Genomic DNA, 228,788 nt, shown 5'->3' with positions numbered 1-228,788 from the left:
GCATCAGGCCATTGCTCTTCATGACCTGCTTCCACTGGTCGCTGGCGTAGAGCTTGTCGACGGCATCGACCCAGTACTGCTTGGCGTCGTCGTCTATATCGGCCGGCATGTAGAAGCCGCGCCAGTTGGGCCCGACAGCGTCGATGCCCTGCTCTTTGGCAGTGGGAATGTCGGACAGATCGCCGGGCAGGCGCTCGTCGGACAGCACGGCCAGCACTCGAAGGTCGCCCGACTTGAGGAAGCCCTGGGTTTCGGTGACATCGCCGGTGAAAGCATCGACGTGACCGCCGATGACCTGGGTCATTGCCTCTCCACCGTTGTTGTAGGAGAGATAGGGGATCCGCGGCAGGTTCTCGACACCGGCCGCCTTGGCCGCGATCAGTACCTTGAGGTGGTCCCAGCCGCCGTTGGCGCTACCGCCGGCGAACTTGACCGCACGCGGGTCCTGCTTCATCGCCTCCATCAGCTCGTTGAGGTCGTGGTAGGGAGAGTCCTTGGAGACCGCGATGACGCCGTAGTCCGCGCCCACCGCGCCGATCCAGTTGACCATGTCGGCGTCCATGCCCGGAAACTGGTTCTGGGCCAGACGCGTGGTGGTGGCGGTGGAGGCGGCTACCAGCAGCTGGTCGTCGCCCTTGCGCTTGCTCACGGTGTGGGCAAAGGCAACGCCACCACCCGCCCCTGCCATGTTGATGGTCTGGACGCTGGCCGGCACCAGGTCAAGCTCCTCGAGCACGTTGCCCACGCTGCGGCAGGTAAAGTCCCAGCCGCCGCCCGGATCGGAAGGCGCGATACACTCGACCTTGCCGGCAGGCTCGAATGCCATGGCGCTGCTGGCGGTCAGGGCCAAGGCCGCAGTGGCCACCCACTTGATTGTCTTGGCTGCAAACATGTTTGCTTCTCCTCGCTGATGGGGCGGAGTTGTTCGTGGCTGACGCCAACCTTACAGTTTCGTAAGGTAGAACCTTGTTCCCGTCAGCGGAAATTAGGGTGAAGCCTTGTAACGGTCAACGGACGAGCGGCAAAAGCCAACTAAAGTTCAATGCCCAGCGAATCGATTCGTTTACAATCGCCTCACCCGAGTCACGTGCCTCCCCCTCTTCACCTGCAGGAGTTCTCCATGGCACCGAAGTTGATGCTGATAGAGGATGATCCTCTGCTCGCCAGCACGCTCACCGCAACGCTGGCGGTCGACAACCAACGTATCGAGCGGATAGGCGATGGCGGCGAAGCCCTTGCCCGGTTGTCGATCGATCACGACTACGACCTCATCCTTCTCGATCTTAATCTGCCGACTCGCAGCGGCCTCGATGTGCTGGCGGCCCTGCGCTCGCGCGATCGACAGACGCCGGTGCTGATCCTGACCGCAAGAGCCGCCATCGAGGATCGCGTCAGAGGGCTCGACCTGGGCGCGGATGACTACCTGGCCAAGCCATTCGCGCTCGACGAGCTGGAAGCGCGAGTCCGCGCACTGTTGCGCCGTCGCCAGAACGACCAGAGCGAATCGACCTCGCTGGGCTCGCTGCAACTCGACCGCCATCGTCAGCACTTCATGCTGGGAGACACCGCCCTGCCACTGCCGCCGCGGGAACATCGCCTGCTGGCTTGCCTGATGCGCTACGCCGGCGAGCCGGTCGATAAGGCACGCCTACTCGAGGACGCTTTCGCCGGTGAGAGCGTCGGCGAGAACGCCATCGAGGTCTACGTTCATCGTCTGCGGCGGCGGCTCGCCGGTTCCGATGTCACCCTGCGCACGGTCCGAGGCATCGGATATCTGCTGGAGGCAGAGTGACCCTGTTGCGGCGCTGGCGCCTTTCACATCTCAGCCTCTATCGGCGGCTGATGATCTGGCTGTTCTGTCCCTTGGCCATGCTGGTGGCGATCATGCTGTTGCAGGCCTGGTTCGCCTCCCGCGAGGCCGCGGACCGCGCCTTCGACCGGCTGCTCGACGCCGCCTCGCTCTCCATCGCCGAGCAGGTCCGCTGGCAGCAGAGCCGATTATGGATGGACCTGCCGCCTTCGGCACTGGAGATGCTCGCCACCGATGCCCAGGAGCGGGTGTTCTACGCGCTATACGATGCCCAGGGTCACTTCGTCACCGGCAATCGCTCGCTCCCCTCGCTGCCGCCCGCCAAGGCCGGACAGATGAGCTACGGCGATGTGATATCCCGCGACATGCCGCTGCGCCTGGGCGTATTGCGCTCTCGTTTGGAGGGATGGGATCGCAGCGATCGGTTCGAGGTCAGGGTGGCCCAGAGCCGCGAGGGGCGACAGGCACTGGCCAACCAGCTGTTCCTGGCCAGCTTCGTCAATATCGTGATCATCGCCGCGCTGGCCATGGTGGTCGTGCTGCTCTCGGCGCGCTTCGCACTGGAGCCGTTGACCCGCCTGAGACGCGCCATCCGCCAGCGCGATCCTCGCACCCTCGCCCCGCTCGAACTGGCGCTGCCCCGCGAACTGGCGGAGCTGCGCCAGGCGTTGAACGAACTATTGGCAAGAATGCGCCGCGTCCGTGCCAATCAGGAGCGCTTCATCGGAGATGCCTCTCACCAGTTGCGCACGCCACTGGCGGGGCTCTCGGCGCACGCGGAGCTGGCCATGCGCCAGTCGGAGCCGGCGGCATGGCGGGAAGCGCTCGTCACCATGCATGGCACCGCCACCAAGACGGCGCGACTGGCCGGCCAGTTGTTGTCGATGACCCGTCTCAACAATCCCGAGGCGACGCCGGCCAAGCGTTCGGTCGACCTCGCCGCGCTGGCGCAGCGCTGCGTCAGGGAGTCATTCGCGCGCCATCACCGTCACGGCATCGATCTCGGGGTCGACGTGCCCGACCATGCCGTGATGGTGTCGGCGACCGACTGGCAGTTGGAAGAGGCGCTGAACAACCTGATCGAGAACGCCGCGCTCTACGGCGCCCGCCAGATCACGGTGCAGGTCACCGACGCCCCGACGCGGCTGGTCGTCACGGATGATGGCCCCGGCATTCCCGAATCCCAGCGCCTGCTGGTGCTGCGCCCTTTCCACCGTGGCCAGGAGGCGGGCGATGGCACCGGCCTGGGTCTGGCGATCGTCGACAGCATCGCGCGCGCCCACGATATTCGCCTGCTCCTGCAGACCGCCAACCCCGACCATCCCGAGCGTCCTGGCTTATGCGTCGTCCTGATCTTCACCGCCACCTGAGCGTGCCGCGCTGCGTGCGGCGCCTCGGCGTCGTATGGCTGGCACTCGCGCTCGCGCTGACGGCTCAAGCACAGGCGAGGACCTTGCACTTCGCCGCGGATACCGAGCCTTCTCGCGCCCTGACCATCTACGGCGTGCTCGACCCACCGCAGGTTCGGCCGCTGCTGTCCGATTTCCATCGCCGCCACCCCGACATCGCGATCGACTATCACAACCTGGAGACACTGGCGCTGCACGCACGTGTCCTTCAGGAGCGCGACACCTCACGCGCCGACGTGATCCTGTCCCCCGCGATGCCCTGGCAGTACCAGCTCGCCAACGAAGGGCTGTCGAGCCCCATCGACTCTCCCGCCGCCGCCGACTGGCCGAGCTGGGCACGCTGGCGTCAGGAGCTGTTCGGCTTCACCTTCGAACCCATCGTCATGGTCTACCGGCGAGACCTGGCACGACGCATGATCCCGCCCGAGAGTCACGCCGATCTCCTGAGCCTGCTGCGGCAGCACTCCCGGCAACTCGACCATCGCGTGGTCACTTACGATCCGCGGCGAAGTGGCGCGGGCTACACCTACGCCATCGAGGACGCCAGGATCTCAGCCCGCTACTGGGATCTGGTCGAGGCGCTGGGCAACAGCAACAGTGCCCTGGAGACCACGACCGCCGCCATGCTCGAGGGGCTCAGCGACGGGCGCTACTGGATCGGCTACAACCTGATCGGCTCCTATGTGCAGGACTACGTGGCCGAGCATCCCGAGCTGGTGATGGTCGTGCCCCAGGACTACGCACTGGTGCTGCAGCGCCTGGTCATGATGTCGCGTCACGCGCCTCATCCCGACACCGCACGGCGCTTCATCGACTATCTCCTGAGCGCATCGGCTCAACGCCTGCTCGCCACCCAGACGACGCTGGGTGCCGTGCACCCGTCCGTCGATGGCGCCGGCACCGCGGCCGACCTGCGCGACCGGTTGGGGGAAGCGATCCGCCCGGTTCAGATCGGTCCGGGCCTGCTGGCGACACTGGACAGGCTCAAGCGCCAGACGCTGCTGGAGCAGTGGCAGCAGGCCTTCGACAACCGGCCGACGCACGCCGGAGGCCCCCTTGCCGACCCATCCCCCCTGCCCGACGCTGCAACGGAGTGAGCCGCTCATGACACGACTCGATCAACTGGTTACCGCCCACGTCCGCTCCCGCACCCGGGCCCAGCGCCTGATCCGCCAGGGCTACGTCAGCGTCAACGACGGCAGCGCATGGCGGGTGGCGCTGAAACCGGGGGAGAAACTGCCGGACACCGTGGACCTGAGGATCGCCGAGGCGCCGGAGGAGCGCTATGTGTCGAGAGCGGGCCTGAAACTGGAGGCCCTGCTGGAAGCACTGGCGCGCCGCCTCGACGGCCTCACCGTGCTCGATATTGGCCAATCCACCGGCGGATTCAGCGACTGCGCGCTGCGCTACGGCGCCGAGCGGATCATCGGGATCGAGGTGGGGCACGACCAACTGGACGCTTCGCTACGCAACGACGACAGGGTCACCTGCCTGGAGGGCGTCAATGCGCGCCGGCTCCCCTTCGCCGACCTGGAGAGGCTCGCCCCGGGGGGCATCGACGTCGTGGTGATGGATGTGTCGTTCATCTCGCAGACCCTGATCCTGCCGGAGATCGCCCGGGTGCTGCACGCCGGCGGGGAGCTCTACTCCCTGGTCAAGCCACAGTTCGAAGTGGGCCCCGGCAAGGTCGACTCCAGAGGGATCGTGCGCGACGCCGCCCTCTACACGACGGTGGCCGAGACCCTGCAGCGGGCCTGCCGGACACACGGTCTGCAGATCGATCATTGGCAGGAGAGCCCGATTGTGGGCGGCGACGGCAATCGCGAATTCCTGCTTCACGCCCTGCGCCGCTGACCGACCGTCAGCGGCCGCCGTCACCCCCGTCGCTGCCGCCATCCGAACCGGCACCGCCAACGTCGCCGTCATCCAGATGACCGTCATCGCCGCTGCGGGCCTGCCGGGAACGGATCGCGCCGGCGGATGGCGCTCCTGACGCGGGAGCGGCGGCACCCAGCGACGCCCCCTCTCCGTCCTCGCTCTGGACCCGCGCGGACTGGCCGTTCTCGCCGTGCAGCCACACGTCCATCTGGTTGAACGCCACGCGAATGCCGTGTTCCTTGAACAGCAGATCCAGCCGGCGGTTGATTTCGTCGCTAGCGTAGAGCCGATCCAGCAGATCGTTGACGAAGATCCGCAGCTCGAAGTTGAAAGAGGTCGGCCCGTAGCTGATGCAGAACACCTGCGGCTCGGGATCCCGCAGTACACGGCGATTCTCGTCCGCCGCCTGGCGCATCAGGCGATGCACCTCGTCGAGGTCCGATCCGTGCGCCACGCCGTAGGTCAGTACGACCCGGGTCACGTTGTCCGACAGTGACCAGTTGATCAACTGGTCGGTCACGAAGGTCTTGTTGGGAATGATGATCTCTTTCCGGTCGAAATCGGTCACCGTGGTGGCCCGGATACGAATCCGGCTGACGGAGCCGTGGAGCTGGCCAAGCGTGATGGTGTCCCCGATCCGCATCGGGCGCTCGAACAGAATGATCAGCCCCGAGATGAAGTTGGCGAAGATCTCCTGCAGACCGAAGCCGAGCCCCACGCCGAGAGCCGCCACCAGCCACTGCAGCTTGTCCCAGGAGACCCCGAGCGTGCCGAGCGAGATCACCACGCCGGTCCCGACGATGGTGTAGGAGAGCAGCGACGAGATCGCATAGGCGCTCCCCTGTTTCAACGTCAGCCGGGACAGCACCATGACTTCCAGCAGACCGGGCAGGTTACGCGCCAGCATCATGGTCAACGCCACCACGATCAGCGCGATGATCACATCCGCCACGGTGATCGGGTCCAGCGTCATCGACTCGCCCTGTCCGCGTTCGATCTCCCACACGCTGACCTGATCGAGATAGGAGAAAACTTCGAGCAGGTCGGACCAGATCAGGTAGAAGGCGAAGGTGAAGCCGATGAAGAGAATCAGCTTCGAGAGCCGCAGCGACTGCTGGTTGACCTGCTCCATGTCCAGTGGCGGCTCCTCCACCACCTCCAGCCCGCCCTCGGCGCCCTCCTGTATCTGCGCCCGCCGCCGAGCCACCGCACGGCGGTAGGCCAGCCGGCGCTGCGCCACCGCCAGCCCGCGAACGACCGCTGCCTCGACCAGAATCCACAGGCCGAAAATATAGAGCGAATTGATGAAGCGGCCGATCAGACGCAGGGCGGCATATTCATAGCCCATGACGATCAGGCCGCCCAGCACCAGCGGTACCATGGCCAGCGCCAATCCCAACAGCAGCCGGAACAGCTTGAGGCCGAAATAGGGTACGTGGGCCAGGATCAACTGCACCAGGATCCAGCTCATCGCCAGCAATCCGACCAGCAGCGACAGCAGGAACAGGGGGCGGCTGGACAGCTCAGCCTGGCTGCCAGGCGAGGTCCCGCTGATCAGTATCACCGGAATCAGCGAGATCCCGAGCCAGAACAGCAGGCGACGCAGGCGCGCCACGTATCCGGCCGACCAGTGGAAGTGACGCGTCGCCACGCCGTCGGACACCAGTAGCCTGCGCGCCCAGCCCAACACGCCCCAGGCCAGAGCGAGCTGCAACAGGGACTCCCCCACGCGCTCGGCGAAATCATCGCTACCGAGCCTCAGCAGGCCGCCAACCACCGCCAGCATCAGAGGTCCATGGGCGGCGAGCAGCGCGTTGTAGAGAATCGCCCGGGGCGTGTGCATCTGGGTATCGCGCTTGAGGCGGCCTATCTGCTCATGCAGATTGAGCAACCGCACCTTGATGCGACGTCTCAGCAGCAACAGCACCCCCGCCAGCAGCAGGACGGGGATGATGGCCAGGGCCCGGGCATCCGGAACCCGCCAGAAACTCGCCAGCGCCGGCCGCCATCCACCGTCGCGGATCTGGCCCATCAGGATGTCGGGGGCATCGCGCCACCAGTTGAGGGTGAGCGCACGGGCACTGGCAACCCAGAACAATTGCTCCTCGATGGCTCCGCGAATCGATGTCGTGAGCCCCGCCAGCTGCTCCTGGTTGAGCTGGAGGTCGATCGCCACGGTCAGCAGATTGCCGTATTCCCGATCCAGCTGCTCGAGGACTTCGCTGCGTGACTGGAACAGTTTCACCAGCGAGTCGACCAGCGACGGGGTCACCTCGATGCCGGTATCGGCAAGACTTTTCTCGGCCAGTTCGCGGGGGTGACGCAGCGCATCCCGCTGATCGACCAGATCAAACTGACTCAGCCGGGTCCCGGCGATCTCTTCCTGCAAGCCGCCCAGTTCATCGACATCGGGCAAGGCTCGACGCTGCTCGTTGAGAATGCGTGACAATAGCGGGCTGCCACGAATCGCCTCGATCTGCTCGTTGAGCGTGCGCTTGACCTGACGTACGCGATCGAGCTGGGAACGGGTATCGATGGCTTGCCGAATCAACTCGTTGGTCCGGTCGGTCACCTCGAGGAGTCGATCGCTGAACTCGCGGTTGGTCTTTTGAATCTCGCGAAGCACGGGGTGCGCGGCGATCGCCTTGGCGTCCTCCTCGCTGATGTCCGCGACGGCCTTCTCCGACTCGGCACGGCGCTGGCGATCGAGCGCGGCCTGCAACGCATCCAACCGCGCTTCCTCGATGGCGACCTGACGTCGAAGCAGGTCTCGCCTTTGCACGTCGAGTTCGCGAAGCACTGTGTTGTTGGCCAGCTTTTGTCGATGGTATTCGGCTTGCAGGCTGGCCAAAGCCAGTTGCAGCCGATAGCGTGCGTCGCCGGGATCGAGGACCTGGGGATCCTCGTCATTGGAGGTTTGAAGCTGAGTTCTTGCCTGCTCGGCATCGTTCATCGCGCTGGCAATGGCCGACTGCGCGCGCTCGGGTAGTGTTTCCGCGCTGATCAGCCGAGCGTTGATCGATGCCAATTGGCTTTGCAAGGCCTCGAGCTGATTCAGAGATTCGGTGGTCTTCTGGCCCAGGACCTCCACGGAAAGCTGATCTAGGGCGTCCGCTTCGGGCGCCTTCCGATCGCTCAACCCTGCAAGTTGGCGCTCGAGTTCGCGAGTGCGCTGAGGGGCTTGTCGGGCCGAGGTATCGAGCGACTGGAGGTCTTTGCGCAGCGCCTTCAACGACTCCAGCGTCTGCCGCGCCACACGCAGATCATCCAGATCCGCCTGTTGCGCTTCGGTCGGCGTCTCGACCTTCTCGAGCTTCTGCTGCTCGGACTTGAGCTCGTCTTCCGTCGGGAGACGATCCTGCTGTTGCGCAAAGGCGACGACGCTTGTCATGAGTATGCACAATACAAGTGCAAGGAACGTGCTACGCTCAGCCCCTTTCAAAAGGTTGGCAAACGTCGGTACAGCCTCTGCCGAGACGATCGCCGCCAGCCTAAACGGTCCTCGTGCAAAAAAGCCTGATTGCCCAGAATACTCACCCGCGACCGGGTCATCCGACATGTCGACTCCTCGTCAACTCCGTTCCTGCGGCCGCCACCGCTTCACCGCGGTGCGATTCCCTACCGATAGCGGAGTTTACCGTCAGCGCGTGCGGGTTTCGAGGCGTTACTTGGCGCGCGGTCCGAGTTTGAATTCAGTCGACGACATGCTAGAAATCGTCACTACTCGACAAGAAGCCTGATTCTCATCAGTCCGATCACGCTTCTCTCCATTGGATCATCTTGACAGGACAGTCTTATGACGCCCATTCGTTCGCTGCGCCATACCGGCATTCTTCTCCTGGGAATGACGGCCACGTCCTTGGCAATGGCTCAGGATTCAAGCACCAGCAGCGACCCGGTCCAGCAAGCGAACGACCAGGCGGAAGTGCGCCGTAACCTCGAAGCGGAAACTGCCGAGAATCCGCTGGCGATCACCACCTATCGACGTAACTACATCCTGCCATGGACTTACAACAGCAACCCGGACGAGTCGGATTTCCGGGAGATCAGCTCGGAGGGTGATGTCGACAATTCGGAGATCAAATTCCAGTTGAGCTTCAAGGTGAAACTGCTCGACGACATGTTCGGCGACAACGGCGACCTCTATTTCGCCTACACCCAGCGCAGTTGGTGGCAGGCCTATAATTCCGAGGCTTCCGCGCCCTTTCGCGAGACCAACTACGAGCCCGAGGGCTTCGTCAGTTTCGATAACCGCTGGACGGTGCTGGGATGGACCAACACCATCAATCGCGTCGGCTTCGCGCATCAGTCCAATGGACGCTCGGATCCGTTGTCCCGTAGCTGGAACCGAATCTACGGCGAATCGATATTCCAGCGCGGCGACTGGGCCTTCAGTGTCGCCCCGCACTGGCGTATCCCGGAAAACGACAAGGATGACGACAACCCGGACCTGGAGAACTACATCGGCTACGGGGACCTGACCCTGGTGCGCGCCTTCGGAGACCAGGAGGTCTCGTTGATGGTTCGTGGCAATCCGGGCAAGGCGCACTATGGTGGCCAACTCGACTACTCCTTCCCGCTGTTCGGCAAGGTGCGCGGCTATCTGCAGTACTACAAGGGGTACGGTGAGAGCCTGATCGACTACAACCACGATGTGCAGCGTTTCGGCCTCGGCTTCAGTATCAACACCTTTTTGGCCGGGATCCCCGGTACGCGTTGATGCCGACAGTTTGCCTGTCTATGCTGAAGCCTGTCTGTTTCAACCATGCCACTCGACTGTCAAAGGATGACGACCATGACCATGCAATCCATCGGCGGCAACGGTCCCGAGCGTGAACGCGAAGCCTCTACCGAGCAGCTCAAGGAAGACCTGCGCAACCTGTCCCACACCGTCGAGGAGCTGATCCACGCGACAGCGGACGACTCCCGCAGCAATATCTCCGAAATGCGCGAACGCGCTCAGCAACGCCTGCATGCCACCCGAGAGCGTCTGGAAGCTCGTGGAGAAGCCCTCTACTCCAGCGCCAAGGAGCAGGTCGACGCCACCGATCGCTACGTGCATGAAAACCCCTGGACCAGCATCGGCATCGGTGCCGCTGCGGGCGTGGTTCTGGGACTGCTGCTGGGACGTCGCTAATGGCGGGGCCGGCTGAAAACGTGATTTCCGCCGGGCGACGGCTGATCGCCAATCTCATCGCCACCGGCGAGACGCGACTGCGTCTCGCCGTGGCCGAATGGGAGGCGGAGCGAGACCGAATGCTGACGCTGCTGCTGTTGGCGGGTGCAGGGCTGATCGTGCTGTCGTTCGCGATCGGAATGCTGCTCCTGCTGATCGTGGTGGTCTACTGGGAAGAGAACCGCCTGCAGGCGATCGGGATCTGCTCGGCGGCGCTTTTCATCCTGGCGGGTGTCTTGATCTTCTCCGCCAAGCGAGTCGCCAAGCAGCGCAAGTTGATGGCCGCAACCCTGCATCACCTGGATCGCGATCGCCAGGCACTGGGGCACTCCCATGACTGAACGTTCCCGCCAACAGCAACTGGACGCGCTCGAGGACGAAATACTCCAGCAACGCCTGGACATGACCGCCGCCATGCGCGAATGGCGTGACGCCACGGCACCGATCGACAATGCCTGGAACAAGATGATGAGCTGGCGCGTTCCGCTGATGGCGGTCGGGGGATTGCTGGCGATGCGCAGCGCGCGCAAGCCACGTTCCACCGGCCGCCTGTTCAAGCGCGCGCTGACCGGATTCATGATGTACAACCGCGGCAGGGCGCTTTACCGGGCGACCCGCGGGAAAAAACGCTAGCCTCAAGACCACGCCGTTTTTGCCACCCTATCGTCGCGGCCACTGCACACAGTGGCCGTCTTTCGTTCAGCGTCAGAGCGCCTGGCCACACGCAACACCGGATGACCAGGCCCACTGGAAGTTAAAACCACCCAATTGCCCAGTGACGTCCAGTACTTCACCGATGAAGTAGAGCTGGGGGATCGCGTTGACGGCGAACGTCTTCGACGACACCGCTCCGGTGTCGACCCCTCCCATGGTGACCTCCGCAGTACGCCACCCTTCCGTCCCCGCCGGCTTGAACTGCCATGCCTTGAGCCCGTTCGCCACGGCGTCGATATCGGCGTTGGACAGTTCGGCCATCGGCCGGTCCTGCCATGCCTGCCACTCGATCAGCGCCTGGGAGAGACGCTTGGGTAGCGCCTCCCCCAGCCAGTTGCCCAGCCGCCGCCTCGGTGCGCGTCGGCGGAGGTCGGCCAGGGTCTCCGCGACCGGGATCGAAGGCAGCCAGTCGATCGCCACCGTCATGCCCGGCTGCCAGTGGCTCGAGGCCTGGAGCATCGCCGGCCCGGACAGACCGCGATGGGTAAACAGCAACGGTTCACGGTAGGAGCCGTCGCCGCAGTTGACCGCCACGGGACAGGACAGGCCCGAGAGCGAGGCCAGCGAATCTTTCCATCGCGACGTCACCGTGAACGGCACTAGTGCCGCCCGGGTCTCGGTCACGGCCAGCCCGAACTGGCGAGCCAGATCGTAGCCGAAACCGCTGGCACCGAGGGTCGGGACGGACAGGCCACCAGTGGCGACCACCACCGCCCCAGCCTCGGTCTTGCGGCCATCCATCTCCAGCCGCATCCCCTCACCTAGGCGCTCGACGCTGCCCACCGTCGTGGAAAGGGAGACTTCCACGCCCGCCCATTCGCACTCGGTCAGCAGCATGGAGACGATCTCCTTTGCCGACTGCGCACAGAACAACTGGCCGGGCGCCTTCTCGACGTACTCGATACCGTGCCGCTCGACCAACTCGACGAAATGGTGCGGCGTATAGCGTTTCAGCGCCGAGATCGAGAAGTGCGGGTTGCCCGAAAAGAAATGTGCCGGCGTGGTGGCGAGATTGGTGAAATTGCAACGCCCACCGCCGGACATCAGAATTTTCTTTCCCGCCTTGCCGGCATGATCGACGACCCGTACGCGAAGGCCGCGATAACCCGCAGTCAGCGCGCACATCAAGCCCGCCGCGCCAGCGCCGATAACGACGACATCGTAGGTTTTCATCTCCGCACCGCACTTGCCTCGCTGAATGGGCAGGCATTCTAGCAGAGGTGTTTTTCGAGATGCCCTTTTCATTCCCCGGGCGTTCAGGTATCAGGTCCTAACGAATGGCGCGCACTCACCCGCTCAATGCAACGCTGACAAGAATCCGCTAATCATGACAACGAATTCGGCAGATCGTGAGCGCTTTACGCTCGGACGCGAAAACCGCTTGCCGCCCCTGCTGGCGCTGGCCCTCTGCGCGCTAGCGACGTGGTTGCCGGGCCCGACCACCGCAACCGCCCAGGAAACGCCGCCAGTCGCCGTAATCACTGCCACGATTGTGGCCTCGACCTGGCAGGATCCGGTGGAGGCGCTGGGAACCTTGAGAGCCGACGAGAGCGTCACCCTCTCGTCCACGCTCACCGGCACCATCAGCGCGCTCAACTTCGAGGACGGTGACGAGGTGGCGGCCAGTCAATGGCTAGTGCAGCTAGACGACGCCCAGGCACAGGCCGAACTCCGCGCCGCCCAGGCACTGCTCGGCCAACGCCAGAGTGCACTCGGCCGGGCACAGCAGCTTCAGGATCGCAACCTGGGTGTGCGCGCCACGCTCGAGGACAACGCGGCACTGGTCAAGCAGAGCGAAGCCGAAATCGATGCCATCCGGGCACAGCTTGCCGATCATCGCTTGCAGGCGCCCTTCGCGGGCACGGTGGGATTGCGCGAGATCAGCGTGGGTGCCCTAGTCACACCCGGCACCGAGTTGGTCACGCTCGACAAGCTGGACACCATGAAGCTCGATTTCACCGTCCCGGCGACGCTGCTGTCGGTGCTCCACCCCGGCCTGACGCTAAGCGCCATGACGCCGAGCTACCCGGACCAGGTCTTCCGCGCCGAGATCGCCACCCTCGGTACGCGCATCGACCCCATCTCGCGCAGCCTGGTGGTCCGCGCCAACCTGCCCAACCCCGACGGCCGGCTGCTTCCGGGCATGATGATGGAAGTGGAATTGAACCAGCCCGCTCGAGAGGCATTGACGATCCCGGAAAGCGCGCTGGTCCCGGACGGCGAACGCCAGACGGTCTGGCTGATCGAGCCGGGTCAGCCGGCCCGTGTGACACGCCGGGAAGTCACCACCGGCGAGCGTCGACAGGGAGAAGTCGAGATCATCGAGGGTCTCGATATCGGGCAGCGAATCGTGACCCACGGCACGCTCAAGGTACACGAAGGGGATTCGGTCGAACTGATCGCGGAAAATGTCGGCGAGGGTGACATCAAGGATGTGCTGGAGCGTCAGCGCCGCGCCATCGAATCCCAGGCGAACGACTGATGCGAATTTCCGATCTATCGATTCGCCGCCCGGTTTTCGCGACGGTCGTCTCACTACTGCTGATCGCCTTCGGCCTGCTGGCCATGGAGCGCCTACCGCTCCAGGAGTATCCGGCGATCGACCCGCCCATCGTCAGTATCGAGACCAACTATCCCGGTGCCTCCGCCAGCGTGGTCGAGACCCGGATCACCCAACTGCTCGAGGACCGCATCGCCGGTATCGAGGGCATTGTCTCGATCGAATCCAGCAGCACCGACGGCGAATCGGAGATCGACGTCGAGTTCTCGCTGGACCGCGACATCGACGGTGCCGCCAACGATATCCGTGATCGCATTTCATCGGTGGCCGACAACCTGCCCGACCAGGCCGAGCCACCCGAGATCGAGAAGAGCGACAGCAGCGACGACGTCATCATCTGGCTGTCGCTCTCCGGAGAGGGCTATACCATCCCGGAGCTCACCGATTACGCCAACCGCTATCTCGTCGACCGCTTCTCGACCCAGAACGGCGTTGCCCGGGTACGCTTGAGCGGCGGCAAGGAGTACGCAATGCGCGTCTGGCTCGACCGCAATGCCCTGGCTGCACGCCAACTGACGGTCGATGACGTCGCCGACGCGCTCGAAAACGAAAACGTCGAGCTGCCGGCCGGCTTTCTCGAATCCCGCGACCGCCAGTTCACGCTGCGCATCCCGCGCAATTTCACTACTGCCGCCGACTTCCAGAATCTGGTGATCGAGCGAGGAAACAACGGCTACCTGGTGCGGCTGGAGGATGTTGCCCGCGTGGAGGTTGGCTCTGTCGAGGAGCGCTCGCTCTACCGCGGCAACGAAGTGCCCATGGTCGGCCTGGGCATGATCAAGCAGTCGACCGCCAGTGTGCTGGAGGTCGCCAATGGCGCCAAGGCGGAGATGGCCAGGCTGCAGCCAACACTGCCCGACGGCATGCAGCTGTCGCTCAATTTCGATTCGTCGGTATTCGTGTCAGGTGCCCTCCACGAGGTCGTTTCCACCTTGTTCATTGCCATGGGGCTGGTCGTGGTGGTGATCTTCCTCTTTCTCGGCAACGTGCGCACGACCCTGGTGCCGGCGGTGACGGTGCCGATATCGCTGATCGGCACCTTCATCTTTCTGGCCCTGTTCGGTTTCACGCTGAATCTGCTGACACTGCTGGCGCTGGTTCTGGCGATCGGCCTGGTCGTCGACGACGCGATCGTGGTCATCGAGAACGTCCACCGGCGCATGGTGGTCCATCGCGAGACGCCTCTGGTGGCGGCCTATCGCGGCACGCGTCAGATCGGCTTTGCGGTGATAGCCACCACCCTGGTGCTGATCACGGTATTCATTCCGTTGAGCCTGCTGCGGGGGGATATCGGACGCCTGTTCTCGGAATTCGCCTTGACGCTCGCTGCCGCCGTCGGGCTTTCCTGCCTGGTCGCACTGTCGCTGGCACCGATGCTGTGCTCGAAGCTGCTCACCCCGCGGATGCACGAAAGCCGGATCAGCCGAGGGGTGCAATGGCTGCTGGACCGTTCGCAGACGACCTACCGGCGCTGGCTGCGCCGGGCACTGCGTTTCCGCTGGCTGGTGGTCGGACTGTTTGCCCTCGTCCTGGCCCTCACCGCCTGGCTATTCCAGCAGTTGCCCAACGAGTACACGCCCCGGGAAGATCGCGGCGCCTTTTTCGTGCTGATCGAAGGCCCCCCCGGGGCGACCTTCCATTACATGCAGGATTACTATGACGAGATAGAGACCCGCCTGATGTCCCTGGTCGACGCCGGCGATATCAACCAGGTATCGATTCGTGGCCCGCGCGGCTTCGGCAATGTCGAGAATTTCAACGACGGTATGGCAATCGTCACTCTCAACGACTGGGGCGGCCGGCGTTCGGCGTGGGAGATCATGGCCGATGTCAGGCAGCGACTCGGTGACCTGCCCGGCGTGACCGCCACGCCGGTCATGCGCCAGGGCTTCGGCGGCAGGGTCGAGAAGCCCGTCCAGTTCGTGATCGGCGGCAGCACCTACGATCAGCTGGTCGACTGGCGCGACCGCCTGCTCGAGCGCATCCGCAAGGACGGTAACGCCGGACTCGAGGCAGTGGACAGCGACTACAAGGAGACCCAGCCACAGCTTCGCATCCGGATCGATTACAACCGAGCAGCCACCCTGGGCGTGACCGTCAGCACCATCGGCAACACTCTCGAGACGCTGTTCGGCGGGAGCAACGTTACGACCTACGTCGACAACGGCGAGGAGTACGACGTCATTCTCGAGGGAGAGCGCGAACGCCAGCGCGCCCCGAGCACCCTGGACAACGTGCAGGTACGCTCGGCGGTCAGCGGCGAGCTGATTCCGCTGGCGAGTCTGGTGTCCGTCTCCGAGTTCGCGGGCGCCAGCGAGCTCAACCGGTTCAACCGGATGCGGGCCATCACGCTGGAGGCCAACCTTCAGAACGGTACCGCCATGGGCGACGCGCTGGCCTACCTGCAGCGAATCGCCGACGAGGAGTTGCCCAGCGAGGCGGTCATCGACTACAAGGGCCCTTCGCGCGATTATCAGGAGGCCAGTGGTGCCACCACCTTCCTGCTCGCGCTGGGCATCGTCGTGGTGTTCCTGGTTCTGGCGGCCCAGTTCGAGAGTTTCATCCATCCGCTGGTCATCATGTTCACGGTGCCACTGGCGATCAGTGGCGCCCTGCTGGGCCTGTGGGCCAGCGGTCAGTCCCTCAACATCTATAGCCAGGTCGGGCTGGTCGTTCTGGTGGGACTGGCAGCCAAGAACGGCATCCTGATCGTCGAATTCGCCAATCAGTTGCGCGACGAGGGAGCGGCGTTCTCGGATGCGCTGGTCGAAGCGGCCGTGACGCGACTGCGGCCGATACTGATGACGACCGTCACCACCATGGCTGGCGCCATACCATTGATCCTGGCATTCGGTCCCGGCGCCGAATCGCGCATCGTCATCGGTACCGTGATCTTCTGCGGAGTCGCCGTCGCCACCCTGTTGACACTGTTCATCGTCCCGGTGGCCTATGACATGCTTGCGCGGCATACCGGCTCACCCGGCGATGTCGGTCAGCGTCTGGAGCGAGAGCTGAATCTCGATGCGCCGACGCGAGAAAGGCCCTAGCGAGTCATGGAATTGCAACTACACTTCTCTAGGGCCTGTCCACCGCACCGGAGGGATGACCATGAGCCTGTTCCATCGTGACGACAAGGAAGACGAGACCAACCGTATCGATGAGGATATGGCGGCGGCTGCCGAGCGTGCGCCCCGGTTGGGGGATGATTCGATCCGGGAAAAACCTGCACTGACATCGCAGGACGACCCTCTCGAGGAGAGCATCGACGAGCCGTCCTCCCACGCCACTGCCTATCTTCCGCAGGACAGCTGGGCGACCCGCTCACGCCAGCGCCTGGACGAACAGATCAGCGACACCTGCGAAAGCTGCGACGAGTTCGTGCAGCGCAAACCCTGGCAGAGCGTCGGTATCGCCGCGCTGGGCGGTGCCTTGCTGGCGCTGATGCTGAGCCGGCGTTGACGGCTCGAGCCAACAGAACGAATCTATTGCCCTGACACACCATCATCATCGACCAATGATTAAGGATGATCCATGAACCGTAACTATCGGGAAGAGAGCCGGAATTACTATCGAGATGCCAAGCGTCGAGGTCGCAAGGGGCTGGAGCGCGCGAAGCACCGGGCAGATGATGTCAGCCACGAACTGGCTGAGCATGCGGAAGAAGCCTGGCGTGAAACCGATGATTACGTTCACCGCAATGCCTGGAGCAGCATCGGCGTCGCCGCACTGGCCGGATTCGCCATCGGTTTCTTCGTCGGGCGCCGCTGAACGACGTGTCACTGCCCGACGATAGCCTCCATGGCGGCCCCGTGATACCTCACGGGGCCGTCTTCTCGTTCGGGCTGCGGAATCACGGTCACTCGAACCGGCTGGACAGCGTCTCGCGCAAATGGCGCAGCGAATGGGCGTCGCTGCTATCTGGCCACAGCCACAGGCGGCGGCCGGAGAGATCGATCGCCGAAAGTAGCGGCCCGAGGCGTACCAGCCGGCACGTTTCCGGCTGCCAGGCCCGAGTATCGGCCGAACTCTCCCAGACTGACCGCTCCCCTTCCTGCACGCATCGCAAATAATACTGTTTCGGCGTCGACCGGAACCGCCAGCCGGCGACGGTCAGCGCCAACAACGATATCGAGACGGCGGCCCGACCGTCGACCCACCACCCCGCGTAGCCAGCCAGCGCCAACGCCAGCACCGCCTGGTAAGCCAGCGACAGCCTAGAGCGCCTGACGACGACTGTTGTCGGTGGTCTCTGCATGTTCGACGATCATTTTGACGAGACGGCGCAACTCGGTATTTCGGGGCCACTCGCGCCGCATCAGCCAAGTGAAGAGATCCTGATCCTCGTTGGCCAGCAGCTCACGGTACAGCACCTGGTCCGAAGGCGTCAGCTGGTCATAGCGGTCTTCGAGGAATGGCATCAGCAGCAGATCCAGTTCCCACATGCCGCGTCGTGAATGCCAGTAAAGCCGTCGACGCGTGACATCTTCGTTGTCTGACATGGACTACCCTCGATCCGGTGTGCTGAGTGACTGTATTACGCCGCATTATACCCGAGGGAATTGCCAGTCACTATTCAGTCACCCGACCCATCCGGCTAATGCGTTGTTTTCTCGAAAGTTGCGAAGTATGCTGAAGCGACAATAACAGACGTCGGACGCCCATTGCGCGGTTCTTCACCGCCTGGCAGAGGCCTCACGGAGAATGTCGATGACAAAGTCTGAATTGATCGAGCAGATCGCCACCCGTCGCCCCGAGCTATCGGCGAAGGAAGTCGAAGCGGCGGTGCGCGTCATTCTCGACGATATTACCAACGCACTCGCGGACGGCGGGCGTGTGGAGATTCGCGGATTCGGTAGTTTTTCACTGCATTTTCGCGAGCCTCGAACCGGACGCAATCCCAAGACCGGCGATCCTGTCGATCTCGACGGCAAATACGTCCCGCACTTCAAGCCGGGCAAGGAACTACGCGAACAGGTCAATGCCAGCCGCGCGCTGGGCTACTGACCTCCCAAGTCATTGCATCCGTCGCGTGAGTCGACGGATGCCACCGCAACGGCTGATCACGACTCGGGCAGCCGCGGTGCGTCACCAGGAATCACTATGCGCTGGCTCAAAGGCGTCATTCTCGCCATCATCCTGATCGTCGTGCTGCTGCTCGGCATCCTGTTTGCCGTCAATAATCAGCAGCCGCTGCCGCTGGACTTGATCTGGGTACAGCTCCCCTCCGCCTCGTTATCGCTGTGGCTTCTGGTCGCCCTGGCTTGTGGCGTGATTCTAGGCATGCTGGCAATGACAGGGATGTACCTTCGCCTGCGGACCCTATTGACCCGTGCCCAGCGTCACAACCAACAACAGCGCAAAGAACTCGATCGTCTACGGACGCAGGAGTTCAAGGAAAGCACCTGAATGAGCGATGCTCTGCTGCTGGCGTTGCTGGTGGCAGCCATCGCCATCGGCTGGTTGCTGGGGCGCTGGGAATCGGGCCGGGGCCGGCCACGCCCCGGGACACCGATCGGCACGCTGTCGAAAGACTATTTCGTCGGTCTCAACTATCTGCTCAACGAGCAGCCGGACCGCGCGATCGAGACCTTCACCCAGGCGCTTGAAGTCAACAGCGACACGGTCGAGACACATATCGCGCTGGGCAACCTCTACCGGTCGCGCGGTGAAGCTGATCGCGCCGTTCGCATCCATCAGAACCTGCTAGCCAGGCCAGCGCTGACGCCGTCGCAAAGTGGACAGGTACAGCTGGAACTCTCGCGCGACTTCCTCAATCTCGGGCTACTTGACCGAGCCGAACGGCTACTACTGTCGTTGCAGAAGAGCCAAGTCGACGACCACCAAAAGCTCGCCGCCAAACGTCTGCTCGTCGACCTGTTCGAGCGTGAAAAGGAGTGGGCCCAGGCGCTCGATACCGCCCAACCGCAACTGGTGCGCCAGGATGCCGATATTCGGCGCGCGGCGGCACACTGGCATTGCGAACTGGCCAGTCAGCATCGTATCGACAGCAGCCCATCGCTGGCCCGCAAGGCGTTGAAGCAGGCACTGCATACCGATGAACGCTGTGTTCGTGCCAACTGGATGCTGGGCCAACTCGAGTGGGATATCGGCCAGTATCGCGACGCCGCCCGGTGCTGGCAGCGGGTTCCCGAGCAAGACCCGAGTTTCACCACCATCGTGCTGGAACCACTGCGAAATGCCTATCGGTTGCTCGATGACGACGACGGTTGGTGGCAATTCCTGGAGAAACAGTTGCAACACGACCCGCAGACTTCGGTCGTCATGATGGCCGCGGATACGCTGAGACATCGTCAGGGCACGGATATCGCCTGCGCGTTCGTCAGCGACCAGTTGCGCGACCACCCCAGCCTGCGTGGCGTCGACTATCTGATGGATCTCTATCTGGACGATAGCGATCCTGCGGAAAGGGACCGGCTGGAACTTCTCAAGCAGCACACCCAGCAGTTACTGAGCATCCGGCCAAGGCACCGTTGTCAGCGCTGCGGCTTCGGCGCCGAACAACTGCACTGGCAATGTCCCCGTTGCCGCAGTTGGGGCACGAGCAAGCCGGTAACGGGCCTGGAAGGCGAATAATCACGACCTGCGTGCCAAGGTGCGCTCGATGTCAGCCAGTGCCGCCATGGGATCGGCCGCCTGGGTCACCGCTCGACCAATGACCAGGTGCGTACTGCCGGCCGCCATCGCTGCGTCGGGGGTCATCACCCGCCGCTGGTCTCCCTGCCCCGCGCTGGCGGGGCGTATCCCCGGTGTCACCCTGAGAAACCCCGCCCCACACAGCTCGCGCAGCCGGGCGCTTTCGCGCGCCGAGCAGACGACGCCGTCCAGTCCGCTTTCCAGGGTTAGCGTGGCCAGACGCTCGACTTGAGCCAGGGCGCTGCCGGAGACACCGGTTTCCTGCAGTTCGCCGTCCGCCATGCTGGTCAGCACGGTGACCGCGATGAGATGTGTCTCGAGCCCGCGTTTCGCCAATCGCTCGGCGCTCGCTTCCATCATTCGGCGACCGCCGGAAGCGTGCACGTTGACCATCCACACGCCCTGGTCCGCGGCGGCTTCCACCGCACCGGCGACAGTATTGGGGATGTCGTGAAACTTCAGGTCCAGGAAGACCTGGAAGCCCCGCCGATGCAACGCCTCGACGGCCACGGGCCCTACACGGGTGAACAACTCCTTGCCGACCTTGACGCGGCAACGGGCAGGATCGAGCGCGTCGGCCAGTTGCAGCGCCGCGCCCAGATCAGCGTAGTCGAGCGCAATGATGAGCGGCGATTCCGGGGCGGGCATGAGTCGTCTCCAGCAGTCGAATTCGTGCGGGAGTATACCTGACACGGCGTTGGATAGGACGCTCTTGTCATATCCGTTCCAGCTACTTTAGCCAGATTGAGTAGAAATTGACTGACAAGAATGATCGCTTTTTTCCGATAAAAAATCGTGAAGCCGCGTCGATACAAAGTAATGACGGCCGGCCTGGAACGACACCGGCTTTCATTCACCCGCTTCTACGAGAGAGCCCCATGAAGACATTGATCCATGCCGCACTGTTCTCGCTACTCAGCTTCACCACCCTCCCCGTGCTTGCCCAGGATACCCCCGTCAATATCAACGAAGCGTCGGTCGAGATATTGACGACGCTTCCCGGCATCGGCGCGGTCAAGGCGCAGGCGATCGTCGACGACCGGAAAGCCAACGGCGACTACAAAAGCCTGGAAGACCTGACTCGCGTCGATGGCATCGGCGAAGCCACGGTGGCCAACCTCTCCGAGAACGCGACGTTATGATCTCGGCTCCGGGGCCGGCTTCTCGCTGGCCTCGGGGTGGCGCATGCTTGCAATTCCCTCGTTAGTCTCCATCTTGCCTAATCAGGCAGCGCCAACGACGGAGACACCATGCCCCTGCTCATCCTCATCGCCCTATTCGCGATAGCGGACTTCGCCGTACTCTTTACGCTGGGAGCCAGGCTAGGCCTGCTGGTCAGTCTGTTGTGGATTTTCGTCAGTGGCGCCCTCGGTATTCACCTCATTCGCCGCGAGAGCTTGCTCACGTTTCAGAGAGCTCGTGCCCGCGTGGCAGCCGGTGAAATCCCCTCGGACGAAATCATGGCGGGTGCCTCGTTCGTATTTGCAGGCATCCTGTTGATAGCACCCGGTTTTCTTTCCGATATCGTAGGTCTAATATGCCTGATCCCCGGCAGCGGCCAGCTGTTGCGTCGCTGGTCCGGCCGAGGCGGCAGAAGTGCTGGCTCGAAAGGTACTGAAATCCCCGGGGACTGGAATATCCATCGAAGAGATTCGGAAAACGCCGCCAGCGGCGGTCGAGCCGGCGATGATGCCAGCCCCATCGAAGGAGAGTATCTCGGCAAGGACCAATGAAGCGCCGAGCATTGATTGCCGCCACCCGACGATAAAATTTTCAGGCTGCCCCTTGAAACCGGCTGGCCAGACCCAATCAAGGCAGCAGCGACAGCTTTAGGCCGTCAGGCCCATTAACCGGGAGGCGCAAGCCTTCGCCCCTTGAGCCTGGCTCATGTGGGAACGTGCATTTGTAACATGCAACCATCAGGAGAACGTGAGCAATGAAAATCCGTCCCTTGCACGATCGCGTCATCGTACGTCGCAAAGAAGAAGAGCAGAAAACTGCTGGCGGCATCGTGCTTCCGGGCAGTGCCCAGGAAAAGCCGACACGCGGTGAAGTCCTGGCAGTGGGCAACGGCCGTATCCTCGAGAGCGGCGAAGTTCGCGCACTGGACGTCAAGGTTGGCGATACCGTGATTTTCAAGGAGGGCTTCGGCGTCGAAAAACAGAAGGTCGACGGTGAAGAAGTCCTGATCATGAGCGAAAGCGACATTCTGGCCGTCGTCGAAGGCTGATCGGCCGAAGCTCGACGATTCATCACGATTTCACGTATTACATTAGGAAGATCGAACAATGGCAGCTAAACAAGTCAAGTTCTCTGATGATGCTCGCAAGCGCATGGCACGTGGCGTCAACGTTCTCGCCGACGCGGTCAAGGCGACGCTCGGGCCGAAAGGTCGTAACGTCGTACTGGAAAAATCCTTCGGCTCGCCGACCGTCACCAAAGACGGCGTTTCCGTGGCCAAGGAAATCGAACTGAAGGACAAGTTCGAGAACATGGGCGCTCAGATGGTCAAGGAAGTCGCCTCCAAGACCTCCGATGCCGCGGGTGACGGTACCACTACCGCCACCGTCCTGGCCCAATCCATCGTCAACGAAGGCCTGAAAGGCGTCGCTGCCGGCATGAACCCGATGGATCTCAAGCGCGGCATCGACAAGGCCGTCATCGAGGCCGTAAAGCATATCCAGGCGCTTTCCGTACCTTGCACCGACGCCAAGGCGATCGCTCAGGTCGGAACCATCTCCGCCAACGGCGATGCGCGCATCGGTGAGATCATCGCCGAAGCGATGGAGAAAGTCGGCAAGGAAGGCGTCATCACCGTCGACGAAGGTCGTGGCTTCGAAGACGAACTGGAAGTCGTCGAGGGGATGCAGTTCGATCGTGGTTATCTCTCCCCGTACTTCGTGACCAACCAGGACACCATGGCGGTCGAGCTCGAAGACCCTTACCTCCTGCTGGTCGACAAGAAAGTCTCGAACATCCGCGAACTGCTCCCGGTACTGGAAGCCGTCGCCAAGGCCGGCAAGCCGCTGGCGATCATCGCCGAAGACATCGAAGGCGAAGCGCTGGCGACTCTGGTCGTCAACAACATGCGCGGCATCGTCAAGGTGGCTGCGGCCAAGGCACCCGGCTTCGGTGATCGTCGCAAGGCCATGCTGCAGGACATCGCGATCCTGACCGGCGGCACCGTTATCTCCGAAGAAGTCGGCCTGAGCCTCGAGCAGGCCAACCTCGACCACCTGGGCAGCGCCAAGCGCATCACCATGTCCAAGGAGAACACCACCATCATCGATGGTGCCGGCGTCGAGTCCGACATCGAATCGCGTGTCGCACAGATCCGCGCCCAGATCGAAGAGACCTCTTCCGACTACGATCGCGAGAAACTGCAGGAACGCGTCGCCAAGCTGGCCGGTGGCGTTGCCGTGATCCGCGTCGGTGCGGCTACTGAGTTCGAGATGAAGGAGAAGAAAGCTCGCGTCGAAGACGCGCTGCACTCCACTCGCGCGGCGGTCGAGGAAGGCGTCGTGCCTGGTGGCGGTACCGCCATGGTTCGCGTCCTGACCCTGATCCAGGGCCTAACCGGTGACAACGAAGACCAGACTCACGGTATCGCCATCGCGCTTCGCGCCATGGAATCCCCGCTGCGTCAGATCGTCACCAACGCAGGCGAAGAGGCCTCCGTCATCGTCAACCGCGTCAAAGAAGGCGAAGGCAACTTCGGCTACAACGCGCAGACCGGCGAATACGGCGACCTGTTCGAAATGGGTGTCCTCGATCCGGCCAAGGTGACGCGCACCGCACTGCAGTCCGCGGCATCCGTCGCTGGCCTGATGATCACCACCGAAGCCATGGTGGCCGAAGACCCGGAAGACGCACCGGCAGGTGGCGGCGCTCCGGACATGGGCGGCATGGGTGGCATGGGCGGCATGATGTAATCATCGCCCCGCCATCGCCTGATCCTTTCAGGTATCATGGAAAGCCCCGCCTTCTGGCGGGGCTTTTTTGTTGCCGAGTCGGCTGGGCCTTCGGCTCGCCCGGGAGCATTGCCGACGACACCATGGATTATTGCCCGCAGGAGTTTTTCGCGCATGCTGGATCGCATTCGCATCGTTCTCGTCCAGACGTTCCACCCCGGCAATATCGGTGCCAGCGCGCGCGCGATGAAGACCATGGGCCTGAGCGATCTGGTCCTGGTCGCACCACGCCAGTTTCCCGATGAGGAGGCCACCCGCCTTGCCGCTGGCGCTGCCGATCTCATCGAGGGTTGTCGTGTCGTCGACTCCCTGTCGGCGGCGATTGGCGACTGCGTACAGGTCATCGGCGCCAGCGCCCGACTGCGCAGCCTGCCACTGCCCTGCTACCATCAACCGGATCAGATGGCCGCCGAACTGTGGCGCCGCCTGCCGGAGGGGCCGGTCGCCATCGTTTTCGGGCGGGAGCGATATGGATTGACCAACGAGGAGATCGGCCACTGCACGCATCAGCTGAACATCCCTGCCAACCCGGACTATGGCGTGCTCAACCTCTCCCAGGCCGTGCAGATCGTGGCCTACGAGGCGTTCCGCCACTCCCGTATCCAGGGGGAGGCACAGCAGATGCCCAAAGCCAATGGCCCTTATCCGACGATGGAGCAACTGGACCACTTCTACGCCCACCTGCACCGTGCCTTGGATAGCGCCGGGTTTCTGACGCAGCCCCACGCCAGGACCGAGGCTCACCTTCGCGCACTGTTCACCCGCGCCGAGCCCAGTCGCAAGGAACTTTCGATTCTGCGTGGCGTACTCAATGCACTGGAAAGTTCAAGCCGAGACGGCTAGATCGCCAGGCAAAGTCCTTTGACAGCCTGACCGGCCGGATAGAGAATGGGAATCGATCTCATCAAAAAGCGATAACGACGATGACCTCCGAACGCTCCCAGCTCTACTACACCTGCGTCTTTCTTCAGGTCTCCTTCCAGGCCATCGAAAGCTCGGTCATGGCCCGGAGCGATGAACGCAGCCGCTGCTGGCTGGACGCACAGACCCTGCAGATGCTGCTGGGCGAACTGCAACGCTGCCGCCGCAGCGCCTCACCGTTCAAGCCCGTCCACGCCCCGCTCGAAGAGGCGATCTATCACTGCGGCCTGTTGATGGCGCAGTGCCCCGGCGCCCTCGATCAGCGCCTCTGCCGACATCATCTCCAGGCCATCGGCGCTCCGCTGGGGCAAGCGGCCCGACACCTTTCCGTCACCCATCAGACGCCCCCTTCGTCGCCGCGCTTCCGGACCTGGTTCGGCCGCTGATCTCGGCACCGACGCCAGTTTCCCGTCGATCTTCCGCGCGTTGCCAGCAGCGAGCGCGGCCGCTGAACAGCGGCACCAAAAAAAACAGCGCCCGTAGGCGCTGTTTTGTTCGGCAGGGACCGGATTCGATGAATCAGTCCTGACCCATCTGCTGCTTGATCAGATCACCGATGGTGGTCGGGCCGTTGGGCTCGACATCCTGATCGCGCAGTTTACCCATGTTGCGACGCGTATCGACCTGATCCTTGGCTTTGATGGAGAGGTTGATGACGCGGCTCTTGCGATCCACGTTGACGATCTTGGCTTCGACGCTATCGCCTTCGTTCAGCACGTTGCGGGCGTCTTCGACACGATCGGCGCTGATCTCGGACGCCTTGAGCACGGCCACGACGTCAGTCGCCAGCTCGACGTGGGCTTCCTTGGCATCGACTTCGATGATGCGGCCAGTGACCACGGCACCCTTGTCGTTGACAGCCAGGAACTCGGAGACCGGATCGGACTCGAGCTGCTTGATACCCAGCGAGATGCGCTCACGTTCCGGATCGATCGACAGGATGACCGCTTCCGCTTCATCGCCCTTCTTGAACTGACGAACGGCTTCTTCGCCGGTCTCGCTCCAGGAGATGTCCGAGAGGTGAACCAGACCGTCGATGCCGCCTTCCAGGCCGATGAAGATACCGAAATCGGTGATCGACTTGATGGTGCCGGCAACACGGTCGCCCTTGTTGTAGCGGCCGCTGAAGTCTTCCCATGGGTTGGTGGTGCACTGCTTGATACCCAGGGAGATACGACGACGCTCTTCGTCGATGTCGAGAATCATGACTTCGACTTCGTCACCGACCTGAACCACCTTGGACGGATGGATGTTCTTGTTGGTCCAGTCCATTTCAGAGACGTGAACCAGACCTTCGACACCCTCTTCCAGCTCGGCAAAGCAGCCGTAGTCGGTCAGATTGGTGACGCGGGCGTTGACCTTCATGCCTTCCGGATAACGGTCGACGATGTTGACCCACGGATCTTCACCCAGTTGCTTCAGGCCCAGAGAAACGCGGTTGCGCTCGCGATCGAACTTGAGGACCTTGACGTTGATCTCGTCGCCGACAGCCACGATCTCGCTCGGATGCTTGATCCGCTTCCAGGCCATGTCGGTGATGTGCAGCAGGCCGTCGACGCCACCGAGGTCGACGAACGCGCCGTAGTCGGTGAGGTTCTTGACGATACCGTTGATCTGCTGGCCTTCCTGCAGGGTCGCCAGCAGTGCCTCGCGCTCGGCACTGTTCTCGGCTTCGAGAACGGCACGGCGGGAAACGACGACGTTGTTGCGTTTCGGGTCGAGCTTGATGACCTTGAAGTCCAGCTCTTTGTGCTCCAGGTGCGCGGTATCGCGTACCGGACGCACATCGACCAGCGAGCCCGGCAGGAAGGCGCGGATGGAGGAGACGTCGACGGTAAAGCCGCCCTTGACCTTGCCGTTGATCACGCCCTTGACGATCTCGTCCTTCTCGAAGGCCGCTTCCAGTTCCTTCCACGCTTCGGCACGCTTGGCCTTCTCGCGTGACAGGCGGGTCTCGCCGAAACCGTCTTCGACGGCTTCCAGCGCAACCTTGACTTCGTCACCGACAGCAATGGTCATTTCGCCATTGTCGTCACGGAACTGCGCCGCGGGGATCTGCCCCTCGGACTTCAGACCGGCGTTGACGGTGATCCAGTCGCCTTCGATATCAACCACAGTCGCCATGACGATGGCACCGGGTTCCATGTTGATGTCCTGGAGAGACTGTTCAAACAACTCAGCAAAGCTTTCGCTCATGTGATTCCTACGTGATCAACGTTGATGACGGCCAAACCGTCTTCCTCCGTACCACCAGCGAGCACGGGCCTTATCGACATATCCCTGGGGATGTTGGCGCTGGTTCGACCTGCAGCGACTTTTCAGTCGGGTCGTTGCACGTCATGACATCTTGCCAGGGGCCCCGGGAGCGGAAGTGCGTCGTCGGCTTCTGCCGGAGAGCTGACCTGAGACCGGGTAGGCTTCAGGCCAGCTTTCGTTCGGCGAGCAGCGCTTCGATACGCTCCACGACTTCCGGTATATCCAGCTGCGTCGTGTCCAGCTCGACCGCATCTTCAGCGGGCTTGAGCGGGGCCACCGAACGCTGCATATCGCGCGCGTCGCGCGCTTGGATTTCTTCCAAAAGGGTCGAGAGTCTAGCATCTTCTCCCGCCTGCTGCAATTGCAGCAGACGCCGGCGCGCCCGCTCCTCGGCGGAGGCGGTGAGATAGATCTTGAGCGGTGCATCGGGGAAGACCACGGTCCCCATGTCACGTCCATCGGCGACCAGCCCCGGCGTCTTGCAGAAATCGCGCTGACGCTGGAGCAGCGCGGCGCGGACCGGCGGCAGCGCCGCCACCTGAGACGCCGCATTGCCGACGCTTTCACTGCGAATCGCCGTGGTTACGTCGTCGCTTTCCAGCAGGATCTGCATTACCCCCTCCTCGACGACGAACACCACGTCGAGGTTCTGCGCCTGCAAGGAAAGCGCCTGAGCATCGTCGACGGCCACTCCATTGCGTATCGCCGACAGCGCCGTCAAACGATAGAGGGCGCCGGAGTCCAGCAGGTGCCAGCCTACGTGCTCGGCGATCATGCGGCTGATCGTTCCTTTTCCGGCCCCGCCCGGGCCATCAATGGTCAGAACCGGCGCCACTGTCATCATGCCGACACCTCCGCTAGTTCAAGCCCCACCTTGTTGGCCAGAGCGACGAAACCGGGAAACGACGTCGCCACGTTGGCGCAGTCGTCGATCCATACCGGTCCGCCGGCCCGCAAGGCGGCGATGGTGAAGGCCATGGCGATGCGATGATCGCCGAGACTGTCCACTTGCCCGCCCTGATAATTCGGCCCCTCGCTGACATTGCCAACCACGTCGATACCGTCATCGTAGACGGCGGTCTCGACGCCAAGAATATCGAGACCATCGGCCATCGCCTGGATGCGGTCGGACTCCTTGACCCGCAGTTCCTCGGCCCCGCGCAGCCGGGTCGTGCCCTCGGCGTTGGCCGCGGCAACGAACAGTGCCGGGAACTCGTCGATCGCCAGCGGCACCTGATCGACGGGAATGTCGATCCCCTTCAACGGGGCATAGCGGATATGCAGATCCGCGACCGGCTCCCCGCCGACTTCGCGCGGATTTTCCAGGCGCAGATCGGCACCCATTGCCTTGAGGATATTGATCACCCCGATTCGCGTCGGGTTGACGCCGACATGCTCGAGCACCAGATCGGAACCCGGCGTGATCGCTGCCGCCACCAGGAAGAAAGTGGCGGAGGAGATATCGGAGGGCACGTCGATCGGCGCACTGGTCAACGCCCCGCCACCCTGCAACGTCGCCAGGTCGCCATCGCGGTCGACCTTGTAGCCGAAGCCGTTGAGCATGCGCTCGGTATGGTCCCGGGTGGGGGCCGGCTCGCGCACGCGGGTTTCGCCCTCGGCGTAGAGCCCCGCCAGCAACAGGCAGGACTTGACCTGGGCGCTGGCCATCGGCATGTCGTAGTGGATGCCTTTCAGCGACTGACCTCCGTGGATCCGAAGCGGCGGACGCCCTCCTTCCGCGGTATCGATCCTCGCCCCCATCAGCCGCAACGGGTCGGCGACCCGTGCCATGGGACGCTTGGTCAGCGAGGCGTCGCCGGTCAACTCGGTATCGAAGGCCTGTCCCGCCAGCAAGCCGGCAAAGAGCCGCATGGCAGTGCCGGAGTTCCCCACGTAGATCGGACCGGCCGGCTTTTTCAGCCCGTGCAGGCCCACGCCGTGGATCGTCACCCGCCCCTGGTGCGGCCCTTCGATGGCGACCCCCATGTCGCGGAATGCCTGTAGCGTCGCCAGGCTATCCTCTCCCTCGAGGAAGCCCTTGACCTCGGTGACGCCATTGGCCAGTGCGCCGAGCATGATCGAGCGGTGGGAGATGGACTTGTCGCCGGGAACGCGAATCCGGCCATTGACCGAACCGCCGGGCGACACCCGGTACTGAACCTGTCGTGCTTCCATGGTCTGATAACTCGTCTGATTCAACAGCGTTTCAAAATAGTGCCTGGCGTGACTGGCGCGATCGAACGTGCCCAGCATGGCGTCGCTGTCGCCCTGCTCGACGGCCGCTCGCAGTCGCGCCAGGCCGGTCTCGAAATCATCCAGCGCACTCAGCAGCGCATCGCGGTTGGCGGTGAAGATATCGTGCCACATCACCGGATCGCTACCGGCGATTCGGGTGAAATCTCGAAACCCGCCAGCGGCGTAGCGGAATATCTCCAACCGCTCGTCCTGGCGGGCCAGCGTGTCGACCAGCGAGAACGCCAGCAGGTGCGGCAGATGACTGGTCCGCGCCAGCACCTGATCGTGCCGGTCCACCGGCATTTCGAGCACTTCCGCACCACAGCGCTGCCAGAGCGCCCGCACCATGGCGACGGCCGTCGGCGTGGTGTCAGACTCCGGCGTCAGGATGACCTTGTGATGACGGTAGAGCGCCGGATTGGCCGCGGCCACCCCGCTCTTCTCGGAACCGGCGACGGGGTGGCCCGGAACGAAATTGACCGGCAGATGACCGAAGGCTTCCCTCGCCGCCTCGCAGACGCAGCGCTTGGTACTACCGACATCGGTCAGCACACGATCGCCGAGGACCGGAACCAACTGCTCGAAAACCCGACGCATGGCCAGGACCGGTACCGCCACTATGACGAGGCCACTCTGGACGACCAACGCCGCGAGATCGCTGCCCCCGTCGTCGATCACTCCCATCTCGAGGCCAGTGTCGATCTCCTCGACGTCGGGGTCGCAGGCCAGGATCCGCCCGGTATAGCCGCTGGACTTGAGCGCAGCGGCCAACGAACCGCCGATCATTCCCAACCCCACGATCAACACCGCAGGATCCACCGGCGATGTCTCGCCCACCCGCATCTTAAAGCACGCCCACCGGGTAGGAACCCAGCACTTTCATGTCCTGCGCGCGGCCACGTACCTCCTCGAGCACACTCACGATCCCGGGCTGGTCGACATGCCCCTTGAAGTCGATGAAGAACACGTAGTTCCACGCACCGGTGCGCGACGGGCGCGTCTCGAGACGAGTCATGTCGACTTGGTAGCGATGAAATGGCTCGAGCAGTGCATGCAACGCACCAGGCTCGTTGCGCATAGCGACCACCACCGAGGTCTTATCGGTACCCGACGGCGGCACCGACTCGTTGCCGATGATCAAGAATCGCGTGGAGTTGTCAGGACGGTCCTCGATCTTTTCCGCGACGTACTCGAGCCCGTAGAGCTGCGCCGCCATGTCGCCGGCGATCGCCGCGCTGTGCCATTCGGTCTTGACCAGCCGCGCCGCCTCGGCGTTGGAAGACACCGCGACGCGCTCGGCGTGCGGATAGTGGGCATCCAGCCATTTGCGACACTGGGCGAAGGACTGTGGATGCGAGTAGATCCGGGATATCTTGTCCTGCCGTGTGATGCTCGACATCAACAAATGGTGGTGGATACGCAACACCACCTCCCCGCTGATGTGCAGGCCGGAATCCATGAACGAGTCCAACGTGTTGTTGACGATACCCTCGGTGGAATTTTCCACCGGCACCACACCGTAGTTGACCGCGCCCGCCTCGACTTCACGGAACACTTCGTCGATGGCCGCCATGGGCAAGCTGATGGCGCTGTGGCCGAAATGCTTGAGCGCCGCCTGCTGGGTGAATGTGCCTTCCGGTCCCAGGTACGCGACCTTGATCGGCCTTTCCAGCGCCAGACAGGCGGACATGATCTCGCGGAAGAGCCTGGCCATCTCCTCGCGGTGAAGCGGCCCGGGGTTCTCCTCCATCACCCGGCGCAGCACCTGCGCCTCGCGCTCCGGGCGATAGAAGACGGCATCGGGGTCGTCCGCAGTCTTGACATGAGCCACCTGGGCGGCGCACTCGGCACGCTCGCTGATCAGGCGCATCAGTTCGCTGTCGATGGTGTCGATGCGCTGCCGAAGCGCAGCCAGGTCCAGCGGCGAATTCGAGGAGTCACTCATGACCGTATCCTGATGGCTGTATGGTGATGTCGTTGTGTGAAGCTCCGCTCATCAACCGCGGCGGCGCTCGAAATCCCGCATGAAAGTGACCAACGCCTGTACGTCGGCTTCGCTGACGGCGTTGTAGAGGCTGGCCCGCATGCCGCCGACGCTGCGATGCCCCTTGAGATTCAGCAGCCCTTCCGACTCCGCTTCCTCGAGGAACGTCGAATTCAGCGCTTCGTCGGCCAGGGTGAATGGCACGTTCATGATCGAGCGGTTGATCGGATCGATGGGATTGGCGTAGAAATCGCTAGCGTCGATCGTCGCGTAGAGCGCTTCGCACTTACGTCGGTTGATCGCCTCCATCTCGGCCAGGCCGCCAACGTCCTGCTTGAGCCACTGGAACACCAGGCCAGCCAGATACCAGGCATAGGTCGGGGGCGTATTGATCATGGAGCCGTTGTCGGCATACACCTTCCAGCCCAGCAGCGACGGTGTCTGCGGCAAGGCGCGTTCCAGCAGGTCGTCACGAACGATGACGACGGTGATCCCGGCGGGTCCGATGTTTTTCTGAGCCCCGGCGTAGATGACCCCATACCGGCTGACGTCAAACGGTGCGGAGAGGATCGACGATGACATATCGCAGACCAGGGGCACGTCCACCTCTGGCACGTAATCGTAAGCCAGGCCACCGATGGTCTCGTTGTGGCAGTAATGCAGGTAGGCGGCATCGGTCGAGAGTGCGATCTCGTCCGGGCGCGGCACATGGACGTAACCATTGCCCTGCGTCGAGCCCGCAACGTGCGCGCCGGCGAGATGGCTCGCCTCCTTGATCGCCTTGGCGGACCAGATCCCGGTATCCAGATAGTTGGGGGTACCACCCTGCCCCAGCAGATTGAGCGGTACGCAGGCGAACTGCATAGTGGCGCCGCCCTGCATGAACAGCACGCGGTAGTTGTCGGGGATCGCCAGCAGGTCGCGCAGATCCCGTTCGGCCTGGGCCGCGATCGCCTCGAACGTCGGGCTGCGGTGGCTCATCTCCATCACCGAAAGACCCTGTCCTCGGTAGTCGAGCATCTCCTCGCGGGCGCGCTCCAAAACGGCGGACGGCATCGCCGCCGGACCAGCACAGAAGTTGTGCAGACGTGTCATTGCCTGGGTTCCTGGATCTGAATCATTGCTACCCACAGTGGCTGCCAAGGACGGCCATCACCGACAACCAACCACTGCCGAAAGCGCTACTATCGACCGCTCCGGGCACGATCGCACGGAGCGGACCTCGCTCACTGGTCTTCCGTCTTGCCGTCGTTCGATTCGTCGCCGGAAGCGTCATCGACCTTCCCGTCGACATTTGAATCAGCATCGGCGCTGGAATCGGCCTCGCCGCCTTCGACGACACCATCCTCGGCCAGCTCACCCTCGGTCAGTTCGTCCTCTTGGGGCTCGTCGACACGCACCGTCTTGACCAGGCGCTCGTCGTCGCCGGTGCGGATCAACGTTACGCCCTGGGTGTTGCGCGAGCTGATCGAGACTTCGGCGACCCGGGTGCGGACCAGCGTACCGCGATCGGTGATCAGCATCATCTCGTCGCTCGAACGCACCTGCATCGCCGCCACCAACGCACCGTTGCGCGCCGTGGTCTGCATCGCGATCACACCCTGGCCGCCGCGCCCCCGGATCGGGAACTCCTCAAGCCGGGTGCGTTTGCCGTAGCCGTTTTCCGACGCGGTCAGGATATAGATCTGCTCGTCGTTGCCATTGCCGGCGTCGTTCTCCGCATCGGCCTGGTCATCGGCGTCAGCATCCGCATCGATGGTCTGGCTCTGCGGGATGATCAAGCTGATCACTTCGGCACCATCCAACAGCCGCATGCCGCGCACACCGCGCGCGGTTCGGCCCATCGAACGCACGTTGCCCTCTTCGAAGCGGATCGCCTTGCCATTGGATGACAACAGCATGACGTGATCCGACCCAGAGGTGATCGCGGCGCCGACGAGGCGATCACCCTCGTCGATATCGATAGCGATCAGCCCTACGCTGCGCGGCCGGGAGAACTGGTCCAGCGAGGTGCGCTTGACCGTGCCGCTGGCAGTGGCGAAGAAGATGTAGCTGTCGGGGTTGTAGTCCCGCACCGGCAGAATGGCGTTGATCGACTCGCCGGCATCCAGCGGCAGCAGGTTGACCAGCGGCTTGCCCCGCGAACCACGGCTGGCGTTGGGCATTTCGTAGGTCTTGAGCCAGTAGACCTTGCCGCGGTTGGAGAACAGCAGCATGGTGTCGTGGGTCGAGGCCACCACCAGATGCTCGATGACGTCCTCGTCCTTCATGCTGGTCGCCGACTTGCCGCGCCCGCCCCGCTTCTGCGCCTGATAGTCGGTGATCGGCTGGGTCTTGGCGTAGCCGCCACGGGAAAGCGTGACCACCATGTCTTCCTCGGCAATCAGATCTTCCATGGAGAGATCGAGACGACTGGTGTGAATCTCCGTCTTGCGCTCGTTGCCATACTGATCGCGGATCGCTTCCAGCTCCTCACGGATGACCTCGAGCAGGCGATCCGGCGAGGCCAGAATATGGTTGAGCTCGGCGATCTTCTCGAGAATGCCCAAATACTCGTCGAGCAGCTTCTCGGTCTCGAGACCGGTCAGACGATGCAGACGCAGCTCGAGGATCGCCTGGGCCTGCGCCGGAGATAGCCGGTACAGGGCGCTATCGTCGGATAGTCCGTAACCCTCTTCAAGATCTTCCGGCTTGCACGAGGTCGCCCCGGCACGCTCGAGCATGCCGGTAACCTGGCCTGGCTGCCAATCGCGAGCGAGAAGCTTGTCTTTGGCTTCGGCGGCATTGGGCGACGCCTTGATCAGTTCGATCACTTCATCGATGTTGGAGATCGCGACCGTCAGGCCTTCGAGCAGATGACCACGTTCGCGAGCCTTGCGGAGTTCGTACAGCGTGCGACGAGTAACGACTTCACGCCGGTGGCGGACGAAGGCTTCTAGCAGTTGCTTGAGGTTGAGCGTCCTGGGTTGACCGTCATCCAGCGCGACGATGTTGATCCCGAACACGTTCTCGAGTTGCGTGTGCGCGAACAGGTTATTGACGACGACATCGCCCGATTCACCGCGCTTGATCTCGATGACCACGCGCAGCCCTTCCTTGTCGGACTCGTCACGCAGCTCGGCGATACCCTCGACCCGCTTCTCCTTGACCAGTTCGGCGATCTTCTCGATTAGCCGCGCCTTGTTGACCTGATAGGGCAGCTCGGTAATGACGATATGGTCGCGGCCGCTCTTCTTGTCGAACTCGACGGTATGCTTGGCACGCACGTAGATGCGGCCGCGGCCGGTGCGATACGCCTCGAGAATGCCAGCACGGCCGTTGATGATGCCGGCGGTGGGAAAATCGGGGCCGGGGATGTACTCCATCAGGTCATCGACCGTCAGGGTGTAATCATCTATCAATGCCAGACAGCCGTTGATCACTTCCACCATGTTGTGAGGCGGAATGTTCGTCGCCATGCCGACCGCAATACCGGAAGCGCCGTTGATCAGCAGGTTCGGCACCTTGGTCGGCAACACTTCGGGGATCCGTTCGGTGCCATCGTAGTTGTCGACCCAGTCGACGGTGTCCTTCTCGAGATCCGCCAGCAGTTCGTGGGAGAGACGCGCCATGCGCACTTCGGTATAACGCATCGCCGCGGCGTTATCGCCATCGATGGAACCGAAGTTGCCCTGGCCGTCGACCAGTACATGGCGCATCGAGAAATGCTGCGCCATGCGCACGATGGTGTCGTAGACCGCACTGTCGCCGTGGGGGTGATATTTACCGATCACGTCGCCGACGACGCGCGCCGACTTCTTGTATGGCTTGTTCCAGTCGTTGCCGAGTTCGTGCATCGCGTAGAGCACGCGACGGTGGACCGGCTTCAAGCCATCGCGGACGTCGGGAAGCGCGCGTCCGATAATGACGCTCATCGCATAGTCCAGATAGGACTGCTTGAGCTCATCTTCGATGTTGACTGGCAGAATTTCTCTGGCGATATCACCCATGGGTCGTCAAATCCTTTGCACCGCTGCCACGACCGGCGTCCGGCCGTGGCAGCGTTAATAAAGCCCCGGCAAGGCAGCCAAGTGACTTGGCCGCACAATCACGGGATCATACCATTTCAGGGGCTTTAAAGGCAGGCGTTGACGTGCTTTGACCGGCTTTTCTACTTCCCTTCAGGTGCGTCGACCACCAACGGTTCCAATCGCTCTGCCCACTCCCCCTCCATCGGGACCACCTGGCCGCTTTGCTGGTCGAGCAGCACGAACGTCAGCGTCGCGGCCGCCACCAGCTCACCGCTGCCGATGTGCGTTATCCGATGCCCGACGACTCCGCTGCGACCACCGACTCGAGTCAGGCAGGTTTCGACCTTCAGGTCGTCGTTCATGACTGCTGCGCGGCGATAATCGATATTGAGATTGACCGCAACCAACGCCACGCCCCGAGCCAATCCGTCGGCGAATTCCGGATGGGCATCGACGTAGGCCCAGCGCCCCTCCTCGAGGAATTCGAGATAACGGGCGTGATTGACGTGACCGTAGCCGTCGAGATGAAAGCCCCGGACGCGAACCTCGGTTACCGTGATACGTGAATCCATGCAAACCTCCGTGATGACTGTTGTCGACGCCGCAACGGCAAGACGGCGCTTACGCTGGCTCTCTTCCCGATCAATTGTTGCTCGTAGCCCACAGTCCAAAACATACGCCCGTTTGAAACAGTCGCGCAAACATCAACGATCGACCTCGGTGGTAACACCTGGGTCGTTTCGACATAATATGCCTCCTTTCAAACGGAGCGGGCGCATGTGGTTCAAGCACTGTCATCTGTATCGCTGCCATGACGTCGAGATTCTTCCATTGGAGGATCTGGAAACCGCACTGGCAGAATTCGCGTTTCGCCCCGTCTCTCCACGCGAGGCGCGCCGGGTCGGCTGGAGTGCCCCGGCGGGCCGCCGCGGCGATCAGCGCGCCCATGAGATCCAGGGGCATCGACTGCTGTCGATGCTGCGCCAGGAACGCCTGTTGCCCGCGGCGGTGGTCAACGATGAGGTCAACGAGCGCAGCGAGGTGCGCGAGCAGGCCGACGGCCAGCCGCTATCGCGCCGCGAACGCCAGTTGCTCAAGGAACAGGTCATGGAGGAGCTGCTGCCCCAGGCATTTACCCGCACGCAACGCGTCGAGTTGTGGTGGGACACCCGCAAGCGCCTGATCGGCATCAATGCCTCCAGCCGCAAGCGCGCCGAGGAGGTGCTGGACCTGCTTCGCCAGACGCTTGGCTCGTTGAAGGTGACACCACTGGCGACGAAGACGCCGCCGTCTCGCGGCATGACCCAGTGGCTGAGCGATCCCGCCAGCCGCCCCGCCAGCCTGATGCTCGGCGACCAGGTGGAGCTGCGCGCGGCCGAAGACGAAGGCGTCCTGCGCGCGCGCCAGGTCGACCTCGATAGCGAAGAGATCCAGTCGCTGCTCGAGAACGGCCGTCAGGCGAGCCAGCTCAGCCTCGGCAGCGAAGGGCAACTCCGTGTCATGCTGCACGACGACCTGACGCTCAAATCACTCAAGTTCGACGACGCCCTGCTGGACGAAGCCAGTCAGAGTGACGACGGCGACGACCCGATCGTGTCTCTGGAAACTGACTTCGCGCTGATGTCGCAAACACTGGCGACTTTCGTCGACCAACTGATCGAATGGCTGGGCGGCGAAGCCGATCCGGCAGCACCGACACCATGACGCTTCATCCCGATACCGACAAAAATAGCGGAACCGGCAGTGGTGGCGTGACCGCCAACCCACACAGCGCCGAGGCAGCGATCGACCTCGACCGGTTCGCCGACATTCGCCCCTACCACGACGAAGAGGTCGAGGCCGTGCTGGCCCGCCTCGCCCATGACAGCGAACTGCTGGACGCGATCACTCGCTACCGCCTGCCACGGATGGCCCGCCTTGCCCCGCCGCTGGCGCGGATGCTCGCCAGCTTCCGGCTGCAGCGCGAGATGCGCGGCGTCACTACCGTACGTGACCTCCAGTTGCGCATCGCCGACTACATGGCGCACATGATCAGCCGCACGACTCGTGGATTCGATGTCGAGGGCCTGGAGCGGCTGGATGCGGGTCAGGCCTACCTGTTCATCGGCAACCACCGGGATATCGCCCTCGACCCGGCCTTCGTCAACTATGCGCTTTATCTCGCAGGCCACGACACTGTCCGCATCGCTATCGGCGACAATCTGCTGCAGAAGCCCTTCGTCACCGATCTGATGCGGCTCAACAAGAGTTTCATCGTGCCGCGCTCGATCAAAGGCAAGCGGGCGATGCTGGCAGCCTACCAATCGCTCTCGGGCTACATTCGCCACTCGATCACCGATGACAACCACTCGGTGTGGCTGGCTCAGCGCGAAGGGCGGGCCAAGGACGGCGTCGATCGAACCGATAGCGCCATCGTCAAGATGCTCTGCATGGCACGACGTCTTGAAGAAGGCGATAGCAACATCGGCAGCGCGATACGCGAGCTCGAGATCGTCCCTGTATCGATCAGCTACGAGTACGACCCCTGTGCAATCAACAAGGCCCGCGAATTGCACGCCAAGGAGACCGATGGCACCTATAAGAAGGTGGAGTTCGAGGACATCTTCTCCATCGTCTCCGGTATCACCGGCAACAAGGGCCGGGTCAAGCTGGTGTTCGGGACGCCACTGTCGGCCGATTTCGGCACCGCCGATGAGGTGGCCGACGAGATCGACCGGCAGGTGCTGGAGAACTATCCAACCTTCCCCAGCCATCAGCTCGCCCTGGCCGAAACCGGGTTGGCCCCGGAACTGGTGGATCTGACCGGCGTGACCCCCGAAGATCGCGAGCACTTCCGAAACCAGCTGGCAGCCGTCCCCGAGCCGCTAAGACGCTGGTGGCTACTGCAATATGCCAACCCGATCCTGAATCGGGCCGGCAAGGCCCAGCGTCACGACGCCTGAGACGCTGGCGCCAACGTCACATCGTCCCGGCATCGTCCGGGACCATCCATCCTTCACTGCCGCCATCCGCCGATGGCGATTCCCGAACCGAAGGCAGCTTGCCCCCGCCGCCTCTCGTCAACTCGCCCTTCTCCTGTTGACGGCATGGTTTCCTCCAATACCAACCGATCGCTGGCGCGAGCGATAGAATTTCCTTAAAATACACTTAAAATTAGCCAGCTAATTAGCGTATTCATATTCTCGACCCATGAATGCTTCTATCGACCCCGCTACCGTGCCGCCGGCCACGGCACCCGGCGCTGCCGATTCGTCCATCCAGCCGCCGCAGGCGCCCCCGCCGGAAACTCACGCGCCATCGCCTACGCTCCCAACGGCGCCGCCGATCACGCCAACGACCCTTCAGCAGGGCGTCGGGTTGCTCAAGGCCGATGTCTATCTCGACCTTCACGCGGGCCGACCGGTAATCCGCAAGGATTACGGTCGCTATGCGGATAGCTGGATGGCTATCCCGGCGCGCCTGCTGCTGCGGCATGAAGCACATATCCTGGAACATCTACGTCACTGGCCGCACGCGCCCAACGTGATCGGCCAGGCCGGCAAGCTCGCGCTGCTGCTGGAGTACGTGCCCGGCTCCAACATCATCATGAGCCGCGGTCGCGTGGTGCTGATCGATTTCGCTTCGGCGCTCTACCTGCCCGGCGGACGATTACTCCGGTTTCTGCTTCGCCCCCTGCAGCGCAGCGATATTGCCGGCGGACTCAAGTTCAAGACCCGCCTGACCGGCGAGGCGCTGACACCGCGGGAAGCACGGCTGCGGCGCAAGCCGGCCTGGATGACGAGCCTGCAGCGCACGTGGAAGCGCCGGCTGCTGCCACGCCTAAAGCGTCGCTTTACCCCGACCGACCGGCGAAGCGGATGACATCCCGCCATACCGCTACTTGCGCCAGAAGAACGGCGTCATCAGCACCAGCACCGTGAGGATCTCGAGGCGCCCCATCAGCATGCCGAGGGAAAGTAGCCATTTGGCGGCATCCGGCAGCGAGGCGAAGTTGCCGGCGGGCCCGATGGTGCTCCCCAGCCCCGGCCCGACATTAGCCAGGGCGGTGGCCGCCCCGGTGATCGCGGTCACCATGTCGAGTCCCAGCGCGGCCAGCGCCAGCGCCAGTACCGCCACGGTGAGAAAGAAGAAGAACGAGAAGGCGATGACCGCGCGCACGACCTCGTCGTTGAGCGGCCGGCCGTTGTAGCGCTGGGCGAACACGCCACTGGGATGCACCAGATAACGCAACTGGTTGGCCAGCAGTAGCCCTCCGATCTGGAACCGGAAGATCTTCATGCCACCGCTGGTCGACCCGCTGCAACCACCGACGAAGGTGATGAAAAAGAACGTGGTGACCGCCAGCGGCCCCCACTGGGTGTAGTCGGCGCTGGCGTAGCCGGTGGTCGTCACCACCGAGATCACATTGAAAGCGACATCCGTCAGTGCCTGAAAGGGCTCATCGGAAAAGGCCAGGATCCGATAGAGCGTCAGCGTCGCGATCACCACGAACAGCAGACCGACGAGCCCCCGCACCTGCTGGTCCTGCCACAGCGCGCCGCGACTGTCGCGCAGCAGCCTGATGTAGAGCACGAACGGCAACGCCCCACCCAGCATGTACAGACAGCCCAGCCACAGGATCAGTGGGCGATCGTGGTAGATGCCGAAAGAGGCGTCGTAGTTGGCGAAGCCACCGGTGGAGACCGAACTCATGGCATGGACGATGGCGTCCAGCGTGCCCATGCCCGCCAGGCGATAGCTCAGGATCGCCGCCAGCGTGAGTCCGAGATAGATGATCGTCGACGCCTTGGCGATACCGCCGGCCCGAGGCAGCACCTTGTCCGACCAGTCGGAGGACTCCGTCTGGAACAGGCGCATGCCTCCGACCTTCAGGAACGGCAGAATCGCGATCGCCATCACGATGATCCCGATCCCGCCCAGCCACTGCATCAGTCCGCGCCACAGCTTGAGACCGTCGGACAGATTATCGATGCCGGAGAGCACGGTGGATCCGGTGGTGGTGATGGCGGAAACCGACTCGAACACCGCATCGGTGAACGACAATTGCGGCGCCCCCAGCACCAGCGGCAGGCTGGCAAAGGCGCTGATCACCGCCCAGCTCGAGGTGGTCAGGATGAACATGTGTCGCGTCTTCAGCTCGACCGCCGTCTGCCACGTCCAGGCCAGCAGCGAACCCGAGACCACCGCGACAACCGCCATCGACTTGAGAAACGCCCACAGGTCGGGATCGTTCTCGAGCCCCAACAGAATCACCGGCGGCAACATGAACAGCGCCAAAACGATCAACAGCAGCGCCAGAATCTTGAAAATCGGCTTGGCGTCTCGCAAGACTTCCTCCCGGTTCCGTCCACTCGAGTCCGACCCCTCCGCCCGATGGAGACCTCCCCCCATCGCGGCGAGTAAATCGCAGCGATGATAGGCCATCGCGAGGCGCAAGACACGGCTTTGCCCGCTTTTCTCCTGGATGATGCGGCTTTATCCGCATACGCCCGTGGTTCCACGAGCCATCACCAGGAACCACTCAGGGCAGAGTGGTTCATCGTCCTTGCTCGGCAAGCCCTGCGCGCTAGCGATGGTGCGAGATATGCTATGGTGGCGCCATCAAAACGCCTGAGCACGAAGGCTTGGCGGCACGCCGAGCCCGGACACGCCCTCGCCGCCCACCCAAGGAGATTCATCCATGAGTTCCGCCTCGGAAATGCAGAAAAACCGCGTCATCCAGGAGCTGCGCGCCTTCATCAAGAAGCTGCTGCAGGAACCCGGCATTCTCGAGAATTCGCTGGACATCGCCAAGCGTCACTCGGATGGCAGCAACGACCCCAAGGCCTGGGCGACCATCGCCAACGAGATTTCGGATACGACCAGCGTGCACATCCCGGAAGACCCGAGCGAGCACTCGGAGGCGGACCGGCTGTTTCTGGAGGTATTGCGAGAGGTCGTGGGGGAGGAGAAGGCGCTTTACTGAAGTGGGAGAAGCTGGAAGTTTGAAGAGGGAAGAAAAAGCAAGGCCGGCGAAGCCGGCCTACATGGCCAAGATTAAGACGATTCCTTACAATTTTGAGGCAGAAATTTCTCTGGGATCGTGCCCTTGCACTCCCAACGCCCATCCTTGTCGCGATACAGACCTAGCTTATTCTTGCTAGTAGCACTCAGCCCTGGGTTGGCTTGACGATCAAAAGTCATTTCGAGATTGTAAGTTCCATTAGCCATGTCTGCAGGTGCATCAAGAGAGATGGTTCCCAAATCTAAAGAATCGGAACGAATCCCCACGTCAACCTCGTCTGTAGCATCCGTGTCACCTTTGTCAGACAGCACCGGTTTACGCCCCCGTATGACAGCCTCTTCAGCGGCCGTCTGTACACCGCGTATACTCGCCAGCGCGCTCGTAGCCTGGGATCTCGCGACATAATCTTGATACTGGGGGATCGCGATGGCGGCGAGGATGCCGATGATCGCGACAACGATCATGAGTTCGATCAGGGTGAAGCCGCCCTGCCGGCGGGTGGGTGTTTTCGGGTTCTGCTGCATCATGGTTTCCTGCCTTGCCAATGTTGAACCGTTGGGATTAGCGCCATTCGCGCCGCCCGCCGGACGTCCCCTTGCCTTGCATACCGCTCGCTGCCGATTTCCAGTCCCGGGCCTTTCATGGCCTCGCCCGCGGCTACCCGCAGCATGCACGCAAAGATACACAAGGTTACTTTTTGTGACAATACAGTCAGCTTATCGGCAGTCCACGAAGAATACTTAAAGAAAAACGGCGGTTCGCCGATAGCCAAGCCATGCCGACAATGAATCCCGCTCCTCAGGGTCCCCACATTGCCGGTCATCGTCGATCGTCCAACCACTTGCTGGCCGTTCGATTCCACTGCTCACGTCGTCATCCAGGGGGCGCCTTTTCATGCCGGAAGCCATGCCATCCCGCGCGCCAAGCGCACTCGCCCAGCGCTTCGTCGAGCAGGGGCTGATCAGCGCGGAGGCTTGCGAGCAGGCGTTCCGCGAAGCCGCCGAGAAGCAGTTGACGCTGCTGGAATTCCTGGTGAGAGAAGGCAGGATCGATGCCCGCCAGGCCGGTGTGCTGGCAGCCCGCGAGTACGGCTTGCCGTTCCTGGACCTGACGCAGGTCGACTGGGATCAGCTACCCGTCGTCGAGCCGGTGGCGGACAAGGTCATGCGCCGCTTTCAGGTACTGCCGCTGGCCCGCGACGAGCGCCGACTGACCGTGGCGGTGGCGTTTCCCGCCACGTTGGCCGGACTGGACGAGTTGCAATTCACCACCGGGCTCGCGATCGAAGGCGTGCTGGTGCCGTTCGATCAGTTGGAACGCGCGCTGACCAAGCGCTATCAGCACCAGGAGACCTCCGGCATGCTGGAAGCGCTGGGTGAAGCCAGCGAGGCACTGACGCTGGATACCGGTGAAGCCGATCTGGAGAACGAGGCCGCTGCCTTCGACAGGGGCGGCGACGACGACGAGCCGGTGGTCCGCTTCGTCAACAAGATCCTGCGCGACGCCATCCATCGCGGCGCGTCCGATATCCACTTCGAGCCCTACGAGTCCAGCTACCGGATCCGTTTTCGGGTCGACGGCATGCTGATCGAGATCGCCCGGCCGCCGCTCAACCTGCGCACCCGCCTGGCGGCCAGGCTCAAGGTGATGGCGCGCCTGGATATTTCCGAACGCCGCCTGCCCCAGGATGGTGCGATGAAGATCCGCCTGGATGCCAAGCGCACCATGGACTTCCGCGTCAACACGTTGCCCACCGTTTTCGGCGAAAAAGTCGTGCTGCGTCTGCTGGATGCCGAGACCGCCAGCTTCGGCATCGACGCGCTGGGCTTCGCCCCCGATCAGCGTCGGCTATTCGAGACCGCTCTGGCCGAGCCCCAGGGCATGATCCTGGTCACCGGCCCCACCGGTAGCGGCAAGACGGTGACGCTCTACACCGGTATCCATCTGCTCAATACCGAGGAGCGCAACATCTCGACCGCGGAAGACCCGGTGGAGCTCAAGGTTCCCGGTGTCAATCAGGTCAACGTGCAGCCGCGTATCGGCCTCGATTTCGCCAGCGCATTACGCGCCTTCCTGCGCCAGGACCCGGACGTGGTGATGGTCGGTGAGATCCGCGACCTGGAGACCGCGGAGATCGCGATCAAGGCTGCCCAGACCGGCCACCTGGTGCTCTCGACCCTACATACCAACTCGGCCGCCGAGACGCTGACCCGCCTGCGCAACATGGGCGTCGCCAGCTTCAACATCGCCAGTTCGGTGTCTCTGATCATCGCCCAGCGCCTGGCGCGACTGCTGTGCCCGCGCTGCAAGGCACCGGCGGAGATTCCCGCCGAGGTGCTGCGCCAGGAGGGCGTCTCCATCGAAAGGTTGGCAGGCGCCACGCTCTATCGCGCGGTGGGATGCGACCACTGCACGCTGGGCTACAAGGGGCGTATCGGGATCTACGAAGTCGTACCGGTCAACGAGGCGATGAGCCAGATGATCATGGCGGACAGCCACGCGCTTGAGCTGGCCCACGCAGCGCGGAACGCTGGCTATGGGGGGTTGCGCCAGAGCGGACTCGACAAGGTGCTTCAGGGCTTGACCAGCCTCGAAGAGATCAACCGCGTGACGACCGACTGACACGCGACTTACTAAACAGGACGGTGACTTACTAAACAGGATGCGATCATGGCGACACCCCGCAATCCAGCCAAGCCCCCCAAGGCGCCCCGCCGCATGGTGATGCACCGCTGGCAGTGGCGCGGCAAGAACCTGCGTGGGGAGGCTGTCTCCGGCGAGCTCATCGCCGGCGATATCGACGAGGTCCGCAAGGAGCTGACGCGTCAGAAGATCATCGTCAAGCGCATCACCCGCAAGACCGGAATGCTCGGACTGGGGCGAATCAAGGGCCGTGACATCACGCTTTTCTCCCGGCAACTGGCGACCATGATCCGGGCCGGCGTACCGCTGCTCCAAGGCTGCAAGGCCGTTGCCGAGACGCTCAAGAATCCCGCGATGCGAAACCTGGTGGAGACGCTGGCCAACGACATCAGCGCCGGCTCCAGTTTTTCGGAGGCCTTGGCCACGCATCCTTCCCGCTTTGATCGCATGTTCGTCAACATGGTCGCCGCCGGCGAGCAGTCGGGTGCCTTGGACAAGATGCTCGAGCGGGTGGCCAATTATCGCGAGAAGACCGAAACGCTCAAGGGTCGGGTCAAGAAGGCGCTCTACTACCCGAGCGCGGTCATCCTGGTCGGTATCGGCGTTACCGCACTGCTGCTGGTGGAGGTCGTCCCACAATTCGAAAGACTGTTTCGGGGCTTCGGCGCCGAGCTACCGGCGTTCACCCAATTCACCGTGCATCTGTCTGAATTGACCCAGGCCTACTGGTGGCAAGCCATTCTCGGCGCGGCAGCGCTCGTTTGCGGCCTGCGCCAAGCCATGACGCGATCACCCGCCTTCGCCTATCGCGCCCACCAACTGATGCTCAAGCTGCCGGTGCTCGGTAATATCGTCGACAAAGGATCGATCGCGCGCTTCTCGCGCACCCTGGCGACCACGTTCAACGCCGGCATTCCGTTGGTAGAAGCACTGGACACCGCCGCCGGGGCCACCGCCAATCGCGTTCATCAGCGCGCCATCGCCAGTATTCGCGAAGACGTGGGAACGGGGCAGCAGCTTAACTTCGCCATGCGTCGTACCAACGTCTTCCCACTCATGGCGGTCCAGATGGTGAGTATCGGCGAGGAAGCCGGCGAGCTGGACACCATGCTCGACAAGGTGGCGGAGTTCTACGAGGAAGAGGTCGACAATCAGGTCGACGCGCTGACGTCGCTGCTGGAACCTTTCATTCTGGTGGTGCTGGGCACCATGGTGGGCGGGCTGGTCGTGTCGATGTATCTGCCCATTTTCCAGATGGGTTCCGCAATTTAGGTACGAACGGGCTGCGCTCGACCAGCCGTTGTTGAAAGCGGTCGGCGTTTGGTTACGTTACCCTGAGCGCTGACTATTTATCCGATGTTCATGGAGTTTCCGTTGTCCGACCTTCCCCCTCTGTTTATCTGGCCGTTGGCGTTCGTGCTCGGCGCGGTGCTGGGTAGCTTCCTGAATGTGGTCATCGTTCGCCTGCCGGTCATGCTGATGCGGCGCTGGCGCGCGGAAGCGCTGGAGGCACTGGAGCAACCCGCGGAGGCCAATCCCCAATACAACCTGGCGACGCCACGCTCGCACTGCCCCAGTTGCGGGCATTTCATTGCCTGGCACGACAATCTGCCGCTGGTCGGCTGGCTCAAGCGCCGGGCGCGTTGCGCGGCATGCGGCACATCGATCAGCGTCCAGTATCCGCTGATCGAGCTGGCCTCGGCGATACTGGCGCTGGCGGTCATCGCACTGCACGGCTTGAGCTGGCAGAGTCTGTGGCTGGTCAGCGCCTGCCTGACGCTGCTGGCGTTGGCTGTCATCGACTGGCGCACCCAACTACTACCGGATACGTTGACCCTGCCGCTGCTGTGGGCTGGCCTGCTTTACCAATGGCTGTTCGCACCGCTGATGCTGGAGAATGCCGTGCTGGGCGCCATCGCCGGATATCTCTCGCTGTGGTCGGTCTACTGGCTGTTCAAGCTGACCACCGGCAAGGAAGGCATGGGCTATGGCGACTTCAAGCTGATGGCGGCTCTCGGTGCCTGGCTTGGCTGGCAAAGCCTGCCACTGCTGTTGTTGCTTTCGGCCGGTGTCGGCGCGATCGCCGGCATGACATTGATCGCCACCCGGCGACAAGATCGGAATCAGGCGATTCCCTTCGGCCCCTTTATCGCCCTGGCCGGGTGGATTGCGATGCTGGTCGGCGAGCCGTTGCTGGTAATCTATCGCAATCTGCTGCTGGGAGGCTGAGGGCGACCATGACAGCCAACGCACACGAGACCATGGTGGTGGGACTCACTGGCGGGATCGGCTCCGGCAAGAGCGCCGTCGCCGACGCCTTCGGCACCCTGGGCATCAACTGGATAGACGCCGACCATGTTGCCCGAGAGATCGTGATGCCAGGCGAACCCGCGCTGGCGGCCATCATCGAGCGCTACGGAAAGACGATCCTCCAGCAGGATGGCACGCTCGACCGCCGCGCGCTGCGCGCCCGAATTTTCAACGATGAAGCCGAACGCCACTGGCTGGAAGGGGAAACACACCCGCGTATTCGCCGGCGACTGTTGACCCACTTGATGCGGCTACGGGCTGCTGGGGCGCCCTACTGCCTACTGGTGTCGCCACTGTTGATCGAATCGAGTCAGCACGAACTGGTCGATCGGATTCTAGTCGTGGACGTTCCCAGGGAGGTCCAGATCGAGCGAACCTTGGCGCGGGATGGCGTCGACAGGCGCCAGGTGGAGTCCATCCTGTCCGCGCAGAGCTCCCGGGAGTGCCGCCTTGCAGCAGCCGACGACGTCATCGACAATGGAGGCACTCGACGACACTTGATCGATCAGGTCGCTCGGCTGGATGCCAAGTACCGCCAGTTGCGCTCTCCAGCGGGATGACGGTCCTTCGACACCCTCGCCCCCGACACGTTAGCCACCGACACGATATCTCTCTATGACTCGATCCAACGACCCAAGCAACGCCAACGGCGCCGGTAAGGGGCTGACCGTCCCCTGCCCCCAGTGCCAGCAACCGGTTGCCTGGACGACCGAAAACGCCTATCGGCCGTTCTGTTCCAAGCGCTGCAAGCTGATCGACCTGGGCGCCTGGGCGGATGGCTCCCACCGCATTCCGGGCGAACCGCACATGGATGAAACCGAACTCGACGAACTCATCGACCGGCTCGAACGCGGCGAGTAGTCCGCTTACACCCTGTGTGTCGACGCTTGCTACAGCCTGATCCCATGGCCAGAAACGAAGACGCCGCACCCCCTGGGTGCGGCGTCTTCCGTTTTTGGCTCGTGGCTCAGGAATCGTCACGCCAGAAATCGCGAATCGATGCGATCCCCTGCGCCCCGACAGCCCGCGCCTGATTCGCATGGTGGCGCGTCATCCCGCCCAGCGCGAAGACCGGCATCGCTGCCATCTCCACCATCTGCTGGAAATCGTGCCACCCGATCGTCACCGCTTCAGGATGCGATGGTGTCGGCGCCAACGGCGAGAGGGTGACGAAGTCGCAGTCGATCTGTCCGGCCTGGGTCAGCTGTTCTTCGCCATGGGTCGAGGCGCCCAGCCACTTGTCGCTGGAAACCGGGCGTCGCTTGAGCTCCATCAGCCTGGCGCTGGTCAGATGAATGCCGTCGGCATCGACCCGTTGCAGCCACTCGGGGTCGGCGTTCAGCAGCAACTTGGCGCCGTAGCGACGGCACAGTTCCAGGGTCTTCTCCGCACGGGCCTGGTAGGCCGGGTCATCCAGCCCCTTGGCGCGCAACTGCACCAGGCGAATGTTGTCCTCTTTCAGGGCACGCTCGAGCCGGTCGAGGAAGACGGAGTCATCCGCCTCTTCGGCGGTGATGAGATATTCCTGGGGCAGCGCCACCGCCCGCAGAATCGGCAGATTGGCCGCCGGGAAGGCGTAGTTGGTCAAATCGTCGACCTCGACCCACCGCACCGGCTGCCCCTCTCTGCCGTACGGGTCGCCTTCGTACTCGCGTACCTGCCAGACATCCAGCAGGATATGCTTGTCGGCGTACTCGTGATGCACCCGAATCAACGGCTGTGCGCGCAGGATCTGAATGCCGAGTTCCTCGCTCAGTTCCCGCTTGAGCGCCTCGAAGCCGGTTTCGTAGGGCGCCAGCTTGCCCCCCGGAAACTCCCACAGACCGCCCTGGTCGACCGTCGCCGGACGCCTGGCAATCAGCACTCGCCCATCGCCTCGGATGACGGCGGCAGCCGCCACATGGACCCGTCTCTTGATCATCTTGCTAAGTCTCTCGCGCCACTTCAGTGTTTGACGGCGACATCCGGCTTCGGAATATCGCTCTCCGTCAGAAAGCGTTCAACTGCGGTAATCCGCGTTGATCGATACGTAATCGTGGGACAGGTCCGATGTCCAGATCGTAGCGTTGGCATCGCCGCGACCGAGGCGAATGCGGATGACGATCTCTTCCTGAGCCATTACCCGACTGCCCGCCTCTTCCGTGTAACTGTCGGCGCGACCGCCATGCTCCACCAGGCGGTCGCCTCCGAGATCGATGATGACGCGCTCGACGTCCAGATCCTTCACCGGCGCGCGCCCGACGGCAGCCAGGATTCGTCCCCAGTTGGCATCGCTCGCGTAGAGCGCCGTCTTGACTAGCGGCGAGTGGGCTACCGTGAACGCCACCGCTCGCGCCTCGTCGACGCTCTCCGCCTGTTCGACCTGTAACGTGACGAACTTGGTCGCCCCCTCGCCATCACGAATGATCGCCTGCGCCAGTTCGACAAGCACCGATGTCAGCGCCTCGCGGAAGCGATGTTCATCGTCGGCCGACTCGACGCGCGGGCCACGACCGGTAGCGATCAGCGTGCAGGCATCGTTGGTGGAAGTATCCGAATCCACCGTAATCGAGTTGAAAGAGACTCGCACCGCCTCACGCAGCCACTGCTGGAGCCGGTCCTGCTCGATCGCCGCATCGCAGGCGACGAACCCGAGCATGGTCGCCATGTTGGGCTGGATCATGCCGGAGCCCTTGCTGATCCCGTTGATGGTGACCGTGCCACCGCCGAGCTCGACCTGGGCCGAAGCGCCCTTGATACGAGTATCGGTGGTCATGATGCCCTCGGCAGCGAGCGCCCAGCCGTCGGCATCCAGCGATTCCAGCGCGGCGGACAAACCATCCGTGATTCGAGCCACCGGCAGCGGCTCCCCAATCACCCCGGTCGAGAACGGCAGTACATGATGGCTCTCGGTTTCGGTCAGCGCGGCCAGTGCGCGGCAGCAATCCTCGGCGTCCTCGCGGCCCTTCACGCCGGTTCCCGCATTGGCATTGCCGGTATTGATCAGCAAGTAGCGTGGCATCGCTCGCTGCAGGTGGTCTCGAGCGACGTGCACGGGTGCCGCACAGAAGGCATTACGGGTGAACGTGGCAGCGACGGAGGCACCTTCGGGCACCTCGATCACCACCAGATCGCGACGGTTCGGCTTCTTGATACCTGCCATCGCGGTTCCCAGCCGCACGCCCTCGAGCGCCGCCATTCGGGGAAACAGTGATTTACCTACGGCCATTCCATTCTCCTCAAGGAGCACAGGCCGGGCCCGTGCCCCTGGCCATTCTCAGCTCAGCGCACCATGGCACTGCTTGTACTTCTTGCCGGAACCGCACGGGCAAGGATCGTTACGCCCGACTTTCGGGCCCTCCCGGCGCACCGGCTGGGCACCATCCTCGGCCGGCTCGACTTTCGATTCCGCCCCGTCGGCAGTCTGCTGAGCAGCGGCGACAGCCTCCTCGTGGACCGATTGGCTGGCCGCCTTTTCCCGTTCGAGCGCTTCGCGACGCTGACGCTCCAGATCCTCAACCTCTTCCTGACGACGCACCTGTACATGGCTCAGGATGCGGGTGACGTCATGCTTGATGTTGTAAAGCAGGGACTGGAACAGCTCGAACGCCTCTCGCTTGTATTCCTGCTTCGGATTCTTCTGCGCGTAGCCCCGCAGGTGAATGCCCCGGCGAAGGTGATCCATCGACTGCAGGTGCTCCTTCCAGCGAGTGTCCAGCACCTGAAGCATGACCTGTTTCTCGAAACGTCGCATCATGTCGCCACCAATCGCTTCGACCTTGGCGAGATATTGACCACGGTGCTGGTCCAGCAGGCGTTGACGCAGTACTTCCTCGTTGAAGCTGTCGTCCTCCTCCGCCCACTGCACCAGCGGAAGGTCGATGTTGAACTCCTGCTTGAGCTGATCCTGCAGTCCTGCCAGCTCCCACTGCTCCGGCAGACTCTGCGGCGGCACGTAGTCGGAGACCGTCTGCTCGAGCACTTCATCGCGGATGCTGGCAACGTTGTCGGAGATCTCGTCGGCGGCAAGGATATCGTCTCGCTGCTCGTAGATGACCCGGCGCTGATCGTTGGAGACATCGTCGTACTCCAGCAACTGCTTGCGGATGTCGAAGTTGCGGCCTTCGACCTTCTTCTGCGCCCGCTCGACCGCGTTGGAGACCATCTTGTGCTCGATGGCTTCGCCTTCCTCGAGTCCCAGCGCACCCATCAGGCGCTGGACCCGATCGGAGCCGAACAGTCGCATGAGACTGTCTTCCAGCGACAGGAAGAAACGCGTCGAGCCCGGATCCCCCTGGCGGCCGGCACGGCCACGCAGTTGGTTGTCGATCCGGCGGGATTCGTGCCGCTCGGAACCAATGACGTGCAGGCCACCAGCCTCGAGCACGGCATCGTGACGCTGCTGCCACTCCGCCTTGATCGATTCGATCTGTTCTTCGCTGGGGTCCTCGAGCTTGGCGACTTCGGCTTCCCAGTTGCCGCCGAGCACGATATCGGTGCCACGGCCCGCCATGTTGGTGGCCAGCGTGATGGCACCGGGGCGACCTGCCTGGGCAATGATTTCGGCCTCGCTGTCATGCTGCTTGGCATTGAGGACGTTGTGAGGAATCTGCTTCGCCTGCATCAGCTTGGAGAGATACTCCGAGGTCTCGATGGACGCGGTGCCCACCAGTACCGGCCGGTTGGCCTCGCGCTGCGTGTTGACGTCCTCGATGATCGCGGCGTACTTCTCCTCGGCACTCAGATAGACGAGATCGTTCAGATCCTGGCGCGCCAACGGACGGTTGGTGGGGATCACCAGCACGTCGAGCCCGTAGATGTGATTGAACTCGAAGGCCTCGGTATCGGCGGTACCGGTCATCCCGGCCAGCTTATCGTAGAGGCGGAAATAATTCTGGAAGGTGGTGGATGCCAGCGTCTGACTCTCGCGCTGGATCGCCACCCCTTCCTTGGCCTCGACCGCCTGATGCAGACCTTCCGACCAGCGGCGCCCCGGCATGGTACGCCCGGTGTGCTCGTCGACGATCACCACGTTACCATCCGAGACGATGTAGTCGACATCACGGTGATAGAGACAGCGAGCACGCAGCGCCGAATGAATATGCTGCAGCAAACCGAGATTCTGAACTGCGTAGAGCGAGTCTTCCGACTTGAGCAGGCCCGCTTCCCGCATCAGCTGCTCGACCCGCTGATGCCCCTCTTCGGTCAACTCCACCTGTTTCTGCTTCTCGTCGATCAGAAAATCGCCGGTGGTCGGGTCCTCTTCGTCGGTACACTGCTTGAGCTGCTTGGAGAGCGTGTGAATCGTGCGATAGAGTTCGACGTCCTCCTCCACGGGACCGGAGATGATCAGCGGCGTGCGCGCTTCATCGATCAGGATCGAGTCGACCTCGTCGATGATCGCATAGTGCAACGGTCGCTGGACTTTGTCCTGCAGCGAGAAGGCCATGTTGTCGCGCAGATAGTCGAAGCCGTACTCGTTATTGGTCCCGTAGGTGATATCGCAGGCATAAGCCTGCTTCTTTTCCTCGTTCGGCTGGCCGGAGGCGATGACCCCGACACTCAAACCAAGAAATTCGTAGAGCGGACGCATCCAGTTGGCGTCACGACTGGCCAGATAGTCGTTGACCGTGACCACATGCACGCCTTTCTCCAGCAGCGCATTGAAGTAGACCGACAACGTCCCGACCAGCGTCTTGCCCTCACCGGTCTTCATCTCGGCGATCCGGCCCTCGTGCAGCGCCATGCCGCCAACCATCTGGACATCGAAATGGCGCATGCCGAGCACGCGCTTGCTAGCCTCCCGGACGGTAGCGAACGCTTCCGGCAGCATGGCCTCGTGCTTCTCGCCATCGGCCAGACGTCGGCGAAACTCTGCGGTCTTGGCCTTGAGTGCCGTGTCATCCAGCGCTTCGAACTGGGCTTCCAGTGCGTTGATCGCCGCCACCTGCTTGCGCATGCGCTTGACGTCGCGGTCGTTCTTGGAGCCGACCAGCTTGTGTAGTATTGCGTTCAACATGATGTATTCCTGCGTGCCCTTGAGGCAGCCATGCGACGACGAGGCCAGCACCGGCTGCCGGTGATGATGAAAAAGGTATAGCGGTCATCAGGCAGGTGCAGGCGGGCCTCTGCGGGACAAGACGTCCAGGGCGGCACTGAGGGCAACCAGGGGGGCGAGATAGGTCCGCCGCGGCTGCGGCAAGGGAGCCATGGTCCGCGGGTGCAGGGGACGCTTGGCGGCGATGCGCGCGACACGTCGGGATTCGGCCCGGATAGCCTCCGGGGCCATCAGATAGACCTGAGTCAAGCGCTCGGCCAGCCGCATCGCCTCAGCGTGCATCAAGCCCGCAGGCAGCAGACAACCGACCAGCACACTGGCCAGCCACCAATGGGCTCGCTGCCGGGGGCGCCAGATGGCGCCACGCTGACCGGACTGCGCTTTGACCGAAGTCATGCTGTCGACGAACTCCGCGCCGTGATAGGTTTAGCGGGTCTTTCCCCACCGCGTGCAAGCCGATGAGTATAAAGGCTAAGCGTTTACGAGCCCAGCCCGTTTCCCGACTCCTTGAGCAACCGGGAGGGCTGGGCGACGTGATGCGCATGGCGACGTTGATCGAACGCGCCCAGAACCACCTGAGGCGGCAGCTCCCACCGGACGTGGCCGAACACCTCTACGTCGGCGGCTACCGCAACGGCGTGTTGACATTGATCACCGACCGCGCCGCATGGTTGACGTGGCTGCGTTACGAACAGCCTCGGCTGCTCGAGTTGTTGCATCAACTGCCCGGCTTCGAGGCCGTCATGAAATTCTCGTTGAAGGTACGCCCGATCCGGCCCGTCAAGGCGCTACCGCGACAGACGCGTCGCCTGTCGCCAGCCGGCGCCGATGCACTTTCCCACTGCGCGGAGGGCCTGGAAGACTCTCCGCTCAAGCGCTCTCTGAATCGCTTGGCCTCGCACGCCCAAGTCACACCGGAATCGGACGACGGTTCCGCTACCTGACCGGACAGCCTGCCTCGTACCAGGGACCGCACACTGCTGTCGTCGAGGTTCATCATTCGGAAACGACGACGCCGATCATGAGATCGGCGTCGAATTCAACGGCAAGAGATGATGCTTTCGAAGGATTGCCGGCGGCACTCAAGCCATGGCTGGCGCCGCGTAGGATATCGGCGCAGACTGTGTCGTTTCCTCGAACGTCACGATCTCGTATGCTTCGGGGTGGGCCAGCAATTCACGGCAGAGCTGATTGTTGAGCCCGTGACCGGACTTGTACCCTCTGAACTCGCCAATCAGGCTATAGCCGAGCTGATAAAGATCGCCAATCGCATCGAGCATCTTGTGCTTCACGAACTCATCGTCGTAACGAAGGCCGTCCTGGTTTACGATACGGTAGTCGTCGACGACGATGGCATTGTCGAGACTCCCCCCTAGCGCCAGATTCTGCGAGCGCAGGAACTCCAGGTCGCGCATGAAACCGAACGTGCGCGCTCGCGACACCTCCTTCACGAAGGAAGTCGTGGAAAAGTCGACAGTCGCGGTCTGCTTCTGCTGCTCGAAGACAGGGTGATCGAAATCGATCGCGAAACTGACCTTGAATCCGTTGTGCGGCAGAAATGTCGCCTGCTTTCCGTCGTCGTTGACGGTCACTTCGCGCTTGATACGGATGAACTGCTTCGGCGCCGACTGCTCGGCAATACCCGCCGACTGGATCAGGAAGACGAAAGGACCGGCGCTGCCATCCATGATCGGCACTTCGGGTGCACTCAATTCGACGTAGGCATTATCGATCCCCAACCCCGCGAACGCCGACATCAGGTGCTCGACGGTGGCAACCTTGACGCCATCCTTGGATAGCGCCGTGCAGAGGTTGGTGTCGGTGACGCTTTCGGCGTGTGCGGGAATGTGCACCACCGGATCGAGGTCGGTACGCACGAAGACGATGCCCGTGTTGGGCGTCGCAGGACGCAGCGTCAGATACACTTTTTCTCCGGAATGGAGCCCTACGCCAGTGGCGCGGATCGTGTTCTGCAGCGTTCGTTGTTTGATCATGGGCATCGACCTGACAGTCAAATGGTTTGGAAACGGTGTTCACTATAACACCAAACCACCGGCCCACCAACCATATCGACGTTACAAAGTGATGATGAGCAGTCCATTAGTCTATCAATCCGCCTGGCGACGCAAGAATGCCGGAATGTCGAGATAGTCGTCCATGTCCGATGTCTTGCGCTTCTCCTGCTGCGACTTCTTAGCCGCCGCTTCCTGTTCGGCGCGCGCGGCCTGCTGGCGCATGACGGCCGGCTGCTGAAGCTTGCGATAATCGGTCGTTTCCGGGCGGGAAGCGGCTGTTTCACGGGGGATAGCCTTCTCCTTCTGGGCATCCAATCCCGCGGCGACGACGGTCACCCGCAGTTCGTCGGACATCTCCATATCGATGGCAGTACCCACCACGATGGTCGCATCCTGGGAGGCGAACTCCTGGACCGTCGCCCCCACATCGTTGAATTCACCGATGGAAAGGTCCGGACCCGCCGTGATGTTGACCAGGATACCGCGCGCGCCGTGCAGGTCGATATCCTCGAGAAGCGGGCTGCGAATGGCTTTCTCGGCCGCTTCGCGAGCACGGTTCTCGCCGGTCGCAGCACCAGTCCCCATCATCGCCATGCCCATCTCGGACATCACCGTCCGCACATCGGCGAAGTCGACGTTGATGATGCCCGGGCTGGTGATCAATTCGGCGATACCCTGAACGGCGCCCAGCAACACATCGTTAGCGGCACTGAAAGCGGTCAGTAGGCTGGCGTTCTTGCCCAACACCGACAGCAGCTTCTCGTTGGGGATGGTGATCAGCGAATCGACGTACTCGGAGAGTTCTTTCATCCCCTCTTCGGCTGCGCGCATGCGCTTCGGCCCTTCGAACGGGAAAGGGCGCGTGACGACGGCGACGGTCAGAATTCCCAGCTCCTTGGCCACCTGGGCGACCACGGGGGCGCCGCCGGTGCCCGTACCACCGCCCATGCCGGCGGTGATGAAGATCATGTCTGCACCCTGGAGCATCTCGGCGATGCGATCACGATCCTCCATGGCTGCCTGACGCCCCACATCCGGATTTGCCCCGGCACCCAACCCCTTGGTGATCTCGCCACCCAGTTGGAGAACGGTCTTGGCCGCCACGCGCTTGAGCGCCTGGGCATCGGTGTTGGCGCAGATGAACTCGACGCCTTCGATGTTACTCTCGACCATGTGGTTGACGGCGTTGCCGCCGCCGCCGCCGACACCGATGACTTTGATGACTGCACTACTAGAAGGTGCATTATCTACTAGTTCGAACATTGCCCCGTCTCCAAGACCGCTTGCGGCCTGTCAGAAATTTCCTTTAAACCAGCCTTTAAGTCGCTCCAGCGTCGAAACCTCATCCCTGGTTGCGCGCCGGGGAAGTGAATCTTCCCTTTGAGGCTGGGCTGATACTGCGCGAGAGTGCTTGGCGTCCTTCATTCCGTAGAGTAGCAAACCTACCCCCGTCGAATAAATCGGGTTGCGCACCACATCCGCCAAGCCACGGACGTTGTACGGGCACGCGATACGAACCGGCATGTGGAATATCTCTTCCGCCAGCTCGACCACCCCCTCCATTCGAGAGGTGCCCCCCGTCAACACGATTCCGGCCGCCACCAGATCCTCGTAGCCGCTGCGGCGCAGTTCCTCGCGCACCAGCGTAAAGAGTTCCTCGTAACGGGGTTCCACGACTTCCGCCAATGCCTGGCGGGAGAGGTCCCGGGCTGGCCGGTCGCCAACGCTCGGCACCTTGATCATTTCATCGCTGCTCGCCAACTGTGTCAGCGCGCAGGCATACTTGACCTTGATATCCTCGGCGTACTGGGTCGGCGTGCGCAGGGCCATGGCGATATCGTTCGTCACCTGATCCCCGGCTATCGGGATCACGGCGGTATGTCGAATGGCGCCCTCGGTGAAAACGGCGATATCGGTCGTCCCCCCACCGATATCGACCATGCAAACGCCGAGTTCGCGCTCATCCTCGGTCAGCACCGCGTGGCTGGAGGCCAGTTGCTCGAGAATGATGTCATCGACTTCCAGGCCACAGCGGCGGACGCACTTCTCGATATTCTGAACGGCATTCATCGCTGCGGTCACCAAGTGAACGCGAGCTTCCAGGCGAACGCCGGACATCCCCAACGGCTCGCGAATCCCCTCCTGGGTGTCGATGGCGAACTCTTGGGGAATCACGTGCAGCACGCGCTGCCCTTCGGAGATAGCGCGCGCACGGGCGGAATCGATGACGCGATCAATGTCGGCAGGCGCGACCTCCCGCTCCTTGATCGCCACGACACCATCGGAATTCATGGAACTGATATGACTGCCGGCGATACCGACGTAGACAGAGTGGATGTCGCAACCTGCCATCAGCTCGGCTTCTTCTACGGCGCGCTGAATCGACTGAACGGTTGATTCGATATTGATCACGACACCCTTCTTCATGCCACGCGAAGGATGCGAACCAATCCCGGCAATTTCCAACCCGCCATCGTCAGTGGGTTGCCCCACGATGGCGACCACCTTGGATGTTCCGATATCCAGCCCGACCACCATATTGGAAGCGTTGGATTGTCCTGCCATAGGTCGGGGTCGCTCCTCAAACTTCACCGATAAACCGGATAAAAATGGGCCAACAAAGATTCGTGCTTATTATAGGAACAAGACGACCCTTTTCACCAGCCCATCGTTGAAACAAAAGCCACATTAAGCCCTTTTTCTTTAAAAGGGAAATAAGGAAGGAGTCTTTCCGCTATTAAAGCACTCCAAAAATAACGTCCCCCGGCGATAGGCAAGGTTAAGTACGAGGCCCGGCGAGCAAGAAGTCGCCATTCACGACACACACATCCTTTCAGATAATGAGGCCGGGGACGACGCCAGCCGTGGGATCAGGCCCGACTTCTCGCCCGGGAATCCCGAACTAATCGCTAGAGACGGTCGCCGTTTCCCCATGTCTCGCCACTGAAACACCATTAGGATAACGGAGATCGATGTAGCGAATCTGCGACGCCTCTTGTCCCAACTGTCGCTCCCATGCAGCAATAAAGCGAGCCAACCGCGCGTCCAAGTCCGTCCGCCCGAGAATTACCCAGACGCCATCATTGATTTGAAAGCGCCAGGCGCCGCGAGGCTCGAGCCTCAACTGGGTGATCGAAAGCCCGAGGTCAGACAATGTACGGCGCAGGGAATCGTAATAACCCAGTACCTCTCGACCCGTTCCATCGGGGCCGCCGAGGTCGGGGAGACGCCGTCCAAAGTCGCTTACCGGTCCGGGCGGGAACGGCTGGCCGCGACTATTAAGCAGCAGCTTGTCGTTCCAGCGCGCGACCGGATCTTGTTCGTAAAGCACGAACCGCAGGGTGTTGGGCCACTCGCGAGAGACGGTCACTTCCCGCAGCCAGCCAATCTTGCGCGCTTCGGCGCGCAGGTCGCTCAAGGACAGGGAGAGCCAAGTATGACCGCGTACCAAAGGAGCCAATTCCTTCTGGAGATAGGCGGCGCTCACGTAATTCAGGTCACCGCTGATCGAGACCCGGGCGATGGGCTTGTCCAGCCACAGCCACAGCGCCCTGCCGCCGGCACCGATGAGCACGACGATCATGAGGATGCCGAGCAGCGTACCCCGTGCGCTGGAATTCATGACACCTGCCCTACCTGACGTCGCTCGAAACGCTTCGGTCGTTCCATGATGCAAACACTCTTTTCCGACACGACCACCAGCCTCAAAGGATCACCTCGTCGAACTTGAGCGCGCAGTGGGCGAGTCCCTGGGCAATACCGCCGATATCTCCGGCCCCCTGGGTGATCAGAATATCGCCGGGCCGTAGCACTCGCGCAAGGATCCCCGGCAATGCCGACTTTTCCTCGATGAACAGTGGATCGACCTGACCGCGCTGGCGAATCGAGCCCGCCAGCATCTTTCCTTCCGCGCCGGGAATCGGCGCTTCGCCAGCGCCATAAACGTCGAGCAGCAACAAAGTGTCGACGCCGGAAAGCACCCTGACGAAGTCCTCGTAGAGGTCTCGCGTTCGGGTATAGCGATGGGGCTGATAGAGCATCACCAGCCGACGCTGCGGCCAGCCGGAGCGAACCGCACGAATCACCATCTCGACTTCACGCGGGTGGTGGCCGTAATCGTCGACCAGCATCACTTCGCCGCCCTGCGACAGCGGGTAGTGGCCGTGAATCTGAAAACGACGTCCGACGCCACCGAAAGACGCCAGCCCTCTGACGATATCGTCGTCGCCAACGCCGGCATCGGTGGCCACCGCGATGGCCGCGAGCGCGTTCAGGGCATTATGGGTGCCCGGCATCGCCAGGGTGATGTTCAGCGCCGCAGAGTCGCCGGGACGCTCGGCGACGAATCGAATGGTGTCGGCGGTCTGCTGGAAGTCCCGAATGCGATAATCGGCCTCTTCGTTGAAACCGTAAGTGACGAATTGGCGCTGAACCTGCGGCAGCAATTCCCGCACGTTGTCATCGTCGAGGCACAGCACGGCCCGGCCGTAGAAAGGCAGGTTGTGCAGAAATTCGATGAAGGTCGTCTTCAGCCGGGAAAAATCGCCGTCATAAGTCGCCATATGGTCAGCATCGATATTCGTCACGATCGCCGTCATCGGCTGCAGGTGCAGGAAGGACGCATCAGACTCGTCGGCCTCGGCAACGAGGAAGTCCCCGGAACCAAGACGCGCGTTGGTTCCCGCGCTGGTCAGCTTGCCACCAATGACAAACGTCGGATCGAGCCCTGCCTCGGCGAACAGCGTCGACAGCAAGCTCGTGGTCGTGGTCTTGCCGTGGGTACCCGCAACGGCGATACCGTGGCGGAAGCGCATCAGTTCGGCCAGCATCTCGGCACGACGCACCACCGGCACGCGATGCTCTCGCGCCCACTGGATTTCCGGGTTGGTCGGATCGACGGCCGTCGACACCACGATCACGTTGGCCCCTTCTGCGTTGATCGCCGCATGGCCAATGGCGACACGAATGCCGCAGTCGCGCAGATGGTGGGTGACCGCCGATTCCCTCAGGTCACTACCGCTGACTTGGTAGCCTTCGTTGGCCAGCACTTCGGCGATGCCGCACATCCCGGCCCCGCCGATTCCGACGAAATGAATGCCCCGAATACGCCGCATGCCGAGATGCGACCGCGTCGGACGCGTCTGAATGCTATCGCTCAAAACCGATCTCCATGCAGCCGTCGACCAGGCGCCCGACGGCATCGAGGTGGGCCACCCGACGTGCCTGAATCGCCATTGTCGCCAGCACGTCGGGCTGCAAAAGTGACTCGAGCATCGCCTGCAAACGTTCAGAGGTGAGCTCGGCCTGCTGTATCAATTCAGCGCCACCCGCTTCGACGAGGTGGCGTGCGTTATGAGTCTGGTGGTCGTCGACGGCATGAGGGAACGGCACCAGCAGGGAGGGCTTGGCCGCAGCGGAGAGCTCGGCGATGGTCAGGGCGCCGGCTCGACAGACGATAACGTCCGCCCAGTCGTAGGCGACAGCCATGTCGTCGATGAAAGCGCTCACCTCCGCCTCGACGCCGGCCGCTCGATAGGCCTCCCGCGTCTCGTCGTCCTTGTCACGCCCCGCCTGATGACGTACCTGCGGGCGCCGCGAGGAATCCAGCGCCGCCAGCGCAACGGGCAGCTTCCGGTTCAGGGACTGCGCCCCGAGCGACCCGCCCAACACCAGCAGTCGCAGCGGTCGGCCAGCCATCTGCTCGACCGTCCTGGGTGTCTCTCCCAGCACCGCGATGTCGTCGCGCACTGGATTGCCGACCACCTCAGCCTTGGCCGACGGGAAAGCCCCCGGGAAGGCGGCGTAGACTCGAGTCGCCAGATGCGCCAACGCCCGATTGGTCAAGCCGGCAACGGCGTTCTGCTCATGCACGATCAAGGGTTTACCGCTCAAGCGGGCGGCCAGACCGCCGGGGCCGCTTGCGAAGCCGCCGAGGCCGACGACGAGCTGCGGGTCGAAGCGCTGTATCACCCGCCGGGCCTGCCAGACCGCCCGGCTCAATCGCCACGGGACCGCCAGCCAACCGCCCAGGCCATTGCCTCGCAGCCCGGACACCGCGATGCGGTTCAACGGGATATCCGCGGCGGGAACGAGACGGTTTTCGATGCCTCTCGGACTCCCCAGCCACTCGACCGTCACTCCGCGTTCGCACAGGGCCTTGGCCAGTGAGAGCGCGGGCACGACATGCCCACCGGTGCCGCCGGCCATGATCAGAACGCGCCGCGTATCGCTCATAAATTCGGCTCCGAGTCCTGGGTGCCGGACTGCGCCTCGGAAGCCGCTTTGGGTTCGGCTCGGCGCTGCAGCCGTCTGACCTCGGCGTCAACGCGAAACAGTATGGCCATCATGAGTCCGCTAATAATGAGACTCGAACCGCCATAACTCAGAAGCGGCAGCGTCAAGCCTTTCGTCGGTAACATACCCGCGCTGACGGAGATATTGATGAATGCCTGTGCGCCGATGACCAGCGCAATGCCATAGCAGAGGTAGGCCGCGAACGGGATACCGATCAGTTCTGCCTTGCGCCCGATCCTGAAGGCACGAAAGACCAGCAAGGCGAACAGAAGAATCACCGCCATGGCGCCGAACAATCCCAATTCCTCGGCCAGCACGGCAAACACGAAATCGGTATGCGCCTCCGGCAGGTAGAACAGTTTCTGGACGCTGTTGCCTAGCCCCAGACCGAACCAGTGCCCCCGCCCGAAGGCGATCAACGCCTGGGTCAGCTGATAGCCGGTGTTGTACTGATCCGCCCAGGGATTGGCGAAACTGGTGATACGCTGCAAACGATAGGGTTCTGCCACCGCCAGCATGACGGCGCCCGACCCCACGACGGCAAGAATCAGCAGAAATCGCCACAGCGGGGCACCGGAGAGCAACAACATGCCCATCACGCAGCCGGTCAACACGACCACGGCGCCATAGTCCGGCTCGAGGATCAGCAGAAAGCCGATCAACGCCATCACCGCCAGCGGCCGCATGAAGGCTCCCCAAGTGCGCCGTACGTCCGGCAAATAACGCTCCAGGTAGCCGGCGATGTAGACGATCAGACACAGTTTGGCGACTTCCGACGCCTGGACATTGATGATGCCGAGCGGAATCCAGCGCCGGCTTCCGTTGATTTCGCGGCCGACGATCAGCACGACGAACAGCAGCAACAGCGCCACGATCAGCATCATCGGGCCTTTCTGTCGCCACCAGTCGAGCGGCAGGCGCACGGCGACGAGACCGACGCCAATCGCGGCGATAACGAAGATGCCGTGACGAATACTGAAATAGTATGGGTTGCCGGTCAGACTCGCGGCGATCTCGGTAGAAGCAGAGGTCACCATCACCCAGCCGATCAGCATCAGCGACAGCGTCGCCAGCAGTAGCCAGCCATCGAACGACTGATGCTTCGTGGTCAATCGCGCCTGCGACGTCTTCATCATGGTCTTCAGCATGCGGCTTCCTGCCCTTGTCCGAGCTGCCCTTGATCAAGCAGGGCGCGAAACGCCTCGCCGCGCGCCAGATAGTTGGGAAACTGGTCGAGACTCGCACAGGCGGGCGACAGCAGCACGCAATCCCCCGGCTCGGCGATCGACGCCGCGCGCCGCATGGCGTCTGCCAGCGTGTCGACCCGCCAGGTGGTGACCTGCGGTTCGAGCGCGGCGGCCAATTGCGGCGCATCCTGACCGAAGACGATCGCTTCCCGAGCGTAACGTGCCAGCGGTTCGGCCAACGGCGTGAAATCCGCACCCTTGCCGACCCCGCCACCCAACCAGACCAGTTTGCCGGTCAGCGTCTCCCCAACGCCGGCGATCGCCGCCAGTGTCGCGCCCACGTTAGTGCCTTTGGAGTCGTTGATCCAACGTACGCCGCCGTGTTCGGCAACGATCTCGCCGCGATGCGGCAAACCGGAAAAACGGGAAAGGACGCCGCGCATCACGCCCGGGGAGATCCCTACGACATGCCCGATCGCCATCGCCGCCAGCGCGTTGGCGTGATTGTGACGGCCTGCCAGGCGCAGTTCACCGACCGGCATCAGCGGTTGCCGGCCATGGTACAGCCACTCGTCCGTCTCGCCCGCCACACTCGAGATACCCCACTCGCTGTCACGAGGGGAGTGCGTGGTGAAACGCTCGCAGCTCAACGACTCCTGTTCCGGCCAGGTGGCCGAGTCGTCGGCATTGACGACGGCATGCGCGGCGCCCTCGAAAATTCGCGCCTTGGCCCGGCGGTAGCCTTGCATGTCGCCATGTCGATCGAGATGATCGGCCGATAGATTCAGAAACGCCGCGCAGATCGCCCCCAGTCCGGCGAGCGTCTCCAGTTGAAAACTCGACAGCTCCAGCACGAACAGTTCCGCGTCCGCGTGGTCGATCAACAGATCCAGTGCGGCAGCACCGAGATTGCCGCCGACCGCAACCCGCCTGCCCGCCTGCCGAGCCATCTCTCCTACCAGCGTGGTCACGGTCGACTTGGCATTCGATCCGGTGATGGCCACGATCGGCGCTTCGCAGTGTCGCGCAAAGAGAGAAATCTCGCCGACGACCCGGTCCCGAACAGCGCCCAGGCCAGCGCGCTCGAGATCGATGCCAGGACTGACGACTATCTCGGAGAATGCCTTCAGATCCAGCGACTCCAGGCCCCCCAGGTAAAGCTCGACCTCCGGATAGGCCGCGCGGAAAGCCTCGAGTCCCGGGGGCGCGGCGCGAGTATCGGCGACCATGAAGCGCTCACCGCGACTATCCAGGAAGCGGGCGATCGCGCGACCTGAAATCCCCACCCCGACCACCAAAATCGGCGGCGCGCCCGGAGCGGATGATCCTCCCGTGGAACGGATTCCTGACTCGGCAGACAGCGAATCACTCATGGCATCAACGCAACTTCAATGTCGCCAGCCCCAACAGGACCAGCATGACGGTGACGATCCAGAAGCGCACGATGACGCGGGGCTCCGGCCACCCTTTCAGTTCGAAATGATGGTGCAGCGGCGCCATGCGGAAAATGCGTCGGCCGGTGAGCTTGTACGATCCCACTTGCAGGATGACCGACACCGTCTCCATGACGAAGACACCACCCATGATGAACAGGACGATCTCCTGACGAACGATGACGGCGACGATGCCCAGTGCCGCACCCAAGGCCAGCGCACCGACGTCCCCCATGAATACCTGCGCGGGATAGGTGTTGAACCACAAAAACCCTAGGCCGGCCCCGGCGATGGTGCCACAGAAGACGGCGAGTTCGCCGGCGCCCGGCACCTCGGGTATGTGCAGATAATTGGCGAAGACGGCGTTGCCGCTGGCATAGGCGAACACCGCCAATCCCATGGAGACCAGCACCGTCGGCATGATGGCCAGACCGTCGAGGCCGTCGGTCAGATTGACCGCGTTGGAGCTGCCGACGATGACCAGATAGCTCAACACGATGTAGAACAGGCCCAGCGGAATCACCACGTCCTTGAACAGTGGCACGATCAGACTGACCTCTACCGGACTCGCTGCCGTGAAATAGAGGATCAACGACGCGCCGAGGCCGATTACCGACTGCCAGAGATATTTCCAGCGGGCCGGCAGACCACGCGGGTTCTTCTCCACCACCTTGCGAAAATCGTCGACCCAGCCGATGGCGCCGAAACCCAGCGTGACCGCCAGTACCAGCCACACGTAATGGTTGGTCAGGTCGCCCCACAGTAGCGTACTGATCGCGATGGAGACCAGGATCAGCGCACCGCCCATGGTCGGCGTGCCCGCCTTGGACAGGTGCGACTGTGGACCATCGTCCCTTACCGCCTGACCAATCTGGCGCTCGACCAGACGCCGGATCATCTGAGGCCCCATCCACAGGCTCAGAAACAACGCCGTCAACGTACCCAGAATCACGCGCAGGGTCAGATATCCGAAAACATTGAAAGCACTTTGAAAATGGGTAAGCAGTTCAGCCAGAAAAAGCAGCATGAGTCAGATTCACCTTGAGGCATCATCACGCAGTGCGGCGACGAGTCGTTCCATGCCGGCACTGCGCGAACCCTTGACCAGCACGCTGGCCCGGGAAGGAAGCTGATCCTGGGCGAAACGCTCGAGCGTCGCCCAGTCATCGAAATGACGGCCTTCGTTGCCGAAAGCCTCCGTTGCGGCACGCGCGGGCTCGCCGTACGTACCCAGAAAATCGAGTCCGAGATCGTGCGCCAGCCGACCGACCTCGGCATGCAGGCGTTCGCTCTCGGCGCCCATCTCGCCCATCGGTCCGAGGAAACACCAGCGCGGCGCCGGCAGCGACGCCAGCGTCTCGAGTGCCGCTCGCATCGCCCCGGGGTTGGCATTGTAGGTGTCGTCGATCACGCGGCTATCACGCACCCCGTCGACCACCTGCATGCGCCCCGCCATGCTCCGGCAGGCCTCGAGCCCGGCCACGATCTCGGCGCCGCAGAACCCCAGCGCCTGTGTCGCGGCCGCCGCGGCCAGCGCGTTGCGCACGTTGTGTCGCCCCATCAAGGCCAGCGAGACGCGCACCGACGTTTCGCTCGGCAGGGAAAGCGTGAAAGCATAACGCCCACCCGCATCGCACACCAGATCATGAGCGGTGACGCTGGCGTCACTCCCGATGCCGAAGTCGATGACTCGGGCGCGCCCCGCCAGCGCTCGCCACACCGGAAAATAGCACTCGTCCCGATCGAGGACGGCGCAGCCATCCATGGCCAGGCCGGCGAGAATCTCGCCCTTGGCCTGAGCGATCTGGCCCATGCCGCCGAACTCCCCGACATGCGCCCCGGTGACGTTGGTGATGACCGCCACCTGCGGCTTGGCCAGCGCGGTGGTCCAGGCAATCTCGCCCAGGTGGTTGGCGCCCAGTTCGATGGCGGCGTAGCGCTGCTCGGCGTCGAGCTCGAGCAGCGTCATCGGCGCGCCGATGTCATTGTTGAGATTGCCGCGCGTGGCCAGTGTCGGCGCCCGCCGCCGCAAGATCGAGGCGAGCATCTCCTTGACCGTGGTCTTGCCGCTGTTGCCGGTCACCGCAATCAGCTTTCCGTCCCACCCGAGCCGGTGCGCCCGCGCCAGCAAGCCCAACGCCAGCCGGGTGTCGGGTACCTCGACCTGCGCCAGCGGATCGGCGACCGGTCGTGCGACGACCGCTCCGACGGCGCCTTTCTCCCGCGCCTCGGCGAGGAAGTCGTGAGCGTCGAAGCGTTCGCCCTGCAGCGCCACCAACAGGTCGCCAGGGCGAAGCGCGCGCGTGTCGGTGACGATCCGCGACACCTCGGCGTCGGCGCCGTTCAAGGTCGCGCCGAGACGCGTGGCGATGCCGCTGAGCCGGTCGTTCATGCGGACGCCTCCCGCGAACGGAGGCAACGGCTCGCCACCCCGACATCGCTGAAGGGGTGGCGCATGCCGGCGACTTCCTGATAATCCTCGTGGCCCTTGCCCGCGATCAGCACGATATCCTCCGCCGTGGCCGTCGCGATGACGCGCTCGATCGCCGCTTCCCGACCATCGACCAACCAGCTTTCCGCCCGAACCCCCGGCGACAGCCCGGCCGCGATCTGGTCGCGAATGACTTGCGGATCTTCGCTTCTGGGATTGTCGTCGGTGACGACGATGCGGTCCGCCAGCTTCTCCGCGACCACCGCCATCAACGGACGCTTGCCGCTGTCACGATCACCGCCACAGCCGAACACGCACCACAGTTCGCCGCCATTCCGGCTCGGCAGATGAGCGCGCAGCGCGGAAAGCGCATTCTCCAGCGCGTCCGGCGTATGGGCATAATCCACGACCACCACCGGCGCCCTGCCGGCATCGTCTCGCGGCAGTCGTTGCATGCGACCCGGCACCGGCCGCAGCGTGGAGGCGGCCTGCCAGAGCGACGCCAGCGAATGGCCCAGGCCGTAAAGCGTGGCGATCGCCAGCAGTGCGTTGTCGAGGTTGAAACGCCCCATCAACGACAGCTCGAGGACCCCTTCGTTCTCCGGCGTGGCGACGATGGCTCGCAGGCCATTCGGCAGCGCTTCGCAATCGACGACACGCAGCGTCGTGGCCTCGCCGCCGCCGGTCGCCAGGACTCGAGTGCCGCCCGGCAAACCCGCCAGCATCAGGCGTGCCAGGGGATCGTCGCCATTGACGACGGCCAGCCGAACCGAGTCTCGCCTGAAAAGCCGGGCCTTGGCGGCGGCATAGGCCGCCATGCTGCCGTGATAGTCCAGGTGATCGCGACTCAGGTTGGTGAAGACCGAGGCATCGACCCTGGTATCGCCGAGCCGCTCCTGAACCAACGCGTGCGACGACACCTCCATGGCAACGACCTCGACGCCAGCGCCGGCCAACTCGCCGAGCATCCGCTGCAACGCCAGCGGGCCCGGTGTAGTCTGCAGCGCAGCGCGGACTTCGCCAGGCCGACCATACCCCAGCGTACCGATCACCGCGGCCGGGGTGCCGAGGACTTCCAATAGTGCCGCGATGTAATACGTAACCGAACTCTTGCCATTGGTACCGGTGACGCCGATCAGTTTCAACGATTCCGGAACCGCGAAGAGCCGTCGCCCCAGCGCGGCCAGCCGAAGCGCCAGCCCGGGCAAGGCGAGAACGCGCTCGTCGGCAGCCCAGGCCGCATCCAGCGCCTCGGCCTCGCAGAGCACACCGACCGCACCGGAATCGAGCGCCTCGGAGATGAACTGCCGACCGTCGACACTGACGCCCGGTACCGCCAGGAACAGGTCGCCGCTCTCGATCTGGCGGCTATCCTGCGTCAGCGTCAATTCGGCTGCGCCCGGAAGCCACGATGCCAACCGCGACGGTTCCGCGGCGTTGCCCGAAGGCGTAGCGACATCAGGCCAGAGCTCGGCCAGTGCAGTCGCTAGCCGCGCGGCATCGATTCTCATGGCGCGGTTTCCTCCTGCGGCGCGTCGGGGGGAACGTCGAGCAGGCGCAGCGCGCTGCCCACGACGCGACTGAATACGGGGGCGGCGACCAGGCCACCGTAATAGTCGCCCTTCTTGGGATTGTCGATCATCACCACGGTAACGATACGCGGGTTGGAGGCCGGGGCAATACCGGCGAAAAGCCCCCGATATTCGGTTTCCTGATAGCCCGTGCTGGTGACCTTGCGCACGGTGCCGGTCTTGCCCGCGATCTGGTAACCGGGAACCATCGCCAGATGGCCGCCGGCATTGGGCTGCACGATCTTTTCCATCATCGCCAGGAGCTCGTGCGCCACGGTGGCCGAAATCACCTGCTCGCTCTCCGGATCGCCGTTGAGCTTGAGCAGCGAGGGCGACAGGCGCTTGCCATCGTTGGCGATGGCGGTATAGGCACTCGCCAGTTGCAGCGGCGTCACGGCAACCCCGTAACCGTAGGCCATCGCCGCCTGAGCACTGCGCGGCAGGTTGGTCGGCGACGGCAGGCTACCGCTGTTCTCACCCGGGAACCCGGTGCCGGGCGACTGCCCCAGACCGAGTTCGCGATAGCGATTCCAGATCGCATCCTTGGGCAGTTCCAGCGCGATGTGGGACATCCCGATGTTCGAGGAGTGGAGCAGAATTCCGGCCGGCGACAGTTTGCCGTAGTTACGAAAATCGCGAATGGTATAGCCATCCACCACCATCCAGCCGGGCGAGGTGTCTATGATACTTTCCGGCGTGAACTTGTCGGAAGCGAGCGCTGCCGACATGGCGAGCGGCTTCATGACCGAGCCAGGTTCGATGGCGTCGGTGATGGCCTGATTGCGCAGACCGCGGACGTCCACATCGCTGCGATTGTTGGGGTTGTAGGAAGGCAGGTTGGCCATCGCCAGCACTTCGCCGGTCCGCGCATCCAGCATCACCAGCGAACCGCCGTCGGCGTCATTCTTGCGAATCCCCGCCGCCAGTTCGCGATACGCCATGTACTGCAGGCGCAGATCGATCGACAGCGTCAGGTCACCGCCCGGCTTGGCCTCGTCGATCAGGTGCAGGTCGCGAACCAGATGCCCCTTGCGATCCTTCAGCACGCGTCGCTTGCCCGGCTGACCGGTCAGATAACGGTTGTAGGCCAGCTCGAGCCCTTCCTGCCCCTTGTCGTCGACGTTGGTCACCCCGACGAGCTGTGCCGCCACCTCTCCTGCCGGGTAATAGCGCTTGTACTCGTCGCGCGAGTAGACACCGGGCATCTGCAGATCGAGCGCCGGCTTGGCGGCGGCGGGCGTCAACTGACGGCGCAGATACATGAACTCGTGGTCGGAGTAGCGCGAGATGCGATCTGCCAGCTGGCCGGGATCCACCTTGAGCGCCTTTGCCAGCAACGTCTGCTGAATGGGGTCTTTCGGAAGTTCCTGAGGATTGGCCCACAGCGTGATCACCGGGGTCGAGATGGCCAAGGGATCACCGTTGCGATCGCTGATCATGCCTCGATGGGCGCCGATGGTTTCGACGCGCAAGGTGCGCGCATCGCCCTGGTTCTGGAGAAAACTGCGGTCGATGACTTGAAGGTAGACCACCCGACCGACGAGTGCGGATAGCGCGACCAGAATGACGAGAAGCATGAACCAGTAGCGTCCGGCCCCCAAGGGGGCATCCGGCCGGCGGCTCCTGGCTGTCGCGGCGCGTCTGGACGCACTCATGGATGAATCACCTTCACTTCATCGACGCTCGGGACACGCATGTTCAGGCGTTTACTGGCCAACGACTCGATACGAGCGGGAGAAGACCAGGTACTCTCCTCGAGCAACAGCCGTCCCCACTCCGTCTGCAGCGAATCTCGCTGGTTCTCGAGTTTCTGCAAGCGCGCGTACTGGACCCGGGTCAGATGAGAGGTGCTGATGATGGCCAGCGCCGTTATCAACAGCGCAACGATGACCACACCCAGCAAAGCGGAACGTGGATCCAGGCGTCGGGCGAATGGCCAGTTGCCCAATCCCAACCCACTGCGTCGTCCTTGAACGGCCATGTTGCTCCCTATTCCAGCTTCTCGGCGATGCGCATGACCGCGCTGCGCGCGCGAGGGTTGGCGTCGACCTCGCTATCGCTGGCACGCATCGCCTTGCCTACCGGCTTGAGCCGCTTGTGAAGTTGATCCTCGCGTACTGGCATGCCGCGGGGCAAGTGCGTATCGCCCCTCGACTGGTCACGAATGAACCGCTTGACCAGCCGGTCCTCCAGCGAATGAAAACTGATGACGACCAGACGCCCCCCCACCTCCAGCGAATCCAAGGCGACGCCCAGCGCGCGGGTCAGTTGTCCCAGTTCGTCGTTGAGATGAATGCGAATGGCCTGGAACACGCGGGTCGCGGGGTGCTTCCCCTTCTCCCAGGCGGGATGGGCTGCCTTGACGATGTCGGCCAGCTGATGGGTGCCGACGATCGGCGTCTCCTGACGCGCAGTGACGATGGCGCGTGCGATGCGCTTGGCGAAACGCTCTTCTCCGTAGGACTTGAAGACTCGCGCCATCTCCTGGTCACCGGTGCGCGCGATCCATTCGGCGGCACCGATTCCGGAGGTCGGATCCATACGCATGTCCAGCGGGCCGTCGCGTAGAAAGCTGAAACCCCGCGAGGGATCGTCCAGTTGGGGAGAGGAGACACCGACATCGAGCAGGATACCGCTCAACCGCCCCGAGGCACCGCACGCCTCGGCATGGCTATCCAGCTCGGCGAACACGCCGCGACACACCGTCAAACGCGGGTCGTCAATTTCGGCGGCAACAGCCAGCGCGGCGGGATCGCGGTCGATCGCGATCAGCCGCCCCCGAGCATCGAGCCGCGAGAGAATCGCTCGGGAATGCCCTCCGCGCCCGAAAGTGCCATCGAGATAGATACCGGAAGGCGATTGCACGAGCGCGTCCACCGCCCCATCGAGCAACACGCTGGTGTGGCGAAAGTCGGAGCGATTCGCCGCACCGCCTTGGGGTGCCTGTGGAGCGTTGTCGCGGTGCAGCATGCGTATCTCGGTGTTGAACGGCAAAGAATCGGAGAGGGAGTCGGCCGATAAGCCGGGTTCTGTCTAAGACAGTCATTCATCTAGGAAACGCGTCGCCGCGTTTCTCGAGCAACCTACCCGGATCCAGCGCGGGCCGCGCCAAAGGATCCCTATTTGGTCTTGCTCCAGGTGGGGTTTACCGTGCCACGCACTGTTGCCAGGCGCGCGGTGCGCTCTTACCGCACCCTTTCACCCTTACCGGCAGCGAATCGCTGCTTAGGCGGTCTACTCTCTGCTGCACTAGCCGTCGGCTTGCGCCGCCCAGGCGTTACCTGGCACCTTGCCCTATGGAGCCCGGACTTTCCTCCCCCGGACATGCCGGCGGCGACTGTCTGGCCGACTCCCAAGCGCGCAAGAATAACAGCCCCCCGAGACCCTCTCAAGGCAGCATTGACGCGTCAGGCAAAAGCTTTTGCCGACCCCGCCAAACCGTCTCCCAATGCCGACACCGATTCGGCGTCGGCGACAACGAAGCCAGCCTCCGGATCGTCGATACGGGATGGCGGCTCGTCATCCCTCCGACCTGATCGACAACGCCATCTGATACCAGTGCTTGCGCCGTCCGCCCAGCAGCCGGACAGCAATGGCCGCCGCACTCTTGACCGCCACCTCTTCCGCCAGCATCGCGCGAAGCAGCGCCTCGCCCTCGGCATCGTCGGCGGATGCCTCTTTCACCGGCGCCCCCGCTAGCATCACCACGAATTCGCCCCGCGCCTGATCGGGATCGGCATCCATGATCGCCAACAGCTCGTTCGCCGATCCCTCCAGCAGGGTCTCGAAGGTCTTGGTCAGCTCACGTGCCAGCACCACCTGGCGATCCCCGACCACGCTGGCGAGATCATCCAGCAGATCGCGAATCCGGTGGGGAGACTCATAGAACACCCTGGTTTCTTCCCGCGAGGCACCGGCTTCCAGCCGCTTCCGGCGCGCCCCGGACTTGGGGGGCAGAAACCCCTCGAAGGTGAACCTGTCCGTGGGCAGGCCTGCGGCACTCAACGCGGCAACCAGCGCGCAGGGGCCGGGAATCGGCACCACCCGGCAACCCGACCGCCGCAGCTCCCGCACCAGCACGAATCCCGGGTCGGAGATCAGCGGCGTCCCGGCATCGCTCACCAGCGCCAGTTGCTCGCCGTCGAGAAGCCGTCTTCGCAACTGATCCACCCGCGCCGCCTCGTTGTGCTCATGCAGCGAGATCAGCGGGCGCTCGACACCCAGGTGCCGAAGCAGACGCTGAGTGTGACGCGTGTCCTCGGCGGCGATCGCATCGACCTCGGACAGGACACGCCCGGCCCTGGCGCTCAGATCCTCGAGATTCCCAATCGGCGTGGCGACCACGTACAATACGCCTTCCTTTGTCTCGCTCATTCGGTACCATCCGGATTGACGTGCATTCAGAGATCGATGGCCGCCAGCGGCGACGTCGGTGTTCAATTCATCAAGGAAGCCTCCGCAAGGCGGCTGCGGCGGGCCACCATTGGCCGCCGAACCGCGGTGCCTCCAGCGGAACGGGAACGGGTCGGCGCTTCGAATCCGGTCATCGGCGACCGGGACATCCACGATCTCCATCGATCGCGCGCGACCACTCACACGTAAAGGGAACGACACTATGCGTTACGCGCTGCGGCGACTTCTTCTGCCATTGATGGCAACCCTGATGCTGGCAGGCTGTGCGGGCCAGAGCATGATGCAAGGCATCGGCGGCCCGAGCGCCCAGGAGTTACTCGAGCAGGCCAACAGCCAGAGCGGCCGGCAAGCCGCCGCGTCTCGCCTCGAAGCGGCGGATATCCTAGCACGCCAGGGCGATACGGCGCAGGCACTCCAGATCGCCGGCCAGATCGACAGTACGCAACTCGACAACGCACAACGCACCCGCTGGGCCCTGGTACTGTCCGACAGCGCACTGGCCGAAGAGGACGGATGGAGCGCGATCCGGGCGACGGATATCCTCGACACCCAGGCCGACCTCTCCACGGACGATCGTCAGACCTTGCGCTATCGTCGCGGCATTGCGCTGAACATGATTGGCGAGCCCGAGGCGGCGGCTCGCCTGCTGATCGACCTGCAACGGGAGAACGCGCCCTACGAACTGAACGACGATATCTGGAAGCCGCTCTCGAACCTGAGCCCCACCGCACTGGACGCCCTGGCAGCGACGAATGGCGACCCGATCACGCAAGGCTGGGTCGATCTCGCTCGGCTCTACCGCATCAGCGGCGGTGACATCTCCAACCTGTTCGACCGCCTGGATCAGTGGCGCAGCCGTTACCCGGACCACCCGGCCAATCGGCGACTACCGCAGGATCTGGCAGCACTGCACCAGGTCGAAGGCAATGAAATCAACCAGATCGCCGTGTTCCTGCCAAGCAGTGGCCCGCTGGCCAACATCGCGTCTGCCATTCGGCAGGGCCTGGAGGCTCGCGCCAGCGATGCGGAGAATCAGGGAGAGCGGACCCCGCGCCTGACCTTCGTCGACTCCAGCCAGCAGAACATCGACGCTCTCTACGCCCAGGCCACGATGAGCGGCGCCCAGGCCGTCATCGGTCCGCTCGACAAGGACAAGGTCAGTGAACTCGAGACCCGCAGCAGCGTGCCGCTACCCACCCTCGCGCTGAACTACGGTGAACACCCCCGCAACCAGGCGGCCAGCCTGTACCAATATGGCCTGTCCGCAGAGGACGAAGCACGCCAGGTCGCCCACCGGGCCCATCTCGACGGCCGCCGTCGCGCCGGCATCATGGTCCCCGACAACGAGTGGGGGTCGCGCGTATTGGCAGCATTCCGCAAGAACTGGGAAGAAGAAGGCGGAGCGGTTGCCTCGGTGGTCAGCTACGACCCCTCGGGCTCCGTCGCCACCGCGGTTCGCAATCTCTTGAACAGCGACCCCTCGAGCCTGGACATGCTGTTCCTGCTGGCGCTTCCCAGCTACGCTCGCCAGGTCCCGCCGACACTGGATTTCTACTATGCCGGCGACCTTCCGGTGTATGCCACGTCACATCTCTACGAAGGCATCCCGCAACCGCGGGCCGACCACGACCTCGACGGCGTCCAATTCGTCGATATCCCGTGGATGATTCCGGACGCCGCCGTGGGCGGAACCGATGCGCTACCGTTCGTCTCCACCTACCAGCAACTGGCGGGCGAGAACGATCCGGGCCTGCTCAAGCTCAACGCAATGGGCGTCGACGCCTACGAACTGGCGCGCCGCCTGCCGCTGATTCAGGCGCTGCCGAACACGCAGATTTTCGGCGCGACCGGGGCGCTGCAGGCGCGCGACGATGGCCGCATCCAGCGCACTCTGCCGTGGGCGGTGTTCCAGTCCGGCACACCGCAGCCACTGCTGACGGCTCCCGCGTCCGCCCCGACTCGCTCCCCATCGACGTCCAGTGACGGCGAAGCATCGAGCGGCACCCAGGGAGCATCCAACGGCAATCTCAACGGATTCGCGCTGGATGCCGAAGATGGCGACACCCGCTAACCGGCGCCAGCTCGGCCAGCAGGTCGAACAAGCCGCCGCCCGCTGGCTCGAGACGCAGGGGCTGGCGTTGATCGCCAGCAACCAGCATGCCAAGGGCGGCGAAATCGATCTCATCATGCGCGATGGCGAAAACCTCGTGTTCGTAGAGGTCCGCCATCGCCGGCGCTCCGACTACGGCCACCCGGCCGAAACGATCACGCCCGCCAAGCAGCGGCGCATCGTCAAGGCCGCGCGTTTTTATCTTCATGCACACGGGCTATCATGCCCCTGCCGCTTCGACGTCGTCGGCGTGACCGGAAGCCTTCCCGCACTCGAATTCGACTGGATTCGGGCCGCCTTCGACGCATATTGACCGCTCAATAGGCATCTCATGGATTTTCAAGCACGCATACTCGACCTGTTCAACGCCAGTATCGACACCAAGACTTACGCCAGCGAGGTCCTACCCCCCTTCATCGAGGTCGCCAGCCAGATGATGGTCCAGTGCCTGGTCAGCGAGGGCAAGATTCTGGCCTGCGGCAACGGGGGCAGCGCCGGCGACAGCCAGCACTTCTCCTCGGAGCTACTCAACCGCTTCGAACGGGAGCGCCCCAGCCTTCCGGCACTGGCGTTGACCACCGACACCTCGACGCTGACGTCGATTGCCAACGACTACAGCTACAACGATGTCTTCTCGAAGCAGATTCGAGCGCTCGGCCAGCCTGGCGACATCCTGCTGGCCATCTCGACCAGCGGCAATTCCGCCAATGTGGTCCAGGCCATTCAAGCCGCCCACGATCGCGAGATGAGCGTCGTCGCGCTGACCGGAAGGGATGGTGGCGACATGGCATCCCTGCTGGGGCAGGAGGATTGCGAGATTCGCGTTCCGGCCACCTCCACCGCACGCATTCAGGAAGTCCATCTCTTGGTCATTCACTGTTTGTGTGATCTGATCGACCAACAGCTTTTTGGCAGCAACGAGTGAGCCTTATGAAGAAGACACTGATCGTTTCCTCATGCCTGATCGGCCTGCTGACACTGGGCGGATGCGCCACCGGCGGCCAGCAGGAAAACTACGCCGAGCGAACCCCTGGCGCCAAGGTCGAAGACAGCAACATCCAGAGCAAGATCTTCGACTCGCTCAACGCGGCGGACGCACGGTACGGCGATGCCCACATCAACGTCGACAGCTATAATAGCAATGTCCTTCTGACCGGCCAGGTCCCCAGCGACGATCTCAAGCAGCGCGCTACCGAGATCGCTCGCGACGTGCGCAGCGTGAGGCAGGTGCACAACGAACTGACGGTATCCGCCAATACCCCGATCAGTCAGCGCATGACCGACACCTGGATCACCGGACGCATCAAGGCCAACCTGGTCGCCAACGAAGATCTCGATGCCAATCTGATTCGCGTGATCACCGAAAATGGAACGGTCTACATGATGGGCCTGGTCACACAGCAACAGGCTAGCGAAGCCACTGCCGCCGCGTCCGGCGTGGGCGGCGTCCAGCGTATCGTCAAGGTATTCGAATACCTCAACTGACATCCCGGTTCAGACGTAAAAAGCCGCTGCCAAATCATATTCGGCAGCGGCTTTGCAATACTCACCAAGACTTGTTCGACAAAAGCCCCGCTACTTGACGATGCGCAGGGACGGCTTGCCTTTTTCGGGACGACCGGGGGCTTCGTCATCCTTGCCGGCGGCAGGCTCAGGTGACTCGCCAGTATCGCCCTCCGGACGATTCTCGACACTCTCGAGCGTCGGACGCCCCTCCTCTTCCAACGCCGCTTCCTCCTCACTGGAGAAGCTCGGCATGACCGGCTCCTGGCCAAACACCATGCCGACGCCGTTTTCACGCGCATAGATCGCAATCAAGGCATCCATGGGCACCACGACCTGCATCGGTTGACCGCTGAAGCGCGCCCCGAAAGTGACTGCCGCGTTATCGATCGCCAGGTCGCGCACGGCGGCCGGCGCGATATTCAGCACAATCTGACCATTCTGCACGAATTGCTGCGGCACCCTGACATCGGGCTTTCCAGCATCCACCACGATATAAGGGGTTTGCTCGTTGTCCAGCAGCCATTCATAAAGGGCTCTCGCCAGATAGGGACGGCTAGTCAGCATGTCAACTCCTCTCGGGCAGCTTACGGCGTCGCCGTATCAGCTACGCATCTCACGTTCGGTTTCAGACAGCGCCACCTTGAAGGCATCCCGCGCGAAGACACGCTCCATGTAACTCATCAGCGGGGCGATCTGCTTCTCCGGCAGCTCGACACCCAGCGCCGGGAGACGCCAGAGGATCGGCGCGATGCAGCAGTCCACCAGCGTGAACTCTTCGCTCATGAAATATGGCATGTCTTCGAAGATCGGTGAAATCCCGGTCAGGCTTTCACGCAGCTCCTTGCGGGCCTTGTCGGCCTCCTTCTTGGGGCCCTGCTGAATCTGTTCGACCAGCGGGCACCACTCGCGCTCGATGCGATGCATCCACAGACGGCTCTGCGCGCGCGCCACCGGGTAGACCGGCAACAGGGGCGGATGCGGGAAACGCTCGTCGAGGTACTCCATCATGACCTTGGATTCGTACAGCACTAGATCGCGATCGAGCAGCGTGGGCACGCTGTTGTACGGATTCAGATCGGCCAACTCGGCGTTATGCTCATCGGCCGAGACGTCCAGGATATCGACGGCCACGCCCTTTTCCGCCAGCACGATTCTGACGCGATGGCTGAAATGATCATCACTGCCGGAGTAAAAGATCATCGACGATCGCTTGGCCACTACACCCATGAAACTTTCCTCGCATTAATTCAACGACCAATGGTAACACGACGGGCAACCCCGCTGGGCGCCAACCATCGCCATGGAGAGCACGAACACCCTTTGCGCCGCGTACCAACAGCAAAACGCCCGACTGGATAAGTCGGGCGTTTTGCGCAGACGCGGATCCCGCCGGATCAGCGCTTGGAGAACTGCGGACGACGACGCGCTTTGCGCAGACCCACTTTCTTACGCTCGACTTCGCGAGCGTCACGAGTCACGTAGCCCGCCGCACGCAGCGGACGGCGCAGCTCTTCGTTGTACTCCATCAGCGCACGCGTGATGCCGTGACGAATCGCGCCGGCCTGAGCGGAGCCACCGCCACCCTTGACCGTGACGTAGACGTCGAACTGGCCAGTGGTCTCGGTCAGCTCCAGCGGCTGACGCACGACCATCTGCGCGGTGACGCGGCCGAAGAACTCGCCCAGCTCGCGATCGTTGACGGTGATCTTGCCGGTGCCCGGCTTGAGAAACACGCGAGCGGTAGAAGTCTTGCGACGCCCGGTGCCGTAATACTGTTGTGCCATGACGGTTACCCTCAGATGTTCAGTTCTTGCGGCTGCTGCGCGGCGTGCGGATGCTCGGTACCGGCATACACCTTGAGCTTGGCGTGCATGGCACGACCCAGCGGCCCTTTGGGCAGCATGCCCTTGACGGCGCCTTCGATGATGCGTTCCGGCGCGTGGTCGATCAGCTTCTCGAACGACATGGTGCGCAGACCGCCCGGGTAACCGGTATGACGGTAGTAATTCTTGGCTTGCGCCTTGTTGCCGGTGACATGCACCTTCTCGGCGTTGACGACGACGATGTAATCGCCGGTGTCGACATGCGGGGTGTATTCCGGCTTGTGTTTGCCACGCAGGCGGCGAGCGATTTCCGTCGCCAGACGACCGAGCGTCTTGCCCGAGGCATCAACGACATACCAGTCGCGCTGCACGGTGTGCGGCTTGGCACTGAACGTCTTCATGAGTGTTTCACCAAATAAGCGTATTTGGGCGTCGAAGCAAACGCTTCTCGGCCATCCCTATTTTTCTTGGGTTACCGACATGTCCGGGAGCCGATGAACGACTACCGACAGGAAGGTAACGGATCGAAGAGCGCGCATTGTACACGAGCACAATGTACGAGGAAAGACCGGTCTCGCCGTGACATTGGCGCTCACTCGCGGCTCGCTCCGCTCAGGGCTTGTGCGCCAGCGCCAGGTAGTCCCGGGACTGCATCTCCTGAAGACGCGACAGCGTGCGCTCGAACTCGAAGCTCAGGTTGCCCCCGGTGTAGAGCGACTCGACCTCGGTCTCGGCGGAGAGCAGCAACTTGACTGCGCGGTCGTAGAACTCGTCGACCATGCTGATGAACCGGCGGGCCTGATCGTCGGTCCCCGCCCCCATGCGCGGCACGCCGGAGACCAGCACGGTATGGAACTCGCGCGACAGCTCGATGTAGTCGTTCTGGCTGCGAGGCCCATCGCAGAGCTCCTTGAAATCGAACCACACCACACCCTCGTGCAGGCGGCGGGCTTTCAGCTCCCGGTGGTTGATCGTCAGCGTGGCACGCTCTCGCCCTTCGCTGCCGGCGACCGAGCGGAAACTCTTCGCCAGCAGCTGCTCGGCGTCGAGCGGCGCGTGGAATATCTCCACCTGCTCCAGGGCACGGAGACGGTAATCCACCCCGGAATCGACGTTGACCACCTCGCAATGGCGCTTGAGCAGATCGATCGCCGGCAGGAAGCGCGCCCTCTGCAGGCCATCCTTGTAGAGATCGTCCGGCACGATATTGGAGGTCGCCACCAATACGACGCCCTGCGCGAACAAGGCTTCCATCAGGTTGCCGAGGATCATCGCATCGGTGATGTCCTTGACGTAGAACTCGTCGAAGCAGATGACCCGAGCCTCGCCGGCGAACGTGGCCGCGATCTGCGTCAACGGGTTCTTCTCCCCCTTGTGGACCTCGAGTTCGCGGTGCACTCGCTGCATGAAGCGGTTGAAATGCGTACGCATCTTGCGCTCGAAGGGCAGCGACTCATAGAACACATCGACCAGGTAGGTCTTGCCACGGCCGACGCCACCCCAGAAATAGAGCCCCATGACCGAAGGCGTGGGAGGCGCCTCGGGTTCGGCGGCCTTGCGCTTGCCGAACAGCCCCGCCACCTTCGACAGCTTCGACTCCCCGGCGGCCATCGTGGGCTTGGGCGCCGGGGTCCGCTGAAGATCGTCGTACAGGCGCTGCAGATGCTTGACGGCATTCTCCTGCGCGGCGTCGTAGCTGAAGTCATCGCGCTCCAGATCCGCGCGATAACGCGACATTGGCGTCATGGTGCCTTGATGGGACGTCGCGGCATGGGGGGAACTCATGGCGGTATCATGACCTCGGTTCGAAACAGGTGGCGGGATTATACTCTCCGACGAAAGTCTTGACAGTGCCTGGGAGACAAGCAAGGTTTGACCCGAGAGCCGAGCGGGTCGATATAATGGCACCGCACCGACCTTACGCAAGGGTCTTTGAGACAGGTCGTGCCGGGCACGACGACGAGGAGCGCACTGTGAACGAAAGCAATATCGACTGGATCCTGGCAATCGCCTGCTTCCTGGCGGGCATCGGTATCGGCGCCCTTTGTTACCACCTGCTGAACGCCAACGTAGCCCGCAACCAGAAAGTGCGTCAGCGTCTGGCCGAGACGGAGCTGGAACTCAATCAGGTCAAGGATGCGCTGAACGACCACTTCGCCAAGGTGGCCGATCTAGCCTCCAGCATTCAGCGCCAAAGCCACGACCTCGAACAGCACCTGATCCAGGGTGCGGACAAGCTGGTCGACGATCTCAAGCTGAAACGTCGACTGCATGGCAGCCAGGACGAGAACGAAGAGGTCGATCTGCCTCAGGTGCCACGCGACTATGCCGACGGCACCGGCGGCACGCTGGCCGAAGATTATGGCGTCCGCCAACGCCGAACCGCGGAGCAGCAGGAGAGCGCCCCGCAGCCTCCCCGCTACTGAAATGGCCGAAGACCCGTCGAAGCCCACCGGGCGGCGACGGGCGCCAATCCCCTCCCCTCAAGCCGGATTGTCGATGTCCACGAACCGGTGCTCGATACCGAAGCGATCCGCCAACCAACCGCCCAGGGCCTGGATACCGTCGCGCTCGGTGGCGTGGTGGCCCGCCGCCAGATAGGTGATCCCCATCTCTCTCGCCATGTGGGTGGTGCGCTCGGAGATTTCACCGGAGATGAACGCATCGGCACCCGCCTCGGCGGCTATCGGCAACATGTCCTGGGCGCCTCCCGTACACCAGGCAACGCGCCGTACGATGCCGGAATGGCCCTCTATCAGGGTGGGCGCGCGATCCAGCGCCTGCTCGACGCGTCCCGCCAGGGCCCGGCTGTCCAGCTCGGCTTGCGGCGCCCCCATCCACAGCAGCCCCCGCCCCGGCTCACCGTCGAGGCAGCGCTCCATCTCGAATCCCAGACGCCGCCCCAGGCAGGCGTTGTTGCCCAGTGAAAGGTGGGCATCCAGCGGCAGGTGGTAAGCCAGCAGGTTGATGTTGTTCCCCAACAAGGTAGCCAGACGCCGATGCTTCATTCCGGTCACGCTCACCGGCTCGTTTTTCCAGAAGTAGCCGTGATGGACCAGTACGACATCGGCGCCCCAGGCCACGGCTTCGTCGAGTAACGCCTGGCACGCCGTGACACCGGTCAGGATACGCTCGATCCTGTCCCGCCCCTCGACCTGCAACCCATTGATGGTGTAATCCTTGAACGCGCCGATACACAACTCCGTATCGACCGCCTCCCGGAGAATCTGCCGCGAAATCATACTGTCTCCCAGCGCAAAGCCTTGGTGAATGTTACACTCATGATCCATATCGACATCGTGCCAGGCACCGCGCACACCGTCATCGAGCGCATCCTATTTCCATTGATCCTGTCGACGGACTCCGCCCCGATGAACCGCGATCGGCCATTCGCCCCATCGGCGTGAACCCGGCCGCCTCGATCACCGCAGCGCTGCCAGACGTGGCGAAGTCGCTCTGATTTTCAGTCTAAGGACCCAGCACATGCGCCGCCACCTAGCCGCCTACCTGTGGCCCGCCCTCTGCGGCATTCTGATCGCCGTCGTCCTGCTCTACGCCTTCCCGTCGCTGCTGGGTCGAGACGAACCCGCCGGCGCCCCTCCGACCGGGACGGCCGGCGTTACATCCACGACCTCGGAACGCGCTCCGCCCGATGTCGTCGATGCGCCATCACTCAATCGCCACGAAGGGCCCGTCAGCTACTCGCAGGCGGTCAATCGCGCCGCGCCAGCCGTCGTCAACGTCTATTCGTCGCGCGTCGTCGACACCAGTCAGCACCCGCTGATGTCGGATCCATTCTTCCGCCAGTTCTATGGCAAAAACATGCCGCAACGCCAGCGCATGCTGTCGAGCCTGGGCTCGGGAGTGGTCGTCAGCGAAGAGGGCTATATCCTGACCAACAATCACGTCATCAACGATGCGGATGAGATCCAGGTAGCGCTCAGGGATGGCCGCGAAGCCATCGCGCAAGTGATCGGCACCGATCCCGACAGCGATCTGGCGGTCCTCAAGATCGACCTCGACGACCTGCCGGTCATCAAGTTGAGTGATTCGGAGGACATCGCCATCGGTGACGTCACCCTCGCCATTGGCAACCCCTTCGGCGTCGGCCAGACGGTGACCATGGGCATCATCAGCGCGACCGGGCGTGATCATCTCGGACTCAGCCGCTACGAGGACTTCATTCAAACCGACGCCGCGATCAATCCGGGCAACTCCGGAGGGGCGCTGGTCGACGCCAACGGCTCACTGATCGGCATCAATACAGCGATATTCTCCCGCTCCGGCGGCTCCCAGGGCATTGGTTTCGCGATACCTGCCAATCTGGCACGCGGCATTCTGAACGACATCGTGACTCAGGGCCGCGTCATCCGGGGCTGGCTGGGAATCGACGCTCAACAGATGACGCCGGATCTGGCGTCGTCGTTCGGCCTCAAGACCCTCAGTGGTGTCATCGTGGCCAACGTGGTGTCAGGCGGACCCGGCGACGAGGCTGGATTGCGCCCCGGGGATATCCTGCTCGCCATCGACGGCAAGCCGATTCTCGATCCGCGGGAGACCCAGGTGGATATCGCCGAGATCCCTCCCGGCACGCAACTGCCGTTGACCATCGTACGAGGCGGTGAAAAACACAGAGTCACGCTGAAGGTCGGCGAGCGCCCGCCGCCCGCCCAAAGCAGTGACGACGCGACGAGAAGGGCCCAGGCCACCCAGGGCTCGGAGACGCCCGGCACCGATAGCGACGCCAGCGAACGCTAGCCGTCATCCAACGACAATCGCCGCCCGAGGAGGCAGCGATCGTCGTCCGTCCACGTGCCCGACCTTCAGCGCTTGAGGCGGTTCTCAGCCGAGCGGGCGTGGGCCGTCAAGGACTCTCCCCGCGCCAGAACGGATGCCGTCCGTCCCAGCGTGTCAGCCCCCTCCGGAGAACACTGGATCAGCGACGAGCGCTTCTGGAAATCGTAGACGCCCAGCGGGGAGGAGAAACGCGCCGTGCCGGAGGTCGGCAACACATGGTTGGGGCCGGCGCAGTAGTCACCAAGCACCTCCGCCGTATGGCGCCCCATGAAGATGGCACCAGCGTGACGCACGCCTTCCACCATCTCCCGGGGCGACTCCACGGAGAGCTCCAGGTGTTCGGGCGCGATGCGATTGATCAGCTCGACCGCCTGCTCGGGTCCGTCGCAGAGAATCAATGCACCCCGCCTCGCCAGCGACTCGCGGATGATCGCTTCCCGCTCCATGGTCGGTAACAGTCGCTCGATGGAAGCCAGGACGGCCTCGAGGTGCCCGGCATCCCAGGCCACCAGAATGGCCTGGGCATCTTCATCATGCTCGGCCTGGGAAAACAGGTCCATCGCCAGCCAGTCCGGATCGGTACCGGCGTCGGAGACGACCAGTATCTCGGAAGGCCCAGCGATCATGTCGATACCGACCTGGCCGAAGACGGCCCGCTTGGCGGTCGCCACGTAGATATTGCCGGGCCCGACGATCTTGTCGACCCTGGGCACGCTCTGGGTGCCGTAGGCCAGCGCCGCCACGGCTTGCGCCCCGCCCAGCGTGAAGACGCGGTCGACGCCGGCGAGATGGGCGGCCGCCAGTACCAGCTCGTTGACCACGCCGTCCGGCGTCGGCACGACCATGACGATCTCGCGCACACCCGCCACATGGGCAGGCAGAGCGTTCATCAGCACCGAGGAGGGATAAGCCGCCTTGCCTCCCGGCACATAGATGCCGACGCGATCGAGCGCCGACACTTTCTGGCCCAACATGGTGCCGTCCGGCTCGTGGTACTGCCAGGACTCCGGCTTCTGGCGCTCATGATAGATCCGGATGCGCTCCGCCGCCTGCTGCAGTGCCTCGCGCTGGGCCGCGGGGATCGACGCGAACGCCGCCTCCAGCCGCTCGGCCCCGATCATCAGTTCGGACATGGCCGTTGCGGAAAGCCGGTCGAAGCGATTGGTATACTCGATCAACGCCGCGTCGCCGCGCCGACGAACGGCTTCGATGATCTCCGCGACGCGGGCGGAGATTTCATGATCGGAGACCCCTTCCCAGGCCAGCAGAGCGTCGAGACGCGCATCGAAATCAGCGTCCCGCGTGGTGAAACGGGCAATGGTAGTCGTTTGGCTCATCATTGGTTCTCTCTACGTGCGACCGTCCCGCCGCCGACAGATATCAGACGGGCAACCCGAATTCGCTCACGGACCTGCGACTCAAGCAACGGTCCGCACGCTCACCGCGTGGCGCAAACGTTCGATCAGCGGCTTGAGTCGCTCATGCTTCATCGTCATCGACGCCTTATTGACTACCAGCCTGGTGCTAATGTTCTCGATCAGCTCGCGAGGCTCCATGCCATTGGCGCGCAGGGTATTGCCGGTATCGACGATATCGACGATCTCGTCGGCCAGGTTCATCAGCGGCGCCAACTCCATCGCCCCGTACAGCTTGATCACCTCGGCCTGGATACCCTGCTCCGCATAGTAACGACGTGCCACATTGACGAACTTCGTCGCCACACGGCGCTTGGCCCGCGCGGGCTGGGCGTCGACGATACCCGCCGTCATCAGCCGGCAGCGCGAGATCCCCAGGTCAAGTGGCTCGTAGAGACCCTCGGCGCCGTGCTCGAGCAACACGTCCTTCCCCGCAACGCCAAGGTCAGCTGCCCCCAGCTGTACGTAGGTCGGCACATCCACCGCCCGGATGACCACCAGCTTGACGTCGGGCAGGTTGGTATCGAACAGCAGCTTGCGACTCTTGCCGAAATCATCCGCCGGGGTGATGCCCGCATCCGCCAGCAGTGGCAAGGTCTCTTCGAGGATACGGCCCTTGGATAGCGCCAGGATCAGTTGATTGCTCATGGTATCTCTACACCCGACTAACCCGGCACGCGGCGAATGCGCGCGCCCAGCAGTTGCAATTTCTCTTCGATGCACTCGTAACCGCGATCGATATGGTAGATCCGATCCACCATCGTCTCGCCCTGGGCCACCATCGCCGCCACCACCAGGCTCGCCGACGCACGCAGATCGGTCGCCATCACCGGCGCACCGGACAGCTTCTCGACGCCAGTCACCACCGCGGTGTTGCCCTCGAGCGCGATGTGCGCACCCATCCGGTTGAGCTCCTGCACATGCATGAAGCGATTTTCGAAGATGGTCTCGACGACCGTGCCGGTGCCCTCGGCCACCGCATTCAGCGCCACGAACTGGGCCTGCATGTCCGTCGGAAAGGCCGGATACGGCGCCGTACGCAGATTCACGGCCTTGGGCCGGCGTCCGCCCATGTCGAGCTCGATCCAGTCTTCTCCGGCGGCAATGGTGGCTCCGGCCTCCTCGAGCTTGGCCAGCACCGCCTCCATGATGTCGGCCCGCGTCTTGCGTACCCGCACGCGCCCGCCAGTGGCGGCGGCGGCAACCAGAAAGGTCCCGGTTTCGATCCGGTCCGGCATCACGTCGTAGTGACACCCATGCAGACGCTCGACGCCCTCGACAGTGATGGTGTCGGTCCCCTGGCCCCGAATATCGGCGCCCATGGCGATCAGACACTCGGCCAGATCGACGACTTCCGGCTCGCGGGCGGCATTTTCCAGCACCGTGGTCCCATCGGCCAGCGTGGCGGCCATAAGCAAATTCTCGGTGCCAGTCACGGTGACGGTATCGAAGAAGATCGTGGCGCCCTTGAGGCGGCCATCGACACGGGCACGGATGTAGCCTCCCTCGACGGTGATCTCTGCTCCCATCGCCTCGAGCCCGCGAATGTGGAGATCGACCGGGCGCGAGCCGATTGCACAGCCGCCTGGCAGCGACACGTCGGCCTTGCCGAAGTGCGCCAGCAATGGCCCGAGAACCAGAATCGAGGCACGCATTTTCTTGACCAGCTCGTACGGGGCATGACAGTCGCGCACCTGCGAGCCATCGATCTGGATGCTCATTTTCTCGCCCATGACCGGCTCGATGCCCATGCGCCCGAGCAGCTCGAGTGTCGTGGTGATGTCCTGAAGATGCGGCAGGTTACCGATGGTGACGGGCTCGTCGGCGAGCAACGTCGCCGCCAGTATCGGCAGCGCCGAGTTCTTGGCACCGCTGGCCCAGACTTCGCCGTCCAGCGGCCCATTACCGGTAATGATCAGCTTGTCCATGGAGGTTCGCTATAGAATCGAGAGAGATGACCGACCCGAGAGGCCGGGCAGGGACTCAGACACCGAGGTTTTCCGGCGCCGATTCCCACTGCGCGGGAGTGAACGTCTTGATACTAATGGCATGCAGTGCGCCGGAGGCAATCTCGTCCGACAGTGCCCCATAGATCAGTTGCTGGCGCTTGACCGGGCTCATGCCATCAAAGACGTCACCCACGGCGATTACTTGAAAGTTGCAGCCTTCGCCCTGGATATGGAATTCACAGCCGTCGATCTGGCTCTCGAGACGGCTTTTGACATCGCTGGGTTGCATGGCAATCGGGCTCCCTTGTGACTACTGCGCAGAATGCGCAGGGAAAGCGCCACATGGTAGCGGAAAGCGCCCCGTCTTGGCGATCTCGCCAGCATGTAAAAAAGCCGTAAGCCAGCGAACGACACCGGGACGCTCGGAAGGAGAAGGTGCTAGCGGCGGTCCCGCGCCGGCTCGGCACAAGTGGTCTCGACGGCCGGCAGCAATGGTGCCAACTCCGTGATATCCATCAGGCGCTGCAATGCAGGCGACAGCGAGACGCGATTCAACCGCAGCGAATGACGCTGCACGCTGCGCACCCAGACCAGCAGCACGCTGAGCACCGCACTACTCGCGATCTGCACGCCTGTCAGGTCGAAGGAGACCTCGGTCTGGGCCGGCTGTTCCGCCAACCAGTGCCGGCCCGCCTGGGCCAGTGGGCCGGCACTGTCGAAGTCCGCCTCGCCGCAAATCGTCAGCACGCTATCGTCAACGATCTCCAGCGTGGCGTCCTCGCGTTCGAGCAGCAGACTCACGCGTCCCCACCCTTCTCGAGTTCATCGGTCCCGACTTCCGGCGCCCAGTTGTCGATCACGGCATCAATGTCGCGGTTGTTGTCGCGCATCGCCTGATCGAACTGATTGCGGAACGTCAGGCCGAGATTGATGCCATTGACGATGACATTGATCACTTTCCATTGACCATCGCTCTGACGCAGCGTGAAGTTGACCGGGTAGGTCTGGCCGCTGGTCGAGATCACTTCCATGGGCACCGAGGCCTGATCGTCATAGCGGCCTGCGTCCTCGCTATCCTTCACGCGCAATGTCTTGTAGTCGAACGTCACCAGCCCCTTGGCATAGGTATCGATCAACGTCTTGCGAAACACGCTGACGAACCGCGAGCGCTGTTCCGGGCTGGCGCCGCGGAAGTAGCGCCCCATGACACTGGCGCCGATGTAACGGAAATCGGCCACATCCGCCATGTTGGTATCGACGAGTTTCGCCAACTCATCTTCGTGCTGCGCGTAGTAATCCTTCTTGCCTTCCAGCTCGGACATCAGGGAGTCGACGCTCTGCTGGATCACCTGGGTCGGCGACTGCTGGGCCTGTGCCGTCGTGGTCATGCTCGCCAGACACACCGAGACAAGCGCAAGCACTACCATCCAGACACCGCGTATCCAGGCATCACCCCTTGAAATGCTCGGGGCGTTACGTGCGAAAGTCACTTTCATCATCGACTCCTTGTCTGCAATTACGTTCTACCGGCTCACTTGGCCAGGTTCGACACGAACTGTTGAATGAGCTCTTCCAGCACCAGTGCCTGCTGAGTATCGTGAATGACGTCGCCATCATGGAGCATGTCCGGTGCGCCCCCCACGGTCAGGCCGACATACTGTTCTCCCAGCAGCCCGGACGTCAGGATCGCCGCCGTGGTGTCATCGGAGAGCTTGCCATCGTACTCCGAGTCCAGCTCCATGGTGACCTTGGCGTCGAACCACTTGGGATCGAGCTGAATGTCGGTCACCTTGCCGACACGCACGCCCGACATGGTGACTTTCGCCTGCGGTCGCAATCCTCCAATGTTGGCAAAGTTCGCGGTCAGCGTGAACGTATCGTTGGGCACCCCCACCCCCAGACCACTGACCCGGAGGCCGAGAAACACCAATCCCAGAATGCCTGCCAACATGAAAATGCCGACGCCCAGTTCCAACCAGCTATTGCGCTTCATCCGAGATCTCCAAACATCAACGCGGTGAGCACGAAATCAAGGCCCAATACCGCCAGAGAGGCGTATACCACCGTCCGGGTGGTCGCGCGCGAAATACCTTCCGAGGTAGGGATCAGATCATAGCCCTGGAATACCGCGATCCAGGTCACGACCAGACCGAATACCAGACTCTTGACCATGCCGTTGAGCACGTCGTCGACGAAGTCGACGCTATCCTGCATATTGCTCCAGTAGGAGCCTTCGTAGACACCCAGCCAATCGACGCCGACCAGGTAACCACCCCAGATACCGACCACGCCGAAGATAACGGTCAGCACGGGCAACGACACGAAACCCGCCCAAAGCCTTGGCGCGACGATCCGGCGCAGCGGATCGACACCGATCATCTCCATGCTGGTGAGCTGCTCGGTTGCTTTCATCAAGCCGATTTCCGCCGTCAACGCCGAACCTGCGCGCCCGGCGAACAGCAATGCCGCCACCACAGGTGCCAGTTCGCGAACGAGCGAGAGCGCCACCATCTGCCCCAGCGCCTCGTCGGCACCGAAACCGACCAGAATGGTGAAGCCCTGCAGTGCCAGCACCATGCCGATGAACAACCCCGAGACCAACACGATGGCTACCGACATCACGCCGACGAAATGCATCTGGCGCAACCAGAGATGAAACCCTTCTCTGGACGGGAGGCAGACGACCGATTGGACCAGAAAAAGCCCCGCCCGCCCGATGGCACTTAGCGTATCGAGCGTCGCCCTGCCCAGGGCAGCGATATGACGCATCATGAGAATTGCCCCGCTGGCGCCAGAATATCCTCGAAGAAGTCCGGCGCCGGATAGTGGAACGGCACCGGACCGTCGGGCTCGCCATGCACGAACTGCTTCACATGAGCGTCATCGTTCACGTTCAGCGTCTGCGGAGAGCCATGCGCCATAACCTTGCCATCGGCGATGATGTAGACGTAGTCAGCGATCGACAACGTTTCCTTGATGTCGTGAGAGACCATCACGGCTGTCAGGCCCAGCGCCAGGTTGACCTTCTTGATCAGTTGCACCAGCACTCCCATCGAGATGGGATCCTGCCCCACGAACGGTTCGTCATAGAGCACCAGGTCCGGATCCAGCGCCACTGCCCGTGCCAACGCCACGCGCCTGGCCATGCCACCGGACAACTCCGAGGGCATCAGATGCCGGGCGCCACGCAACCCGACGGCCTGGAGCTTCATCAACACGATGTCGCGGATCATGGCATTCGGGAGTTCGGTATGGATGCGCAGCGGAAATGCGACGTTCTCGAAAACGTCGAGGTCCGAGAATAGCGCGCCGCTCTGAAACAGCATGCCCATTCGGCGACGCAGCTTGAAGAGCGAGCGTCGAGACAGCTTATGCACATCCTGGCCATCGATGAGGATCTGACCCCGATCCGGCACCAATTGCCCGCCGATCAGTTTCAACAGGGTCGTCTTCCCGGTCCCGCTAGGCCCCATGATGGCGGTAATCTTGCCGAGCGGAATCTGCAAATCGACGCCGCGGAAGATATCGGTGCTGCCGCGAGAGAAGTGCAGATCCTTGACCTCGACCATAATCGGATCGTCCATGCAGCATCCACCAATCTAATGAGATCAATTATCGAACATTGTATCCTAACCTTGGCGTCAGCGACCAGCCATCACCTTCAGGCCGTAAAAATCACCACCGCAGGAAGGACGAATCGCCGGTCAATCAAAGGTATACTGCCGCCACTGCAAAGCGTTCCGGACACGAGACCTCGAAAAGCGGCAATATGCATTTAGACGTCATGACCGATTGCTTCGTTCCATCCATCACCACCGGGAGCACCAACCGAGACCATGAGCGACATCGCCGCGCTAGATTTCCGCGCCAGCGCCAGGCGCACGTTGACCCTGGAACAGCAAGCCATCGGAGAGCTCGTGTCGAAGCTCGACGATTGCTTCGATGAGGCCTGCAAGCTGCTTCTCGAATGCCGAGGCCGGTTGATCGTCACCGGCATGGGCAAGTCGGGTCACATCGCGCGCAAGATGGCAGCGACCCTCGCCAGCACCGGCTCGCCGGCTTTCTACGTACACCCGGGCGAAGCCAGCCATGGCGATCTCGGCATGATTACCGGCGCCGACGTCGTCATCGCCCTGTCCAATTCAGGCGAGACCCAGGAAATCACCGGCCTTCTTCCGCTGTTCAAGCGTCTCGGCGCGCCACTGGTCAGCCTCACCGGGCGCCCAGATTCCACGCTGGCACGCTACAGCGACGTGCATATCGATGTCGGCGTCTCTCGCGAAGCCTGTCCTCACGACCTGGCACCGACCTCTTCCACCACTGCCACGCTGGCGATGGGCGACGCGCTGGCATTGGCGCTGCTCGAAGCACGGGGATTCAGCGCGGAGGATTTCGCACTCTCGCACCCTGGCGGCACCCTCGGCAAGCGCCTGCTACTGCGAGTCGCGGATCTCATGCACGAGGGTAACCGCCTCCCCAGCGTTCCGGCCGGCAGCCCACTGCGAGAAGCGCTGCTGGAGATGACGCTCAAGGGCATGGGGTTCACCTGCGTCGTCGATGAACGCGGCATGCTGGTCGGTGTCTATACCGACGGCGACCTGCGTCGAACGCTCGATCAACGTGGCGATTTCGCGCTGCTGCGCGTGGACGACGTCATGACCCGCGGCGGCAAGACGGCGTCTCCCGACATGCTGGCAGCGGAGGCCGTGAGGATCATGGAGGACAACCGAATTACCGCACTGGCCGTCGTCGAGAACGGTTCGCCCGTCGGCGCCTTGCACATGCACGACCTGTTGAGAAGCGGCGTCATCTGAGGCGTCGCACGATACCCGTCGTCTCGTGATTTCGATCCAAGCCATCCGACGACAGGCGTGCGGCCCCGGAACCTTCGATCACGACACGCACAATCAACACGAGGAGATAACGTGGCCAAAACAGCCAGATTCCAGTCTCCCTGGTGGCGTCGCCTCGGCCTGTTGGTCCTGCTGCTGGCCCTGGGGGGTGGCTTGACCTACCTGGATCAGCGCGGCGAGAACGATCAGGAGCCCGTCATCGGCAACACGGTCGGCGAGCCCGACTACTATCTCGAGGACGCCCGCATGACGCGCTTCGATGAACAGGGGCGCGCCTATCAGCGCCTGGAGACGCCACGGCTGGTACATACGCCGTCCGACGACATCATCCGCACCGAAGCGCCACACGGCTATCTGACCGACGACCAGCAACGCCAGTGGCAGGTGACCAGTCAAACAGGGCAGTTGAGCCGCAGCGGCGAACAGTTGACGCTCCAGGGCGACGCACGCTTGGTTCAGCCGGAGCAGGCGTGGAGCCTGGAAACGCAGACGCTGCACTACGACAATCGAGAAGCCCACGCCTGGAGTGACACACCCTCCGTGTTGCGTCAGCATAATCAGAGCATGCGCGGGAATCGCTTTGATGCCTGGATCAACGAAGATCGTATGCGCTTGACCGACAACGTGCAGGGGCGCCTGCCACAGCAATCTGAGGATCAAGGATCATGAGGCGAGAAATCGGCCAACTCCTGGTGCTGACCGCGCTGGGTTTCACCAGTTTTCCGACCGTCGCGCTGGAAAGCGATGCCAGCGCACCGATAGAAATCGCCGCCGATCAACTCGAGCTGGACGACCGCCAGGGCACCGCCGTCTACACGGGCGGCGTCGACATGCAGCAAGGCAGCATGCATCTCAAGGCCGCACGCGTCGATATCCAGCGCGGCAACAACGGCCAGGTCAGCCAGGTCACTGCCAAGGGCGGCGGCGGCGAGCGCGCCTATCTCGAACAGAAGCCGGCCCCCGATCAGGAAATCGTTAAGGGCTGGGGCGATACCGTGGTCTACCACGCTGCCGAACGACGCGTGGAGCTGATCGGCAACGCCGAGCTGCACCAGGCTGGCGACACCTTCGACGGCGCCTATGTCGAATACTATCTCGACTCGCGACGCGTCCAGGCCCGCTCAGCCCAGAATGGCGACGGAAACGGCGACGGTCGCGTCCGCATGACTCTCACGCCGCGCGATTCGTCCCAGTAACGGTCGAACCATGACCCGGCATCGTTTCGAGCCGTTGCGCGAGGCGTGATCGCCGACACGCCGGCATCACTCTCTGGCGCGCAGCCACAAGGATCGTATTCATGAAAACGCTAACGGCCGCCAACCTTGCCAAGAGCTACAAGGGACGCCGAGTCGTCCACGACTTCAGCCTAACGCTACGGCAAGGCAGTATCGTCGGCTTACTGGGACCGAATGGCGCCGGCAAGACGACGTCCTTCTACATGATCGTCGGCCTGGTCAAGGCCGATGCTGGAAGCGTCCATATCGACGACACGGATCTCAGCCGCGCGCCGATGCACGACCGGGCACGAGCCGGTATCGGCTATCTGCCACAGGAGGCCTCGATCTTCCGCAAGCTGAGCGTCGCCGACAACATCATGGCGATCCTCGAGACGCGCAAGGATCTGGATCGTGTCGGGCGGCGCGAACGGCTGGAACAGCTGCTCGGCGATTTCCACGTCGATCATATTCGCGACAATCTGGGCATGAGCCTGTCCGGCGGCGAGCGCCGGCGTGTCGAGATCGCCCGCGCCTTGGCCACCGAGCCGGCATTCGTGCTGCTCGACGAGCCGTTTGCCGGTGTCGACCCCATCTCGGTCGGTGATATCAAGAGCATCATCCGTCAGTTGCGCGACCGCGAGATCGGCGTCCTGATTACCGACCACAACGTGCGCGAGACGCTCGACATCTGCGATAACGCCTACATCGTCGGCGACGGCCAGATCATCGCCGAGGGCCATCCACAGGCCATTCTCGAAAACCAGCGCGTTCGTGACGTTTATCTCGGCCACGAGTTTCGCCTGTAGTCGCCCACGCCTCCCCTTCTGGTCATGCCATCGACAGTCGGCCACCCGAAGTTCGCCTCGATGGCATGTTTCTTGCATAAAACGTTGCATATCGCCATCGCAGCCAGTAACGTGAGCCTTCCTCCGTTGATTGTGACGATCGTTTTTCCATGTCCATGAAGCCCTCGCTGCAACTCAGGGTCGGCACGCAGTTGACCATGACGCCCCAGCTCCAGCAGGCCATTCAACTGCTCCAGCTGTCGACGCTCGACCTGCGTCAGGAAATACAGCAGGCGCTAGAGTCCAACCCCATGCTGGAAATGGAAGAGCCATACTCGGAGCAGGAGACTCGGGACGCTGCGGAAGACGAGTGGTCCAATGACATTCCCGATGAACTGGCGCTCGACAGTGACTGGAGCGATACCTATCAGGACGCCCATGCAGGCTCTCTGGGCAACGGTAGTGGCAGCGTGGAAGCACCGGATTTCGACCGGAACGCGGCTGTCACGACCCTTCGCGACCACCTGCTCTGGCAGATGGCGATGGAGGATTTCGACGAGCGCGAGCGGGCACTGGGAGAATGTCTGATCGATGCCATCAACGACGATGGCTACTTGGTGGGCTCGCTGGACGACCTGTCGGCGAGTCTGCGCAAGCAGCGCGGAGAAAGTGTCAGCACGGCCGATCTCGAGCACACGCTTATGCGCCTGCAACAGTTCGATCCCACCGGCGTCGGTGCTCGCAATCTGCGCGAGTGCCTGCTGCTCCAACTTGGCATACTGGACGACGACACGCCACTGTTGCCTCAGGCCAAGCGCCTGGTGCGCCAGTTCCTCGAAGCGCTGGCTGGCAACGATCGCCGACTACTCAAGCGCCGCCTGCGTCTCGAGGAGGATGAGCTCGATAGCGTCATCGCCTTGATCCGGACGCTGGAGCCGCGTCCGGGGCAGCGCTTCGACACCAGCCGCGACGATTACGTGACCCCCGACCTGGTCGCCACCCCCTCTCACGATGGCTGGCGCATCGAGCTGAATGCCGAAACCTTGCCGCGTCTGCGCATTCAGCCCGACTACGCCGCCCTGATCAAACGGGCGGACAAAAGCGATGACAACACGTTTCTGCGCCAGCACCTGCAGGAAGCCCGCTGGCTGATCAAGAGCCTCTCCAGCCGCAACGACACGCTACTCAGGGTGGGTCGGGAGATCATGTCGCGCCAGGTGGGGTTTCTCGAGCGCGGTGAAGAAGCGATGAAACCCCTGATCCTCGCCGACATCGCCCGCAGCGTCGATATGCATGAATCGACGATCTCCCGCGTCACGACCCAGAAATACATTCACACGCCACGCGGTGTGTTCGAATTGAAATATTTTTTCTCGAGCCAGGTCGGCGGCCAGAGTGGCAACGGCGACAGCTATTCGAGCACCGCCATCCGCGCCCGCATCAAGAAATTCATCGGCGACGAGTCCCCGCGCAAACCTCTCTCGGACAGCAAATTGGTTGAACTGCTGGCTCAGTCCGATATCAACGTTGCCAGGCGCACCGTGGCCAAATACCGCGAAGCCATGGGCATTCCGTCGTCCAGTGAGCGCAAGCGTCTGGCCTGATCCTCGAGCCCGAAGCCAGTCAAGGCTCGCCATTCCGAACCAGATCGATCACGATGCCTTTGCAGTGCCCTGAAAAGGGTTACAATCAGAAGTGCCATCTGCCGCAACAGGAGTGTGTCATGCAAGTGAACGTTACCGGCCACCATGTCGAGCTGACCGACGCCCTCCGGGACTACGTCGGAGAGAAACTCGTTCGTTTGGAGCGTCACTACGACAACATCACCAATGTCCAGGTCACCCTGAGTGTCGAGAAGGAACGCCAACAGGCAGCCTGTACCCTGCACGCGGCAGGCGGTGATCTGCACGCCGAAGCCAGCGATACCGACATGTATGCCGCCATCGATTCACTGGCCGACAAACTCGACCGCCAACTGGTCAAACACAAAGAGAAGGCACAAGCCCGCGCCCAAGGCGCAGGCGCCCGTTGACGCCTGATGATGACATTGGAAAGCATTCTGCCCCCCGAGCGCACCCTCTTCGAGGTCACGGGGGGCAGCAAAAAACGTCTGCTGGAATTCTTCAGCACCTTCATTGCCCAGAACACGCCCAGCCTGGATAGCCACGAGGTCTTTAGTCGCCTGATCGGCCGTGAACGACTGGGAAGCACGGGGATTGGCAACGGCGTTGCCATCCCCCATGCTCGCAGCCCTCATTGCAAAGGGCCGATCGCGGGATTCATGCGCCTGGAAGATGCCATCGACTTCGACGCCATCGACGGCGAGCCGGTAGACCTCGTTTTCGTGCTGCTGGTGCCGGAAGAGGCGGACGACGCCCATCTGTCGCTCCTGGCGGAAGTTGCCGGCATCATGAATCAGAGCAGCGTCCGGCATCAGCTGCGCCAGGCCGACTCGCAGCGGGCGCTGCACGACTCTCTCATCGATGCCATTCGCCATCATCGTGACAGCGACGACGGATAAGCAATGCAACTCGTCATCATCAGTGGCCGTTCAGGCTCGGGGAAATCGATCGCACTGCAGGCGCTCGAGGATCTTGGCTACTACGCCATCGACAACCTTCCGGCCAACCTGCTGGCCCCGCTGATCGACGAGCTGCGCAGCGCCCCACCCTCCCGGCCCAACGTGGCGGTCAGCATCGACGCGCGCAACCTGCCGGAATCCCTGGAGCGCTTCCCCATACTGCTGGACGCGGTGCGCGGCCGCGGCATAGACACCCAGGTCGTCTATCTCACCGCCGACGCCAAGATCCTGCTCGAACGCTACTCGGCCACTCGTCGCCGCCACCCGCTGACCCGCGGCAACGACATGACGCTGGCCGAGGCAATCGACCACGAGCAAGGCTATCTGGCGCCGATTCGCCGCGTGGCCGATCTGGTAATCGACACGCAGGGGCTATCGGTGCACGACCTCCGGGCCCGAATCGGCGAACAGGTGGCCAAGCATACCGGCGGCCGCCTGACCTTGACCTTCGAGTCGTTCGGCTTCAAACGGGGCGTGCCGCTGGACGCCGACATGGTATTCGACGCGCGCTGTCTCCCCAATCCGTTCTGGGACCCTGGGCTGCGCGCCTACGATGGCCGAGATGCTCAGATCATCGAGTTCCTGGAGTCCTATCCCGACGTCCATGCCCTGGCGGAGGATATCCACGCCTGGCTCGATCGCTGGCTGCCATCCTATCTGGCCAGCCATCGCAGTTATCTGACAGTCGCTATCGGCTGTACCGGCGGCCAACACCGCTCGGTCTATCTGATTGAGCGACTGGCACGCCATTTTCACCACGACGACGCCGATATTCGACTGCGCCATCGTGAGCTGGGCATTCACACCGCTCTCTCGAGTGACTCAGCAGCGCAGCCGTCCGCATCAACAGGAAATGCAGGATCACCCGAGCGCGATGCCGACACGTGAACTTCGCCTGACCAACCGCCGCGGGCTACATGCCCGTGCCGCCACCAAACTGGTTCAATGCTGCCAACCCTTCGACGTGCGTGTGGCGATCCATCACGGTAACCGCCAGGCAGACGCCGCCAACATCATGTCGCTGCTGATGCTCGCGGCACCTTGTGGCACCGCGCTGGTCGTCGTCACCGAAGGCGAGGACGCAGACGCTGCCATGGAGGCTATCGTCGGGCTGTTCGACGCTCGTTTTCACGAGGACGAGTAACCCACCCCGTTTATGAACAGCGTTTTCTATCCTCGTCATTTCTCTCGACGATGGTAGAATGCTCACCCTATCGCCAGTCGTTCAAGGATGACCGTTCAGGATGAGCAACAATCCCGAAAAACTGCAGCCACGGCTGGCCAAGCTCAATGAAGCCCTCGAAAGCGGCGCACTGGATCAGGCGCGGCGCATGCTCAACCGCGGCTTGGCACCGGTGGATGTCGCCCATCTGCTGGAATCCACGCCACCCAAGGAGCGCGAGATCCTGTGGGGCTTGCTGGACCCCGAGCTACATGGCGACGTGCTGCAGTATCTGGGCGATGACGTCCAGCTCGAATTCCTCAACCGCATGGATGCGGAACAGCTGCTGACAGCGACCGAAGGGCTCGATGTCGACGACCTCGCCGACCTGCTGCAGCAATTACCCAATACCGTCATTCAGGAAGTCCTCCAGTCGATGGAGGCCCAGGAACGCCAGCGCGTCGAAGCGGTTCTCTCCTATCCGGAGGACACCGCCGGCGGTCTGATGAACCCGGATGCGATCACCATCCGCCCGGATATCACGCTGGACGTCGTCCTACGCTATCTGCGTCGCCACGAGCGCTTGCCGGATGCCACGGACACTCTGCTGGTGGTCACGCGTCGCGACGAGCTGATCGGCATCCTGTCGATCAACCGTCTGCTGGTATCGGATGTCTCGGTACTGGTTCGCGAAGTGATGCAGACCGACTTTCACGCCATTCAGGCGACTGCCTCGGACAGTGACGTGGCGACGCTGTTCCAGAAACATGATCTGATTTCGGCGCCAGTCGTCGGCATTGATGGCAAACTGCTCGGCCGCATCACCATCGACGACGTGGTCGACGTCATCCGAGAGGATGCCGAACATCAAGTCATGAGCATGGCTGGTCTCGACGAAGACGAAGACACCTTCGCCCCCGCACTGAGGACCAGCCGCCGCCGCGCGGTATGGCTCGGCATCAACCTGATCGCAGCGACGATCGTCTCCATCGCCATCGGTTTCTTCGAGGACACCATCCAGCAGATTGCCGCGCTGGCCGTATTGATGCCGATCGTTTCCAGCATGGGCGGCATCGCCGGTTCGCAGACCCTGACCGTTCTGATTCGCGGTATCGCACTGGGTCACGTGTCGGGCGCCAATGTCCGCTGGCTGCTGATTCGAGAGCTGCTCGTCGGCATGACCAACGGCCTGATCTGGGCCGTCGTCGTGGGCGCGATGTCGGTGTTCCGCTTCGATGACATTCGGCTGGGCGAAATCATTGCCATGGCGATGGTCATCAATCTGACCGTGGCCACGCTGGCAGGTACCTTGATCCCGGTGATGCTGAAAAAGTTCAAGATCGATCCGGCGCTATCCGGCGGCGTGCTGTTGACGACCATCACCGACGTAGTCGGCTTCGTCGCCTTCCTCGGGTTGGCGACGGCGTTCTATCTATAACGGCATGATGGCAACGTGACAATTGGCCACGAGCGCAAGCCAGGCAAGGAGCAGCAGATGAACTTTCACACCCGCAAATGGATCAAGCCCGAGGATCTCAATCCCAACGGATCGCTGTTCGGTGGCAGCCTGTTGCGCTGGATCGACGAGGAAGCCGCGATCTACGCCATCATTCAACTGGGCAACGCCCAGGTGGTGACGAAATACATCTCCGAGATCAACTTTGCCTCCAGCGCCCGACAGGGCGATATCATCGAGCTTGGCATCACGGCGACCCATTTCGGCACCACCTCCATCACGCTGGAGTGTCATGTCCGCAACAAGATCACCCGCAAGAGCATTCTGACGATCGACAGGATGGTCTTCGTGAATCTCGGCGAGGACGGCGTTCCCGCACCGCATGGCCAAACCGAGATCACCTATATCAAGGATCGGCTCGACGGCTGAGAGCCGCGAGGATCAGCATGTGGTTTGCCGTAAAGAAGAAAGCTAGCGACGAACGTCGCTGGCTTTCTTCGTAGCCCATCGCGTGCGCCTACTGCCCCGCAATGGTCATCGAGTCGATCAACCAACTGCCGGTCTGGATGCTGCCCCGCCGGTCGATGTCGTCACCGATGCCCTGGAGGCCGGCGAACATCTCGCGCAGGTTGCCGGCCACGGTGAACTCCTCCACCGGATGAGATATCCGACCTTTCTCGATCCAGAAACCCGCCGCGCCTCGGGAATAGTCGCCGGTCACCGGATTGAGCCCCTGCCCCATCATCTCGGTCACCATGATCCCCGTGCCCATCTGCTGCATCAGACGCTCCAGGGAAGACGTCGGCGCCTGAATACGGACGTTGCGCGCGCCGCCAGCGTTTCCGGTGGTCTGGAGGCCCAGCCGACGCGCGCTATAGGCCGCCAGCATGTAGCTCGCCAGTTTGCCGCGATCGATGAAGACGTTGTCGCGAGTGGCCACGCCGTCACCATCGAAGGCGGCACTCGCCATGCCACCGACCTCGCGCGGATGCTCACCGAGGGTGAACCAGTCCGGGAACAGCGTTTCGCCGAGCTGGTCGCAGAGAAACGACGACTCTCGATAGAGCGCGCCACCGGCAATGCTGTTGAGCAGGTTGCCGACCAGCCCGCGCGCCATGTCCGGCGCCAACAGCACCGGAAACCGCCCGGTCTTGGGCCGCTGCCCGCCCAACCGGCTCAGTGTCCGCTCGGCGGCGCTGACCCCCACCGACTCGGGGCTTGCCAGATCGCTGGCCCTGCGCGCCGTGGTGAAATCGTGATCGCGCTGCATGCCGTCGCCGCTACCACCGATCAGCAGGCAGGAGAGCGAGTGCCGAGTGCCGCGCTTGCTGCCCAGGAAACCATGGCTGTTGGCGTAGACCGTGACCACCTCCGAGGAAGAAAGACTGGCCCCCTCGGAGTTGGTGATGCCGGTACGCTCACGGCCGGCATCTTCGCAGCGCAACGCCAGCTCGACCGCCTCGTCGGTATTCAGTGCCCAGGGATGATGGAGGTCGAGATCCGGCAGCTCGGTCGCCATGAGCGATGCGTCGGCGAGCCCCGAGGCCGGGTCCTCGCCGGTATAACGCGCGATCGAGACCGCCTTCTCGACCACCGCACGAATCGAGGCGTCACCGGCGTCCGAAGAGGAGGCGTTGCCCTTGCGGTTGCCCACGTACACGGTGACCGCGATGCCTTGATCGCGGGAGAGCTCCACGGTCTCGATCTCGCCCAGACGCACGCTCACGCCCAACCCCTGATCGACGCTGGCACCGACTTCGCAAGCGTCTGCGCCAAGTTGCCTGGCGAGTTCCAGCGCCATGCCGGCGCGCTCCTCGAGGCGCGATTGCTGCGCCTCGGCGTTGAAAGCTTGACTCATCTGAGACTCCTGATGCTTGAAACTCCGCTCACCGGGAACACCGATCGAGCGTAGCCTGGATCAATTCGAATCCTGGACGTGGCTCTCTCCACGCACCTGACTGACAAGAGGCGTTGGCGAGGCGGGTCGCGCTGATATACTACGGCCCTCACTCGACGCATTGGGTAAACCATGGCTAACGATTCGGACCACGATACGGCTTTCGACCACGACGCACCTCCCAGCAAGAGCCAGATCAAACGGGAGATGCAGGAGCTGCAGGCCCTGGGCGAGCGCATCATCGCGCTGGACCCCGCCGTGCGTGCGCGGTTACCGCTCTCCGACGACATGCTTGCTGCCGTCGAGGAGACCGGCCGCATCCGCTCCCACGAAGGACGCCGTCGCCACATGCAGTACGTCGGCAAGGTCATGCGCAAGGAAAACCGCGAGGCGATCCGGGCCGCCTTCGAGGAGATCGACCATGAGCACGTCCAGCGTAACGCGGCGTTCCACCGTCTCGAACGGCTTCGTGACCAACTGATCGAGGACGATGACGCACTGGAGCCCTTCATCGAAGCGCACCCCCACGTCGACCGCCAGTCGCTGCGCCAGTTGATTCGCAATGCCCGGAGCGAGAGACAGCGCAACAAACCGCCCGCCAGCTCCCGCAAGCTGTTCCAGCTGATTCGCGACACCGCCGGGCTTTGAGCCGCGAGCCGCGAAAACCGGTGCCTGTCTCTCGCGAGATCGCGCAACGCCTTGCTCGCAGCCAGTAGCTCAAGCCTATGACGCCGTGCCACCGACGGTGATCTCGTCCAGCTTCAAGGTCGGCTGGCCCACACCCACCGGCACGCCCTGGCCCTCCTTGCCGCAGATCCCGATGCCGCTGTCCAGCGCCATGTCGTTGCCGATCATCGAGACGCGCGACATCGCTTCGGGGCCATTGCCGATCAGCGTGGCGCCCTTGACCGGCGCCGTGATCCTGCCATCTTCGATCAGGTACGCCTCGGAGGCCGAGAACACGAACTTGCCGGAGGTAATGTCGACCTGGCCGCCGCCGAAGCTGACCGCATAGAGGCCTCGCTTGACGCTCTTGACGATCTCTTCCGGGTCATCCTGCCCCGCCAGCATGTAGGTATTGGTCATGCGGGGCATGGTGACGTGAGCATAGGATTCACGGCGCGCGTTGCCGGTGGGCTGCATTCCCATCAACCGCGCGTTGAGCTTGTCCTGCATGTAGCCGGTGAGGATGCCATCCTCGATCAACGGCGTGTACTGGCCCGGCGTCCCCTCGTCGTCGATGCTCAGCGAACCGCGGCAGTCGTCGAGCGTGGCATCGTCGACGACGGTGACGCCCTTGGCCGCCACCTGCTGGCCCAGGCGGCCGGCGAAGGAGGAGCTGCCCTTGCGGTTGAAATCCCCCTCCAGACCGTGTCCCACCGCTTCATGCAGCAGGATGCCCGGCCAGCCATTGGCCAGCACGACCGGCATCTGGCCAGCCGGCGCGGCGACCGCTTCCAGGTTCACCAGCGCCTGTCGCACGGCCTCCCTGGCGTAGGTGTCGGCGACGTTCTCGTCCCGCAGGCGCTGCATGGAGTAGCGGCCGCCACCGCCAGCGCTGCCCCGTTCGCGGCGCCCATCCCTGGCGACGATCACATTGACGTTGAACCGTACCAGCGGCCGAATATCGGCGGCCAGCGTGCCGTCGCTGGCACAGACGAGCACCACCTCGTGGACACCGGTCAGCGACGCGCTGACCTGGGTCACCGCAGGGTCAGCGGCGCGCGCCACGCGATCCGCCTGCTTGAGCATCGCGATCTTCTCTTCGGCGCCAAGCCCGCTCAGCGGATCGACACCCTGGTAACGAGACGTCGCGGTGGCGACCTGGATCGCTGTCGGTTCACGCCGATCGCCGCTGCGCGCGATGCCGGAAGCGGTGCGTCCGGTATCCAGCAGCGCATCCGGGCTGATCTGGCTGGAGTAGGCGAAGCCGGTCTTCTCGCCGGAGAGCGAGCGCACGCCGACGCCGCCATCGATGTTGTAGCTGGCATCCTTGACCTCGCCATCTTCCAGCACCCACATCTCGTGCCAGGTGCGCTGGAAGAAAAGATCGGCGTAGTCGATACCGGCGCCCATGGCGTGGCCCAGGCCAACGCTCAACGATTCCACATCCAGCCCGCCGGGGGCCAGCAACAGCGTCGACGCCTGCTCGAGGGCGTCACCACTCGTCTGTTTCATCGGGCTCAGTGTCATTGGGCACTTTCCAGGTTGATGTTCGGCGAGGACCAGGGGCCCTCGATGCGATAGTAAATCTGCGTTGCCCGGTCCAGCCAGCGGCCGAACAGCTGATCGACGACGAACAGGCCGACTCCGATCTGCGGGGCGCCGGCCATGACCGCGACCAGCGGCAGATTCTGACTCACGGGCACGGTGATCCCGAGGCGCTGGTCCAGCGTCTGTCGATTGAGATCGACGCCGCCGGAGAGCGTGAATCGAGTGGCGGTACCGTCGATGACAATCGGCCCTTCGGTCTGCAACCGGCCATTGTACAGCGTAGCGCTGCCCTCGATGCTATTGAAAGACGTACCACCGCTGGTGACATCGGAAAAGTCCAGTTGCAGGCGGCGCAGCACGTTGTCCAGATTGAACAGCCCGACCAGTTTGGCTCCCGATGAATGGATCTGACGCAGCCGTCCATTCTCCATGGTCGCCTGAACCCGCCCGGTCGACAGCGGCAAGGCGAACTGCCACGGGGCCCCCGGCCAGGAGAGCTGCAGTTCAGTGTCCGCACTCTCGCTGGTGACCGGCACCGGCTGGTCCAGCGCCTGGAAGGCACTTCCCACGTCGCCACCGGTGGCGTGCACCTGGACTCGGCTCAAGCTCGCATTGCCGGAGGCTTCCCACTCGAGCGCCCCGGACAGCTTCAGCTCGCCCAACGTGAGGGTCAGCGGCTTGACGGCGAGATGCCTTCCATCGGTTTTCCAGGTTGCGTCCAGTGGCCCGAATTTTCGCCCCTGGCGCTCGAACTGCGAGACTCGCACGCGGCCCGCCGGCACCTTGTCTAGACCCGAAGGCATCGCCGCGGGATGAGGGGCGGTCTCGACCTCCTCCATCAGACTCGATACCTGGTCCTGATCCGCTTCCTTCTCGGGCGTCAAGGCGTCGAGGTTGAGACGTTGCAGGTTGACGTCGATCGGCATCGCGGCGTCCGGCTGCCAGCTAGCTTCGCCTGCGGCGATCTCGCCCGCTAGCGACAGTTGCCAGCCGTTCGACAGCGGTGAGGCATCGGCCTGCAGGCCGCCGAGACAGCGACCATCCACCAGGATGCAGGGCGTCGAGAGCGCGATACGCTTGAGACCGCCGCCGTCCTTGACGGGCTTCGCCTCGGGATCGCCGACGTCGTCTTCGAGTGTCGTTCCAATACTGCCCACCGAATCGTCAGCCTCGAGCTCGCTCAGCGCCTTGACCCAGCGCTGGGTGTCGACGCGATTCGGATGCCATAGCACGTACCAGCCCGGCTCGCTGGGCCAGGCGGCCTGCTCGCCCGGCCACCCTTCCAGCCACACCTGCCCCTGGACCTGATCGCCGATGGTGCGCCAGCGCGCATGCCCCCAGCTACCCAAGGTCACCCGCCCAGTGCCGGCGGCGATATCGGCATCGACCGCCAGCGACTCGCGCGACTGTGGCGACTTCCCGAACGGCGGTGGCAACTCGATCCCCAGGCTCTCGAGATCGCTGCGCACCGCCAAGCTAGCGTTGTCCTGTTCGTCGAACGTCAAATTGGCCCGATAGGGGAAAAAGCCATTCATCAGACCGCCGACGCGAGACAGCCCAGCCCAATCCAAAAGGCCACGCCCCAACGCTCTGCCCTCGAAGACAATGCCGCTGGGACCGCTCTCGCGTCCGCCGATATTGAAGTGCGCGAGCGCAGGTCCCTCGAAAGCCCGGGCGCCCAGGTCCCCCGTGACATAGTCCTCGCCCTTCTCACGCCGATAGCGCAGATTGCCGTTGACACCGCCGAGCGTCAGTTGGAGTTCGGGAAACGTCAGTGACTCCGCATCGACTCGGCCCCGGACGTCGACCGCCATGTCGGTTTCGACATCGCTACCCCCGTCTATCGGCATGTCAATGTGAAGATTGGCCTTGACCGAGCCCTCACTCCGCCAGAGGCCGAAGGTCTCGCTCATGGTGTCCAGCGGGGCATGGGCGAGGAAATCCAGTACACCAGTGGCACTGCCGTCAACGCCACCATCGATGCTCAACGTCTTGTCGGTTAACTCGACGGTGGCATCGCGCGTCGTCAGGCCGTGGCTGGTGGCATGCGTGATGTCCGCGTCCAGGTTCATGTTGTCCATCTGCAGATGACCGTACACCTTCTCCAGCGCGGGCCACTCCGGCGCGTACTGGAGACGCCCGTCGGCCACGTCCAGCGACAACTTGAAATAGTCGTCCGGGTTGAAGAACATCTGCCCCTCCGGCGACTCCTTGTCGCTCAGAGTGACGGAGAGTCCCAGCTTACCCTGCTCGACGATGCCACCGATGTCGCCGCCGAACCACTCCCGCAGCTGCTCGTCGTCGATCACTCGTGTGGGCAGCCAAGACAACACCCGCGAGTTTCGAGCATCGGCATTGGCAAAGTCGAGGTCGAGCAAGAAGGTGCCGGGCTTGTCCTGGTCATCGTAGAGCGTCAGACCGAATCGCCCATTGGCGGTCGCGCCCCGCCATCCCGCCTTGAGGTTCTCGCCGCTGACCACGGCGCCCTGACGGGTCAGCTCGAAGTTGATCCGGCCGCTGGCATGGGAGAGGTCCAGTGGATCGGCATAGACCATGGGAATCGCGAATTGTGCCGCATCATCGGCCGAGAAGGAGACCGTGCCGCCACGCCCTCGGTACGTCACCCAGGCATCGACTGGCCCACCGCCCGGAATCTCGTTCCAGGCCGTGACCGAGGCGTTCTCGAGTGCGCTCTGGGCATACCATTCACCCCCTTTCCGCCCGACTTCCAGACCGGCAACGTGACCACGGGGGTGCAACTGGATCAGCGTCTGCGAAAGTTCGAACGGCAACGGCAAATAGCGCAAATAGTCGGTCATACCAGCCAGATCGAACGGTGCGCTGCGCAGCCGCCAGCCATCCTCGGTGGATTGGGCTTGCAACCGCTGCGGCCAGTCGACCGCCGCCAAACCGGCGTGGGATACGCTCAAGTCATCCAGCCAGGCTTGCCAGCGCCCTTGGGGATCGCGGTCCAGTCCCGCCTCGAATCCGAGACTCCGCAGCGTCTCGGAGACTTCGTTGCGGGTGTCATTGACTTGCAACTTGGGCACATTCAAGGAGAGACGGCCCTGACGCAGACCGCTGTCACGCCACTCGCCACCCAGCGACGCCTGGCCTTCGATCTTCCCGATCGCTCTGGGGTAGCCCGAGCTCAACGCGGCCAGCGACGGCGACAGCGCGCTCAGATCGAACTCTCCGGCGAAGCGCGCCTCGGGATGGTTGTCGGTGCCGCCTCCCTCTGCTCGCGACTCGCCACCGCTCTCGACCGCAAGATGGAGACGCCCTGCCTCCTTTTCCCCTGTACTGAGCGTGGCCTGGATCGAAGCCTGACCGTGCCGGCTGGCCAGCGTCAGTTGCGAAACCGAGATACTGGCCTGCTCGCGCTCGCCATGCAGGACCAGCGTCATGTTCTCGAGCCGGGCCTGCTGGCGCGTCAGTATTCGCAGCCAGCCATCGACATCGAGCGAAGGCGACGACGAATCGTCGGTGCCGCCGAACCAGCGGCTCCCCGCGCCACCCGGCCAAGCCCACCGACCGTCGGCGGTCTGATAGAGATGCAGCGTCAGACCTCGAATCTCCGCTCCACGAATCACCGGCGCGCCCAGCCGCCAACTCGCCAGCGTCTCGAGCCGCCCGGCGGCGTGATCAATGTCCAGCAGCGGCTGACCGTCGTGACTGTCGAGTCGCAAGCCATTCATTGTCAGTCTGGGATTCAACCGATGGACCGTCAGGGAGAGGTGACCGAGCTCGGCGTTCGCGCCTAGTTGATCTTCCAGGGTCGAGGTCAGCCATGGACTCAACCGATCAATCTGCCAGGCCGCCAGTCGAACGCCGCTCGAAAGCAAGGCGGCGACGAGGGCAACCAAGGCGACCAGCGTCAACAGCCAGCGCCACGTGGCACGCAACCGAGTCATTCGCGGACGACTCATCGGTTCACATCAGTACGATGTCGTACTGTTCTTGGGAGTAGTGTGCCTCGACCTGGAAGCGGATAGTCTTGCCGATGAAGGATTCGAGATCGGCCACCGCAGCGGACTCTTCGTCGAGCAACCGATCGACCACCGACTGGGCAGCCAGCACCATGTAGGTCTCCGGCGCATAGGCACGCTCCTCGCGCAGGATCTCGCGGAAGATCTCGTAGCAGATCGTTTCCGGCGTCTTCAGCGCTCCCCGCCCCAGGCAGGTCGGGCAGGGTTCGCACAGTGTCTGTTCGAGACTCTCGCGGGTGCGCTTGCGGGTCAGTTGCACCAGACCCAGTTCGGTGACGCCGGTCAACTTATTCTTGGCGTGGTCCCGCTCCAGCGACTTCTCGAGCACGCGTAGCACCTGACGCTGATGTTCCAGCTCTTCCATGTCGATGAAATCGATGATGATGATGCCGCCGAGATTGCGCAGTCGCAATTGACGGGCGATGGCGGTGGCCGCTTCGAGGTTGGTCTTGAAGATGGTCTCCTCGAGATTGCGATGCCCGACGTAGCCGCCCGTATTGACGTCGATGGTGGTCATCGCCTCGGTCTGGTCGATGACCAGATAGCCGCCGGACTTGAGCTGCACCTTGCGCCCCAGTGCCTTCTGAATCTCGTCCTCGACGCTGTAGAGATCGAAGATCGGCCGCTCGCCAGGGTAATACTCGATCCGAGACTCCATGGTCGGCATGAACTCCCGGGCGAACTCCTTGAGCTTGAAGTAGTTTTCGCGCGAGTCGATGCGCACCTTCTCGATCTGATCGCGCATCACGTCCCGCAGCGTGCGGATGAATAGCGGGAGATCGTCGTAGATCGGCGTGGAGACCTCGGCCGTGGTGCGCCGCTCGGCCACCTTCTGCCACAGCCGCTGGAGAAAGACCATGTCGGCGAACAGCTCCTCCCGCCCCACGCCCTCGGCCGCCGTACGAATGATGAAGCCCCCGCTGTCGCCCGCCGGCAGCTCCGCCTTGCCGCTCTCGACCAGAGCCTTCAATCGTTCGCGCTCGGCCTCGTCCTCGATCCGCTGGGACACGCCGACGTGGGGCGAATCCGGCATGTAGACGAGATAACGGGAGGGGATGGAGAGATGCGTGGTCAGCCGCGCGCCCTTCGAACCGATAGGATCCTTGGTGACCTGGACGATCAGGGACTGCCCGGCGTGCAGCAGATGACTGATCGACGCCGGCTCCTCGTGCGGTGCATCGGGAGGCAGCACTTCGTTGACGTGAATGAAGGCGGCCCGCTCGAGGCCGATATCGATGAACGCGGCCTGCATGCCCGGGAGGACCCGCACGACCTTGCCTTTGTAGATATTGCCGACGATGCCCCGGCGACGGCTGCGCTCGATGAAGGCTTCCTGCAGCACGCCGTTTTCCACCACGGCCACCCGCGTTTCCATCGGCGTCAGATTGATCAGTACCTCACCGCTCATGCGGGCATCCTTGTTGCGGGTTGTTCGAGCACGCCGGCGACATCCCTTGCCAGGGCGAGCGGAGCTGGTCTTCCAAGGATTATGGCACAGCCGCCCATTCTCTCATAAGGCGCTCTGTCACGAGGCACCACCGCTGGACCCGATATCCGGCAACGTACCGCCCCACAGCGAGACGCCTTGCGCCCGCAGCAGGGCCGCCGTCTCGGCGAGCGGCAGCCCCACCACGGCGGAGTAGCTCCCCTCCAGGTGGTCGACGAAGACAGATGCCAAGCCCTGGATCGCGTAGCCGCCCGCCTTGCCCAATGGCTCTCCGGTTGTCCAGTAAGCCGACGCTTCCGCTTCGTCGATCCGACGCATGACCACGCGCGTGGAGACTCGGGTCTCGACCAGCCCCCGAGGCCCCAGCACGGCGACCGCGGACAGCACGCGGTGTTCGCGCCCGGACAGCGTCATCAGCATCTCGCGGGCATGCGCCTCATCTTCCGGCTTGCCGAAGATGGTGTCATCGCAGACCACGACAGTGTCGGCACCCAATGTCGGCAACGCACTGCCTGCCTGGCCTGCCTCGGCTTTCTCGCGAGCCAAGCGAGAGACGAAATTTTCCGACGACTCCCCTTTTAGTCGGGTCTCGTCGATATCGGCAGGCGCGACCTCGACAACGACGCCGATCGACGCGAGCAACTCACGCCGACGCGGCGAAGCCGATGCCAGGCGCAGGACGGGCGCGGATCGAGAAGCGGCATGCATGGGCAATCCTCTAAGACAACTTGAAAGTCGCTGGCCGCGGAGATGACGCCATCAACCGGGGAAGGCCTCGATCACACAGAAGCGTCATTGCGAGATGCCTGCTCCACGGACTAACCGATCCCCAGCCGGCGACGCACCACTTGCATCATGGTGAAGAGCCACGGCCAGAGCAGTGCGCCGATCAGCGCCGGCAGCAGGAACTCGAGACTCACGGAGATCGGTCCGAATATCGTGCGCAGCCACTGCTCGACCAGTTGCGCAATGCCCAGCAGAATGAAGACCAATACCGCCTGCTGCCATATCGAATAGACACGGAAGCGCTGGTAGAGCAGCAGAAAGAGATAGGCCAGCAGCGACAGCACCAGGGCGTTCTGCCCCAGCGGCGCGCCCTCGATCAGATCGAGCATCAGGCCCAGTACGAAGCCGTGCAGCACACCCACTCGCTGCGGGGTGGCGACACACCAGTAGGCCAGCAGCACGCCCAGCCAGTCAGGTCTCCACACCAGCCAGGCATCCGGCAGCGGCATCACCTGCAGGCAGAGCGCCAACAGCAGCGTGAACCAGACGAAGAGATAACCGAACGGACCCATGCCTACTCCTGCTCCGTGGATTGCAGTGTCAGCGCCGCGGTCAACGCGTCTTCATTGATGCGGTTGGCATCGGGATGCCCGGGATCGCCCGGCCACACCACTTGGCGTGCCATGCGCTCCGGCCCGCTCAAGCTCTCCTCGGGTCGCTCGGGGGGAAACAGCAGCAGGAAATAGCGCGAACGTTCCGGCTGGGAGATCGGCGCCGCCGAGACTTCCATGAACGCCTGACTCGACTCGCGCTTAACATCGACGACGCGCGCGACCGGATACCCCTGGGGGAAACGCCCGCCCAGGCCAGACGTCACCAGCAGATCGCCCTCCCGAATATCCGCCGTCGCCGGCACGCTGGGAATGTTGAGCGAATCGAGCTGGCCGGTGCCCTGGGCGATGAAGCGCAATCCGTTGCGATTGATCTCCACCGGCACGGCATGGTTGGCATCGGCCACCATCAGCACCCGGCTGGTATAGGCGGAGACGGACACCACCTGGCCGATCAGGCCTGAGGCGTCCATCACCGGCTGGCCGATGTAGACGCTATCGCGCCGCCCCCGGTTGATCACCATCTGCTGGGTGAACGGATCGGAGTCCAGCGACAGCAGCTCGGCAGTGATATAGGGCACATCGGCGGGATTTGGTGCATTGAGCAGTTCGCGCAGGTGGACGTTCTCGGCGGTCAGACTCGCCATGCGCTGCACCCGGTTGGAGAGCGTCAGCAACTGCTCGCGAAGGCGACCATTCTCGTCGATCAGCGCCTGCTGGTCGGAGATCGCCATGGCGCCCCAGCGCACGCCCTCACTCGGCAGCGCGACCAGCCACTGGATCGGTGCCACGATCGTAGTCATGTGGGAACGTGCCGTTTCCACCGCGCTGAAGCGGTGTTCGGCGAACATCAGCCCGAACGCCAGTACCGCACACAGTAGCATGCGGTACGTGGGTATCGGGCCGTAGGAAAACAGCGGTTTGATAGGCCTCACCCCCACCTACCGAAGACGGAACGTGCCGCTCGGCGGCTTCATCCGTCGCGGCTGGCCTCAATCGCTGGAGAGCAGTTCGAAGGTATGCTGATCGATCATCTCGAGTGCCTTGCCGCCACCCCGGGCAACGCAGGACAGTGGGTCCTCGGCAATGATGACCGGCAGGCCGGTCTCCTCGGCGATCAGCTTATCGATATCCCGCAGCAACGCACCGCCACCGGTCAGCACCAGGCCACGTTCGGCGATATCGGAGGCGAGTTCCGGCGGGGACTGCTCCAGCGCGCTCTTGACCGCCGCGACGATGGACGCCAGCGGCTCCTGCAACGCATCGAGAATCTCGTGGGAGTTGAGTGTGAAGCTGCGCGGAATGCCTTCGGCCAGATTGCGACCGCGAACGTCGATCTCGCGCAGTTCGCCGCCCGGGTAGGCACACCCCACCTCCTCCTTGATCCGCTCGGCGGTAGCCTCGCCGATCAGGCTGCCGTAGTGACGACGCACGTAGGAAGTAATCGCCTCGTCGAAGCGGTCGCCGCCCACGCGCACGGATTCGGAGTAGACCACCCCGTTGAGCGAGATGATCGCGATCTCGGTAGTGCCGCCGCCGATATCGACGACCATCGACCCCTGTGCTTCCTCGACCGGCAGGCCGGCACCGATCGCGGCAGCCATCGGCTCCTCGATCAGATAGACGTCGCGTGCCCCCGCACCCTCGGCGGACTCCTTGATCGCGCGGCGCTCGACCTGCGTGGACATGCAGGGAACGCACACCAGCACGCGTGGGCTAGGTGTCAGGAAAGTGCTCTGATGAACTTTGCGGATGAAATGCTGCAGCATCTGCTCGGTAACGGTGAAATCGGCAATCACACCATCCTTCATCGGACGGATGGCGGTAATGTTACCGGGCGTGCGCCCCAGCATCCGTTTGGCGTCAAGACCGACGGCCGCAACACTGCGCATGTTGCCGGATTGGCGAATCGCCACGACGGAGGGTTCGTCCAGGACGATCCCGCGACCGCGGACGTAAATCAGCGTGTTGGCGGTCCCCAGATCGATCGACAGATCGCTCGAGAACAGCCCCCGTAAACGTTTAAACATGGAAACTTTTACCTAGTCCAGACCGGAACCCTGTGCGGACGCAAACGGTATCACCGTGGGGGTAAAGCAGCAAGCGCAAGCCTGCCAGATGGGGCGTTAATATGATAATGTCTCCTCCATTTCTTGGCATGAACAGTATCGCGAAGTTCTAGCGCGATGATCGTCTCCGATTCCTGACATCCAGGGCTTGAGATCAGGCTTGGAAAAAAGGGTTCGGCGATACGGTCTCACCGCCATCCACGACGCGATGTCTCAACGAGAGGACCTCTTCTACATGGCAATCGAACACGCGGACGTGCTGCGCGCCGCGCACCTGGCTCGACTGGGCCTCAACAGCGATGCCGAAGCGGCCGGCTATGTCGATGACCTGACCCGGATCCTGGAAATGGTCGATCGCTTGCAAGCGGTGGATACCGATGGCATCGCGCCGCTGTCCCATCCGCTCGATACCACCCAGCGCCTGCGCCCGGACGAAGTCACCGAGACCAATCAGCGAGACGCCTTTCAGGCCTGCGCGCCGGAGACCGCCGACGGCCTCTATCTGGTACCTCGCGTCGTCGAATAAGTTCGACATTTCAGGATACTTTAGACTTCAGGGCGCTTTAGAGAGTCGAGTAAGTTCGACATCGTCGAGCACGTCCGACGTCGTTTATCGATGAGAGCGACCGTTGCCGTCACTTCATCGCGCATAGCGATCTGACCCAGGGAATATCGACCCCATGCATCATATGACGCTCACGGAACTCGCCCGCGGCCTAGAAGCCGGCGACTTTTCCAGCCGAGAGCTGACCACCAGCCTGCTCGACCGCATCGAGCGCCTGGATGGCGACATCAACAGCTTCGTCACCGTCACTCGCGATCAGGCGCTCACGGCTGCCGATGCCGCCGACCAGGCCCGCGCCAAGGGCGAGTCGCGCCCGCTCACTGGCCTGCCGCTGGCGATCAAGGACATCTTCTGCACCCAGGGCATTCGCACCAGTTGCGGCTCGAAGATGCTCGACAACTTCCAGGCGCCCTACAACGCGACCGTGGTCGAAAAGCTCCAGGCCGCCGGCATGATCAGCCTTGGCAAGACCAACATGGACGAGTTCGCCATGGGCTCTTCCAACGAGAATAGCTTCTACGGCCCGGTCAAGAACCCCTGGGACCGCACCGCCGTCCCCGGTGGTTCCTCCGGAGGCAGTGCCGCCGCCATCGCTGCCGGCCTGGCCCCCGCCGCGCTGGGCACCGATACCGGCGGCTCGATTCGTCAGCCGGCCGCCTTCTGCGGCATCACCGGGCTCAAACCGACCTACGGCCGAGTCTCCCGCTACGGCATGGTCGCGTTCGCCTCGAGCCTCGACCAGGGCGGCCCAATGGCCCGCAGCGCCGAGGATTGCGCCCATCTGCTCGGCGCCATCGCCGGGCATGACCTGCGCGACTCCACCAGCGTCGCCCGCGTCGTGCCGGACTATCTCGCCGAGCTGGACGCACCGCTGGACGGGCTCAAGATCGGCCTGCCCAAGGAGTATTTCGGCGACGGGCTCGATGCCGAGGTCGAAAGCGCCATCCGCGAGGCGATTCGCGTCTACGAATCCCTGGGCGCCAAGGTGTGCGAGGTGAGCTTGCCGCACACGCATTTGGCGGTCCCGGCCTACTACGTCATCGCCCCGGCGGAAGCCTCCTCCAACCTCTCGCGCTACGACGGCGTGCGCTTTGGCCATCGCTGCGAGAACCCGGTCGATCTCGAGGATCTCTACAAGCGCAGCCGCGCAGAGGGCTTCGGCGACGAGGTCAAGCGCCGCATCCTGATCGGCACTCACACCTTGTCGGAAGGATTCTTCGACGCCTACTACCGTAAGGCCCAGCAGGTTCGCCGCCTGATCCGCCAGGACTTCCTGGATGCCTTCGAGGAGGTCGACGTGCTGATGGGCCCGGCCGCCCCGACGCCGGCGTTCGATCTCGGCGCCAAGAAAGACCCGGTCTCGATGTACCTGCAGGACATCTACACCATCGCCATCAACCTGGCCGGCATTCCGGGTATCAGCGTGCCAGCCGGTTTCGCCGGCAAGCGCCCGACGGAGGGCCGCCCCATCGGCCTCCAGATTCTCGGCCAGCACTTCGCCGAGGGCCAGTTGCTCAACGTGGCGCACAAGTTCCAGCAGGCGACGGACTGGCACCGTCGGCATCCGACCGATCAGGAGACAACCTAATGCAGTGGGAAACCGTCATCGGGTTGGAGGTCCACGTCCAGCTCGCCACCCAATCCAAGATCTTCTCCGGTGCCTCCACCGCCTTCGGTGCCGAGCCCAATACCCAGGCCTGTGCCATCGACCTGGGCTTGCCTGGGGTGCTGCCGGTGCTCAATGAAGGGGCCGTGGCAATGGCTGTTCAGTTCGGCCTGGCGATCGACGCCGAAATCCCCGAAACCTCGCTGTTCGAGCGCAAGAACTACTTCTACCCCGACCTGCCGAAGGGGTATCAGACCAGCCAGATGGCCCAGCCCATCGTCGGCAGGGGCGAAGTGGAGATCGTGCTGGATGACGACGTGCGCAAGCGCGTTCGTATCCACCATGCGCACCTGGAGGAGGACGCCGGCAAGTCGCTCCACGAAGACTTCCATGGCATGAGCGGCATCGATCTCAACCGCGCCGGCACGCCGCTGCTGGAGATCGTCTCCGAGCCCGACATGCGCTCGGCCAAGGAAGCGGTCGCCTATATTCGCGCGCTTCACGCCATCGTCACCTACCTGGGCATCTCCGACGGCAACATGGCCGAAGGCTCGATGCGCTGCGACGTCAACGTCTCCGTTCGTCCCAAGGGCCAAGAAACGCTGGGCACCCGTGCCGAGATCAAGAACGTCAACTCCTTCCGCTTCGTCGAGCGCGCGATCGAATTCGAGGTCGAACGCCAGATCGAGGTGATCGAGGATGGCGGCAAGGTGGTTCAGGAAACCCGGCTCTACGACCCGGATCAGGACGAGACCCGCAGCATGCGGACCAAGGAGGAAGCCAACGACTACCGTTACTTCCCCTGCCCCGACCTGCTGCCGGTGATGCTCGACAGCGCCTACATCGAACACCAGCGCTCAACGCTGCCGGAACTGCCCACCGAAAAGCGCAACCGCTTCGAGACCCGCCTCGGGCTCTCCGCCTACGATGCCGGCGTACTCTCCTCGACCCGTCCGATGGCAGAATACTTCGAAGCCGTGCTGGTTGTCTGCGGCGATGCCAAGCAGGCCGCCAATTGGGTCCAGGGCGAGCTCTCGGCGCATCTCAATCGCGAGAACATCGACATCAGCAATAGCCCGGTCACCCCGGAGCAACTCGGTGGTCTGATCAGCCGCGTACTCGACGACACCATCAACGGCAAGGCCGCCAAGCAAGTCTTCGCCGCGTTGTGGAACAATGAAGGCCAGAGCGCCGACGAAATCATCGACACCCGCGGCCTCAAGCAGGTCACCGACACCGGCGCCATCGAAGCGATGATCGACCAGGTCATCGCGAATAGCCCAGTCCAGGTCGCCCAGTACCGCGACGCCGCCCCAGAGAAACGCGGCAAGATGATCGGCTATTTCGTGGGCCAGGTGATGAAAGCCTCTCGCGGCACCGCCAACCCGCAGCAGGTCAACGGACTGCTCAAGCAGAAGCTCGACGAGGCGTGACCCTGTATGTGAGCTGATTGGAATTGACGAGTTGGAAATAAAAAATCCCATGGCAAATGCCATGGGATTTTGATCGCTAGCCAACAATCGACAACAACGCTGGCCTCTACTTTCCCGCTGGAAACTCAGTATCAGTCGGCGCGACGAATAAAGCCGCCACCGATCTGAACGTTGTGCTCTTTCTGCCATTCCTGGGACTGACGAAGTGCTTCGTCGATCTGCTCTTGGGTCATTTCCTTGGCGATACGATTTTTGCTTTCCGCCCCAGAAGTGCCACTAAGGTCGTAGTACTTATGTGCCGCCCGTAGGCCGAGAATGCTGCGGTTCACCCACATCTGCACCACCGGGGACACCATGGCCACGAACCAATACCCTACCAGCAACGTTACTATGCCGATGAACAGACCTGCGATTATCCCACACCAAAGCTGATGCTCGCGCTGATCACGATGGTCGAGGCTATACCGGCCATGACGCCGACGCCCCGACGATCATTCCATAGTGGCCGCTAAGACTCTGACCTTTTTTGTCAGCCTCGCTAGCTTCCGTCAGCTTTTTCATGCCATCCCAGATCGAGATCATGCCCCCCGCCGCACCTAGCACGTCGCTAACAAAGGCCCATTTAATACCGCCGATTATCGAGCCTTCCGTGGACAGGCCCAGCCTCGCCATCCGAATCTTATGGTAGCCTTCGATACCCGCCATCGCACCACTCGCCACACTGATGCTAGAGCCGATGATTTTGCTCCAATCGGCACCCTCTTCTTCATCGATGAAGGCGCCTTCCTGCAGGGAGACGATAAGGCTCCACATGACCAGGCAGGCACCGGCGACCTGGCCGCCTCCTTTCTTGGCACTGAGCAGGGTGTTCCCCATATCCCGGGCATTCTGCGCGAGATCGCTGCGACGCTGCTGCTCATCCTCCAGCGTGTAGCTTTCCGGCAGCGCTCTCGAGTCACCTCTTCGATGTCCTGTATGCCTTCATTCCCATTGCTCAGCGAGCCCGAGAAGCGAGGCCAGCGTGAAACCCCGCGCGGCCTCCTGGTTGTAGGCTGGCTCGTGCTCGGTAGCGACGGCTAGGCTCTCCATACTGCCGGAGCGCTCTGGAACGGTCCTATCGCCAGGCTCATCCGCGTCGCTGATGGCGGGATGGCGAGAGGGGACGACAAGATCGAAAAACTGCCCCTCTGGGGCGTTAGGAGCCGTTCGTGTCATACTGGCGAATTTAGGTCAAAAGGCGCCGGGGCGGGGCTTGAACGTTCGCGTGATCACATCCCAGAGTCCCACTGCCTCGGCATCGGTTAGCGAGGCTTTGTCAATAGCGGGGGGATCTTCACCGTGAGCAAACTGACCGTTACGCAGAGAAATATCAATATAGGGGGTGCCGGGTGAACCTTTCCGGCTATTGGCTTCGAGATTGAAATAATTGCCTTTGACGTTTTCGTCAGTCGTGCCTGCACTGAGCCATTCTTCCGCCTGATCTATACCATCGAGATCCACTTCACCTTTTCTCAAAACTGAGAAATTTTGATCATTGGCTAATGCCCGTTCAGCCTGATCGGTGCGATCCAACAAAGTGTCTTCTTCAGCAATGGCGCTATCCGTGTAGAAATGAATGTAGACATCTCGATTTTTATTATCTGAAAATCTCATTCCGATCTGTTCCTTGCGTGTCGGTACCGCAGCCCCGGGAATCGCCTGATCGGCGCCGTCGGCCAGAAAGCCGTGCTCGAAACACAGGCCGGGACGTTCGGGAATTTCCCCCGCCTTTCGGGGCGACAAGTGGTTCAACAAGTACTCGACCTGTTTTTGACGTTCGGATTTATTGCTTTGGCGGAGCTTCCTCTGCTCTCTGTATTTTTCATCATCCACATCTATGGCAGTCAGTTTCACGCTGAACATGGTCAGCCCCTCGAACTTGTAACCCTCCAAGAGCCTTGCCGCGTCTGGCTTATGGGGGCTTTCGTTACGATCGATGATGACCATGTCGTCGCTGACCTGGATGATCCGCTTGAGGAAGGGCTGATCCCCGGCATCCACGGTATGCATGGCTTCCAATTCAGCTTTGCGCTTGTCAATAAAGCGCCGGAACATCTGCCGGCTGTTGGGCGTGGCACTGATTTTGGCCTCATTGACGGTCAGGCTGCTGAAGCTCAGCTTCAGTTGCGACGGCATATCGACCTGAAAGCGGCCAATGCAAACCGGCGCTTGCGTTTCGGTATAGGCCTCGACGGTCTGGCGTTCCTGATCGTTCATCTCGGGGACTCCCTGTTCCGGTGCGCCACACGCCGTGGCCAGCAGTAATAGTCCGCTAATGAGCGGTGCTCGCAATCGCATGATCACCCGTGACGTCCTGTATGCCTTCATTCCCATTGCTCGGCGATCTCGAGCAGCGAGGCCAGCGTGAACCAGCGTGCGGCCTCCTGGTTATAGGCTGGCTCGTGCTCGGTAGCGACGACCAGGCTCTCACGGGCCTGGGCAACCCTCGCACTGCCGGAGCGCTCTGGAACGGTCCCATCGCCAGGCTCATCCGCGTCACTGATGGTGTATTGGTAAAAGCGCGGGCGGCCACGCGAATCGCGCTCGGTGATCATCCGGCGTCGCCATATTGATCCATCATTCTTGCGCTCATCAGGGTGTCGGAGCCATAGCTGGCCTCTCGTCCGCGCCAGGTGACAGTGCCATAGCTGGGGTGGGCATCGCTGTCCGAATAAAACAGATAGGTATAGGGGTGAAACTGTCCTGCCATTGACATATGAAACGGCCGAACGGTATCCAGCACGATATTTAGGTAACTATTCCAGGATTCATCCAGCTCCCGCTGCCGATTAGCCGCGCCCAGCCCCAGTTCCGGCATAGCCAGAGTCTCGTCCATCATGCCCCACCAGTGGTCGCGCTCTAGATAGATGTCAGTGTAAGGGTCGTTAGCCGTCGGCAGCGTCAATGCCGACTCTCCAGGCTTTTCGATACGCAGCCAGCCGTTGCCATACTCCGGTGTCGGCACCAACTGCAGCGGCCCCGGGGCCTGCGCCAGCACCGCTGTCATCTCGCGTGACGAGGTCCCCAACACCTGGCTGGTGGCCCACGATGATAGACTGAACGCTTGGCTTTCGGTGCCGGACTTCATCCGCCGGTAGAACACCGCCGCGCCCGTGGTGGGCATGACGCCATGGACGATACCCAGCAGGTTGGCGTTTCCACCGGAAACCTCCGAATAGTACCGCGCAACCAAGCCGCCCATGGAGTGGGTGATGAGAATGGCTTGCCTACAGGCCATGCGTGCCTTGCGATAGCCTGCGATGATCTCGTCGACTCGTTGGGCCAGTGCAGCCGCCGAATCTGAGTTGGACTGCAGCCAGTTATAGCCGCAGGCATGAACCGGAAAGTTGAAGCGCCCCAGGGTCTGGGCGTTGCGTTTGGCTCGTGCCTGGGCTTCTTCCTCGCTCAGGCCTCGGGTCTCGATATAGTGGCGAGTCAGGTTGCTCTCGAGCGTGCTGAACGCGCTTTTGGCTTCGATATTGAGCTGGTTTTCGAGCCACACCAGAAAGTCGCCGTAGGACATATTCGCCACTTCGCCCCAGCCGCGCTCTCGAAGTAGCTCGTCCGTCGGAATCGTGTCTCCGCTCCGATGATCGATATAGCGACGTGCGATGTCTTGTGAGACGTCTCCCTCAGGGTCAACAACGGTTTGCGTGGGATTGAGTACACGTTTTCTGGCTTGAGCGCCTTTGATCAGCCACGGCGAAGCGCTCAACTGGCTATCAAGACGCCATGTATCGTCTGACTGAGCATTTACCAGATTACTCCCCATCACCCCCGGCACGAAGACGATGGGGATGACGCCTTCATGCACGGTCACCGTGGTGACATGGTTTTCTGCACTGGGGCGCATGAAACTGACGGCCATATCGAAGATGTCGTAGATATCGTACTGGCTCATTCCGACTGCCCCCGGAAGTGGATGGTCATGCCTTCGACGAATTCGCTTTTCTGAATCTGGGTGTCGCCCTGGGCATCCGTCGTACCGGTATGGATGACCTTGCCATCGCGGAGCAACTCGAAGGCCACATCAGGGAGAGGCGTTCCATCGGGGCGCGTGGCTTTGTATGTCTCCTGATAGGCGGTGGTCGGGAAATCGTTGAAGGTGTGCGACAGACTGGTCGGCCCGCCAAAACTCTTCGTCGCGCCCTTGACGGTGACCTTGCCCGGCGCATGCAGCTCGATATCGCCGCCTTTGATACGCACGTAGGCGCCGCCGCTGACCAGCAGAATCTCCTCGGCGGCGGCGAAGTCGATCTTGTCTTCCGTCGAGGTCACACCGAGATCCCGCCGCGCGGTGGCTTCCAGATTGTCCGACTGCGCCTGCATCTCCACCTTGCCCCGTGCCGCGAACAGCTTGATGCCCGCCTTCTGCACGAACAGCGAGAGCTTCTCGGAGATCGAGGCCACCAGGCGCTTGCCGGTGGCGACGTTGACGTCTTCGCCGCTGGAGATACTGAGCGATCTGCCCTGGGCCAGGTGGGTCGATTCCGGGGTGCTCATCGTGATGCCGGCGGGCGAGGCCATATGTAGCCAGGGTGCTTTCATGCGCGCCGCTTCGCCGCGACCGCCGCTGTCGGTGGCGCCACGCGCGTTGCTCTGATCGGCCTGTCCTGATGAATCAGCGAGCTGTTCGCTATTGCCGTAGGTGTCGTCGGCGTCCTCGCCCGCCTGCTTGAGATGCTGGCGGGCGTCGAGGGCGTCGGCGTTGTGGTCCGCGGCACTCTGGCTGAGGCTGTCGGTGAGGTGGTAGGCGCTGTCGAGCTGCTGTCTGGCCGGGGTGAGGTCGAGCTGGTCGCCGTTGGCGCCGAGCTGGCCCCAACTGGTGAGGTAGAGCCCCTGGTTGGCGCGGATGGCGCCATAGGCATCGGTGCGCAGCTCGAACCCGGTGCCGCGGAAGGCGCCGCGGGTGTTGCCGGTCTGGTGGATCAGGTAGCCGAGGTTGAGCTGGCTCTTCTCGGCTTCGGAGTTGAGCCGGACGCGCTCCTGGTCGGTGGCGTCGTCGAAGACGAGTTCGTTGTACTTGCTGCCGCGGTAGGTCTTGCTCTTGAACCCGGAGAGCAGGCCGTGGCTGTGCCAGTCGGGGGTCTGCTCGCCGTTGTAGACCCGGCCGGTGATCAGCGGGCGGTCGGCATCGCCCTCGAGGAAGTCGACGAGGACTTCCTGGCCGATGCGCGGCACGAACACGCCTGCCCATCAAGTGCGGGTTCAGCGATGCCCAGGCAATTTCCAGCGCCAGCAGCGAATATACCGACAACAGGCCAGCGTAGAAGATGTCAAACATTCCGCTGAGTAGATAACACTCATTTAGCTCAGATATCTCCACAAGCTTTGCGAATATCTTCTGGCCATTTGACTCGCCTACTGGTCAGCATAGAAACAAAAAGCCCCAGTGAAAAAAGCGTCAGCAAAGGTGGCATCAACACCATCAAGATTTTACTTTTCCTAATACTCAGTCCACGCGCCTTATCTCTTTTCATTTCTCGCAAAGGAAACCAACGCAAGAAAGACTCCTTGAGAGACAACCGGTCAGATAGGTACCAATCAGGTTCTGGAACACTATCCGGACCTTCCTCCATAAAGCGACGAACATATTCCCACCATGCCAGACAGTCTTCATATTTAATAATTTCGCTGCCAGGCTCAAGCATGTCGTAATATTTCTTATGCAAAGGATCACAGGCATAAAGTTTCAAGGTGTAGTGAACAGGATTGCCATGTCCCCCCTTACCATGAAAAGCATCAATATAAGCCACTACATCATCCCAATCGTAAGTTCTCGGACCGCCAAGCTTTGGTGAAAAAAACGCATGAACTTTACGCTCCTTAAAATTAAACCGAATGGCACCATGGCGATAATGAAACCAATCATGACTCAAGCCAAAAAAATAATGAGCAACATACACAAGACCAGCTGCCGACAACAAAGTAAAGGGAATCGAAAAAACCAAACATAACTAAAACCCTTTTGACACATCAAAAAAACACCTGAAATCGAAATATAAATACCGAAAATCATCACTGCAATGCATGGAAAACCCATGCCTGCTGTAAATTGCCCTCTCCAACTATATTCTTTGGCATTTGAAACTTCTAAGTAACTGGGGATTTTCGCATAAACCGACTCTGCAAACCCTGGAGATACGACAGCGCGTTCAAAATGATCCAATGCATCATCTTCGCTGCGATCAAATTCTTTCGCACGATCTACAAGGCTCACTTTTCTATGCAAGCAGTCCGTAATTATGTTGTATTCGTGTATCATTGAAATATCCACTGACAACCAATTGTCACCGCCTTTCGCCACAAACCTCACGAATGCTTTCAGGCCATTTCACTTTCTTACTCGTCAGCATGGAAAAAAAATGACCTAATGAAAAGAAAATCAGGAGTGGAGACATCAAAGCCATTCTTCCTTGAGCCTTCTTAACATCTAGGCCACGCGCCTTATCACGTTTCATCTCACGCAATGGGAACCATCGCAAAAAAGACTCCTTGATAGACAAACGATCAGAAAGATACCAATCAGGCTCTGGAACACTGTCCGGACCTTCTTCCATATAGCGCCGCACGTATTCCCACCAAGCCACACAATCTTCATACCTGGAAAAAGAACTTCCGATTTTAAAGCTGTCATAATAATTTTTACGCTCGCTATCACAAGCATAAAATTTCAAAGTATAAAAATTTGAATCCACAGAGCCGTCGTGGACACCGGCCTTATCAATATACGCCAACATATCTTTCCATTGATAACCCCTAACACCACCCAATCCTGGCGAATAAAACACGTAAACCTTCTGAGCCTTACAGTTAAACCGAACTGCACCATGACGATAAGAAAACCAATCATTACCAAGCAAAAGGTAATTTGACACCCACACCGACCCGACGACAACAACAAGTGAAAAGAGAATCATCAGTAAATCATAATAATTGAAACCCGAAACACCAATATCAAGCACAGACAAAAAAGCCATATAAACAAAAAAACCACACATGACGATTAACGGAAACCCCATCATGGCCGTATACTCACCACGAGCTGCATATTCGTCCGCGTGCGTAGTCTCTAGAAAATAATTTGTCTTGCGATAAACAGCTTCAGCCATACCAGGAACATCTGCTGCTTTTTTTTCGTGAGAAAAAGCCTTTCCCTCTTCACGTTCAAATCCATGTGGACGAGAAAAAAAATCAGTCCCACGCTTAACACAGTCAGCAGCAACGTTATATTCGTGAATCATCGTCTACTCTCACTTGACTAAATCTTGATAGGCATCCAATGTTTCCTGCAGACCATCATAATGGCTTTCACCCTTACCGTAGACACAAGAGCCAAGCCATTTCTCCAGTTCATCTGGAACGAGATAAAGGCTGACAACAGCAAGACCTATAGCAACCCAGCCAACCCAGCCTGCGACTGCCGCCCAGCCGAAACGGCTAAAAATGACTAGCCTACCAATAGAAACTCCTGTACTTGCTATTCTTCCGGCAGCTTGAGCTGATGCCATTAAAGAAGCCACTCCCGAAACGAAAGAAGTAATACCTGACGCCGCATATAAGAAAGCCAAGCCATCATGCCTCTCCCTAGCATCAAACATCTCACTGAACATCCAGTACGCGCCTATCCAAGACGCTACGGCGCCTCCAATTCCATTGGTCCATGTCAAATTCCTATAAATGGCACTCTCTTTTGGCAGACTACCGAGAAGCTCTTTTACCGCTCCTGCCAAAGCACTTGTCAATGCTGCACTGGAGGCGACGAGATTACTTCCTGACTTTGCCAACTCTCGACCATTGAGTGCTGTCAGCGCTTTCCAGCTATTGATGAGTTCGAGCCCTACCAGAAATAGCGCCCCGCCACTCGAGGGCGCCATGGCAAGATTCATTCTTCTGTTGATCAGCTCGCCAGCCTCATCATGCCCTAGGAGCGCCTGTTGACGCTGCTGGGGTGCAAGATCTTGGGGCACCATCGCCCAGATCCGTTGCTCTTGCTGGGACAGTTCATCAAGCGAGGGAGACAGCCTTCTATTCTCACCTCGCATATCGGAAATGCTCAGCTCTCCACGCCATAGAAAGTCGTCATAGAGACGGTCCAGTCGATTCGCATCCATATCAAAATATGTTAACGAGACCCTGATATCGAAGCGAGCCCAACCGACGCTCTGCCAAGCCCTGGCAAGTTGATTCCGGGCAACATGCTCTAAATCCAATTGAGACAGTTTCTCGCCAATTACCCTGACGGCATCGGCGATTAAATTCTCTAACCTTGAGCCGCTTTCTCCATCACGACTGAGCAACTGACTGAGCGGCCCATAGAGTTTGCTTCCCCAGTCAGCCGAACTGGCTACGTAATCCCACACCGCCTCCATGCAGGACTTCTGGTTGAGAAACAAGGCACGCCAGTAAAATGAGTTGTCCTGCGTTAGCGGACGCTCGAGCAACTGGGCTAATACCTCTGAACCTCGAGCAGTCAAACTGGTGCCCGTCACCATGGATGCCACGGCCATTTCATAAGCTCTACCATCGGGCAAAGATTCCGTATCGTAACTCTTCAAGGCATTGACGATCGAATCGGACGTCAACCAACTCAGGTGGCAATCCCCCCTCGCGTTGATCTCTTGCTTACCTTCGTCGATACGTGCGCCATAAGACGTCTCAAACGCCTGACGAGCGTCCTCGTCATAACGCTCCTGATATTTTTCCCAGCTTTGGCTGATGGCAGTGCGACGAAACTCTGGAGCATTTCTGGCCTGGGCCATGCGAATCTCAGCCAATCGCTTCCTAGCATCCGATATCCGCTCGCGTTGCCATTGTGGCATACGGCTCCATCGTTCCTCCTGCTCCTTGGGAGCAAGGTTCTCGAAATCCTGGGCCTGCTCCAGGTTGAGATCCACAAGGGGCCCATTCTCGACACGCTCTATCGTCGCATTGGCTCGATCCCGTGCAGCCTTCATGATGGCCGACTTCACACCGATAATCATTTCCGACGTAATTTTCTTGGTGCGCACCTCTTCAGAGAATGCGTAACCGTCCAGTCGCTGCTTAGCATTGTTACGAAACTGATTAAGCGAAGCAGTGATGCCGATCGGATCCTCGATAGCCAACATGGCGCCCTTGCCAACAAGTGCCGGAGTATTCCGAACGATCCAATTCATTCGCTCCGCGAGCTGCTCTGCATCGAGCAACTGTCGAGCACTCGAACCGAGATAGGGGAAACAGTCTCCCTCGCATAACTGCCGTAGTGACATGTTTCCAAATTCCGGCACGAAAGTTGCCACATCCTCGGGACTTGTTGCCGATTCCGATGATTGAGAAGCAAGCCAAGAGGCCACGTCAAATGATTGCATCGCCCTATCCCGCACCCCCTCCTGATTACTTGCCATATCATCGAGCATCCGTGAGGTCCACAGGTGGTCAGAATAGGCGACGTAAACTGTTTGAGCGCGCTGCGCATCCGGTATGGTTAGCAGCAATGCCGAGAGGTTATTGGCGGGTACGCTGCATGGCGACTCAACGTGGTCATCCTCCTCGGCGCTTGGCGGCCTTCCACGCGGTGGAAATTCGCACAATCGAGAGTCGCTGGTAATCATCCATGCTTGCCAACGCTGACGCGCCTCATCATAAAGATAGAGGTACCCTTCGCGCATCAAACGTAATACATAGCGCGCTTGATCAATTGGTGGAAAGTTTGTCTGCGCATATCTCGCCATTGTCAATGGGAGGCCTGCCGACCATTCGGACTGATGGGTATCGATAACTGCATATCTTACCGGAAGTATCGGCAACCCAACCCTACCGCAGAAGTTACAACCTTCACCTTGTGCACCGATCGCAACGTTTCTCTCGACTGCGGACGTGATTAAACTCGGGTCGATGTATTCGGTCATAAGATGTTCTCCTCACTTTCCTCAGCTATACGCTGCCAAGTCTCGCGACTCCATTCTCTTACCAATTCTTGGTAACGCTCTCCCTCACGGCAACGCTGGAAAAGACGAATCATCTCTGAATGACGATGAAAATTGGGTGGCAAACGCATACCCTGTAGTGCAAAAATCATACGGGCGTCGTCATCGGAGACACCTTCAAGCTCTGCGACTTGAAGCAGCCGATCGAGATTTATTATGTCTTGGTCATCCACTTGGCGAATATCCATGATCTCTGCACCGATCGCTAGAGTCTTGTTCAGCAACCCAATACGATCAATAGACATCCATTGAGGATTTGACAGCGAGAGTGCGGATTGAGTCATGTTTCGCGGGTGAGATGAAAACACTCGAAAACAGCCAGCATGATCGATGAATATCCAATGATGTATCGGTCCAAGCAGGAACGCCAATTGCTCTTCGTCGAGAATGGCTTGGAGACGTTGGAGAACGCGGGGATCGTAATAACGGAGCAATGCTTGTCGACCAGAGGGTTTTTTTTGTCGGAGACGACGAGCAATATGCCGGCTGATACTGAAGATAGGATGGGGAGAAATCACCCAACCGCACAGCGAGCGTGGGTCACCAGGCATGAGGGGTTGTTCACGATGTGCATTCATGTTGTCCCACACTTGAGACGCACCATCTTTTATGGGCTGAAGGCGTAGGCGCTGTGCCGATGGCTGATCCAAAAAAGGGTTCTTCACGGTAGCGCAATCCAATAGATTCTTGGCATCTCCGAGACCTGGATCGACAATGAGAGGATCGACCAACGCGCTTATCTGACCCGCTGCAAGTAGACCATGCAGTTGATCCAAATCGGTGAGGGCCTGTACTCTCAAGGCTGCTTTGATCATATCTCCACACTTCCCTCGCCCACGCTTGCTGCAGCTCGGTTCTTCTTGGGACAAAGAGGGCTTTTCTCTTCCGGCAATTCCGTCATTTCCGAATCCAGACTCGCCGGCCCCCCAAAACTCTTCGTCGCGCCCTTGACCGTAACCTTGCCCGGCGCATGCAGCTCGATATTGCCGCCCTTGATACGGACATAGGCGCCGCCGCTGACCAGCAGAATCTCCTCGGCGGCGGCGAAGTCGATCTTGTCTTCCGTCGAGGTGACCCCGAGATCCCGCCGCGCGGTGGCTTCCAGATTGTCCGACTGCGCCTGCATCTCCACCTTGCCCCGGGCGGCGAACAGTTTGATGCCGGCTTTCTGCACGAACAGCGAGAGCTTCTCGGAGATCGAGGCGACCAGGCTCTTGCCGGTGGCGATATTGACGTCCTCGCCGCTGGAGACGCTCAGCGAGCGGCCCTGGGCGAGATGGGTCGATTCCGGGGTACTCAGGGTGATGCCGGCGGGCGAGGCCATATGCAGCCACGGCGCTTTCATGCGTGCGGCTTCGCCGCGACCGCCGCTATCGCTGGCGCCGCGCGCGTTGTCTTGCTTGGCGTCCGCAAGCTGTTCGCTGTTGCCGTAGCGGTCGTCGGCGTCTTCACCGGCCTGCTTGAGGTTCGTCCGGCTGTCGAGGGCGTCGGCGTTGTGGTCCGCGGCACTCTGGCTGAGGCTGTCGCTGAGCTGATAGGCGCTGTCGAGCTGCTGTCTGGCCGGGGTGAGGTCGAGCTGGTCGCCACTGGCGCCTAGCTGGCCCCAGCTGGTGAGGTAGAGCCCCTGGTTGGCGCGGATGGCGCCATAGGCGTCGGTGCGCAGCTCGAACCCGGTGCCGCGGAAGGCGCCGCGGGTGTTGCCGGTCTGGTGGATCAGGTAGCCGAGGTTGAGCTGGCTCTTCTCGTTCTCGGAGTTGAGCCGGACCCGTTCCTGGTCGGTGGCGTCGTCGAAGACGAGTTCGTTGTACTTGCTGCCGCGGTAGGTCTTGCTCTTGAACCCGGAGAGCAGGCCGTGGCTGTGCCAGTCCGGGGTCTGCTCGCCGTTGTAGACCCGGCCGGTGATCAGCGGCCGGTCGGCATCGCCTTCAAGGAAGTCGACGAGGACTTCCTGACCGATGCGCGGGACGAACACGCCGCCCCAGCCGGCGCCGGCGTTGGGTTGGGAGACCCGCAGCCAGACGCTGGAGTTCTCATCGTTTTGGCCCTGGCGGTCCCAATGGAACTGCACCCGTACCCGGTTGAGATGGTCGGTGTGGATCTCTTCGTTGGCCGGGCCGACCACGGTGGCGGTCTGGGGTCCGCCGATCACCGGGCGGCGATGGGTCAGCGGATGGCGGTAGGGCTGGCTGCGGCGCTGGGCCTCGAGATCGACCAGGAAATGGCCGGTGCCGCCGGTGGCGTAATCGGAAAGACGCTCGCCGGTAGGGTCTGCGGTATCAGCTTCGAGACCGTGCGCTTTCTTGGCAGCGTCAAGCCGGGGCTGCAGGCTGCCCGGCAGTGCCTGGAGCTGGGCCGAGACCGGCAGCGCGTTTTCGGCGTGAACGGTGACGCCCAGCAGCAGGAACTGGCGCTCTTGCTCGCCCCCGGTGTCGTGCAGCGGGTGCTGGGTGAGTTCGAACCAGCGCCCCGCCTGGAGCTGGCGGGCGCCGCCGCTGCCGCGGAAGCGCTTGGCGCGGGATTCATGCGCTTCCAGCCGGTTTTCGGTGAGGCGTTCGCCGCGCTCGTAGCCGTGGTAGTAGTACTCGCCGGCGTAGTCGTAGAGCTCGGTCGGCGGCAGGTTGCCCTGGTCGCTGAGGGTATCCAGCCCGGTGCGCTTGGTGAGCGAGGGCTGCTTGTAGTCGAAGGTGCCGACGCTGACCCGGGTGGGTTGCTGGGAGCGTACGCCGCCCCACTGGGTGAGCGCATCCTCGCGCTCGGTGGCAGCCTGGCGGTGGAAGCGGATCGCCTGGGGGCTGACGGGGCGGGTGGTATCGACGTCGTCGGTGAAGACGATGCGGTGGCCGTCGAAATCATCACCCTTATCGCTGTCTGTGCTATCGGCAAATTCGGCATACCAAAAAATGCCTTCTTCCTCGCAGAGGCGGCTGATGAAGTTGAAGTCGCTCTCGCGATACTGCACGCAGTAGCTGCGGGCGGGATAGTCGCGGCGCAGGTCGAAGCGGTAGCGGCCCTTGGCCAGGTCATGGCCGTCGAATACGGCGGTGAGGACATCGACGACGCTGCGATCCTGGAAGATGCGGCTGTCGCGGCCCAGCTCGAGCATCTTGAGCCACGGCACCAGGGTGAGCTGGTAGTAGGTGACGCCACCATCCTCGCCCAGCAGCGCCGCCTCCGAAACCAGGCCGTGCAGGCGACGATAGCTGCCATCCGCCTGCAGGATCGACAGGTTGGCCGGCTGGGCCATCAACGTCTTGAGTTCGATATCGCCCTGCTGGGAGATGCAGTCCAGCCGGTAGCAAAACGGCTCGCTGACGCGCTCCTCGCCCACCAGCCGATGGGGAATGAACGACGCCCCGGCGATGTCGAGGGTCAGCAGCCGCTGCGACTGCGACAGGTCGATGTCGAAGGTATCGAGTAAACTATCCAGCATCGTCTCTGCCTCTTGGCCTCTCCGCCATCACACCACCCGCTGCTTGTACCGCCCAGGTGTCGATGGCTAAATTAATGCTCGTTGATGAGCCCGCTTGGTCGGACTCGACCTCTCACACTTGCCAGGAAGCCCGGATCGATGAAAGGCATCGTTGTACTCGGTGACGCCACCAGCCACGGCGGCAAAGTAATTACCGCGCAGAGCAATTATCTGATTGACGGCAAACCGGTTGCCTGTGTCGGCGACAAGGTCACCTGCCCGAAAGACGGCCACGGCAGCACCAACGCCATCGTCGAAGGTCATCCGACCATGAAGATCAACGGCAAGTCGGTGGCGCTACACGGCCACAAGACCGCCTGTGGCGCCTCGCTGATCTCGTCACATAACAGCGATAGTGGTCATGAATGATCGCCGCCCTGCGTGACCTCGGCCGCGCAGGATCGCAAGCTCCATGCCGTCGAACGGGTTTCGCCTTCCACGCTGAGAACCAGTGCGCTATCCGCTGGCGATAGTGGTGCTATCGCCAGCGCCAGGGTTAGCGCCGTAACCGCCTCACCGGGCCATCCACAAAACTGGTCGACGCTGATGCCGTCGTCGATCATGTCGATCTCCGGCCAACGCTCGATCAGCGCACTACCGATCTCCACCGCCCTGCCGGGCAGCCCCATGGCATCGATGACGATCCATGCCGGCGCAGCATTCGCGCCAACCCTGTCGCCGGGTGTATTCGACGCCTGGGTTTCGCCAACCGCTGCGCCCGAGTTTGCGGCAGGCAAGGGCCAGGCTTCCGATAACAGCTCGAGCAAGGCCTTGCGTTTGGCATGATCACGACGCGTCGCCCGAGCAGGATGATCGTTGCTGATGTCTTTCTCGATTCGCCAACCAGAGTCGAAGACGGGATCGTCGGGCAGCAGTCGCTGTACCAGCAGCGCCACGACGGCCTCTCCCACGTACAGCCCCGGACTGTTCGAGGAACGCCCCATGACACGGCGATGCTGCAGCGCGGCAACGCCCTCCTCGTTGAGCAGGGAGTCCACACTGATCCACAGGACGTAGGGCATGCCGCCGCTATCGCCGACGCCCAGCACGGTGTGCGGGTCGCCACCTTGCGTGGAGTGATGTAGCTCACCCAACGCTGAAGCATACTGCGTTTCCAAGATGGCGGCCCGTAGATGCTCGACGACGATGGCGGTAGCTTCGGGCGAGCGCAGCGGCGCCGTCAGCACCACATCGAAGGCGGTCTCTTCCGGCAGTGCCTCGAGCATCATCAGCGCTTCGATCACGATCGTCTGCACCAGCTCATGGAGTCGTGAGGCCTTGGCTTCGAAGCGCCCCAGCCGCGGCTCCTGAACAGGCATGACATCGGCGACCCGATGAACCAGCAGACGAAAACCGTCCAGGCCATGGAGTGCGGGAGACAGCGCCGGCGATTGAGCCTCCGGCACCGTCCCGGCACCGACGAAGCCGGACGCGGTCAACGCCACGCCGTCGAGTAGCCGCAATCTATCGGCGTCGTAGTCGCTACGCGCCGAGGTCGTCTCCTCGACCGGCTCAGGAGGCTGCTGACGTTGGTGGAGTAGATCGAAAATCGAGGCGCGAGACATGGTCAGTAGTCGTCATCCTTGGGCTGCGTACCCAGGGTGTCGCGAATGTTGTCGATGACGCCGTTGTCCTTGATCACGTCCTTGAGCCACTCTTCAAGCGGCATGCGGCCCCATTTCACCGCTCGTTCGATCAGGTAAGGCACCGGGCTGTGCGGCTCACGCTCCTTGAAATAGCGCGCGACCCCATTGAGCATCTCGAAGGCTTCGTCACGACTGTCGGGCTTGGTGCGCAGTTGACCGGCAGGCTCGGTGGCGGACATAAAACTAGGCTCGACGCGCCCCGGCGCTTCGGCTTCCGCCTCGGCAATGGCTGCGGCATCCTCCTCGACCGCGACGCCGGCACCGCGGTCCCGAAGCAGCTTTTCGGTCAGGTCACGGCACTGAACCAACACCTTCTCGAGTGACGAAAAACTCGGGGAGTCACGGCCGAAGTGCTCGTCACTGGTCTGGTCCAGTTGCGACAACGATACCAGCGAGGCAGCGATGGAGGCGTGGCGCTCCTGCAGAAACTCGGTGCTGCTGAGCACTACCGAGCGCTGGAATATCTCGTCGTTGATCTTGCCCTCGCCCAGAGCCCGATCCATAGCATCCGGGTCGTTGCGAGCCTGATTCTCGACCTGGCGGGATTCGTCGTAGCCCGCGAGGCTATAGCCCTCGCCGGCGACCAGCGGCAGCGATCGTACGACGTTGACCAGAGTGTCGCCGAGCCAGGCCAGGCGGGCCGCGCGCTCGTCGAGATCCTCTTCGTCGAGCTCGGGATAGAGCGTCTCCCAGTAGCCGTCGAGCAGGCGCGCGGTGAGCGTCAGTCCGAAGCGCATGCCGTCGAAGCCCTCACGATGTACCAGCCCTTCACACAGCCAGCCGGCCAGTTGCAGGTCCTTGCTCTGGGTCTCCAGCGCGGTGCTGGCCAGATTGATCACCTGCCCCCAGTCGGACTGCTTGAGCTCGGTCTGCCACTCCCCCTGGGGAAGATAGGCGGGGTCCGCTCGACGCGCTTCCTTGATCTCGTCGAACAGTATCGAAAAGGTCAGGTCTTCCCCACTACCACCATGGCTGCCGCCCTCGATGGGTGCGAGAAGCGCATCGATGGAGAGTTCGCCGAGTTGATCCATATCTTCGACCTCATGATCATTTCGCGTCGCGGCGGACTTCGGCGTCGTCCAGCCAGCGTCGGCATTGGCTCACGCAGAAAGGGCTCACCCTGCCTGGGTCAACCAACGGCAATCCGGTTGCAGCCGGTAAGCCGTCCCTTCGCACGGAACATCGCCCGGATCAGGCCGACCGGCAACATACCCACCTTCCGCCGCCACGGCCGATGGGTATGTCGTTGAACCGCCCCGAAGGGCGGCAGGACAAGATCAGGCGTAGACCTTGTTACGCGTGCGATCCCAGCCACCCGCAACGTTGCCGCCACCCTGGCCATCGGAGCGTTTCTGCTGGGTGTAGGTGATCTTGATCCGCGCGTAGTTGAACTTGACGGTCTCGTACGGCAGATCGTGACGATCTTCGTTTTCGCTCTGCTCGAAGCCAGTCGAGGTAGAGGTGCCTTCCATCTCGGTGGAAGAGACGATCACTTCCTCGAGCTTGATCTCCATGTAGCGAATCTTGTCGCCACCCGCGCGGTTGACATGCAGCACCACTTCCTTGATGTGCTGGCCTTTACAGCAGGACTCGAACAGCTTGGCAGAGGCCTTGTCGACGAACTTCTGAATACGGAATTCACTCAGATTGACACGTTCTGCAGAAGCGCCACCGGAAGAGCTAGCCGTTGCGGAAGTCGCTTGACTAGCACCAAAGTCGAAACTCTTCAGCTCGATCCAATCCGGGTGTTTGTCGTCCAGACTTTCACCGGGGATGCCGTCGATTTTGAGGTATGCGTCAAAAGCCATTTTGCTCAGTTCTCCTAGTTTCTCACCTACGGGAAGACACCCTCACGAATAAAACCGGCCGGGGCCCAAGCTCATGAGCGGCATCTCTTTGCCAATCTATCGCCACACGTCGTGACGGCGAAAGATGTCTTTCATCATAACAACCAGCTGTTTTTATTGTGAAAAAAATAACGCCAGGACATTGACGACCGGTTGTCGGCACGACTTTTCGTCATCCAAAAACCATAATCTGTAGGAAATCGACTACAGCTTTTATATCCAATTTCCTACACGACCAATGTGTTTCAAAATGAGTGTCACTGATGCATTTCCTCACAAAACGCCGATTAACTCAGATTATATAGGGCCTTCTTAAACTTTAAAGACAATGAACACATTTAAATACATTTGATGCAAAATGTTACAAAAAGGAGCCTGGCATTGACCAAAATATCGCTTACTCCTGCTTCCTGACCTCGATCTCGACCCGACGATTAGGAGCCAGGCAATCGATAAGCTGCGCACGGGGCTGGCTGCGATCACACGTCACCAGCGGGCGCTCGCTCCCCGCTCCCTTGGCTTCGATCAGCCCGGCGGGGACCCCCTTGCCGATCAGGTACTGGCGAATCGTCATGGCTCGCTGCAGCGAGAGCTGCTGATTGGCCCGCTCGTTGCCGATCGGATCCGCGTGACCGGTGATCAGAATCTGTCCCAGGTCCTGGGTGTTAAGCAGCCGCTCGGCCAGCTCGTCCAGCTCCTTCTGCCCCGCCGCCTGCAGCCCGGCGTAGTCGCCGCGCCCGAAAGCGAAGAGCGTGTCGGACTCCAGCACGATGGTTTCGGAACTGGTCAGCGTCTGCTCCAGCAGGCTGTCGATGTAATTGCGGCTGCTGGAGACCAGGAAGGCATTGGCGGAAATTCTCGGCACATCGCTCTCCTGGACCTGCCGACTGTAAAAGTCGAGCTGGCGCCCCGCGTAGCGATAGTCCGCCTGGTTTTCATCGATCTCGGTACCGGTCCGCTTCGCTATCGCGGGATACCAGAACGCTGGCAACCGGGCTCGCAGCGCGTCGGCGTCGATGTCGCCACGATCGATGTCCGACATCATCAGATAGGTATCCAGGGTGGAGCGACCGAACTTGGCCAACGACTCCGCGCTGTTGTCCCGGGGGCGCGCATAGGGGGCGACGGTCTCCGGCCCCTCGACGGCATGCAGTTCGTCGCTGCTGCGACGATAGACGTCGATAGTGGTGAGGGTGAACAGTGAACGGGTCAGGTTCTGCTCGACCGGCTCCAGCATCACCGGTTGCAAGTGATCGAAGTAGCGTTGGCGAATGGCCGGCTCGATCCGATCCCCCTGATAAAGCCCCCAGCCCATGGACCAGGGCACCCCCTCGCCATGACGACGCTGGTAGTAGCGACGGCCCCACTCCCTCAGCGCGTCCAGGCTCGACCAGCGCGCATACTGTGACGGCTGCCGGTCATCCTGCTCGACCGCATCGGCAAAGGCGCCCGACATCGCCTTGATCTCGCCGTGATTGCGCATGGCGGAGGTGATCCACAGTCCACAGCAGATGGCACCGACCAGCCCCGCGACCAGCGTCCAGCGCAACTTGCGACGACGACCTCGAACGTCGCTCGCATACAGCCCGGCCAGATGCTGGTCGGCGATGATGACCTGACGAAACAGGTTGGCGATGAAGAACGGGTGCTGGGTCCGCTCGCCGGTCAGCGTCTCGGGGCGGGCCAGGGAGAAGTGGCGTCCGACGCGCCCGGCGTGTTCGCCCTCGATGACATCTCCACCCTGCAGCGCGCTGACGAAATAGAAGCCACGCAGCAAGGGTGCGCTCTGGTACGGGTTGGCGTTGGTCAACGCCTCGACGAACCGGGTCAGCGGCTCGCGCAGTGCAGCCAGTTCGAGGGGAAACCGGAACGCGGCGACGTCCCGCCGCGTGTCGACGATATCCCGCTGGACGATCTCATCGTCCCCCATCTGCAACCAGTGCCGGCAGAGCTTTTCCAGGGCGGCATCGAACTGCTGGCTCCAGTTCACGTCGCTGGGCTGCTGATGCGCGAAGGTATGTCCCAGCACGTCGCTCTGTCGCTGTGAATCGAGACGCTCGAAGAACGTCGTGAACCCTTCGATCAGATCGCACTTGGTAAAAACCAGATAGATCGGCAAGCGAGCTTCCAGATGCTCACGTGCCTCCTGTATACGCTCCCGCAGGCGCCGAGCCAGATTGTTGCGCTGAGAATCGCTGGCCTGAACGACGTCGCTGATATTGACCGCGACGATCAAACCATTGAGCGGACAGCGCCGTCGATGCTGTTTCAGCAGCGATAGGAACCCCTTCCACTTGCCGGCTTCCTCTTCGCTGTTCATGTACCGGCCCGCCGTATCCAGCAGGATGGCGTCGGAACTGAAGAACCAGTCGCAGTGACGTGTCCCGCCCATGCCGGCGACACGCGCGTTTTCCCGTTCGGCGAAGGGGAAATTGAGACCGGACTGATAGACCATGGTGCTCTTGCCTGCCGCCGGCTGGCCGACGATCATGTACCACGGCAGCGCGTAGAGCGCGTCCTTGCCGCCTCTGCCTTTCCCTCGACCGCTTCTCTTCAAACGCTCGATGGTCTTGAGCAGCCGCTCACGAAGCAGGCTGATCTCTTCACGGTCCTGCGGACTGGCATCCAGCACCGCGGCATCGGCGTCCTCCATCAACAGGTGTTCCAGGTTGCGCTTCTGCCCCACGCCCCGGTAGAGCAGCAGCACGTAGATCGCCGACACGAGCAGAAACAGGACGATCCCTGCGAGCAGGCTGGCCAGGGACGAAAAGCCGAATGCCACGCCCAGCCGCCAGACCAGGAAGATGGCGGCGAAGAACAGCAGCCCCAGGATATAGGGCTGGTATTTGAAGAAGGCGTATTTCAGATAAGCGAGTTTCAAACGTTTCATTAGCACATCTGCTCAATCTAGCTCGCTCACGGCACCTGATGGCCGCGCGGAAAACGAGTCATGAAATCGGCCAGGTTCAGCCGGGTGTCCGGCAGCGGCAAGGTCCCCGGATGCGGTTCTTCATCGGCGAAAGGCGCCAGCACATCAATGCACAAGCGGCGGTCGCCAGGATTCGAGAGCACCTCGAAAAACGCCTCCGCGCTCTGCCAGGCGGGCATCAGCAACAAACGCGGACGCATGAAATCGTCGATCAACAGACTCATGACTGGCGCCCCGCCGCGGCAGGCACTACCCAGCCACTGCTGCCACAGATCCGCTACCGGGCGTTTCAGCCCGCGCTCGGCGGGCAGCGGCAACAGCACCGCCAGCGTGCTGCCCGCTTCCCAACTCTCCAGCGCATAGTGCAAACGATGCAGGCAAGCACTGGCGATGAATTCCGGCCACCCCCACTCCAACGCCCGGGCGATGTCGTCGAAGCTGTAGTCCTGCAGGAATCGCTCGTGAATACGCTGATAGAGTGTCAGGTCCTGATCGTTCCAGAGTCGCATCTCCTTGATCGCGAGGGCCGGATCGATCGGCGTCTGTCCGTGTACCGAATCGGTCAGAATCTGCCGCGCCTGACCAGCGAAGATCTCACCCAGCGTATGCAGAAACGGCAGCACCGGCGACCGCCCTTCCCCTTTCAACAACTGAAAGATGAAAAACGGATAGCGGCGACCAGAAGCGTCGGCGGAACTGATCATCGCTCCCATCACATCGCTGCCATTGCGCGCGTGATAGTGGAAGAAGCAGACCGGCAGCGCATCGAATCGATGCATCCAGTCTTCGTGATCCAGAAATTGAACCAGCGCGCTCTGCAACCACTGATCGAGCTCCTGAATCACCGTGCCGGCGGCGTTCACCCCCACGAAATCGGCTCTCGAGGGAATCTTGCCAAAGCAACCGATCATGCAGATTCCTTCCCCATCGCCTGTGCCATTCCTTCGTTACCCTGTCGTTGCCGTGGTCGCTCCGGTGTCACCGGCTCATTTGCGGAATGCTCAGAGACTTGATGCGCCGCAGATCCGATATCTTCACGCCACCGAAGTTGCGCACGTCGAAGCTCACGGTCCCCATGTAGGTTCGCCAGCTGAAGCGCTGGCGAGCGCTATCTATCGGGGTGATATGGGCACTCTCGATCATGCGCAGGAACCCCCATCGGTTGGGATAATCGAATACGGTGTGACGCTGCCCGTTCCGATTGATGATATCCATGCGCGCACCGAAGGATTCGCCATCGCCCGGCCAGGTCAGCCGTTCCCAGGATTGGGTGTTGTTACGGTAATGCAGCCGCTGGCCATCGAGCGTCAGGATGATATCGGTTAGTCCGGCCGTCGGGTTCACCTGCAGCTCGAAGCCGTTGCGGAGATCCGAAAGGCTATCGATGACACGTCCCAGTGCCGTCGCATCATCGATGCTGGACAGCATGCGCGGATCGACCATCGGTGAGCGCTGTCCACTGCCCGAGCCGGCGAGATCGCCGATTTCATCCTGACGGAACTGGGAAAGTGCGCCCTGATCCGGATCGATGAAATACTCCAAATCCCGTACCGAAGCCTCGTTGACCGAGTCGCTGACCGGATAACGGCCGGCCACCATCTGATCCCAGGGGGTGACGATCTTGTCGTCCCAGGCGGCGTTGAGTTGATTTTTGGCAGGTTCGTTGAGCGCAGCCCAGGTATCCTCGACCGGCGTCCGGAACAGTGGCTCCAGGGCCTGTACCAGCGGAGCCCGCGAGGTGTCCACCCGGGAGGCCACGAAGTTGCGCAGGCCGTTGATCTCGGTGGGCTGGCCCGAGAGCGTCGCCATGATCAGCGACTTGCTGCTGCGACCCACGTCCTGGGCGCTGCGGACGTTGTCGACTCGCACCTTGAGTTGACGCAGGTCGAGCAGATACTGGTTGAGAACGGAGTTGTCGCTTCCCGTCGCCTCGTCCGCGGAGAGCATTCGCGTCACCGGCCGGAAGTGACGCGCCAGCGCCCCATCGTTGATGCGTGGCAACGTCGCCAGGTCCACCGCCGATCCATTGCCGCCGCTGCCATCGAAGACACTCATCACGCGTCCCCAGAAGCTTTGGTCCTGCGCCTTGCCTTCGGCCTGCCCTTGTTCGTCGGTCGCCTTGGGATCATCCCAGCCGGTGTTGGCCTTGACCGCTTCCAGCACCTGTCGCAACGGTGATCCCTGCAGATCGCTCAACGCGGCCAGCCGTTCGCTGGCCTGATCGAGCGTATCGAAACGGGAGACGTGGGTATTGCCGAGGAAGCGCTCCCAGGCGATGGCGTAATCCCGCTTGTAGCGGGCCATCAACTGGCTGACGAAGCGCGCCTTGGACTGGACGGCATCGTCAACGTCCTCGTCATCGAGAACCCAATCGGACTCGCGCTGCAGGTCGCCGGACACGGTCTGAATGATCGCCGGACGAAGATACTCGTCCCAGACCTGCCGAGTATAGAAGGCGGGCACGGCACGGCTGGCGTAGAACAATCGCCCACTCATGTCCGGCGCCATTCGCGAGAGCGTCAACGGATCGTAGCGTTCCTCGACGTCGAGCTGGTAGCGCAGGTACTCGCGATCCACCAGGCTGCTGTCGATCAGGAACGCATTGAGGCGCTCGCGGCTATCGGCGACCAGGCTGTCATCCCGCTCGAGCGCCGGTGCCGCGCCCTGCTGCAGGTAATGCACGTAGAGCGCGGCGTTGTCCATGATGCTGTCGCGAGTGCGTGACAGTCCGCGGCGTTGCACCGCGTCCTGCCACAACCGCGGCAGGGCCGAAGCGACAAAATCGCCCTGGTCCTGATGCGTCGCCGGGTCGGTCAGAATCAGATATAGCTTGAGCGAGGAGTAGCTCTCGATCAGTTGTTCGACGTCCTCCTGGCTCAACCGGGTCAACATCTCCTCGGATAGAGAGGGCCCCTGTTCACCGGAAAGCGCCAATGTCGATTCGTCACCATCGCTGTCACCTACGGCTGTTCCCAGCGCGCTGGTGCGGTCACGCAGTCCCTCTTCGAGCCCGGTCTCCGCGTTGCTGCGAGCGGAATACCAGGCATCTCTGGCACTATCCGTGGTCCGTGAGCGCAGTTCGCTGCGAGCGCGACTACCCAGCTCCGAGGCACTGGTCGGCACGCTGCCCAATGTGGGCCTCGAGGTAGAGCGCTCACGCATCCGATCCATGGCATCACGACCGATCTCCTGCCCACGTTCTTCCACCGCACCGGTATCGCGGCGGGTATCTCGCTCATCCACGGCCTGTGGCTCGGCATCGGTGCTGGCAGTATCGATTTCACCATCGGGGGTGCCGAAACTGTCCAGAGAGCGCAATTGACGGGTCAGTCTCCACGCCAGAGGCTGGAGGACGTCCTCTCGAAGCAACTCCGACCAGGCCTGTTTCAGCGGCTCCCGCAGGGCTTCACCTTGATAGAGTCCCAGATCCAACTTGAGGGGCACGCCGTTCTCGCGATGTCGCTCGATGGCTGCCAGTTGCTGCTCCAGGTCACCAAGCATCTCTCGGCGCTCGTGGGGCTTCAAGCGACCGGTGCTGTTGCCGGCCATGATCTCATCCAGACGGTGCTGAATATGATCGACCCATAGCTTGTTGTTGTAGGCGGACCAGCCCTGGGCCGCGATAGCCGCGACGCCGAGCGCGCCCAAGGCGCCGATCATTAAAGTCGGCAGTGTGCGCCGTTCACCCCGTTGCGAGTAGTAGAGACTTAGGTTGCGGTCGGGGAAGACCACCTCGCGAAAGGTATCGGTGATGAAGTAGCTCTTTTCCCCGGCACGAGTCGCGGCCGCACCGGTCTCTCCCGGCGCGAGCGCAAATTCGGCGCGAGTCTGATCATCCAGCAACGCCGGGAGAGCAGGGCCGGTCTGCAAGGCACTGGTGAAATAAAGGCCTCTCAATACCGGCGCTTGTTCGCCCTGCTGCGGAATATCGAACTGCTCGAGGAAGTCGCTCAGCACGCCGAACAACTCGGCGAAGTAGTCCGGAAAACGCAGCAGTTCGCTGTCGGCATCGGCCCCCTCTTCTATCATGCGCTGGTCGACGCGTTGACGAAGGTTCGTGACCAGCCTCGGGAAACGCTGCTGAAAAGCGCTTATCACACCCTCGCGACGCAGCTCCTCCAGCGAAAAAGTCAGCCCCCACGGACGCTGGCGTTCGGTCGCATCCAGCGCCTCGAAGGTGCGGGTGAAACCGGGCAGCAAATCCGTCTTGCTGAAGAACAGGTAGACGGGGGGGTTGATGCCCAGACAGCGACGATACTCCACCACCCGATTCACTAGTTGCTCAGCAAGGGCATGGGCCTGCTGCCGCGACTGCTCGAGCAGCTCGGGCAGGCTGACGACCAGCACCAGACCGTTGATCGCCGGCTTGCGACGCTGTTTGCGCAGGGTCTTGAGAAAGTCGGCGAACTCGCTGGCGGGCCGGTCCTCGACCAGGTAGCGCCCGGCGGTATCGACCATCACCGCCTCGCGACTGAAGTACCAGTCACAGTGCTGTGTCCCGCTGACCGCGGAAAGATTGCTACCGCCGGCCATGGTCGCTGCCAGCGACGAACGGGTCAGCAGTGACGTCTTGCCGGAGGCTGCCATGCCGATCACCAGATACCACGGCAATTCGTAGAGCGATGCCTTGCCGCCGTCGACCGAACGCGCCGCGCGCTGCATCGCCATGGCATGCTTGAGGCGGTCGCTGAGAATCTGGTAATCGCCGGACTCGCTTTCGGCCGCTTCGCGGTGCACCTCGAGTTCGACCAGATTCTCGATGCTGCGCTCGGCACGGATGCGATGATATTGACGCATGACCACGACCAGCAGCCACAATGCGGCCACCAGCGCCATGGCAATGAAGACCAGCTCACGCTCTTGCGTCAGCAGCGGCAGAAGCAGCGCGCAGAGTGCCAGCCCCATCAACAACAGCACGATAGAGAGCGGCCAGAAACCCTTCAGCGAGCGCAGGAATCGAAGAAAACGCATCGTCAAACTCGCTCGTCAGCGGGTGGAATTGAAGAGCTGCCGGATCTGCTCGACCAGCGAGTCGGTTTCACTGCCCAGCCACCAGCGCAGTCCGCCGTAGACGATCAGGCAGACCAACACGATTCCCAGCAGGTAGACCCACAACGGGATCTCGTAACGCAATAGCTGGCCGACCTGATCCGGCAGCTTCCAGCTCTCGCTGCGCTCGTCGCTCTGCTGCCGGTAGCGGGCGATATCCTGCCCCAGGGTATTGGCGATGTAGCGCAGTTGGTCCCGATTCTCCAGGCTGTACTTGCCTTCGAAGCCGAGCGCGAGACAGAGGTGATAGACCTCGAGCACGTCCAGATTGGCGCGCACGTCGCTGCGCAGACTGTCGAGGCGGTCGTAGAAACCTTCGCCGGCGAGATGCACGCCAAAATAGCGGTACTGGAACGGGTGCAGCTCGACATGCTCTCGGATATTGCCCACCCCGCCCTTGAGCACGCTCTCGTCGAGGAAGGCGCAAAGTGCGTATTGGGCGTCCTTCACGGCATCGGCGCTGTAATTCTCGGCCCTGGCCTTCTCCTCGAATTCGCGCAGCCACTGATCGACACGTTCGAGAAAGCGCTCGACGCTTTCGGCCTGCTGACCGCGGCGCACCATCAGAACCATGGAGATGAAATCGCGCGACAGTGTCTTGAGCGTTTGCGGCTCGGCGATCTCGGAGGGATGAGCAAGGGCTTCGGTCATTTCATTACCGCCATCAGTTCAATGCTGAGATTCTTGAATCCGCTGGGGACGTAAAAGGCGATCGCCTGGGCGTCCATCATGCGTTCGTAAACGGCGCCATGGGGCTCGAGCGCGAAATAGTGGTTGTCCAGCCGCACCGGAATCGCACTGGGCATGCGGGAAGCATGCGTCAACGTGCCGCCCGGCATCGCGGTATTGACCACCACCTCGATGTCCTCCGGCGACCCGACCTTGAAGGCACGGGGGACCAGCTCAAGGATCTGCGCGCCCGGCATGTCGGCGTGGACGCTGATGTAGAAATCGGCGTTTTTGAGTCGAGCGTCGTTGAGCCGCCCCACATAGTAGGAAGGCCGCGTCTGCTCGAGGGGAATGGGGATGTACTGATTGGGCACCACAATCTCGAGCAATTCACGCACCACGCTCTCCAGCCCCAGCAAGGCCGGTGCCGGATCATGGTGGTCATAGTCCGGAATGTCCGCCAGCTTGTGGGACATGGAGAACGTCATCAGGCTGGCGGCGAATTCGGCCAGAAAGCGATAGAGCGCTTCGGGATGCAGTCGAGGATGCGCCAACAAGTGCGCCAGCTGCGGATAGGCACGGTTGATGGTGTACAACAGCCAGAACAGCGTGACGTCGCTGGAGCCGAACTCCGCCACCTGATCGGCGCGCTCGCGGCGACGGCTGGAGAGCGCCTCACTTCGCGCCTGCAGCATGCCGACCAGACGATTGGCGATATCGAATGGCAGCGAGATAGCATCGATATGCAGTGCTGGCGGCATGAATCGTTCTCTTTCGAGATTGAAGCCACCGGCGGCGTTGCGCTTGAGAAGCGCGATCGGGCAATGGGTGAACCCATCCAGGCTGTCCCCTTCCATCAACAGCGTGGCGTTGAGCTCGAGCGTGCCCAGTTCGTTCTCCAGCGAGCCCTCGTTGAGATCGGGTCGCGTCTCGAAGCGCTGGATGTAGCGCCGCCCGCCGTGGCGTGGCGCATCCTGGTCGAGATAGCTTGGCGACCACGGTTCCAGCGTACGCAGGGCAGCGTATATCTTGACCTCACCATTGCGTGCCAGCTCCTCGAGGCTGCGCCCCGGCGGAAGCGGATCGTGCTGAGGCGCGTCGATCAAGGTGCCATCGGGGAAGACCAGCTTGAGTCGGCTCAACCGCAACGTGCCCTGCTCGAGCGCACCTTCGTCAAAGGCGATCTCCTGCACCCCCCACTGGAAGGGGTGTTGAGCCCGGCGCGATTCGGCCAGCTGGCGCTGATGGAATTCGTCCTGATACTGAAAATGCTGGGGCAGGAGGAACATCCCCTCCGACCACATGATGCGGTTGTGTTTACTCACGTCCCTGTCCCGTGCCTCTGAATGCTGACGCCAGCCCGGCCACCTGTCGAATCACCGCTCCACTGGCCGCCGTCCCAACGTCGGAAGGATTACTTGCCGAGCAGGTCGTGCCCACGCTCGACTTCGACGCGGTCCTCGACGAGGCGCAGCCGGATACCTTCCGAGGCGCTCAACAGACCATCGTTTCTGAGCTCTTCGGCGTCGAAGACCACGTGCCAATCGTCGCTGACGGTATTACGGAAGAAGGCGGCAATACCGACGAACTGAGCATTGGGTGCCAGGGTCGCAACATCCACCTCCTGCTCCCCCGGCAACAGCGTCACTTCACGCTGGGACAGCAGACTGTTGCCAAGCACCTCCTCGCCCTCGCTCCACAGCTGGCGTGGCGACGCCGTGGCGAAAGGTGGCTGTTCGCTGAGCTGGTAAATTCTGACCACGACGGACAAGGGTTCGCCATCGACATCCGGGTTGACCGAATCGTCGCTATCGATGGTGACTCGCACCCGCTCCTGATTGCCGAACAGATCGCCGGCCCACGTATCGCCGAAGCGATTGCCAACACGATCGGCCACACCGCAACCGGCCAGCAGAACCATGCACAAACCCAATCCCAAAACACGTACGGACGCCATCATTGCCGTCTCATTCACTCTATTATTTAGTCCCGAGAAGCTCACGGAGTATGAGCACCGCAGAAGATTCGGCATCAATTTATCTCGTGAGCCACACACCCTACCAGATTTAATGGCTATAATAAGCGTCGGATTTAACATTAGCTTACCAAGAAACATTTATTTACAAAAAGTTTGAGATTGATACATGAAAGCACAGTCCGTTAAATGGGCTCCGGCGGTGGCTTGCTTGCTGCTGAGCGCTTGCGCAGCCGGCCCTCACTCCAAGGTCAATTACGTCAAGGCTACCGAGCGCTTCGAGGGAACGCTGCCTTGCGATGATTGCCGAGGGATCGATACCGATCTGATATTGCAGCGAGATGCCATTACCGGCGCACCCGACGGCTTCTACTTGCATGAGGTAAAAGTCGACGCACCGGGCGGTGAGAGAGTCAAATCCACATGGGGAAATTGGTCTAAAAATCAATACATTAACGACTTACAACGACAGCTATACGTGCTTCAACCAGAGGTGGGCGATGCTCGCGCCTACGTCAGGCTGGACAACGGCAACCTGCAGCCGCTGATGGATCAGGGCATGCCGACACTCGATGACGACGGCAACAGCGCGGCCCTCACGCTATTGACGCCGAATCTATCGCCTGCGGTGGAAGCGGATGAGGACAATTGAATCGTGACTCGTGCTAGAGTGGCCGGATAACCTTTAATTACACGGGATGTAAGAGATCGCCTACAACATTAATAGCAGATGACCTCGGAGCACCGTCTCGATTCTCCGATACAATAGTTTGCGTTTTCTGTTAATGGGTAGAATCTTGATCGTTAGTCTATTGAGTCTTTCGGCGTCCACGGCACAATGGGTCGCAAGTCAATATTCAATGACATGACACGACGGGTATCGATAGCCAATTCGAAGCCAAGTCCATCTCGACGATACGACGTCGCACCGGGAATCGATCATGACGCAGTCCTTCGATGTTGATAGCTTCATCCGCTCGCGCAAGCAGACGCGAGTGGTGTCGGATTTGCTCAAGGCACAGGCAGCGGACTATCTCACTACCTTGGCGCCGCTGGTGCGCCCTCAACCGCTGTTTGGCGAGTATCTGCAGGGGGCGCCTCGCGGCAGTGGCCGCGAGACCCAGCATCACTTCAAGGAGTTTCGCACGCTGTTCGACAAACATGCGGCGCTGCGTCCGTTCAATCTGATGAACGAACTCGAAGTCCCCCTCAATATCATCAACTCCACGCCGGAGCTGTTTCCGCTGGAATACGACCACGCCCTGCCGGGCGGCAGCACGGTGCGCGTGACCAGCCCTGCACGCTGGGTCGTGGGTTACTCGTCGTTCGACTTGAGTCGCTTCCGTCAGGTCGTGCGGGATCCCAACCGCAGCGGCTCGGAACTGCACCGTTTTGTGGTGCACTATCTAATGCTGTTTCACTGCTTCAGCCGCGCCGGCGGCCTGGGTCGCCTGTTCAAGGGGCTGCGCTTCCCGGTCGGTTTCCAGCAACTGGACGATTTCGGCGAACTGCCCTTCTGTGTGATCAGTTCGCCCATCGCCTCGACGCTGCCGGCAGACGACGTAATCCGCCACAGCACCGAAATCTCCGGCAGTCGCAGTTTCGAAGAACTGATCTCCGAAGAGGCGATCGACGCTATGCAGGACGACCTGCGGAAGCAGCTGATATCCGCTGCCAGGGAGGCGCCGTCCGCCTGACCGCGAAGCGCGACCTGGATAAGACAACTTCAAACCCTAACGAATTCGCCATTTCAAGCATTTCAAGAGAGGATTCTTTCATGGCCAAGAACGAAAGTACTCAACACAAGCTGTCGCGCGTGAGAGCACCGCGAGTTCACCTGACCTACGACGTCGAAATCGGCGACAGCATCGAAAAGAAAGAGTTGCCGTTCGTGGTTGGCGTCATGGGTGACTACTCAGGCAACCCGCTCGAGCCTCTCCCACGCCTGAAGGATCGCAAGTTCGTCAATGTCGATCGCGACAACTTCGACAGCGTCATGAAGGGCGTCAAGCCGCGCCTGAGCTATCGAGTCGACAACACGCTCGCCAACGATGGCTCGCAGCTACCGGTCGAACTCAACTTCAAACGCATGGAAGATTTCGAACCGCAGGAAGTCGTGCGTCAGGTCGAGCCGCTGCGCAAGCTGCTGGAGGTTCGCAACAAGCTGGCAGACCTGCGCAACAAGATGGGAGGCAACGACAAGCTCGAAGAGCTGTTGATGGACGTGCTGCAGAACACCGACAAACTCCAGGCCCTGGGTGAAGAGCTGGGTCGTGAAGCTGCTGCGAAACCGCAGAAAGAAAAGGAATAACGGGAGTCTTCCATGGCCGATAATCAGACCGACAACACGTCACAGACCGAAACCCAGGAAGTCTTCGCGCCGGAGACTTCGCTGCTGGACAGCATCATCTCCGAGAGCCGCGTGGCTCGATCGGAGACCGAGCGCACCCGCACTCGTGACCTGATCGACGAACTGGTCAATCAGGTGCTGGAGGGCGAAGTCACGCCGAGCAAGGATCTGATAGCGGTACTCGACTCTCGCATCGCCGAGATTGATTCGCTGCTATCGGATCAGTTGAACGAGGTCATGCACGCCAGCGAGTTCCAACAGCTCGAAGCGTCCTGGCGCGGTCTCAAGTACCTGACGGATCAGTCCGAGACCAGTACCAACATGAAGATCCACATGTTGAACGCGTCCAAGAACGACCTGGTCAAGGACCTCAAGTCGGCCTCCGAGTTCGACCAGAGTGCGCTGTTCAAGAAGGTCTACGAGGAAGAGTACGGCACCTTCGGTGGCGCGCCCTTCGGCATGATGATCGGCGACTACGAGTTCGGCCGTCATCCACAGGACATGTACCTGCTCGAGCAGGTTTCCCATGTTGCGGCCGCCGCGCATGCTCCGTTCATCTCCTCGGCCTCGCCGGAACTGTTCGGCTGGGATTCCTTCACCGACATGACCGGGCCGCGGGATCTCTCCAAGATCTTCGACACCGTCGAATACGCCAAGTGGAAGTCCTTCCGCAACTCGGAGGACGCCCGCTACGTGGGCCTGACGCTGCCCCACGTGCTCGGCCGCCTGCCCTACGGCGAAGAGACCACACCGGTGGAGGAGTTCAACTTCACCGAGAGTGTCGACGGTCGTGACCACAACAAGTATCTGTGGATGAACGCCGCCTACACCATGGGCGCTCGTGTCACCGACGCGTTCTCCAAGTACGGCTGGTGCGTCGCGATTCGCGGCGTCGAGGGTGGCGGCCTGGTCGAGGATCTGCCGACCCACACCTTCCAGACCGACGACGGTGAAGTGGCGCTCAAGTGCCCCACCGAGATCTCGATCACAGACCGTCGCGAAAAAGAGCTGTCCGACCTGGGTTTCATCCCGCTGGTGCACTGCAAGGGTACCGACTATGCCGCGTTCTTCGGCACCCAGTCCGCGCAGTTGCCCAAGCAGTACAACACCGACGTGGCCAACGCCAATGCGCGCCTCTCCTCGCAGCTGCAGTACATCTTCGCCACTTCGCGTATCGCACATTTCATGAAAGCGATCATGCGCGACAAGGTCGGCAGCTTCGCCTCCCGCCAGAACGTCGAGGATTATCTCAACGAGTGGCTCTCCCAGTATGTGCTGCTGGACGATAACGCCGGCCAGGAAGCCAAGGCCAAGTATCCCCTGCGCGAAGCGCGCGTGGAAGTCGCCGAGGTCCCCGGCAAGCCCGGCGCCTACAAGGCGGTGACCTTCCTGCGTCCACACTATCAGCTCGATGAGCTGACCGCGTCGCTGCGTCTGGTATCAGAGCTGCCGCAATCCACTCGCGGCTCCTGATACGAAGTGCTGACAGCGGGCGTCGGCCTGGTGTCCGATGCCCGCTGGCGAATCTCGAGGCGATGGCCAGAGAGTTCGGCGTCTCTTTCAGCGCCGCCACGATCCATCGTGAGATGAGGATGAGATGAGCGAACCCCTGCAGATGGTTCCGACGCTGCTCGACCGTCTACTCGATGATGAACCGCAGCATTCGACCGAAACCCAGCCCGGCCATCGCTGTTCGCTGGCCGACTACAAGACCTCGGTCGTGCGCGATCTCGAACTGCTGGTCAACACCCGGCGGGAACTGGTGGCCGACGGGCTGGACGGCTGGCCGTCACTGCAAGGCACCCTCCTCGACTACGGCCTGCCGGACTTCATCAGCCGTGGCGTCCGCAGCACCGAGGACCGGCGCCTGATCCAGCGTCAGCTCGAACGTACCATCGAACAGGGCGACAAGCGCTTCAGCAGCGTGCGCGTACAACTGCTCAATCAGGATAGTCACGACCGCATTCTCCAGTTCCGCATCGAAGCCGTGCTGTCGCTGAGTGAAGCGAGCCAGCGCGTGGCCTTCGATGCCGTACTGCAAGTCAACACTCGCCAATACAAGGTGCAGAACCTGATCTGATGCTCGACGACCTGCTGCCCTACTACGAGAAGGAACTCTCTCACCTGCGTTTTCTGGGTCAGGAGTTCGCTCAACGGTATCCGAAAATCGCCTCGCGACTGCTGCTCGAGGGGGACTACTGCGAGGATCCCCACGCCGAGCGGATGATCGAATCTTTCGCCTTCCTCAGCGCCCGGGTGCACAAGAAGCTCGATGACGACTTTCCCGAGATCGTCGAGGCGTTTCTCGACGTTCTCTACCCCCACTACCTGCGTCCGACCCCGGCACTGTCGATCGTCGAGTTCGACCCGGGCGCAAAGACTTCTCTGACCGGCGCTTATCACCTGCCCCGGCATACGGCGCTGCACTCGCGCCCGGTGGAGGACTCCTTCTGCCGCTTCCGCACCTGCTACCCGGTGGATGTCTGGCCGGTGGCGGTGAGCGGCGCCGAACTGACCCGGCTGGAGCGCTCGTCATTCAATGCCCACGGCAATGACAACGTCGCCAAGCTGACCTTGTCGCTCGAGAGTCTCGGCAACACCGATTTCGGCAAGCTGGGCATGGATCGCCTGAGATTCTTCCTCGACGGGGAAGGCATCCTCATGCACCCGCTCTACGAGCTGTTGTTCAACAACGTGGCGCGAATCTCGGTCAGTTTCGTCGATGCCGGCCAGCAGCGTGAAATCGGGCTGGCGCCGGATGCCATCGCCCCGGTCGGCTTCGATCACGACGAAGGGCTGATCGACTACTCCGAGCGGTCGTTCCTGGGCTACCGACTGCTTCACGAGTACTTCACCTTTCCCGAGAAATTCCTGTTCTTCGATCTGAACGGCCTGGCCCGCCCCCTTGCCGGCAAGCCGGTGACGCAGGTCCAGATTCACTTCCTGTTCCGCGACTACGATCAGCACGAGCGTCTCGCCCGGCTGGCACAGACCGTGGGACGCCACAATTTCCGCCTCGGCTGCACCCCGGTGGTCAACCTGTTCCCGCAGCAGGCCGAGCCGATCAAGCTCAGCCACACGCGCCATGAATATCCAGTGGTGCCGGACGTACGCCATTCGCGGTCCACCGAGATCGTGTCGATCGACGAGGTCACGCGGGTCATCCGCACCGCGATGCAGGACGAGGTCGCCCCCTGCCTGCCCTTCTTCGAACCGCGGGACAGTGAAAAGCAGGCACGCCAGAGCTACTGGATCGCGCGACGGGTCGCCTCGGAAAACGCCCGCGACCCGGGCACCGAAATGCGCCTGCGGGTGGTCGATCGCGAACTGGAGATGCTCGACGCCAGCAGCGACACCCTGAGTCTCAAGCTCACCTGCAGCAATCGCGACCTCCCGCAGTTGATGACCTTCGGCCATCCCCAGGGGGATTTCACCCTCGAACGCGAGCAGGTGGTGCAGCAGATCCGTTGCCTGCGCAAGCCGACGGCTCCGGTACGCCCGCCCATGGGCAAGGGCCTGATCTGGCGTCTGGTCTCGCACCTGTCGCTCAACCATCTTTCGCTGGTCTCCGACGGCCGCGAGGCGCTGATGGAGCTGCTGACGCTCTACAACTATCGCCAGGCGTCGGCGATCCGCAAGCAGATCAACGGCATCTCCTCGATCGCGAGCGAACCGGTGATGACGCGCATCGGTCATCCGCGCCCCGCCTTCGTGCGCGGCACCGGCATCACGCTGGAACTCGACGAAAGCCAGTTTACCGGTAGCGGTATCTACCTCTTCGGCATGGTGCTGGACCACTTCTTCGGCCAGTACTGCAGCCTCAACAGTTTCACCCAACTCACCCTGCGCTCCCGTCAGCGCGAACAGCGAGTCGCCCAATGGCAGCCGAGAACCGGTACTCAGCCCCTGGTCTGATCGACCAGGCCCGCGCCGAGCCCTGGCGATTCGGGTTCTTCCAGCTCGTGCGCCTGCTGCGGCTGCACTACAGCCGCACCGGGCGTATCGATCCCGAAAACCGCCCCCATCAGGATCCGTTGCGATTTCGCTCGCTGCTCTCGCTGAACTTCCCGCCCAGCGAGATCAGCGACCTCTCCTTCGAGAGCGACAAGGTCCGTTCCGCCAGCGGCGATCCACTGAGCGAGATCCAGGTCACGTTCATGGGGCTGGTGGGGCCGTCCGGCGTGCTGCCGCGCCCCTACACCGAACTACTGATCAACCGGCATATCGAGAAACGCGACGATGCCGCCCATGCGTTCATGGACTTCTTCTCGCACCGCATGACGGCGCTGTTCTACGAGGCGTGGCAGAAGTATCGCTTCCATATCGAATACGAACGCAAGGGCAGCGCGGACTTCGAAGACTGGCTGCTGCACCTGGTGGGCTTCACGCCCACCACGCTGGAGAAGACGCTCGCCCGCGACGACGCGCCCGGCTCGCTGCGCCGTGACCTGTTCAGCTGGTTTTCCGGGCTGTGGTCGCAGCGGCCGCGCAATCCGAGCAACCTGCGGTCGATCCTGGAGTACACCTTCCAGCTGCCCTGCCGGGTCGATTCGTTCGCTGGCCGCTGGATACGCCTCGATCCGGACCAGTACACCCGCCTCGGCCAGGCCAACGCCAGACTCGGAGAGAGCGCCGTGGCCGGCACCCGGGTGCGTGACTATCAATCCGCCTTTCGCGTCTCGTTCGGGCCGTTGAGCCTGAGCGCCTACCGCTCGCTACTGCCGGACACCGAAGCGCACCGGAAGCTCGTCAAGCTGGTGCGTTTCTACGCCGGCATCGAACTCGACTTCGAAATCGAGTTGATTCTCGACAGACACAGCATTCCCGCCCCCCAACTGGGTGCGGGCGGCAGTATCAACCTGGGGCGGCTGGGTTGGCTCCAACCCGCCGACCGACCGGCCGCCTCCCACGGCCATGCACTCTTCGACATTCCCTACGACGGAGCCACGGCGTGAGTCTCAAATCCCTTTTCGACAAGCTCAACGATCCCTGCCGCGAAGCCACCGAAGGCGCAGCGGCATTGTGCCTGGCCGAGCGCCAGTACGATGTCGATATCGAGCACCTGCTGCTCAAGCTGCTCGACAGCGACGACAACGACTTCCTGCGCATCGCCCGGCACTACGACGTGTCGCTCGATCGCCTGGCGACGCAGCTCGAGGAGACGGTCTCGACCTTCAAGACCGGCAATACCCGAACGCCCGCCCTGTCGCCACGCATCACCCGGCTGATCGAGCGCGCCTGGGTGATCGCCTCGATCGACCACGGCGAAGCCCAGATTCGCGGCGGCCACCTGCTGCTGGCGCTGCTCAAGGACGACGAACTGCGCCGGGTATTGCTGGATGGCGCCCGTGAGCTCGAGCGGATCAACGTCGACGACCTGCAGGCACATCTCGACGACCTGATCGGCGGCAGCAGCGAAGATCAGCACGTGCGCCCGCTCGGCGAGGGAACGAACGCCAGTGGCCAGAGCCAGAGCGCTGGCCAGCCATCGGACACCAAGCCCGGTGGCGGCCGCCCCGGCAAGAGCAAGACCCCGGCGCTGGACCAGTACACCATCGACCTGACCGGCAATGCCCGCGCCGGCCGCATCGACCCGGTGCTCGGCCGCGAGGAGGAAGTGCGCCAGATGGTGGACATCCTCACCCGGCGCCGCCAGAACAACCCGATCCTCACCGGCGAAGCGGGTGTCGGCAAGACCGCCGTGGTGGAAGGTCTGGCGCTGCGCATCGTCAATGGCGATGTACCACCGCCGCTCAAGAACGTCGAGCTGCGAACCCTCGACCTGGGCCTGCTGCAAGCGGGCGCCGGGGTCAAGGGCGAGTTCGAGAGCCGACTCAAGAACGTGATCGAGGAGACCAAGCGCAGTCTGCATCCGATCATCCTGTTCATCGACGAGGCCCATACCCTGATCGGCAGCGGCGGACAGGCCGGCCAGGGCGATGCCGCCAACCTGCTCAAGCCGGCGCTGGCGCGCGGCGAACTGCGCACCATCGCCGCCACCACCTGGGCGGAGTACAAGAAGTACTTCGAGAAGGACGCGGCGCTGGCCCGCCGCTTTCAGGTGGTCAAGGTCGAGGAACCGGCCGAGCCGGTGGCCATCAACATGCTGCGCGGCCTGAACGAACGCATGCAGGATCACCACAAGGTGACCATTCTCGACGACGCCATCGTCCAGGCCGTTCGCCTGTCGCACCGCTACATCACCGGCCGCCAACTGCCGGACAAGGCCGTCAGCGTGCTCGACACCGCCTGCGCCCGGGTCGCCCTGGCGCAATCCTCGCAGCCGGCGGCGCTGGAGGACGCCCATCGTCGCGTCGACAACCTCAACAGCGAGATCGCCGTTCTCCAGCGCGAACAGCGTGAAGGCAGCGATCATGCGGAAACGTTGGCCGCGCTCGACGAACAGCTCACCGAGACCCGCAGCGAGATCGACGATCTCAGCGCACGCTGGGAACGCGAGCGGGAGATCGTGACGCGCCTCAAGGGGTTGGAAGCGGAGCGCGAATCCATCGAGGCCGGCCAGCAGGATGGCGATGGCGACGCGCTGAGCCAGCGGATCGGCGAGGTCCGGCGCGAACTGGCCGCGATTCAGGGCGAGCACTCGCTGGTGCACGGCCATGTCGACGGCAACGTGATCGCCGAGGTGATCTCCAACTGGACCGGCATTCCACTCGGCAAGATGATGCGCGACGAGATCGCCACCGTGCAGCGTCTGCCCGAACTGCTCGGCGAGCGCGTGCTGGGCCAGGATCATGCGCTGGCCGAGATCGGTAAACGCATCGCGATCTCGCGGGCGCGGATGGAGGACCCCAACAAGCCGATCGGGGTCTTCCTGCTGCTCGGCCCCAGCGGCGTCGGCAAGACCGAAACGGCGCTATCGCTGGCCGACACGCTCTACGGTGGCGAGCGCAACGTCATCACCATCAACATGTCCGAGTACCAGGAAGCGCATACCGTCTCCAGCCTCAAGGGCTCGCCTCCCGGTTACGTCGGTTACGGCGAGGGGGGCGTGCTGACCGAAGCGGTGCGCCGCAAGCCCTACAGCGTGGTGCTGCTGGACGAAGTCGAGAAAGCCCACCCTGACGTGCTGGAGCTGTTCTTCCAGGTGTTCGACAAGGGCGTGCTGGACGATGGCGAAGGCCGCGAGATCAACTTCCGCAACACCGTGATCCTGCTCACCTCCAACGTCGGCACCGACGACATCATGCAACAGTGCCTGGGCGTCGAGTCCCTGCCCGCACCGGATGCGATCGTCGAGAGCCTGCGCGATCAGCTCAACGCCGTATTCAAGCCAGCGTTCCTGGGCCGGTTGAACATCATTCCCTACTACCCGGTGCAGAAAGAGATTCTGCACAACATCGTTCGGCTCAAGCTCGACCGTATCAAGCACCGCTTCGAATATAACCATCGCGCCGAGTTCGAGTACGACCCGGCGATCATCGAAGCCGTCGCCGAGCGCTGCACCGACAGCGACAGCGGCGCACGCAATATCGACAACATCCTCTCCGGCAGCCTGATGCCGACCGTCGCCGCCCAGGTGCTGGACAAGATGGCCAATGGAGAGGCGATCGAGAAGCTGACGGTCAGCCTCGACGACCAGGGGGAGTTCGCTTACGCGCTGAGTTGAGTCTCGATGAATAACAGTGACATCACGGGAAAAGGTCATGGCCGACTCGATACTGAATAGCCTACTCGACACCTTCGACATCGACCTGTCGCAGTCCCAGCGACTGCTGACCCTCGACATCGCCGGGGCGTCGTTCATTCCCCACCGGCTGGTGGGCGAGGAGCGCGTCAGCGAGCCGTTTTGCTACCGGCTGGACTGCATCTCCCAGCAGGGCGATATCGAGCTCAAGACGCTGATGGCCCAGCCGGCCAACCTGTCGATCCTGCAGGCGGATGGCAGCTATCGTCGCCTGCACGGGTTGGTCTCCGAGGCGGCGCTGCTGGGCGAGGATGGTGGCGTCACCTATTACCAGCTCACCCTGGTGCCGTGGCTCAAGATGCTCGAGCTGGGCCGCGACAGCCGGATCTTCCAGGACCGCAGCATCGTCGATGTCCTCACCGCCGTATTCGACGGCCATGAACTGGCCAAGGGCCGCTACCGCTTCGACCTGCGCCGCGACTATCCCGCCCGCAGCTACTGCGTGCAGTATCGCGAGAGCGACTTCGACTTCATCAGCCGCCTCTGCGAGGAAGAAGGCATTTTTTGGTATGCCGAATTTGCCGATAGCACAGACAGCGATAATGGTGATGATTTCGACGGCCACCGCATCGTCTTCACCGACGACGTCGACACCACCCAGCCGGTCAGCCCCCAGGCGATCCGCTTCCACCGCCAGGCGGCCACCGAGCGCGAGGATGCCCTCACCCAGTGGGGCGGCGTGCGCCGCCAGCAGCCCACCCGGGTCAGCGTCGGCACCTTCGACTACAAGCAGCCCTCGCTGACCAAGCGCACCGGGCTGGATACCCTCAGCGACCAGGGTAACCTGCCGCCGACCGAGCTGTATGACTACGCCGGCGAGTACTACTACCACGGCTACGAGCGCGGCGAACGCCTCACCGAGCACCGCCTGGAGTCCCACGAATCCCGCGCCAAGCGCTTTCGCGGCAGCGGCGGCGCGCGCCAGCTCCAGGCCGGACGCTGGTTCGAGCTCACCCAGCACCCGCTGCACGACACTGGTGGCGAGGAAGAAAGACAGTTTCTGCTGCTGGGCGTCACCGTCCACGCCGAAAACGCGCTACCGGTCTCGGCCCAGCTCCAGGCGCTGCCCGGCAGCCTGCAGCTCCAGCTTGACGCCGCCAAGAAAGCGCACGGTCTCGAAGCTGACACCGCAGACCCTACCGGCGAGCGTCTTTCCGATTACGCCACCGGCGGCACTGGCCACTTCCTGGTCGATCTCGAAGCCCAGCGGCGCACCCAGCCCTACCGCCATCCGCTGATCCATCAGCGTCCGGTGATCGGCGGGCCCCAGACCGCCACCGTGGTCGGTCCCGCCAATGAAGAGATCCACACCGATCACCTCAACCGGGTGCGGGTGCAGTTCCACTGGGATCGCCAGGGCCAGCAGGACGAGAACTCCAGCGTCTGGCTGCGGGTCTCCCAGCCCAACGCCGGCGCCGGCTGGGGCGGCGTGTTCGTCCCGCGCATCGGTCAGGAAGTGCTGGTCGACTTCCTCGAAGGCGATGCCGACCGCCCGCTGATCACCGGCCGGGTCTACAGCGGCGAGCAGACCCCGGACTGGCACAGCCACGGCCTGCTCTCCGGGTTCAAGAGCAAGACCTACCGCGGCAGCAAGTACAACGAGCTGGTGTTCGACGACGCCACCGACCAGGAGCGCGTCCGGCTCAACTCCGAGGCCGAGAAGAGCCAGCTCAACCTCGGCTACCTGATCCATCAGACCGGCAACACCCGTGGCGCCTTTCGTGGCACCGGGTTCGAACTGCGCACCGACGCTTATGGCGCCATCCGCGCCAACCAGGGGCTCTACCTCACCAGCTGGGGCCAGCTCGGCGCCAGCGGCGATCAGCTCGATCTCACCCCGGCCAGACAGCAGCTCGACAGCGCCTACAACCTCACCGATACGCTCAGCCAGAGCGCCCAGGACCACAACGCCGAAGCGCTCGACAGTCGCGAGAACCTCAAGCAGGCCGGTGAAGACGCTGACGACGCCTACGGCAACAGCGAACAGCTCGCCGATTCATCAGGACAGGCCGATCAGAGCAATGCCCGTGGCGCCAGCGATAGCGGCGGTCGCGGCGAAGCCGCGCGCATGAAAGCGCCGTGGCTACATATGGCCTCGCCCGCCGGCATCACGATGAGCACCCCGGAATCGACCCACCTGGCCCAGGGCAGATCGCTGAGCGTCTCCAGCGGCGAGGACGTCAACATCGCCACCGGCAAGCGCCTGGTCGCCTCGATCTCCGAGAAGCTCTCGCTGTTCGTGCAGAAGGCTGGCATCAAGCTGTTCGCGGCACGGGGCAAGGTCGAGGTACAGGCGCAGGATGGCGAAATGGCCTTTACCGCGGAGAAAGGCGTCAAGGTGACTTCGACCGAAGGGCGTATCGAAGTCCAGGCCGAGAACGGCATCCTGCTGCAGAGCGGCGGCGGCTATATCCGCATCGAAGGCGGCAATATCGAGGTCCACTGCCCAGGTGCCGCGGATATCAAGGGGGCGCAGCACAACTTCGGTGGGCCGACGAGCCTCACCCGAACTCAACCCGAGCTACCTGATGCCCAAGGGCCTTTCGAGGAGTTCTTTACACTGAAGGACAAGCAATCGGGAAAACCTCTCGCCCATGCACGTTACCGCGTGTCGACTGCCGAAGGGCGGATCATGACAGGGCGCAGCGATAGCGAAGGGAAAACCCAGAAAATCTTCACGAGCAAACCTGAGGAAATCCAGGTGACGATACTGGATCGGTTCGACGACGCCGCCGAAGGAGAGCTGTCATGAGTCAGGGCGGTAATGCCGACGGCAACACCCAAACCAGAAACAAGAGCAAAGGTCAGGACGCATATCACGAGCCGGCGGATCAGCTTTTCTATATGGTCGGCAAAGGTACGATTCTCGCTGTGCCCCGCGAGGATATGCCGGATCTACTCGCTGAAATGCGTCTGCTCGAAAGCGTCGTCGAGTCTCAGCAGCAGGCGACGAGCCATCTCAAGAGCTGTCAGGACAAGTATATTCAGGTCAAACAGAGCAGCTATTTCAAACCCGAAGAGCGTGCCGCGCTGTCAGAAGCCGATAGCGCCGAGTCTTTGGAGCGCGAGGTCATCCTGGCACAGTCCGAGTTGGATAAGGCCAATCGAGATCTTATTCAAGAGATGGAGCCGCTGACGCAGCTCAGTGACAATACCAATCATATCAGCGAACTCATCCCCATCCAGCGACGGGGCGGGCACGCTTCAGCCGTGGGTTTTAGGATGACCTACGTTCGCTCACAGAAAATCCAGAACCACTGGAGGAAGTATCGGTTGACCTCTCGAGCCGATACGACGGGTGGTGACGACAGCGTCATCACGCAGGGCAAGGTCGACTGGAAGAAGCTAAAAAATCAGCTCACGGATATCGGTGATGGCACATCCATCAAGGTCGATATACCTTGGTTCGATGACTGGATGAAGCTGGAAGATCAGCACAAGGAGCTTTTCCAGTGGAGCGAGCACATCAACGAAAACCTTCAGATCGCCCGCTCCTATCAGAGCGGTGGCGAGCATGACGTGGACAGCCTCAAAGTCGATCTCAGTGCGGAAGCACAATTGATGCGATGGTCCTACGGGGCAAGTGGCGTTAGTGGTGAGGCCAATCCTTTCAAGAAGGAAGGCGCGATCAAGTCCAGCGGGCACGCGGAGCTGATGCTGGCGGAGGCCAAGGCGTCCATCGACTGCTACGAGCCGCCGGGCGGATACATGATGGCCTTTGCGGGCATGAATCTTGGAATGCTGCGCTCTCACACCATTCTGAGCGTGGCCGGCGGCATCGGCGCCAGTATCGCCGCAGAGCTCAATATCGATGCTGAATTCACCGGAAGCGGAGCCAAGGCCAAGGGCGTCAGGGGCTCCTCCAGGAACGGAGGAATTCCGGGAAAGCAGACGGTCGATATGTCGCTACCCGACAATAGCCAGGGTGGCGAACTTGGTGCCTTTATCGGTGGTCAGCTCGAAGCCACCGTGGCAGGACAGGTCGAGTGGAAAAGCCCAGAGAGCGAGAAATTCGAGCCGTTTGCGAAAATTGCCCCGGCTATCGCGGGTCAGATCGGCATCGGTGGCGAGGCCACGCTCAAGATATCTTATCAAGGCGGAAAGTTTCGAATATTCGCCAGGGCGGCTCTCTGCTACGGCGTTGGCGCCAAAGGCAAGCTAATACTAGAAGTTGATGCGACACTTATCTACGAATTTGCAAAGTGGGTAACCTACCAGCTGAAAAACATTAACTACAAGAAACTAGACTTCATTGATGCAGTTACCTTTGAAGCGTTGTCAAACATGCTAACCTTGGCAGTTCAGACCGGAGAAGACATTAAAGAGTTTATGTACGACTCTGCATTAGAAATCCAAAACACTGCAACGGCGATGCTATCAGCCTTAGAGTCAAGCATTGAAGCGGCTAGCGAACGAGGTGAACTTGTTGAAAGGATCAATGCTAACCCTGACATATTACGCTACACCACGCCTGATTCTAAAGGCGCGCTTTTATACCGATTAATGCAAAGAAACGCCTTTGACAACCTAGACGGCTCCAATCGCACGACTGACATTACAGACAAGAATTTTTGGCGCTTCGGATATATGACCCAAAGAAAACGAGCCATAATAAGAACATTTACATGGATACAGTCGCAAGAAGAATACCACAGCGTCATGAAGCGCATAAAATCCAGCCAGACAGAGAAAAACCTTACCATTAATGAAGGAGAGGAAAAGCTATTGAGGTTTTTAGCCCTCGGAGAAACGGGCTGGTGGTCTAGCCATTATGCAGACAACCTGAAAAGATTTTACAACGCATTACGGCCAAAGGCATCAAAAGGGGAGCCAATAGTCCGCAATGATATGACAGAATACCTGACACAGCTAGAAGTATCACCCGCCTTCGAAAAGCCCTGCTTTAACACGACCTTGTGCAAACCTTCTAACGCAATATATCAGGCCTGATAAAAAAATTGCGAGCAGGGAGTAGCCTGCTCGCACATTCAACAATCTAAACTTATTGGTTTTTGGTGGAATTCGAAACACATCTAAAAGTATTGGTAGACACCGGCCCTTTAGACAAATAAGGATTATTTTCAAGCTTTAGCCCGGGATCGGCGGGACGCCTGTTAACGGTCAAAAGAGCAGTGTCGCTTTCCCCAAGAGCTCCACCTCTACGCACCTTTTTCTCACCCTTCTCAGGCCCCATAGGGTTACGCTCGGGAGAGCTCGCATAATAATCTTTAGAATACCAATCCAAAACCCATTCAAAACCATTCAAACCCATTTGATAAACACCGAGGGGATTGGGCGGATACTTACCGACAAAATAAGGTGAGAAATGGTCTCCTGCTGGTGTCGCACCCTCTCTTTCCTCAACTGTCGGATAATTTACGCCAGGGCTTAACGTCCCATCATTTGTGGCATAGGGCAAAAACTCACCGCGACTCCGCGCAGCATACTCCCACTGAGCTTCTGTCGGCAAAGAAAATGGCTCCCCGCTTTTCTCTGCGAGCCATTGACAATAATCATTAGCTTGATACCAGTCTACTCCTGCCGGAACATTAGCCGCTCGATACTTGGCACTTACGCCATCCTTGTTTATCTTCTTTTTTCCTGTCGCTTGCGTATAGATATCGTAGTCGGCGTAAGACACTTGACGTTCGGAGATATAAAAGCTATCGAGAGTCACTTCGTGCAATTCTTTATTATCATCGTACACACTATAAGGTAGACCGCCTGACTTCGGATCGATCGGCCCGAAGTCCCCCATCTGGAAGGTACCGCCCTCGACGCGCACGAGTTCGTCTTTCGTCTTCTTGATCAGCGCATTGACCGCCTCTTGATTTTTCGCGTCAGCCTGACCGTCACCACAGGCAACCAAGCTCAAGGTCGATAGCGCCACCAGAACAAACCACGGCTTCATAGATAATTCCTTTTTCCAAAATTTTGGTTATCACGCTTCGCATGACATTCACCGCACGGGTTCCTTATCAATCATGCACAGACCAACCTCAAACCTTTCACTCAAGCCCTGTAAACCATAATTTGGTACTGCATTCAGCCATCTTTAACTTCCAAGCTGCTGCCATTCAATACACAGCGAAAAGTATATATAATAGCGATATCATTTTTTACAATATCTGGAGATGCATGATAGCGTCCCATTGTCAACCCTCCTCCCCTGCCATTACCGTGAGGCAACCCTCTAACAACCTTTTCGCCGCCGTCATCTGGCCCTTTCGGGTTCTGCCCTGGTGACCTTTGGTAGTAATCAGCTTGATACCAATCAGAAACCCACTCGTACCCATTATCCCCCATTTGGTACAACCCAATTTTATTGGGCGGGTAAAGCCGTACTGGATAGGGGGCAATATTACTTCTTATTCCCGTCTGGGTTGCCTTGTCTACATCATCACTGGTTGGAATACTTTTTCCCTTTTCAAGGGTGCCCGTACTAGTGCCGTAGGGTATAAACTTCCCACCCGAACGAGCCGCATATTCCCACTGCGCCTCTGTCGGCAGCGCAAAGGGCAGAGACGTTTCCTTGGCAAGCCAGTCACAGTAACCCCTGGCCTGATACCAATCCACACCGGCGGGGACGTCATCTTGGCGGAATTGCATCTCGAACTTATTAGTGCTATTGATCTTGTCTTTACCCGTGGCCTGAGTATAGACATCGTAATCGGCATAGGTCACTTTGGTCGGTGACATGTAAAATGTATCCAGCATGACATCATGCAACGGCTTGTTGTCCTGGTCGGCGCTGTAGGGCAACCCTTTGTCACTACCTTTCAGATTGGGATCGATCGGACCAAAGTCCCCCATCTGGAAGATACCGTCCTCGACGCGAACGAGCTCGTCTTTCGTCTTCTCGATCAGCGCATCGACCGCCTGTTGGTTTTTCGAGTCAGCTTGACCACCACTGCAGGCGCTCAGACCCAAGGCGGAGATAGCAATCAGAGCAATCCAGTATTTCATATGGAGATCTCAGTCAAAGCATTGTTTCTATTGTGCCATGGCGGGTAGGCATGGGGGCGCAAGAAATATTGCAGAATGTTGCCATCCGTCGGCCCTCTGTCTTGAACCAATGTCACCAAATACAGCCACGGCCTGCTCTCCGGGTTCAAGAGCAAGACCTACCGCGGCAGCAAGTACAACGAACTGGTGTTCGACGACGCCACCGACCAGGAACGGGTCCGGCTCAACTCCGAGAACGAGGCAAGAGTCTGGTCGCCTCCATCTCCGAGAAGCTCTCGCTGTTCGTGCAGAAGGCTGGCATCAAGCTGTTCTCGGCGCGGGGCAAGGTGGAGATGCAGGCGCAGGATGGCGAGATGGCCTTTACCGCGGAGAAAGGCGTCAAGGTGACCTCCACCGAGGGCCGTATCGAGGTCAATGCCGAAAACGGCATCCTGCTGCAGAGCGGTGGCGGTTATATCCGCATCGAAGGCGGCAATATCGAGGTCCACTGCCCGGGTGCTGCGGAACTCAAGGGGGCACAGCACAGCTTCGGCGGACCGACGAGTATGCCCAATGGCAGCATCCAGAATGGCGTTCCCAAAAAATTTGGCTACATTTTCAGAACAGGTAAGAGGAATCGATCCTAAACCAATAGACCAAGTCTTGGCACAAATTGCGGATGCGGTCTATCGGCATGAGCCTGTATCTCAGTGGCATCCTCTCTCGGAAGATGATCTTTTGGCCGATGGCATACGTCCAGACTTACTGGAAGATGAGAGCACTGGATTCCAGTCGTCAATATATACGGATGGAGATGGAAATTACGTTCTTGCGTTTGCCGGAACAGACTTCACTGACTGGGGAGGCGACTGGAGACAGGGAAACCTTCCTCAGGGCGCTGGCATGGCAGCTCCTCAATACGTACAAGCCAGACAGTTATCAGAAATAGCCAAGACAGCTTATGGGGAAAACCTGGTTATCACAGGCCACTCCTTAGGCGGTGGGCTTGCTTCAGCATCTGCCATCACTACGGACACTCCCGCAGTTACCTTCAAGGCTGCAGGAATCCATAAGAACACAATCTCTAACCTACCCATCAGTTTCGACGAGGCAAGCAGCATTGCCAACGATGGCTTAATCCGAAGATATAATACGTCTGGCGAAATATTGACATGGGAGCAAGAAGAAGCCTTAGTCGACAGATGGCTACTACCAGATGCATTAGGCAGAAAAATAACGCTGCCTGACCCTACTCCACTTTCAGGCTGGGAAAAGCATGACCCCATATCAATAATGGGCAATAGAATATCGGACCATTCCATGAACTCCGTCTTGGAATCATTTTCAAAAACACCCCCTTGGAGCGAGTAAGATGCGTCAGCTCTATTTCAAATATGCCATGCTGGCACTTTTCATGGCCTCGGGCTGCACACCTTCGGATAGCGCGGAGAAAGGCGAAATGTTCACTGGAAAAATGGCCAAAGAGTTGGCGCAATCAATCAGCTCCGGCGATGGGAAAAGAACGGAAAAACTAATATCGGAAGGTGCCGAAGTTAACGCAATTGATCAAAAAGGAAGGACGCTTCTTTGGCTCGCCATGGCATCAAATAATATAGACGAGTTCAAAATGCTTATTAAAAACGGTGCTGACCCAACGATTCCAAGCTCAAGCGGTGAAACTGTCATTCATACCGCAGCGCGACTAGATACGACCAATTACCTCAAGGAGCTCATTGAGCATGGCGCTCCTGTCGACATCGAAAACAAAGGTGGAGCAACACCGCTTTTCAACGCAGTGGGGAATCCAGCAAAAAATTTTGAACTGCTAATCGACAATGGTGCCAATATAAACCACCAGGACATCGTTGGGGACACCCCTCTTTTCTTCGCTGCCGCCGCAGACGATTATGACCGAATCATGAAGCTGTTACAGCTCGGCGCCAATCCAAAGCAAAAAAATAAAAGAGGTACGACTTTCCAAGCCCCTCTTGCAACAGGACCAAAAGAGGACTCGTACACGGAGGAGAGCCAAGAAAAGCGAGAGAAAATAAGGCAATGGTTAAAAAGCCAAGACATTCAGGTAGATTTCTAGGGTGTAGAAACTATCTATTTGGCGACAAGCAGATTGAGAAAATACAAGTGCGACATCGTCTTGGCGTGCTGCCTCGACGATGTGTCACCACGGGTGGTTGCTGAGCTGGCTCGCCAGTATGATCTCACCGTCTCTGAGGTCGAGGGCTGGATCGATGAGGACCAGCGCAGCATGGAAAACGGGTTCAAGGCCCGCCCCAAGGACATCCGTGAGCAGTACGAGTCCGAGCTCCGGGAGACCAAGGAGGCACTGGGCGAGGCCCATCTGCAGATCTATGCGCTAAAAAAATTCAACCGCCTGCTCGACGCGGACGAGTTCGTCTTTCGTCTTCTTGATCAACGCATCAACCGCTTTTTCTGTATCTTGGTCGGCACCGCTTTGCCCGCATGCCGTCAGCGCAAGCGATGATATGGCCACTAATATCAACAAAGTTTTCATAACCACTTTACACCGTGCAATCTGCTAAAGATGGTTGTGTCACATGAAGCGGCATATGAAACTGCGAAAATTTAAATTGCAAAGACTTCCCACCGTCAAGACACTACTACACCCTCTCCAGGCTTTATTGTGCCATATCAGACTAGCGGCGTAGACGAAACCCTCGAGAATGAGACGACGGTTCAGGCGTGAACGTGTGCCAAGCCCTGTCTGAATCCGCTGCGCTGACTCCAAGGTGACCGCAGGTCATCCAGAAACCGCCGACCAAAGTCGTATTCAGCGAAACCAAAGCCCCCTGCCACAAAAGACAGATTTCCTCCGATATCGAGTCCGGCCATGCTGGCGATACCTTCCCAGATTGGTAAATCGCGTCATGCCCGACAATCTGCCCCAAGACACCCTCGAGCGCTGGATCGGCAACCGGGAACGGTGCGTCGATCAACTCGACGCCGCGCTGGTATCCCGCGTCGCCGCCACCTTCGACAAGCCCTGCCCCGCCCCCGGCGAGCCGCTACCACCGCTCTGGCACTGGGCTTTCTTCCAGAATCCCCTGTCTGGCACACAGCTCGGCGGCGATGGCCATCCGACCCGTGGCGGCTTTCTGCCGCCGGCGGATGATCGCAACCGGATGTGGGCCGGCGGGCGCGTCGAGTTTCTGGCCCCACTGCGGGCGGGTATCGAGGCGGAACGCGTCTCCACCGTTAGCGATATTCAGGAAAAGCAGGGCCGTACCGGCTCGCTGCTGTTCGTGACCGTGCAGCACGACTATCGCCAGCGGGGCGAGGTCTCGATCCGCGAGTCGCAGGACATCGTCTACCGCCAGCCTTCCCCGCCCAAGCTGTCACTCGACGAACCGATGCCGGAAGCCGACTGGTCGCAGACCATCGATCCCGATCCGGTGCTGCTGTTTCGCTACTCGGCGGTCACTTTCAACGGCCACCGCATCCATTACGACTGGCCCTATGTCACCGACACCGAGGGCTACCCAGGACTGGTGGTGCATGGGCCGCTGATCGCGACGCTGCAACTGCAGGCGTTCTGCGATGCGAACCCTCGGGCTCGCCCCACCAGCATGTGCTACCGCGGCCTGCGCCCGTTGATCGCCGACAAGCCGTTTCAGACCACCGGCCGGATTACCGACCACGGCATCGCCGAGCTGACCGCCGGCAACGAAGACGGACCGGCCCATCGCGCCACGGTTGAATTCAATGACACTGAAGATCAGGAGTCTCGATCATGAGTCTCGACCTTATCGATCAAGCCCCTGTCGACCATGAGGCGCTGGAAGCGATCCGCGACGGCGTGCGCAGCTTGTGCCAGCAGTACGATGGCGAATACTGGCGCCAGATCGACCACGTCCAGGGCTTCCCCGAGAAGTTCGTGACCGAGCTGACCGAAGCCGGCTGGCTCGGTGCGATGATCCCCGAGGAGTTCGGCGGCTCCGGCCTGGGCCTGACCGAGGCCAGCGTGATTCTCGAGGAGGTCAATCGTTGCGGTGGCAACGCCGGCTTCGTCCACGGCCAGATGTACAACATGGCGACGCTGCTCAAGCACGGCAGCGCCGCCCAGAAGGCCGAGATCCTGCCCAAGCTCGCCAGCGGCGAATTGCGCCTGCAGTCGATGGGCGTCACCGAGCCCACTACCGGCACCGACACCACCAAGATCAAGACCACGGCGGTCAAGCGCGGCGACAAGTACGTGATCAATGGCCAGAAGGTGTGGATCTCGCGCATCCAGCACTCTGATCTGATGATTCTACTGGCGCGCACCACGCCACTGGCCGAGGTCAAGCGCAAGTCCGAGGGGATGTCGATCTTCCTGGTCGACCTGCATCAGGCAATCGACAATGGCATGACGGTCCAGCCCATCGCCAACATGGTTGGCCACGAGACCAACGAGCTGTTCTTCGACAACCTCGAACTGCCGGCGGACAGCCTGATCGGCGAGGAAGGCAAGGGCTTCCGCTACATCCTCGACGGACTCAATGCCGAGCGCACCCTGATCGCGGCGGAGTGCATCGGCGACGGCCGCTGGTTCATCGACAAGGCCAGCCGTTACGCCAACGAGCGCGTCGTCTTCGATCGCCCGATCGGCCAGAACCAGGGCGTGCAGTTCCCCATCGCCGAGGCGCATATCGAGGTGGAAGCCGCCGATCTGATGCGCTGGCGCGCCTGCCAGGAGTTCGATGCGGGCCTGCCGGCCGGGGCCAGCGCCAACATGGCGAAGTACCTGGCGGCCAAGGCCTCGTGGGAAGCGGCCAATGTCTGCCTGCAGACCCACGGCGGCTTCGGCTTCGCCACCGAGTACGACGTCGAGCGCAAGTTCCGCGAGACGCGCCTCTATCAGGTCGCCCCGATCTCCACCAACCTGATTCTCTCCTACGTCGCAGAGCATTTGCTCGACCTGCCACGCTCGTTCTGAGGTTGCCCATGAAGATCTCACGACTGGACCACCTGGTGCTGACGGTGGCCGATATCGACGTCACCTGCGATTTCTACGTCCGCGCCCTCGGCATGGAGCGCGTCGTCTTCGGCGAAGGCCGGATCGCCCTGGGCTTCGGCGAGCAGAAGATCAACCTGCATCGTCACGGTCGCGAATTCGAACCCAAGGCCGACCGCCCCACGCCGGGCTCGGCGGACCTGTGCTTTCTGAGCGAGACACCGCTGGAAGAGGTGATCACCCACCTGGAGGCCGAAGAGATCACGATCATCGAAGGTCCGGTGGATCGGACCGGCGCTACCGGCCCGATCCGGTCCGTCTACGTTCGCGACCCCGACGACAACCTGATCGAGATCGCCAATCGAATCGAGGAGCGTCCGAGATGAGTGACCTGGTCCATGATCAAACCCGTGATCCAACACGTGAACTGGCAGGCTTCCTGGCTGAACTCAGTTACGCCCAGATACCGCGACACGTCGTCGAGCGCTGCCAGGCCTACTATCTGGACTGGCTGGGCTCGGCGCTGGCCGGCAAGGATCATGCGCCGATCCCTTTGTTCGAGCAGTACAGCAAGCTCATGGGTCCCGGCGACGGCGGCTGTCAGCAACTGACCGATCGCCGCATGACCTCGCCGCATTTCGCCGCGCTGGTCAACGCCGCCGCGTCGCACGTGGTCGAGCAGGATGATCTGCACAACAGCTCCGTCCTCCACCCCGCCACCGTGGTCTTCCCCGCCGCGCTGGCGACCGCCCAGGATCTGGGCAGCAGCGGCGAGGAGATGATCACCGCCGCCGTGGCCGGTTACGAGGCGGGGATTCGGATCGGCGAGTTCCTCGGCCGCTCGCACTATCGCATCTTCCACACCACCGGCACCGCCGGCACGCTGGCTGCCGCGGTGGCGGCCGGCAAGCTGATGGAACTCGACACCGACGGGTTCGTGAATCTGCTCGGCAACGCCGGCACCCAGGCTGCGGGGCTGTGGGAATTCCTGCGCGACGCCGCCGACTCCAAGCAGTTGCACACGGCCAAGGCCGCCTCGGACGGGCTCCTGGCCGCCTACATGACCCAGAGCGGCCTGACCGGTGCCCGGCATATCCTCGACGGCCCCCAGGGAATGGCGGCCGGGATGTCAACCGATGCCGCCCCCGGTCGGCTGACGGATCGCCTCAGCGAGCGCTGGGCGCTGACCGAGACCTCGTTCAAATATCACGCTTCCTGTCGCCATACGCATCCGGCGGCGGACGCCCTGCTGGCACTGATGCAGCGGGAATCTCTCACCCACGACGACATCGAGACGGTCACGGCCAGAGTCCATCAGGCGGCGATCGACGTGCTCGGCCCCGTGGTCGATCCGCGCACCATCCACCAGGCCAAGTTCTCGATGGGCAGCGTACTCGGCCTTATCGCCGTGCACGGCAATGCCAGTCTGGCCAGCTTTCGGGATCACGCCCTGCAAGACGAGGCAGTGGCCAGTTTCCGCCAGCGCGTCTCCATGGTGCTGGACCCGGAGGTGGATGGGGCCTATCCCCGACGCTGGCTGGGACGAGTCGAGGTCGCGACCCGCGACGGCCGCCGATTGAGCGCCGCCATCGACGAACCCAAGGGCGATCCGGGCAACACCCTGAGCCGGGAAGAGCTGGAGGCGAAGTTCCGCCGCCTGGTCAGCTTCTCCGGAGCCGCCGATGACGACGAGGTCGCTAGGCTGATCGCCCACGCCTGGAATCTGCCGGCGGTGACACGCCTCGAGCCGTTACTGTGATCTGGCGATGGGTCAGCGCCGAATTTCCGTTTTCCGAACAGGACCTGTCATGACTGCTCAATCCCCTCGCCCCCTGGATGGCATTACCGTGGTCAGCCTCGAGCATGCCATCGCCGCGCCCTTCTGCACGCGACAGCTCGCCGATCAGGGCGCCCGGGTGATCAAGATCGAGCGTCCCGGCGTCGGCGACTTCGCCCGCGGCTACGACGAACGCGTACACGGTCTCTCCTCGCATTTCGTCTGGACCAACCGATCGAAGGAGAGCCTTACGCTCAACCTCAAGCACGAGGCTGCCAAACCGATCCTCGATGACCTGCTGGCGGAAGCGGACGTGCTGGTGCAGAATCTGGCCCCCGGCGCCGCTGCGCGAATGGGGCTCGGCTTCGACACGCTGCACGCGCGGTTTCCCCAATTGATCGTTTGCGATATCTCCGGTTACGGAGAAGGCGGCCCCTACGAGACCAAGAAGGCCTACGACCTGCTGATCCAGAGCGAGGCGGGGTTTCTGTCGGTGACCGGCGGCCCCGAACCGGATGCGATGGCCAAGGCGGGTTGTTCGGTCGCCGATATCGCCGCTGGCATGTACGCCTACAGCAACATCCTCTCGGCGTTGCTGCTTCGCGGACGGACCGGCGAAGGCTCGCACATCGATGTCTCGATGCTGGAGAGCCTGGTCGAATGGATGGGCTATCCGATGTATTACGCCTTCGACGGCGCGACACCGCCGCCTCGCGCTGGCGCATCCCACTCCACGATCTATCCCTACGGCCCCTTCCCTACCGGCGACGGCGGCACCGTGATGCTCGGACTCCAGAACGAGCGCGAATGGCAGCTGTTCTGCGACAAGGTACTGGAACAACCGGCGCTGGCCACGGACGAACGCTTCGATGCCAACTTCAAGCGCTCCGAGAATCGCACCTCCCTGCGGGCGCTGATCGACAAGGTCTTTGCCGAACTCACGGCGGAGCAGGTGATCGCCCGACTCGATCGCGCCCAGATCGCCAACGCCCACGTCAACGACATGGCCGGCGTGTGGAACCATCCGCAACTGGCGGCCCGGGACCGCTGGCGCGACGTGATGACGCCCGGCGGGCAAGTACCGGCCGCGTTGCCGCCCGGACGCAACATGGCGTACGAGCCCCGCATGGATGCCGTCCCTGCACTCGGCGAGCACAGCGAGGCCATCCTCAAGCAGTTGGGCTATGCCGATGAAGACGTGAACACGCTGCGCCAGGCCGGTACGATTTGACCGTGTCCTTCGACTAGCCCCCTTCATCCCATTCGATCCTGCGAGGAAAAGCGCCCATGATTTCCCCCACTCCGCCCCGCTCGGCGCTGTTCGTTCCTGCCAATCGGCCCGAGCGCATTCCCAAGGCGCTGGCCAGCGGCGCCGATATCGTGATCGTGGATCTGGAAGATGCCGTCGCGCCAGCAGCGAAACCGATGGCCCGCCAGGCGTTGGGTGACTTTCTCGAGACGGCATCGCCGGGCGCCGTCTGGGTGCGGATCAACGCCGCGGACACCGCTGATTTTCTCGAGGATCTAGCGCTCTGCCGGGATCAAACGGGTATCGCCGGGCTCGTCGTTCCCAAAGCGGAAAGCACCCGAAGTCTGGCCCAGGTGGAGGCACTGGGCTATCCGATGATTCCGCTGATCGAGAGTGCCAGGGGGTTGCAGGCGCTGCCCGGGCTCGCCCAGGCGCCAGGCGTCGTTCAACTGAGCTTCGGTGCCCTGGATCTGGGACTCGACCTGGGTATCGAGCCGAATAGCGAGGGCGGTGACTGGGTGCTGAATCAGGCCCGTTACCAGTTGCTGGTGCAATCCCGGTTGTCCGGACTCGCGCCACCGATCGATACGGTGCATCCCGAGTTCCGCGATATGGAGATCGTCGACCGCGCCGCCAGGCGTGCGGTGGCGATGGGCTTCGGCGGTATGCTCTGCATCCATCCGCGCCAGGTCGCCGTCGTCAACGCTGCCTTCATGCCGACCGAGGATCAACTGGCCTGGGCGTTACGTGTGATCGAGGCCGCCGAGCAGGACGCCGGGGCCGGCCAGATAGACGGCCAGATGATCGATGCGCCGGTCATGGCCCGTGCCCAGCGGATCGTTGCCAGTGCCGACCGGGACTGAAAGATCATCACCGCGACGATTGGCGACGCGTATCACTACAGCGTCGCCAGCTTGCATTGAAATCTCTTTCGTGGCGACGGTGATCTTCGTTAACTTCTGTGACCTTGAGTTTGGCCGCCGCGATAATCTGCCGGAATACCCCCGATCCGGCGGCGGTGATTGATCGTGGAATTGTGTCCGCGACAAGTCATGAATCGGACGTCAAAAAATTCATGAAAAAGACATTATTATTTGAATTTTAAGGTTTTTTTGTTTTTGACATCACGCCAAAACCAGCGATTTTCACCATCCAGACCCGACTTTTTAAACTTTTTAAACCAGAAAAAGGCGTTATCTTTATCGACCCGATGGTGTCGAGTCCCACCGAAGGTTGAATATACGAATCGAGATAATTATCCGCATACTCCGCCTGGCATCGCCAATAAGGCGTCATCAAGGACGCCAAGACGACAGAACAAACTCAGGAGTGAAATGCCATGTCTCTCATCAATCCAAGAACAGTGGTTGGCGCGATCGGAGTTGCCATCCTGATGGGTGGCGTCGCGACTGCTCAAGCGCAGGACCCCATCGTCATCAAGTTCTCCCACGTCGTGGCCGAGAACACGCCCAAGGGCCAGGGCGCGAAGATGTTCGCCGAGGAAGTGAAGGAGAAGCTCGGCGACCGCGTCAAGGTCGAGGTCTACCCCAACTCATCGCTCTACGGCGATGGCAAGGAGATGGAAGCGCTGCTGCTCGGCGACGTGCAGATGCTGGCCCCCTCGCTCGCCAAGTTCGAGCAGTACAGCCCCAGCCTGCAACTCTACGATCTCCCGTTCCTGTTCGACGACATCGATGCCGTCGACCGCTTCCAGCACTCCGACGCCGGACAGGGCCTGCTCGACTCGATGCAGGATCGCAACATCCAGGGGCTGGCCTACTGGCACAACGGCATGAAGCAGCTCTCCGCCAACAAGCCGCTGCGCGAGCCCAAGGATGCCCGCGGCCTCAAGTTCCGCGTGCAGGCTTCCGACGTGCTAGACGAGCAGTTCAAGGAGCTCCGTGCCGTTCCCCGCAAGATGAGTTTCGGCGAGGTGTACCAGGCGCTGCAGACTGGCGTGGTCAACGGTCAGGAAAACACCTGGTCGAACATCTATAGCCAGAAGATGCACGAAGTGCAGCCGTACATCACCGAGTCCAACCACGGCATCATCGACTACATGGTGATCACCAACGCCGACTTCTGGAACGGACTGCCGGACGACATCCGCAGCCAGTTGGAAGATATCCTGGTCGACGTCACCCAGAAGGTGAACAAGCAGGCCTACGATCTCAACCAGCAGGCCAAACAGTCGATCATCGATGCCGGCACCAGCGAGATCATCCAGTTGACGCCGGAAGAGCGCGAAGAGTGGCGCGAGGCGGTTCGCCCGGTGTGGGAGAAGTTCCAGGACGACATCGGCGAAGACCTGATCGAGGCTGCCCAAGGCGCCAATCAGTCCGAAGCCACCCAGTCTGAAACCACCCAGTAACCGAGCCGACCATGACACGTTTCCTGCGTGCCTGGGCGCATCTGGAGGAGGGCCTGGTGGCCTTCCTCCTCGCCCTCATGACCCTGGTGACCTTCAGCTACGTGATGGTCAACAACCTCTATACCGTCTTCTACGATGCGGCGGACCTGTTTCCGTTCGCGGAAACACCGCTCTTCGCGATCGGTGATTTCATCATCGACCTGGCCCAGGAGATGACCTGGAGCATCGCTTTGACCAAAGCGTGCTTCGCCTGGCTGATCTTCCTGGGTATCGCCTACATCGTGCGCATCGGCGCCAACATCGGCGTCGACCTGCTCGTCAGGCTGCTGCCGGAGCGTGCACGACGCGGCGTGGGCATCCTCACCTGCCTGATCTGTATCGCCTATACCGCACTGTTCGCCGTCTCCAGCTACAGCTGGGTCATGGCGCTGATGCGTGCGGGCATCGGTGCCGAGGACCTCGACCAGTACGGGGTTCTGCAGTGGCACATCACGATCATCGTGCCGATCGGTTTCACCCTGGTGCTGATACGCCTGATCGAAGTGCTGATACGGATGCTGCGCGGCCGGCAGATCACCATGGAACTGAGCAACGAATCCACCGACGCCCTGAAACTCCAGGACGAAGCCGGCACTGAGGAGAAGTCGACATGACCATCGCCTTTCTGTTCGTGGTGCTCTTCGGCCTGCTCTTCATCAACGTGCCGATCGCGTTTTCGCTGGGCATCGCCAGCTCGCTGACCATCATGCTGTTCAGCCAGGATTCGCTGAGCTCGTTGGCTATCAAGCTGTTCGAGACCTCCGAACATTACACCCTGCTGGCGATCCCGTTCTTCATTCTCGCCGGCGCCTTCATGACCAGCGGCGGCGTGGCGAGACGCCTGATCAATTTCGCCAACGCCTGCGTCGGCCACATCCGCGGCGGCCTGGCGATCGCCTCGGTGCTCGCCTGCGTGATGTTCGCGGCCCTTTCCGGTTCATCTCCGGCCACGGTCGCCGCCGTCGGTTCGGTGGTCATCGCCGGGATGGCGCGATCTGGCTACACCAAGGATTTTGCCACCGGCATCGTCTGCAACGCCGGCACTCTGGGCATCCTGATCCCGCCCTCCATCGTGATGGTGGTCTACGCCACGGTCACCGAAAGCTCCGTCGGCAAGATCTTCGTCGCGGGCATCGTACCCGGTCTGTTGCTGGGCCTGATCCTGATGGTCGCGATCTACATCGTCGCTCGGATCAAGAAGATGCCAGCCCTGCCGCGTCCGTCGGTCGGCGAGTTCCTCGCCACCGCCCGCAAGGCGAGCTGGGGGCTGCTGACCATCGTGATCGTGCTGGGCGGCATCTACGGCGGGTTCTTCACGCCAACCGAAGCCGCTGCCGTGGCCGCGGTCTATGCCGGCTTCGTCGCGCTGTTCGTCTATCGCGACATCACCATCAGGCAGTGTCCCGGCGTGCTGCTCGACGCCGCCAAGCTGTCGGTGGTGCTGATGTTCATCATCGCCAACGCGATGCTGTTCGCCCATGTCCTGACCACGGAGCAGATCCCGCAGACCATCACGGCGTGGGTCGTTGAACAAGGTTTCTCGCCGATCACCTTTCTGCTGGTGGTGAATATCGTGCTACTGGCGGCGGGGTCGTTCATGGAACCGTCGGCGATCATTCTGATCCTGGCCCCGATCCTGTTCCCGGTCGCCGCCCAATTGGGCATCGACCCGATCCACTTCGGCATCATCATGGTGGTCAACATGGAGATCGGCCTGGTGACGCCACCGGTGGGCCTGAACCTGTTCGTGGCTTCGGCCGTCACCGGCATGCCGTTGACGCGCACGATCCGAGCGGCAACGCCGTGGCTGTTCCTGCTGCTCGGCTTCCTGCTGCTGGTGACCTACGTGCCCTTCCTGTCACTCGGTTTGCCGAACTGGCTGGGGATGCCGTAGCGGACGAGACCAGTTCGCATACGACGCAACCATGGAGGGCGCCATCGCGGCGCCCTCTTCTTTTTCTCGCCCCGTTTTCACGGCGCCTCAAACGCCACCCCCTGCGAGGTCTGAGGCGTTACTTCAACCACCAGGACAGAATCAGCAGTAGCAGCAGTACGGTGGCGATGGCCTGCCACACGTTAGCCGGCTCCCGCCACGGACGCCGCCTTTCTTCGTCGCTTTTCGGAGCTGGGCGAAGATGGTAGGCAAGCTCCGTGATGCGACGGAACCTAAGCGCCCGCAGCGGATCGAGGGAGCGGCGCAGCGCATCGTCGAGATCACCGCTGATCGCCGGATTGCTCAAGTGCGCGCGCCGGTAGGTCATCTGCTCCAGATCGGTATGGCTACGCAGATGATTGGGCAGGAGGGTATAAGGCAAGTGACCGGTGAGCATCCAGTAGATAGTGGAAGCCAATGAATACTGGTCGCTGCGCCGACCGACCTCGGTGTCCAACGCGTACTCCGGCGCGCTGTGTTCGGTCAGCCCGACCTGACGCGCCAGTTGACGTGCTTCACCCTGAGCGTCGCCCTCGCGCTTGTGGCAAGCCCCGAAATCGGTCAGCAGCAGGTTACCATGCCGGTCGATCAGGATGTTGTCAGGGTGAATGTGCTGGTGTAGTACGTCGTGTCGGTGTAGCGCCTGCACTGCCTTGACCAATTGGCGCGCGATTTCGAGACGCTGCTCGAAACTGGCCTGGGGATGTCGTCCCAGCCACTCGGTCAATGTCTCGCCATCGACGTAGCTCATCAAGTAGTAGAGATAACGTCGTGGCCGAGCAGGTTCCATCACCTTGACCACGAACGGCGAGTTGACCCTTTCGACAACCCACTGCTGCAAGCCGAAGTGCTCGAGATAAACATTGCGCGTGGAGAGCTCGGGGCTGGGCGCTTTCATCACCATCTCGCGCCCGCTGCGCACGTCCCGTACACGGTAGAGTCGGGCCTTGGCGGTTCGGGACAGGATATCGACGACTTCCAGGCCGTCGAGCCGTTCGCCCTTGGACAACTCCGGCGGTACCGGTAGATGGTGAAAGACGCGCGGCGGCTCGTCCGGTTCATCGTCCGAGAGCCGATCGACACGTACCAGCTGGAAACAGAACTGGTTGGCGTTATATCCGCGCTCGATCGCCCTCTGGTTAGCTGCCTCGGCAAGACGCTCGCAAGCGGCGTCCAGGTCACTGACATCGGCCCGAATCAGTTGCACATACTCCGATGGCACCAGAGTGCCGCGGACCGCCTGGGTCATGAACAGGAACAGATCGCCCTGCTTGAGCGAAAAGGTGGAGTAGTCGATGTCCACGTGGCCATCCATCCCTAGCGCTCGGGAAGGATAGCGATATCCGCCCAGGTCGGTAACGTGATCCCGCGTCAGTTGCTCGAACTCCGCTCCCCGGATGCGGTAGACCAGGGTGTCACCCATGTGGAACAGGTGGGCGTCATGCTGATGAAAGATCATCGCCGACAGCGAGCAGATGTAACTTCCCCCTTCGATATAGCCGCTCTGACTGTGGCACCAGCTATTCAGGGCACGCAGCACGCGGGTCGCGGAGGTCTTGATGTCCCAGTGCTCAGGGGTCGAGTAGTAGTCGGCGAGGAATCCCCGCACACTGAGATCGCCGGCCTGCTTGGCGATCGAGTTACGCCAGGTGGAGTCGCTGATCAGCGCACAGCCACCCTTGGAGACCAACTGCTCGCCCTGAGGAACCTGAACCGACATCGAGCTACGATGACGATGCAGATCCGGTGCGACGAAGGCCTGACCATAGGTCAACGACAGTGAGCTTTTCGACAACGGCTTTCTCCCGATTGGTCGACGAATGGTAAGGGATGTCCCTGCCCCGGGGGCCGACACCACCAGCGACATCGGCGTCTCGATGTCGATATTTCCGGATGGCGGTTCGTGGCCCGGGTTGGTAATCGGCCTAGCCTGTTCGTATAATTCCCCGGATTTTCGCCCGCTGGTGTTCAACCTGCAAACCGCAAGGACTCAACGATGAGTTTCGACAAGATTCCCGCCGGAAAGGATCTCCCCAACGACGTGTACGTGGCGATCGAGATTCCCGCCAACCACGCACCGATCAAGTATGAAATCGACAAGGAGATGGACGCACTGGTGGTCGACCGCTTCATGGCCACGCCGATGTTCTATCCAGCCAACTACGGTTTCATCCCGAACACACTGGCCGACGATGGCGACCCTCTCGACGCTCTGGTGGTCACGCCCTACCCGGTTCAGCCAGGTAGCGTGATCCGCGCCCGCCCGGTGGGTGTGCTGAACATGTCGGACGAAGCCGGCGAGGACGCCAAGCTGGTATGCGTGCCCCACGAGAAGCTGAGCGCGCTCTACGACGACGTGCACGAGGTCACGGACCTGCCCGAGCTGCTGCGTCAGCAGATCGCCCACTTCTTCGAGAACTACAAGGATCTCGAGAAAGGCAAGTGGGTCAAGATCGACTCCTGGGACGGCGCCGACGCGGCCCGCAAGGCCATCGAGAAAGCCGTCAGCGCCTACGAGAACGAATAACGACGAGGAGGCGTGCTTAGCTCGCCATCAGACAACGCCGCCCCGGTCGCTGACCGGAGCGGCGTTCTGCATTGCAGGCGACGAAAGGTCCGTATGGATGACACTCAGAGCCGACTGCGGATCTTCTCGACAAGTTGGGACGCCCGCACCGTGTAGTTGGCCATCATCAGCGAATGATTGGCGAACAGTCCAAACCCGGAGCCGTTGAGAATGACCGGACTCCAGACGCGGGCCTGAGAACTCTTCAACTCCGCGACGAGCTGGTCGAAATCGGCACCGACGCCGCTGCCATCGATCACGTCGGCATAGTCGATCCTGGCGGCCTGCAGCAGTTGCGCCAGCGCCCAGGTCGTTCCACGCGCCTCGAAGAACACATTGTCGATTCGAAGCCAGGGCGTGCTGTCGGTCTGCTGATCGCCATTCGGCGACTGGCCAACGTTGGCAGCCAGTTGCCGGGTCTGGGTCCGCAACCGCTGCTGGACCTGGGCCAGCCACTCGGTCAGCGCTGCGGCATCGGGCACAGCAGCCGGCTCGGTCGATGCCGCCGCATCCTGGGTCGGGGCGCCCGGTCCGGCACTGTTTTCCAGTGCGGTGAAAGCTTCGCCCAGATTATTGCGCGCCGATTTCAGGAGAGTCTCGGACGCTGGCCAGCGCCAGCTGTCGAGATCGCCGCCCAGCGACTCGCTGGCCTGGCTCAAGGGCGCATTACCCACGGTCAGCGCGCCGCCCAGCATGGCGACCGCGTCGCGCACCTGTCGAGTGACGCCCGCCTCCCAGTTGGGCATGTTGTCGAGCCACAGCCCCGGTGGCATCACGTCATTGCGCAGGTAACCGCCCGGCTTGTGGAGCAGCGTATCCAGAATCGCGATATTGCTGGCCAGCAAGGCTTCGCCCGGCGGCACCGGTTTCTCCCCTCCGCCGGTATCGACACTCTGGGGGAAGCCCCGCTGCATCTCGACCGCCTGCTTCGGGTCCATGGGCGCGGGCGTCCAGCTCCACCAGATACCGAGAACGATACAGACCAGCAGGTAGATGGCGACCAACCCCACCAACGGCTTCCAGATCCAGCCGTACTGAGGCGTTTCGAGAACCTCGGTGCGCGACAGTGGCGCCTTCTTCTTGCGAAATAGAGCCATGGACGATCCTTGTCATTTCGAGAGGTTGGAAAACATGTCGAGAAAGGCCATCTGCGGTAGCCAGGCTCGACCGGAACGGGGTTGGGAGACGATATGACTCTATCCTATCATGCTCCCCGTAACGCGCAGCCCGCCTTTCGCTGCATGCCGGGCCGGGCCCACCGGTGGGATCGATGGCACTTTTCCGCGCCCGCACGATCGAAAGACGCATCGATTCACACTGCTTTGCCGCCAACGCCAGCCCGTCAGGGCCAAGCCTCAACCGTCGTCGGGATACCCATTAACGAATGTCGCGTTTCTACCGGTTGGTTTTGATGTTTTGCTGCTGTCTGTCGGTGCCGCTGGGCGCTGCCCACGCCGATGCCCTTCAACGGGAACGGCAGCCCCCGTTCGCCCAGAGCGACGCGCAGTTTCTCGCGGTCGATCAGGCATTCCACGCTTACGCCTGGCATGACGATGAACGCGTCTACGTCGGCATGCGCAACGAACCGGGCCACTATCTCTATCGCCACCGTTTCGCGCTGGAGAGCCGTCAACCCGGCGTGACGCTGGGCAAGCTCGACCTGCCGCCGGGCGAGTTCAAGCACGATCCGTACCTGGGCGACGTGCATGTCTTTCACGACCAGGTCGAGATCAGCGCGCCGCTATCGAAAGTCGAGGACGCCGCCGATACCCATCGCTCGATCCCCATCACCCTCACCTTCCAGGGCTGCGCCGACGCGGGGCTCTGTTACCCTCCCGAACACTGGAAGCTGGAGGCCAAGACCGGCCCGCCGCCAGCGGCATATACCGACGCGACCCGTGACGCCAAGGCTTCGCCGATCGGGCAGGATGCCGGCGATCCTTTTTCGGCATCCGGCGGCGACGTGCCACTCGCCAACCCCGCCCGCGCCTCCGATGGCGTCCAGTCGACCCCGGCCCCGATACCTGCGGCCGGCGAGTCCTCGACGCTCTCCAATGCCGGTGCCGACGGCCAATTCCGGTCACTGCTCGACGCCGGCATTGGCCTGAGCGCCCTGGGTCTGTTCTTCCTCGCCGGACTGGGGCTGACCTTCACCCCCTGCGTGCTCCCCATGCTGCCGATCCTGACCGCCATCATCGTGGGCCAGAACGCCCGGCGAGGGCGCGCGCTGGCGCTGTCGGCAAGCTACGTCGCCGGCATGGTCGTTACATTCACCCTGCTCGGCACGCTGATGGGCATGTTCGGCGCTTCGCTCAATCTGCAGGCCCGGCTCCAGTCGGGCTGGGTACTGATCCCCTTCGCGCTGCTGTTCGCACTGTTCGCGATCGCGATGTTCGGCGCTTTCGACCTGCGCCTGCCCAGCGCGATCGGCCAGCGGGTCGACGCCTGGCAGAACCGGCTCCAGCGTAGCGGCCCAGCGGGACTGGCAGCGGCCGGCGCCCTGTCGGTACTGGTGGTGTCACCATGTGTTTCCGCACCGTTGGCCGGCGCGCTGGTGTTCATCTCCACCACCGGCGAGACGCTGGGCGGCGCGTTGGCGCTATTGGCACTCGCGCTGGGGATGGGCGTGCCGCTGATTCTGGTCGGTACCTTTGGTGGGCAGTGGTTGCCTCGTACCGGCGCCTGGATGCAGGGCGTCAAGGCAATGTTCGGCGTGATGCTGCTCGGCGTCGCCATCTGGCTGATCGAACGCTTGCTGCCCGGCCCTATCGGCCTGCTGCTGTGGGGCGCGTTGACGCTGGGGTGCGCACTGGCACTCGGCGCGCTGGATATGAAAACCGCTGCCGGCTGGCCACGGGCACGCCAGGCGGCGGGCTGGGCGCTGCTGGTGTGGGGCACGGCGATGATATGGGGTGCGGCCCAGGGCGGTGGCGATCCGTTGCAGCCCCTGACCGGAATTGATGCACGAACGGCGTCGGACGTGGCGCGCCCCACCTTCCAGACGGTCGACGATCTCGACCAGCTCGATGCGGCGCTGGCGTCGGCCCGCGCCGCGGGACGCCCGGTCATGGTCGACGTCAGCGCCGACTGGTGCATTTCGTGCAAGGTGATGGAACAGAGGGTATTCCCCGAGCCAGCCGTGGCCGATCGTCTGGCCGACTTCACACTACTTCGCGCCGATGTCACCCGGGATGTGGCCGCCAGCCGGGAACTGCTCGATCGCTACAGCCTGTTCGGGCCGCCGGGACTGCTGTTCTTCACCGACGGGAAGGAGATCCGCGACGCACGCGTCCAGGGCGAAATCGATGCCTCGGCACTGGCCAGCCACCTGGAGGCGGTGCAGCGACGGGTGCGGGACACCGGACCTGTCGGCCCGACGCGTGATTCTTAGCCCGTGGCCATGTGTTACCGAACATCGTTCGATGGTCAGGGTGGACACCCCCAGTCTTTTTCGGCAAACTTCGACACCAACGAAAACGGTGCGCCGAAGACGCCATCTTGCAGCAAAGTGACGCGATCTCGGCAATTCATGAACGGGTTAACAGCGCAAGGACGGTCATGGCTAGACTCCTGGTTCTCAATGGTCCCAACCTGAATCTGCTCGGCACTCGCGAGCCGGCGGTGTATGGCACGACCACGCTGGAGGATATCCGGGTGCGCCTGACCGAGCGCGCGCTGAGCACCGGTCATCAACTCGAGTGGCTACAATCCAACGCCGAATACGAGCTGGTCGAGCGCGTGCACCGCGCAAGGCAGGAGAACATCGATTTCATCCTGCTCAACCCTGCTGCCTTCACGCATACCAGCGTGGCGTTGCGCGATGCGCTGACCGGGGTCGATATCCCGTTCATCGAACTGCATCTCTCCAACGTGCACGCCCGCGAGCCCTTCCGCGCCCACTCCTATTTCACCGACGTCGCCCGAGGCGTCATCGCCGGGTTTGGAGCCGAGAGCTATACCCTCGCGTTGGAAGCCGCACTTTCGCAACTGGATCGCGCCTGAGTCTTTATCTGCCGAAGGGCACTCGGTGACTGGCACCATCGCGGTCAGCCGTCACATTCAACCGTCACATTCAACCAAGCCGAGACATCGCCATGGATATACGCAAGGTCAAGAAACTCATCGAACTCCTGGAAGAGTCCAACATCAGCGAAATCGAAATCCAGGAAGGTGAGGAGTCAGTTCGCATCAGTCGCCATCCCAATGGCTTCGGTGCCATGCAGCAGCCGATGGTCATGCCGCAAACCATGGCACCGGCAGCCCAGGGGCCCAGTGCAGCAGCCACGCCGGCACCGGATCCCGCCGAGCCGGCTCCCGTGCAGCCTACGGGCCACGCGGTGACCTCCCCCATGGTCGGGACTTTCTATCGGTCGCCGGCACCGGGCGCCAAGGCGTTCGTCGAAGCCGGTCAGAGCGTCAAGAAGGGCGATACCGTGTGTATCGTCGAAGCGATGAAGATGATGAACCAGATCGAAGCCGACAAGGATGGCGTGATCGAAGCGATCCTGGTCGAGGATGGCGAGCCGGTCGAGTTCGACCAGCCGATGATCATCATCAACTAAGGCCACACGAGCGAAACCATCATGTTGGACAAGGTACTCATCGCCAACCGCGGCGAGATCGCCCTCCGCGTCCTGCGCGCCTGCAAGGAACTGGGGATCAAGACCGTGGCGGTTCATTCCAAGGCCGACCGCGAACTGATGCATGTGCGTCTGGCAGACGAGGCCGTCTGTATCGGCCCTGCCGCCTCGGCTCAGTCCTATCTCAATATTCCCGCCCTGATCAGTGCGGCGGAAGTCACCGACTCGAGCGCCATTCACCCCGGTTACGGCTTCCTGTCCGAGAACGCCAACTTCGCCGAGCAGGTCGAGCGCTCCGGTTTCACCTTCGTCGGGCCGAGGGCGGAAACCATTCGCCTCATGGGTGACAAGGTCAGCGCGATCAACGCCATGAAGGCGGCCGGCGTGCCGACGGTTCCCGGCTCCGATGGGCCATTGCCGGACGACGACACCGAGATTCGCCGCATCGCCGGTCGTATCGGTTACCCGGTGATCATCAAGGCGGCAGCCGGCGGCGGCGGTCGCGGCATGCGCGTCGTGCGCAACGACGACGAGGTCGCCAAGGCGGCCAGCGTGACTCGCTCGGAGGCCGCAGCGGCGTTCGGCGACGGCACCGTCTATATGGAGAAGTTCCTCGAGAATCCACGCCACGTCGAGGTGCAGGTTCTCGCCGACGGCCAGGGCAACGCCATCCATCTGTACGACCGTGACTGCTCCCTTCAGCGCCGTCACCAGAAGGTGCTCGAGGAAGCGCCAGCGCCGCATCTCGATCCCGAGGCTCGCGCCAAGGTGCTGAAGTCATGCACCGACGCCTGCATCGAAATCAACTATCGGGGTGCGGGAACCTTCGAGTTTCTCTACGAGAACGGCGAGTTCTTCTTCATCGAGATGAATACCCGCGTTCAGGTAGAGCACCCCGTGACGGAGATGGTCACCGGCGTCGACATCGTCAAGGAACAGCTTCGCATCGCCTGCGGTCAACCGCTATCGCTCAAGCAGTCCGACGTCGAGCTGCGCGGTCATGCGTTCGAGTGCCGCATCAATGCCGAGGACTCCCGCACCTTCATGCCCTCCCCCGGCAAGATCGACCTCTATCACCCGCCCGGCGGCCTGGGCGTGCGCATGGACTCTCACATCTATACCGGCTACAGCGTGCCGCCCTATTACGACTCGCTGATCGGCAAGCTGATCACCTGGGGCGCGGACCGCGATATCGCACTGGTCAGAATGCGCAACGCACTCGACGAACTGCTGGTCGAAGGCATCAAGACCAATATCGATCTGCAGAAGGACCTGGTTCGCGATAGCGCCTTCCAGCGTGGAGGCGTCAATATCCACTACCTGGAGAAGAAGCTCGGCCTCAGCTGAACCTGAGCTATCCCGACGGGGCGGCCTATCCTGCGATAGCTCGCCCCGTTTTCGTCACCGCCGTCAATCCGGAGATCGACTCATGGCGTGGCTACAACTCAAGGCATCCATCGCCCCCGAGCAGGCCGAATGGCTGGAGGAACTGCTGCTGGCCGAGGGTGCCAGCGCGATCACCCTGCAGGACGCTCACGACGAACCGGTCTTCGAGCCCGACCGGGGAGCCACCCCCTTGTGGCGAGAGACCGTGCTCACCGGCCTCTACGACGATCTTCCCGGCGTCGAGGCAATGATCGAGCGTGTCCAGCGAGCCTGGTCGGAGCAGTCCCCCGACGATCCCGCACCGCAGATCGAGTACGAACTGCTGGCCGACCGCGACTGGGAGCGTGAGTGGATGGACGGCTTCGAACCCCTGCAAATGGGCCGTCGGTTGTGGATCGTGCCCAGTTGGCACCAGGCCCCGGACCCCGATGCCGTTAATCTGCTGCTCGACCCCGGTCTTGCTTTCGGCACCGGCACCCATCCCACCACGGCGCTCTGCCTCGGCTGGCTCGATACCCAGGATCTCGCGCAACGACAGGTCCTGGATTACGGCTGCGGTTCTGGCATCCTGGCGATCGCCGCGCTCAAGCTCGGTGCCGATACCGCCGTCGGTGTCGATATCGACCCCCAGGCACTCCAGGCGAGCCGGGGCAACGCCGAACGCAATCGGATCGATGAGTCCAGCCTGATCCTCGATTATCCGGAAAGGATCGGCCAGGGGCAGTTCGACGTGGTCGTCGCCAATATCCTCGCCGGCCCCCTGGTCGACATGGCGGCAACGATCGCCGACCGGGTCAAACCCGATGGCCATCTGGCGCTCTCCGGCATTCTGGCCACGCAGGCAGATGCCGTGCTGGACGCCTACCGGGCTCAGGGCCTGCGCATGGAGGAACCTCAGGAGAAGGAAGGCTGGGTTCTCCTCATCGGACATCGATCGGCCTGAACGTTACACGACCGGCCTACCATGGGCTCATGCCGGCGGCCGGTTTCATGCCGAAGCGGTCTGACATGAACGATTTTCATACACACCTGGGCGCGCTTTGCGGCTTAGGTCGTGAGTCGGCAAACAGCGCTTCAACAAAGCTGGAGTGGCCGGTATCATAGCCTCCCCGTTTTGCCTGAGCCCCTGTAACGATGCGTGATTCCGTGTCACCGCAGACCGATCGCCCGTTACCCCGCATCGGCCATCACACGCTACCCAATCGCGTGATCCTGGCCCCCATGGCCGGGGTGACCGACCGCCCTTTCCGCCAGCTTTGTCGCGAATTGGGCGCAGGTCTCGTGGTATCGGAAATGGTCACCGCCGATAGCCGACTCTGGCACACCCGGAAATCCCGGCAGCGCATGATCCATCGCGGCGAGCCAGGACCAAGGTCTGTGCAGATCGCCGGCGGCGACCCGCAGATGCTGGCCGAGGCAGCACGGCTCAATGCCGACGCTGGCGCCGAAATCATCGATATCAACATGGGTTGCCCAGCCAAGAAAGTCTGCAACAAGGCGGCGGGGTCCGCGCTGTTGCGAGACGAACGCCTGGTAGCCGATATCCTCGAGGCCGTGGTCGCGGCGGTCGATATCCCGGTCACGCTGAAGATTCGCACCGGCTGGTGTGCGCAGACCCGCAATGCAGAGCGTGTCGCCAGCCTCGCCGAAAATGCCGGTATCGCAGCCCTGGCCGTTCACGGCCGAACCCGTGAGCAGCGCTATACCGGCGCCGCGGAGTACGACACCATCGCCGCGATCAAGCAGCGCGTGTCGATACCGGTCTTCGCCAACGGCGACGTGACCACGCCGCAGCGCGCTGCGGAAGTGCTCGCCTACACCGGCGCCGATGCGGTGATGATCGGGCGCGGCGCCCAGGGCAACCCGTGGCTGTTCCGGGAGATCGAACACTACCTGCGTACCGGTCTCGAACACGCACCACCGAACGCGGACGAGATCGCCACCACCATGGGACGTCATCTACGGGCACTCCATGAGCACTATGGCGACTATCTCGGCGTCAGGGTGGCTCGCAAGCATGTCGGTTGGTACCTTGCCTCATACGACCCGAGCCGGGCCTACCGCTCTCGCTTCAATCGTCTCGAGCAGACCCAACAACAATTCGAGTTTCTTCATGAACTCTTTCGCGGTGACGCCGCCGCGATCGGTAATGGAATCCACGCAGCATGAATAGCCGGCAGCCTTTAGCTCTCGATGGTGAGTCATCCGCCGAGATCGACTCCCTTCAAATGCCCGATGCGCTATCCCACACAACGCTCAGAGAGTGTGTCGAGCGAGTCATGGAACGCTACTTCTCTCACCTCGAGGGTGAATCCGTATCGAATCTCTACGGGATGGTGCTGGCGGAAGTCGAGGCACCTCTCCTCGAAGTCGTGATGCGCAACGTGGGAGGCAATCAGACTCGCGCCGCCGAGCTGCTTGGCCTCAATCGCGGCACGCTGCGCAAGAAGCTCAAGCAGTACGACCTGATGTGAACTCTCTCTCGCTTCGCCCGAGCGAAGCGCCACCCGGACGCGCGACGCTGCCGACGACCCGAGGGTCTCCTGGCTGCGCTAGCCGTCTCATCGCACAAGAGTGGACTGGCATGTCTCAACCCCCTGCTTCTACCGCCCCCCGCCCCGTCCGTCGCGCCCTGCTCAGCGTGTCCGACAAGACCGGCGTCGTCGAATTCGCTCGCCAACTGACCTCGCTGGGTGTCGAACTTCTGTCGACTGGCGGTACCTATCGCCTGCTACGGGAGAGCGGTATCGCGGTCACCGAAGTCTCCGAGCACACCGGCTTTCCGGAGATCATGGATGGACGCGTCAAGACGCTGCACCCCAAGATTCACGGTGGCATTCTCGGACGTCGCGGGCAGGACGACGCGGTCATGACGGAGCACGGTATCGACCCGATCGATATGGTCGTCGTCAACCTCTACCCTTTCGAACAAACCGTGGCCAAATCCGACTGCACCCTGGAAGACGCCGTCGAGAACATCGATATCGGCGGCCCGACGATGGTTCGGGCCTGTGCCAAGAACCACGAGCACACCACGATCGTGGTCAGCGCCGAAGACTATTCCCGCGTACTGAAGGATATGGCCAGCCACGACGGCGGCGTCAGCCACAAGACCCGCTTCGATCTGGCGATCAAGGCGTTCGAGCATACCGCCGCCTATGACGCCGCCATTGCCAACTATTTCGGCCAGCGGGTCGGTAGCGGCGAGCCGGATTTTCCGCGCACGCTGTCGCTGCAGTTCACCAAGAAACAGGGCATGCGCTACGGCGAGAACCCGCACCAGAAAGCGGCCTTCTACGTCGAGTCAGACACGGCCGAGTCCGGTGCGCGGGAAGCCAGCATCGCCACCGCCGAGCAGCTTCAGGGCAAGGCGCTCTCGTTCAACAATGTCGCGGACACCGACGCGGCGCTTGAGTGCGTCAAATCCTTCACCAAGCCGGCCTGTGTCATCGTCAAGCACGCCAACCCGTGCGGCGTGGCGGTGGTGCCGGAAGATGAGGGCGGTATCCGCAAGGCCTATGACCTGGCCTTCGAGACCGATAGTGAATCCGCTTTCGGCGGCATCATCGCGTTCAACCGCGAGCTGGACGGCGACACCGCCAGCGCCATCGTCGCGCGCCAGTTCGTCGAGGTGATCATCGCACCGCGCATCTCTGCCGAGGCGCGCAAGGCGGTCGCCAGCAAGACCAACGTGCGTCTGCTCGAGTGCGGAGAGCTACCCGCGACAACCGCCGCCGGCTGGGACTACAAGCGTGTCAACGGTGGCCTGCTGGTGCAGGGCCGCGACACCGGCATGATCGGCGCCGACGATCTCCAGGTCGTCACCCGGCGCGCGCCCACCGAACAGGAGCTGCACGATCTCGTGTTCGCCTGGAAGGTCGCCAAGTTCGTCAAGTCCAACGCGATCGTCTACGCCAGCAAGCGCCAGACCATCGGCGTCGGCGCCGGCCAGATGAGCCGTGTCAATTCGGCACGTATCGCTGCGATCAAGGCCGAGCACGCCGGACTCCAGGTGGCCGGCTCGGTGATGGCCTCGGACGCCTTCTTCCCCTTTCGCGACGGTCTGGACAACGCTGCGGCGGCGGGTATCACCGCCGTCATCCAGCCCGGCGGCTCGATGCGCGACGAGGAAGTGATCGCCGCGGCCAACGAGGCCGACATCGCGATGGTGTTCACCGGGATGCGCCACTTCCGGCACTGACCCGCAAGCCTCGAAATAGCACTCCCCGGAAGGAAAAAACCGCGACCTTGTCGCGGTTTTTTTCACTCGAAGCCCGAAGCTCAGCCTTCATTGGTACCTAGATCGATACAGAGATACTTGGTCTCGAGGTATTCATCGAGACCGTACTTGGAGCCTTCGCGGCCCAATCCGGAGGCCTTGACGCCACCGAACGGCGCGCTGGCGTTGGAGATCAGGCCGGTGTTGATGCCGACCATGCCGTACTCGAGCGCTTCCGCCACCCGCCAGACGCGGCCGAGGTCCTTCGAGTAGAAATAGGATGCCAGCCCGAACTGGGTATCGTTGGCCAGCCGCATCGCCTCCTCCTCGGTCTCGAACGGGAACACCGCCGCCAGCGGACCGAAGGTCTCCTCGCTCGCCACCTTCATCTCCGGGGTGGCGTGGCTGATCAGCGTGGGCGAGAAGAAGCGCCCGCCGAGGGAGTGTTCGTGGCCGCCGAGCAGCAGCTGGGCCCCCTTGTCGGTGGCATCCTTGATGTGGTCGGTCACTTTGGCCACGGCATCGCCATCGATCAGCGGGCCGATGTTAACCCCGTCCTCGAATCCGTCGCCGACCTTGAGCTCACTGTTCATGGCTGCGGCCAGCTTTTCGCTGAACGCGTTGATCACGCTGGACTGGACCAGGAAGCGGTTAGTGCAGACGCACGTCTGGCCCGCGTTACGGAACTTGGAGGCGATGGCACCTTCGACCGCCGCGTCGAGGTCGGCGTCCTCGAACACCAGGAACGGCGCGTTGCCGCCGAGCTCCAGCGAGATCTTCTGGATATGCTGGGCAGCATTGGCCATCAAGGAGCTACCGACCTCGGTGGAGCCGGTGAAGGTGACCTTGCGTACCACGGAAGAGTCGGTCATCGCCTTGGCGATCTCGCTGGCCTTGCCTGGCACCACGTTGAAGACGCCGCGGGGAACACCGGCCTGCTCTGCCAGTGCGGCCAGCGCCGTCGCGGAGAACGGGGTCTGGCTGGCGGGCTTGATCACGATGGTGCAGCCCGCCGCCAGTGCGGCAGCCGCCTTGCGCGTGATCATCGACGAGGGGAAATTCCAAGGCGTGATGGCGCCGACGACGCCCACCGGCTGCTTGGTGACGACGATACGCTGCCGGGTGTTGGCCGCAGGGATGGTGTCGCCATAGATACGGCGTGCCTCCTCGGCGAACCAGCGCATGAAGCTCGCGGCGTAGACGATCTCCCCCGCCGCTTCCTTGACCGGCTTGCCCTGCTCGGCGGTCATGATCGCGGCCAGCTCATCCTTGTGCTCGAGCATCAGCTCGTACCACTTCATCAGGATATCGGCACGCTCCAGCGCCGTGTGATTGCGCCAGCCCGGCAGCGCCGCTTCCGCGGCTTCGATGGCGCGCTCGGTCTCGGCGCCCCCCAGGCGCGGCATGCGCCCGAGAATTTCGCCGTTGGCGGGGTTGTCGACGTCGATCTGCTCGCCGCTGTCGGCCGCGACCCAATTGCCATCGATATAGGCAAAGGGCCTGAACAGCGCACTCTCTTTAACGGATTGCATGATTCACTCCTTCCTGGATGTGCTCGCCGGAAGCGGGCGTGCCGCCTACCCGCCCGGCTGTTGCCACGAGTCGGCGTGCAACGGGGGTCGGTCGTGGCTGGCCCCGTGAAAACGAGTCAGCCGCCACGATTCTACTGGACAGGATGGCGCGTTAGCGTCACTCGTGCCAGTCGCATTCGCGCCCCGCCAGTGCCGAACGACGAGTCGATCCGCGCCGGATGCCGCTCACGAATTCGAAGCGAGCGCACTCACCACCACTGGGACCATAGTGTCACTCCTACGGCCACCACGATGGCGATACCGCTTAGCCATTGACCGTTCAGACGCTGGGGCTCGCGATGGACATGACGCAATCCCAGCCACGCCAGCACGATAGCCACCGCTCCCACTGCCGGCGTATAGCGCCCTGCGCCCACCCCGGCGACGGCTACCACGAAAGCGGCCAGTGCCCAGTGCGAAAGTACCTTGCGCCGAGTCTTGCCGTTGACGTCACGGGTGGTACTGGCACCTCGCTGGGCCTCGGGGCGATTAAAAACCTGAATGGCCCGACCGCCGCGGAGTTCGAAGCGCACTGGCGTTCCGGCGCTCGGCAGGCCGCGACCGCGCCATTGGGAGAAGTCGAAGGCATAGCGCTTGCCATCGTTGCACTCGATCTCTCCGACCTGCGCTTCATCGTCGAAATGGGAAAGGCGACCGTCCATCCTGCTGTCCTTGCGGCTATCCATATGGAACCGGTTATCGGGAGCCCGAGCGGGGTCAGGCAAAACGGTCCTCAGCGACCGTTGACCAGCATCAAAAACTCCTGGCGCGTGGTCTGATTCTTGCGGAAGCTGCCCAACATCACCGATGTCTTCATGCTGGAGTTCTGCTTTTCAACCCCCCGCATCATCATGCACATGTGCTGGGCCTCGATCACCACGCCAACACCGCGCGCCTGGGTCACCTGCATCACCGCTTCTGCGATCTGTCGGGTCAGATGTTCCTGAATCTGCAGTCGACGCGCGTACATGTCGACGATTCGCGCGAATTTCGACAGCCCCAGCACTTTTCCCTGGGGCAGATAGGCAATATGGCACTTGCCGATGAAAGGCAGCACGTGGTGCTCGCACATCGAGTACATCTCGATATCCTTCACCAGCACCATTTCGTCGGTGTCGGAAGCGAAAACCGCACCGTTGACCAGTTCCTCCAGCGATTGGCTGTAACCCTGGGTCAGGAACTGCATCGCCTTGGCGGCACGCATCGGGGTGTCGCGCAGGCCTTCACGCTGGGGATCCTCCCCCAGCTTTTCCAGAATGCCGTGATAATGGCCTGCCAGTTGCTCTGTCATGTTGCTGCCTTGTCTATCGTTATCATCGATCGAACACGCTCGCCACCGCGACCGCTCCGGCCCCACTCTCGGTGAGGGCCGATTCTAGCGAAACTGCACCGGCATCACTATCTCGGCACCGACTCATGACGGGTTCAGGCGAGCCAGCGCGGCGAGTCGAGTGCCACACGCTGCTGCTCCAGATCACGGATATGCTGATCCCAGTAACCGCTCTCCGCGACGTAGGGAAATGCCCGGGGGAAGGCGGGGTCCTCCCAGCGCGCCGTTACCCAGGCGCTATGGCGAATCAGGCGCAGCGTGCGCAGCGTCTCGATCCAATCGAGCTGGCGCCGATCGAACTCCCGGGTCATCTCGTAGCCTTCGATGATCTCGGACAACTGCATCTGCCACTCCCCCGGCGACTGCGCGGTCAGCAGCATCCAGAGATCCTGTACCGCCGGCGCCATCAGGCAGTCATCGAAATCGACCAGAGAGAACCGTTCGTCCCGTCCCAGCATGTTGCCGAGGTGGCAATCGCCGTGAACCCGCTGGAGCGCACTCTCGGGCCAGGCGTGCTCCGCCAGCAGCGGCACCAGGGCGTCGATGACCTGGCCATAAAGGCGCCGTTGTCGCGCATCCAGCCAGCGAGCCTCGAGGACGCGGCGTCGGCTTTCGTCGACCATGACGTTCAGGTCGAGTCGCAGGCGATGACGGAAAGGCTGGCGGGCACCGATCTCGTGAACTCGGCCGATCAGCTCGCCGAGCGCAAACAGATGGGAGGGATTTTCGAGTTCCGGCGCCTGGCCGACCACATGCGCAAACAGCGCGAAGCGAAAACCCTCGAAATGATGCAGGGTGTTGCCCTCGGCGCTTTCCCACGGGGCGCCGACCGCCACCGACGCCGCGGCAAGCGCCTGGAGGAAAGCGTGCTCTTCGAGTATCTGCTCGTCGCTCCATCGCTCCGGGCGATAGAATTTCACCACCCAGCGACGGCGGTCGTCATCGGTCAATGAATAGACGCGGTTCTCGTAGCTGTTGAGGGCGAACGGCTCGCCTGGCAGCCAGAACCCCAGAGACTCGACGGCCTCGACCACTCGCTGTGGCGTCAGTGTCTCGAACGGATGCAGGGAAACGGCGCTCATACGAACCTCGGCTAGCAGCGGCAGGCTTGCGCGCATGCTATCAGATTCGCGCCGACGGCGTGCGGGCGAAAGCCACCGCTGTCACCCGCTCTGCGCCGGCGTCTCGACAAGCCTTGGCCAGCGAATCCAGCGTGGCGCCGGTCGTCATGACATCATCGACGATCGTGACCGCTGCTGGCAGCGATCGATTGACGACGAACGCGCGTTTCACGTTGCGGCGGCGAGAAAGTCGATCCAATCCCCGCTGGGAAGGCGTCTCCCGCACCCGCTCGGCCACGATCACCGGTAGCGCCAATCTTGCTGCCAGGCGTCTGGTCAACCAGGCGGTGTGATCGAACCCGCATTCCCGCGTGCGCTCATGTTGCCCCGGCACTCCGATCATGGCCGCCCCCAGCTCGGGAGCGTGATCCAGCGATGCCAGCATCAGCTGTACCAACACCTCTCCTGCCCGAGGATCCGCCGCAAACTTGTAGCGTTGAACCAGGCGCGTCACCCGCGACTCGTAGCGCAGCGGTACCCATGACGACGTCTGCGCCGGTCGACGTTTCAGGCATCGCCCACACTGGCGCGGGCGAAGCGTCCCGACGTGCGCGGTCGGCAGCGGCTCGGCGCAGAGCTCACAGGCGCCGTGATTCCAGGGCATGTCGGCGAAACAGTCGGGGCACCAGGACTGCCCGCCCTCGGCGGCGACACTGCAAAAGGCGCAGTAACCCGGCAACGCTCTTTTGAGTTGCGTGTTGAACCCGTTCAGTGACCTGCGGGTCAGCGGCCACATGAGTTCCAGGCATCGCAGCATCGACTCTTCCTCGCCCCGTTCAGTCATCATGTCGACCACGACGGTGAAAACTGAAGCGGTAGCGAGCGCTGACCGATGCGCAGGGCGCAACGATTGACATCGATGAAGGCGACAGTACAATAAGCGCGCCTGCCAGAATGCGGATGTGGTGGAATTGGTAGACACGCTAGATTTAGGTTCTAGTGCCGAAAGGTGTGGGAGTTCGAGTCTCCCCATCCGCACCATCGAATTCCTGCCGTATTAATAACCTATCGTTCCCGAAGCCGGGTCGGCAGCCCTCCGGACTTCCAAGGACGATTCAGCCGTCGAGTTGACAGATGGGCGTGCTACTGCCTGCCGGGATCGCAGAAACGCCAATGTAAGCGAGAACCATAGCCGGCGATATAACCCAGTTTGTATCACAGACGGTATCTAACTTGCCTCGGGGCCCGGAAACACGAAAGGCGGGCCTCTAGGCCCGCCCTTGCATCAACCGCTGAACCCGGGCGTCCTGCCTTATATCTTCGTCATCCTGACGGAACGAGTTCACGGTAACGCTTGAGCCCTGCTTTCATCTCCCTGAATCCAACGGGCCGACAGTGTTCCTTGACTGTGGCTCCGACTCAGCTCTTGCATCCTTGGCTCCATCCACGGGTGCAGTGAGTCAGCTAACGAATAAAAATTATACAAGGGTTTTCCATCGGTCAAGCATTTCAAAAGAATGGGCTGTCGAAGGTTGGCAATCGAGATTGAAGAAGAAAACCGACGGAAGGACGCCGGTTTTCCCGAGACACTTGCCACCCCCCGCGTCATGAACCTCAATGCCGGTGGCGAAAGAGGCCGCATAACACTGCTGACGGTCATGCGCCGATACTTCCCGCGCTCTTGAGCCTGTCGGCTCGTTCCTTAGCCCATGCCACTAACCAACGCGAAGCGTACATCCCTTGGTCACGTCCCTGCAGCAGCCTTCACAGAAAGAATCGCGCAAATGTTAGATCAATACATTACAAACGGCAAAGCCAAGTATAGATTGGTTTCAGTTACTGACACGGAATGCGGCCCGATGCGACCGTCCACCGCCACGGTTTCGGCATGTCGACGATAGCGCCAAACAAAAGGGCATATAAATTATTTTTCTTATTACCTATTTCAGAATTGCGCTATTCTATCTCCAGATTGAGCGCGTCCAAAGGCGACGTTCCCACAACCTTCTCAAGGAATCTCTTCGCTCATGACAACACGATCGATTGCAATGGCGTCTCTCCGACAGGCCACATTGGCTCTCGCGCTAGGGCTCACCGCATCGCTGGGTGCAACCTTGGCACAGGCCGACACCTTGAGAGTGGGCATGTCGGGAGGGTACTACCCTTTCACCTACGTCGAGCGCGACGAACTCAAGGGGTTCGAGGTCGACCTCATGAACGCGATCGGTGAGATCACCGGCGACGACGTCGAGTTCGTGACCGCCAGCTTCTCCGGCCTGGCCGGTATGCTGGACTCCAACCGAATCGATACCATCGCCAATCAGATCACCATCACGCCGGAGCGCCGGAAGAAGTATCTTTTCAGCCAGCCCTATGTCTATGACGGTGCCCAGGTGGTGGTTCGCAAAGGCAACGACGCCATTCATGGGGTCGAGGATCTCAAGGGCAAGACGGTCGCGGTGAACCTCGGTTCCAACTACGAGCAGTTGCTGAATGAGCTGCCGTATGCCGATGACATCGATATCAAGACGTATGACTCCAACATCGAGCAGGACGTCGCCCTGGGCCGCGCCGATGCCTTCGTCATGGACCGTGTGAGCGCCACGCAGGTGATCAAGGACAAGCCGTTGCCGCTGCAACTGGCCGGGCAGCCCTTCTCCCGCATCGAGAATGCCTATCCGTTCCGCGACGACGAGGCGGGCAAGGCGATGAAGAGCAGAATCGACGACGCGCTCGCCAAGTTGCGTGACAACGGCAAGTTGAGCGACATTTCGGAGAAGTGGTTCGGGTCCGACATTACCCAGCCCTGATCGCCGTTTCGCTTCGATGGCCCATGGCGCTGATCGGCGCCATGGGCCTTTCCGTTATCTGAGGTCGCCAAGCGCGGAGCGCCAAGCACTATGCACGCACTCGATTTCGACTACATGCTGGGCCTGGTGCCCATTCTTCTAGGCTACCTGCCCCTCACACTGGAGATGGCCGCCGCAGGCATGGCCTGTGCGCTGATACTGGCCTGCCTTCTGGCGGTCATTCGCGTGACCCGGCTTCCCGGCCTCAACGCTTTCGCCCTTCTCTTCATCTCCTTCTTCCGCGGCACGCCACTGCTGGTGCAACTGTTCCTGTTCTACTATGGGCTCCCTCAGGTGCTGACCTTTCTGGTGGCGATCAACGGCATCACCGCCACGATTCTCGGTCTGACGCTCCACTTCTCCGCCTATATGGCGGAGTCGATCCGAGCGGCTATCGTGGGGATCGATCGTAGCCAGACCGAAGCCGCGCTATCGATCGGCATGACGCGGGCGCAACTGATGCGTCGAATCGTGCTGCCCCAGGCAACCCGGGTGGCAACGCCGACGTTGATGAACTACTTCATTGACATGATCAAGTCGACCTCGCTGGCCTTCACGCTCGGCGTCACCGAGCTGATGGGTGCCACCCAGAAGGAAGCCGCCGGCAGCTTTCTCTACTTCGAGGCTTTTCTGGTCGTGGCGGTCATCTACTGGATCGTGGTCGAGGCACTCTCGTGGGTGCAGAAATGGCTGGAACAACGACTCAACCGGGCTTATCAGCGATGATCGAACTCAAGGGCATCCGCAAGCAATTCGGCAGTCACGTCGTCTTCGACGATATCGATCTTCATCTCGAGCGCGGCGAGATCATCGTGATCGTCGGGCCCTCGGGCACCGGCAAATCCACGCTGCTGCGCTGCATCAATTTCCTGGAGACGCCCGATGCCGGCCAGTTGACCATCGGCGATCTCAGCCTCGATGCCACGAGCGCGACGCGTGAACAGATCCTGGCCCTGCGGCGGCGTACCGCCTTCGTGTTTCAGAACTATGCTCTCTTCGCCAACAAGACCGCACTGCAGAACATTGCCGAAGGCATGATCGTGGTCGATGGCATTGCCAAGCGCGAGGCGTACGCCAGGGCGAGGGAAATTCTCGAGCGGATCGGACTGGCCGACAAGGCCGACGCCTACCCTGCCGCTCTATCCGGCGGGCAACAACAGCGCGTGGGTATCGGTCGAGCCATGGCAGCCAATGCAGAGGTCATCCTGTTCGATGAACCGACATCCTCGCTGGATCCGCAGTGGGTGGAAGAGGTGCTAGGCCTGATGAAACAACTCGCGGCGGAGCACCAGACCATGATCGTCGTCACTCACGAGATGCAGTTCGCTCGCGAGGTCGCCGATCGGGTGGTGTTCATGGATCAGGGTCGCATCATCGAGCAAGCGCCGCCCGCCGAGCTGTTCAGCCATCCCAAGGACGAGCGTACGCAGCAGTTTCTGCGCAAGATCCTGGCAGCGAACGTCGTCTAACCGACCACCGTATGACTCTCCTCGCGCCGTCTCGAACCGGGGCAGGATATCGCCGGTTCTGTCGGGGCCAGACGCTCGCCTAGCTGTGTCTCCATCGACGCCAACCAAGCGTAACGCTTGCGATATTGGCTGCGCTTGCGCGAGGCGATCTCCTCGATCGACCGTCGCCCATCATCCAGTCCCAGGCGAAACCAGCCATCGGCGGAGGCCTTGCCGCCAAAACCCGCGACCAGCGCGTCCAGATCAAAGCGACGCTTGGCAGCGGTCCGCTTTCGCGCCCGATAGACATGATGCGCGTTGTCCACCGTGACCAAACCCGCCACTCCCCAGATTCGCGCCAACATCAATAGCGCCTCGAGCATGAAAGCCTGAGGACGCAGTCCGTGATATTGACGGGCAAACGCCTTGATCCAATCAGCCTGGTCGCGATTTCCCTGCAGGGTCCCCAGGCACAACGAGGCGGTGCCGCCCGGGTCGCTCATCAGCGAAAAGGCCGCACTATATAGACGCTTGCCACTCAAGCCATCGAGCAGCATCAGCATGAGTTCACCCTCGCGATCGTGCAGCCCCCTGTAGCCAAGCACGAAATCGACGGCCTGATCGCCGACGGTCAGGCGCATTAGCGGCAAGCCAATCCCGTCCAGAACGCTTGCGGAGAGTGAGTCGCCGAGATACTGCCGCTGCAGCGCGTAGTGCCCGAGGAGATGCTCCAGGCGTTGGCGCGCCGTGTAACGCGTAGTGATATAAGTCCGAAATGGCTTTACCAACAGGGTTCGGCGTCTGGCAACGGCTGCCTGCAACAATTGATCGGCATCGAGCCCAACCATCAATTCTCGATAGAGCCGAGTCTGTATCAACATTCGCCCCCAGAGCTTGAGACGCATCCTGCGCTCTCGTTTTTCGGGATAGGCATGCAGCGACGCCTCGTATGGGGTCATAGACGACCAGTGATGACAGAAGACAGGTGACATTTGATCTGCTCGTAACCAATGCCAGGGCATCGGACAGGATTAGGAAACAGTGATTCTTAAAGACAAATTAAGTTACCGCACTAACTATTACCTGTCATTCCGGAATTGGTTCCCTCGGCCCCACGCAACGCCTTCAACGACTGGCTCCTGGGCACCGCTGCGGTCGGCCTGATCGCTTACGGTGGATACTGTTTCATCAACGCCGGCTATCGCCGGATCAGGCCCCCGCAGAACGGGACCTGACCGACCCGCTTGCGGCGTCGGGGACAACTAGACCACCGGACGCAGCGCACAAAAAAGACCGCCGTAGCGGTCTCAAACGATCGATACCCTATCTCGAAAGGACGAGACGACTTGTCGTCGACACGAACTCTGGTTTCGACTTCTGGCGGTGCCTCCGTATTGAAGGGTTCACCACTGACGAAATCCTTGCCAGCAGCACCTTCCTGGTCGCTCCACTCATGGAGGCGCCATTATCCATCGTGGGCCGCATGGCAGCGGTGTTGCCCTTTTCTGGGGGGTGTTACCTGATCGGTGCTGTTTTAGGTGCACTGCCGCCCATGGCAGTTATGGCCGCCTATCCCCATGTACGCCGATGTCCTGAAAACGGGTGTAGAGCCCCATACGGCTTCAACCCAGCAAGAGCGCCCCACCCGCAGCGGCGATGGCGGCACCGATACCGCGCAACCAGCGGCTGTCGCGCTGCATCAACCAGTTGCCTACCAGACGGCCGACCACCGTGATAGCAACGCTGGCGATGACAAAGCCAACGGCGTAGAGCGCCGCCGATGCCCCGGGAGCCAGCTCGCTACCGTGAGCATGGCCATGCAACAGGATGAAGGCAAAGACCAGGGTGCCCCCGACCGCGGTGGGCAGCTTGACCAGACAGGCCAGCATCACGCCCGCCAGCAGGACGCTGGAGGCGATACCGAATTCGACACCGAGTAGCGGCACGCCAGCCCAGGCCAGCCCTGCCCCCGCGACCATGCCCAGCGCAATCAGCAGCGGCATGGCGCGGCGCAGCGTCGAGGACTGGCGGCAGCTCCACAAGCCGATAGCCAGCATGGCGAGCAGGTGGTCGAGTCCCGATAGCGGATGCATCAATCCGGCCAGGAAGCTGCCCCCATGAGTATGCGGCAGCGCGCCGGGGTGAGCCATGGCCGCCGAGGCGACCAACAGCATGAACGGCGCGGACAGCCAGGCCAGGCAACGAGCCGGGAGAGTTGATGCGGTCATGACGAATCTCCTTGAATTGAATGTAAAACGAGAAATCAGTTGGCGCTCAGCAGCGCCTGGTCCTGGATGGCGCGACGCGCATCGCCGCGCCGCTCGGGCAACATGCCACGGTCGAGAATGAAACGAACGATGGTTTCGGCACCGATGCCGTCATGCAGATTGGCGAAGACGAAGGGCCGTTCACCGCGCATCTTCTTGGCGTCACGCTCCATGACGTCGAGCGAGGCGTGGACGTAGTCGGCAATGTCGATCTTGTTGATGATCAGCAGGTCGGACTTGGTAATCCCCGGCCCGCCCTTGCGCGGAATCTTATCGCCGGCGGAAACATCGATCACGTAAAGTGTCAGATCCGACAGTTCGGGACTGAAGGTGGCGGCCAGGTTATCGCCGCCGGACTCCACCAGAACCAGCTCCAGCGCCGGATGGCGCGCATGAAGGTCGTCGATCGCTGCCAGATTCATCGAGGCGTCCTCGCGAATCGCCGTATGCGGGCAGCCCCCGGTTTCCACGCCAATGATACGATCCGCGGCCAGCGCATCGTGCCGAAGCAGAAAATCGGCGTCCTCGCGGGTGTAAATGTCGTTGGTCACCACCGCGATCTCGTAATGGTCGCGCAATGCCAGACAGAGCTGCTTGAGCAGCGCCGTCTTTCCCGACCCTACCGGACCACCGACGCCCACGCGTAAGCAGTGCTTCATCGTACTCACCTCCTCCTTGCCAACCCTCAACTGCGGAACAGCCGCGAATATTGTGTTTCGTGTAGTGCACTCGCCAGTGCCAAACCCGGCAGCACCGGTCCCAACTCGGCATCTGTCAATACGTTGGCGGCGCTGACGGCCGTGGCCAGTTCGGGCCGCAGCCGCTCGATGAGCCGCTGTGCCGCTGTCTGCCCCAGCGGGAGAGTCTTGCACGCCGCCGCGAGCTGGTTCTCGAGCCATGCCCAGGCAAAGCCGAGCTGGGCATCGCCGACGACGACCCCGCGCCGGTGGGCCATCCAGGCGAAAAGCGTGACGTAGGCGGGCCGCGGCGGTAGCCAGCCGGAGGCCGGCAACACCTTCAGGTCGCCCAATAGCCGAGCCAGTGCCTGCCCCAGACGCAGATCCTCATCCGCCAGTTCGGCGGTCTCGCGATTAGCCTGGAGCCAGTCATTCCAGTGCTGCAGCGCTTCTCGATCCTCGTTCGCCCAGGCCTGCTGAAGCCTGGCCAGAACCGGCAGTTCGCACACTGTCAGGCCATCCTGCAGAACACCGGCCAGCCACTCTCGCAAGCTCTGCTCGTCACTCACCCAACCCAGTTCGATGGCGCTCTCCAGCCCCTGGGACCAGGCAAAGGCACCGATCGGCAGGGCCGGACTGACCAGTTGCATCAACCCCATCAGGGCCAGCGGGTCGCGTGTCGACTCGACCATCACCCATTAATGCTCATGCTTGTGGCCCTGTCGCCAGGAACGGTGATGCTGAAAATCGTATACCTGAGCGTGACCTTCCGCGGAACCGTGATGGTGGTCATGCCCATGTCCATGGCCCAGCCCTTCGGCGTAGGCCCCTGGTTCGGGGTCGAATGGCGCCTTGTGGCGCTCCAGCGTCGCACCCAATCGTGCGGCCAACGCCTCGAGAACGTGATCCGGCGGGAAGCGTACCCAGCCAGTCTCCTCGTCTTCGCCGATCGCCAGCTGTACGTGACGGTTACCCAGGTGGTAGCAGAGCCTGGCCAGCGCCAGACCAGAAGGGATCAATGCCGTCACGACGGGCTCGGCGGCGGCGCGAATCTCGACGACTTCCCCGGTCTCCGCGCGCAGCAACGCACCGTCGCGAAGCACCGGTCCGCGATCCAGAAAGAGCCCGATGTCGCGGCCGCTGTCGCTGACGGCCTTCAGTCTTCCCCGCATTCGCAGTTCGAACGGTAGCGTCACGCTATCGACAGCGACGGCATCGGATGTCGCCTCCAGCCGCTCAATCAATTTCCACATGTCTGTCTGCCTCATGATGGCCGATACGGGGCTCGGGATGACCTTGAAATAGATAACCGAAAACTAGCCCGGCCGGCGGATGAATAGTCGAATCAAAATAGATGATAACGCTGAGCCAGCGGCAGCTCGGTCGCCGGCTCGCAGCTCAGCAGTTCGCCATCGGCGTGCACTTCGTAGGTCTGCGGATCGACGGTCAGCTGCGGACAGGCGTCGTTGAGCTTCATGTCTTTCTTGCGAACGCCACGCACCTGCCTGACCGCCGAGAGTTCGCTCTCCAGTCCCAGTCGCGCCTTGATACCGACATCCAGTGCCGCCTGGCTGACGAAACTGAAGCGGGTCGCGCTGGCGGCCTTGCCGAACGCCCCGAACATCGGCCGGTAGTGGACCGGCTGCGGCGTCGGGATCGAGGCGTTGGCGTCGCCCATCGGCGCCGCCGCGATCATGCCGCCCTTGACGATCAATGCCGGCTTGACCCCAAAGAATACCGGACTCCACAGTACCAGATCGGCCAGCTTGCCAACCTCCACCGATCCGACCTCGTGAGCGATGCCGTGAGTCAGCGCCGGGTTGATGGTGTACTTGGCGATATAGCGACGCGCGCGGAAATTGTCCGCCCCCAGCGCTTCGTCTTCCGGCAGCAGGCCGCGCTGTACCTTCATCTTGTGTGCGGTCTGCCAGGTGCGGCAGACCACCTCGCCGACGCGCCCCATGGCCTGGGAGTCCGACGCGATCATCGAGATTACGCCCATATCATGCAGGATGTCTTCCGCGGCGATGGTCTCGCGGCGGATGCGTGAATCGGCAAAGGCCACGTCTTCCGGAATGTTTGGGTCGAGGTGATGGCACACCATCAGCATGTCGAGATGCTCATCGATGGTGTTGACGGTGTAGGGCCGGGTCGGGTTGGTCGACGATGGCAACACGTAATCCTTCGAGCAGGCAGTGATGATGTCCGGGGCGTGGCCGCCGCCCGCGCCTTCGGTGTGATAGGTATGGATGCCGCGCTCCTTGAACGCGGCGATCGTGTCCTCGACGAAACCGGACTCGTTGAGCGTATCGGTATGGATCGCGACCTGGATGTCGTACCGCTCCGCCACACTCAGGCAATTGTCGATCGACGCCGGCGTGGTGCCCCAGTCCTCGTGCAGCTTGAGCCCGATCGCCCCGGCCACGATCTGCGCCTCCAGCGCCTCGGGCAGGCTGGCATTGCCCTTGCCGAGCAGGCCGATGTTCATAGGCAGCGTGTCGATCGCCTGCAGCATCTTGCCCAGATGCCACTCGCCCGGCGTGCAGGTCGTGGCGTTGGTGCCTGTCGCCGGACCGGTGCCGCCGCCCAGCATCGTTGTGACACCGCTCATCAGCGCTTCCTCGACCTGCTGCGGGCAGATGAAGTGAATGTGCGCGTCGATGCCGCCAGCGGTGAGGATCTTGCCCTCCCCCGCGATGATCTCCGTGCCCGGCCCGATGACAATATCGACGCCCGGTTGCACGTCGGGATTGCCGGCCTTGCCGATCGCCGCGATCCGGCCCTTCTGCAGGCCGACATCCGCCTTGACCACACCCCACCAGTCGAGAATCAGGGCGTTGGTGATGACGGTATCCATGACCGAGCCATCGTGACGCTGACTCTGGCCCATGCCGTCACGAATGACCTTTCCGCCACCGAACTTGACCTCGTCGCCATAGACCGTCGCGTCGCGCTCCACCTCGATCCACAGCTCGGTATCGCCCAGGCGCACACGATCGCCGACCGTGGGGCCGTACATGTCCGCGTACGCCTGCCGGGTGATCTTGACCATTAGTTCGCTCCCCCCCCGTGATTCTCGGCACCATCCAGCGCACCCATGACATCGCCACGGAAACCGTAGACCCTTCGCTCGCCCACGTAGGGCACCAGCGTCACCTCGCGACTCTGACCTGGCTCGAAGCGGATCGCCGAACCGGCGGGCACGTCGAGACGATAGCCGCGCGCGGCGACGCGGTCGAAGACCAGCGCCGGATTGGTCTCGGCAAAGTGATAGTGGGAGCCGACCTGCACCGGCCGGTCGCCGGTATTGGCCACCGCCACCGTGATCGTCTCGAGGCCGGCATTGAGCTCGATCTCGCCATCCTGAATCTGCGTTTCACCGGGAATCATCGATTTTCCCTTGTCATAGGTTGTTCATCGTATGAGCGACGCGTGGGCTGCCAATTGCCACTTTCCGACCCGACGCGAGAAGGTCAGGGCCGGCGGCAAGCGTCGAAGAGCGCAACTGGCACGGCCTGACCGGGCACAGCCACGTCAGACGATAGGATCGTGGACCGTCACCAACTTCGTCCCATCCGGGAACGTCGCCTCGACCTGCACTTCGTGGATCATCTCGGCAACCCCTTCCATGACGTCTTCTCGAGTCAGTATCTCGCGCCCGTAACCCATCAGGTCGGCCACGCTCCTGCCATCCCGCGCGCCTTCCAGAATCTCGAAACTGATCAGTGCCATCGCTTCCGGATAGTTGAGCTTGAGCCCGCGGGCGCGCCGCCGCTCGGCCAACTGGGCGGCACTGAACAGCAGCAGCTTATCTTTGTCTCTCGGGGTCAATTCCATCGCGACTGCTCCCTGGTGTTTCGCGTTTTTCAATGTTCAGCCGTTCGAGCTTCAAGCTACGAAAGCGCCACCGGCTTCGGGGCGCTGTAAAGAGACGCTACGAAACTCGATTGTCACGTCCGCCAGATGCGCGGCTCGCAAGCGGCGCGCCCGGCAAGCAACGGCCTGAGCGCGTGCCAGGCAGCGCAGCATAGGGCCCAGGCTTCATTGCGAGAACCGCCCAGGTAACGCAACAGCAGCACGTCATGACGCTGCGTCACCGCCCAGCTCGGATTCGCCGGCAACGCCGCTCTGACGGTCGTCACCGCCGCCCCGGGGTCCGGCAGGCCCGCCGCCCACAGTGTGGCCTGCACCGTCGCCTCGCCCTGCCCCCAGCGGCCGACAAAGCGCGGGTGCACCGGATCCAGCGGCTGACGCTCGAGCCATAGCGGTCGGCCATCCCGGGTCAATTGGAAGCGCTGCTCGATGCGGCCGCTCTCGAACGGGAGATGGCTCGCCGGGCGCCCCAGCGCCATGATTTCCCACCCCAGGCAGCGCGCCTCCCCGTGCAAGGCGATCTCAGTACGCTGTTCGCCCCGCGAGCCATCGAAGGCGATGGTCTCCTGGGGTAGCCACTCGAGGATGCCACCATCCTCGACCTCGAGCCGATTGGTCTGCGACCAGACCACGCCGTAACTGTCCGCCCGATAGAGCTTGGTCGCCGCAGGCGTGGTCAGCACCGCATGCGCCGATGCCTCGACGTTCACGCCGATCTTCAGGGCATCGCCGCTGACCAGCCCACCCGGCGGATGCAGCAGGTAGACGTGACAGGGGTCGGCCAGATCGATCTGGCGCTGCTCCGGGTAGAACGGCCGCTGGACGCGCAAGGGGCCATGATGCCGGGCCCGGATCAGGCGCGTCCGCGTCGCCTCGGCCGCACCGGAAAGACGCGCCGCGAACACCAACGACAGCGAGGCCTCCCAACGACGCCCGGCATCGAAGCGATGCCCGGAATCTCCCGCACTCATCGCACCCTCACGCCGCAACGGAGATGACGTTGCTGCCGTCATACCGTCAGGTGTCGCTTGATCAGATCGTCGCTCAATGACGCAATCTCTCCCTCGGCCACTTTCTGTCCGCGATCCATGATCACGAAGGCGTCGGCGTATTTTCGCGCGAACGGCAATTTCTGCTCGACCAGCAGCACCGTCAGGCCATCCTCGCGGTTCAGTTTGCGAATGACCTCCCCGATCTGGGCAACGATATTGGGTTGAATGCCCTCGCCGGGCTCATCGAGAATCAACAGTCTCGGGTCGAGCACCAGCGCCCGGCCAATCGCCAACTGCTGCTGCTGCCCACCGGAAAGGTCCCCGCCTCGACGATAGCGCATCTCCTTGAGTACCGGAAACAGCTCGTAGATACGCTCGGGGATCTTATGGACGCGCTTCTCCTGGCCGCGAACCCGCCGCGACGGCAGCCCGATCTTCAGGTTTTCCTCCACGCTCAGGGTGGCGAATATCTGACGCCCCTGAGGCACGTAGCCGATACCCAAGCCGGCCCGCGCTTCCGGGCGGCGCTTGAGCAGTTCCTCGCCATCGAAGCGAATCTCCCCGCCGCGCACGGCCACCTCGCCCATGATCGCCTTGAGCAGGGTCGTCTTGCCGACGCCGTTGCGCCCCATCACGCAGGTACAGCGGCCAGCGGGCACCTCCAGCGACAGGTCGCGCAGAATATGGCTTTCGCCGTAGTACTGATTCAGGTTTTCCACGCTCAGCATCAGGCCGCCTCCTCGTCGCCGCCGAGATAGACCTCGACCACCCGCGGATCGCTCGACACGTCGTCCATGGTGCCCTCTGCCAGCACGCTGCCCTGATGGAGCACCGTGACCTGCCGCGCGATCGAACGCACGAACCCCATGTCATGCTCGACGACCACCACCGATTGCTGGCCGGCGAGCCGGGTCAGCAGCGCGGCGGTACGATGCATTTCCGGCTCGGTCATGCCCGCCACCGGTTCGTCCACCAGCAGCAGACGCGGTCGCTGCATCAGCAGCATGCCGATTTCCAGCCACTGCTTTTGACCATGCGAGAGCACGCCGGCCAGGCGGTAGCGCTCCCCGCTCAAACCGATCGTCTCGAGCACCTCGTCGATCCGCGCCTGCCCCTCGTGGTCTAGCCTCGCCAGCAGCGTCTTCCAGACCCGCCGTTCCCCGGCCATCGCCAGTTCCAGGTTTTCGGTCACGTCGAGTGCCTCGAACACCGTGGGCTTCTGGAACTTGCGGCCAATTCCCAGATTGGCGATCTGCGGTTCATCCAGCGTCAGCAGATTGTGGCGGCTGCCGAACCAGACCTGCCCGTGATCCGGCCGGGTCTTGCCGGTGATGATGTCCATCATCGTCGTCTTGCCGGCCCCGTTGGGGCCGATGATGCAGCGCAGCTCGCCGTCATCGATGGTCAGGTTGAGCCGATTGATGGCCTGAAAGCCGTCGAAGCTGACGCTGACGTCCTCGAGATAGAGAATCGGCCCATGGCGCACATCCACCGGCGACTGCGCCGGCGCCATGAAATCGAACACGCGGTCCGGACGGGCGAATTCCCGCAACCTGTCGAAGCGAGTGCTATCGATCACGCTCATGCGCTCACCTCCTGTCGATCCTGCTTTTCGCCATCGCGACGCTTCCCGCGCCAGGTCGAGATCACGCCGGCAATACCCTGCGGCAGCAACATCGTGACCAGCACGAACAGGCCACCGAGAATGAACAACCAGGCATCCGGCATCACCCCGGTCAGCACCGTTTTCAGATAGTTGACCACCAGGGCACCGAGCAGCGCACCGTAGAGCGTCGCCCGGCCGCCCAGCGCGACCCACACCACCACCTCGATCGAGAACAGCGGCGCGAAGGTACTGGGATTGATGATGCCCACCTGGGGAACATAGAGCGCACCGGCCACCCCGGCGATCATCGCCGAGACCACGAACAGCGCCAGCTTGACGTGGTCGACCCGGTAGCCGATGAAGCGCACCCGCGCCTCGGCATCGCGGGTCGCCACGCTGACCCGCCCAAGGCGTGACACGGTGATCGCCTGGCATAGCCAGAACGCCAGCAGCACGGCCATGCCGGATGCCACGAACAGCGCCACGGTCATGCCCTCGCTCGCGAGCGAAAAGCCCAGCAGCTCATAGAAACGCGTCAGCCCGGTACTGCCACCCATGCCCATCTCGTTACGGTTGAACGCCAGCATCAGCGCGAAGGTCAGCGCCTGGGTGATGATCGAGAAGTAGACGCCGGTGACTCGGGAGCGGAAGGCCAGCCAGCCGAATACCAGCGCCAGCAAACCCGGCGCCAGCAGGACCGCCAGCGCCGCCACGGGGAAGTAGGTCATGATCGACTGCCAGCCCGGTAGCGGTGAGGTCTGCGCGTTGAGATAGAGCCCCATCGCATAGCCGCCCAGGGCAAAGAACGCGCCATGCCCCAGGCTGAGGATGCCGAGATAGCCCCAGATGAGATCCACCGCCAGCGCCAGCAGCATGTAGGTGAAATACTTGCCAAGCAGCGATACCGTCGCATTGCTGACGTGCCAGGCGCTCGATTCCGGCAAGGCGTTCAATACCAGCACCACGAGCATGCCGACGATTAGCACCAGGCTGGTCAACAGCGTCGAGCGGGACAGAAACGCCTGACGCGACCGATCACGTTCGTGCAGGAAGGTTTGGGTCGTCATGAGGTCCGCCCCTTGGGTGCGAAGATGCCCTGCGGACGCTTCTGGATGAACAGGATCACGCCAACCAGCACGATGATCTTGGCCAGTACCGCGCCGACCCAGGGCTGCAGCACCTGATTGATCACGCCGAGAGACATGCCGGCCACCAGCGTTCCCCACAGGTTGCCGACCCCGCCGAAGACCACGACCAGGAAGGAGTCGACGATATAGCTCTGGCCCAGGTTGGGGCCGACATTGGTCAACTGGGACAGGGCGACCCCCGCCAGCCCAGCGACCCCGGCGCCCAGGCCGAACGTCAGCATGTCGACCCGGGTGGCACGTACGCCCATGGCGCGGGCCATCGCCCGGTTCTGGGTTACCGCACGCACCTCCAGCCCCAGTCGGGTATAGCGCATCAGCGCCCACAGGCCGGCAAAGACCGCCAGACAGAACAGCAGTACCGCCAGTCGGTTGAGGGTCAACGACAGCGCCTCGTTGATCTGCCACGCCCCTTGCAGCCAGTCCGGCGAGGTCACCCGACGATTGAGCGGCGAGAACACGCTGCGCACCAGCTGTTGCAGGATCAGGCTGAGGCCGAAGGTGGCCAACAGCGTCTCCAGCGGACGGCCTTTCAGGAAGCGGATCACGGTGCGCTCGATCAACACGCCGAACGCACCGGCGACCAGAAAGCCGCCGGGAATGGCCAGCGCCAGCGCCAGCCCCGGTTGCCCCGGTAGCGCCTGCTGGATCATCCAGGTGGTATAGGCGCCGATCATGATCAGCTCGCCATGGGCCATGTTGATCACGCCCATGACGCCGAAGGTGATCGCCAGACCGATCGCCGCCAGCACCAGAATCGAACCGGCACTGAGGCCGAAGAACAGCGTCTGTGCACGGTCGTACCAGGCGCGCTTGCTCTCGATGCCGCCAAGGACCGACTGCGCCTCGGCGGCAAGCTCGGAATCGCCGGCGGCGATCGAGCTCAACGTGTTGCGCACCCGCGTATCGAGATTGCCGCGCAGGGTGCCGAGCGCCTCGATGTCGCCCTGCTGGACATCGTAGAGCGCCAGCGCGACATCGAGCTGGTCGCGGACGGCATCGCTCTCTTCGTCGTCGCGCATCCCGCGCACACGATCGGCGTTGCCGGCCGTGACCTCTCCGACCAAGCGCTGCGCTGCCGACAGCCGAGAGGCTTCATCGCCAGCGTTGAGGGAGAGCGAGGCCAGCAATCCCTCGATGCGAGTACGCAGATCGTTGTTGATCTTGAACGCCTCGACCGTGCGACGCGTGCCGGTACCGGCATCCTCGAACGTGATGGCATCGATGATCGGCCACTCGCGGCCGCTATCATCGGTGATGATATAGAAACGCTCGCCGCGGCGCTCCTTGCCCAGGCGGCCGTCGAGTAGCGCCTGCAGCCAGCGGGTCTTCTGCTCGGCGGCGCTCTCGGCGATCGCCTGGGCGGCGTCGCCCTTGTCCTCGAAGCTGCGCGTGTCGAGCGCTTCCAGCAGCGCTCGTGGCTCTTCTTCTGCCTGCGCCTGGGGCTCGCCTGGGGCGGCCGAGGCCGCCGAACCGATACCCAGACCGCAGGCCAGCAACAGGCACAGCAGCATGGAATGGGTCAGCAGGCGCGTCAGAAAGCGGCCTGCCGAGTGTTGAATCTTGGTCATTTTCGTTCCTCGACACCGCCCTTTCGGTGCGGCGTCCGCCCCAGGTTCTGCTCGATGCCGCCGACGCCCGCTGGGCGCCGGCGGCCTGGCTTCATTCGGCGCCCGGGCCGTCTTCGCAGGTCATCGACTCGACGTCGAGCTTGCCGCAGCGCAGCGGTGCTCTCCAGTCACTGATCAGGTTCTTGGAACCCGGCAGGTAGTCCGACCAGGCATCACCGGCAACCGTCGTCGGCGTCTGCCAGACCACGCTGAACTGCCCGTCGTCCTGGATCTCGCCGATCATCACCGGCTTGGTGATGTGGTGGTTGGGCATCATGGTAGAGGCACCACCCGAGAGGTTGGGCACGGTCACGCCGATGATCGAATCCTTGACCGCGTCGACATCGGTGGTCCCGGCTTTCTCGACTGCCTGGGTCCACATGTTGAAGCCGATGTAGTGCGCCTCCATTGGATCGTTGGTCACCGCCTCGTCATTGCCGGTGTAGGCGACCCAGTCGTCGATGAAGTCATAGTTGGCATCGCTGTCGACGCTCATGAAATAGTTCCACGCCGCCATGTGGCCGACCAGCGGTGCGGTATCGATACCGGTCAGCTCCTGCTCGCCCACAGAGAACGCGACGACGGGAATGTCGCCCGCCGAGATGCCCTGGTTGGCGAGTTCGTTGTAGAACGGCACGTTGGCATCGCCGTTGATGGTCGAGACGACGGCGGTCTTCTTGCCCTGGCTGCCGAAATCCTTGACCTGGGAGACGATCGACTGCCAGTCGCTGAAACCGAACGGCGTGTAGTTGATCATGATGTCGTCGTCGGCGACGCCATTTGCCTTGAGATAGGCTTCGAGGATCTTGTTGGTGGTGCGCGGGTAGACGTAGTCGGTGCCCAACAGCGCCCAGCGCTCGACGCCCTGGCTCATCAAGTAGTCGACGGCCGGAATTGCCTGCTGATTGGGCGCAGCGCCGGTGTAGAAGATGTTCTCGGAGGACTCCTCGCCTTCGTACTGCACCGGGTAGAACAGCAGCCCGTTGAGCTCCTCTACCACCGGCAGCACCGCCTTGCGAGAGGCCGACGTCCAGTTGCCGAAGATGACGTCGACGTGATCGTCGCCGGTCAACATGTCGCGCGCCTGTTCGGCGTAGAGCGACCAGTCCGATGCCGGGTCCATCACCACCGGCTCAAGCTGGCGGCCGAGCAGACCGCCGGCTTCGTTCTGCTTGTCGATCAACATCAGCATTTCGTCCTTGAGCGTCGACTCGCTGATGGCCATGGTGCCTGAAAGCGAATGCAGAATGCCGACACGTATCGGGCCTTCATCCTGCGCCATGGCGGCATGGCCGAAACCGGTGAGTGCCAGTGCCAGCCCGGAGCCGGCAATCCACTTGCGGAGGGGTATTGTTGTCATCGGATTCTCCTGGTCATGATCCCTGATGATCGAGATCCGGTCTCAGGCGTGGATCTCGACTGGAGAACCCGATGCATTTTTCGTGCCTTGATGGATGATTGCGAGAATCTTGTATACAAAAATCTAAAAAGGTAGCCAAAATTCGACGAAACGGCCGTTATTGGTGCACGAAACAATCGTTCACCGACCGTCTTATTGCTTTACTGGTGCAACCTTCGCCATCACAGACGAAGCAATGCACCACAATGGATATGAAAACGCGTCCACGGAAGGTGAATGCACCACAAAAGCACATGGGTGTTTCAGCTAATCAGGCGCGCTCGCCACAGCTCCCTCAAAAATACGATGCGTCGAGCGCCATCAGCCCAGACGGCCCGGCGGCGATCTGGCGCTCCAACGCTTCGACATGCGGTAACTGGCGGGTCAGGAAATGATGCCCCACTATCAACTTCGCTCGATAGAAATCATCACCGGATGGCCCCTGCTGGGCCAGACCTCGCTGCGCCGCGCGAGACGCTTTCCACCACATCCAGGTATAAACCGCATAGCCCAACAGGTGTAGGTAGTCATGGGCTGCCGCGCCCGGCGCTGCCGCATTCGCTCTGGCGGCCTCGATCACGGCGTCGCTGACTCGCTCGAGCCGGGTCAGCTCGCTCTCGAGCGCCTCCCGGAACGGACGTAATTCCGGCGTATCGATATCATCATCATCGAGATCCGCCCTGACCCGCTCGGCAAGGCGCTCGACGTAGGCCCCCTGGTTTCGCGTCAGCTTGCGGCCAATCAGATCCATGGCTTGAATGCCATTGGTACCTTCGTAAATCATCGCGATTCGCGCATCGCGCACGAACTGCTCGGCGCCCCATTCGACACAGTAGCCGCTGCCGCCGTAGACCTGCTGTGCCTCCACCGTGGTCGCAAAGCCCCGATCAGTCAGAAATGCCTTGGCTACCGGGGTGAGCAGTGCGACCAAATCCCCGGCCTCCCCGCGCACTTGGTCATCAGGATGATATTTGGCCCGATCGAGTTCACGGGCAACGAAGGCGGCAAACAGTCGCCCGCCTTCGTTCCAGGCACGAGCGTTGAGTGCCATGCGCCGCACGTCCGGATGGACCAGGATCGGATCGGCGGCCTGATCGGGCTCGGCAGCAGCACCCGGCGCGCGGCTCTGACGCCGCTCGCGGGCAAAGGCAATGGCGCTCTGATAGGCGACGTCGCCCAATCCAAGCCCCTGAATGCCGATCGAGAGCCGCTCGTAGTTCATCATCGTGAACATCGCTGCCAGGCCCTGATGGGGCTCGCCGATCAGGATTCCCTCGGCACCTTCGAAATGCATCACGCAGGTCGCGCTGCCCTTGATCCCCATCTTGTGCTCGAGTCCACCACAAATAACGCCGTTCGGCTCCCCCAACGAACCGTCGTCCAGTACCCGGCGTTTAGGCACCAGGAACAGCGAGATGCCCTTGGCGCCCGAGGGCGCATCCGGCAGCTTGGCCAGCACCAGATGAACGATGTTCTCGGTCAGGTCATGCTCCCCGCCGGTGATCCAGATCTTGCTGCCGGTGACCGCGTAACGGCCGTTATCGTTGGGCACGGCTCGAGTCCTGATCAATCCGAGATCGGTGCCGCAGTGCGGCTCGGTCAGGCACATGGTGCCCAACCAGTCGCCGGCGTATAGCCGTGGCAAATAGCGGGACTTGACCGCGTCGTCGGCGTAAGCGTCGAGCAGCAGCCCAGCACCGTTGTTGAGCGCCAGATACAACGCGAAGCCGGTGTTGCTGGCGTAGAGCAATTCGTCAAAGGCCTGGGTCAGCAGTTTCGGCAGGCCCTGTCCGCCATAGGCAGGATTGCCGCCGAGGCCGCACCATCCCCCCCGCGCCATCTCTACAAAGGCTTGGCGAAACCCGCCCGGTGTGGTCACCGCGCCGCCCGACATCACGCAGCCCTCGGCGTCTCCACGCGGATTGAGCGGAAACAGCTCTGCTTCGGCCAGACGAGCGGCTTCCTCGAGGACGGCATCGGCGAGCTCGGCGTTGAAATCGACAGTCGCCGGCATGGCCTGCCACTCCTGCTCAGCCTGAAACACTTCTTCACGGACGAACCGCATGTCCACGAGCGGCGCGCGATAGTCAGCCATTCGAACCCTCCCGGAGATTCAAACATTCGTTTAAATACAACTACGACTATAGGCGACAACAGCAGTGCGTTTCACTCTGACCTTGGTCTATCCCTCACGTCGTCGTCAGAACAGGATCGGGAATCGAAAGCCGCTATCATCGCGATATCGGTCGCGACCAGCGGCGAAGAACTGCCGGATTCTTGCCGAGACGGTTGGAAGCACCGACTTGATTCAGGATAATTGGGAAACTTGCGTGTTCCCGCGGATACGCCAGACTGTGTGCTCTGCCTGGACCGGGTGGGCACGTGCTGACACGACGCCCGAACGACGCAAGGGAGCGCAAGGGAATCGTCGCCACGCGAGTGCGACCTCGAACTGACTCATCAAAGAATGGAGACGGCTAGTGGCTCAAGACGCCAACAATCAGCCGGATGCGCCGCAGGAAGGCATACCGGCACCAGAGGGTCCCGCCAATCTCATCGATACTGATTATGTGATTGGCCAGGACAATATTCAGACCAATAAATTTGGTCTCAACGTCGATCTGCATGGCAAGGTCTTTTCGGTCTCGTCTCTGCTTATCCTGTTCTTCGTCATCATCACGCTGGCGCTACCGGATCAGATGGGCCCAATCTTCAACGGGGCGAAGAGCTTCCTGACCGACAACTTGAGCTGGCTGTTCCTGTTTGCCGCCAACATCTTCGTTCTGCTCTCCGTCGTGCTGATCTTCACACCGCTGGGCAGGGTGAGAATCGGTGGCCTGCACGCCAAGCCTGACTTCAGCTACGCAGGCTGGTTCGCCATGCTGTTCGCGGCGGGCATGGGTATCGGACTGATGTTCTACGGCGTCTCCGAGCCCATAACCCATTACGGTACTTCAGTGACAGGTGACTCCTGGGCGCCGTTGGGCGGTGCCCAAGGCGATCAGGCCGCCTCGCAATCGCTGGCGATGGCTTCCACCATCTTCCACTGGGGACTGCACCCGTGGGGCATCTACGCGGTCGTCGCCCTGTCGCTGGCGCTATTCTCCTTCAACAAGGGCCTGCCGCTGACCATGCGCTCGATCTTCTACCCGATCCTGGGTGAACGGATCTGGGGTTGGCCGGGCCATGTGATCGACATCCTGGCCGTACTGGCGACGCTGTTCGGCCTGGCGACCTCGCTCGGTTTCGGTGCCTCGCAGGCGTCTGCCGGGCTCAACTTCCTGTTCGGTATTCCCAACACCGATGTGACCATGGTGCTGCTGATCATCGGCATCACGCTCATCGCGCTCATGTCGGTCATGCTGGGTGTCGACAAGGGCGTACAACGCCTGTCGCAGATCAACATGGCCCTCGCGTTCCTGCTGCTGCTGTTCGTGATCTTCGTTGGTCCGACGCTGCTGATCGCCACCGGTTTCGTGGAGAATCTGGGATCCTACCTGAAGAACCTGCCGGCGCTCTCCAACCCGTTTGGCCGTGAAGACAGCGACTTCGTGCATGGCTGGACTGCCTTCTACTGGGCCTGGTGGATCTCCTGGTCACCGTTCGTCGGCATGTTCATCGCTCGTGTCAGCCGTGGCCGCACCGTTCGTGAGTTCCTGATCGCGGTACTACTGGTGCCGACCATCGTTTCCGTGCTGTGGATGACCGCTTTCGGCGACACCGCGATCGACCAGCTCGTCAGCCAGGGTTACGAAGGTGTCAAGAACGCCGACCTGCCGTTGCAGTTGTTCACCATGTTGAGCCAGTTGCCGCTGACGTCGATCACCTCGTTCGTCGGCATCGTTCTGGTCATGGTGTTCTTCATCACCTCGTCGGACTCCGGTTCACTGGTCATCGACTCGATCACCGCCGGCGGCAAGGTCGATGCACCGACACCACAGCGCGTGTTCTGGGCTCTGATCGAAGGTGCCATAGCCATCGCGTTGCTGCTGGGCGGAGGCCTGGGGGCACTTCAGGCAGCCGTCATCACCACGGGCCTGCCGTTCACGATCGTCCTTCTGGCAGCGTGCTACGCCATCATTCAGGGGTTGCGATCCGAGCCTCGCGGCTGACGACCTCGTTCTAAACGGCGGATCATGAAAGCGGGCGGCTCAGAGAGTCGCCCGCTTTTTTGCATTCGCTTCCAGGCTCGTCGCGCCCTGTCTCTATCCGGCTCAACGCCACAGCGCGCCGACCGGCGTCTCCCAGTCGTAGTGGTAGAGAATCTGCGCCTGGAGCAGCTCTGCCGTCGCCAGCGAATCGATCAGTGCATGATGGCCAGTGTAGGCAGGAAGATGGTAGCGCTGTCGGCTCTCGTGCAGGCGAATCGACGCCATCGGTCGCCCCGCCCAACGACGCAGCCTCGCCCACCAGGATTGCCGGTGAATCCGTGCTTCCAGCGACATGGTGTCGATCATCGGCATCAGCAGGCCATCACCCAGCCGCTCGCGTATCGCGGCATCGAGGAACGCCCGTTCCAACTGGCGATAGTGCACGACGACCAGCCGGCCGGCGAGCGAGGCCAACAGGTCATCGATGATCGCCGAGAAGTCGGGAGCGTCCGCCACCTCAGCATGGGTAATGTGGTGAAAAGCGACCGACTCGCCGCTCAGCTTGCGGCGCGGTGACAGTACCCAGTAGCGGCCGTCGGCCGGCCGGATTCGGGACAGGGTGAAAGGCATCACCCCGACACTGACGATGTCGTGACGGCTGCTATCCAGACCGGTGGTCTCGAAGTCCATCGCCACCAGCGGCGCCTCGCCGATTGGGGTATCGGGGTCCAGCGTTCCCCCGGCGAAGAAGCTGACCAACCGGGGTTCACGAGCCTGCTGCGCGCGCGAGGCCATGTAGTCCGGCCAGGTCGGCGGGTTCTGCCCTCTCGTGCCGGGACGTAACGTCATCGGCGGCTCCGCTGCGAAGCCTGGCTGTCAGGGCCTCCTGAGGAGGACGCGCCCGTTTGGGAGGAACCCGACTTGGACGGCATGGTGTAACGGAAGGACAGAAATTTCTGGGCGTTGCTGATCGCCTCGAAGGCGTCCTTCAGATGGTGCCGCTCCCGGCTACCGATGTTCTCCGGATCGACGCTATTGTCGGGTTCGGCACTCCGCTCGATCGCATCGGCCTGATGGCGAATACGTACCATCGACATGAACTCGAAGGCGTAGCGCAGACGCTCGGTGACACCATCAGCCAGTAGTTTGGTCTGGGCAATGTCATCGAGTCGGGCAAAGCTGTTCTGCGCCTTGGAGCCGCAGGCCAGCGCATGCACGCGAACCAGGTCGGTCAGCGGCGCGGTGCCTCGGCGCTTGAGGTTGATCGACTTGCGATGTTCGCCATCCTGCTCCATGACGAACTGGCGAAAGAATCCCAGCGGAGGCGTGCGATTCTTGGCGTTGCGCGCCAACGCCGCCAGAAAGACCGGTCGCTGCGGTGCCAGATCGGCGATCAGATCCTGTAACGCTTCGACCATGGGTGTCTCGCCATGCACGGGCGCGAGATCGAAGAATATCGAACTGTGCAGCAGCCGTTCGCCGTTGGGTTCGTTCATCCACTCGGTAAAGTATTCCTTCCAGACCTGCAACGGCTGGCGCCAGCGGGGGTTGGTCGCCATGACATCGCCCTTGCAATAGGCGTAACCGCAAGCGGCGAGACCGTCGCAGACGAAACTGGCCAGGGCTTCGAAATACTCTCCGTGCCGAACCGGGTCGTAGCGATCGTCGAACACCAGCGCGTTGTCCTGATCCGCGTTGATGGTCGGCTCCTCCCGTGCCATCGAGCCCAGCACCATGAAACAGTAGGGTACCGGTGCCGGTCCCAACTCGGCTTCCGCCAGTTCGATCAGACGCTGCGTGAACGCCCGCCCGATCGTCGCCAGCGCCCGGCAGACCATCTCGGAGTTGGCACCGTCGGAGACCATGCGCACGAACCCCGTGCGAACCTCCGGCGCCAGCCGTGCCAGTTGCTCGGGCGTGTTCTGAACGAAGATGTTGTTGACCAGAAACAGGCTGCTGTGAGTCTCGTGGCGGACGATGTCTGAGAGGTGGAGCACGCCGACCGGCTGACGACGGTGTAGTACCGGCAGGTGATGAACCTGATTGCGCAACATGCATAGCATCGCTTCGTAGACCGATTCATCGGACTGGATAACGATGACTTTCCGCGACATGACATCGCCCACCGGGGTCTGGGCCGACTTACCCTCCGCCAGCACGCGTGTGCAGAAATCGCGATCGGTCAGAATGCCGTTGAGCTGCCAGTGTCGGCCGTCGGGGCCGGTGAAGGTATAGGCGGACTGGGTCTCGGTGACATCAACCACCAGCACGCAGGTGGCGTTAGCATCGCGCATCTGCCATGCCGCCTGCTGCAGGGACATGGAGGCTTCGACCATCTGCGGCTGTCGATTGATCAGCTTGCGCACCCGGGTCGTCATCAGGCCGCTATCGTCGCGCTGTTGCTCCACCGTTACCTTGAGACGTTGGCCACCGGTCTCCACGAACTCGGCAAAGTCGTCGTCCTCGTCGCAGATCGTCTCGAAGACATCGCCGGGGATGAAATAGATCAGCGTGTCCTCGATAGCGCTGACCGGGTAGCGCACCCGGCGGTTGCTGCGCAGCAGGTCCGAGTAGCCGAAGATGTCGCCCTCGCTCAGACGGTTGAAAAGCCGGCCGCTGCGCTGGTACATCTCCACCGCCCCGCTGCGAATGTACCACAGCGATTCGATCGGTTGGTCCTTGACCAGCAGCTCGCTGCCGGCCTGGAAATAGCGGATTTCGACTTCGCCGGCGATACGGTCGAGCAGCGCATCGGGAAGATCGTCGAACGGCGCGAACTGCGCCATGTGGCCACGGATATCCAACTGCTCAACGTTCATGCGCCTCTCCCCGTCGCGAGCTCTCATTGTCGAAGCGCCGGAAGATGGCGTCAACGACGACCTGACCGCTATCCGGTTGATCTATCGATGGAAACGTCGAGGATGTCGACCGAGAGGAGGATGACGCCTGCCGTCCCGCCCCCCCACGAGGCCGGGAGCCCAGGATCAGCGGCCGCCAGTGGCGGATTGCCTCAGGCGCTGTCGGCCCGGGTGAGCGGTGTGGGGTGCTTGCCCTCGACCCAGCCCAGGCTGCCGCTATCGGTCGGCTTGAACCAGTCGAGACGCGAGGCCAATTCGACCACGCTGCCGACGACGATCAGCGTCGGCGGCCGGGGCTGGTGTCGGGCGAGGCTGTCCGGAAGCCGCGCCAGCGTCCCCAGATGCACACGCTGGTTGGCGGTGGTGCCCTGCTCGATCAGCGCCAGCGGCGTGGCCGCGTCCAGCCCGTGTGCCACCAGGCGTTCGCGAATCAGCGCCAGCGCACCCAGGCCCATGTAGAAGACCAGGGTCTGGCCGCCCCGTGCCAGCGCCGGCCAGTCGAGATCGCAACTGCCGTTCTTGAGATGACCGGTGACGAAACGCACCGACTGGGCATGATCGCGATGGGTCAACGGCAGGCCGGCATAGGCGGCGCAGCCGGAGGCCGCGGTGATCCCCGGCACGACATCGAATTCGACCCCGGCGGCGACCAGCGTCTCGAGTTCTTCCCCGCCGCGGCCGAAGATGAACGGATCACCGCCCTTCAGCCGAACCACCCGGTTGCCCGCCCTGGCCCAATCGACCAGCGCCTGGTTGATGCCTTCCTGGGGCACACTGTGCCGGGAGCGCGCCTTGCCGACGTAGAAACGCCTGGCATCGGGCCTCACCAGGGCCAGGATCTCCTGGCTGACCAGCCGGTCGTGGATGACGATATCCGCCTGCTGCAGCTGCCTCAGGGCTTTCAGCGTCAGCAGCTCAGGGTCCCCAGGGCCGGCCCCGACCAGCGAGACGTGGCCGCGCCGCCAGTTGCCCGGCGCCAGCCCCTCCGCGCTCTCGGTAACGCCCTGGGTCGTCACCCGTGGCGGCAGACGCACGCTGCAAAGCGCCGGATGCGACGGTACGAAAACCGCCACGCCAGCCTCGCGAGCGTACTGCGCCAGAAGCGCGTCGCGCGCCACGTCGCCACTGGCGACCACCCACAACTGACTCGCAGCGGGGCGCGGAGGATCATCGGCCCGAATCGCCCAATCCTGCCCCTCGCACAACCCACGCAGTCCCGGCATCACCGAATCGGCATGCAGCGTCAGGCGCGGCGCGAGTCCGGCGAACTGGCGAGCCAGCGTCAGGGCCTCGCAGCCACCACCAAACAGGTGGAGATCAAGCGCAGCCGGATCGTATTGCAGGGTCAGGGATTCGGTCACGATGAAAACGCCGGTTGAGAACACAAAGAAAGGAGTGTCTTTAGAACAAACAACCAGATTCAGCTTGGCTCTTATATCGAAAGTGTAAAGAGCCAACGCCGTCACTCCAAGAAACGCTTTCTTGCATGGTTATAACCAAACGATCCCTCGCTCCATTTCGCTCGGGGTCGTTCGGTGCGGTGCGAAACCCGACATCAATCGGCGTTGATACGGGTCACGCCGCCCATGTAGGGCACCAGCACCGCCGGCAGGTCCACGCTGCCATCGGCGTTCTGGTAGTTTTCCAGCACCGCCAGCAGGCAGCGCCCCACCGCCAGTCCGGAGCCGTTCAGCGTGTGCACCAGTTGCGGCTTCTTCTGCTCGGGGCTGCGGAAGCGCGCCTGCATCCGCCGCGCCTGGAAATCCTCGCAGTTGGAGACCGAGGAGATCTCGCGATAGGTCTGCTGGCTCGGCAGCCACACTTCCAGGTCATAGGTCTTGGTGGCGCTGGCGCCCATGTCGCCGGTACACAGGGTCACCACACGATACGGCAGTTCGAGCGCCTGCAGGATCGCCTCGGCGTGGCCACGCATCGCCTCCAGCGCCTCGTAGCTGGTCCTGGGGTCGACCACCTGCACCATCTCGACCTTGTCGAACTGATGCTGGCGAATCATGCCCCGCGTGTCGCGACCGTAGGCACCCGCCTCGCTCCGAAAGCACGGCGTATGGGCGGTCAGCTTCAGCGGCAGCGCGGCGTGATCGAGGATCTCGTCGCGCACGAAGTTGGTCAGCGGCACCTCGGCGGTGGGAATCAGGTAGTAGTCGCTGTCGGCGAGCTTGAACAGATCCTCGCCGAACTTGGGCAACTGACCCGTCCCGGTCAGCGTCTCGGCATTGACCATGTAGGGCACGTAGCACTCTTCATAGCCATGATCACGAGTCTGCGTATCGAGCATGAACTGCGCCAGCGCCCGATGCAGCCGGGCGATCGGCCCGCGCATCACGGCAAAACGCGAGCCGGTCAGCTTGGTCGCCATCTCGAAGTCGAGATAGCCGAACCGGGCCCCGAGATCGACGTGATCGCGCACCTCGAAGCCGAACTCGCGGGGAGCGCCCCAGCGGTGCAGTTCGACGTTGTCGCCCTCGTCCTTCCCTTCGGGAACATCTTCATTGGGCAGATTGGGCAAACCGGCCACCATCTCGTCCCACGCCTGCTGCACCTCGCCGAGCTCGCGCTTGGCAGCGTCGAGATCGTCGCCGAGCTGGCCCACCTCCGCCAGCAGTGGCTGAATGTCCTCGCCGGCGGCCTTGGCCTTGCCGATCGATTTGGAGCGCACGTTGCGCTCGTTCTGCAATTGCTCGGTCCGCGTCTGCAGCTCGCGACGGCGGGACTCGAGCGACTCAAGCTGCGCGGTGTCGAGAGTGAAGCCCCGCAGGGCCAGGCGCTGGGCGACGAACTGCGGATCGCTGCGCAACAGCTTGGGATCGAGCATGACGAAATTCCGTTGGTTGAAATCGAAGACCGTGACGACAGGAATCGACCGAAGACGCACGACGACAGACGAACGTGTTGATGGTCATTCTTTGCGAAGGGAATATTGTAGGGAAAACCCCACCCCGGCACCATGCGCCACCGGGGATTCGTGTCACAACTCCGCCTGGCACGCTAAACTGTTCCACCCCGGCGCCCATGGCGCCACGGACCGGTTCCCGCCATCCCCGCGGCGCCGGGAATCGACAATCTGTCGGATGGGTCCCCATCCGATGAAGGCCGCCTGACCGGCCCGACGTGATGGCTTGATGCATGACAATGATGACACGCCTTGACCCGACCAGCGCCGAACTGACGCTGCCCGAGCGCTATCGCCGCTTCCTCGCCGAGCTGGCCGCGGCCGGCTTCCGTGGCGACATCGCCGATGACGCGGCCAACCGCATCGTGCTGGCCACCGACAACTCGATCTACCAGCGCCAGCCAGCGGCCGTTATTTATCCCCGCGACGCCGCCGATCTCCAGCGGATCGCCCGGCTCATGGCGCAGGCGGCGTATCGCGACGTCGTGCTCGCGCCCCGGGGCGGCGGCACCGGCACCAACGGCCAGTCGCTGACCGACGGCCTGGTGGTGGACGTCTCCCGCTACATGAACCGGATCGTCGAGATCGACGTCGAGAACCGCCGCGTGCGCGTCCAGGCCGGCGTGGTCAAGGATCAGTTGAACGCTGCGCTCCGGCCCCACGGGCTGTTCTTCGCGCCGGAGCTCTCCACCTCCAACCGCGCCACGATCGGCGGCATGATCTCCACCGACGCCAGCGGCCAGGGCAGCTGCGAGTACGGCAAGACGCGCAACCACGTGCTGGCGCTGGAGGTGGTGCTGCCCGGCGGCGAGCGACTCGAGAGCCAACCGCTGGACAACGCGGCCCTGACCGCCATGTGCCAGCGCGATGATCGGGTCGGCGAGATCCATCGCGCGGTCAGCGGCATCGCCGAGACCGAGCGCGAGCGAATCGATGCCATCTTCCCGCCGCTCAATCGCTGTCTGACCGGCTACGACCTGGCCCATCTCACCGACGACCAGGGGCGCTTCGATCTCAATAGCGTCCTGTGCGGCTCGGAGGGCTCGCTGGCGCTGCTCAACGAGGCCACGCTCAACGTGCTGCCGTTGCCCCGGCATTCGACCCTGGTCAACGTGCGCTACGCCGGTTTCATGGAGGCGCTGCGCGACGCCAAGGCGCTGATGGCCGTGAGCAATCCGACCTCGATCGAGACGATCGACGACCGCGTGCTGACGCTGGCCATGGAGGATTTCGTCTGGGACAGCGTGGCGGCGTTCTTCCCCGCCGTCGTCGGTGCAAACGGCGAGCGTGGGACGCCGATTCGCGGGATCAACCTGGTCGAGTTCAACGACGACGATCCGGCTCGACTGGCCGATAGGGTGCGGGTCTTCACCGATCATCTGGGCTCGGACGCCAGCGTCGAGCGGCTCGGTTACACCCTGGCCGAGGGCCGCCCGCAGATCGGCCGGGTCTACGCCATGCGTAAACGTGCGGTGGGGCTGCTCGGCAATGCCAATGGCGAGAAGCGCCCGATCCCGTTCGTGGAGGACACGGCGGTGCCGCCGGAAAGCCTGGCCGACTATATCGCCGAGTTCCGCCAGCTGCTGGATGCCCGCGGCCTGGAATACGGCATGTTCGGCCACGTCGATGCCGGCGTGCTCCATGTGCGCCCGGCGATCGACATAAAGGACCCAAACCAGGCACGGCTGATCCGCGAGATCTCCGATCAGGTCGCGGCACTCACCCAGCGCTACGGCGGGCTGCTGTGGGGCGAACACGGCAAGGGCGTCCGCTCCGAGTACTCGCCGCGCTTCTTCGGCGAGCTCTACCCCGCGCTGCAGCGGGTCAAGGCGGCCTTCGATCCGTTCAACCAGTTCAATCCGGGCAAGATCGCGACACCGCTTGTTATCCCCCCCGATGACGCGGGAAAGACGTCTTTTCCCAGCCCGCCCGAAGCCGCGGGCAAGGCGGAAGATACCATCACGCACTCCGCAGTGCCGGGAGCCAGGTCAGGCGAGATCGGTATCGTCGACGGCCACGATCCCGGGCTGCTGGCGATCGACGGCGTCACCACCCGGGGCGAGCTGGATCGCCAGATCGACGAGCGGGTGTGGCAGGAGAACGCCAGCGCGGTCTACTGCAACGGCAACGGCGCCTGCTACAACTACGATCCCGCCGATGCCATGTGCCCTTCCTGGAAGGCGACCCGCGAGCGGGTGCACTCGCCCAAGGGCCGCGCCAGCCTGATGCGCGAGTGGCTACGCCGCCAGGGCAACGCCGGCGTCGACGTGCTCGAGGTGGCGCGGGAGCAGCGTCAGGCCGGCTTCAGTCACTGGCTCACTGCCCTGCCCGGCAAGTTCAAGCGCTCGCTGGCGAAACGCCGCGGAGAAGAGGACTTCTCCCACGAGGTCTACGACGCCATGGCCGGCTGCCTGGCGTGCAAGTCCTGCGCCGGCCAGTGTCCGATCAAGGTCGACGTGCCGGACTTTCGCTCGCGCTTTCTGGAGAGCTACCACAGCCGCTACGCGCGGCCGCTACGCGACTACCTGATCGGCGGGCTGGAGTTCGTGGTGCCGCATCTGCAGCCGGTGGCACCGCTCTACAACGCGCTGCTCGACAATCGCCTGATCGATCGCTTCCTGGCGCGACGCCTGGGCATCGTCGACAGTCCGAGACTGTCACGCGCCAGCCTCGGGAAGGTGCTCGATGCCTGGGGCGTTGCCGAGGCCACGCCGCTGACGCTAGGCAGGCTGACCGACGCCCAGAGAAGCCGCAGCGTGGTGCTGGTGCAGGACGCCTTCACCAGCCATTTCGAATCGCGGCTGGTGATGGACGTGGTCGAGCTGCTGTCGCGGCTCGATATCCGGGTCTTCGTCGCCCCCTTCCAGCCCAACGGCAAGCCGCTGCACGTGCAGGGATTTCTCGGCCGCTTCGGGCGGGTCGCGGAGAAGCAGGCCGCCCGGCTCCAGGCGCTGTCGCGTTTCGGCGTGCCGCTGGTGGGCATCGATCCGGCGATGACGCTCACCTACCGCCAGGAGTACGTCAAGACCCTGGGGCCACAGGCGGTGCCGGAGGTACTGTTGCTGCAGGAGTGGCTGCTGTCGCTGGGACCGTCGATCCTGCCCCAGGGCTGGAACAGCGGGCGCATCGAGCAGCCCGACCCGGGCTATCGCCTGCTGAGCCACTGCACCGAGAAGACCAACGCGCCGGGCAGCCCCAGGGGCTGGCAGCAGCTGTTCGAGCGCTTCGGCCTCTCGCTGGGCCTGGTCGACACCGGCTGCTGCGGCATGTCGGGCACCTATGGCCACGAGGCGCGCCATCGCCGGACCTCGGAGACGATCTACGACCTCTCCTGGCGCGAACCGGTAGAGGACGATGCCAACGCGGGCCGGCTGCTGGCGACGGGCTACTCCTGTCGCAGCCAGGTCAAGCGGCTCTCCGATCAGGCGCTGCCACACCCGCTGCAGGCGCTATTGAGATGGATCAAGGTCACGGACGTGGCCATGCATTGAGTGGACAACCGGGGCTGCGGGAACCCCGGCCCCACCTTACAGCCCCCCAATCACTATTGGTTTTCGCTCACCAGGAGCCCGCCTCATGTCCGACACGCTTCACCTCGTCTGCCCCCACTGCCACGCGGTCAACCGGGTTGCCAGTACGCGCCTGGGCGATGCCCCGAACTGCGGTCGCTGTCACAACCTGCTGTTCACCGGCGAACCGCTGGCACTGGACTCCGCCAACTTCGACCGCCACCTGACGCGCAGCGATCTTCCGCTGCTGGTCGATTTCTGGGCCGACTGGTGCGGCCCCTGCAAGGCGATGGCGCCGGGATTCGCCAAGGCCGCGGGCGAGCTCGAGCCCCACCTCCGCCTGGCCAAGCTGGATACCGAAGCGGCCACCGATATCGCATCGCGCTTCGGCATCCGCAGCATTCCGACGCTGATCCTGTTCCGCGGCGGCCGCGAGATCGCGCGCCAGGCCGGCGCCATGGGGCAGTCGGACATCGTCGCCTGGACTCGGCGACAACTCGCCACACCCTGAAATCTGTCCGCCTCACGATTCGGCATTGCATCCATGCGGTGCCGCCGCTAGTCTGCGCGCCTTTTGCCACGCACCGGAGAGACCGCATGGAAAACGCCGCTCTTGCCCTGACCGGCATCGGCCTGCTGGCGCTGGGCTGCCAATGGCTCGCCTGGCAGATCCGGGTGCCGGCCATCCTGCCGCTGCTGATCGCCGGTATCGCCGCCGGGCCGATCACCGGGGTGCTCGATCCGGATGCGGTGCTCGGCGATCTGCTGTTCCCGCTGGTCTCCCTGGCAGTCGCGGTGATTCTGTTCGAGGGCGCCTTGACCCTCGATTTCCGGGAGCTGCGGGGCCACGGCCGCACCGTCAGCCGACTGGTGACCTGGGGCGCATTGATCACCGCGCTGCTGGCCATCGTGGCCGCGCACCTGATCCTCGGGCTCTCCTGGGAGATGGCCAGCGTGCTGGGCGCGCTGCTGGTCGTGACCGGACCGACGGTGGTCCTGCCGCTGCTGCAGTCGCTGCGCGCCCGCGAGCACGTCAGCCAGATCCTGCGCTGGGAAGGCATCCTGATCGATCCGATCGGTGCCATCGGCGCGGTCCTCGTCTATGAGTTCGTCGCCCTGGGACTCTCCAATGGCGCAGCGACCCATACCTTGGTGAGCTTTGCCCAGACCGCGGTGATCGGCTTCGGCCTGGGGACGGCGGGCGGCTATCTGTGGGGCAGTGTGCTGCGCCACTACTGGCTGCCGCAACGCCTGCACAGCTTCGGCACCCTGATGATCATGCTGACGCTGTTCACCGCCTCGAACCTGCTGTTCCACGAGTCCGGCCTGCTGACCGTCACCGTCATGGGGGTGTGGATGGCCAACATGCGGGGCGTGCCGACCCAGCCGATTCTGGAGTTCAAGGAGACGCTGTCGATCCTGCTGATTTCGGGGCTGTTCATTCTGCTGGCAGCGCGCTTGAGTCTCGAGCAGTTGGGGCTGCTGTCGTGGGAGGCGTGGGCGTTCCTGGCGGTCCTGGTGTGGGTGGCGCGACCGCTGGCGGTGTGGGTCTGTACCTGGGGCAGTTCGCTCAACTGGCGGGAGAAGGCGCTGCTGGCCTGGCTCTCTCCCCGCGGTATCGTCGCCGCGGCGGTGGCCTCGCTGTTCGCGATCCGACTCGAGGCGCTGGAGGTGCCGGGTGCGGAGCTGCTGGTCCCGATCACCTTCCTGGTGATCATCAGCACCGTCGTGGTACAGAGCCTGTTCTCGCGTCCGCTGGCCCGGTTTCTGAAGGTGGACGCGCCGACGGCGTCGGGCTTTCTGATCATCGGTGCCAACCCGGTGGCACGGGCCTTCGGCAGCGCCCTGCAGGAAGCCGGCTTCGCGGTGCGACTGTGCGATCACAACTGGGATGCAATCCAGGAGGCACGGATGGCCAGCCTCCCGACCTACTACGGCAACCCGCTGTCGGAGCATGCCGCCCAGCATCTGGGGCTGACGGGCATCGGCCATCTGCTGCCGCTGTCGCCCTACCGCGAGCTCAACAATCTTGCCGCACTGCACTTCGAACACATTCTCGGTCACGGCAAGGTCTTTCGGCTGGCGGTGGAATCCTCCCGCAACGCCCGTCGTCATCACCAACAGGCGCTGGCTCACCTGCCGCTGCTGTTCGACGGGCACACCACCTTCACTCGCCTATCCAGCCTGATCGGTCAGGGCGCGGTGATGCGCCACGCCAGGATCAGCGACAACTTCGACATCGAGGATTACCGCCGCATCCACCAGGACCGGCTGCTGACGCTGTTCACGCTCTCCGCCAGCGGTCGCATCCGCATCGCCACCTCGGCCAGGCCGCTCAACCCCAAAGCCGGCGACACGCTGATCAGCCTGATCTTCCCCGACTCGCCCGAATTCTGACCGCCCCAGCCCGGCGGATGCCTGGAAGCGACCCTTTCTCCCCGCCAACGTGAAGCGCCGCCCCCCTTTTCATGGAGAGCGGCGCTCGAACGCCAGCGACGTCGCCGCCTGCGGCTAGAAAAACATCCGGCGCAGCGCGCTACCGGGCTCTTCCTCGCGCATGAACGCCTCGCCCACCAGGAAGGCGTTGACGTCGAACTCCCGCATCCGCTCGACATCGTCACGACTGTGGATGCCGGACTCGGTGACGACCGTGACCCCCTGGGGGATCCGCTTCAGCAGTTCGAAGGTGGTGTCCAGCGAGGTTTCGAACGTACGCAGGTCGCGGTTGTTGATCCCCACCAGCGGCAGATCGAGCATCAGCGCCCGTTCGAGCTCAAAGATATCGTGAACCTCGACCAGCACGTCCATGCCCAGCGCCGTCGCCTGCTGGTAGAGATCCTTGAGCTGCTCGTCGCTCAGCGCTGCCACGATCAGCAGGATGCAGTCCGCACCGATGCCCCTGGCTTCCGCTACCTGGTAGCCGTCGATGATGAAGTCCTTGCGAATCACCGGCAAGTCGCAGGCGTTCCGGGCGGCGATCAGGTACTCCTCGTGCCCCTGGAAGTAGTCGGCATCCGTCAATACCGAAAGACAGCTGGCGCCGGCCGCGGCATAGTCGGCCGCAATCTCCGCGGGTCGAAAGTCTTCACGGATGACGCCCTTGGAGGGCGAGGCCTTCTTGATCTCGGCGATGACGGCGGGGTCGCCGCCCTCGATACAGGCATCGAGCGCGGCCACGAAACCTCGGGGCGCGGCCTGGGACTTCGCCCGCTCGAGCCACGCCTGCTCGCTGACGACAGGGCGACGCTCGGCAATCTCTTCGCGCTTGCGCGTCAGTATCTTGGCCAGGATGGTCGGCAGTTCACTATCGGCGACATCGGTCATGTAGCGGTTCCTGTTGGGCTTGTTCGGCGAGAACTCACTCGGCGAAGATACGCGTGAAATCGGAAAGCTCCTTGAGCTTTTCCAGCGGAAGTTTGGAAGCCTGGGCGTCCTGGGCCATCAACACGCCCTCTTTCAGCGAATCGGCGATACCGGCGGCAAACAGCGCCGCACCCGCGTTGAGCGCGACGATATCGCCGGCCACGCCCTTGCCCACCAGCGCCTCCTTGACCAGCTTGAGGCTGTCCTCGGCGGTCACGACCTTCAGCGGTTCGAGCGATTGACGCTCAATGCCCAGCGACTCGGGAGTGATCGTGTAGTCATGGATCTCGCCGTCGCGAAGTTCGGCCACCCGCGTCGGCGCCGCCACCGAGATTTCGTCCAGGCCATCCTCGGCATGCACGACCAGCACGTGCCGGCTACCCAGCTTGCGCAAAGATTCCGCCACCAGCGGCACGAGACGGGGCGCATAGACACCCAGCAGCTGGTTGGGGGCGCCCGCCGGATTGGTCAACGGCCCGAGGATATTGAAGACCGTGCGCACTCCCATCTCCCTGCGCGGGCCGATGGCGTGACGCATCGCCTGATGGTGACGCGGCGCGAACATGAAACCGACGCCGACCTGTTCGATACAGCGCGCAATGGTCGCGGCGTCGAGATCGAGATAGATACCCGCGACGTCGAAAAGGTCCGCGCTGCCGGCGGAGGACGAGACGCCGCGGTTGCCGTGCTTGGCGACATGGCCGCCGGCAGCCGCGACGACGAAACTCGATGCGGTGGAGACGTTGAAAAGGTTGGCGCCATCGCCGCCGGTACCGACGATATCGACGACGTTGTCGCAGTCGATCGATACCGGCTGCATCAGCTCGCGCATGACCTGCGCCGCCGCCGTGATCTCGTCGGCGGTTTCGCCTTTCATCGCCAGCCCGATCAGGAAGCCGCCGATCTGCGCTTCGGTGGCCTCCCCCGTCATGATCGCCTGCATGACGGCGTGAGTCTCCTCGTAGCTGAGGTCCTGGCGACGCATGACCGCGCCAATGGCATCCCGCATTTGCATGTTGGCTCCTCGCCTTTTCCAGTTAGCCGCGCCGTTTGAGGAAATTCGCCAGCAGCTCGTGACCTTGGCGAGACAGAATGGATTCGGGGTGAAACTGCACCCCTTCGATATCCAACGTCTTGTGCTTCAAGCCCATGATCAGTCCCGGCGTCGGATCGTCGTCGTCGACCCAGGCCGTGACTTCGAGGCAGTCGGGTAACGTCTCGGCAGCCACCACCAGCGAATGATACCGGGTCACCTCGAGCGGGTCCTCGAGTCCTTCGAAAACCCCTTCACTGCGGTGACGAACGCGGGACGTCTTGCCATGCATCACCTGCGGCGCGCGTACCACATCCCCCCCATAGACCTGACCGATGGCCTGGTGCCCCAGGCAGACACCCAGTATCGGAATCTTGCCGGCAAAGTGGCGGATCGCGTCCATCGCTATCCCGGCTTCATTGGGCGTGCACGGACCAGGCGACACCACCAGATGTGTCGGTGCGTGCTGCTCGAGACCGGCGATGTCCGTCTCGTCGTTGCGCACGGTCACTACATCCGCCCCCAACTCTCCCAAGTACTGGACGATGTTGAAGGTAAAGCTGTCGTAATTGTCGATCATGAGGACCGATTGGCGCATAACTATTTGACTCCATTAGGGTTGTCTGTGACGATGTGCCGGATTTACTCACATCCTGACTCACATCGGTGTTTGCAACCCTCAAGGCGGAAACAAAAATGCCGCCTCAACGGGCGGCATGATACAGACACACGAAAGCCGCCTCTCAGTGGAGGCGCCAGCTTTTGATCGAGGCAATCGGTGCGGTAGTCATGCCGCTATAGTGCGTTTCGGCCGTTGGGGTGTCAAGATCACGACGCTTGCGCCCAGGCCTTGGCCAGCCATGCGTCAATCTCGCTCTCACGCCACAACGCACGGCCGTGAACCATGCGCCGATCCGGGAACGTGCCATCCTTGATCTGCACGTAGATCCAAGACTTGCCGTGGCCCACTTTGTCCTCGACCGACTTAAGCGGAATCAGGCGATCCCCCTTGATGATGATTGGTTCGTTCATCCCAACCTCCAGGCATAAAAAAACCGCTTTCGCGGCGTGTGGTTCGGTGTGGTGTGGTCTACAGATGCTGATCGAAGTTGTCGGCATCCTCCATCGCTCGCATTTGCTGATCAATCAGGCTCAAGCGCTCGTGCTTCTCGTCCTCGAGCTCAGCGTTGCGCCTGGCCAGCGCCTCGAACGCTTCATCCTCTTCGGGCGTGACCGGTAGTTGATTCGCCATAGCGGGCTCCAAAACAGAAACGCCGGCGGCGGCCGGCGTGTGGTGAATGGTGGTGGTCATGGGGTCGCCTCACTTGGCATGCTCGGATCAGCCTCCCCACCCAGCCACTCGAGCAGGCTGGCGATGACCTTCGACATTGCATCGCTCCACAGCGCAAAGTCAGTTTCGAGCCGAACGGCGGGATCGTCGCCGTCATCCGCCTGACTGGCTTCATCCAGCAGTGCATCGTCGAACTGCAGCCCCTTGATGCTCAGATCGTCGTGAAGCTGGAACCGGGCCAGGCCTTCGATGCCGATACCCATCTTTGCGGCCAGGCGCCCGTTCTCAAGCAGCGACTGCATTTCCTCGCTGTCGAGATCGACAGATTTGGCCCGCAGCACGCCTTCGTCTTCTGTGGCGCGTAACTCGACCTGGTCGCCCAGCAGCAGAGTCGCCGGGCGACTGCCGGGATCGCTCAACCACTGCGTCATGCCACGCGACGGCGGCGTCTTCGTTACCAGTGGCGTCACCTTCAGCGAACCCAGCGTCTGCCGCAACAGATCTAGCGCTTCTTCGGCCGCCTTCCGGCTGCCGGCATTGATGCCGATAATGCGGTTTGCGGTGTCCCACCAAAGCTCGAAGCGCTTCGTGGTCGTGAATGCCTGCGGCAGTAGCTCTTCCAGCACCTGCTCCTTGAGTAGCTGACGCTCTCGGCGGGAGAGCGGTTGACCTTCGGCGGCTTCGCGGGCCTCCACTCGTTCTGCGACCTCCTCATTGATCACCGCCGCGGGCAGTAGGCGCTCCTGCTTTAGCATCGTCAGCAGCATGTGCCGCTGGATCTCGTGGGAAAGCGCTTCGCTCCGTTTACCGGCCGGTGGCGCCCAGCCGACACGGCGAGCTTCGCGAGGCGACACGGGGCGAAACCGGAGTTCGGCGAGCGCTTCTTCGAATGGCACGGTGTCGAGAAGCACGTCCTGGTCGTGGACGCGGTAGAGATGAAAAGCTTTGGGGAACATAATTTGTCTCCAGAAACGAGAAAGGCCGCCTTGAGAGGCGGCCTGGTTAAAAATCAGTGTTGCGAGGGCTTTAAGGACAATGATCCACGGTAAAGGAGCCCATCGGAGTTTCGTCCTGGTAGAGCGTTGTGTACTCCAACTTACCACCCGACGAAATGAAATCCTTGGTTTCCGGCTCCATGCATGCCGCTGAACCCAAGAGGCGCGCGAACTTCTCTTCGGCGCCCTCGCCTTGACCCGCCATTTTCTGCTCAAGCATTTTTTTCGTGATTGGAAAACGAGCGGTCATTTTCATGGTGGCTCCCTCGACATCCATATCCTGCGCTTGGATACCAGGTCCAATCATCTTCGGTAGGTCGCCCGCTTCTTGATCGAAGAGCTGCTGAGCGTATTCGCACGTCGTGACACCCTTATTCATCATCTGGCAGTCGTCTGCAAAGGCCATAGTCGGTAGCAGCATGATGGATAGTGCCAACGCGATCTGTTTTGGCATCTCGCCCTCCTTGAATGTGAATTTGCTTAGATAACGTACTTGACGGCCCATACCGCCACAATCGTCAATCACCTACACGCTAAGTCATGCGCAGGTGAACATGTCGCGCTGGCGTTGCTGTTGGATCACCCGCGGCGAGAGCCAGAGGCATTCGGTTCGGTTAACGCCACCGCGCTGGCCAGAGACGGAAACCTCTTTTTGAACCAGCGACCAGCCGGTGAGAATGTCGCGGTACATCTCGCAGTCGTAGCCGGATAGCACCACGAAGCCATGTAGCGTCTGGAGTGTGGCGAGCAGCTCTTGGTGGGCGGTCTCGTCCATCTCGTGGCGGTAAACGATCCGATGGCCTTTCTGTCGGGTCGACGCGACATAGGGCGGGTCTACGTAGTGCAGCGCGCGGTGGCGATCATGCTGCCACATGACGTCCAGCGCCGGCCGGCTCTCGATCACTACTCCCTGCAACCTGTCGACGTAGCTGTCGATGACCCGGGGGTAGTCGAGCCAGGTGCCGGCTATCCGTCCCTTGGGTCCGTCTTCTCCGGTATAGGTGCGGAAGCCACTCGAACCAGCAGTCGCCGATGCCGAACCGAAGCCAGCTGAGGCTCGAAATAGCGTCCGACGGGCTCGCTCTACTGGCTCAGCCGTCGGTTGGTAGGCCAACTCGAACTCCGCCCGGGCGTAGGGTGTCAGCCGGCAGGCCTTGGCGAGCTGCTGCGCTCGCCAGGGATCTCGCAGCACGCGAAATACATTCACAACATCCTCGTCCAAGTCGTTGTAGACCTCGTGCCGTGATGGCGGCATCTGCAGCAGCACCCCGGCAGCGCCGCCGTAGGGCTCGACGTAGACGTCGAACTCGGACGCAGGCGGGAACTGAGACATGATCCAGCGCGCCATCCTCCACTTGCCGCCGTGGTAGCGCATGATCGGGCTATCCATGAGTGGGCCCTCGGTAACGGGGCCGATCAGTGAACGGCCGCGCGTGGTGGTTGATGAATGGCGAGACCGGCAGCGACGTTGCGCACCCAGATCGGCGTGGAGCCGAGCGCGAATGTCTCGCCGCTCCATGCCAGCAGCAACGTCGTGCCCATGACACCGGCGATTGCCTCGGCGGCGTCACGCGGTACGGCATTGCCGATGCGCTCACGCCAGGCGCTATCGCTAAGCCCGGACAGTTCCAGATATTCGTGGGGATCGATCAGGCTCTGCAGTGCGGCCAGTTCAAGCGTGGTGAACGGCCGGTGCCATGTGCCATCGAGCGAGCGAATCACGGCGATCAGCTTCTCGTTTGGCTCCGGTAGTCGTGGATCGGCGACCGACCAACGGCCGTTGTCATGGCCGGCGGCCGCCGACACGGCACCGCTGGGGCTGGCCCACGGCACAACGCCGTAATGCCCCGCGGTCAGGTAGTTGTCGCCACGCTCTCGCTGCATGCCGGGGCGAGGGTCGGCTACCGTTAAGCCGCCGGCAGTCGGGCCGGTACCGCCTGTGATCGACGGGCTATGCTGATCCCACCTGGCAATGCGATAGACGTTGTTGTGGCGCACACCTGCGAGTCGAGGATCGGCGACGCTGAAAACGCCCTGACCTGGACTTCGCTGTCCGGTGACAACGCCACTGTGACGGTCCCAGTGCTGGACGCCGTACTGAGTGAATGCCAGATGTTGGGGCGGTCGCGGGTCGGCGATTGCGTAGGCGCCTTGGCCGGGCGACTGCTGTCCAGCAATGGCCCCAGTCGGTCCATCCCAGCGGCGGACGCCGTATGCCTGGCCGTCTCGCCATGCTGCTGACTGATCAAACCGCGGATCCGCGACCGAGAAGTTCCCATTTCCTGGGCGGCTAGCGCCTGCCACTGTTCCGGCGGTGTCACGCCAACCGTTCACGCCGAGATAGCCGTTGTTACGGTCCTCCGGCACGATCAGATAATCGCGCAGGTGACTGTCTTCGACGGCGAGCTTGTTGAGCGATCGCCAATCGCTGCCGGCCTCGACGAATGCGAGCCGCACCCACGTTTTCCATTGCAGGCGCGGCACGCGGTGCATCGGCCCAGCCAGCTCATCGCCGGGTAACGGCATCTCGCCCAGCACCTCGCCGACTGAGCGAAGCGGGCGCTTGATCGGTTCGTAGAGGAACGGCGGCACTTTCTCCTGGTGACGTGCGACGAGCAGAAAGCGCTTCCGAGACTGCGCCAGTCCCCCGATCTCGCCGCAGTCGTGCGTCGTCTCGGCCACGGCATAGCCGTAGTGCTCGAGCATGGCCACGATCTTGTCCAGCAGCGGCCGCCCCCGGTTCGCGATGCGCGGCACGTTTTCGAAGATGATCAGCTCGGGCGGATCGTCTGCGAACGCCTCGAGCGTCAACCACATGCCGCGAAGCGTCAGGCGGTTGAGCGCCTGGTATTTCGGCGTGCTGCTGCGTGACTGAGAAAGCAGACCAGAGAAGCCCTTGCACGGAGCGGACAGGAAAACGATATGCGGCCGCTCGTTTCCGGCGGCCGCATGAATGTCTGCAGGTGTTATCTCGCGCCAGCCAGGCGGTGGCTCGGCGCCGTGGAATGTGTGGTATTGGTCCCGATCGAACAGATCCATGACTGTGCCGGGCGTACCGGTCAGACGCTGGAAGTCGGCAATCGCGCCAGCATCGACGTCGAT

At 62.2% G+C, this 228,788-nt stretch carries 208 protein-coding genes, 1 tRNA gene and 1 other RNA gene (1 of these 210 running past the window's edge); 94 read left to right on the top strand and 116 right to left on the bottom strand.

Features of this window, described 5'->3' with window-relative positions; all coding sequences use genetic code 11:
* Positions 1 to 892, bottom strand: an 892-nt coding sequence (locus tag F0A16_RS03970) for a Bug family tripartite tricarboxylate transporter substrate binding protein (RefSeq protein ID WP_149434051.1), incomplete at its 3' end; no start/stop codon positions are given.
* A gap of 228 nt (positions 893 to 1,120) precedes the next feature.
* Here F0A16_RS03970 and F0A16_RS03965 point away from each other — a divergent pair.
* From F0A16_RS03965 to F0A16_RS03950, 4 genes are read left to right on the top strand one after another with little or no spacing between them, the layout of a single operon-like run.
* Positions 1,121 to 1,792: a response regulator gene (locus F0A16_RS03965; protein ID WP_149434050.1), complete on the top strand. Its 672-nt coding sequence runs from the start codon at positions 1,121 to 1,123 to the stop codon at positions 1,790 to 1,792.
* Positions 1,789 to 3,180, top strand: coding sequence for a sensor histidine kinase (locus F0A16_RS03960; protein ID WP_239023695.1), 1,392 nt, complete (start codon positions 1,789 to 1,791; stop codon positions 3,178 to 3,180). Before F0A16_RS03965 ends, F0A16_RS03960 begins: the two co-directional genes overlap by 4 nt.
* The gene (locus F0A16_RS03955; RefSeq protein WP_149434049.1) at positions 3,150 to 4,316 is read left to right on the top strand and encodes an ABC transporter substrate-binding protein; all 1,167 of its coding nucleotides are present in this window, start codon (positions 3,150 to 3,152) and stop codon (positions 4,314 to 4,316) included. Before F0A16_RS03960 ends, F0A16_RS03955 begins: the two co-directional genes overlap by 31 nt.
* A gap of 7 nt (positions 4,317 to 4,323) precedes the next feature.
* On the top strand, positions 4,324 to 5,073 hold the full coding sequence (locus tag F0A16_RS03950; protein WP_149434048.1) for a TlyA family RNA methyltransferase: 750 nt from the start codon (positions 4,324 to 4,326) through the stop codon (positions 5,071 to 5,073).
* Between the two features lie 7 nt (positions 5,074 to 5,080).
* Here the strand turns inward: F0A16_RS03950 and mscK are convergent, their stop codons facing one another.
* A complete protein-coding gene (gene mscK / locus F0A16_RS03945; RefSeq protein ID WP_275401749.1) occupies positions 5,081 to 8,539 on the bottom strand; it encodes a mechanosensitive channel MscK in 3,459 nt (1,152 codons plus the stop codon).
* A 354-nt stretch (positions 8,540 to 8,893) separates the two neighbouring features.
* Between mscK and F0A16_RS03940 the strand changes: the two genes are divergently transcribed.
* From F0A16_RS03940 to F0A16_RS03925, 4 genes are all read left to right on the top strand, one after another.
* The gene (locus F0A16_RS03940; RefSeq protein WP_149434046.1) at positions 8,894 to 9,817 is read left to right on the top strand and encodes a phospholipase A; all 924 of its coding nucleotides are present in this window, start codon (positions 8,894 to 8,896) and stop codon (positions 9,815 to 9,817) included.
* Between the two features lie 75 nt (positions 9,818 to 9,892).
* Positions 9,893 to 10,234: an ElaB/YgaM/YqjD family protein gene (locus tag F0A16_RS03935; RefSeq protein ID WP_149434045.1), complete on the top strand. Its 342-nt coding sequence runs from the start codon at positions 9,893 to 9,895 to the stop codon at positions 10,232 to 10,234.
* Positions 10,234 to 10,614 (top strand): phage holin family protein, encoded by a 381-nt coding sequence (locus F0A16_RS03930; protein ID WP_149434044.1) that lies wholly within the window; start codon positions 10,234 to 10,236, stop codon positions 10,612 to 10,614. Before F0A16_RS03935 ends, F0A16_RS03930 begins: the two co-directional genes overlap by 1 nt.
* Positions 10,607 to 10,906 (top strand): YqjK-like family protein, encoded by a 300-nt coding sequence (locus tag F0A16_RS03925; RefSeq protein ID WP_149434043.1) that lies wholly within the window; start codon positions 10,607 to 10,609, stop codon positions 10,904 to 10,906. Before F0A16_RS03930 ends, F0A16_RS03925 begins: the two co-directional genes overlap by 8 nt.
* Before the next feature lie 72 nt (positions 10,907 to 10,978).
* Here the strand turns inward: F0A16_RS03925 and F0A16_RS03920 are convergent, their stop codons facing one another.
* Positions 10,979 to 12,160, bottom strand: coding sequence for a BaiN/RdsA family NAD(P)/FAD-dependent oxidoreductase (locus tag F0A16_RS03920; protein WP_149434042.1), 1,182 nt, complete (start codon positions 12,158 to 12,160; stop codon positions 10,979 to 10,981).
* A 154-nt stretch (positions 12,161 to 12,314) separates the two neighbouring features.
* Between F0A16_RS03920 and F0A16_RS03915 the strand changes: the two genes are divergently transcribed.
* The 4 genes from F0A16_RS03915 (at position 12,315) to F0A16_RS03900 (ending at position 17,315) form a co-directional block, all read left to right on the top strand.
* Positions 12,315 to 13,469, top strand: coding sequence for an efflux RND transporter periplasmic adaptor subunit (locus tag F0A16_RS03915; RefSeq protein ID WP_187775891.1), 1,155 nt, complete (start codon positions 12,315 to 12,317; stop codon positions 13,467 to 13,469).
* Complete coding sequence (locus tag F0A16_RS03910) at positions 13,469 to 16,594, top strand: efflux RND transporter permease subunit (RefSeq protein WP_149434040.1); 3,126 nt, start codon at positions 13,469 to 13,471, stop codon at positions 16,592 to 16,594. Before F0A16_RS03915 ends, F0A16_RS03910 begins: the two co-directional genes overlap by 1 nt.
* Before the next feature lie 61 nt (positions 16,595 to 16,655).
* Complete coding sequence (locus F0A16_RS03905; RefSeq protein WP_149434039.1) at positions 16,656 to 17,006, top strand: glycine zipper domain-containing protein; 351 nt, start codon at positions 16,656 to 16,658, stop codon at positions 17,004 to 17,006.
* Between the two features lie 72 nt (positions 17,007 to 17,078).
* Complete coding sequence (locus tag F0A16_RS03900) at positions 17,079 to 17,315, top strand: ElaB/YgaM/YqjD family protein (RefSeq protein WP_149434038.1); 237 nt, start codon at positions 17,079 to 17,081, stop codon at positions 17,313 to 17,315.
* Between the two features lie 88 nt (positions 17,316 to 17,403).
* Here F0A16_RS03900 and F0A16_RS03895 read toward each other — a convergent pair whose 3' ends face one another.
* Together F0A16_RS03895 and F0A16_RS03890 are read right to left on the bottom strand one after the other, a co-directional pair.
* Positions 17,404 to 17,802, bottom strand: a complete 399-nt coding sequence (locus F0A16_RS03895; RefSeq protein WP_149434037.1) for a hypothetical protein — start codon at positions 17,800 to 17,802, stop codon at positions 17,404 to 17,406.
* Positions 17,762 to 18,046, bottom strand: coding sequence for an FAD assembly factor SdhE (locus F0A16_RS03890; protein ID WP_149434036.1), 285 nt, complete (start codon positions 18,044 to 18,046; stop codon positions 17,762 to 17,764). The genes F0A16_RS03895 and F0A16_RS03890 overlap by 41 nt, the downstream gene beginning before the upstream one ends.
* Before the next feature lie 181 nt (positions 18,047 to 18,227).
* Between F0A16_RS03890 and F0A16_RS03885 the strand changes: the two genes are divergently transcribed.
* The 3 genes from F0A16_RS03885 to lapB all read left to right on the top strand — a co-directional run bounded on the left by F0A16_RS03885 (position 18,228) and on the right by lapB (position 20,141).
* Positions 18,228 to 18,551 (top strand): integration host factor subunit beta, encoded by a 324-nt coding sequence (locus F0A16_RS03885; protein ID WP_275401748.1) that lies wholly within the window; start codon positions 18,228 to 18,230, stop codon positions 18,549 to 18,551.
* Between the two features lie 96 nt (positions 18,552 to 18,647).
* Entirely contained in the window at positions 18,648 to 18,953 is a 306-nt protein-coding gene (locus F0A16_RS03880) for a LapA family protein (RefSeq protein ID WP_149434035.1), read from the top strand.
* Positions 18,954 to 20,141 (top strand): lipopolysaccharide assembly protein LapB, encoded by a 1,188-nt coding sequence (gene lapB, locus F0A16_RS03875; RefSeq protein ID WP_149434034.1) that lies wholly within the window; start codon positions 18,954 to 18,956, stop codon positions 20,139 to 20,141.
* Here lapB and pyrF read toward each other — a convergent pair whose 3' ends face one another.
* Positions 20,142 to 20,849, bottom strand: a complete 708-nt coding sequence (gene pyrF / locus F0A16_RS03870) for an orotidine-5'-phosphate decarboxylase (RefSeq protein ID WP_149434033.1) — start codon at positions 20,847 to 20,849, stop codon at positions 20,142 to 20,144.
* Positions 20,850 to 21,079: 230 nt separating this feature from the next.
* On the opposite strand from pyrF, the gene F0A16_RS03865 reads away from it, so the two are divergent.
* From F0A16_RS03865 to F0A16_RS03840, 6 genes are all read left to right on the top strand, one after another.
* Positions 21,080 to 21,343, top strand: a complete 264-nt coding sequence (locus F0A16_RS03865; protein ID WP_149434032.1) for a ComEA family DNA-binding protein — start codon at positions 21,080 to 21,082, stop codon at positions 21,341 to 21,343.
* 108 nt (positions 21,344 to 21,451) lie between these two features.
* A complete protein-coding gene (locus tag F0A16_RS03860; protein ID WP_149434031.1) occupies positions 21,452 to 21,934 on the top strand; it encodes an FxsA family protein in 483 nt (160 codons plus the stop codon).
* A 203-nt stretch (positions 21,935 to 22,137) separates the two neighbouring features.
* Positions 22,138 to 22,431 (top strand): co-chaperone GroES, encoded by a 294-nt coding sequence (locus tag F0A16_RS03855; protein ID WP_071232843.1) that lies wholly within the window; start codon positions 22,138 to 22,140, stop codon positions 22,429 to 22,431.
* Positions 22,432 to 22,489: 58 nt separating this feature from the next.
* Positions 22,490 to 24,133, top strand: a complete 1,644-nt coding sequence (gene groL, locus F0A16_RS03850) for a chaperonin GroEL (RefSeq protein ID WP_110710570.1) — start codon at positions 22,490 to 22,492, stop codon at positions 24,131 to 24,133.
* Between the two features lie 153 nt (positions 24,134 to 24,286).
* On the top strand, positions 24,287 to 25,015 hold the full coding sequence (locus F0A16_RS03845) for an RNA methyltransferase (protein WP_149434030.1): 729 nt from the start codon (positions 24,287 to 24,289) through the stop codon (positions 25,013 to 25,015).
* 80 nt (positions 25,016 to 25,095) lie between these two features.
* Positions 25,096 to 25,479, top strand: coding sequence for a hypothetical protein (locus F0A16_RS03840; protein ID WP_149434029.1), 384 nt, complete (start codon positions 25,096 to 25,098; stop codon positions 25,477 to 25,479).
* A 133-nt stretch (positions 25,480 to 25,612) separates the two neighbouring features.
* Here the strand turns inward: F0A16_RS03840 and rpsA are convergent, their stop codons facing one another.
* From rpsA to F0A16_RS03805, 7 genes are all read right to left on the bottom strand, one after another.
* Positions 25,613 to 27,289 carry a 30S ribosomal protein S1 gene (gene rpsA, locus F0A16_RS03835; RefSeq protein WP_149434028.1) on the bottom strand — a complete coding sequence of 559 codons (1,677 nt, stop codon included), beginning with the start codon at positions 27,287 to 27,289 and terminating at the stop codon, positions 25,613 to 25,615.
* 223 nt (positions 27,290 to 27,512) lie between these two features.
* Complete coding sequence (cmk, locus tag F0A16_RS03830; RefSeq protein ID WP_149434027.1) at positions 27,513 to 28,193, bottom strand: (d)CMP kinase; 681 nt, start codon at positions 28,191 to 28,193, stop codon at positions 27,513 to 27,515.
* Positions 28,190 to 30,421 (bottom strand): bifunctional prephenate dehydrogenase/3-phosphoshikimate 1-carboxyvinyltransferase, encoded by a 2,232-nt coding sequence (locus tag F0A16_RS03825; RefSeq protein WP_275401741.1) that lies wholly within the window; start codon positions 30,419 to 30,421, stop codon positions 28,190 to 28,192. Before F0A16_RS03825 ends, cmk begins: the two co-directional genes overlap by 4 nt.
* A 7-nt stretch (positions 30,422 to 30,428) precedes the next feature.
* Positions 30,429 to 31,529, bottom strand: coding sequence for a prephenate dehydratase (gene pheA, locus F0A16_RS03820; RefSeq protein ID WP_149434025.1), 1,101 nt, complete (start codon positions 31,527 to 31,529; stop codon positions 30,429 to 30,431).
* A 51-nt stretch (positions 31,530 to 31,580) separates the two neighbouring features.
* Positions 31,581 to 32,663, bottom strand: a complete 1,083-nt coding sequence (gene serC, locus F0A16_RS03815; protein WP_149434024.1) for a 3-phosphoserine/phosphohydroxythreonine transaminase — start codon at positions 32,661 to 32,663, stop codon at positions 31,581 to 31,583.
* Between the two features lie 131 nt (positions 32,664 to 32,794).
* Positions 32,795 to 35,557, bottom strand: coding sequence for a DNA gyrase subunit A (gyrA, locus tag F0A16_RS03810; protein WP_149434023.1), 2,763 nt, complete (start codon positions 35,555 to 35,557; stop codon positions 32,795 to 32,797).
* 161 nt (positions 35,558 to 35,718) lie between these two features.
* Positions 35,719 to 36,150 carry an acyl-CoA thioesterase gene (locus F0A16_RS03805; RefSeq protein WP_149434022.1) on the bottom strand — a complete coding sequence of 144 codons (432 nt, stop codon included), beginning with the start codon at positions 36,148 to 36,150 and terminating at the stop codon, positions 35,719 to 35,721.
* A gap of 205 nt (positions 36,151 to 36,355) precedes the next feature.
* Here F0A16_RS03805 and F0A16_RS03800 point away from each other — a divergent pair, with 205 nt between their 5' ends.
* The 3 genes from F0A16_RS03800 to F0A16_RS03790 all read left to right on the top strand — a co-directional run bounded on the left by F0A16_RS03800 (position 36,356) and on the right by F0A16_RS03790 (position 39,439).
* Positions 36,356 to 37,282: a recombination-associated protein RdgC gene (locus F0A16_RS03800; RefSeq protein WP_149434021.1), complete on the top strand. Its 927-nt coding sequence runs from the start codon at positions 36,356 to 36,358 to the stop codon at positions 37,280 to 37,282.
* A 47-nt stretch (positions 37,283 to 37,329) separates the two neighbouring features.
* Positions 37,330 to 38,520, top strand: coding sequence for a 1-acyl-sn-glycerol-3-phosphate acyltransferase (locus tag F0A16_RS03795; protein WP_420853063.1), 1,191 nt, complete (start codon positions 37,330 to 37,332; stop codon positions 38,518 to 38,520).
* A 247-nt stretch (positions 38,521 to 38,767) separates the two neighbouring features.
* Positions 38,768 to 39,439, top strand: a complete 672-nt coding sequence (locus tag F0A16_RS03790) for a hypothetical protein (RefSeq protein ID WP_149434019.1) — start codon at positions 38,768 to 38,770, stop codon at positions 39,437 to 39,439.
* A 15-nt stretch (positions 39,440 to 39,454) separates the two neighbouring features.
* Here F0A16_RS03790 and F0A16_RS03785 read toward each other — a convergent pair whose 3' ends face one another.
* Entirely contained in the window at positions 39,455 to 40,969 is a 1,515-nt protein-coding gene (locus tag F0A16_RS03785) for a TrkH family potassium uptake protein (protein WP_149434115.1), read from the bottom strand.
* 289 nt (positions 40,970 to 41,258) lie between these two features.
* Between F0A16_RS03785 and F0A16_RS03780 the strand changes: the two genes are divergently transcribed.
* A complete protein-coding gene (locus F0A16_RS03780) occupies positions 41,259 to 41,543 on the top strand; it encodes a hypothetical protein (RefSeq protein WP_149434018.1) in 285 nt (94 codons plus the stop codon).
* A 71-nt stretch (positions 41,544 to 41,614) separates the two neighbouring features.
* On the opposite strand, the gene F0A16_RS03775 is transcribed toward F0A16_RS03780, so the two are convergent.
* Positions 41,615 to 42,106, bottom strand: coding sequence for a pilin (locus tag F0A16_RS03775; RefSeq protein ID WP_187775890.1), 492 nt, complete (start codon positions 42,104 to 42,106; stop codon positions 41,615 to 41,617).
* 370 nt (positions 42,107 to 42,476) lie between these two features.
* Between F0A16_RS03775 and pilB the strand changes: the two genes are divergently transcribed.
* The 5 genes from pilB (at position 42,477) to yacG (ending at position 47,396) form a co-directional block, all read left to right on the top strand.
* Complete coding sequence (gene pilB / locus F0A16_RS03770; protein WP_149434016.1) at positions 42,477 to 44,204, top strand: type IV-A pilus assembly ATPase PilB; 1,728 nt, start codon at positions 42,477 to 42,479, stop codon at positions 44,202 to 44,204.
* Between the two features lie 48 nt (positions 44,205 to 44,252).
* Positions 44,253 to 45,497, top strand: coding sequence for a type II secretion system F family protein (locus F0A16_RS03765; RefSeq protein ID WP_149434015.1), 1,245 nt, complete (start codon positions 44,253 to 44,255; stop codon positions 45,495 to 45,497).
* A gap of 102 nt (positions 45,498 to 45,599) precedes the next feature.
* Positions 45,600 to 46,454 carry a prepilin peptidase gene (locus F0A16_RS03760; protein WP_239023693.1) on the top strand — a complete coding sequence of 285 codons (855 nt, stop codon included), beginning with the start codon at positions 45,600 to 45,602 and terminating at the stop codon, positions 46,452 to 46,454.
* A 32-nt stretch (positions 46,455 to 46,486) separates the two neighbouring features.
* Complete coding sequence (gene coaE / locus F0A16_RS03755; RefSeq protein WP_149434114.1) at positions 46,487 to 47,095, top strand: dephospho-CoA kinase; 609 nt, start codon at positions 46,487 to 46,489, stop codon at positions 47,093 to 47,095.
* A 55-nt stretch (positions 47,096 to 47,150) separates the two neighbouring features.
* Positions 47,151 to 47,396, top strand: coding sequence for a DNA gyrase inhibitor YacG (gene yacG, locus F0A16_RS03750; protein WP_149434013.1), 246 nt, complete (start codon positions 47,151 to 47,153; stop codon positions 47,394 to 47,396).
* Positions 47,397 to 47,502: 106 nt separating this feature from the next.
* On the opposite strand, the gene F0A16_RS03745 is transcribed toward yacG, so the two are convergent.
* The 4 genes from F0A16_RS03745 to F0A16_RS03730 all read right to left on the bottom strand — a co-directional run bounded on the left by F0A16_RS03745 (position 47,503) and on the right by F0A16_RS03730 (position 52,968).
* A complete protein-coding gene (locus F0A16_RS03745; protein WP_149434012.1) occupies positions 47,503 to 48,456 on the bottom strand; it encodes a Nudix family hydrolase in 954 nt (317 codons plus the stop codon).
* 78 nt (positions 48,457 to 48,534) lie between these two features.
* Positions 48,535 to 49,743 carry a bifunctional glutamate N-acetyltransferase/amino-acid acetyltransferase ArgJ gene (argJ, locus tag F0A16_RS03740; protein ID WP_149434011.1) on the bottom strand — a complete coding sequence of 403 codons (1,209 nt, stop codon included), beginning with the start codon at positions 49,741 to 49,743 and terminating at the stop codon, positions 48,535 to 48,537.
* Between the two features lie 48 nt (positions 49,744 to 49,791).
* Entirely contained in the window at positions 49,792 to 52,533 is a 2,742-nt protein-coding gene (gene secA / locus F0A16_RS03735; RefSeq protein WP_149434010.1) for a preprotein translocase subunit SecA, read from the bottom strand.
* A gap of 87 nt (positions 52,534 to 52,620) precedes the next feature.
* Positions 52,621 to 52,968, bottom strand: coding sequence for a hypothetical protein (locus F0A16_RS03730; protein ID WP_149434009.1), 348 nt, complete (start codon positions 52,966 to 52,968; stop codon positions 52,621 to 52,623).
* A gap of 146 nt (positions 52,969 to 53,114) precedes the next feature.
* On the opposite strand from F0A16_RS03730, the gene F0A16_RS03725 reads away from it, so the two are divergent.
* Positions 53,115 to 53,516: a DUF721 domain-containing protein gene (locus F0A16_RS03725; RefSeq protein WP_338100586.1), complete on the top strand. Its 402-nt coding sequence runs from the start codon at positions 53,115 to 53,117 to the stop codon at positions 53,514 to 53,516.
* Positions 53,517 to 53,654: 138 nt separating this feature from the next.
* On the opposite strand, the gene lpxC is transcribed toward F0A16_RS03725, so the two are convergent.
* From lpxC to rsmI, 16 genes are all read right to left on the bottom strand, one after another.
* Positions 53,655 to 54,566 carry a UDP-3-O-acyl-N-acetylglucosamine deacetylase gene (gene lpxC / locus F0A16_RS03720; protein ID WP_149434007.1) on the bottom strand — a complete coding sequence of 304 codons (912 nt, stop codon included), beginning with the start codon at positions 54,564 to 54,566 and terminating at the stop codon, positions 53,655 to 53,657.
* A gap of 114 nt (positions 54,567 to 54,680) precedes the next feature.
* Complete coding sequence (gene ftsZ, locus F0A16_RS03715; protein ID WP_149434006.1) at positions 54,681 to 55,850, bottom strand: cell division protein FtsZ; 1,170 nt, start codon at positions 55,848 to 55,850, stop codon at positions 54,681 to 54,683.
* A 30-nt stretch (positions 55,851 to 55,880) separates the two neighbouring features.
* The gene (ftsA, locus tag F0A16_RS03710) at positions 55,881 to 57,152 is read right to left on the bottom strand and encodes a cell division protein FtsA (protein ID WP_149434005.1); all 1,272 of its coding nucleotides are present in this window, start codon (positions 57,150 to 57,152) and stop codon (positions 55,881 to 55,883) included.
* 337 nt (positions 57,153 to 57,489) lie between these two features.
* Positions 57,490 to 58,209 (bottom strand): cell division protein FtsQ/DivIB, encoded by a 720-nt coding sequence (locus F0A16_RS03705; RefSeq protein WP_149434004.1) that lies wholly within the window; start codon positions 58,207 to 58,209, stop codon positions 57,490 to 57,492.
* A gap of 82 nt (positions 58,210 to 58,291) precedes the next feature.
* Positions 58,292 to 59,701: a UDP-N-acetylmuramate--L-alanine ligase gene (gene murC, locus F0A16_RS03700; RefSeq protein ID WP_239023702.1), complete on the bottom strand. Its 1,410-nt coding sequence runs from the start codon at positions 59,699 to 59,701 to the stop codon at positions 58,292 to 58,294.
* 34 nt (positions 59,702 to 59,735) lie between these two features.
* Positions 59,736 to 60,821 carry an undecaprenyldiphospho-muramoylpentapeptide beta-N-acetylglucosaminyltransferase gene (gene murG, locus F0A16_RS03695; RefSeq protein ID WP_149434002.1) on the bottom strand — a complete coding sequence of 362 codons (1,086 nt, stop codon included), beginning with the start codon at positions 60,819 to 60,821 and terminating at the stop codon, positions 59,736 to 59,738.
* Entirely contained in the window at positions 60,818 to 62,029 is a 1,212-nt protein-coding gene (gene ftsW / locus F0A16_RS03690; protein WP_239023692.1) for a putative lipid II flippase FtsW, read from the bottom strand. The genes murG and ftsW overlap by 4 nt, the downstream gene beginning before the upstream one ends.
* Positions 62,023 to 63,369, bottom strand: coding sequence for a UDP-N-acetylmuramoyl-L-alanine--D-glutamate ligase (murD, locus tag F0A16_RS03685; RefSeq protein WP_275401747.1), 1,347 nt, complete (start codon positions 63,367 to 63,369; stop codon positions 62,023 to 62,025). Before murD ends, ftsW begins: the two co-directional genes overlap by 7 nt.
* A gap of 76 nt (positions 63,370 to 63,445) precedes the next feature.
* Entirely contained in the window at positions 63,446 to 64,528 is a 1,083-nt protein-coding gene (gene mraY / locus F0A16_RS03680; RefSeq protein WP_149434000.1) for a phospho-N-acetylmuramoyl-pentapeptide-transferase, read from the bottom strand.
* Positions 64,529 to 64,537: 9 nt separating this feature from the next.
* Positions 64,538 to 65,893: a UDP-N-acetylmuramoyl-tripeptide--D-alanyl-D-alanine ligase gene (locus F0A16_RS03675; protein WP_149433999.1), complete on the bottom strand. Its 1,356-nt coding sequence runs from the start codon at positions 65,891 to 65,893 to the stop codon at positions 64,538 to 64,540.
* Positions 65,890 to 67,443 carry a UDP-N-acetylmuramoyl-L-alanyl-D-glutamate--2,6-diaminopimelate ligase gene (locus F0A16_RS03670; protein WP_149433998.1) on the bottom strand — a complete coding sequence of 518 codons (1,554 nt, stop codon included), beginning with the start codon at positions 67,441 to 67,443 and terminating at the stop codon, positions 65,890 to 65,892. Before F0A16_RS03670 ends, F0A16_RS03675 begins: the two co-directional genes overlap by 4 nt.
* The gene (locus F0A16_RS03665) at positions 67,440 to 69,158 is read right to left on the bottom strand and encodes a peptidoglycan D,D-transpeptidase FtsI family protein (RefSeq protein ID WP_149433997.1); all 1,719 of its coding nucleotides are present in this window, start codon (positions 69,156 to 69,158) and stop codon (positions 67,440 to 67,442) included. The genes F0A16_RS03670 and F0A16_RS03665 overlap by 4 nt, the downstream gene beginning before the upstream one ends.
* Complete coding sequence (gene ftsL / locus F0A16_RS03660) at positions 69,155 to 69,484, bottom strand: cell division protein FtsL (RefSeq protein ID WP_149433996.1); 330 nt, start codon at positions 69,482 to 69,484, stop codon at positions 69,155 to 69,157. Before ftsL ends, F0A16_RS03665 begins: the two co-directional genes overlap by 4 nt.
* 8 nt (positions 69,485 to 69,492) lie before the next feature.
* A complete protein-coding gene (gene rsmH / locus F0A16_RS03655; protein WP_149433995.1) occupies positions 69,493 to 70,473 on the bottom strand; it encodes a 16S rRNA (cytosine(1402)-N(4))-methyltransferase RsmH in 981 nt (326 codons plus the stop codon).
* A gap of 32 nt (positions 70,474 to 70,505) precedes the next feature.
* Positions 70,506 to 70,856, bottom strand: an RNA gene (rnpB, locus tag F0A16_RS03650) — RNase P RNA component class A.
* Between the two features lie 166 nt (positions 70,857 to 71,022).
* Positions 71,023 to 71,877 (bottom strand): 16S rRNA (cytidine(1402)-2'-O)-methyltransferase, encoded by an 855-nt coding sequence (gene rsmI / locus F0A16_RS03645; protein WP_149433994.1) that lies wholly within the window; start codon positions 71,875 to 71,877, stop codon positions 71,023 to 71,025.
* A gap of 241 nt (positions 71,878 to 72,118) precedes the next feature.
* Between rsmI and F0A16_RS03640 the strand changes: the two genes are divergently transcribed.
* The 4 genes from F0A16_RS03640 to F0A16_RS03625 are packed head-to-tail and all read left to right on the top strand — an operon-like array spanning position 72,119 to position 75,511.
* Complete coding sequence (locus tag F0A16_RS03640) at positions 72,119 to 73,987, top strand: penicillin-binding protein activator (protein ID WP_149433993.1); 1,869 nt, start codon at positions 72,119 to 72,121, stop codon at positions 73,985 to 73,987.
* Complete coding sequence (locus tag F0A16_RS03635) at positions 73,971 to 74,339, top strand: YraN family protein (RefSeq protein WP_149434112.1); 369 nt, start codon at positions 73,971 to 73,973, stop codon at positions 74,337 to 74,339. The genes F0A16_RS03640 and F0A16_RS03635 overlap by 17 nt, the downstream gene beginning before the upstream one ends.
* Before the next feature lie 18 nt (positions 74,340 to 74,357).
* Positions 74,358 to 74,951, top strand: coding sequence for a phosphoheptose isomerase (locus tag F0A16_RS03630; RefSeq protein ID WP_110602357.1), 594 nt, complete (start codon positions 74,358 to 74,360; stop codon positions 74,949 to 74,951).
* A gap of 5 nt (positions 74,952 to 74,956) precedes the next feature.
* Positions 74,957 to 75,511: a BON domain-containing protein gene (locus F0A16_RS03625; RefSeq protein ID WP_149433992.1), complete on the top strand. Its 555-nt coding sequence runs from the start codon at positions 74,957 to 74,959 to the stop codon at positions 75,509 to 75,511.
* 90 nt (positions 75,512 to 75,601) lie between these two features.
* Here the strand turns inward: F0A16_RS03625 and F0A16_RS03620 are convergent, their stop codons facing one another.
* The 5 genes from F0A16_RS03620 to zapE form a co-directional block, all read right to left on the bottom strand.
* Positions 75,602 to 76,096: a ClpXP protease specificity-enhancing factor gene (locus tag F0A16_RS03620; RefSeq protein ID WP_149433991.1), complete on the bottom strand. Its 495-nt coding sequence runs from the start codon at positions 76,094 to 76,096 to the stop codon at positions 75,602 to 75,604.
* Positions 76,097 to 76,132: 36 nt separating this feature from the next.
* Positions 76,133 to 76,759 carry a glutathione S-transferase N-terminal domain-containing protein gene (locus F0A16_RS03615; RefSeq protein WP_149433990.1) on the bottom strand — a complete coding sequence of 209 codons (627 nt, stop codon included), beginning with the start codon at positions 76,757 to 76,759 and terminating at the stop codon, positions 76,133 to 76,135.
* Between the two features lie 167 nt (positions 76,760 to 76,926).
* Positions 76,927 to 77,316, bottom strand: a complete 390-nt coding sequence (rpsI, locus tag F0A16_RS03610) for a 30S ribosomal protein S9 (protein WP_087717922.1) — start codon at positions 77,314 to 77,316, stop codon at positions 76,927 to 76,929.
* An 11-nt stretch (positions 77,317 to 77,327) separates the two neighbouring features.
* Positions 77,328 to 77,756: a 50S ribosomal protein L13 gene (rplM, locus tag F0A16_RS03605; protein WP_110602351.1), complete on the bottom strand. Its 429-nt coding sequence runs from the start codon at positions 77,754 to 77,756 to the stop codon at positions 77,328 to 77,330.
* A 211-nt stretch (positions 77,757 to 77,967) separates the two neighbouring features.
* A complete protein-coding gene (zapE, locus tag F0A16_RS03600) occupies positions 77,968 to 79,140 on the bottom strand; it encodes a cell division protein ZapE (RefSeq protein WP_239023690.1) in 1,173 nt (390 codons plus the stop codon).
* A 188-nt stretch (positions 79,141 to 79,328) separates the two neighbouring features.
* On the opposite strand from zapE, the gene F0A16_RS03595 reads away from it, so the two are divergent.
* On the top strand, positions 79,329 to 79,781 hold the full coding sequence (locus tag F0A16_RS03595) for a Z-ring associated ZapG family protein (RefSeq protein WP_149433989.1): 453 nt from the start codon (positions 79,329 to 79,331) through the stop codon (positions 79,779 to 79,781).
* 57 nt (positions 79,782 to 79,838) lie between these two features.
* Here F0A16_RS03595 and F0A16_RS03590 read toward each other — a convergent pair whose 3' ends face one another.
* On the bottom strand, positions 79,839 to 80,597 hold the full coding sequence (locus F0A16_RS03590; protein WP_149433988.1) for a Nif3-like dinuclear metal center hexameric protein: 759 nt from the start codon (positions 80,595 to 80,597) through the stop codon (positions 79,839 to 79,841).
* Positions 80,598 to 80,838: 241 nt separating this feature from the next.
* On the opposite strand from F0A16_RS03590, the gene F0A16_RS03585 reads away from it, so the two are divergent.
* Positions 80,839 to 82,113 carry a Do family serine endopeptidase gene (locus F0A16_RS03585; protein WP_149433987.1) on the top strand — a complete coding sequence of 425 codons (1,275 nt, stop codon included), beginning with the start codon at positions 80,839 to 80,841 and terminating at the stop codon, positions 82,111 to 82,113.
* A gap of 65 nt (positions 82,114 to 82,178) precedes the next feature.
* Here F0A16_RS03585 and hisD read toward each other — a convergent pair whose 3' ends face one another.
* The 9 genes from hisD to F0A16_RS03540 form a co-directional block, all read right to left on the bottom strand.
* Positions 82,179 to 83,489 (bottom strand): histidinol dehydrogenase, encoded by a 1,311-nt coding sequence (gene hisD / locus F0A16_RS03580; protein ID WP_149433986.1) that lies wholly within the window; start codon positions 83,487 to 83,489, stop codon positions 82,179 to 82,181.
* An 81-nt stretch (positions 83,490 to 83,570) separates the two neighbouring features.
* The gene (gene hisG / locus F0A16_RS03575; protein ID WP_149433985.1) at positions 83,571 to 84,215 is read right to left on the bottom strand and encodes an ATP phosphoribosyltransferase; all 645 of its coding nucleotides are present in this window, start codon (positions 84,213 to 84,215) and stop codon (positions 83,571 to 83,573) included.
* A 17-nt stretch (positions 84,216 to 84,232) separates the two neighbouring features.
* Positions 84,233 to 85,495 (bottom strand): UDP-N-acetylglucosamine 1-carboxyvinyltransferase, encoded by a 1,263-nt coding sequence (murA, locus tag F0A16_RS03570; protein WP_149433984.1) that lies wholly within the window; start codon positions 85,493 to 85,495, stop codon positions 84,233 to 84,235.
* A gap of 55 nt (positions 85,496 to 85,550) precedes the next feature.
* A complete protein-coding gene (locus tag F0A16_RS03565) occupies positions 85,551 to 85,805 on the bottom strand; it encodes a BolA family protein (protein ID WP_149433983.1) in 255 nt (84 codons plus the stop codon).
* 149 nt (positions 85,806 to 85,954) lie between these two features.
* The gene (locus F0A16_RS03560; RefSeq protein WP_149433982.1) at positions 85,955 to 86,317 is read right to left on the bottom strand and encodes an STAS domain-containing protein; all 363 of its coding nucleotides are present in this window, start codon (positions 86,315 to 86,317) and stop codon (positions 85,955 to 85,957) included.
* Positions 86,314 to 86,943 (bottom strand): MlaC/ttg2D family ABC transporter substrate-binding protein, encoded by a 630-nt coding sequence (locus F0A16_RS03555; RefSeq protein ID WP_149434110.1) that lies wholly within the window; start codon positions 86,941 to 86,943, stop codon positions 86,314 to 86,316. The genes F0A16_RS03560 and F0A16_RS03555 overlap by 4 nt, the downstream gene beginning before the upstream one ends.
* A gap of 104 nt (positions 86,944 to 87,047) precedes the next feature.
* On the bottom strand, positions 87,048 to 87,509 hold the full coding sequence (gene mlaD / locus F0A16_RS03550) for an outer membrane lipid asymmetry maintenance protein MlaD (protein ID WP_149433981.1): 462 nt from the start codon (positions 87,507 to 87,509) through the stop codon (positions 87,048 to 87,050).
* The gene (gene mlaE, locus F0A16_RS03545; RefSeq protein WP_149433980.1) at positions 87,506 to 88,288 is read right to left on the bottom strand and encodes a lipid asymmetry maintenance ABC transporter permease subunit MlaE; all 783 of its coding nucleotides are present in this window, start codon (positions 88,286 to 88,288) and stop codon (positions 87,506 to 87,508) included. The genes mlaD and mlaE overlap by 4 nt, the downstream gene beginning before the upstream one ends.
* The gene (locus tag F0A16_RS03540) at positions 88,285 to 89,100 is read right to left on the bottom strand and encodes an ATP-binding cassette domain-containing protein (protein WP_149433979.1); all 816 of its coding nucleotides are present in this window, start codon (positions 89,098 to 89,100) and stop codon (positions 88,285 to 88,287) included. The genes mlaE and F0A16_RS03540 overlap by 4 nt, the downstream gene beginning before the upstream one ends.
* A 252-nt stretch (positions 89,101 to 89,352) precedes the next feature.
* Between F0A16_RS03540 and F0A16_RS03535 the strand changes: the two genes are divergently transcribed.
* From F0A16_RS03535 to F0A16_RS03485, 11 genes are all read left to right on the top strand, one after another.
* Positions 89,353 to 90,330, top strand: a complete 978-nt coding sequence (locus tag F0A16_RS03535; RefSeq protein ID WP_149433978.1) for a KpsF/GutQ family sugar-phosphate isomerase — start codon at positions 89,353 to 89,355, stop codon at positions 90,328 to 90,330.
* Positions 90,331 to 90,441: 111 nt separating this feature from the next.
* Positions 90,442 to 91,038 carry an LPS export ABC transporter periplasmic protein LptC gene (gene lptC, locus F0A16_RS03530; RefSeq protein WP_149433977.1) on the top strand — a complete coding sequence of 199 codons (597 nt, stop codon included), beginning with the start codon at positions 90,442 to 90,444 and terminating at the stop codon, positions 91,036 to 91,038.
* Entirely contained in the window at positions 91,035 to 91,565 is a 531-nt protein-coding gene (lptA, locus tag F0A16_RS03525) for a lipopolysaccharide transport periplasmic protein LptA (protein ID WP_149433976.1), read from the top strand. The genes lptC and lptA overlap by 4 nt, the downstream gene beginning before the upstream one ends.
* Before the next feature lie 101 nt (positions 91,566 to 91,666).
* Positions 91,667 to 92,392 carry an LPS export ABC transporter ATP-binding protein gene (gene lptB, locus F0A16_RS03520; RefSeq protein WP_149433975.1) on the top strand — a complete coding sequence of 242 codons (726 nt, stop codon included), beginning with the start codon at positions 91,667 to 91,669 and terminating at the stop codon, positions 92,390 to 92,392.
* Positions 92,393 to 92,541: 149 nt separating this feature from the next.
* Entirely contained in the window at positions 92,542 to 93,975 is a 1,434-nt protein-coding gene (locus F0A16_RS03515; protein WP_149433974.1) for an RNA polymerase factor sigma-54, read from the top strand.
* Between the two features lie 119 nt (positions 93,976 to 94,094).
* A complete protein-coding gene (gene hpf, locus F0A16_RS03510; RefSeq protein WP_071232900.1) occupies positions 94,095 to 94,403 on the top strand; it encodes a ribosome hibernation-promoting factor, HPF/YfiA family in 309 nt (102 codons plus the stop codon).
* Positions 94,404 to 94,412: 9 nt separating this feature from the next.
* Positions 94,413 to 94,892 (top strand): PTS IIA-like nitrogen regulatory protein PtsN, encoded by a 480-nt coding sequence (gene ptsN, locus F0A16_RS03505; protein ID WP_149434109.1) that lies wholly within the window; start codon positions 94,413 to 94,415, stop codon positions 94,890 to 94,892.
* A gap of 3 nt (positions 94,893 to 94,895) precedes the next feature.
* Positions 94,896 to 95,840 (top strand): RNase adapter RapZ, encoded by a 945-nt coding sequence (gene rapZ, locus F0A16_RS03500; RefSeq protein WP_149433973.1) that lies wholly within the window; start codon positions 94,896 to 94,898, stop codon positions 95,838 to 95,840.
* Positions 95,827 to 96,096, top strand: a complete 270-nt coding sequence (locus F0A16_RS03495; RefSeq protein ID WP_149433972.1) for an HPr family phosphocarrier protein — start codon at positions 95,827 to 95,829, stop codon at positions 96,094 to 96,096. Before rapZ ends, F0A16_RS03495 begins: the two co-directional genes overlap by 14 nt.
* Before the next feature lie 100 nt (positions 96,097 to 96,196).
* Positions 96,197 to 97,552 (top strand): magnesium transporter, encoded by a 1,356-nt coding sequence (mgtE, locus tag F0A16_RS03490; protein ID WP_149433971.1) that lies wholly within the window; start codon positions 96,197 to 96,199, stop codon positions 97,550 to 97,552.
* A gap of 15 nt (positions 97,553 to 97,567) precedes the next feature.
* Positions 97,568 to 97,999 carry an acyl-CoA thioesterase gene (locus tag F0A16_RS03485; RefSeq protein ID WP_239023689.1) on the top strand — a complete coding sequence of 144 codons (432 nt, stop codon included), beginning with the start codon at positions 97,568 to 97,570 and terminating at the stop codon, positions 97,997 to 97,999.
* Positions 98,000 to 98,087: 88 nt separating this feature from the next.
* Here F0A16_RS03485 and pmbA read toward each other — a convergent pair whose 3' ends face one another.
* Positions 98,088 to 99,428 carry a metalloprotease PmbA gene (gene pmbA / locus F0A16_RS03480; protein ID WP_149433969.1) on the bottom strand — a complete coding sequence of 447 codons (1,341 nt, stop codon included), beginning with the start codon at positions 99,426 to 99,428 and terminating at the stop codon, positions 98,088 to 98,090.
* A gap of 171 nt (positions 99,429 to 99,599) precedes the next feature.
* On the opposite strand from pmbA, the gene yjgA reads away from it, so the two are divergent.
* Entirely contained in the window at positions 99,600 to 100,115 is a 516-nt protein-coding gene (yjgA, locus tag F0A16_RS03475) for a ribosome biogenesis factor YjgA (RefSeq protein WP_149433968.1), read from the top strand.
* 75 nt (positions 100,116 to 100,190) lie between these two features.
* On the opposite strand, the gene tldD is transcribed toward yjgA, so the two are convergent.
* From tldD to F0A16_RS03440, 7 genes are all read right to left on the bottom strand, one after another.
* Positions 100,191 to 101,660 (bottom strand): metalloprotease TldD, encoded by a 1,470-nt coding sequence (gene tldD, locus F0A16_RS03470; RefSeq protein ID WP_239023688.1) that lies wholly within the window; start codon positions 101,658 to 101,660, stop codon positions 100,191 to 100,193.
* Positions 101,657 to 105,595, bottom strand: coding sequence for a YhdP family phospholipid transporter (locus F0A16_RS03465; protein ID WP_187775889.1), 3,939 nt, complete (start codon positions 105,593 to 105,595; stop codon positions 101,657 to 101,659). Before F0A16_RS03465 ends, tldD begins: the two co-directional genes overlap by 4 nt.
* 19 nt (positions 105,596 to 105,614) lie before the next feature.
* Entirely contained in the window at positions 105,615 to 107,078 is a 1,464-nt protein-coding gene (rng, locus tag F0A16_RS03460) for a ribonuclease G (RefSeq protein ID WP_149433966.1), read from the bottom strand.
* A 117-nt stretch (positions 107,079 to 107,195) separates the two neighbouring features.
* Positions 107,196 to 107,825, bottom strand: a complete 630-nt coding sequence (locus tag F0A16_RS03455) for a Maf family protein (protein ID WP_149433965.1) — start codon at positions 107,823 to 107,825, stop codon at positions 107,196 to 107,198.
* Between the two features lie 110 nt (positions 107,826 to 107,935).
* Positions 107,936 to 108,415, bottom strand: a complete 480-nt coding sequence (gene mreD, locus F0A16_RS03450; protein ID WP_110598221.1) for a rod shape-determining protein MreD — start codon at positions 108,413 to 108,415, stop codon at positions 107,936 to 107,938.
* Positions 108,416 to 108,417: 2 nt separating this feature from the next.
* Positions 108,418 to 109,389 (bottom strand): rod shape-determining protein MreC, encoded by a 972-nt coding sequence (gene mreC / locus F0A16_RS03445; protein WP_275401740.1) that lies wholly within the window; start codon positions 109,387 to 109,389, stop codon positions 108,418 to 108,420.
* A 57-nt stretch (positions 109,390 to 109,446) separates the two neighbouring features.
* Complete coding sequence (locus F0A16_RS03440) at positions 109,447 to 110,484, bottom strand: rod shape-determining protein (protein ID WP_149433964.1); 1,038 nt, start codon at positions 110,482 to 110,484, stop codon at positions 109,447 to 109,449.
* A 274-nt stretch (positions 110,485 to 110,758) separates the two neighbouring features.
* Here F0A16_RS03440 and gatC point away from each other — a divergent pair, with 274 nt between their 5' ends.
* From gatC to gatB, 3 genes are all read left to right on the top strand, one after another.
* Complete coding sequence (gene gatC, locus F0A16_RS03435) at positions 110,759 to 111,049, top strand: Asp-tRNA(Asn)/Glu-tRNA(Gln) amidotransferase subunit GatC (RefSeq protein ID WP_110717667.1); 291 nt, start codon at positions 110,759 to 110,761, stop codon at positions 111,047 to 111,049.
* A 154-nt stretch (positions 111,050 to 111,203) separates the two neighbouring features.
* Positions 111,204 to 112,676, top strand: a complete 1,473-nt coding sequence (gene gatA, locus F0A16_RS03430; RefSeq protein ID WP_149433963.1) for an Asp-tRNA(Asn)/Glu-tRNA(Gln) amidotransferase subunit GatA — start codon at positions 111,204 to 111,206, stop codon at positions 112,674 to 112,676.
* On the top strand, positions 112,676 to 114,127 hold the full coding sequence (gene gatB, locus F0A16_RS03425; RefSeq protein ID WP_149433962.1) for an Asp-tRNA(Asn)/Glu-tRNA(Gln) amidotransferase subunit GatB: 1,452 nt from the start codon (positions 112,676 to 112,678) through the stop codon (positions 114,125 to 114,127). The genes gatA and gatB overlap by 1 nt, the downstream gene beginning before the upstream one ends.
* A 131-nt stretch (positions 114,128 to 114,258) precedes the next feature.
* Here gatB and F0A16_RS03420 read toward each other — a convergent pair whose 3' ends face one another.
* The 12 genes from F0A16_RS03420 to F0A16_RS03365 form a co-directional block, all read right to left on the bottom strand.
* Positions 114,259 to 114,489 carry a hypothetical protein gene (locus tag F0A16_RS03420; RefSeq protein WP_149433961.1) on the bottom strand — a complete coding sequence of 77 codons (231 nt, stop codon included), beginning with the start codon at positions 114,487 to 114,489 and terminating at the stop codon, positions 114,259 to 114,261.
* Between the two features lie 97 nt (positions 114,490 to 114,586).
* Positions 114,587 to 115,003 carry a hypothetical protein gene (locus F0A16_RS03415; protein ID WP_149433960.1) on the bottom strand — a complete coding sequence of 139 codons (417 nt, stop codon included), beginning with the start codon at positions 115,001 to 115,003 and terminating at the stop codon, positions 114,587 to 114,589.
* 354 nt (positions 115,004 to 115,357) lie between these two features.
* The gene (locus F0A16_RS03410; RefSeq protein ID WP_149433959.1) at positions 115,358 to 116,383 is read right to left on the bottom strand and encodes a T6SS immunity protein Tli4 family protein; all 1,026 of its coding nucleotides are present in this window, start codon (positions 116,381 to 116,383) and stop codon (positions 115,358 to 115,360) included.
* Between the two features lie 107 nt (positions 116,384 to 116,490).
* Positions 116,491 to 116,721 carry a hypothetical protein gene (locus tag F0A16_RS03405; RefSeq protein WP_149433958.1) on the bottom strand — a complete coding sequence of 77 codons (231 nt, stop codon included), beginning with the start codon at positions 116,719 to 116,721 and terminating at the stop codon, positions 116,491 to 116,493.
* On the bottom strand, positions 116,718 to 118,034 hold the full coding sequence (locus F0A16_RS03400; RefSeq protein WP_187775888.1) for an esterase/lipase family protein: 1,317 nt from the start codon (positions 118,032 to 118,034) through the stop codon (positions 116,718 to 116,720). The genes F0A16_RS03405 and F0A16_RS03400 overlap by 4 nt, the downstream gene beginning before the upstream one ends.
* A 29-nt stretch (positions 118,035 to 118,063) precedes the next feature.
* Positions 118,064 to 119,347: a DUF2345 domain-containing protein gene (locus tag F0A16_RS03395; protein ID WP_239023687.1), complete on the bottom strand. Its 1,284-nt coding sequence runs from the start codon at positions 119,345 to 119,347 to the stop codon at positions 118,064 to 118,066.
* Positions 119,348 to 119,478: 131 nt separating this feature from the next.
* Complete coding sequence (locus F0A16_RS03390) at positions 119,479 to 120,090, bottom strand: DUF6708 domain-containing protein (RefSeq protein WP_187775887.1); 612 nt, start codon at positions 120,088 to 120,090, stop codon at positions 119,479 to 119,481.
* Positions 120,042 to 120,431 carry a hypothetical protein gene (locus tag F0A16_RS03385; protein ID WP_149433955.1) on the bottom strand — a complete coding sequence of 130 codons (390 nt, stop codon included), beginning with the start codon at positions 120,429 to 120,431 and terminating at the stop codon, positions 120,042 to 120,044. Before F0A16_RS03385 ends, F0A16_RS03390 begins: the two co-directional genes overlap by 49 nt.
* 25 nt (positions 120,432 to 120,456) lie before the next feature.
* Complete coding sequence (locus F0A16_RS03380) at positions 120,457 to 121,410, bottom strand: DUF6708 domain-containing protein (protein ID WP_149433954.1); 954 nt, start codon at positions 121,408 to 121,410, stop codon at positions 120,457 to 120,459.
* A 9-nt stretch (positions 121,411 to 121,419) separates the two neighbouring features.
* On the bottom strand, positions 121,420 to 124,056 hold the full coding sequence (locus F0A16_RS03375; protein WP_149433953.1) for a T6SS effector BTH_I2691 family protein: 2,637 nt from the start codon (positions 124,054 to 124,056) through the stop codon (positions 121,420 to 121,422).
* On the bottom strand, positions 124,053 to 124,949 hold the full coding sequence (locus F0A16_RS03370; RefSeq protein ID WP_149433952.1) for a DUF4123 domain-containing protein: 897 nt from the start codon (positions 124,947 to 124,949) through the stop codon (positions 124,053 to 124,055). The genes F0A16_RS03375 and F0A16_RS03370 overlap by 4 nt, the downstream gene beginning before the upstream one ends.
* Positions 124,946 to 127,564 (bottom strand): type VI secretion system Vgr family protein, encoded by a 2,619-nt coding sequence (locus F0A16_RS03365; RefSeq protein WP_149433951.1) that lies wholly within the window; start codon positions 127,562 to 127,564, stop codon positions 124,946 to 124,948. Before F0A16_RS03365 ends, F0A16_RS03370 begins: the two co-directional genes overlap by 4 nt.
* A 138-nt stretch (positions 127,565 to 127,702) precedes the next feature.
* Between F0A16_RS03365 and F0A16_RS03360 the strand changes: the two genes are divergently transcribed.
* Positions 127,703 to 127,972 carry a PAAR domain-containing protein gene (locus tag F0A16_RS03360; protein ID WP_149433950.1) on the top strand — a complete coding sequence of 90 codons (270 nt, stop codon included), beginning with the start codon at positions 127,703 to 127,705 and terminating at the stop codon, positions 127,970 to 127,972.
* Here the strand turns inward: F0A16_RS03360 and F0A16_RS03355 are convergent.
* The 9 genes from F0A16_RS03355 to tssJ form a co-directional block, all read right to left on the bottom strand.
* A complete protein-coding gene (locus F0A16_RS03355) occupies positions 127,963 to 129,168 on the bottom strand; it encodes a hypothetical protein (RefSeq protein ID WP_149433949.1) in 1,206 nt (401 codons plus the stop codon). The two genes, F0A16_RS03360 and F0A16_RS03355, sit on opposite strands and share 10 nt — an antisense overlap.
* Before the next feature lie 2 nt (positions 129,169 to 129,170).
* Positions 129,171 to 130,280 (bottom strand): type VI secretion system protein TssA, encoded by a 1,110-nt coding sequence (gene tssA / locus F0A16_RS03350; RefSeq protein ID WP_149433948.1) that lies wholly within the window; start codon positions 130,278 to 130,280, stop codon positions 129,171 to 129,173.
* Positions 130,281 to 130,526: 246 nt separating this feature from the next.
* The gene (locus F0A16_RS03345; protein ID WP_149433947.1) at positions 130,527 to 131,057 is read right to left on the bottom strand and encodes an Hcp family type VI secretion system effector; all 531 of its coding nucleotides are present in this window, start codon (positions 131,055 to 131,057) and stop codon (positions 130,527 to 130,529) included.
* 436 nt (positions 131,058 to 131,493) lie between these two features.
* Positions 131,494 to 133,986 carry a type VI secretion system membrane subunit TssM gene (gene tssM / locus F0A16_RS03340; protein WP_149433946.1) on the bottom strand — a complete coding sequence of 831 codons (2,493 nt, stop codon included), beginning with the start codon at positions 133,984 to 133,986 and terminating at the stop codon, positions 131,494 to 131,496.
* A gap of 26 nt (positions 133,987 to 134,012) precedes the next feature.
* Complete coding sequence (tagF, locus tag F0A16_RS03335; protein ID WP_149433945.1) at positions 134,013 to 134,936, bottom strand: type VI secretion system-associated protein TagF; 924 nt, start codon at positions 134,934 to 134,936, stop codon at positions 134,013 to 134,015.
* A 67-nt stretch (positions 134,937 to 135,003) separates the two neighbouring features.
* The gene (locus tag F0A16_RS03330; RefSeq protein WP_149433944.1) at positions 135,004 to 138,996 is read right to left on the bottom strand and encodes a type VI secretion protein IcmF/TssM N-terminal domain-containing protein; all 3,993 of its coding nucleotides are present in this window, start codon (positions 138,994 to 138,996) and stop codon (positions 135,004 to 135,006) included.
* Between the two features lie 15 nt (positions 138,997 to 139,011).
* The gene (gene icmH, locus F0A16_RS03325; RefSeq protein WP_149433943.1) at positions 139,012 to 139,725 is read right to left on the bottom strand and encodes a type IVB secretion system protein IcmH/DotU; all 714 of its coding nucleotides are present in this window, start codon (positions 139,723 to 139,725) and stop codon (positions 139,012 to 139,014) included.
* Positions 139,722 to 141,068 carry a type VI secretion system baseplate subunit TssK gene (gene tssK / locus F0A16_RS03320; RefSeq protein ID WP_149433942.1) on the bottom strand — a complete coding sequence of 449 codons (1,347 nt, stop codon included), beginning with the start codon at positions 141,066 to 141,068 and terminating at the stop codon, positions 139,722 to 139,724. Before tssK ends, icmH begins: the two co-directional genes overlap by 4 nt.
* A gap of 89 nt (positions 141,069 to 141,157) precedes the next feature.
* Positions 141,158 to 141,703: a type VI secretion system lipoprotein TssJ gene (gene tssJ / locus F0A16_RS03315; protein ID WP_149433941.1), complete on the bottom strand. Its 546-nt coding sequence runs from the start codon at positions 141,701 to 141,703 to the stop codon at positions 141,158 to 141,160.
* A 184-nt stretch (positions 141,704 to 141,887) separates the two neighbouring features.
* On the opposite strand from tssJ, the gene F0A16_RS03310 reads away from it, so the two are divergent.
* The 10 genes from F0A16_RS03310 to F0A16_RS03265 all read left to right on the top strand — a co-directional run bounded on the left by F0A16_RS03310 (position 141,888) and on the right by F0A16_RS03265 (position 156,723).
* Positions 141,888 to 142,370 (top strand): copper resistance protein NlpE N-terminal domain-containing protein, encoded by a 483-nt coding sequence (locus F0A16_RS03310; protein ID WP_149433940.1) that lies wholly within the window; start codon positions 141,888 to 141,890, stop codon positions 142,368 to 142,370.
* Positions 142,371 to 142,659: 289 nt separating this feature from the next.
* On the top strand, positions 142,660 to 143,415 hold the full coding sequence (locus F0A16_RS03305; protein WP_149433939.1) for a hypothetical protein: 756 nt from the start codon (positions 142,660 to 142,662) through the stop codon (positions 143,413 to 143,415).
* Between the two features lie 80 nt (positions 143,416 to 143,495).
* Positions 143,496 to 144,029, top strand: a complete 534-nt coding sequence (gene tssB, locus F0A16_RS03300; RefSeq protein ID WP_149433938.1) for a type VI secretion system contractile sheath small subunit — start codon at positions 143,496 to 143,498, stop codon at positions 144,027 to 144,029.
* Positions 144,030 to 144,041: 12 nt separating this feature from the next.
* On the top strand, positions 144,042 to 145,541 hold the full coding sequence (gene tssC, locus F0A16_RS03295; RefSeq protein ID WP_149433937.1) for a type VI secretion system contractile sheath large subunit: 1,500 nt from the start codon (positions 144,042 to 144,044) through the stop codon (positions 145,539 to 145,541).
* Between the two features lie 124 nt (positions 145,542 to 145,665).
* Entirely contained in the window at positions 145,666 to 146,148 is a 483-nt protein-coding gene (tssE, locus tag F0A16_RS03290; RefSeq protein WP_149433936.1) for a type VI secretion system baseplate subunit TssE, read from the top strand.
* On the top strand, positions 146,148 to 147,983 hold the full coding sequence (gene tssF, locus F0A16_RS03285) for a type VI secretion system baseplate subunit TssF (RefSeq protein ID WP_149433935.1): 1,836 nt from the start codon (positions 146,148 to 146,150) through the stop codon (positions 147,981 to 147,983). The genes tssE and tssF overlap by 1 nt, the downstream gene beginning before the upstream one ends.
* Positions 147,947 to 149,023 (top strand): type VI secretion system baseplate subunit TssG, encoded by a 1,077-nt coding sequence (gene tssG / locus F0A16_RS03280; RefSeq protein WP_149433934.1) that lies wholly within the window; start codon positions 147,947 to 147,949, stop codon positions 149,021 to 149,023. Before tssF ends, tssG begins: the two co-directional genes overlap by 37 nt.
* On the top strand, positions 149,020 to 151,695 hold the full coding sequence (tssH, locus tag F0A16_RS03275) for a type VI secretion system ATPase TssH (protein ID WP_149433933.1): 2,676 nt from the start codon (positions 149,020 to 149,022) through the stop codon (positions 151,693 to 151,695). The genes tssG and tssH overlap by 4 nt, the downstream gene beginning before the upstream one ends.
* 37 nt (positions 151,696 to 151,732) lie before the next feature.
* Entirely contained in the window at positions 151,733 to 154,525 is a 2,793-nt protein-coding gene (locus F0A16_RS03270; RefSeq protein WP_239023686.1) for a type VI secretion system Vgr family protein, read from the top strand.
* The gene (locus F0A16_RS03265) at positions 154,522 to 156,723 is read left to right on the top strand and encodes a hypothetical protein (RefSeq protein ID WP_149433932.1); all 2,202 of its coding nucleotides are present in this window, start codon (positions 154,522 to 154,524) and stop codon (positions 156,721 to 156,723) included. Before F0A16_RS03270 ends, F0A16_RS03265 begins: the two co-directional genes overlap by 4 nt.
* A gap of 52 nt (positions 156,724 to 156,775) precedes the next feature.
* On the opposite strand, the gene F0A16_RS03260 is transcribed toward F0A16_RS03265, so the two are convergent.
* Both F0A16_RS03260 and F0A16_RS03255 read right to left on the bottom strand, forming a co-directional pair.
* Positions 156,776 to 157,684, bottom strand: a complete 909-nt coding sequence (locus F0A16_RS03260; RefSeq protein WP_149433931.1) for a formylglycine-generating enzyme family protein — start codon at positions 157,682 to 157,684, stop codon at positions 156,776 to 156,778.
* Between the two features lie 134 nt (positions 157,685 to 157,818).
* Positions 157,819 to 158,739 carry a formylglycine-generating enzyme family protein gene (locus F0A16_RS03255; protein WP_149433930.1) on the bottom strand — a complete coding sequence of 307 codons (921 nt, stop codon included), beginning with the start codon at positions 158,737 to 158,739 and terminating at the stop codon, positions 157,819 to 157,821.
* A gap of 50 nt (positions 158,740 to 158,789) precedes the next feature.
* On the opposite strand from F0A16_RS03255, the gene F0A16_RS22220 reads away from it, so the two are divergent.
* The 13 genes from F0A16_RS22220 to F0A16_RS03190 all read left to right on the top strand — a co-directional run bounded on the left by F0A16_RS22220 (position 158,790) and on the right by F0A16_RS03190 (position 171,017).
* Positions 158,790 to 159,365 (top strand): DUF2345 domain-containing protein, encoded by a 576-nt coding sequence (locus F0A16_RS22220; protein WP_420853057.1) that lies wholly within the window; start codon positions 158,790 to 158,792, stop codon positions 159,363 to 159,365.
* Entirely contained in the window at positions 159,292 to 160,089 is a 798-nt protein-coding gene (locus tag F0A16_RS03245) for a Tle-like phospholipase domain-containing protein (protein WP_149433929.1), read from the top strand. The genes F0A16_RS22220 and F0A16_RS03245 overlap by 74 nt, the downstream gene beginning before the upstream one ends.
* A gap of 1 nt (position 160,090) precedes the next feature.
* The gene (locus F0A16_RS03240) at positions 160,091 to 160,810 is read left to right on the top strand and encodes an ankyrin repeat domain-containing protein (protein ID WP_149433928.1); all 720 of its coding nucleotides are present in this window, start codon (positions 160,091 to 160,093) and stop codon (positions 160,808 to 160,810) included.
* Positions 160,811 to 160,843: 33 nt separating this feature from the next.
* The gene (locus F0A16_RS03235) at positions 160,844 to 161,218 is read left to right on the top strand and encodes a hypothetical protein (protein ID WP_149433927.1); all 375 of its coding nucleotides are present in this window, start codon (positions 160,844 to 160,846) and stop codon (positions 161,216 to 161,218) included.
* 403 nt (positions 161,219 to 161,621) lie between these two features.
* Positions 161,622 to 162,488: an HTD2 family dehydratase gene (locus F0A16_RS03230; RefSeq protein ID WP_223119692.1), complete on the top strand. Its 867-nt coding sequence runs from the start codon at positions 161,622 to 161,624 to the stop codon at positions 162,486 to 162,488.
* Positions 162,485 to 163,669, top strand: a complete 1,185-nt coding sequence (locus F0A16_RS03225; RefSeq protein WP_149433926.1) for an acyl-CoA dehydrogenase family protein — start codon at positions 162,485 to 162,487, stop codon at positions 163,667 to 163,669. Before F0A16_RS03230 ends, F0A16_RS03225 begins: the two co-directional genes overlap by 4 nt.
* A gap of 8 nt (positions 163,670 to 163,677) precedes the next feature.
* Entirely contained in the window at positions 163,678 to 164,073 is a 396-nt protein-coding gene (locus F0A16_RS03220; RefSeq protein WP_149433925.1) for a VOC family protein, read from the top strand.
* Entirely contained in the window at positions 164,070 to 165,446 is a 1,377-nt protein-coding gene (locus F0A16_RS03215) for an MmgE/PrpD family protein (protein ID WP_149433924.1), read from the top strand. Before F0A16_RS03220 ends, F0A16_RS03215 begins: the two co-directional genes overlap by 4 nt.
* Positions 165,447 to 165,495: 49 nt before the next feature.
* A complete protein-coding gene (locus F0A16_RS03210) occupies positions 165,496 to 166,695 on the top strand; it encodes a CaiB/BaiF CoA transferase family protein (protein ID WP_149433923.1) in 1,200 nt (399 codons plus the stop codon).
* A gap of 56 nt (positions 166,696 to 166,751) precedes the next feature.
* Complete coding sequence (locus F0A16_RS03205; RefSeq protein ID WP_187775886.1) at positions 166,752 to 167,576, top strand: HpcH/HpaI aldolase/citrate lyase family protein; 825 nt, start codon at positions 166,752 to 166,754, stop codon at positions 167,574 to 167,576.
* A gap of 530 nt (positions 167,577 to 168,106) precedes the next feature.
* A complete protein-coding gene (locus F0A16_RS03200) occupies positions 168,107 to 169,084 on the top strand; it encodes a TRAP transporter substrate-binding protein (RefSeq protein ID WP_149434104.1) in 978 nt (325 codons plus the stop codon).
* Between the two features lie 11 nt (positions 169,085 to 169,095).
* The gene (locus tag F0A16_RS03195; RefSeq protein ID WP_149433922.1) at positions 169,096 to 169,737 is read left to right on the top strand and encodes a TRAP transporter small permease; all 642 of its coding nucleotides are present in this window, start codon (positions 169,096 to 169,098) and stop codon (positions 169,735 to 169,737) included.
* Entirely contained in the window at positions 169,734 to 171,017 is a 1,284-nt protein-coding gene (locus F0A16_RS03190; protein WP_149433921.1) for a TRAP transporter large permease, read from the top strand. The genes F0A16_RS03195 and F0A16_RS03190 overlap by 4 nt, the downstream gene beginning before the upstream one ends.
* Before the next feature lie 118 nt (positions 171,018 to 171,135).
* Here F0A16_RS03190 and F0A16_RS03185 read toward each other — a convergent pair whose 3' ends face one another.
* Positions 171,136 to 172,776, bottom strand: coding sequence for a bifunctional protein-serine/threonine kinase/phosphatase (locus F0A16_RS03185; protein WP_420853062.1), 1,641 nt, complete (start codon positions 172,774 to 172,776; stop codon positions 171,136 to 171,138).
* A 276-nt stretch (positions 172,777 to 173,052) separates the two neighbouring features.
* On the opposite strand from F0A16_RS03185, the gene ppa reads away from it, so the two are divergent.
* The gene (ppa, locus tag F0A16_RS03180) at positions 173,053 to 173,583 is read left to right on the top strand and encodes an inorganic diphosphatase (protein WP_110598259.1); all 531 of its coding nucleotides are present in this window, start codon (positions 173,053 to 173,055) and stop codon (positions 173,581 to 173,583) included.
* Between the two features lie 104 nt (positions 173,584 to 173,687).
* Here ppa and F0A16_RS03175 read toward each other — a convergent pair whose 3' ends face one another.
* Positions 173,688 to 174,719 (bottom strand): DUF2333 family protein, encoded by a 1,032-nt coding sequence (locus F0A16_RS03175; protein WP_149433919.1) that lies wholly within the window; start codon positions 174,717 to 174,719, stop codon positions 173,688 to 173,690.
* Positions 174,720 to 175,006: 287 nt separating this feature from the next.
* On the opposite strand from F0A16_RS03175, the gene dsbD reads away from it, so the two are divergent.
* The 8 genes from dsbD to purH all read left to right on the top strand — a co-directional run bounded on the left by dsbD (position 175,007) and on the right by purH (position 183,789).
* Entirely contained in the window at positions 175,007 to 177,013 is a 2,007-nt protein-coding gene (gene dsbD / locus F0A16_RS03170; RefSeq protein WP_149433918.1) for a protein-disulfide reductase DsbD, read from the top strand.
* 167 nt (positions 177,014 to 177,180) lie between these two features.
* Positions 177,181 to 177,624, top strand: coding sequence for a type II 3-dehydroquinate dehydratase (aroQ, locus tag F0A16_RS03165; RefSeq protein ID WP_149433917.1), 444 nt, complete (start codon positions 177,181 to 177,183; stop codon positions 177,622 to 177,624).
* Positions 177,625 to 177,716: 92 nt separating this feature from the next.
* Positions 177,717 to 178,184, top strand: coding sequence for an acetyl-CoA carboxylase biotin carboxyl carrier protein (gene accB, locus F0A16_RS03160; RefSeq protein ID WP_149433916.1), 468 nt, complete (start codon positions 177,717 to 177,719; stop codon positions 178,182 to 178,184).
* A gap of 21 nt (positions 178,185 to 178,205) precedes the next feature.
* Entirely contained in the window at positions 178,206 to 179,549 is a 1,344-nt protein-coding gene (gene accC, locus F0A16_RS03155) for an acetyl-CoA carboxylase biotin carboxylase subunit (protein WP_149433915.1), read from the top strand.
* Between the two features lie 82 nt (positions 179,550 to 179,631).
* A complete protein-coding gene (gene prmA, locus F0A16_RS03150; RefSeq protein WP_149433914.1) occupies positions 179,632 to 180,531 on the top strand; it encodes a 50S ribosomal protein L11 methyltransferase in 900 nt (299 codons plus the stop codon).
* A gap of 191 nt (positions 180,532 to 180,722) precedes the next feature.
* The gene (gene dusB, locus F0A16_RS03145; protein WP_149433913.1) at positions 180,723 to 181,757 is read left to right on the top strand and encodes a tRNA dihydrouridine synthase DusB; all 1,035 of its coding nucleotides are present in this window, start codon (positions 180,723 to 180,725) and stop codon (positions 181,755 to 181,757) included.
* A 59-nt stretch (positions 181,758 to 181,816) separates the two neighbouring features.
* On the top strand, positions 181,817 to 182,062 hold the full coding sequence (gene fis / locus F0A16_RS03140; protein WP_149434103.1) for a DNA-binding transcriptional regulator Fis: 246 nt from the start codon (positions 181,817 to 181,819) through the stop codon (positions 182,060 to 182,062).
* Between the two features lie 110 nt (positions 182,063 to 182,172).
* Positions 182,173 to 183,789: a bifunctional phosphoribosylaminoimidazolecarboxamide formyltransferase/IMP cyclohydrolase gene (gene purH, locus F0A16_RS03135; RefSeq protein WP_149433912.1), complete on the top strand. Its 1,617-nt coding sequence runs from the start codon at positions 182,173 to 182,175 to the stop codon at positions 183,787 to 183,789.
* An 80-nt stretch (positions 183,790 to 183,869) separates the two neighbouring features.
* Here the strand turns inward: purH and F0A16_RS03130 are convergent, their stop codons facing one another.
* The 5 genes from F0A16_RS03130 to F0A16_RS03110 form a co-directional block, all read right to left on the bottom strand.
* Positions 183,870 to 185,339, bottom strand: coding sequence for an NAD-dependent succinate-semialdehyde dehydrogenase (locus F0A16_RS03130; protein ID WP_149433911.1), 1,470 nt, complete (start codon positions 185,337 to 185,339; stop codon positions 183,870 to 183,872).
* Between the two features lie 248 nt (positions 185,340 to 185,587).
* Positions 185,588 to 186,040: a hypothetical protein gene (locus F0A16_RS03125; protein WP_149433910.1), complete on the bottom strand. Its 453-nt coding sequence runs from the start codon at positions 186,038 to 186,040 to the stop codon at positions 185,588 to 185,590.
* Between the two features lie 71 nt (positions 186,041 to 186,111).
* Entirely contained in the window at positions 186,112 to 186,669 is a 558-nt protein-coding gene (folE, locus tag F0A16_RS03120; protein WP_149433909.1) for a GTP cyclohydrolase I FolE, read from the bottom strand.
* 134 nt (positions 186,670 to 186,803) lie between these two features.
* Positions 186,804 to 187,790 (bottom strand): serine/threonine protein kinase, encoded by a 987-nt coding sequence (locus tag F0A16_RS03115; protein WP_149433908.1) that lies wholly within the window; start codon positions 187,788 to 187,790, stop codon positions 186,804 to 186,806.
* Positions 187,791 to 187,830: 40 nt separating this feature from the next.
* The gene (locus tag F0A16_RS03110; protein ID WP_239023684.1) at positions 187,831 to 188,616 is read right to left on the bottom strand and encodes a ComF family protein; all 786 of its coding nucleotides are present in this window, start codon (positions 188,614 to 188,616) and stop codon (positions 187,831 to 187,833) included.
* A gap of 109 nt (positions 188,617 to 188,725) precedes the next feature.
* On the opposite strand from F0A16_RS03110, the gene F0A16_RS03105 reads away from it, so the two are divergent.
* The 4 genes from F0A16_RS03105 (at position 188,726) to F0A16_RS03090 (ending at position 192,087) form a co-directional block, all read left to right on the top strand.
* Positions 188,726 to 188,810, top strand: a tRNA-Leu gene (locus F0A16_RS03105).
* 1,007 nt (positions 188,811 to 189,817) lie between these two features.
* A complete protein-coding gene (locus F0A16_RS03100; protein ID WP_149433907.1) occupies positions 189,818 to 190,579 on the top strand; it encodes an amino acid ABC transporter substrate-binding protein in 762 nt (253 codons plus the stop codon).
* 90 nt (positions 190,580 to 190,669) lie between these two features.
* Positions 190,670 to 191,344, top strand: coding sequence for an amino acid ABC transporter permease (locus tag F0A16_RS03095; RefSeq protein WP_149433906.1), 675 nt, complete (start codon positions 190,670 to 190,672; stop codon positions 191,342 to 191,344).
* Positions 191,341 to 192,087: an amino acid ABC transporter ATP-binding protein gene (locus F0A16_RS03090; protein ID WP_149433905.1), complete on the top strand. Its 747-nt coding sequence runs from the start codon at positions 191,341 to 191,343 to the stop codon at positions 192,085 to 192,087. Before F0A16_RS03095 ends, F0A16_RS03090 begins: the two co-directional genes overlap by 4 nt.
* Here F0A16_RS03090 and F0A16_RS03085 read toward each other — a convergent pair.
* Positions 192,084 to 193,025 carry a VirK/YbjX family protein gene (locus tag F0A16_RS03085; RefSeq protein WP_275401746.1) on the bottom strand — a complete coding sequence of 314 codons (942 nt, stop codon included), beginning with the start codon at positions 193,023 to 193,025 and terminating at the stop codon, positions 192,084 to 192,086. The genes F0A16_RS03090 and F0A16_RS03085 overlap by 4 nt on opposite strands.
* Positions 193,026 to 193,163: 138 nt before the next feature.
* Here F0A16_RS03085 and F0A16_RS22175 point away from each other — a divergent pair, with 138 nt between their 5' ends.
* Complete coding sequence (locus F0A16_RS22175; RefSeq protein ID WP_338100584.1) at positions 193,164 to 193,301, top strand: DUF1206 domain-containing protein; 138 nt, start codon at positions 193,164 to 193,166, stop codon at positions 193,299 to 193,301.
* 387 nt (positions 193,302 to 193,688) lie between these two features.
* Here the strand turns inward: F0A16_RS22175 and F0A16_RS03075 are convergent, their stop codons facing one another.
* From F0A16_RS03075 to F0A16_RS03010, 14 genes are all read right to left on the bottom strand, one after another.
* A complete protein-coding gene (locus tag F0A16_RS03075) occupies positions 193,689 to 194,294 on the bottom strand; it encodes a HupE/UreJ family protein (RefSeq protein ID WP_149433903.1) in 606 nt (201 codons plus the stop codon).
* A 35-nt stretch (positions 194,295 to 194,329) separates the two neighbouring features.
* The gene (ureG, locus tag F0A16_RS03070) at positions 194,330 to 194,992 is read right to left on the bottom strand and encodes an urease accessory protein UreG (protein ID WP_149433902.1); all 663 of its coding nucleotides are present in this window, start codon (positions 194,990 to 194,992) and stop codon (positions 194,330 to 194,332) included.
* Between the two features lie 26 nt (positions 194,993 to 195,018).
* Positions 195,019 to 195,702, bottom strand: coding sequence for an urease accessory protein UreF (locus F0A16_RS03065; protein ID WP_149433901.1), 684 nt, complete (start codon positions 195,700 to 195,702; stop codon positions 195,019 to 195,021).
* A 6-nt stretch (positions 195,703 to 195,708) separates the two neighbouring features.
* A complete protein-coding gene (ureE, locus tag F0A16_RS03060; RefSeq protein WP_149433900.1) occupies positions 195,709 to 196,263 on the bottom strand; it encodes an urease accessory protein UreE in 555 nt (184 codons plus the stop codon).
* Positions 196,264 to 196,355: 92 nt separating this feature from the next.
* Positions 196,356 to 198,062 (bottom strand): urease subunit alpha, encoded by a 1,707-nt coding sequence (gene ureC / locus F0A16_RS03055; protein WP_149433899.1) that lies wholly within the window; start codon positions 198,060 to 198,062, stop codon positions 196,356 to 196,358.
* Positions 198,062 to 198,400 (bottom strand): urease subunit beta, encoded by a 339-nt coding sequence (locus tag F0A16_RS03050; RefSeq protein WP_149433898.1) that lies wholly within the window; start codon positions 198,398 to 198,400, stop codon positions 198,062 to 198,064. Before F0A16_RS03050 ends, ureC begins: the two co-directional genes overlap by 1 nt.
* Before the next feature lie 144 nt (positions 198,401 to 198,544).
* Positions 198,545 to 198,847, bottom strand: coding sequence for an urease subunit gamma (locus F0A16_RS03045; protein WP_149433897.1), 303 nt, complete (start codon positions 198,845 to 198,847; stop codon positions 198,545 to 198,547).
* Positions 198,848 to 198,960: 113 nt separating this feature from the next.
* Positions 198,961 to 199,854, bottom strand: a complete 894-nt coding sequence (locus F0A16_RS03040; protein ID WP_149433896.1) for an urease accessory protein UreD — start codon at positions 199,852 to 199,854, stop codon at positions 198,961 to 198,963.
* A gap of 38 nt (positions 199,855 to 199,892) precedes the next feature.
* The gene (gene urtE, locus F0A16_RS03035) at positions 199,893 to 200,603 is read right to left on the bottom strand and encodes an urea ABC transporter ATP-binding subunit UrtE (RefSeq protein WP_149433895.1); all 711 of its coding nucleotides are present in this window, start codon (positions 200,601 to 200,603) and stop codon (positions 199,893 to 199,895) included.
* The gene (gene urtD, locus F0A16_RS03030) at positions 200,603 to 201,460 is read right to left on the bottom strand and encodes an urea ABC transporter ATP-binding protein UrtD (protein WP_149433894.1); all 858 of its coding nucleotides are present in this window, start codon (positions 201,458 to 201,460) and stop codon (positions 200,603 to 200,605) included. Before urtD ends, urtE begins: the two co-directional genes overlap by 1 nt.
* Positions 201,457 to 202,548: an urea ABC transporter permease subunit UrtC gene (urtC, locus tag F0A16_RS03025; protein WP_187775884.1), complete on the bottom strand. Its 1,092-nt coding sequence runs from the start codon at positions 202,546 to 202,548 to the stop codon at positions 201,457 to 201,459. The genes urtD and urtC overlap by 4 nt, the downstream gene beginning before the upstream one ends.
* Positions 202,545 to 204,197: an urea ABC transporter permease subunit UrtB gene (gene urtB, locus F0A16_RS03020; protein ID WP_239023683.1), complete on the bottom strand. Its 1,653-nt coding sequence runs from the start codon at positions 204,195 to 204,197 to the stop codon at positions 202,545 to 202,547. The genes urtC and urtB overlap by 4 nt, the downstream gene beginning before the upstream one ends.
* Before the next feature lie 91 nt (positions 204,198 to 204,288).
* Complete coding sequence (gene urtA, locus F0A16_RS03015) at positions 204,289 to 205,518, bottom strand: urea ABC transporter substrate-binding protein (RefSeq protein ID WP_420853061.1); 1,230 nt, start codon at positions 205,516 to 205,518, stop codon at positions 204,289 to 204,291.
* A 412-nt stretch (positions 205,519 to 205,930) separates the two neighbouring features.
* Positions 205,931 to 207,730, bottom strand: coding sequence for an acyl-CoA dehydrogenase C-terminal domain-containing protein (locus tag F0A16_RS03010; protein WP_149433892.1), 1,800 nt, complete (start codon positions 207,728 to 207,730; stop codon positions 205,931 to 205,933).
* 385 nt (positions 207,731 to 208,115) lie between these two features.
* On the opposite strand from F0A16_RS03010, the gene F0A16_RS03005 reads away from it, so the two are divergent.
* Positions 208,116 to 209,747: a BCCT family transporter gene (locus F0A16_RS03005; RefSeq protein WP_149433891.1), complete on the top strand. Its 1,632-nt coding sequence runs from the start codon at positions 208,116 to 208,118 to the stop codon at positions 209,745 to 209,747.
* Between the two features lie 102 nt (positions 209,748 to 209,849).
* Here F0A16_RS03005 and F0A16_RS03000 read toward each other — a convergent pair whose 3' ends face one another.
* The 4 genes from F0A16_RS03000 to serS all read right to left on the bottom strand — a co-directional run bounded on the left by F0A16_RS03000 (position 209,850) and on the right by serS (position 215,417).
* A complete protein-coding gene (locus F0A16_RS03000) occupies positions 209,850 to 210,575 on the bottom strand; it encodes a 3'-5' exonuclease (protein ID WP_149433890.1) in 726 nt (241 codons plus the stop codon).
* Entirely contained in the window at positions 210,572 to 212,545 is a 1,974-nt protein-coding gene (locus tag F0A16_RS02995; RefSeq protein ID WP_149433889.1) for a DUF294 nucleotidyltransferase-like domain-containing protein, read from the bottom strand. Before F0A16_RS02995 ends, F0A16_RS03000 begins: the two co-directional genes overlap by 4 nt.
* 191 nt (positions 212,546 to 212,736) lie before the next feature.
* Entirely contained in the window at positions 212,737 to 213,945 is a 1,209-nt protein-coding gene (gene cobA, locus F0A16_RS02990) for a uroporphyrinogen-III C-methyltransferase (RefSeq protein ID WP_420853056.1), read from the bottom strand.
* A gap of 194 nt (positions 213,946 to 214,139) precedes the next feature.
* Positions 214,140 to 215,417 (bottom strand): serine--tRNA ligase, encoded by a 1,278-nt coding sequence (gene serS / locus F0A16_RS02985; RefSeq protein ID WP_149433888.1) that lies wholly within the window; start codon positions 215,415 to 215,417, stop codon positions 214,140 to 214,142.
* Between the two features lie 317 nt (positions 215,418 to 215,734).
* On the opposite strand from serS, the gene F0A16_RS02980 reads away from it, so the two are divergent.
* The 3 genes from F0A16_RS02980 (at position 215,735) to F0A16_RS02970 (ending at position 221,401) form a co-directional block, all read left to right on the top strand.
* On the top strand, positions 215,735 to 218,986 hold the full coding sequence (locus F0A16_RS02980; RefSeq protein ID WP_149433887.1) for an FAD-binding and (Fe-S)-binding domain-containing protein: 3,252 nt from the start codon (positions 215,735 to 215,737) through the stop codon (positions 218,984 to 218,986).
* Between the two features lie 85 nt (positions 218,987 to 219,071).
* Positions 219,072 to 219,515, top strand: a complete 444-nt coding sequence (gene trxC, locus F0A16_RS02975) for a thioredoxin TrxC (protein WP_149433886.1) — start codon at positions 219,072 to 219,074, stop codon at positions 219,513 to 219,515.
* Positions 219,516 to 219,601: 86 nt separating this feature from the next.
* A complete protein-coding gene (locus tag F0A16_RS02970) occupies positions 219,602 to 221,401 on the top strand; it encodes a cation:proton antiporter (RefSeq protein WP_149433885.1) in 1,800 nt (599 codons plus the stop codon).
* Positions 221,402 to 221,515: 114 nt separating this feature from the next.
* On the opposite strand, the gene trpC is transcribed toward F0A16_RS02970, so the two are convergent.
* The 9 genes from trpC to F0A16_RS02925 all read right to left on the bottom strand — a co-directional run.
* Complete coding sequence (trpC, locus tag F0A16_RS02965; RefSeq protein ID WP_149433884.1) at positions 221,516 to 222,328, bottom strand: indole-3-glycerol phosphate synthase TrpC; 813 nt, start codon at positions 222,326 to 222,328, stop codon at positions 221,516 to 221,518.
* Between the two features lie 34 nt (positions 222,329 to 222,362).
* Positions 222,363 to 223,382 (bottom strand): anthranilate phosphoribosyltransferase, encoded by a 1,020-nt coding sequence (gene trpD / locus F0A16_RS02960; protein ID WP_149433883.1) that lies wholly within the window; start codon positions 223,380 to 223,382, stop codon positions 222,363 to 222,365.
* Positions 223,383 to 223,404: 22 nt separating this feature from the next.
* Positions 223,405 to 223,998 carry an anthranilate synthase component II gene (locus tag F0A16_RS02955; RefSeq protein WP_149433882.1) on the bottom strand — a complete coding sequence of 198 codons (594 nt, stop codon included), beginning with the start codon at positions 223,996 to 223,998 and terminating at the stop codon, positions 223,405 to 223,407.
* 230 nt (positions 223,999 to 224,228) lie between these two features.
* Positions 224,229 to 224,432: a helix-turn-helix transcriptional regulator gene (locus F0A16_RS02950; protein WP_223119690.1), complete on the bottom strand. Its 204-nt coding sequence runs from the start codon at positions 224,430 to 224,432 to the stop codon at positions 224,229 to 224,231.
* Positions 224,433 to 224,490: 58 nt separating this feature from the next.
* Positions 224,491 to 224,712, bottom strand: coding sequence for a hypothetical protein (locus F0A16_RS02945; protein ID WP_149433881.1), 222 nt, complete (start codon positions 224,710 to 224,712; stop codon positions 224,491 to 224,493).
* Complete coding sequence (locus F0A16_RS02940; protein WP_149433880.1) at positions 224,709 to 225,647, bottom strand: recombination-associated protein RdgC; 939 nt, start codon at positions 225,645 to 225,647, stop codon at positions 224,709 to 224,711. The genes F0A16_RS02945 and F0A16_RS02940 overlap by 4 nt, the downstream gene beginning before the upstream one ends.
* Before the next feature lie 70 nt (positions 225,648 to 225,717).
* Positions 225,718 to 226,140, bottom strand: coding sequence for a hypothetical protein (locus F0A16_RS02935; RefSeq protein ID WP_149433879.1), 423 nt, complete (start codon positions 226,138 to 226,140; stop codon positions 225,718 to 225,720).
* Positions 226,141 to 226,224: 84 nt separating this feature from the next.
* Complete coding sequence (locus tag F0A16_RS02930) at positions 226,225 to 227,076, bottom strand: DNA adenine methylase (protein WP_149433878.1); 852 nt, start codon at positions 227,074 to 227,076, stop codon at positions 226,225 to 226,227.
* A gap of 26 nt (positions 227,077 to 227,102) precedes the next feature.
* A protein-coding gene (locus F0A16_RS02925) for a DNA cytosine methyltransferase (protein ID WP_149433877.1) crosses the window boundary here: on the bottom strand, positions 227,103 to 228,788 show its 3' portion. It continues 126 nt past the right edge of the window; only the last 1,686 of its 1,812 coding nucleotides appear in the window; its start codon lies off the right edge, out of view; the stop codon is at positions 227,103 to 227,105.

The organism is Salinicola corii, assembly GCF_008298015.1.
Classification (GTDB): Bacteria; Pseudomonadota; Gammaproteobacteria; order Pseudomonadales; family Halomonadaceae; genus Salinicola; species Salinicola corii.
The sequence above is the reverse complement of the archived record's forward strand: the minus strand, read 5'-3'. Positions and strand labels throughout refer to the sequence as shown.

Excerpts from the sequence above, each read along its gene's own strand:
- F0A16_RS03965 (WP_149434050.1), top strand. The coding sequence starts at position 1,121 with ATGGCACCGAAGTTGATGCTGATAGAGGATGATCCTCTGCTCGCCAGC.
- F0A16_RS03955 (WP_149434049.1), top strand. The coding sequence starts at position 3,150 with ATGCGTCGTCCTGATCTTCACCGCCACCTGAGCGTGCCGCGCTGCGTG.
- F0A16_RS03950 (WP_149434048.1), top strand. The coding sequence starts at position 4,324 with ATGACACGACTCGATCAACTGGTTACCGCCCACGTCCGCTCCCGCACC.
- F0A16_RS03940 (WP_149434046.1), top strand. The coding sequence starts at position 8,894 with ATGACGCCCATTCGTTCGCTGCGCCATACCGGCATTCTTCTCCTGGGA.
- F0A16_RS03935 (WP_149434045.1), top strand. The coding sequence starts at position 9,893 with ATGACCATGCAATCCATCGGCGGCAACGGTCCCGAGCGTGAACGCGAA.
- F0A16_RS03930 (WP_149434044.1), top strand. The coding sequence starts at position 10,234 with ATGGCGGGGCCGGCTGAAAACGTGATTTCCGCCGGGCGACGGCTGATC.
- F0A16_RS03925 (WP_149434043.1), top strand. The coding sequence starts at position 10,607 with ATGACTGAACGTTCCCGCCAACAGCAACTGGACGCGCTCGAGGACGAA.
- F0A16_RS03920 (WP_149434042.1), bottom strand. The coding sequence starts at position 12,160 with ATGAAAACCTACGATGTCGTCGTTATCGGCGCTGGCGCGGCGGGCTTG.
- F0A16_RS03915 (WP_187775891.1), top strand. The coding sequence starts at position 12,315 with ATGACAACGAATTCGGCAGATCGTGAGCGCTTTACGCTCGGACGCGAA.
- F0A16_RS03910 (WP_149434040.1), top strand. The coding sequence starts at position 13,469 with ATGCGAATTTCCGATCTATCGATTCGCCGCCCGGTTTTCGCGACGGTC.
- F0A16_RS03905 (WP_149434039.1), top strand. The coding sequence starts at position 16,656 with ATGAGCCTGTTCCATCGTGACGACAAGGAAGACGAGACCAACCGTATC.
- F0A16_RS03900 (WP_149434038.1), top strand. The coding sequence starts at position 17,079 with ATGAACCGTAACTATCGGGAAGAGAGCCGGAATTACTATCGAGATGCC.
- F0A16_RS03895 (WP_149434037.1), bottom strand. The coding sequence starts at position 17,802 with ATGCAGAGACCACCGACAACAGTCGTCGTCAGGCGCTCTAGGCTGTCG.
- F0A16_RS03890 (WP_149434036.1), bottom strand. The coding sequence starts at position 18,046 with ATGTCAGACAACGAAGATGTCACGCGTCGACGGCTTTACTGGCATTCA.
- F0A16_RS03880 (WP_149434035.1), top strand. The coding sequence starts at position 18,648 with ATGCGCTGGCTCAAAGGCGTCATTCTCGCCATCATCCTGATCGTCGTG.
- lapB (WP_149434034.1), top strand. The coding sequence starts at position 18,954 with ATGAGCGATGCTCTGCTGCTGGCGTTGCTGGTGGCAGCCATCGCCATC.
- pyrF (WP_149434033.1), bottom strand. The coding sequence starts at position 20,849 with ATGCCCGCCCCGGAATCGCCGCTCATCATTGCGCTCGACTACGCTGAT.
- F0A16_RS03865 (WP_149434032.1), top strand. The coding sequence starts at position 21,080 with ATGAAGACATTGATCCATGCCGCACTGTTCTCGCTACTCAGCTTCACC.
- F0A16_RS03860 (WP_149434031.1), top strand. The coding sequence starts at position 21,452 with ATGCCCCTGCTCATCCTCATCGCCCTATTCGCGATAGCGGACTTCGCC.
- F0A16_RS03855 (WP_071232843.1), top strand. The coding sequence starts at position 22,138 with ATGAAAATCCGTCCCTTGCACGATCGCGTCATCGTACGTCGCAAAGAA.
- groL (WP_110710570.1), top strand. The coding sequence starts at position 22,490 with ATGGCAGCTAAACAAGTCAAGTTCTCTGATGATGCTCGCAAGCGCATG.
- F0A16_RS03845 (WP_149434030.1), top strand. The coding sequence starts at position 24,287 with ATGCTGGATCGCATTCGCATCGTTCTCGTCCAGACGTTCCACCCCGGC.
- F0A16_RS03840 (WP_149434029.1), top strand. The coding sequence starts at position 25,096 with ATGACCTCCGAACGCTCCCAGCTCTACTACACCTGCGTCTTTCTTCAG.
- rpsA (WP_149434028.1), bottom strand. The coding sequence starts at position 27,289 with ATGAGCGAAAGCTTTGCTGAGTTGTTTGAACAGTCTCTCCAGGACATC.
- cmk (WP_149434027.1), bottom strand. The coding sequence starts at position 28,193 with ATGATGACAGTGGCGCCGGTTCTGACCATTGATGGCCCGGGCGGGGCC.
- pheA (WP_149434025.1), bottom strand. The coding sequence starts at position 31,529 with ATGAGTGACTCCTCGAATTCGCCGCTGGACCTGGCTGCGCTTCGGCAG.
- serC (WP_149434024.1), bottom strand. The coding sequence starts at position 32,663 with ATGACACGTCTGCACAACTTCTGTGCTGGTCCGGCGGCGATGCCGTCC.
- gyrA (WP_149434023.1), bottom strand. The coding sequence starts at position 35,557 with ATGGGTGATATCGCCAGAGAAATTCTGCCAGTCAACATCGAAGATGAG.
- F0A16_RS03805 (WP_149434022.1), bottom strand. The coding sequence starts at position 36,150 with ATGGATTCACGTATCACGGTAACCGAGGTTCGCGTCCGGGGCTTTCAT.
- F0A16_RS03800 (WP_149434021.1), top strand. The coding sequence starts at position 36,356 with ATGTGGTTCAAGCACTGTCATCTGTATCGCTGCCATGACGTCGAGATT.
- F0A16_RS03790 (WP_149434019.1), top strand. The coding sequence starts at position 38,768 with ATGAATGCTTCTATCGACCCCGCTACCGTGCCGCCGGCCACGGCACCC.
- F0A16_RS03785 (WP_149434115.1), bottom strand. The coding sequence starts at position 40,969 with ATGGGGGGAGGTCTCCATCGGGCGGAGGGGTCGGACTCGAGTGGACGG.
- F0A16_RS03780 (WP_149434018.1), top strand. The coding sequence starts at position 41,259 with ATGAGTTCCGCCTCGGAAATGCAGAAAAACCGCGTCATCCAGGAGCTG.
- F0A16_RS03775 (WP_187775890.1), bottom strand. The coding sequence starts at position 42,106 with ATGCAGCAGAACCCGAAAACACCCACCCGCCGGCAGGGCGGCTTCACC.
- pilB (WP_149434016.1), top strand. The coding sequence starts at position 42,477 with ATGCCGGAAGCCATGCCATCCCGCGCGCCAAGCGCACTCGCCCAGCGC.
- F0A16_RS03765 (WP_149434015.1), top strand. The coding sequence starts at position 44,253 with ATGGCGACACCCCGCAATCCAGCCAAGCCCCCCAAGGCGCCCCGCCGC.
- coaE (WP_149434114.1), top strand. The coding sequence starts at position 46,487 with ATGGTGGTGGGACTCACTGGCGGGATCGGCTCCGGCAAGAGCGCCGTC.
- yacG (WP_149434013.1), top strand. The coding sequence starts at position 47,151 with ATGACTCGATCCAACGACCCAAGCAACGCCAACGGCGCCGGTAAGGGG.
- F0A16_RS03745 (WP_149434012.1), bottom strand. The coding sequence starts at position 48,456 with ATGATCAAGAGACGGGTCCATGTGGCGGCTGCCGCCGTCATCCGAGGC.
- argJ (WP_149434011.1), bottom strand. The coding sequence starts at position 49,743 with ATGGCCGTAGGTAAATCACTGTTTCCCCGAATGGCGGCGCTCGAGGGC.
- secA (WP_149434010.1), bottom strand. The coding sequence starts at position 52,533 with ATGTTGAACGCAATACTACACAAGCTGGTCGGCTCCAAGAACGACCGC.
- F0A16_RS03730 (WP_149434009.1), bottom strand. The coding sequence starts at position 52,968 with ATGACTTCGGTCAAAGCGCAGTCCGGTCAGCGTGGCGCCATCTGGCGC.
- F0A16_RS03725 (WP_338100586.1), top strand. The coding sequence starts at position 53,115 with ATGGCGACGTTGATCGAACGCGCCCAGAACCACCTGAGGCGGCAGCTC.
- lpxC (WP_149434007.1), bottom strand. The coding sequence starts at position 54,566 with ATGATCAAACAACGAACGCTGCAGAACACGATCCGCGCCACTGGCGTA.
- ftsZ (WP_149434006.1), bottom strand. The coding sequence starts at position 55,850 with ATGTTCGAACTAGTAGATAATGCACCTTCTAGTAGTGCAGTCATCAAA.
- ftsA (WP_149434005.1), bottom strand. The coding sequence starts at position 57,152 with ATGGCAGGACAATCCAACGCTTCCAATATGGTGGTCGGGCTGGATATC.
- F0A16_RS03705 (WP_149434004.1), bottom strand. The coding sequence starts at position 58,209 with ATGAATTCCAGCGCACGGGGTACGCTGCTCGGCATCCTCATGATCGTC.
- murC (WP_239023702.1), bottom strand. The coding sequence starts at position 59,701 with ATGCGGCGTATTCGGGGCATTCATTTCGTCGGAATCGGCGGGGCCGGG.
- murG (WP_149434002.1), bottom strand. The coding sequence starts at position 60,821 with ATGAGCGATACGCGGCGCGTTCTGATCATGGCCGGCGGCACCGGTGGG.
- ftsW (WP_239023692.1), bottom strand. The coding sequence starts at position 62,029 with ATGCTGAAGACCATGATGAAGACGTCGCAGGCGCGATTGACCACGAAG.
- mraY (WP_149434000.1), bottom strand. The coding sequence starts at position 64,528 with ATGCTGCTTTTTCTGGCTGAACTGCTTACCCATTTTCAAAGTGCTTTC.
- F0A16_RS03675 (WP_149433999.1), bottom strand. The coding sequence starts at position 65,893 with ATGAACGACCGGCTCAGCGGCATCGCCACGCGTCTCGGCGCGACCTTG.
- F0A16_RS03670 (WP_149433998.1), bottom strand. The coding sequence starts at position 67,443 with ATGAGAATCGATGCCGCGCGGCTAGCGACTGCACTGGCCGAGCTCTGG.
- F0A16_RS03665 (WP_149433997.1), bottom strand. The coding sequence starts at position 69,158 with ATGAGTGCGTCCAGACGCGCCGCGACAGCCAGGAGCCGCCGGCCGGAT.
- ftsL (WP_149433996.1), bottom strand. The coding sequence starts at position 69,484 with ATGGCCGTTCAAGGACGACGCAGTGGGTTGGGATTGGGCAACTGGCCA.
- rsmH (WP_149433995.1), bottom strand. The coding sequence starts at position 70,473 with ATGCTGCACCGCGACAACGCTCCACAGGCACCCCAAGGCGGTGCGGCG.
- rsmI (WP_149433994.1), bottom strand. The coding sequence starts at position 71,877 with ATGAGCGAGACAAAGGAAGGCGTATTGTACGTGGTCGCCACGCCGATT.
- F0A16_RS03640 (WP_149433993.1), top strand. The coding sequence starts at position 72,119 with ATGCGTTACGCGCTGCGGCGACTTCTTCTGCCATTGATGGCAACCCTG.
- F0A16_RS03635 (WP_149434112.1), top strand. The coding sequence starts at position 73,971 with ATGGCGACACCCGCTAACCGGCGCCAGCTCGGCCAGCAGGTCGAACAA.
- F0A16_RS03630 (WP_110602357.1), top strand. The coding sequence starts at position 74,358 with ATGGATTTTCAAGCACGCATACTCGACCTGTTCAACGCCAGTATCGAC.
- F0A16_RS03625 (WP_149433992.1), top strand. The coding sequence starts at position 74,957 with ATGAAGAAGACACTGATCGTTTCCTCATGCCTGATCGGCCTGCTGACA.
- F0A16_RS03620 (WP_149433991.1), bottom strand. The coding sequence starts at position 76,096 with ATGCTGACTAGCCGTCCCTATCTGGCGAGAGCCCTTTATGAATGGCTG.
- F0A16_RS03615 (WP_149433990.1), bottom strand. The coding sequence starts at position 76,759 with ATGGGTGTAGTGGCCAAGCGATCGTCGATGATCTTTTACTCCGGCAGT.
- rpsI (WP_087717922.1), bottom strand. The coding sequence starts at position 77,316 with ATGGCACAACAGTATTACGGCACCGGGCGTCGCAAGACTTCTACCGCT.
- rplM (WP_110602351.1), bottom strand. The coding sequence starts at position 77,756 with ATGAAGACGTTCAGTGCCAAGCCGCACACCGTGCAGCGCGACTGGTAT.
- zapE (WP_239023690.1), bottom strand. The coding sequence starts at position 79,140 with ATGAGTTCCCCCCATGCCGCGACGTCCCATCAAGGCACCATGACGCCA.
- F0A16_RS03590 (WP_149433988.1), bottom strand. The coding sequence starts at position 80,597 with ATGATTTCGCGGCAGATTCTCCGGGAGGCGGTCGATACGGAGTTGTGT.
- F0A16_RS03585 (WP_149433987.1), top strand. The coding sequence starts at position 80,839 with ATGCGCCGCCACCTAGCCGCCTACCTGTGGCCCGCCCTCTGCGGCATT.
- hisD (WP_149433986.1), bottom strand. The coding sequence starts at position 83,489 with ATGAGCCAAACGACTACCATTGCCCGTTTCACCACGCGGGACGCTGAT.
- hisG (WP_149433985.1), bottom strand. The coding sequence starts at position 84,215 with ATGAGCAATCAACTGATCCTGGCGCTATCCAAGGGCCGTATCCTCGAA.
- murA (WP_149433984.1), bottom strand. The coding sequence starts at position 85,495 with ATGGACAAGCTGATCATTACCGGTAATGGGCCGCTGGACGGCGAAGTC.
- F0A16_RS03565 (WP_149433983.1), bottom strand. The coding sequence starts at position 85,805 with ATGCAACCCAGCGATGTCAAAAGCCGTCTCGAGAGCCAGATCGACGGC.
- F0A16_RS03555 (WP_149434110.1), bottom strand. The coding sequence starts at position 86,943 with ATGGTAGTGCTTGCGCTTGTCTCGGTGTGTCTGGCGAGCATGACCACG.
- mlaD (WP_149433981.1), bottom strand. The coding sequence starts at position 87,509 with ATGAAGCGCAATAGCTGGTTGGAACTGGGCGTCGGCATTTTCATGTTG.
- mlaE (WP_149433980.1), bottom strand. The coding sequence starts at position 88,288 with ATGATGCGTCATATCGCTGCCCTGGGCAGGGCGACGCTCGATACGCTA.
- F0A16_RS03540 (WP_149433979.1), bottom strand. The coding sequence starts at position 89,100 with ATGGACGATCCGATTATGGTCGAGGTCAAGGATCTGCACTTCTCTCGC.
- F0A16_RS03535 (WP_149433978.1), top strand. The coding sequence starts at position 89,353 with ATGAGCGACATCGCCGCGCTAGATTTCCGCGCCAGCGCCAGGCGCACG.
- lptA (WP_149433976.1), top strand. The coding sequence starts at position 91,035 with ATGAGGCGAGAAATCGGCCAACTCCTGGTGCTGACCGCGCTGGGTTTC.
- lptB (WP_149433975.1), top strand. The coding sequence starts at position 91,667 with ATGAAAACGCTAACGGCCGCCAACCTTGCCAAGAGCTACAAGGGACGC.
- F0A16_RS03515 (WP_149433974.1), top strand. The coding sequence starts at position 92,542 with ATGTCCATGAAGCCCTCGCTGCAACTCAGGGTCGGCACGCAGTTGACC.
- hpf (WP_071232900.1), top strand. The coding sequence starts at position 94,095 with ATGCAAGTGAACGTTACCGGCCACCATGTCGAGCTGACCGACGCCCTC.
- ptsN (WP_149434109.1), top strand. The coding sequence starts at position 94,413 with ATGACATTGGAAAGCATTCTGCCCCCCGAGCGCACCCTCTTCGAGGTC.
- rapZ (WP_149433973.1), top strand. The coding sequence starts at position 94,896 with ATGCAACTCGTCATCATCAGTGGCCGTTCAGGCTCGGGGAAATCGATC.
- F0A16_RS03495 (WP_149433972.1), top strand. The coding sequence starts at position 95,827 with ATGCCGACACGTGAACTTCGCCTGACCAACCGCCGCGGGCTACATGCC.
- mgtE (WP_149433971.1), top strand. The coding sequence starts at position 96,197 with ATGAGCAACAATCCCGAAAAACTGCAGCCACGGCTGGCCAAGCTCAAT.
- pmbA (WP_149433969.1), bottom strand. The coding sequence starts at position 99,428 with ATGAGTCAAGCTTTCAACGCCGAGGCGCAGCAATCGCGCCTCGAGGAG.
- yjgA (WP_149433968.1), top strand. The coding sequence starts at position 99,600 with ATGGCTAACGATTCGGACCACGATACGGCTTTCGACCACGACGCACCT.
- tldD (WP_239023688.1), bottom strand. The coding sequence starts at position 101,660 with ATGACACTGAGCCCGATGAAACAGACGAGTGGTGACGCCCTCGAGCAG.
- F0A16_RS03465 (WP_187775889.1), bottom strand. The coding sequence starts at position 105,595 with ATGACTCGGTTGCGTGCCACGTGGCGCTGGCTGTTGACGCTGGTCGCC.
- rng (WP_149433966.1), bottom strand. The coding sequence starts at position 107,078 with ATGAGCGGTGAGGTACTGATCAATCTGACGCCGATGGAAACGCGGGTG.
- F0A16_RS03455 (WP_149433965.1), bottom strand. The coding sequence starts at position 107,825 with ATGCATGCCGCTTCTCGATCCGCGCCCGTCCTGCGCCTGGCATCGGCT.
- mreD (WP_110598221.1), bottom strand. The coding sequence starts at position 108,415 with ATGGGTCCGTTCGGTTATCTCTTCGTCTGGTTCACGCTGCTGTTGGCG.
- F0A16_RS03440 (WP_149433964.1), bottom strand. The coding sequence starts at position 110,484 with ATGTTTAAACGTTTACGGGGGCTGTTCTCGAGCGATCTGTCGATCGAT.
- gatC (WP_110717667.1), top strand. The coding sequence starts at position 110,759 with ATGGCAATCGAACACGCGGACGTGCTGCGCGCCGCGCACCTGGCTCGA.
- gatA (WP_149433963.1), top strand. The coding sequence starts at position 111,204 with ATGCATCATATGACGCTCACGGAACTCGCCCGCGGCCTAGAAGCCGGC.
- gatB (WP_149433962.1), top strand. The coding sequence starts at position 112,676 with ATGCAGTGGGAAACCGTCATCGGGTTGGAGGTCCACGTCCAGCTCGCC.
- F0A16_RS03415 (WP_149433960.1), bottom strand. The coding sequence starts at position 115,003 with ATGGGGAACACCCTGCTCAGTGCCAAGAAAGGAGGCGGCCAGGTCGCC.
- F0A16_RS03410 (WP_149433959.1), bottom strand. The coding sequence starts at position 116,383 with ATGAACGATCAGGAACGCCAGACCGTCGAGGCCTATACCGAAACGCAA.
- F0A16_RS03405 (WP_149433958.1), bottom strand. The coding sequence starts at position 116,721 with ATGATCACCGAGCGCGATTCGCGTGGCCGCCCGCGCTTTTACCAATAC.
- F0A16_RS03400 (WP_187775888.1), bottom strand. The coding sequence starts at position 118,034 with ATGGCCGTCAGTTTCATGCGCCCCAGTGCAGAAAACCATGTCACCACG.
- F0A16_RS03385 (WP_149433955.1), bottom strand. The coding sequence starts at position 120,431 with ATGATACACGAATACAACATAATTACGGACTGCTTGCATAGAAAAGTG.
- F0A16_RS03380 (WP_149433954.1), bottom strand. The coding sequence starts at position 121,410 with ATGATTCACGAATATAACGTTGCTGCTGACTGTGTTAAGCGTGGGACT.
- F0A16_RS03375 (WP_149433953.1), bottom strand. The coding sequence starts at position 124,056 with ATGACCGAATACATCGACCCGAGTTTAATCACGTCCGCAGTCGAGAGA.
- F0A16_RS03370 (WP_149433952.1), bottom strand. The coding sequence starts at position 124,949 with ATGATCAAAGCAGCCTTGAGAGTACAGGCCCTCACCGATTTGGATCAA.
- F0A16_RS03365 (WP_149433951.1), bottom strand. The coding sequence starts at position 127,564 with ATGCTGGATAGTTTACTCGATACCTTCGACATCGACCTGTCGCAGTCG.
- F0A16_RS03360 (WP_149433950.1), top strand. The coding sequence starts at position 127,703 with ATGAAAGGCATCGTTGTACTCGGTGACGCCACCAGCCACGGCGGCAAA.
- F0A16_RS03355 (WP_149433949.1), bottom strand. The coding sequence starts at position 129,168 with ATGTCTCGCGCCTCGATTTTCGATCTACTCCACCAACGTCAGCAGCCT.
- tssA (WP_149433948.1), bottom strand. The coding sequence starts at position 130,280 with ATGGATCAACTCGGCGAACTCTCCATCGATGCGCTTCTCGCACCCATC.
- F0A16_RS03345 (WP_149433947.1), bottom strand. The coding sequence starts at position 131,057 with ATGGCTTTTGACGCATACCTCAAAATCGACGGCATCCCCGGTGAAAGT.
- tssM (WP_149433946.1), bottom strand. The coding sequence starts at position 133,986 with ATGAAACGTTTGAAACTCGCTTATCTGAAATACGCCTTCTTCAAATAC.
- tagF (WP_149433945.1), bottom strand. The coding sequence starts at position 134,936 with ATGATCGGTTGCTTTGGCAAGATTCCCTCGAGAGCCGATTTCGTGGGG.
- F0A16_RS03330 (WP_149433944.1), bottom strand. The coding sequence starts at position 138,996 with ATGCGTTTTCTTCGATTCCTGCGCTCGCTGAAGGGTTTCTGGCCGCTC.
- icmH (WP_149433943.1), bottom strand. The coding sequence starts at position 139,725 with ATGACCGAAGCCCTTGCTCATCCCTCCGAGATCGCCGAGCCGCAAACG.
- tssJ (WP_149433941.1), bottom strand. The coding sequence starts at position 141,703 with ATGATGGCGTCCGTACGTGTTTTGGGATTGGGTTTGTGCATGGTTCTG.
- F0A16_RS03310 (WP_149433940.1), top strand. The coding sequence starts at position 141,888 with ATGAAAGCACAGTCCGTTAAATGGGCTCCGGCGGTGGCTTGCTTGCTG.
- F0A16_RS03305 (WP_149433939.1), top strand. The coding sequence starts at position 142,660 with ATGACGCAGTCCTTCGATGTTGATAGCTTCATCCGCTCGCGCAAGCAG.
- tssB (WP_149433938.1), top strand. The coding sequence starts at position 143,496 with ATGGCCAAGAACGAAAGTACTCAACACAAGCTGTCGCGCGTGAGAGCA.
- tssC (WP_149433937.1), top strand. The coding sequence starts at position 144,042 with ATGGCCGATAATCAGACCGACAACACGTCACAGACCGAAACCCAGGAA.
- tssE (WP_149433936.1), top strand. The coding sequence starts at position 145,666 with ATGAGCGAACCCCTGCAGATGGTTCCGACGCTGCTCGACCGTCTACTC.
- tssF (WP_149433935.1), top strand. The coding sequence starts at position 146,148 with ATGCTCGACGACCTGCTGCCCTACTACGAGAAGGAACTCTCTCACCTG.
- tssG (WP_149433934.1), top strand. The coding sequence starts at position 147,947 with ATGGCAGCCGAGAACCGGTACTCAGCCCCTGGTCTGATCGACCAGGCC.
- F0A16_RS03270 (WP_239023686.1), top strand. The coding sequence starts at position 151,733 with ATGGCCGACTCGATACTGAATAGCCTACTCGACACCTTCGACATCGAC.
- F0A16_RS03265 (WP_149433932.1), top strand. The coding sequence starts at position 154,522 with ATGAGTCAGGGCGGTAATGCCGACGGCAACACCCAAACCAGAAACAAG.
- F0A16_RS03260 (WP_149433931.1), bottom strand. The coding sequence starts at position 157,684 with ATGAAGCCGTGGTTTGTTCTGGTGGCGCTATCGACCTTGAGCTTGGTT.
- F0A16_RS03255 (WP_149433930.1), bottom strand. The coding sequence starts at position 158,739 with ATGAAATACTGGATTGCTCTGATTGCTATCTCCGCCTTGGGTCTGAGC.
- F0A16_RS22220 (WP_420853057.1), top strand. The coding sequence starts at position 158,790 with ATGGGGGCGCAAGAAATATTGCAGAATGTTGCCATCCGTCGGCCCTCT.
- F0A16_RS03245 (WP_149433929.1), top strand. The coding sequence starts at position 159,292 with ATGGCAGCATCCAGAATGGCGTTCCCAAAAAATTTGGCTACATTTTCA.
- F0A16_RS03240 (WP_149433928.1), top strand. The coding sequence starts at position 160,091 with ATGCGTCAGCTCTATTTCAAATATGCCATGCTGGCACTTTTCATGGCC.
- F0A16_RS03230 (WP_223119692.1), top strand. The coding sequence starts at position 161,622 with ATGCCCGACAATCTGCCCCAAGACACCCTCGAGCGCTGGATCGGCAAC.
- F0A16_RS03225 (WP_149433926.1), top strand. The coding sequence starts at position 162,485 with ATGAGTCTCGACCTTATCGATCAAGCCCCTGTCGACCATGAGGCGCTG.
- F0A16_RS03220 (WP_149433925.1), top strand. The coding sequence starts at position 163,678 with ATGAAGATCTCACGACTGGACCACCTGGTGCTGACGGTGGCCGATATC.
- F0A16_RS03215 (WP_149433924.1), top strand. The coding sequence starts at position 164,070 with ATGAGTGACCTGGTCCATGATCAAACCCGTGATCCAACACGTGAACTG.
- F0A16_RS03210 (WP_149433923.1), top strand. The coding sequence starts at position 165,496 with ATGACTGCTCAATCCCCTCGCCCCCTGGATGGCATTACCGTGGTCAGC.
- F0A16_RS03205 (WP_187775886.1), top strand. The coding sequence starts at position 166,752 with ATGATTTCCCCCACTCCGCCCCGCTCGGCGCTGTTCGTTCCTGCCAAT.
- F0A16_RS03200 (WP_149434104.1), top strand. The coding sequence starts at position 168,107 with ATGGGTGGCGTCGCGACTGCTCAAGCGCAGGACCCCATCGTCATCAAG.
- F0A16_RS03195 (WP_149433922.1), top strand. The coding sequence starts at position 169,096 with ATGACACGTTTCCTGCGTGCCTGGGCGCATCTGGAGGAGGGCCTGGTG.
- F0A16_RS03190 (WP_149433921.1), top strand. The coding sequence starts at position 169,734 with ATGACCATCGCCTTTCTGTTCGTGGTGCTCTTCGGCCTGCTCTTCATC.
- F0A16_RS03185 (WP_420853062.1), bottom strand. The coding sequence starts at position 172,776 with ATGTCGGTTCAGGTTCCTCAGGGCGAGCAGTTGGTCTCCAAGGGTGGC.
- ppa (WP_110598259.1), top strand. The coding sequence starts at position 173,053 with ATGAGTTTCGACAAGATTCCCGCCGGAAAGGATCTCCCCAACGACGTG.
- F0A16_RS03175 (WP_149433919.1), bottom strand. The coding sequence starts at position 174,719 with ATGGCTCTATTTCGCAAGAAGAAGGCGCCACTGTCGCGCACCGAGGTT.
- dsbD (WP_149433918.1), top strand. The coding sequence starts at position 175,007 with ATGTCGCGTTTCTACCGGTTGGTTTTGATGTTTTGCTGCTGTCTGTCG.
- aroQ (WP_149433917.1), top strand. The coding sequence starts at position 177,181 with ATGGCTAGACTCCTGGTTCTCAATGGTCCCAACCTGAATCTGCTCGGC.
- accB (WP_149433916.1), top strand. The coding sequence starts at position 177,717 with ATGGATATACGCAAGGTCAAGAAACTCATCGAACTCCTGGAAGAGTCC.
- accC (WP_149433915.1), top strand. The coding sequence starts at position 178,206 with ATGTTGGACAAGGTACTCATCGCCAACCGCGGCGAGATCGCCCTCCGC.
- prmA (WP_149433914.1), top strand. The coding sequence starts at position 179,632 with ATGGCGTGGCTACAACTCAAGGCATCCATCGCCCCCGAGCAGGCCGAA.
- dusB (WP_149433913.1), top strand. The coding sequence starts at position 180,723 with ATGCGTGATTCCGTGTCACCGCAGACCGATCGCCCGTTACCCCGCATC.
- fis (WP_149434103.1), top strand. The coding sequence starts at position 181,817 with ATGCCCGATGCGCTATCCCACACAACGCTCAGAGAGTGTGTCGAGCGA.
- purH (WP_149433912.1), top strand. The coding sequence starts at position 182,173 with ATGTCTCAACCCCCTGCTTCTACCGCCCCCCGCCCCGTCCGTCGCGCC.
- F0A16_RS03130 (WP_149433911.1), bottom strand. The coding sequence starts at position 185,339 with ATGCAATCCGTTAAAGAGAGTGCGCTGTTCAGGCCCTTTGCCTATATC.
- F0A16_RS03125 (WP_149433910.1), bottom strand. The coding sequence starts at position 186,040 with ATGGACGGTCGCCTTTCCCATTTCGACGATGAAGCGCAGGTCGGAGAG.
- folE (WP_149433909.1), bottom strand. The coding sequence starts at position 186,669 with ATGACAGAGCAACTGGCAGGCCATTATCACGGCATTCTGGAAAAGCTG.
- F0A16_RS03115 (WP_149433908.1), bottom strand. The coding sequence starts at position 187,790 with ATGAGCGCCGTTTCCCTGCATCCGTTCGAGACACTGACGCCACAGCGA.
- F0A16_RS03110 (WP_239023684.1), bottom strand. The coding sequence starts at position 188,616 with ATGATGACTGAACGGGGCGAGGAAGAGTCGATGCTGCGATGCCTGGAA.
- F0A16_RS03100 (WP_149433907.1), top strand. The coding sequence starts at position 189,818 with ATGGCGTCTCTCCGACAGGCCACATTGGCTCTCGCGCTAGGGCTCACC.
- F0A16_RS03095 (WP_149433906.1), top strand. The coding sequence starts at position 190,670 with ATGCACGCACTCGATTTCGACTACATGCTGGGCCTGGTGCCCATTCTT.
- F0A16_RS03090 (WP_149433905.1), top strand. The coding sequence starts at position 191,341 with ATGATCGAACTCAAGGGCATCCGCAAGCAATTCGGCAGTCACGTCGTC.
- F0A16_RS03085 (WP_275401746.1), bottom strand. The coding sequence starts at position 193,025 with ATGACCCCATACGAGGCGTCGCTGCATGCCTATCCCGAAAAACGAGAG.
- F0A16_RS03075 (WP_149433903.1), bottom strand. The coding sequence starts at position 194,294 with ATGACCGCATCAACTCTCCCGGCTCGTTGCCTGGCCTGGCTGTCCGCG.
- ureG (WP_149433902.1), bottom strand. The coding sequence starts at position 194,992 with ATGAAGCACTGCTTACGCGTGGGCGTCGGTGGTCCGGTAGGGTCGGGA.
- F0A16_RS03065 (WP_149433901.1), bottom strand. The coding sequence starts at position 195,702 with ATGGTCGAGTCGACACGCGACCCGCTGGCCCTGATGGGGTTGATGCAA.
- ureE (WP_149433900.1), bottom strand. The coding sequence starts at position 196,263 with ATGTGGAAATTGATTGAGCGGCTGGAGGCGACATCCGATGCCGTCGCT.
- ureC (WP_149433899.1), bottom strand. The coding sequence starts at position 198,062 with ATGGTCAAGATCACCCGGCAGGCGTACGCGGACATGTACGGCCCCACG.
- F0A16_RS03050 (WP_149433898.1), bottom strand. The coding sequence starts at position 198,400 with ATGATTCCCGGTGAAACGCAGATTCAGGATGGCGAGATCGAGCTCAAT.
- F0A16_RS03045 (WP_149433897.1), bottom strand. The coding sequence starts at position 198,847 with ATGGAATTGACCCCGAGAGACAAAGATAAGCTGCTGCTGTTCAGTGCC.
- F0A16_RS03040 (WP_149433896.1), bottom strand. The coding sequence starts at position 199,854 with ATGAGTGCGGGAGATTCCGGGCATCGCTTCGATGCCGGGCGTCGTTGG.
- urtE (WP_149433895.1), bottom strand. The coding sequence starts at position 200,603 with ATGCTGAGCGTGGAAAACCTGAATCAGTACTACGGCGAAAGCCATATT.
- urtD (WP_149433894.1), bottom strand. The coding sequence starts at position 201,460 with ATGAGCGTGATCGATAGCACTCGCTTCGACAGGTTGCGGGAATTCGCC.
- urtC (WP_187775884.1), bottom strand. The coding sequence starts at position 202,548 with ATGACGACCCAAACCTTCCTGCACGAACGTGATCGGTCGCGTCAGGCG.
- urtB (WP_239023683.1), bottom strand. The coding sequence starts at position 204,197 with ATGACCAAGATTCAACACTCGGCAGGCCGCTTTCTGACGCGCCTGCTG.
- urtA (WP_420853061.1), bottom strand. The coding sequence starts at position 205,518 with ATGGCGCAGGATGAAGGCCCGATACGTGTCGGCATTCTGCATTCGCTT.
- F0A16_RS03010 (WP_149433892.1), bottom strand. The coding sequence starts at position 207,730 with ATGGCTGACTATCGCGCGCCGCTCGTGGACATGCGGTTCGTCCGTGAA.
- F0A16_RS03000 (WP_149433890.1), bottom strand. The coding sequence starts at position 210,575 with ATGACGTTACGTCCCGGCACGAGAGGGCAGAACCCGCCGACCTGGCCG.
- F0A16_RS02995 (WP_149433889.1), bottom strand. The coding sequence starts at position 212,545 with ATGAACGTTGAGCAGTTGGATATCCGTGGCCACATGGCGCAGTTCGCG.
- serS (WP_149433888.1), bottom strand. The coding sequence starts at position 215,417 with ATGCTCGATCCCAAGCTGTTGCGCAGCGATCCGCAGTTCGTCGCCCAG.
- F0A16_RS02980 (WP_149433887.1), top strand. The coding sequence starts at position 215,735 with ATGATGACACGCCTTGACCCGACCAGCGCCGAACTGACGCTGCCCGAG.
- trxC (WP_149433886.1), top strand. The coding sequence starts at position 219,072 with ATGTCCGACACGCTTCACCTCGTCTGCCCCCACTGCCACGCGGTCAAC.
- F0A16_RS02970 (WP_149433885.1), top strand. The coding sequence starts at position 219,602 with ATGGAAAACGCCGCTCTTGCCCTGACCGGCATCGGCCTGCTGGCGCTG.
- trpC (WP_149433884.1), bottom strand. The coding sequence starts at position 222,328 with ATGACCGATGTCGCCGATAGTGAACTGCCGACCATCCTGGCCAAGATA.
- trpD (WP_149433883.1), bottom strand. The coding sequence starts at position 223,382 with ATGCAAATGCGGGATGCCATTGGCGCGGTCATGCGTCGCCAGGACCTC.
- F0A16_RS02955 (WP_149433882.1), bottom strand. The coding sequence starts at position 223,998 with ATGCGCCAATCGGTCCTCATGATCGACAATTACGACAGCTTTACCTTC.
- F0A16_RS02950 (WP_223119690.1), bottom strand. The coding sequence starts at position 224,432 with ATGAACGAACCAATCATCATCAAGGGGGATCGCCTGATTCCGCTTAAG.
- F0A16_RS02945 (WP_149433881.1), bottom strand. The coding sequence starts at position 224,712 with ATGACCACCACCATTCACCACACGCCGGCCGCCGCCGGCGTTTCTGTT.
- F0A16_RS02940 (WP_149433880.1), bottom strand. The coding sequence starts at position 225,647 with ATGTTCCCCAAAGCTTTTCATCTCTACCGCGTCCACGACCAGGACGTG.
- F0A16_RS02935 (WP_149433879.1), bottom strand. The coding sequence starts at position 226,140 with ATGCCAAAACAGATCGCGTTGGCACTATCCATCATGCTGCTACCGACT.
- F0A16_RS02930 (WP_149433878.1), bottom strand. The coding sequence starts at position 227,076 with ATGGATAGCCCGATCATGCGCTACCACGGCGGCAAGTGGAGGATGGCG.